Source organism: Actinospica sp., from assembly GCF_035552695.1.
Classification (GTDB): Bacteria; Actinomycetota; Actinomycetes; order Streptomycetales; family Catenulisporaceae; genus Actinospica.
The window spans coordinates 1-183,325 of sequence record NZ_DASZKT010000116.1 but is presented as its reverse complement, the minus strand read 5'-3'; the positions used below and the strand labels follow the sequence as shown (position 1 = coordinate 183,325).

At 70.0% G+C, this 183,325-nt stretch carries 166 protein-coding genes and 6 pseudogenes; 67 read left to right on the top strand and 105 right to left on the bottom strand.

The features are described from left to right. The 6 genes and pseudogenes from VG296_RS14910 to VG296_RS14885 form a co-directional block, all read right to left on the bottom strand. Positions 1–150 (bottom strand): annotated as a pseudogene (locus VG296_RS14910) (glutamine synthetase); the annotation flags it as partial. Between the two features lie 109 nt (positions 151–259). Beyond that, positions 260–1,003: a FadR/GntR family transcriptional regulator gene (locus VG296_RS14905; RefSeq protein WP_325566305.1), complete on the bottom strand. Its 744-nt coding sequence runs from the start codon at positions 1,001–1,003 to the stop codon at positions 260–262. 50 nt (positions 1,004–1,053) lie between these two features. Beyond that, on the bottom strand, positions 1,054–3,123 hold the full coding sequence (locus tag VG296_RS14900; protein ID WP_325566304.1) for a phosphocholine-specific phospholipase C: 2,070 nt from the start codon (positions 3,121–3,123) through the stop codon (positions 1,054–1,056). Between the two features lie 168 nt (positions 3,124–3,291). Then, entirely contained in the window at positions 3,292–3,810 is a 519-nt protein-coding gene (locus tag VG296_RS14895) for a hypothetical protein (RefSeq protein ID WP_325566303.1), read from the bottom strand. 75 nt (positions 3,811–3,885) lie between these two features. After that, positions 3,886–5,106: an acetate kinase gene (locus tag VG296_RS14890; protein WP_325566302.1), complete on the bottom strand. Its 1,221-nt coding sequence runs from the start codon at positions 5,104–5,106 to the stop codon at positions 3,886–3,888. A 40-nt stretch (positions 5,107–5,146) separates the two neighbouring features. Then, positions 5,147–5,989 (bottom strand): hypothetical protein, encoded by an 843-nt coding sequence (locus tag VG296_RS14885; protein ID WP_325566301.1) that lies wholly within the window; start codon positions 5,987–5,989, stop codon positions 5,147–5,149. A gap of 92 nt (positions 5,990–6,081) precedes the next feature. On the opposite strand from VG296_RS14885, the gene VG296_RS14880 reads away from it, so the two are divergent. Continuing rightward, the gene (locus VG296_RS14880; protein ID WP_325566300.1) at positions 6,082–7,425 is read left to right on the top strand and encodes an alpha/beta hydrolase-fold protein; all 1,344 of its coding nucleotides are present in this window, start codon (positions 6,082–6,084) and stop codon (positions 7,423–7,425) included. On the opposite strand, the gene VG296_RS14875 is transcribed toward VG296_RS14880, so the two are convergent. From VG296_RS14875 to VG296_RS14855, 5 genes are all read right to left on the bottom strand, one after another. Further along, positions 7,422–10,019 (bottom strand): rhomboid family intramembrane serine protease, encoded by a 2,598-nt coding sequence (locus VG296_RS14875; RefSeq protein ID WP_325566299.1) that lies wholly within the window; start codon positions 10,017–10,019, stop codon positions 7,422–7,424. The two genes, VG296_RS14880 and VG296_RS14875, sit on opposite strands and share 4 nt — an antisense overlap. Before the next feature lie 10 nt (positions 10,020–10,029). Further along, positions 10,030–10,674, bottom strand: a complete 645-nt coding sequence (locus tag VG296_RS14870; protein WP_325566298.1) for a class F sortase — start codon at positions 10,672–10,674, stop codon at positions 10,030–10,032. Positions 10,675–10,785: 111 nt separating this feature from the next. Then, the gene (locus tag VG296_RS14865) at positions 10,786–11,658 is read right to left on the bottom strand and encodes a trypsin-like serine peptidase (RefSeq protein WP_325566297.1); all 873 of its coding nucleotides are present in this window, start codon (positions 11,656–11,658) and stop codon (positions 10,786–10,788) included. A 10-nt stretch (positions 11,659–11,668) separates the two neighbouring features. Beyond that, positions 11,669–14,089, bottom strand: coding sequence for an HAD-IC family P-type ATPase (locus tag VG296_RS14860; RefSeq protein ID WP_414641095.1), 2,421 nt, complete (start codon positions 14,087–14,089; stop codon positions 11,669–11,671). After that, positions 14,047–15,501: an amino acid permease gene (locus VG296_RS14855; protein WP_325566295.1), complete on the bottom strand. Its 1,455-nt coding sequence runs from the start codon at positions 15,499–15,501 to the stop codon at positions 14,047–14,049. Before VG296_RS14855 ends, VG296_RS14860 begins: the two co-directional genes overlap by 43 nt. Before the next feature lie 285 nt (positions 15,502–15,786). Here VG296_RS14855 and VG296_RS14850 point away from each other — a divergent pair, with 285 nt between their 5' ends. From VG296_RS14850 to VG296_RS14840, 3 genes are all read left to right on the top strand, one after another. Beyond that, entirely contained in the window at positions 15,787–16,848 is a 1,062-nt protein-coding gene (locus VG296_RS14850; RefSeq protein WP_325566294.1) for a hypothetical protein, read from the top strand. A gap of 40 nt (positions 16,849–16,888) precedes the next feature. Beyond that, a complete protein-coding gene (locus VG296_RS14845) occupies positions 16,889–18,403 on the top strand; it encodes an amino acid permease (RefSeq protein ID WP_325566293.1) in 1,515 nt (504 codons plus the stop codon). Between the two features lie 80 nt (positions 18,404–18,483). Further along, a complete protein-coding gene (locus VG296_RS14840) occupies positions 18,484–19,329 on the top strand; it encodes a GNAT family N-acetyltransferase (RefSeq protein ID WP_325566292.1) in 846 nt (281 codons plus the stop codon). A gap of 9 nt (positions 19,330–19,338) precedes the next feature. On the opposite strand, the gene VG296_RS14835 is transcribed toward VG296_RS14840, so the two are convergent. The 3 genes from VG296_RS14835 to VG296_RS14825 form a co-directional block, all read right to left on the bottom strand. After that, entirely contained in the window at positions 19,339–20,016 is a 678-nt protein-coding gene (locus tag VG296_RS14835; protein WP_325566291.1) for a hypothetical protein, read from the bottom strand. A gap of 46 nt (positions 20,017–20,062) precedes the next feature. Then, complete coding sequence (locus VG296_RS14830) at positions 20,063–21,847, bottom strand: FAD-dependent oxidoreductase (protein WP_325566290.1); 1,785 nt, start codon at positions 21,845–21,847, stop codon at positions 20,063–20,065. A gap of 112 nt (positions 21,848–21,959) precedes the next feature. Further along, the gene (locus VG296_RS14825; RefSeq protein WP_325566289.1) at positions 21,960–23,192 is read right to left on the bottom strand and encodes a phosphodiester glycosidase family protein; all 1,233 of its coding nucleotides are present in this window, start codon (positions 23,190–23,192) and stop codon (positions 21,960–21,962) included. A gap of 229 nt (positions 23,193–23,421) precedes the next feature. Here VG296_RS14825 and VG296_RS14820 point away from each other — a divergent pair, with 229 nt between their 5' ends. Next, positions 23,422–24,132 (top strand): hypothetical protein, encoded by a 711-nt coding sequence (locus VG296_RS14820; protein ID WP_325566288.1) that lies wholly within the window; start codon positions 23,422–23,424, stop codon positions 24,130–24,132. On the opposite strand, the gene VG296_RS14815 is transcribed toward VG296_RS14820, so the two are convergent. Then, complete coding sequence (locus tag VG296_RS14815) at positions 24,114–24,833, bottom strand: TetR/AcrR family transcriptional regulator (protein WP_325566287.1); 720 nt, start codon at positions 24,831–24,833, stop codon at positions 24,114–24,116. The genes VG296_RS14820 and VG296_RS14815 overlap by 19 nt on opposite strands. An 80-nt stretch (positions 24,834–24,913) precedes the next feature. Between VG296_RS14815 and VG296_RS14810 the strand changes: the two genes are divergently transcribed. Next, complete coding sequence (locus VG296_RS14810) at positions 24,914–25,396, top strand: PaaI family thioesterase (RefSeq protein ID WP_325566286.1); 483 nt, start codon at positions 24,914–24,916, stop codon at positions 25,394–25,396. A 403-nt stretch (positions 25,397–25,799) separates the two neighbouring features. Here VG296_RS14810 and VG296_RS14805 read toward each other — a convergent pair whose 3' ends face one another. Continuing rightward, positions 25,800–26,369, bottom strand: coding sequence for a hypothetical protein (locus VG296_RS14805; RefSeq protein WP_325566285.1), 570 nt, complete (start codon positions 26,367–26,369; stop codon positions 25,800–25,802). A gap of 19 nt (positions 26,370–26,388) precedes the next feature. Then, complete coding sequence (locus tag VG296_RS14800; protein ID WP_325566284.1) at positions 26,389–27,039, bottom strand: Pr6Pr family membrane protein; 651 nt, start codon at positions 27,037–27,039, stop codon at positions 26,389–26,391. A 125-nt stretch (positions 27,040–27,164) separates the two neighbouring features. Here VG296_RS14800 and VG296_RS14795 point away from each other — a divergent pair, with 125 nt between their 5' ends. Beyond that, positions 27,165–27,908: an alpha/beta hydrolase gene (locus tag VG296_RS14795; RefSeq protein ID WP_325566283.1), complete on the top strand. Its 744-nt coding sequence runs from the start codon at positions 27,165–27,167 to the stop codon at positions 27,906–27,908. A 22-nt stretch (positions 27,909–27,930) separates the two neighbouring features. Here the strand turns inward: VG296_RS14795 and VG296_RS14790 are convergent, their stop codons facing one another. Next, positions 27,931–28,758, bottom strand: coding sequence for a putative protein N(5)-glutamine methyltransferase (locus VG296_RS14790; protein WP_325566282.1), 828 nt, complete (start codon positions 28,756–28,758; stop codon positions 27,931–27,933). A 24-nt stretch (positions 28,759–28,782) separates the two neighbouring features. Here VG296_RS14790 and VG296_RS14785 point away from each other — a divergent pair, with 24 nt between their 5' ends. Then, complete coding sequence (locus VG296_RS14785; RefSeq protein ID WP_325566281.1) at positions 28,783–29,496, top strand: lysoplasmalogenase; 714 nt, start codon at positions 28,783–28,785, stop codon at positions 29,494–29,496. Here VG296_RS14785 and VG296_RS14780 read toward each other — a convergent pair. Both VG296_RS14780 and VG296_RS14775 read right to left on the bottom strand, forming a co-directional pair. Next, complete coding sequence (locus VG296_RS14780) at positions 29,459–30,496, bottom strand: NAD-dependent epimerase/dehydratase family protein (RefSeq protein ID WP_325566280.1); 1,038 nt, start codon at positions 30,494–30,496, stop codon at positions 29,459–29,461. The genes VG296_RS14785 and VG296_RS14780 overlap by 38 nt on opposite strands. Positions 30,497–30,612: 116 nt before the next feature. Continuing rightward, the gene (locus tag VG296_RS14775) at positions 30,613–31,287 is read right to left on the bottom strand and encodes an O-methyltransferase (protein ID WP_325566279.1); all 675 of its coding nucleotides are present in this window, start codon (positions 31,285–31,287) and stop codon (positions 30,613–30,615) included. Positions 31,288–31,347: 60 nt separating this feature from the next. Between VG296_RS14775 and VG296_RS14770 the strand changes: the two genes are divergently transcribed. Continuing rightward, positions 31,348–31,968 (top strand): TetR/AcrR family transcriptional regulator, encoded by a 621-nt coding sequence (locus VG296_RS14770; protein ID WP_325566278.1) that lies wholly within the window; start codon positions 31,348–31,350, stop codon positions 31,966–31,968. Here the strand turns inward: VG296_RS14770 and VG296_RS14765 are convergent. Next, positions 31,953–32,375, bottom strand: coding sequence for a TIGR03668 family PPOX class F420-dependent oxidoreductase (locus tag VG296_RS14765; protein ID WP_325566277.1), 423 nt, complete (start codon positions 32,373–32,375; stop codon positions 31,953–31,955). The two genes, VG296_RS14770 and VG296_RS14765, sit on opposite strands and share 16 nt — an antisense overlap. 23 nt (positions 32,376–32,398) lie before the next feature. Between VG296_RS14765 and VG296_RS14760 the strand changes: the two genes are divergently transcribed. Together VG296_RS14760 and VG296_RS14755 are read left to right on the top strand one after the other, a co-directional pair. Next, positions 32,399–32,782: a DUF6083 domain-containing protein gene (locus VG296_RS14760; protein ID WP_325566276.1), complete on the top strand. Its 384-nt coding sequence runs from the start codon at positions 32,399–32,401 to the stop codon at positions 32,780–32,782. A 135-nt stretch (positions 32,783–32,917) separates the two neighbouring features. Further along, positions 32,918–34,186, top strand: coding sequence for an MFS transporter (locus VG296_RS14755; RefSeq protein ID WP_325566275.1), 1,269 nt, complete (start codon positions 32,918–32,920; stop codon positions 34,184–34,186). Here VG296_RS14755 and VG296_RS14750 read toward each other — a convergent pair. Beyond that, positions 34,170–34,670 carry a hypothetical protein gene (locus VG296_RS14750; protein ID WP_325566274.1) on the bottom strand — a complete coding sequence of 167 codons (501 nt, stop codon included), beginning with the start codon at positions 34,668–34,670 and terminating at the stop codon, positions 34,170–34,172. The genes VG296_RS14755 and VG296_RS14750 overlap by 17 nt on opposite strands. Positions 34,671–34,835: 165 nt before the next feature. Further along, entirely contained in the window at positions 34,836–35,756 is a 921-nt protein-coding gene (locus VG296_RS14745; RefSeq protein ID WP_325566273.1) for an LLM class F420-dependent oxidoreductase, read from the bottom strand. 104 nt (positions 35,757–35,860) lie between these two features. Here VG296_RS14745 and VG296_RS14740 point away from each other — a divergent pair, with 104 nt between their 5' ends. Both VG296_RS14740 and VG296_RS14735 read left to right on the top strand, forming a co-directional pair. Next, positions 35,861–37,207 (top strand): GH1 family beta-glucosidase, encoded by a 1,347-nt coding sequence (locus VG296_RS14740; protein WP_325566272.1) that lies wholly within the window; start codon positions 35,861–35,863, stop codon positions 37,205–37,207. A gap of 4 nt (positions 37,208–37,211) precedes the next feature. Continuing rightward, positions 37,212–38,453 carry an MFS transporter gene (locus VG296_RS14735; RefSeq protein WP_325566271.1) on the top strand — a complete coding sequence of 414 codons (1,242 nt, stop codon included), beginning with the start codon at positions 37,212–37,214 and terminating at the stop codon, positions 38,451–38,453. Here the strand turns inward: VG296_RS14735 and VG296_RS14730 are convergent, their stop codons facing one another. Together VG296_RS14730 and aroQ are read right to left on the bottom strand one after the other, a co-directional pair. After that, the gene (locus VG296_RS14730) at positions 38,454–39,413 is read right to left on the bottom strand and encodes an ATP-binding protein (RefSeq protein ID WP_325566270.1); all 960 of its coding nucleotides are present in this window, start codon (positions 39,411–39,413) and stop codon (positions 38,454–38,456) included. It abuts the gene before it with no gap. A 96-nt stretch (positions 39,414–39,509) separates the two neighbouring features. Further along, positions 39,510–39,968, bottom strand: a complete 459-nt coding sequence (gene aroQ, locus VG296_RS14725; protein WP_325566269.1) for a type II 3-dehydroquinate dehydratase — start codon at positions 39,966–39,968, stop codon at positions 39,510–39,512. Positions 39,969–40,083: 115 nt separating this feature from the next. Between aroQ and VG296_RS14720 the strand changes: the two genes are divergently transcribed. Both VG296_RS14720 and VG296_RS14715 read left to right on the top strand, forming a co-directional pair. After that, positions 40,084–40,599, top strand: a complete 516-nt coding sequence (locus VG296_RS14720) for a hypothetical protein (protein ID WP_325566268.1) — start codon at positions 40,084–40,086, stop codon at positions 40,597–40,599. 49 nt (positions 40,600–40,648) lie between these two features. Beyond that, on the top strand, positions 40,649–42,307 hold the full coding sequence (locus tag VG296_RS14715; protein WP_325566267.1) for a DUF885 domain-containing protein: 1,659 nt from the start codon (positions 40,649–40,651) through the stop codon (positions 42,305–42,307). Between the two features lie 17 nt (positions 42,308–42,324). Here the strand turns inward: VG296_RS14715 and VG296_RS14710 are convergent, their stop codons facing one another. The 7 genes and pseudogenes from VG296_RS14710 to VG296_RS14685 all read right to left on the bottom strand — a co-directional run bounded on the left by VG296_RS14710 (position 42,325) and on the right by VG296_RS14685 (position 49,309). Then, on the bottom strand, positions 42,325–42,867 hold the full coding sequence (locus VG296_RS14710) for a 2'-5' RNA ligase family protein (protein ID WP_325566266.1): 543 nt from the start codon (positions 42,865–42,867) through the stop codon (positions 42,325–42,327). Between the two features lie 27 nt (positions 42,868–42,894). Continuing rightward, positions 42,895–44,091 (bottom strand): metallophosphoesterase, encoded by a 1,197-nt coding sequence (locus VG296_RS14705; protein ID WP_325566265.1) that lies wholly within the window; start codon positions 44,089–44,091, stop codon positions 42,895–42,897. A 151-nt stretch (positions 44,092–44,242) separates the two neighbouring features. Beyond that, positions 44,243–44,305 (bottom strand): annotated as a pseudogene (locus tag VG296_RS32850) (hypothetical protein); the annotation flags it as partial. A gap of 299 nt (positions 44,306–44,604) precedes the next feature. Continuing rightward, on the bottom strand, positions 44,605–45,276 hold the full coding sequence (locus VG296_RS14700) for a FadR/GntR family transcriptional regulator (protein WP_325566264.1): 672 nt from the start codon (positions 45,274–45,276) through the stop codon (positions 44,605–44,607). Between the two features lie 84 nt (positions 45,277–45,360). After that, positions 45,361–46,698: a Clp protease N-terminal domain-containing protein gene (locus VG296_RS14695; protein ID WP_325566263.1), complete on the bottom strand. Its 1,338-nt coding sequence runs from the start codon at positions 46,696–46,698 to the stop codon at positions 45,361–45,363. A 557-nt stretch (positions 46,699–47,255) separates the two neighbouring features. Further along, positions 47,256–47,993 (bottom strand): hypothetical protein, encoded by a 738-nt coding sequence (locus VG296_RS14690; RefSeq protein ID WP_325566262.1) that lies wholly within the window; start codon positions 47,991–47,993, stop codon positions 47,256–47,258. A 158-nt stretch (positions 47,994–48,151) separates the two neighbouring features. Continuing rightward, the gene (locus VG296_RS14685; RefSeq protein ID WP_325566261.1) at positions 48,152–49,309 is read right to left on the bottom strand and encodes an acyl-CoA dehydrogenase family protein; all 1,158 of its coding nucleotides are present in this window, start codon (positions 49,307–49,309) and stop codon (positions 48,152–48,154) included. A 93-nt stretch (positions 49,310–49,402) separates the two neighbouring features. Between VG296_RS14685 and VG296_RS14680 the strand changes: the two genes are divergently transcribed. Beyond that, a complete protein-coding gene (locus VG296_RS14680; RefSeq protein WP_325566260.1) occupies positions 49,403–50,041 on the top strand; it encodes a TetR/AcrR family transcriptional regulator in 639 nt (212 codons plus the stop codon). Here VG296_RS14680 and VG296_RS14675 read toward each other — a convergent pair. The 3 genes from VG296_RS14675 to VG296_RS14665 all read right to left on the bottom strand — a co-directional run bounded on the left by VG296_RS14675 (position 50,013) and on the right by VG296_RS14665 (position 53,271). Then, positions 50,013–50,906, bottom strand: a complete 894-nt coding sequence (locus VG296_RS14675; RefSeq protein WP_325566308.1) for an aminoglycoside phosphotransferase family protein — start codon at positions 50,904–50,906, stop codon at positions 50,013–50,015. The two genes, VG296_RS14680 and VG296_RS14675, sit on opposite strands and share 29 nt — an antisense overlap. A 21-nt stretch (positions 50,907–50,927) precedes the next feature. Continuing rightward, positions 50,928–51,650 (bottom strand): hypothetical protein, encoded by a 723-nt coding sequence (locus tag VG296_RS14670; protein ID WP_325566259.1) that lies wholly within the window; start codon positions 51,648–51,650, stop codon positions 50,928–50,930. 85 nt (positions 51,651–51,735) lie between these two features. Beyond that, complete coding sequence (locus VG296_RS14665) at positions 51,736–53,271, bottom strand: glycosyl hydrolase family 18 protein (protein ID WP_325566258.1); 1,536 nt, start codon at positions 53,269–53,271, stop codon at positions 51,736–51,738. Between the two features lie 178 nt (positions 53,272–53,449). On the opposite strand from VG296_RS14665, the gene VG296_RS14660 reads away from it, so the two are divergent. Continuing rightward, on the top strand, positions 53,450–54,538 hold the full coding sequence (locus tag VG296_RS14660; protein WP_325566257.1) for an LOG family protein: 1,089 nt from the start codon (positions 53,450–53,452) through the stop codon (positions 54,536–54,538). 44 nt (positions 54,539–54,582) lie between these two features. On the opposite strand, the gene VG296_RS14655 is transcribed toward VG296_RS14660, so the two are convergent. After that, positions 54,583–55,299, bottom strand: a complete 717-nt coding sequence (locus VG296_RS14655) for a gamma-glutamyl-gamma-aminobutyrate hydrolase family protein (protein ID WP_325566256.1) — start codon at positions 55,297–55,299, stop codon at positions 54,583–54,585. Positions 55,300–55,370: 71 nt separating this feature from the next. Then, entirely contained in the window at positions 55,371–55,757 is a 387-nt protein-coding gene (locus tag VG296_RS14650) for a DUF4190 domain-containing protein (protein WP_325566255.1), read from the bottom strand. A gap of 92 nt (positions 55,758–55,849) precedes the next feature. Between VG296_RS14650 and VG296_RS14645 the strand changes: the two genes are divergently transcribed. Beyond that, entirely contained in the window at positions 55,850–56,149 is a 300-nt protein-coding gene (locus tag VG296_RS14645) for a hypothetical protein (protein ID WP_325566254.1), read from the top strand. A gap of 76 nt (positions 56,150–56,225) precedes the next feature. Here the strand turns inward: VG296_RS14645 and VG296_RS14640 are convergent, their stop codons facing one another. The 5 genes from VG296_RS14640 to VG296_RS14620 all read right to left on the bottom strand — a co-directional run bounded on the left by VG296_RS14640 (position 56,226) and on the right by VG296_RS14620 (position 60,292). Further along, positions 56,226–57,062 carry a hypothetical protein gene (locus VG296_RS14640; RefSeq protein ID WP_325566253.1) on the bottom strand — a complete coding sequence of 279 codons (837 nt, stop codon included), beginning with the start codon at positions 57,060–57,062 and terminating at the stop codon, positions 56,226–56,228. Continuing rightward, on the bottom strand, positions 57,052–57,906 hold the full coding sequence (locus VG296_RS14635; protein ID WP_325566252.1) for a transglycosylase SLT domain-containing protein: 855 nt from the start codon (positions 57,904–57,906) through the stop codon (positions 57,052–57,054). Before VG296_RS14635 ends, VG296_RS14640 begins: the two co-directional genes overlap by 11 nt. A gap of 20 nt (positions 57,907–57,926) precedes the next feature. Next, positions 57,927–58,283, bottom strand: a complete 357-nt coding sequence (locus VG296_RS14630) for a hypothetical protein (protein WP_325566251.1) — start codon at positions 58,281–58,283, stop codon at positions 57,927–57,929. Between the two features lie 162 nt (positions 58,284–58,445). Next, on the bottom strand, positions 58,446–59,537 hold the full coding sequence (locus VG296_RS14625) for an S-adenosylmethionine:tRNA ribosyltransferase-isomerase (RefSeq protein ID WP_325566250.1): 1,092 nt from the start codon (positions 59,535–59,537) through the stop codon (positions 58,446–58,448). Further along, the gene (locus VG296_RS14620; protein WP_325566249.1) at positions 59,534–60,292 is read right to left on the bottom strand and encodes an SDR family oxidoreductase; all 759 of its coding nucleotides are present in this window, start codon (positions 60,290–60,292) and stop codon (positions 59,534–59,536) included. The genes VG296_RS14625 and VG296_RS14620 overlap by 4 nt, the downstream gene beginning before the upstream one ends. Before the next feature lie 134 nt (positions 60,293–60,426). On the opposite strand from VG296_RS14620, the gene VG296_RS14615 reads away from it, so the two are divergent. Together VG296_RS14615 and VG296_RS14610 are read left to right on the top strand one after the other, a co-directional pair. Beyond that, positions 60,427–61,623, top strand: coding sequence for a GAF domain-containing sensor histidine kinase (locus VG296_RS14615; protein WP_325566248.1), 1,197 nt, complete (start codon positions 60,427–60,429; stop codon positions 61,621–61,623). Positions 61,624–61,666: 43 nt separating this feature from the next. Further along, positions 61,667–62,269 (top strand): response regulator transcription factor, encoded by a 603-nt coding sequence (locus VG296_RS14610; RefSeq protein WP_349259563.1) that lies wholly within the window; start codon positions 61,667–61,669, stop codon positions 62,267–62,269. On the opposite strand, the gene VG296_RS14605 is transcribed toward VG296_RS14610, so the two are convergent. Genes VG296_RS14605 through VG296_RS14590 form a run of 4 tightly spaced genes read right to left on the bottom strand, consistent with a single transcriptional unit; the run spans position 62,253 to position 66,026 of the window. Further along, complete coding sequence (locus tag VG296_RS14605; protein WP_325566246.1) at positions 62,253–63,395, bottom strand: phosphotransferase enzyme family protein; 1,143 nt, start codon at positions 63,393–63,395, stop codon at positions 62,253–62,255. The two genes, VG296_RS14610 and VG296_RS14605, sit on opposite strands and share 17 nt — an antisense overlap. Continuing rightward, positions 63,395–64,150 carry an ABC transporter ATP-binding protein gene (locus VG296_RS14600; RefSeq protein WP_325566245.1) on the bottom strand — a complete coding sequence of 252 codons (756 nt, stop codon included), beginning with the start codon at positions 64,148–64,150 and terminating at the stop codon, positions 63,395–63,397. Before VG296_RS14600 ends, VG296_RS14605 begins: the two co-directional genes overlap by 1 nt. After that, positions 64,147–64,908, bottom strand: a complete 762-nt coding sequence (locus tag VG296_RS14595) for an ABC transporter permease (protein WP_325566244.1) — start codon at positions 64,906–64,908, stop codon at positions 64,147–64,149. The genes VG296_RS14600 and VG296_RS14595 overlap by 4 nt, the downstream gene beginning before the upstream one ends. Before the next feature lie 20 nt (positions 64,909–64,928). Further along, the gene (locus tag VG296_RS14590) at positions 64,929–66,026 is read right to left on the bottom strand and encodes an ABC transporter substrate-binding protein (RefSeq protein WP_325566243.1); all 1,098 of its coding nucleotides are present in this window, start codon (positions 66,024–66,026) and stop codon (positions 64,929–64,931) included. 47 nt (positions 66,027–66,073) lie between these two features. Between VG296_RS14590 and VG296_RS14585 the strand changes: the two genes are divergently transcribed. From VG296_RS14585 to VG296_RS14575, 3 genes are all read left to right on the top strand, one after another. Beyond that, positions 66,074–68,980 (top strand): FAD-binding and (Fe-S)-binding domain-containing protein, encoded by a 2,907-nt coding sequence (locus VG296_RS14585; RefSeq protein ID WP_325566242.1) that lies wholly within the window; start codon positions 66,074–66,076, stop codon positions 68,978–68,980. Further along, a complete protein-coding gene (locus VG296_RS14580) occupies positions 68,980–69,738 on the top strand; it encodes an LLM class F420-dependent oxidoreductase (RefSeq protein ID WP_325566241.1) in 759 nt (252 codons plus the stop codon). Before VG296_RS14585 ends, VG296_RS14580 begins: the two co-directional genes overlap by 1 nt. 142 nt (positions 69,739–69,880) lie before the next feature. Next, the gene (locus VG296_RS14575) at positions 69,881–70,174 is read left to right on the top strand and encodes an antibiotic biosynthesis monooxygenase family protein (protein ID WP_325566240.1); all 294 of its coding nucleotides are present in this window, start codon (positions 69,881–69,883) and stop codon (positions 70,172–70,174) included. A 22-nt stretch (positions 70,175–70,196) separates the two neighbouring features. Here the strand turns inward: VG296_RS14575 and VG296_RS14570 are convergent, their stop codons facing one another. Then, a complete protein-coding gene (locus VG296_RS14570) occupies positions 70,197–71,186 on the bottom strand; it encodes a LysR family transcriptional regulator (RefSeq protein WP_325566239.1) in 990 nt (329 codons plus the stop codon). Positions 71,187–71,369: 183 nt separating this feature from the next. Further along, the gene (locus VG296_RS14565) at positions 71,370–72,029 is read right to left on the bottom strand and encodes an FMN-dependent NADH-azoreductase (RefSeq protein ID WP_325566238.1); all 660 of its coding nucleotides are present in this window, start codon (positions 72,027–72,029) and stop codon (positions 71,370–71,372) included. A gap of 99 nt (positions 72,030–72,128) precedes the next feature. Between VG296_RS14565 and VG296_RS14560 the strand changes: the two genes are divergently transcribed. The 3 genes from VG296_RS14560 to VG296_RS14550 all read left to right on the top strand — a co-directional run bounded on the left by VG296_RS14560 (position 72,129) and on the right by VG296_RS14550 (position 74,227). Next, a complete protein-coding gene (locus tag VG296_RS14560) occupies positions 72,129–72,623 on the top strand; it encodes a MarR family winged helix-turn-helix transcriptional regulator (protein WP_325566237.1) in 495 nt (164 codons plus the stop codon). Beyond that, positions 72,592–73,392 (top strand): GNAT family N-acetyltransferase, encoded by an 801-nt coding sequence (locus VG296_RS14555; RefSeq protein WP_325566236.1) that lies wholly within the window; start codon positions 72,592–72,594, stop codon positions 73,390–73,392. The genes VG296_RS14560 and VG296_RS14555 overlap by 32 nt, the downstream gene beginning before the upstream one ends. Positions 73,393–73,453: 61 nt before the next feature. Continuing rightward, positions 73,454–74,227 (top strand): class I SAM-dependent methyltransferase, encoded by a 774-nt coding sequence (locus tag VG296_RS14550; protein WP_325566235.1) that lies wholly within the window; start codon positions 73,454–73,456, stop codon positions 74,225–74,227. Positions 74,228–74,237: 10 nt separating this feature from the next. Here the strand turns inward: VG296_RS14550 and VG296_RS14545 are convergent, their stop codons facing one another. Then, entirely contained in the window at positions 74,238–74,558 is a 321-nt protein-coding gene (locus VG296_RS14545; RefSeq protein ID WP_349259562.1) for an L-rhamnose mutarotase, read from the bottom strand. A 312-nt stretch (positions 74,559–74,870) separates the two neighbouring features. Here VG296_RS14545 and VG296_RS14540 point away from each other — a divergent pair, with 312 nt between their 5' ends. Beyond that, entirely contained in the window at positions 74,871–76,067 is a 1,197-nt protein-coding gene (locus VG296_RS14540) for an RtcB family protein (protein ID WP_325566233.1), read from the top strand. A gap of 183 nt (positions 76,068–76,250) precedes the next feature. Here VG296_RS14540 and VG296_RS14535 read toward each other — a convergent pair whose 3' ends face one another. Then, on the bottom strand, positions 76,251–76,862 hold the full coding sequence (locus VG296_RS14535) for a DNA-3-methyladenine glycosylase (RefSeq protein ID WP_325566232.1): 612 nt from the start codon (positions 76,860–76,862) through the stop codon (positions 76,251–76,253). Between the two features lie 73 nt (positions 76,863–76,935). Here VG296_RS14535 and VG296_RS14530 point away from each other — a divergent pair, with 73 nt between their 5' ends. The 3 genes from VG296_RS14530 (at position 76,936) to mmuM (ending at position 79,650) form a co-directional block, all read left to right on the top strand. After that, positions 76,936–77,640, top strand: coding sequence for a Clp protease N-terminal domain-containing protein (locus VG296_RS14530; RefSeq protein WP_325566231.1), 705 nt, complete (start codon positions 76,936–76,938; stop codon positions 77,638–77,640). 95 nt (positions 77,641–77,735) lie between these two features. Beyond that, positions 77,736–78,551, top strand: coding sequence for a class I SAM-dependent methyltransferase (locus VG296_RS14525; protein ID WP_325566230.1), 816 nt, complete (start codon positions 77,736–77,738; stop codon positions 78,549–78,551). A gap of 85 nt (positions 78,552–78,636) precedes the next feature. Continuing rightward, positions 78,637–79,650 (top strand): homocysteine S-methyltransferase, encoded by a 1,014-nt coding sequence (gene mmuM / locus VG296_RS14520; RefSeq protein WP_325566229.1) that lies wholly within the window; start codon positions 78,637–78,639, stop codon positions 79,648–79,650. Between the two features lie 43 nt (positions 79,651–79,693). On the opposite strand, the gene VG296_RS14515 is transcribed toward mmuM, so the two are convergent. Then, entirely contained in the window at positions 79,694–80,413 is a 720-nt protein-coding gene (locus VG296_RS14515) for a hypothetical protein (protein ID WP_325566228.1), read from the bottom strand. 4 nt (positions 80,414–80,417) lie between these two features. Continuing rightward, positions 80,418–81,044: a helix-turn-helix domain-containing protein gene (locus tag VG296_RS14510; protein ID WP_325566227.1), complete on the bottom strand. Its 627-nt coding sequence runs from the start codon at positions 81,042–81,044 to the stop codon at positions 80,418–80,420. 211 nt (positions 81,045–81,255) lie between these two features. Here VG296_RS14510 and VG296_RS14505 point away from each other — a divergent pair, with 211 nt between their 5' ends. Both VG296_RS14505 and VG296_RS14500 read left to right on the top strand, forming a co-directional pair. Next, positions 81,256–81,846: a sigma-70 family RNA polymerase sigma factor gene (locus VG296_RS14505; protein ID WP_325566226.1), complete on the top strand. Its 591-nt coding sequence runs from the start codon at positions 81,256–81,258 to the stop codon at positions 81,844–81,846. Continuing rightward, positions 81,843–82,661, top strand: a complete 819-nt coding sequence (locus VG296_RS14500) for an anti-sigma factor family protein (protein ID WP_325566225.1) — start codon at positions 81,843–81,845, stop codon at positions 82,659–82,661. The genes VG296_RS14505 and VG296_RS14500 overlap by 4 nt, the downstream gene beginning before the upstream one ends. Positions 82,662–82,663: 2 nt before the next feature. On the opposite strand, the gene VG296_RS14495 is transcribed toward VG296_RS14500, so the two are convergent. The 5 genes from VG296_RS14495 to VG296_RS14475 form a co-directional block, all read right to left on the bottom strand. Further along, positions 82,664–83,062: a VOC family protein gene (locus VG296_RS14495; protein ID WP_325566224.1), complete on the bottom strand. Its 399-nt coding sequence runs from the start codon at positions 83,060–83,062 to the stop codon at positions 82,664–82,666. Positions 83,063–83,100: 38 nt separating this feature from the next. Then, the gene (locus VG296_RS14490) at positions 83,101–84,384 is read right to left on the bottom strand and encodes a hypothetical protein (RefSeq protein ID WP_325566223.1); all 1,284 of its coding nucleotides are present in this window, start codon (positions 84,382–84,384) and stop codon (positions 83,101–83,103) included. A gap of 128 nt (positions 84,385–84,512) precedes the next feature. Continuing rightward, positions 84,513–85,268 carry an MBL fold metallo-hydrolase gene (locus VG296_RS14485; RefSeq protein WP_325566222.1) on the bottom strand — a complete coding sequence of 252 codons (756 nt, stop codon included), beginning with the start codon at positions 85,266–85,268 and terminating at the stop codon, positions 84,513–84,515. Between the two features lie 233 nt (positions 85,269–85,501). Next, entirely contained in the window at positions 85,502–87,088 is a 1,587-nt protein-coding gene (locus VG296_RS14480; RefSeq protein WP_325566221.1) for a hypothetical protein, read from the bottom strand. Continuing rightward, on the bottom strand, positions 87,064–87,831 hold the full coding sequence (locus VG296_RS14475) for an ABC transporter ATP-binding protein (protein WP_325566220.1): 768 nt from the start codon (positions 87,829–87,831) through the stop codon (positions 87,064–87,066). The genes VG296_RS14480 and VG296_RS14475 overlap by 25 nt, the downstream gene beginning before the upstream one ends. 242 nt (positions 87,832–88,073) lie before the next feature. Here VG296_RS14475 and VG296_RS14470 point away from each other — a divergent pair, with 242 nt between their 5' ends. Together VG296_RS14470 and VG296_RS14465 are read left to right on the top strand one after the other, a co-directional pair. After that, positions 88,074–89,546 carry an APC family permease gene (locus VG296_RS14470; protein ID WP_325566219.1) on the top strand — a complete coding sequence of 491 codons (1,473 nt, stop codon included), beginning with the start codon at positions 88,074–88,076 and terminating at the stop codon, positions 89,544–89,546. A gap of 41 nt (positions 89,547–89,587) precedes the next feature. After that, positions 89,588–89,995 (top strand): DUF3151 domain-containing protein, encoded by a 408-nt coding sequence (locus VG296_RS14465; protein WP_325566218.1) that lies wholly within the window; start codon positions 89,588–89,590, stop codon positions 89,993–89,995. Positions 89,996–90,488: 493 nt separating this feature from the next. Here VG296_RS14465 and VG296_RS14460 read toward each other — a convergent pair whose 3' ends face one another. From VG296_RS14460 to VG296_RS14425, 8 genes are all read right to left on the bottom strand, one after another. After that, the gene (locus tag VG296_RS14460) at positions 90,489–92,312 is read right to left on the bottom strand and encodes a S9 family peptidase (protein WP_325566217.1); all 1,824 of its coding nucleotides are present in this window, start codon (positions 92,310–92,312) and stop codon (positions 90,489–90,491) included. A 112-nt stretch (positions 92,313–92,424) separates the two neighbouring features. Continuing rightward, positions 92,425–92,853, bottom strand: a complete 429-nt coding sequence (locus VG296_RS14455) for a type II toxin-antitoxin system Rv0910 family toxin (RefSeq protein ID WP_325566216.1) — start codon at positions 92,851–92,853, stop codon at positions 92,425–92,427. A 2-nt stretch (positions 92,854–92,855) separates the two neighbouring features. Beyond that, a complete protein-coding gene (locus VG296_RS14450; RefSeq protein WP_325566215.1) occupies positions 92,856–94,451 on the bottom strand; it encodes a bifunctional 3-(3-hydroxy-phenyl)propionate/3-hydroxycinnamic acid hydroxylase in 1,596 nt (531 codons plus the stop codon). A gap of 3 nt (positions 94,452–94,454) precedes the next feature. Continuing rightward, positions 94,455–95,705, bottom strand: coding sequence for a VOC family protein (locus VG296_RS14445; RefSeq protein ID WP_325566214.1), 1,251 nt, complete (start codon positions 95,703–95,705; stop codon positions 94,455–94,457). Between the two features lie 23 nt (positions 95,706–95,728). Further along, positions 95,729–96,649 (bottom strand): fumarylacetoacetate hydrolase family protein, encoded by a 921-nt coding sequence (locus tag VG296_RS14440; RefSeq protein WP_325566213.1) that lies wholly within the window; start codon positions 96,647–96,649, stop codon positions 95,729–95,731. Between the two features lie 27 nt (positions 96,650–96,676). After that, a complete protein-coding gene (locus tag VG296_RS14435; RefSeq protein ID WP_325566212.1) occupies positions 96,677–97,237 on the bottom strand; it encodes a carboxymuconolactone decarboxylase family protein in 561 nt (186 codons plus the stop codon). 14 nt (positions 97,238–97,251) lie between these two features. Then, positions 97,252–98,751, bottom strand: coding sequence for an MFS transporter (locus VG296_RS14430; RefSeq protein WP_325566211.1), 1,500 nt, complete (start codon positions 98,749–98,751; stop codon positions 97,252–97,254). Positions 98,752–98,789: 38 nt separating this feature from the next. After that, positions 98,790–99,404 carry a TetR/AcrR family transcriptional regulator gene (locus VG296_RS14425; RefSeq protein WP_325566210.1) on the bottom strand — a complete coding sequence of 205 codons (615 nt, stop codon included), beginning with the start codon at positions 99,402–99,404 and terminating at the stop codon, positions 98,790–98,792. Between the two features lie 220 nt (positions 99,405–99,624). Between VG296_RS14425 and VG296_RS14420 the strand changes: the two genes are divergently transcribed. The 3 genes from VG296_RS14420 (at position 99,625) to VG296_RS14410 (ending at position 103,546) form a co-directional block, all read left to right on the top strand. Continuing rightward, on the top strand, positions 99,625–101,298 hold the full coding sequence (locus VG296_RS14420) for an NAD-dependent malic enzyme (protein WP_325566209.1): 1,674 nt from the start codon (positions 99,625–99,627) through the stop codon (positions 101,296–101,298). A 65-nt stretch (positions 101,299–101,363) separates the two neighbouring features. Further along, a complete protein-coding gene (gene fumC / locus VG296_RS14415; RefSeq protein ID WP_325566208.1) occupies positions 101,364–102,788 on the top strand; it encodes a class II fumarate hydratase in 1,425 nt (474 codons plus the stop codon). Between the two features lie 581 nt (positions 102,789–103,369). After that, positions 103,370–103,546 (top strand): hypothetical protein, encoded by a 177-nt coding sequence (locus VG296_RS14410; RefSeq protein ID WP_325566207.1) that lies wholly within the window; start codon positions 103,370–103,372, stop codon positions 103,544–103,546. Between the two features lie 315 nt (positions 103,547–103,861). Here VG296_RS14410 and VG296_RS14405 read toward each other — a convergent pair whose 3' ends face one another. From VG296_RS14405 to VG296_RS14395, 3 genes are all read right to left on the bottom strand, one after another. Continuing rightward, positions 103,862–104,584 carry a response regulator transcription factor gene (locus VG296_RS14405; protein WP_325566206.1) on the bottom strand — a complete coding sequence of 241 codons (723 nt, stop codon included), beginning with the start codon at positions 104,582–104,584 and terminating at the stop codon, positions 103,862–103,864. Beyond that, complete coding sequence (locus tag VG296_RS14400) at positions 104,581–105,819, bottom strand: sensor histidine kinase (protein WP_349259556.1); 1,239 nt, start codon at positions 105,817–105,819, stop codon at positions 104,581–104,583. Before VG296_RS14400 ends, VG296_RS14405 begins: the two co-directional genes overlap by 4 nt. A 129-nt stretch (positions 105,820–105,948) precedes the next feature. Next, entirely contained in the window at positions 105,949–106,569 is a 621-nt protein-coding gene (locus VG296_RS14395) for a LysE/ArgO family amino acid transporter (RefSeq protein WP_325566204.1), read from the bottom strand. A 66-nt stretch (positions 106,570–106,635) separates the two neighbouring features. Here VG296_RS14395 and VG296_RS14390 point away from each other — a divergent pair, with 66 nt between their 5' ends. Both VG296_RS14390 and VG296_RS14385 read left to right on the top strand, forming a co-directional pair. Next, positions 106,636–107,547: a LysR family transcriptional regulator ArgP gene (locus VG296_RS14390; protein WP_325566203.1), complete on the top strand. Its 912-nt coding sequence runs from the start codon at positions 106,636–106,638 to the stop codon at positions 107,545–107,547. Continuing rightward, positions 107,544–108,008, top strand: coding sequence for a nucleoside deaminase (locus tag VG296_RS14385; protein ID WP_325566202.1), 465 nt, complete (start codon positions 107,544–107,546; stop codon positions 108,006–108,008). The genes VG296_RS14390 and VG296_RS14385 overlap by 4 nt, the downstream gene beginning before the upstream one ends. A 175-nt stretch (positions 108,009–108,183) precedes the next feature. Here the strand turns inward: VG296_RS14385 and VG296_RS14380 are convergent. Further along, positions 108,184–108,711: pseudogene (locus VG296_RS14380) on the bottom strand (amino acid permease); the annotation flags it as partial. 133 nt (positions 108,712–108,844) lie between these two features. After that, on the bottom strand, positions 108,845–109,564 hold the full coding sequence (locus VG296_RS14375) for a helix-turn-helix domain-containing protein (RefSeq protein WP_325566200.1): 720 nt from the start codon (positions 109,562–109,564) through the stop codon (positions 108,845–108,847). A gap of 115 nt (positions 109,565–109,679) precedes the next feature. Here VG296_RS14375 and VG296_RS14370 point away from each other — a divergent pair, with 115 nt between their 5' ends. Continuing rightward, positions 109,680–110,978, top strand: coding sequence for an MFS transporter (locus VG296_RS14370; protein WP_325566199.1), 1,299 nt, complete (start codon positions 109,680–109,682; stop codon positions 110,976–110,978). Here the strand turns inward: VG296_RS14370 and lnt are convergent. From lnt to VG296_RS14355, 3 genes are all read right to left on the bottom strand, one after another. Beyond that, complete coding sequence (gene lnt, locus VG296_RS14365) at positions 110,957–112,552, bottom strand: apolipoprotein N-acyltransferase (protein WP_325566198.1); 1,596 nt, start codon at positions 112,550–112,552, stop codon at positions 110,957–110,959. The two genes, VG296_RS14370 and lnt, sit on opposite strands and share 22 nt — an antisense overlap. Positions 112,553–113,155: 603 nt before the next feature. Then, on the bottom strand, positions 113,156–113,989 hold the full coding sequence (locus VG296_RS14360; protein WP_325566197.1) for an LLM class flavin-dependent oxidoreductase: 834 nt from the start codon (positions 113,987–113,989) through the stop codon (positions 113,156–113,158). 238 nt (positions 113,990–114,227) lie between these two features. Beyond that, positions 114,228–115,706: an RNB domain-containing ribonuclease gene (locus VG296_RS14355; RefSeq protein ID WP_325566196.1), complete on the bottom strand. Its 1,479-nt coding sequence runs from the start codon at positions 115,704–115,706 to the stop codon at positions 114,228–114,230. A 203-nt stretch (positions 115,707–115,909) separates the two neighbouring features. Here VG296_RS14355 and VG296_RS14350 point away from each other — a divergent pair, with 203 nt between their 5' ends. The 3 genes from VG296_RS14350 to VG296_RS14340 all read left to right on the top strand — a co-directional run bounded on the left by VG296_RS14350 (position 115,910) and on the right by VG296_RS14340 (position 120,132). Then, positions 115,910–116,464: a DUF402 domain-containing protein gene (locus VG296_RS14350; protein WP_325566195.1), complete on the top strand. Its 555-nt coding sequence runs from the start codon at positions 115,910–115,912 to the stop codon at positions 116,462–116,464. A gap of 200 nt (positions 116,465–116,664) precedes the next feature. Further along, positions 116,665–119,529, top strand: a complete 2,865-nt coding sequence (locus VG296_RS14345; RefSeq protein WP_325566194.1) for an RICIN domain-containing protein — start codon at positions 116,665–116,667, stop codon at positions 119,527–119,529. Between the two features lie 174 nt (positions 119,530–119,703). After that, positions 119,704–120,132: a GNAT family N-acetyltransferase gene (locus VG296_RS14340; RefSeq protein ID WP_349259560.1), complete on the top strand. Its 429-nt coding sequence runs from the start codon at positions 119,704–119,706 to the stop codon at positions 120,130–120,132. Positions 120,133–120,144: 12 nt separating this feature from the next. On the opposite strand, the gene VG296_RS14335 is transcribed toward VG296_RS14340, so the two are convergent. Together VG296_RS14335 and VG296_RS14330 are read right to left on the bottom strand one after the other, a co-directional pair. Further along, positions 120,145–120,483, bottom strand: coding sequence for a metalloregulator ArsR/SmtB family transcription factor (locus VG296_RS14335; RefSeq protein ID WP_325566192.1), 339 nt, complete (start codon positions 120,481–120,483; stop codon positions 120,145–120,147). 138 nt (positions 120,484–120,621) lie between these two features. Next, entirely contained in the window at positions 120,622–121,137 is a 516-nt protein-coding gene (locus VG296_RS14330) for an SRPBCC family protein (RefSeq protein ID WP_325566191.1), read from the bottom strand. A gap of 119 nt (positions 121,138–121,256) precedes the next feature. Here VG296_RS14330 and VG296_RS14325 point away from each other — a divergent pair, with 119 nt between their 5' ends. Both VG296_RS14325 and VG296_RS14320 read left to right on the top strand, forming a co-directional pair. After that, positions 121,257–122,717: an FAD-dependent monooxygenase gene (locus tag VG296_RS14325; RefSeq protein ID WP_325566190.1), complete on the top strand. Its 1,461-nt coding sequence runs from the start codon at positions 121,257–121,259 to the stop codon at positions 122,715–122,717. Between the two features lie 825 nt (positions 122,718–123,542). Continuing rightward, on the top strand, positions 123,543–123,962 hold the full coding sequence (locus tag VG296_RS14320) for a PPOX class F420-dependent oxidoreductase (RefSeq protein ID WP_325566189.1): 420 nt from the start codon (positions 123,543–123,545) through the stop codon (positions 123,960–123,962). A 92-nt stretch (positions 123,963–124,054) separates the two neighbouring features. Here VG296_RS14320 and VG296_RS14315 read toward each other — a convergent pair whose 3' ends face one another. Then, on the bottom strand, positions 124,055–125,521 hold the full coding sequence (locus VG296_RS14315) for an MFS transporter (RefSeq protein WP_325566188.1): 1,467 nt from the start codon (positions 125,519–125,521) through the stop codon (positions 124,055–124,057). An 83-nt stretch (positions 125,522–125,604) separates the two neighbouring features. Between VG296_RS14315 and VG296_RS14310 the strand changes: the two genes are divergently transcribed. From VG296_RS14310 to VG296_RS14300, 3 genes are all read left to right on the top strand, one after another. Continuing rightward, on the top strand, positions 125,605–126,600 hold the full coding sequence (locus VG296_RS14310) for an Lrp/AsnC family transcriptional regulator (RefSeq protein WP_325566187.1): 996 nt from the start codon (positions 125,605–125,607) through the stop codon (positions 126,598–126,600). Between the two features lie 107 nt (positions 126,601–126,707). After that, a complete protein-coding gene (locus VG296_RS14305; RefSeq protein WP_325566186.1) occupies positions 126,708–127,361 on the top strand; it encodes a GNAT family protein in 654 nt (217 codons plus the stop codon). Between the two features lie 689 nt (positions 127,362–128,050). Further along, a complete protein-coding gene (locus VG296_RS14300; RefSeq protein ID WP_325566185.1) occupies positions 128,051–128,878 on the top strand; it encodes a G1 family glutamic endopeptidase in 828 nt (275 codons plus the stop codon). A gap of 165 nt (positions 128,879–129,043) precedes the next feature. Here VG296_RS14300 and VG296_RS14295 read toward each other — a convergent pair whose 3' ends face one another. Then, positions 129,044–130,102: a glycoside hydrolase family 6 protein gene (locus VG296_RS14295; RefSeq protein WP_325566184.1), complete on the bottom strand. Its 1,059-nt coding sequence runs from the start codon at positions 130,100–130,102 to the stop codon at positions 129,044–129,046. 129 nt (positions 130,103–130,231) lie between these two features. On the opposite strand from VG296_RS14295, the gene VG296_RS14290 reads away from it, so the two are divergent. Next, complete coding sequence (locus VG296_RS14290; protein ID WP_325566183.1) at positions 130,232–130,639, top strand: DUF3224 domain-containing protein; 408 nt, start codon at positions 130,232–130,234, stop codon at positions 130,637–130,639. Positions 130,640–130,706: 67 nt separating this feature from the next. On the opposite strand, the gene VG296_RS14285 is transcribed toward VG296_RS14290, so the two are convergent. Further along, complete coding sequence (locus VG296_RS14285; protein WP_325566182.1) at positions 130,707–131,288, bottom strand: YbhB/YbcL family Raf kinase inhibitor-like protein; 582 nt, start codon at positions 131,286–131,288, stop codon at positions 130,707–130,709. 66 nt (positions 131,289–131,354) lie between these two features. On the opposite strand from VG296_RS14285, the gene VG296_RS14280 reads away from it, so the two are divergent. Together VG296_RS14280 and VG296_RS14275 are read left to right on the top strand one after the other, a co-directional pair. Further along, positions 131,355–132,278 carry an NAD-dependent epimerase/dehydratase family protein gene (locus VG296_RS14280; RefSeq protein WP_325566181.1) on the top strand — a complete coding sequence of 308 codons (924 nt, stop codon included), beginning with the start codon at positions 131,355–131,357 and terminating at the stop codon, positions 132,276–132,278. Between the two features lie 185 nt (positions 132,279–132,463). Next, positions 132,464–135,784: an error-prone DNA polymerase gene (locus VG296_RS14275; protein ID WP_349259559.1), complete on the top strand. Its 3,321-nt coding sequence runs from the start codon at positions 132,464–132,466 to the stop codon at positions 135,782–135,784. A 21-nt stretch (positions 135,785–135,805) separates the two neighbouring features. Here the strand turns inward: VG296_RS14275 and VG296_RS14270 are convergent, their stop codons facing one another. Beyond that, complete coding sequence (locus tag VG296_RS14270; protein WP_325566179.1) at positions 135,806–137,914, bottom strand: DNA polymerase Y family protein; 2,109 nt, start codon at positions 137,912–137,914, stop codon at positions 135,806–135,808. Between the two features lie 56 nt (positions 137,915–137,970). Here VG296_RS14270 and VG296_RS14265 point away from each other — a divergent pair, with 56 nt between their 5' ends. Next, a complete protein-coding gene (locus VG296_RS14265; protein ID WP_325566178.1) occupies positions 137,971–138,828 on the top strand; it encodes a hypothetical protein in 858 nt (285 codons plus the stop codon). A gap of 145 nt (positions 138,829–138,973) precedes the next feature. On the opposite strand, the gene VG296_RS14260 is transcribed toward VG296_RS14265, so the two are convergent. Next, a complete protein-coding gene (locus VG296_RS14260; protein WP_325566177.1) occupies positions 138,974–140,050 on the bottom strand; it encodes a hypothetical protein in 1,077 nt (358 codons plus the stop codon). A 252-nt stretch (positions 140,051–140,302) separates the two neighbouring features. On the opposite strand from VG296_RS14260, the gene VG296_RS14255 reads away from it, so the two are divergent. Continuing rightward, a complete protein-coding gene (locus VG296_RS14255; RefSeq protein ID WP_325566307.1) occupies positions 140,303–141,490 on the top strand; it encodes an AAA family ATPase in 1,188 nt (395 codons plus the stop codon). A 247-nt stretch (positions 141,491–141,737) separates the two neighbouring features. Here VG296_RS14255 and VG296_RS14250 read toward each other — a convergent pair whose 3' ends face one another. After that, positions 141,738–142,013: a hypothetical protein gene (locus VG296_RS14250; RefSeq protein ID WP_325566176.1), complete on the bottom strand. Its 276-nt coding sequence runs from the start codon at positions 142,011–142,013 to the stop codon at positions 141,738–141,740. A gap of 273 nt (positions 142,014–142,286) precedes the next feature. After that, positions 142,287–142,931 (bottom strand): dihydrofolate reductase family protein, encoded by a 645-nt coding sequence (locus VG296_RS14245; protein ID WP_349259554.1) that lies wholly within the window; start codon positions 142,929–142,931, stop codon positions 142,287–142,289. A 260-nt stretch (positions 142,932–143,191) separates the two neighbouring features. On the opposite strand from VG296_RS14245, the gene VG296_RS14240 reads away from it, so the two are divergent. Beyond that, positions 143,192–144,115 carry a phosphotransferase gene (locus tag VG296_RS14240; RefSeq protein ID WP_325566174.1) on the top strand — a complete coding sequence of 308 codons (924 nt, stop codon included), beginning with the start codon at positions 143,192–143,194 and terminating at the stop codon, positions 144,113–144,115. A gap of 6 nt (positions 144,116–144,121) precedes the next feature. Continuing rightward, positions 144,122–144,274 (top strand): annotated as a pseudogene (locus tag VG296_RS14235) (PadR family transcriptional regulator); the annotation flags it as partial. Positions 144,275–144,747: 473 nt separating this feature from the next. Here the strand turns inward: VG296_RS14235 and treZ are convergent. From treZ to VG296_RS14215, 4 genes are all read right to left on the bottom strand, one after another. Further along, positions 144,748–146,499 (bottom strand): malto-oligosyltrehalose trehalohydrolase, encoded by a 1,752-nt coding sequence (gene treZ / locus VG296_RS14230; protein WP_325566173.1) that lies wholly within the window; start codon positions 146,497–146,499, stop codon positions 144,748–144,750. Further along, complete coding sequence (gene treY, locus VG296_RS14225) at positions 146,496–149,024, bottom strand: malto-oligosyltrehalose synthase (RefSeq protein ID WP_325566172.1); 2,529 nt, start codon at positions 149,022–149,024, stop codon at positions 146,496–146,498. Before treY ends, treZ begins: the two co-directional genes overlap by 4 nt. 80 nt (positions 149,025–149,104) lie before the next feature. Continuing rightward, a complete protein-coding gene (locus VG296_RS14220; protein WP_325566171.1) occupies positions 149,105–149,734 on the bottom strand; it encodes a LysE family transporter in 630 nt (209 codons plus the stop codon). 138 nt (positions 149,735–149,872) lie between these two features. Next, positions 149,873–150,262, bottom strand: coding sequence for an Lrp/AsnC family transcriptional regulator (locus VG296_RS14215; protein ID WP_349259558.1), 390 nt, complete (start codon positions 150,260–150,262; stop codon positions 149,873–149,875). A gap of 17 nt (positions 150,263–150,279) precedes the next feature. On the opposite strand from VG296_RS14215, the pseudogene VG296_RS14205 reads away from it, so the two are divergent. After that, positions 150,280–150,561 (top strand): annotated as a pseudogene (locus VG296_RS14205) (branched-chain amino acid transporter permease); the annotation flags it as partial. Between the two features lie 25 nt (positions 150,562–150,586). Then, positions 150,587–151,792, top strand: a complete 1,206-nt coding sequence (locus tag VG296_RS14200; RefSeq protein ID WP_325566169.1) for a cysteine desulfurase-like protein — start codon at positions 150,587–150,589, stop codon at positions 151,790–151,792. 2 nt (positions 151,793–151,794) lie between these two features. On the opposite strand, the gene VG296_RS14195 is transcribed toward VG296_RS14200, so the two are convergent. Together VG296_RS14195 and VG296_RS14190 are read right to left on the bottom strand one after the other, a co-directional pair. Next, entirely contained in the window at positions 151,795–152,595 is an 801-nt protein-coding gene (locus tag VG296_RS14195; protein WP_325566168.1) for a nitrilase-related carbon-nitrogen hydrolase, read from the bottom strand. Positions 152,596–152,640: 45 nt separating this feature from the next. Continuing rightward, a complete protein-coding gene (locus VG296_RS14190) occupies positions 152,641–153,042 on the bottom strand; it encodes an SsgA family sporulation/cell division regulator (protein ID WP_325566167.1) in 402 nt (133 codons plus the stop codon). A gap of 206 nt (positions 153,043–153,248) precedes the next feature. Between VG296_RS14190 and VG296_RS14185 the strand changes: the two genes are divergently transcribed. Both VG296_RS14185 and VG296_RS14180 read left to right on the top strand, forming a co-directional pair. Further along, complete coding sequence (locus tag VG296_RS14185; protein WP_325566166.1) at positions 153,249–154,793, top strand: sigma-70 family RNA polymerase sigma factor; 1,545 nt, start codon at positions 153,249–153,251, stop codon at positions 154,791–154,793. A 313-nt stretch (positions 154,794–155,106) separates the two neighbouring features. Next, positions 155,107–156,180: a terpene synthase family protein gene (locus VG296_RS14180; protein ID WP_325566165.1), complete on the top strand. Its 1,074-nt coding sequence runs from the start codon at positions 155,107–155,109 to the stop codon at positions 156,178–156,180. Positions 156,181–156,213: 33 nt separating this feature from the next. Here the strand turns inward: VG296_RS14180 and VG296_RS14175 are convergent, their stop codons facing one another. Both VG296_RS14175 and VG296_RS14170 read right to left on the bottom strand, forming a co-directional pair. Continuing rightward, on the bottom strand, positions 156,214–156,909 hold the full coding sequence (locus VG296_RS14175) for a hypothetical protein (RefSeq protein ID WP_325566164.1): 696 nt from the start codon (positions 156,907–156,909) through the stop codon (positions 156,214–156,216). Further along, complete coding sequence (locus tag VG296_RS14170; protein ID WP_325566163.1) at positions 156,906–157,064, bottom strand: hypothetical protein; 159 nt, start codon at positions 157,062–157,064, stop codon at positions 156,906–156,908. The genes VG296_RS14175 and VG296_RS14170 overlap by 4 nt, the downstream gene beginning before the upstream one ends. 99 nt (positions 157,065–157,163) lie before the next feature. On the opposite strand from VG296_RS14170, the gene VG296_RS14165 reads away from it, so the two are divergent. Continuing rightward, positions 157,164–157,805, top strand: coding sequence for an MFS transporter (locus tag VG296_RS14165; protein WP_325566162.1), 642 nt, complete (start codon positions 157,164–157,166; stop codon positions 157,803–157,805). A gap of 116 nt (positions 157,806–157,921) precedes the next feature. On the opposite strand, the pseudogene VG296_RS14160 reads toward VG296_RS14165, so the two are convergent. From VG296_RS14160 to VG296_RS14135, 6 genes and pseudogenes are all read right to left on the bottom strand, one after another. Next, positions 157,922–159,037, bottom strand: a pseudogene (locus VG296_RS14160) (MFS transporter); the annotation flags it as partial. A 98-nt stretch (positions 159,038–159,135) separates the two neighbouring features. Next, a complete protein-coding gene (locus VG296_RS14155) occupies positions 159,136–160,656 on the bottom strand; it encodes a cytochrome P450 (protein ID WP_325566161.1) in 1,521 nt (506 codons plus the stop codon). A 2-nt stretch (positions 160,657–160,658) separates the two neighbouring features. Continuing rightward, positions 160,659–161,306 (bottom strand): GTP-binding protein, encoded by a 648-nt coding sequence (locus VG296_RS14150; RefSeq protein WP_325566160.1) that lies wholly within the window; start codon positions 161,304–161,306, stop codon positions 160,659–160,661. Next, the gene (locus tag VG296_RS14145; protein ID WP_325566159.1) at positions 161,287–161,661 is read right to left on the bottom strand and encodes a DUF742 domain-containing protein; all 375 of its coding nucleotides are present in this window, start codon (positions 161,659–161,661) and stop codon (positions 161,287–161,289) included. Before VG296_RS14145 ends, VG296_RS14150 begins: the two co-directional genes overlap by 20 nt. Beyond that, positions 161,658–162,068: a roadblock/LC7 domain-containing protein gene (locus tag VG296_RS14140; protein ID WP_325566158.1), complete on the bottom strand. Its 411-nt coding sequence runs from the start codon at positions 162,066–162,068 to the stop codon at positions 161,658–161,660. The genes VG296_RS14145 and VG296_RS14140 overlap by 4 nt, the downstream gene beginning before the upstream one ends. A gap of 3 nt (positions 162,069–162,071) precedes the next feature. Beyond that, positions 162,072–163,586, bottom strand: a complete 1,515-nt coding sequence (locus VG296_RS14135) for a sensor histidine kinase (protein ID WP_325566157.1) — start codon at positions 163,584–163,586, stop codon at positions 162,072–162,074. A 606-nt stretch (positions 163,587–164,192) separates the two neighbouring features. Between VG296_RS14135 and VG296_RS14130 the strand changes: the two genes are divergently transcribed. Beyond that, positions 164,193–165,533 (top strand): cytochrome P450, encoded by a 1,341-nt coding sequence (locus tag VG296_RS14130; RefSeq protein WP_325566156.1) that lies wholly within the window; start codon positions 164,193–164,195, stop codon positions 165,531–165,533. A 96-nt stretch (positions 165,534–165,629) separates the two neighbouring features. Here the strand turns inward: VG296_RS14130 and VG296_RS14125 are convergent, their stop codons facing one another. After that, on the bottom strand, positions 165,630–168,026 hold the full coding sequence (locus tag VG296_RS14125) for a phosphoketolase family protein (protein ID WP_325566155.1): 2,397 nt from the start codon (positions 168,024–168,026) through the stop codon (positions 165,630–165,632). Positions 168,027–168,146: 120 nt separating this feature from the next. Between VG296_RS14125 and VG296_RS14120 the strand changes: the two genes are divergently transcribed. Further along, a complete protein-coding gene (locus VG296_RS14120) occupies positions 168,147–169,295 on the top strand; it encodes a cation:proton antiporter (RefSeq protein WP_325566154.1) in 1,149 nt (382 codons plus the stop codon). Beyond that, positions 169,292–170,458 (top strand): chromate efflux transporter, encoded by a 1,167-nt coding sequence (chrA, locus tag VG296_RS14115; protein WP_325566153.1) that lies wholly within the window; start codon positions 169,292–169,294, stop codon positions 170,456–170,458. The genes VG296_RS14120 and chrA overlap by 4 nt, the downstream gene beginning before the upstream one ends. A 12-nt stretch (positions 170,459–170,470) precedes the next feature. Here chrA and VG296_RS14110 read toward each other — a convergent pair whose 3' ends face one another. After that, positions 170,471–171,178 carry a response regulator transcription factor gene (locus VG296_RS14110; protein WP_325566152.1) on the bottom strand — a complete coding sequence of 236 codons (708 nt, stop codon included), beginning with the start codon at positions 171,176–171,178 and terminating at the stop codon, positions 170,471–170,473. A gap of 153 nt (positions 171,179–171,331) precedes the next feature. Between VG296_RS14110 and VG296_RS14105 the strand changes: the two genes are divergently transcribed. Beyond that, the gene (locus tag VG296_RS14105) at positions 171,332–172,141 is read left to right on the top strand and encodes an SGNH/GDSL hydrolase family protein (RefSeq protein ID WP_414641094.1); all 810 of its coding nucleotides are present in this window, start codon (positions 171,332–171,334) and stop codon (positions 172,139–172,141) included. A gap of 281 nt (positions 172,142–172,422) precedes the next feature. Here the strand turns inward: VG296_RS14105 and VG296_RS14100 are convergent, their stop codons facing one another. After that, a complete protein-coding gene (locus VG296_RS14100) occupies positions 172,423–175,188 on the bottom strand; it encodes an AfsR/SARP family transcriptional regulator (protein WP_325566150.1) in 2,766 nt (921 codons plus the stop codon). 214 nt (positions 175,189–175,402) lie between these two features. Between VG296_RS14100 and VG296_RS14095 the strand changes: the two genes are divergently transcribed. Then, a complete protein-coding gene (locus VG296_RS14095) occupies positions 175,403–176,701 on the top strand; it encodes an aldehyde dehydrogenase family protein (RefSeq protein WP_325566149.1) in 1,299 nt (432 codons plus the stop codon). On the opposite strand, the gene VG296_RS14090 is transcribed toward VG296_RS14095, so the two are convergent. Together VG296_RS14090 and VG296_RS14085 are read right to left on the bottom strand one after the other, a co-directional pair. Beyond that, complete coding sequence (locus VG296_RS14090) at positions 176,685–177,185, bottom strand: SET domain-containing protein (protein WP_325566148.1); 501 nt, start codon at positions 177,183–177,185, stop codon at positions 176,685–176,687. The genes VG296_RS14095 and VG296_RS14090 overlap by 17 nt on opposite strands. Positions 177,186–177,230: 45 nt before the next feature. Beyond that, positions 177,231–178,184, bottom strand: a complete 954-nt coding sequence (locus VG296_RS14085; RefSeq protein WP_325566147.1) for a GlxA family transcriptional regulator — start codon at positions 178,182–178,184, stop codon at positions 177,231–177,233. Between the two features lie 86 nt (positions 178,185–178,270). Here VG296_RS14085 and VG296_RS14080 point away from each other — a divergent pair, with 86 nt between their 5' ends. Continuing rightward, on the top strand, positions 178,271–178,822 hold the full coding sequence (locus VG296_RS14080) for a universal stress protein (RefSeq protein WP_325566146.1): 552 nt from the start codon (positions 178,271–178,273) through the stop codon (positions 178,820–178,822). Here the strand turns inward: VG296_RS14080 and VG296_RS14075 are convergent. Then, the gene (locus VG296_RS14075; protein ID WP_325566145.1) at positions 178,810–179,691 is read right to left on the bottom strand and encodes an EamA family transporter; all 882 of its coding nucleotides are present in this window, start codon (positions 179,689–179,691) and stop codon (positions 178,810–178,812) included. The genes VG296_RS14080 and VG296_RS14075 overlap by 13 nt on opposite strands. A gap of 93 nt (positions 179,692–179,784) precedes the next feature. Between VG296_RS14075 and VG296_RS14070 the strand changes: the two genes are divergently transcribed. Further along, the gene (locus VG296_RS14070) at positions 179,785–180,762 is read left to right on the top strand and encodes a LysR family transcriptional regulator (RefSeq protein WP_325566144.1); all 978 of its coding nucleotides are present in this window, start codon (positions 179,785–179,787) and stop codon (positions 180,760–180,762) included. A 58-nt stretch (positions 180,763–180,820) separates the two neighbouring features. Here VG296_RS14070 and VG296_RS14065 read toward each other — a convergent pair whose 3' ends face one another. The 3 genes from VG296_RS14065 to VG296_RS14055 form a co-directional block, all read right to left on the bottom strand. Next, positions 180,821–182,020 carry a S53 family peptidase gene (locus VG296_RS14065; protein WP_325566143.1) on the bottom strand — a complete coding sequence of 400 codons (1,200 nt, stop codon included), beginning with the start codon at positions 182,018–182,020 and terminating at the stop codon, positions 180,821–180,823. Positions 182,021–182,169: 149 nt separating this feature from the next. Further along, positions 182,170–182,790 carry an FMN reductase gene (locus VG296_RS14060; protein WP_325566142.1) on the bottom strand — a complete coding sequence of 207 codons (621 nt, stop codon included), beginning with the start codon at positions 182,788–182,790 and terminating at the stop codon, positions 182,170–182,172. A 51-nt stretch (positions 182,791–182,841) separates the two neighbouring features. Further along, positions 182,842–183,325, bottom strand: a 484-nt coding sequence (locus VG296_RS14055) for an LLM class flavin-dependent oxidoreductase (RefSeq protein ID WP_325566141.1), incomplete at its 5' end; no start/stop codon positions are given.

Below are 183,325 nucleotides of genomic sequence, written 5' to 3'. Positions count from 1 at the left end.
CTCCGTCTCATCCGGCACCACCACGTCCAGGAAGTACTCGGCCGACAACCGCTTACCCTGCAACCGACCCTGCATATCGGTCAACGAAACCTCAACCGTATCCACCACACCCTCGACAACCAGCGCACGCAGTTGATCGAGCGTGAGCATTCCCGGTCGCCGGGTTTGACTGCTGTCACTGTTCATGCACGCGCCTCCGGGGCAGCAGAAGCTTTTGGACGGAGAGTCGTCCATTGCGGAGTGAAAGTCAAGAGGTGTCTCAGGAGGCCAGGAAACCGCGGAGCAGGACCGCGGTTCCTTCGAGATGCTCGGCCATGGCGCGGCGTGCGGTTTCGGTGTCTCCGTTGAGCACGGAGGCGCTGATGAGCCGGTGTTGTTCGGCCGAGTGCCGGAGGTTGGCCTCCAGCATGGGGATCGCGTCCAGCAGGTCGTTGACACGCAGCCGGGCCTCGCCGACGGCCGCGGCGAGTTGCGTGGAGCCGGACAGCTCAGCCAGGGCCAGGTGGTAGCGCGTGTCGGCGATGCGGTAGTCGGCGGCGTCGGCGTGCTCGGCCGCGTCCATGCGCTGAGTCAGGAGTCTGCGTTCGGCGGTGCCGAGCCGTCGTCGGGCCGCGGCCTCGGCGGCTCCGGTCTCGACGACGTGCCGGAAGGTGAGCGCGTCCTCGAGGCCGCCGGGCAGGTCGCCCAGCAGCTCGGGCAGCCGCTCGGGCGGCGGCGGTGCCGGACGTCGCAGCACCCTGGTGCCGCCGGAACGGCCGCGGGTGCTGGCCACGATGCCCTCCGCGGCGAGCGCGTGGATCGCCTCGCGCAGCGTGTCCCGGCTGATGCCCAGCTGGGCGGCGAGCTCGCGTTCCGGCGGCAGCCGCTCCCCCGGCCGGATCGCGCCCAGCTTCACTGAGCGCAGGATCCGCTCGACGGTCTCCTCGAAGGCGTTACCGGTGCGTACCGCCTGGAACACGGGGAAACCGCCGTTCGGTCCTGCGCTCGTCGTCACCTCGTCCACGGTGAGTATCGTGCGCGCCGCGAAGGCGGCGCGTCTAGAGGTGAATTCGCTCAGCCGGTGATGCTGGCCGCGCCGATCTCGATGTGTCCGGTGAAGCGCCGGGACCAGGACGAGTCGCCGCTGACCGTGATCGTGAAGTCGTACCAGCCGTTGCCGTACGCGACCTGGTTCCAGTAGTCGGACACGCTCTCGCCCGCCGCCACGGTGTACGTCCACGGGCCGTCGACGCGGTAGTGGTCGGCGGTGACGGTGAAGGTGACCGTGGAGGTGCCCGAGTTGGCCATCGTCAGCCAGAGCGACTGCTTGTTCAGGTTCGGCGAGGGCGCGTAGTGGCTGGTGACCTCGGCGGATTTGCCGGACGTCGTCGCGTTGCCCTGGAAGCGGCGCAGGAAGCGGTTCGGCCCGGTCATCGTCAGGTCGTAGGCGCCGTTGCCGTAGCCGGACCCGACGTTGAAGTAGTCGGTCACGACGCCGTCGCCCGAGGACGCCGAGTACGCCGGGACCGTGTACTGCCACGGACCGCCGCTGCGGTATTCGTCGGCGTACACGGCGAAGGTGGCCGCGCCGGTGGCGAGGCTGCCCTCGTTGGCCATCTTCAGCCAGAGCAGGATCTGGCCGTTCGAGCCGTACTGGATCGAGGAGACGTAGCCGTCCGGCTGGTACGGCAGGGCGCGCGCGGCGCGGGTACCGGACTCCTGCGACGGCAGAGCGTTCGTGTCGGGAGAGGGGTTGAGTTCGATGTTGCACAGCGACTGGCTGATCGTCGACGTGGTCGCCGGCAGCGAGGCCGGAAGGCCGTAGACCGGGTTCGCGAAGTCGAAGGCGCCGGTCAGGTCTCCGCAGATCTCGCGCCGCCAGGCGGAGACGTTCGGGCTGCTCGCGGGCGTGCCGAGCGCGGCCGTCCAGGTCTCCATGAAGCGGATCACCGAGGTGTGGTCGTAGGTCTGCGAGTCGACCCAGCCGCCGCGGGTCCACGGCGAGGCGATGATCATCGGCACGCGGTAGCCGAGGCCGATCGGCGTGCCGTTCTGGATGAACTCGTCGGCCGTGCCGGCCGGCGGGACGGGCGGCGGCACGTGGTCGAAGAAGCCGTCGTTCTCGTCGTAGTTCACGAACAACACGGTCGAGTCGAAGACGTCAGCGTCGGCGGCGAGCGCCTGGAGCACCTCATTCACGAACTGCGCGCCGTCCTCCGGCGGAGCGTCCGGGTGCTCGGAGCACTGCTGGTTGGCGACGATCCAGGACACCTGCGGCAGCGTGCCGTTGACCACGTCGTTCTTGATGGCGGCGGCGATGTCGGTGGGAGTGGACCCGGTGGTGGACGGGACCGAGGACATGCCGTTCTGGTAGAGCGGGGAGCTGGTGGCGGCGTTCGCGAACTGCTTGAAGTAAGCAAGGCCGTTGTCGCCGAAGTTGTCGCTGGCGACCTGGTACAGCTTCCAGGACACGCCGGCGTCCTGCAGCGCCTCGGCGTAGGTCTGCCAGCTCAGGCCCGACTCGGAGCCGCCGTCGTACGCCGGGCCGCCCGCGGTCCCGTTCGGGTCGATCATGCCGGACCACAGGTACGTGCGGTTCGGGCCGGTCGCACTGAGGATCGAGCAGTGGTAGGCGTCGCAGATCGTGTACGCGTCGGCGAGCGCGTAGTGGAAGGGGATGTCCGAGCGGGTCAGATAGCCCATCGTGCGGTTCGAGCCCTTGGCGGAGATCCAGTCGTCCATCTTGCCGCCGTCCCAGGCCTCGTGCTGCGTCGACCAGCCGTGGTCGAGCGAGCCGTCGCACTGGGCGAGGGTCTCGGCGCTGGCGGCGATGTCGCCCGAGCCGTTGCTGAGGTTCCACGGGTACTGCCGCGAGGACCCGTTGGGCTGGTTGAACACGCTGTAGCCGCCGGGCAGTTGGATCGTGGCGCGGTCGCCGAAGCCGCGCACGCCCCGCAGGGTGCCGAAGTAGTGGTCGAAGCTGCGGTTCTCCTGCATCAGGATGACCACGTGCTGCACGTCCGTGATGGTGCCGGTCGAAGCGGCCTGCGCGCGGGCGGCGCGCAGCGGCACGACGCCTAGCGCCGCGCCGGTGCCGACTGCCGCGGCAGTGCCGATGAGGGTACGACGGGATATCGGAGACATGCTGAGCAAATTGCCGCTGACGCGAGAACTTGTCCAGACAAGACTCGTGTCATGGCGGTGAAACGCCAGTGAACAGTGCGAAGGACTCCGTGATCGACTCGGCCGATTGGAGCGCTCCCGATCGGCTTGACCTGGGGTGTCAGCACCCCACGTCGATCGGCTGGAGCATCAGTTCCCGGATTCGGTGGGCGGCGGCGAGACGCGGCGGGTCGGAGCGTGCGCGCCGCGCGAGGGAGGCGCGGCGGGCGATGCCGGCTTGGGCTGCTTCTGGCCGACCGCCTGCGGCGGCTTGGGCTGCTTCGGATTGGGATTGGCGGTCGCCTGTTGCGGCGGTGCCTGCTTCGGACGCTCCGGCCGCTCCGGACGCACGGCGCGATCGGTGGCCGCGCCGCGCGTCGGCTGCGGCTGCTGCTGGGGCTGCGGCTGTTGCGGAGGCGGAGGCTGGAGGGTGAGCGCCGGCATCACCGTGGTCTCCTCGGCGTCCGGCGCCTGCGGAGCGGCCGAGGCCTTCGGCCCTGCCCCGACCGTCGAGGCTTTCGAGACATCCTTCGCGTTCTTCGCGTTGGCCGGCCCGATGCGTTCGAGGACGGCGTAGAGCAGCTCGACCGGCACCCGCGGATTCAGGGCACGCTCGAGGAGCTCGTCGAGTTCTGCGGGGTTGAGAGCGTCGAGGTTGTCCACGTCCATGCCCGGCCCAACGGGGTCCGGTGGGCCTGGGTTACCCGTATTCACCCGAGCGGAGCGGCTAATAAGAAGACACGACTAGCCCACTACCGCGAGGGTCTGCCGGGCGATTTCGAGTTCTTCGTCCGTGGGCACGACGAGAACGGCGACTTCGGCGCCGTCCGGCGAGATGAAGCGCTCGTCGCGATCGCCGGACTCGTTGCGCTCGCGGTCGACCGCGATACCGAGGCGTTCGAGGCCGGCGAGGCTCCGCTCGCGGGTAAGCGGGTCGTTCTCGCCGACGCCCGCGGTGAAGACGACCGCGTCGACCCGGCCGAGCACCGCGTAGTACGCGCCGACGTACTTGCGGATGCGGTGGCAGTACACATCGATGGCCAGCCGCGCCGCCGGATCGCCGCCGTCCGCCTGCTTCTTCACGTCGCGCAGGTCGTTGCTGCCCGCGAGACCGAGCAGACCGCTCTCCCGGTTCAACGCCTCGTCCACAGCCGCGGCGTCGAGCCGTGCGACCCGCTCCAGATACGCGGGGATCGCCGGGTCGATGTCGCCGCTGCGCGTGCCCATGACGAGGCCCTCCAGCGGCGTGAGACCCATCGAGGTCTCCACGCTGCGACCGCCCTCGATCGCGCTGACGCTCGCGCCGTTGCCCAAGTGCAGCACGATGACGTTCGTCTCCGCGGCCGACCGACCGAGCACCGCGGCGGCGCGGCGTGAGACGTACTCGTGCGACGTGCCGTGGAACCCGTACCGGCGCACGGCGTACCGCTCACGCCACTGCTCCGGCACCGCGTAGGTGTGCGCGGCGGCCGGTAGCGTCTGGTGGAAGGCGGTGTCGAACACTGCGACCTGGGGCACGCCGGGGAACGCGCGCCCGGCACCCTCGATACCGGTGATGTTCGCCGGATTGTGCAGCGGCGCCAGCGGGATCAGATCCCTGATCTTGCCGAGCACCGCCTCGTCGAGCACGGTGGCCTGAGTGAACTCGGTGCCTCCGTGCACGACGCGATGTCCGACCGCCGTCAGCCGAATCGTGTCGAGAGCGGGTCCCGCGTCGCGGAAGGCGGCGAGCACTGCGGCGAGAGCATGCTCGTGGTCGGCGAAGGTGTCCGTGATCTCGTACGGGTCCGTGCCCGGCCGCTTATGCGTCAGCGTCCCCGTTCCCCCGCCGCCGATGCGGTCGACGAGTCCGGTCGCGAGGCGGGTGCCCGAGTCCCGGCTCTCCGCGGCGCTCGGATCGAGTTCGAGAAGCTGGTACTTGATCGACGAGGAACCGACGTTCAGGACGAGCACGACCTGCTTCATGCAGCCATTCTGCTGCACGGCCCGGCCGCGGGCGGCAAGGCTACTTGTCTGACTTATAGCGCTCGGGCAGATGCCAGTTCCTCGGCGGATGCGGCATGCCGCTCACGAGCTTCTTGATCCGGTCCTCGAGATTGATGCGCGAGGCTCGACGCACGGACTTCGCGTACTTCTTCGACCCCTCCGAATAGAAGCGGTTGGACCACGGCGAGCCGGGCCTGGCCAGCCGCAGCGCGGCGAAGATGCCGAGCGGCAGCAGCAACACGCCCGCCGGGCCGAGGAACAGCCGACCCTTGAACAGCGCGATGACCACGAAGCCGAGGGTCAGGAACAGGTACGCGAAGTAGAACCACAGGCTTTCGCCCTCCGTCCGTGCGATCGGATTCGACACGACCATGCCGAGCGTGCCGAGCCCGGACACCAGCACCACGGCGTCGACCGACTTGCGCCCCTGCTCCTCCCAGTAGACGTCCGTGAGGTGCAGCCAGAGCGCGAACTCGTCCAGCGTCAGCGCGGCTCCCGCGGCGAAGATGCACGCCAGCACCGTGCGTGCCACGCCGTGCGGTGCGACGACGAACTGCACCGGGCCGGTGACCAGCATGAGCACGATGCCGGGCACGAGGTGGTGCACATGAACCGAGCCCACCTTGACGTTCCCGAACGGCCCGACGCCGGATCGGATCATCCGCACGACCAGCCGGGTCAGCGCGAAGGCGCCCACGAAGCTGCACAGCATCGCGAACTGCACGGTTCGGCTGGCGCTGTTCTCGGCGTGCACCGTCACGTCGACCGAGGTCGAAGCCACGCCGGCCACCACGTCGTGCAGTGAGTGATGGCCCGGAATCCCGGCCTGGACCGACCCGAAGACGATCTCGTGTGGTGTCACCCCCCTAGTTTGCCTCTCATACCCGCCCAGACCGTCCCGGAACGGCCGTGTCGAGGTGCGCGCACGTCCTCCGCGAAACTAAGGTGCTGATCATGCGTCACCAGTTCCCGCTCGGGCGTGCCGTCCTGGCGTCCGGGCCGCTCGACTGGTCGATCGTCTCCGGGCTCACTCCTCTCCTGCTGACGCTGCTGGGGCTGGCCGCGCTGCTCGCCCTGGTCTACGGGCGCGAACCGCGCTGGTGGCAGCGGTGGGTCCCGGCGATCATCCTCGCCACCATCCTCCTCTCGGTCGGCATCGCCCTGTTCGTCGACCGCGTCTGGCAGCCGTTCCCGGACACCCTGCCCACGGAAGTGGTCGTCTGGATCGGCGTCATCCTCGGCGCGGTCGCCCTCGGCCTCGTGCGACTGTTCCGGCGCGGGGGCTGGCGGCCCAAGCTGCTCGCCGGGGTCGCGTTGCTCGTCGCGTTGATCTTCGGGCTCAACCAGATCAACCGTGTCTACGACCAGTTCCCGACCCTGCGCGACGCGCTGCGGTCCCTGACGACGCAGGCGACACCGCTGAAGGACGTGACGGGTATCAAGCCGCTCGTCGTCGCACCGGCGGGCACCTATCTCTCCGAGGCCTGGCACGCTCCGGCCGACATGCCGTCAGGCGGCACGCTCACCTCCGCCTCGATCCCGGCCACCCGCTCGGGCTTCCACGCGCGCGACGCGTGGATCTACCTGCCGCCCGCCTACCAGGCGACGCCGCGTCCGCGGCTGCCCGTCCTGGTGCTGCTCGCCGGGCAGCCGGGCTCGCCGAGCGACTGGGTGGACGGCGGCGACATCGTGAGCATGATGAACACCTTCGCCGCCCGACATCACGGGCTCGCTCCGGTGGTGGTCATGGCGGACGCCACCGGCTCCGAGTTCGGCAATCCGATGTGCATGGACTCGCGGCTCGGCAAGGCGCAGACCTACCTCAGCGTCGATGTGCCGACCTGGGTCAAGGCCACCTTCCAAGTGGACGCCGCCGCCTCGCAGTGGGCGGTCGCCGGCCTCTCCTACGGCGGAACCTGCGCGCTGCAATTGGCGGTCAACGCGCCGAGTGTCTTCCATGAATTCATCTCCATCTCCGGTCAGGACCAGCCGACGCTCGGCACCGTTCAGGAGAGCGTCGACAAGGCTTTCGGCGGCAGTAAGGCCGCTTTTCTCGCCGTTGACCCTCTTACGATCATGAAGACGAAGAAGTTCCCGGAATCGCACGGTCTGGTCGTCGCGGGCTCGGATGACGGCACATATCGCCCACAGCAGCGGAAGGTCTACGCTGCCTGTAAGGCCGCGGACATGCACGTCGCGTACGAGGAACTGCCCGGCGGCCACGGCTGGCAGGTGTGGCGGCCCGGACTGGAACGCAACCTCGACTGGCTCGCGCAGCAGATGATGCTCGCGCCCTAACCCATCAGCTTTCGACTCAACCGGACCATCTGCGCGGCGTTCGTATGCGGCAGGTACGCGCGGCCGATCGCGTTCCCGATCGCGGGCAACGCGGCCGGATCCGGATAGCACATGTACAACGGGAAATACTGCGGCTGGAATTTGGACTTGAACGCCAGTAGCGATCGGAAGCCGTAGACCGGCTCCAGCGCCTTGCCGGCCACGTCGAGGACACGTTGCAGCGGCACGGGCTGCGCGCCACGGTCTATGCGGGCCAGCGGCGCCCCTGACAGGCTGAGGAAGCGCGCTCCCTCCTCCTGGAAGCCGAGAGCCGCGGACGCGATCAGGAACTCCATCACGCCGCGGAAGCCGTCTCCTGACCGGCGCATGAAGTCGAGCGTCCATCCGACCGGCTCGCCGTCCTGATACACGGGAAGCCAACTGGTCACGCCGTGCAGCCGCTCCTCCTCGTCGAGCGCCAGAAGGCAGCGCACGCGCGGATCCCGCAGTTCATTGAGTCCGCCGAGTGTGAAGCCCATCTCCGGCAGGCCCTTGTCCGCGACCCATTCTTCAGACAATTCCCTGATGTGCTGCTGCACGCTCAGCGGCGCGGTCGGGTACGTGAACCACTGCGCGGTGATTCCGACCTTGCCCGCCTTGTTCAGGGCCGTGCGCACGTCCTGCCACTTCTTGCCGCTGAACTTCAGTTCGGGCAGGTCGAGAACGGTGTCCTCGGCGACCTGAACCGCGCTCCAGCCGAGCTTGTCGGTGGCCGTGCGCGTCTCATCCGTGACGCTGTAGAAGCACGGGTTCCAGCCCTGGCTGTCGCAGTACCGCGTGAACTGCTCGACGGCCGCCGCGCGCGACTCGGCCTTACCGTAGGGATCGCCGGTGGTCAGCGCGATCCCGCCGATCACGCGATAGGCGACGGCGGCCGTCCCGTCCGGGCTGATCCAGTACTCGTTCCCGGGCCAGGTGGTCATATAAGACAGCGGCGATCCGCCGAAGCTCGTCAGCAGCCGGTCGGCCTTGTCCTTCTCGCCGGCGCCGCGGATCGCCGTGCGGCGGAACGTCAGCAGCAGGCCGCCGAGCGCGATCACCCAGAACACCGGGCCGACGGCGATGTACAGCGCCTTGGCCATACCGCCCTCGGGGATCAGCGCGGCGGTGTTCTCGTTGACCAGGGTCAGCCACGTCGGCGAGAAAAGTCGTTTCGGATAGTCCGCGAGCAGTGCGCTGACGGTCGCGTCCGGGTCCCACTGGACGCGGACCTGATAGGCGAAGTTCACGTAGAGCGCGCCGACGGCAATGAACGCGAGGACGAGCGTGCCGAGCAGCTTGAGGCCGGTCCAGCGCGGTGCGCGGATGGCGAAGTGGCGGCGCGTGAGCAGCAGGACGATGACCACACCGACCGGAATGCACATGATCAGACCGGTGTAGATCATGATCGCGGTCGGCACGCCCGCCTGGTCCGGCTGGCCCTCGGTCATGTCGACGAGCATCTGCGCGTACCGCACGGTCACCGTGCCGAGCACGATCTCGCAGGCGATCGCGGCCCACCAGGCCATCCGTCGCCCGCGCCAGAGGCCGTAGGCGATGACGCCGAGCAGCAGGACGGGCACGAACAGCACGAGGATCGCGGGGGTTCCGGCCAGGACGTGTTCGGCTTCACTGGCCCGGCAGGCGACGGGATCGTAGTAGGCCGAGGTCTTGGTGCAGTAGTCGTGGATGTCGTCCTGGGTCGGCGCCTCGTCGATGAACAGGTTGACGAGAATCGCCATTGGCCCGTACGGGTTATTCGTGATCCACGCGATGAGCGGACCGAGCGCCGAGGTGAGCGCGAAGACCGCGACGAGCACGCGCGTCTCCGCGTGCGAGCTGGCCAGCCGAAGCCGGCGCGAGCCGCGCTGCAGCAGCGCGAGCCCGATTCCGAGACCGATGAGCGCGGCGAACGTGCGGGAGATGTCGATCACGCCGCCGTCATAGAACAGGAACAGCAGCGTACTGATGATCAGCAGCAGCCGGGTTCGGCGGCGCCAAAGTGTCGTCATCCGCGCGCTGACCGCCAGGCCGAGGCCGACGACGCCGACGGAGGCGCCGACCGTCGTGTTGTAGTCCGCGCCGACCGTGCTCTGCAGCCAGAGGTCTCCGGCAGTGGACCCCGCCTCGATCGCACCCAGTCCGAGCGCCGCGCCGCCGATCTGACACAACGCCAGCAATCCGACCGTGCGCCACGTGCCGAGCCGCCGCTCCGCCGGTACGACGAATACGAGGATCAGCAATGTATTCGCTAGATAGGCCCAAACGTTCTGACACCAGAAGGAGTACGTGACGAGCGTCCACACGCGACCTGACGTGAACGCGGTGGTATCAAGGCCGACGTGGCTCAGCAGTTGATCGCTCGGGCCGTAGGCGACGCTGTGGGTCGCGAGCGCGATGATCCAGAGTGCGGCGACGAGTACGAGCGTGAACGGCGCCTCGCGGACGACCTTGGCGAGCGCGACGCCGGTGCGGACCCAGCGGCGCGTCAGCCCCTCGGGGACGTAGCGCTTGGGCCAGGCGGCCTTGTCCGCTATGTCGCCGGATCTCTCGCCGTCGGTCTCCGCAGTCGTCATACAGCGGACCTCAGTTCGCGCTCGTCTCACTCAAATGGGCATACACGATCGTATTGTCCTTGTAGCTTGCTTTGGCGTAGTCGAAGTCCCCACCGCAGGTGATCAGGCGAAGCGCGGCGTACGGCACGCTGCCGTACACGCGACTGGTGGGGAACTCGTTCTTCGGCGCCTGCTGCACGGAATCGACCGTGAAAGTCACCACGATGTGGTCCGAACGGGTGATCTCGATGTGCTCGCCCGGCTGAATCCTGCCGAGGTTGTAGAACGCGCCGCGAAAGCCGCGCGTCTCCCGCGAGTCCACGTGCGCGTCGATGATCGACGGCCCCGCCTCACCCGGCGCCGGGCTCCGGTCGTACCACGCGGCCCGCTGCGCCTGGTCCAGCGGCGGCACCCCCACGCTGCCGTCCGCCTGCAGCCCGATCTTCATGAGGTCCGCGTGGATGTCCACGTCCGGAATGTCGATGCGCAGCGGCGGCGACGCCCCGAGCGGCGCCGCGAACACCGACCCCGCCGCCGGCACCGGCGGCAGATACGCGGCAGCCGCAGGGCTCGGCGGCCCCTCAGGCGCCTGCTGCGAATGCACGATCTTCAGCGCCCCGACCCCCACCACCCCGAGCGCAACCCACCCGAGCATCCTGCTGACCGCGGATCTCACAGCACCGCCCTACCCGCGTGGCAGTATGACTATATAAAGCTGCCGGTCATCCGGGTGAACGGTGAACGCGCCGGAACCCGCCGAGGCCCCGAACGGCCCAAGTGGGACGCACTAGAGCAGGCCGTTGAACATCAGCGGCGGAGCGGCCGGGGTGGTCGCCCGCTGATAGAGGGCGAGCAGCGGAGGGCGCAGGGCGGCGGCGTAGGAGATGTCGTCGCGGTAGCCGCCGAGCTCGTAGCCGCCGATGACGCCGGCCAGCGTGCCGATGCCGGTGCGCGGATCCACGGCAGTGAGCAGCGGGCCGCCGCTGGTGCCGGTGGGGAAGTTGCCGCAGTCGAAGCGCAGCTGGGTCGCCGACTGACGACCGATCGCGGCGCGGCAACCGACCGGTCGGTCGGCGTTATAAGGGTAGCCGAGCAGCACGCCGAGGGTGCCGATCGAGACCGGGCCGCCGAGGTGCTCGGCGCCGGTGACCTGCTCCAGCGGCACGGCGGACTGCGGGCGGGTGACGTTCAGGAAGGCCAGGTCGTAGTCCGGGTCGTGGTTGGCGACCCACTGCGGCGCCACGGTGATCCGCGTCGGGTACCAGGCTCCGTACGGCGCGCGACCCGACCGGTATCCGGGCACGTAGGCGACCGAGAGCGGCCCTCCGATGCCGAGCGCGACACCGGCCACGCAATGCGCGGCGGTCGCGATCAGATCGCCGGCGGGCGAGTCGACGGCGACGGCGGAGCACAGCTGCACTCCCGGTGTGCCGTCAGCGTTCTGCCAGACCAGTGCTCCGACCTGCGGCGCGCCGGGGAATTCGCGTCCGGTCGCGGGTTGGGTCGGGTCGTGGCCGGTGAGCACGGAGGGCGGCGACGGAGCCGCCGCGCGCTGCTGCTCGTCCGGGCCCACGGGAAGGCCGGCGATGGTGGCGAGCGCGGTACTCAGGGCCGTGATCGGGGCGAAGAGCTTGGCACACAGCAGCGGCAGCAAGTTCACGCCGAACTGACTACCCGTCACCCTCATCCGTAGGCTCCGCCGTGCGTGTGGTCTCCACGTCCCGCGCGCGGGCCCAGCGCCAGAGGATCTCCAGCACGACCGCCGCCACGGCCGCGACCGCGAAGGAGAGCACCGTCTGCTGCCACGCGCCGAATTGGAGCTGGAAGATCCGGCGGCCGACGGGCAGCACGGTGACCAGCACGAACAGTCCGGCCATCGTGCCGACCAGCGCCGCCTTCCACCACACCAGCGGACGCGCGATCAGCAGCAGCACCGCGAGGCTCGCCGTGAACAGCGTGATCATCGCCGAGGTCTGTTCCGTGGGCAGCGTCGCTCCGGGTGCCAGCCGCGCGAGGTAGTAGGACACGAACGAGGCCGCGCCGTTGATCAATCCGGCCGGAACCGCGAAGGTGAGCACGCGCCTGACGAAGCCGGGGCGGGCTCGCGCGAGGTTCGGAGCGAGGGCGAGGAAGAAGGACGGGGCGCCGATCGTGAGCGTGCCGACGAGCGTGGAGTGGCGCGGCAGGAACGGATAGGGCAGCCGGCCGATCCCGGTCAGCACGACGAGCAGGAACGATTCGAAGGACTTCACCAGGAACAGGTTCGAGACGCGTTCGATGTTCCCGACGACCCGCCTGCCCTCCGCGACGACGGAGGGCAGCGTGGCGAAGCGCTCGTCGAGCAGCACGATCTGCGCGACGGCGCGGGCCGCGCCGGAGCCGGAGCCCATCGCGATGCCGATGTCCGCGTTCTTCAGCGCCAGCACGTCGTTCACGCCGTCGCCGGTCATCGCGACGGTGTGCCCACGGCTCTGCAGGGCGACGACCATCTGCTGCTTCTGACGCGGCGTCACCCGCCCGAACACCGAGTTGGACTCGAGCTGATCCTCGAAATCGTCGGGCAGGTCGCGTGCGTCGACCGGGTGTTCGGCGCCGGCGAGCCCGAGCGTCTGGGCCACGGCGCCGACCGAGACCGCGTTGTCGCCGGAGATCACCTTGAGGTTCACGCTCTGCCGTTCGAAGTACGCGAGCGTCGGCGCGGCGTCATCGCGGATGCGCTGCTCCAGGATGACGAGGGCGAACGGTCGCGGATCCATCTCCGCGGTCGCGTTCGCGGCAGTGCTCTCCGCCGAAAGCTCCTTGGGAGAGTTCGCCAGGAGCAGCACGCGCAGGCCGCCGGCCCCGACCTGCTCGGCGCGGTCCGCCGCGGGGGTATCCGCGCCGAGGATGTCCGGCGCACCGATCAGCCACGTGCCACGCTCGTCCGCGAACGTCGCGCCGCTCCACTTCCGCGCCGAGGAGAAGGCCGCGACGGTCTGCGCGGTCCAGCCCGGCTCGGGCGCGGGACAGGCCTCGATGATCGCCGCCATCGTCGCGTTCGGCCGCTCCTCCAACGCGCCGAGCGCCCCGAGGACCTCGCGTACCCGAGCCTGCGTCGCCTCCGGGTCGAGCGTCTCGATTCCGGCGAGCCGCATTCCGCCCTCGGTCAGCGTGCCGGTCTTGTCGAGGCAGACCGTGTCCACGCGGGCCAGGCCTTCGATCGCGGGTAGCTCCTGCACGAGGCAGTTGCGACGCCCGAGCCGCACGACTCCGACCGCGAAGGCCACCGACGTGAGCAGCACGAGTCCCTCGGGCACCATCGGCACGATTCCGGCGACCGTGCGGCTGATCCCGTTCCGGATGCCGCCCGCGATGGACGTCTGCACGATGATCTGCAGAATCCCCGCGGGCACGAGCAGATAGGTCAGAAACTTGATGATCTGGGCGACGCCGTCGCGCAGCTCGGAGCGCACGAGCGTGAATTCCTGCGCCTCGGCGGCGAGCTTCGCGGCGTGCGACGCGGCGCCGACCCGTTCCGCTCGCATCAGGCCCTGCCCGGCCACGACGAAGGAGCCGGACAGCACCTCGTGGCCCGCGTCCTTGCGCACGGGATCGGCCTCGCCGGTGAGCAGCGACTCGTCCACCTCGAGCACCGTGGACTCGAGGACGGTGCCGTCGACGGGGATCTTCTCGCCGGGGGCCAGCAGGATGACGTCGTCCACGACGAGACCACTCGAAGGGACCTGTTCCTCCGCGCCGTCGCGGCGGACCCGGGGCCGGGCCTCGCCGACGATGGCGAGCGAGTCGAGCGTGCGCTTGGCCCGCCACTCCTGCACGATGCCGATCAGGGCGTTGAAGATGATCACGAAGCCGAACAGCGCGTCCTGGATCGGCCCGACGATCAGCATGATCACGAAGAGCGAGCCGATCAGCCCGTTGAACCAGGTGAAGACGTTCGCCCGGACGATGGCGCCGAGCGAGCGGCTGGAGCGCGCCGGAAGGTGGTTCGTCCGCCCGGACGCGACGCGTTCGGCGACCTGAGCCCGGGTCAGGCCCGCCTCGAGGACCGTCACCGCGCACCGTCCGAAGCCCGGCGGCGGGAGAGCACCCAGCCGAGGCCCAGGACGGCCGCGATCACCGGGATCGCTCCCACGGTCCACGCGCCGATGGTGCCGCCGTCCACGCCCATGTCCGCGACGACGGCGACCAGGAACGCGATCGTCAGCAGGTTGACCCACGGCCAGCCCTTGAGCCGGAAACCCGGCCTGACCAGCCGCTCGGCACCCTCGGCCACGCGGGTGCGGCGGACGAACAGCAGATGGCAGAGCATGATCATGATCCAGGTGGTGACCACGCCGAGCGCGGCGAAGTTGACCACGATGTCGAAGGCCTGGCCCGGCAGCCAGGCGTTGAGCCCGACGCCGAGCGTGGCGAAGGCGCAGGTGAAAAGGATACCGCCGTACGGAACGTGGCGCGCGTTCATCAGGCCGGTGAAGCGCGGCGCGGATCCGGTCGCGGCCATCGAGCGCAGCACCCGGCCCGTGCTGTAGAAGCCCGAGTTGAGGCTGGACATCGCGGCGGTGAGCACGACGAGGTTCATGACTCCGCCGACGCCGGGCACGCCGATCTTCGACAGGACCGTGACGAACGGGCTCTGCGAGGACGAGTACTTGTTCCAGGGCAGCAGCAGCGCCAACAGCAGCACGCTGCACACGTAGAACAGGCCGATCCGCCAGGTGACGGAGCGTACGGCGCGCGGGACGATCTTGGCCGGCTCCTTCGTCTCGCCCGCGGTGATGCCGACCATCTCGACTCCCGCGTACGCGAAGACGACGCTCTGCAGCACGGAGAAGACCGGGAGCACGCCGAGCGCGAAGAAGCCGCCGTTGCTGCGGATCAGGCCGAAGCCGGGCCGGGTGCCGTCGACTTGATGCCCCGTGCCGAGTAACCAGATGCCGATAAACAGGAAAGACATGATTGCCGCGACCTTGATGAGTGCGAACCAGAACTCGATTTCGCCGAACAGCCGCACTGATACAAGGTTGATCGCCAGCACCACGACCAGCGCGCACAGCGCCAGCAGCCATTGCGGTACGGAGTGGAACGCGCCCCAGTAGTGCATGTAGAGCGCGACGGCCGTACTGTCCGCCATCCCGGTCGTGGACCAGTTGAGCACGTACATCCAGCCTGCGATATAAGCACCAGGCTCTCCCATGAACTCGCGCGCGTAGCTGACGAAGGACCCCGAGGACGGCCGGTGCAGCGTCAGTTCGCCGAGCGCGCGCACGACCAAATACGCGAAGACGCCCGCGATCGCGTACGACAACGCCAGCGCGGGCCCGGCGACCAGCAGTTTCCCGCCCGCGCCGAGCAGCAGTCCGGTGCCGATGGCCCCGCCGATCGCGATCATGCCGACGTGCCGCGGTGCCAGGCTCTTGGCATAGCCCTCGTCCCCGGCGTCGACGACGACCTGCGGTTTCCGGGTCAGGGTCGGGGTGGAGAACTCCGGATGATCATCGGCCATGGTTCCCGAGCCTAGGCGGCACGGCGGCCGCGGGCGAGGCGCCATGCCGGGGATGCCTCCGAACGGGATTGCATCCGCAATGTGCATACTCACGTGCATGGTTCAATTGCACGGATTGCCCGGCTACCGCTCCGATACTGCCGGTAAGTACGAGCTCTTGTATCTTTCTCCGCGTCTCCGGTACGGTACTGCCCGTTATCAGTGACCGGGTGGCTACAGCCGGAAACCATCCTCGCGCCCACCCACCAACCGCGCGAGGGGCCGCTGACACAGTTCGGAGCAGAAGTGAGCTCGTCGCCGACGTTCGACTGGGACCCCGCGGGCCCCGACAGGGTGCTCGCCGTGGCCCGCGGGGACGTCGCGGCGCTGCGCGTCGGCGCCGCCCGCGAGGCGCTGGCCGGCACCCGGACGCAGCCGAACTTCGACGCCCGCGCCTTCCGCTCCCTGGTGCTCGCCGCGGCCGCCGCGTCCAGCAACGTCGTGGAGACCTGGGCGAAGGAGGAGCCGGAGAACCCGGACGCCCTCCTGCTCTACGCGCGCGTCGCGGCGCACCGGGCGCTGACGGCGCGCCGCGACGGGGACCGCGGAACCCTCGAGGCGATCGCCACGAAGGCCTGCGCGGCCGCGCACCGGGCGTGGCCGGCGGACCCGACCCCGTTCGTCGTCGAGCTGACGCTGCTTCGGCTGCGCCTGGTGCGCGGCGGCGCCCCCGCGCGTCCGCCGGGCGCGGCCGAGGACCCGGCATGGGCACTGTGGCGGGAGGCCGAGGCGCGTCACGCGGGCAACCGCGAGGCGGGCCAGCGGCTGCTGGCGCTGTGCTATCCACGGCACGGCGGTACCGGCGAACTGGCGTCCGACACGGCCGCCTACCTCGCCTCCGTCGGCCCTCCGTACGGCGTCAACCAACTCCTGCCGCTCGTCGCGGACCTGGAGCAGGAACACGGTTCAGGACCCGTCGAACCGGATCCGCAACGCGTCGCGAAGATCCACCAACTGCTCGGCCACCTCACCGCGCAGGGCCCGGTCGAACCGCAGGCCGAGCAGCGACGGCGCACGCTGTTGGAGATGCTCGACCTCGAGCTGCGCGGCGAGCAGGCCATCGACCCGGTGGCCGAGGAGCTGAGCCGGGTCTGGTTCGACTCGGGCACGTACGACGGGCCGCCGGCCTCGGCGACCGTCTCCGACTTCAGCGTGCTGGCCGAGGCGCTGCACCGGGGCGGGCGCTTCGGCCCCGCCTGGCGGGTGCTCCAGCACATCCAGCCCTACGCGAGCCCCTTCCCGTGGTCCAGGCACGGACCGCCGGAGAAGGCGCTCAAGCGCGTCTACCGAGACTGCCGACGCGGCTGAGCCCCCGCGCCGTACCCACCTCTCCCGAAGGACTTCCCCGATGACCACCACCGACGTCGCAGCGCAGGTCGCTGCGGACGAGCTGACCCTCAACGAACTCGGATACCAGCGGGAACTGGCCCGCGGCTTCAAAACCTTCGACAACTTCGCGATCTCGGCCACGATCATCAACGTGCTCGCCGGCGTGTTCTCCGCGTTCGGCTTCGGCATGCTGGCCGGCGGACCGCGCGTGCTGATATTCGGCTGGATCGCCGTCTCCGTGCTCGTGCTCGCGGTCGGCGCGGCGATGGCCGAGATCGCCTCCGCGTACCCCACCTCCGGCGCGCTGTACTACGCCTCGGCGCGGCTGGCGAAGCGGAACAAGGCCGCGTGGTCCTGGTACACCGGCTGGCTCAACTTCGCCGGGCAGATCGGCGGCACCGCGGCCACCGACTTCGCCGCCGCGACCTTCCTGCAGGCCTGGATCAGCATGCAGTGGCCGAGCTACACGGCGACGCTGCACAAGACGGTCCTGATCGCCGCGGGCCTGCTCGTACTGCACGGGCTGCTCAACACCTTCGCCGTGCGGACGGTCGGCACGATCAACCGGATCTCGGTGTGGTGGCTGCTCGGCGGCGTCATGATCATCGCCGCGACGCTCGCCTTCGCGCCCTCGCACCACCAGCCGCTCAACTACGCCGGAGCCTTCGTCAACAACACCGGCTTCCGCAACGGCCTGTACGGCGGACTGCTCGGCCTACTCGTGACCTCGTGGACGTACACCGGTTTTGACGGCTCCTTCCACATGAGCGAGGAGACCCAGGGTGCCGCGACGAGCGCGCCGAAGGGGATCACGCAGTCCATCCGCTTCTCTGCCATATTCGGCCTCGTACTCGTGCTGGCGCTCGTCTACGCGAGCCAGAACTGGAAGACCGAGTCCTCGGCGAGCGTGCCCCCGGCCCAGATCCTGGTGGACGCGGTCGGCCTGACCGGCGCTAAGCTGCTGCTGCTGTTCCCGGTGGTCGCGCTGCTGTTCTGCGGCCTGGCGAACATGACCTCGAACTCGCGGCAGATCTGGGCGTTCAGCCGGGACGGCGCGATCCCCGGCAGCGGCCTGTGGCACCGGCTGTCCCCGCGCACCCGCACCCCCGTCGCCGCGGTGTGGCTGGCCGCGGGCTGCGCGGTGGTGCTGACGATCCCCGGCTGGTGGAACAACACCGCGTTCACCGCGATCGTCTCGGTGAACGTCGTCGGCCTGTTCACCGCGTACGGCATCCCGATCCTGCTCCGGCTGCGGCTCGGCGACGAGTTCCAGGCCGGGCCGTGGAACCTCGGAGCCAAGGGCCGGCCGATCGCGCTGCTCGCGGTGGTCTGGATCCTGCTCAGCAACATCCTGTTCATGCTGCCGCAGTCCAGCCCGATCACCGCGCACGACTTCAACTACGCGCCGATCGCGCTCGCCGTCGTGCTCGCCATCGCCACGGTGTGGTGGTTCGTCAGCGCGCGGCGGACCTTCCACGGCCCGCGCAGCACGATCACCCCCGAGCAAGCCGTCATCGACCCCGATCTGATGTGATGTCCGTGAGCGAGCTTGCGAGCGAAACCATGGGACGCAGTGGCATGGCATTGACCCGGCGAAATAGAGAACGACTGAACATGGGCTTCGAAATCGGTCCGGCGCGTCCGGGCGAGTGGGATCAGATCGTGCTGTGGGCGGCGAAGGAGGGTTGGAACCCCGGCCGTTACGACGCCGAGCACTTCCTGATGCAGGACCCGAAGGGCTTCCTGCTCGGCCGGATCGACGGCAAGGTCGTCTCCGCGATCAGCGTGGTCGACTACTCCCCCGACTACGCGTTCCTCGGCTTCTACCTCGTCCGCCCGGATCGGCGCGGGCAGGGCCTCGGCATCGCGACCTGGAAGGCGGGCATGGCGCACGCCGGCTCGCGCACCGTCGGCCTCGACGGCGTGCCCGACCAGCAGGACAACTACCGCACCCAGGGCTTCCAGTCTGCCCATACGACGATCAGGTACCGCGGGAAGCCGAACCTGGAATACAAGGGCGTGGACACCGACGGCGTGGTTCCGATCGAGCCGAAGCACGTCGACCTGCTCGCCGCACTCGACGCGGCCGGCCACCCGGCCGACCGCCACTCCTTCGCCGCGCGCTGGGCCGCGGACCCGCGCCACATCACCCGCGCCCGCTTCCAGGACGGCGAGCTGACCGGCTACGGCGTCCTGCGCCCCGCGAACGAGGGCTGGCGCATCGGCCCCCTGCTCGCCCTCACCCCGAGCGACGCCGCCGCGGTCCTCGCCGCGCTGCTGCGCGAGGCGGGCGACACGACGGTCTCGATCGACATCCCCGAGCCGCACCACGTGGCCCGCACCCTCGCCGACCTGCATGGCCTGGCCCCCGCCTCCCGCACGGCCCGCATGTACACCGGCCCGATCAGGTCCCTGCAACAGTCGCTGGTGTACGGGGTGATGTCGCTGGAACTGGGGTAGCCGCGAAGCTCAGGCGGAACGAGTCCAAGCGCCGTTGAGAGCCCGGATCTCAACGGCGCTGCTCTCCCTGGCGATGAACGGGATCTCCAACGCGTAGCGCATCCGCTCGCGCGGAATCCGGCGGTGGACCTCACACACATCCGCAAGGATCGCGCCATATAGCGAGGCCCCGTCCATGCAGAAGATGTCGATCAGCACAAGACGTCCGTCAGCGGCCCGGCGAATGTGGGACGCGTTGAAGTCGAACCCGTCCCACCAGGGTGTGGTCTCGCGGTGCTCCGCATCGATCTTCCCGGCCGCCCGACGCACGTCTTCGAACTCCGCATCACCCACGCCACCCTCAGCGCCGCGCCACTGCTCCGCGATCTGCTCGGCGAGAGCCCGCTCCACCGGCGCGACGTACTCGAGGAAGGCCACCGACCCACCGCCTTCGAGATCGGCGGCCTTCACGACCTTCGGCAGCCATGGATTGCCGGCGCACTCGCGACACAGTTCCACGAACGCCGCGTACGCGGGATCGAACGGGCAGACCCTCGCGACGAGCGATCCGTCCGGCGACCGCAGGCCGATCGCCCAATCCCCTGCCCCGGACACCAACCACCCGGCGCCGATCAACTCGGCCAGGACCTGTCGATGCGACAGCGTCTCCCAGGGTAAGCCGGGAGCGCGCGTTTCCACTTCAGACACTGCCGCACCATACCGGCACTTCGCGGACCAGAACCCGAGGCGGGTCCTAGTCCGGCTGGATGTCGCCGTCGCCGCCGGCGGCCTCGAGCATGTGGTCCTCGTCGGTGCCGCTTTCCAGGGCACGGATTCCCGCGACCTTCGCGGCCTCGGTGAGGCCGTGCAGGTACTGGGCGACGGCGGCGACGGCGACGGCGCCTTGGCCTACTGCCGAGCCGATGCGCTTGACGGATCCGGCGCGGACGTCGCCGGCGGCGAAGATGCCGGGGATGGAGGTCTCGGCGAGGTAGGGCGAGCGCGATGCCTGCCACGGCTCGGGAAGCAGTTCGGGGCGGCGGCTGACCTCGTTGTCGGTGAGGATGAAGCCGAGTTCGTCCACGGCGACGACGCCCTGGACCCACTCGGAGGACGGGACCGAGCCGAACATGATGTACAGGCCGGTCGCGGGGATGACCTCGGTCTCGCCGGTCGCGCTCTCCAGCAGGACGACCTTCTCGAGCCGGCCGTAGCCGCGGACCTCGCCGATCTCCGTGTCCACGCGGACCCTGATGTTCTCGCGCTGCATGACCTGGTCGGCCAGCGTCTCCGACATGCCGCCCGCGCCCATCTCGTCCTCGCGGACGACGAGGATGACGGAGCGGGCGTGCTCGGCGAACAGGAGCGCCGCGTGGCCGGCGGGGTTGCCGGAGCCGACGATGACGACGTCCTCGCCCGCGGCCTGCCGGGCCTCGGTCTCGGAACTGCCGTAGTAGACCCCCGCGTTGTGCAGTTCCTCGACGCCGGGCGCGTCCAGCCGGCGCCAGGTCATGCCGGTCGCGATCAGCACGCTGCGACCGGCGACGGAGTTGCCGTTGTCGAGCGTGACCAGGTGCGAGCCGTCGCCGGGGACGAGGCCGGTGGCCACCTTCGCGGAGCACCACTCGACGCCGAGCCGCCGCGCCTGGGCGAGCGCCCGGTGCGCGAAGTCGGCGCCGCTCAGGCCCGCGGGGAAGCCGAGGTGGTTCTCCACCTTCGTGCTCACGCTCGCCTGGCCGCCGGGGCAGTCGTCCTCGATCACCACGACGCTGAGGCCTTCGCAGGCCCCGTATACGGCCGCCGCCAGGCCCGCGGGTCCGCCGCCGACGACGATCAGGTCGTAGGACTGGCGGGTCGCCTCCTGGGTCAGGCCCAGCGCGCCGGCGAGTTCGGCGATGGACGGGTCGTACAGGGTCCGGCCGTCCTCGAGCAGCACCACCGTCGGCGCCGGGTTCGGCAGGTTGAGGTCGCGGGCCAGTGCCTGCGCCTCGGGATCCTCGCCCAGGTCCATCCAGGTGAACGGGACGAGGCTGCGGGTCAGATAGTCCTTGACGGTGTAGCTGGCCGCGGCGAAGCGGTGGCCGAGCACGGTCACGCCCATCTCGGCGGCCGAGTGCTCGCCGAACCACTCGCCGAGCAGGTCGTCCACGATCGGCAGGATGCGCACCTCGATCGGGTGCGCGGGAAGCACCGCGTAGCGGTCGGTCTGGGCGAGGCTGATCGCCTGCAGCGCGGCGTCGGCCTGGTCCATCGTGGTCAGCAGCAGCCGCTTGGTCGCCGGGGACGAGCGGCGGATGTGCCGGAACAGCTCCACGCCGGTGCCGTCCGCGAGCCGGTGCGCGCACACCGCGAGGGCCACCGCGCGGCCCTCGATGTGCAGGTGGGCGAGCACCTCGGAGGCCTCGCGCAGCCCGCCCGCGCCGTACACGCGGCAGGCCTGGCCGAGGTGGCGGCGCAGGCCCTCCACCGTCTCGTCCCGCTCGATCGGGTCGGAGTCGACCACCAGAATGGAGGACTGGGGACCGGTGCCTGCCGTCATCGCACTGCCTCTCTCTTCGCGGGTCCGGACAGTTCCAATCTAAGGAAAGGTACGGATATCCGCGCGGTGATCGGTCCGTCCGGGGACGGCGTGTCCCCGGACGGCTGGTCCGTCAGCGCGCGTGCACGCTGACGAAGTCCCGGTCGGAGGGCGAGAAGTAGCGGTCGCCGGGCTGCGCGAAGTCCCACATCTTCGAGGCCGTCGGGTTCTTCGGGCTCTGCAGGCCGTTGTACGTCATGAACGACGTCCAACTCGGATTGATGTCGAGCTCCATGCCGTAGACCGCGCCGGCCGCCTTGAGCAGCTTCGCCAGCGTGTACACGGACAACTCGGTGCCGCCGACGTACACGATGTCGCCCTTGGCGGTCATCCCCACGCCCGAACGGGCGATGTAGTACCAGCCGTTGATCGTGTACCCCCAATCGGCCCCGGAACCGTCGTACTGGCCGACCATGACGTTGCCGTTGTCCACCAGCATGTTGAGGTTCTCGCGCACGGCGGCCACGTCCGGGGTCATCGACAGGTCGCGGCCCCACTCGCCGATCTTGATCGAGCCGTCCTTGTAGAAGACCTCGGCGGCCTTGCCGTCCGTGAGCGGGACGGCGGTGCGTCCGTCCTCGTAGAAGCCGCCCATCGCGTCGTCCGGGTTCACCTTGAAGCCGCCGTTCCAGGTGGCGACGAGGCGGGCGCGGGCGTCCGGGGTGATCGAGTCGGGCTCCTCCCAGCTGCCGCCGGGCTGGTCGTAGCCGGGGTTCAGGGTGAAGGACAGGGCGTGCTGGTTGAGCCAGGCGACGTACGCCAGATTGGAGGTGTGGTCGGCGTCCGGACGCAGCGCCGCGGTCTCGATCACCGGGTTGCCGAGCGGGCCGAGGACGGCCGGGGAGAACACGCCCTCGCCGGGGATGCTCCCGGCTGCGAGCGGGGCGATGTTCTGCGGCGCGTCGGCGGGCGCGAGCTTGAGGTTCTCCCGTACGCCGTCCGTGGTCTGCTGCTTCTTGGACTTGAGCTGCGCGAGCTGACCGGAGTTCAGTTTTCCGCCGGTCGGCGGCGCGGTGTACGTCTCGTTCTCCAGCCAGGTCACGATCATGCTCATGTGATGATCACGCGCCCATTCGGCCACCCGGGCGTTGAGCGGGTCGGTTCCCGGCGCCGTCAGATACGGCGTAAGAGTGACGCCGACGTAGCCGACGATCAGCACGAAGACGGCGAGCACGCTCCGGAACACGTATTTGCGCCGCCGTCTGCGCCGGGCCTTCTTCGGATTCTGCGGAGCGGCGGCCTCGGGCCCGCCTTCGGTGAGTTCGGGTTCGGCGACGGACGCTTCGGGTTCAGGTACCGGGTTCATCAGTTCAGATCCTCGCGCGGGGGTGCGGGGCGCGACCGGCGCCCCCTGGGCCATCCTAACGGGAATGACCGGAAATTAAGCGCTATATGCATATGAATAGCTACTCAATGGACAACTTGCGCCGAACCGGTGAGGTTCGCGGGGCTGACGGAGCGTCAGACGTCCTCCGAGCGGACGTACGCGCAGAGTGCTGAAGAGCCCCGCCGCGGACGTACGGAGGATGATGCGAATGCCCCGGAAGACCCACGTGTACCTCGCCGCGGCGGTCACGGCGGCCGCGCTGCTGGCAGCCGGCTGCGGCGGCGGGGCGCCGAGCGGCGCCGCGGGGAACGCGCCGGCCGGCAATGCGCAGGTCAAGGTCGCGCCGGAGCAGGCTGACCCGACCGTGCCGCGGAGCCCGAAGCCCTCCCCCACCGCCAGCCCCGGTGCCGGCGCCACGATCGACCCGGGCACGCTCCCGCAGACGCACGACCTGCCCACCGGCCAGGACGCGCGGTTCCAGGCCGGCGCCCAGGCGCTCTGGCAGGCGATCGTGCAGGACAAACCCGAGCTCGCGCAGTCGTTCTTCTTCCCGCTCTCCGCCTACCGGCAGGTCAAGGCGATCTGGGACCCGGACGCGGACTATCAGAGCCGGTTGATCGCCTGGTACGACCTCGACATCCGTGCCGCGCACGATCACCTCGGCGGCACGTCCGACGCCCGCTTAGTCGGCATGGACGTGCCCGAGTCGAACGCCGAGTGGATCGAGCCGGGCGTCGAGTACAACAAGGATTCGTACTACCGCGTGTACGGGACGCGGCTGAACTACGAGGTCAACGGGCACACCGCGTCGATCGGCGTCTTCTCGCTGATCTCCTGGCGCGGCGAGTGGTACGTCGTGCACCTCGGCCCGAGCACCCGCGCGGCGATGGAGGGCATCGTCTACGACCCCTGGAACTGAGCGGCCCAGTCGCGGAAGGACGCGGCGTAGTCCTCGGCGCTCGGCACGCTCCGGCGCGGCTCGCTCATCAGCCAGCCGAGCGCGGCGGAGCCGAGGCCCGACATCCGGGAGACCTCGTCCAGGAACTCGTCGAGATCCTCCGGCCACGGGAAATAAGGGTGCGCGATCACCAGCGAGATGCAGCCGTGCGCCGCGGTGATCGCGCGCAGTGCGATGTGCTGCGGGTCGCCGCGCAGCACGCCCGCCTCCACGCATGGTCGGACCGCCTCGGCCATGTAGTCCAGGCACGCCGTCGCGGCCCGCTGCTCCGGCCGCCGCTCGCCCTGCCGCGGCGGGCCCATCATCAGCAGCCGGTAATGCACCGGATGGTCGATGCCGAACCGCATGAACGCGACGGCGCCGTGCCGCAGCCCCTGCAGGGGATCGTCCGCGGCCTCGATCGCGTCGCGCACGACGGTTCCGAGCGACTCCCACACCCGCATGCAGACGGCTGCGATCAGCGCGCTCTTGTCGGCGAAGTGCCGGTAGACGGCCGGGGTGCTGACGCCGGTGCGCGCGGCCACGGCCCGCAGCGTCAGCGCCGACTCGTCGCCCGCCTCGGCGAGCAGCTCCTCGGCGGCGCGCAGGATCTCAGCGTGCAGCAACGGACCCTCGCCCGGCCGCGCGCGGGGCCGCGCCCGCACAATCTGCTCAGCGCTCATGGCGCAATGTTGACACGCGTGAGATTGACGTTGTCAACTTAACGTCGTCAACCTCGCTCGGCCGCATTCGGAGGACCGCCGTGACCACCCAGCCCGAATCCGCGCAGTCGGCGACGCTCGACGGCCTGCGTCTGTTCGAGCTCTACCGCGACGGCAAGCTCGAGCCGACGGGCATCGCGGGGCTGCTGGACATCCGCTGCCCCGAGGTCGAGGACGGCCGGATCGTGTTCACCTGCGAGACCCGGCCCGACTTCGCCAACCCGCTCGGCCTGCTGCACGGCGGGATCGCGGCCACGCTGCTCGACTCGGCCATGGCCTGCGCCGTGCACACGACGCTGCCCGCCAGCCAGATCTACACCTCGCTGGACATCTCAGTGCGCTACATCAGGCCGGGTTCGATCGACGGCGGCGAGCTGCGCGCCGAGGGCCGCGTCGTGCACCGCGGCCGGAAGGTCCGCACCGCTGAGGCGACGCTGACCGACGGGGCGGGCCGGCTGATCGCGACCGCGACCTCCTCGCTCATCGTGCTGCCGGCGGGCCAGCCCGCGCAGCCGCAGACCTGACCCACCCGGCCTGACCCATCCGCGATCCGTCAGTTCACGGCCTGTCAGCGGACGGTCCGTGAACTCCCGGTCCGTCAGCCCACGATCGGTCAGTCCCCGAGTCGCCAATCCTCGATCGGTCAGCCCGCGAGTCCTCAGCCACGGTCCGTCAGCCGACGATCCGTACATCCGCGACTCGCCAATCCCCGACCAGTCAGCCCGCCAGTCCTCAGCCTACGGCCCGTCAGCCCACGATCCGTGACTCCCCGACCAGTCAGCCCGCTCGCATTCAGCCCTCAGTGCGACAGCCCGCGATTCGTGAGTCCGCTACTCGCCAATCCTCGATCGGTCAGCCCGCCAGTCCTCAGCGCACAGCCCGTCAGCCCGCGAGACCTCAGCCCTCGGTGCGTCAGCCCTCGGTTCGTCAGTCCAGGTCCGGTCCCTGGCTCCTGAGGTCCTCGACGCGCGTCATCGCCTCGCGCAGTTCGCCGAGCCAGCCGTCGGCGTGCTCGCCGACCAGTCGCACCGCCCAGGCCAGCGCCTCCGAGCGGGACCGCGCGACGCCCGCGGCGACGAGCGTGTCCAGCACGATCCGCTCGGGCTGCCGCAGCCGGGTCATCACCGGCACCGAGAGGACGGTGAACAATTCGGTCGTCTCACCGAGCCGTGCGCCCCAGGCGACCTTCCGCTCGAAGCGGTGCTCGGCCTGCCGGGCGATCTCGATCCGCTCCTCCCGCGTCTGCTCGCGGAAGCGGCTGATCCGGCCCGCGTGCGCGGCGGCCAGCGCGGCGGCGTCGGCGAATTCCTCCTCCAGGCCCGGCAGGGTGCCGAGCACGAGGATCTCCTCGCGGTCCACGGTCACCGCGGGTGCCGCGGTGAACCAGTCGTCGGGCAGCCGCCCGGCGAACCAGGCCTTGGCCTCCTCGGCGGACAACGGCTCGGGATTCTGCTGCGCCGTACCCCAGCGCCCGCGACCGCCCATTCCCTTGATCATCTTCCCGCTCCCCACTCGATTACATGATTACATCGCTACTCATCTTACGTCGTAATAGCCGTCCGAGCCAGACCACGAGCAGGCAGACCGCGACGATCGCGAGCGCGATGAAGCAACACTCGACGGCCACGTGCGCGTAGCCGCGGCCGCGCGGATCGAGGAACGGATACGGGTACCAGTTCACGAAGTGCCCGCGGACCAGCGAATACGTGACGTACGCGACAGGGAACAGCAGCCAGTACCGCAAGATCGAATAACGCTGTCGCTCGCGCGGCGGCACGGCGAGCCAGTCGACGAACACGGCGATCGGCATGACCAGGTGCACGACGTCGTCGATCCACTGCGCGAGTTGTCCGGCCGCCTCCTGGTCCGGCCGCAGCACGACCGCGTAGATGATGCCGGTGACGGTCATGTAGCAGGTCACCGCGCCGCGCACGCCGTCCGGCATGCCGCGCCGGCCGAGCAGCAGCGCGATCCCGCCGACGGCGAACGTCACCGTCGCCGAGATGTTGCTCAGGATCGTGAAGTAGCTGAAGAAGTTGATCGTGCCGACGCCGTCCGGTGGGGTCGAGGCCCGGTTGCAGGCGAAGCCGAGCGTGTACCCGGCGAGCGCGGCGAAGCCGAGTCTGAGCACTGCGACGGCCAAGGACCGGATGCGTGAAGGCAACATGGCCCGATCATTCCGCCATTGGGCTGATCCGCCGCGCTTGACGGGCCGCGACTCACTCGTTCGGCCTCCGGCGATCGGGACGTGTAGCTTCGGCTTGTCGATGATCGAGGGAAGGGGGACTCACGATGAAGCTGAACACTCGGGAGTGGGGCTCGGGCGGACGGATCGCGCTGCTCGCGCACGGCATCATGTCCGACTCGCGCACGTGGCGCCGCGTCGGACCGGCACTGGCCGAGCGCGGCTGTCGCGTGGTGGGCGTGGACCTGCGCGGACACGGTGCATCGGGTCGGGGGGACGAGTACTCGAACGAGGCGTACGGGGCGGACATCGTGGAGACGCTCGAAGGCCTCGGCGGCGTCGATGTCGCGATCGGCCACTCGCTCGGCGCTCGCGCCGTGCTGTTCGCGGTCGAGGCCGGTTGGCGGCCGTCCAAGGCCGTGTACGTGGACCCGGCCTGGCGGATCGCACGCCCCGGGGCGGGCTCCAGCCCGAAAGACCCGTTCGTCGAGTTCGCCGATCACGCGACGCGGGAGCAGATCGCCGAGCTGTGTCCGCGCTGGGAGCCGGAGGACGTCGAGATCGAACTCGCGACCCTCGCTCTCTGGGACAGGCAAACCGCCCTGCAACTGCCGAAGCACAATGCGGCGGCGCTCGAGTCAGGCCGGGCCGGAGACGGGACGGGACTGCCGGTGGACGCGAAGGTGCCGTCCCTCATCATGCTCGCCGACAACAGTCAGATGCTAAGCGCGCAGGATGCTGAGACGCTGCGCGGACGCGGTTTCGAACTGCGTACCGTGCCGGGCGCCGGGCACAGCGTGCACCGCGACGACTTCGAGGGCTTCATGGCAGCCCTGGACGGGTGGATCTAAAGGCTGGAACCAACGGCCGGATCTAGCCGCAGGACCTGGGCTGGCGTCCGATCAGGACGGTCGTCTCGAAGTCGTCTGATTCACGCACGTCCGGTTCCAGGCCCACGGCCTGGAACGCGGCGACGGCGGCATCCTTCTGGCGGTCGCTGATCTCGATCAGCAGTCGGCCGTCGGGGCGGAGCCAGTGTGGCGCGGCGTGCGCGACGCGGCGGAGCAAGTCGAGGCCGTCCGGGCCGCCGTCCAGCGCGGCCAAGGGCTCGTACTCGCGGGCTTCGGACGGTAGCAGCGGAATCTCCGAGCTCGGCACGTACGGGACGTTCGCCGTCAGAATGCTGACCTGCCCGGCCAGCTTCGACGGCAGCGGCGCGTCGAGATCGCCCCGGTAGACGAACGCGTTGCCCGCCTCGATGGCCGTCGCAAGGTTCTTCCGCGCACACCGGACGGCCACCTCGTCCACGTCCACGGCATGAAGTTCGATATCGCCGTCTCCACGTCGACGCATCTCGTCGAGCAGCGCGGCGCCGATCGGTCCCGCGCCACAGCACAGGTCCACGACGACCTCGCCCGCCGCGAGGAATCCCGACGCGAGGTGCGCCAGAAATCCCGTCCGCCACCTGGGCACGAAGACCCCCGGCTCGACGACCAGGCGCAACCGGCTGAATTCCGCCCAGCCGACGACAAGCTCCAGCGGCTCGCCCGCGACCCGACTGGCAACCATCGAGTCGAGCGCGGCACGCTCCCCCGCCGCCTCGCACAGCAGCTTGGCCTCGTCCTCCGCGAACACACATCCGGCCGCCCGCAGCGTGCCGACGACGCCCTCCCACTCAGCGTCGTCCAGTTCAAGTGGCATGGGCATACGGTACCTTCAGCGTTCATGAGTCCCGACGCCGCGGCCCAGCGGCCGCAGCCGCCTATACCCCCGGCTCCGATACCCGTCTGGCCGCGCTACGCGCTACCGACGTTCGCGGGGGTCGCCGCGCTGAACCTCGTGTTCGAGGCGGCCGGACCGCGGCTCTGCTTCGACCTGACGAAGCCGCTGCTGATGCCGCTGCTCGCGATGGCGCTCCTAGCGAAGGCTCGCGCCGTGCCGCCCCTGCTGCTGGTGGCGCTGCTCGGTTCGACGCTCGGCGACACGATGCTGCTCTTCAACGGCACATGGTTCCTCGTCGGCATGGCGGGCTTCGCCGCGACGCACGTCTGCTACATCACCCTCTTCCGACGCGGCGGAGCGCAACGCAACCACCGGCGGTTCATGCTGGCCGCCCTGTTCTACGGAACGCTCTGGACAGTCCTGATCAACAACCTCTGGTCCGGCCTCGCCTCCAACATGCGCATACCGGTCGCCGGCTACAGCCTCCTCCTGGTGTTCATGGCGATACACGCCTTCGCGGCCGGGCGACGCACCGGCCAAGGCGGTGCGCTGTTCCTGCTCTCCGACACGATGATCGCGGGCGGCCTCGCGCACTGGCATATGCCGCGCGGCACGGGATTCGCCATCATGGCGACCTACCTCCTCGGCCAGTACCTCCTCGCGACCGGCCTGATGGACTTCAGCGCACGGCGTCACCTCCTCCGATCAGCTCCTTGAGCACCGCCGCCTCGACTTCCGCGGCGATGCCGTGCCCGTCGATCCGGCCCTGCTCGTCCTCCAAACCGTCGACATCGCGCAGCCAGGCCCACGTGTCGCGCACGGTCTCGGCGATCGGGCGGCAACTCTGGCCCGCCTCCGCGGCCCGCTCCGAGTGCACATCCCAGACGGCCGCGGCCTCGCGGTTCACGGCAGCCCAGGCGGGAAGGCCGCTCCACTCGGGGATCTTGTGGGTCTGCAGGATCTCGTCCTCGGCCCAGACCAGGCGGGCGCCGGAGCCCGTCTCGCGGACGCAGGCCTCGAGCATGTCGGACATGGTCTCCGTGCCCGGACCGACCGTCGGGAACGCGCCGTAGTGGCCGTACTCGATGCAGTGCAGGCCGAACAGCGCGATGTCGCGCGCGTCGATCGGGCCGATGCGGCGGTTCGGGTCGCCGGGGGCGAGCACCTCGCCGCCGCGGGCGATCCGCTTGAGCCACCAGGTCAGCCGGCCCGAGGTCTCGTGCGGGCCGAGGATGAGGCCCGCGTCGATGCAGATCGTGCGGTCGGGGAAGTACTCGAGGACCGCGCGCTCGCAGCCCGCCTTGAGCGGACCGTATTCGCCCTCTGTCTCCTCCGGCCCGCACTCCTGCTTCGGCGACCCGTCGCGCACCGGCCGCTCGCCCCAGTCGGCGTACGCGTTGAGGCTCGAGATGAACAGGTAGGCCCGCGCCCTGTCCCGAAGCGCCCGCGCGGACGCGCCGACCACCTTCGGTTTGAAGCCGCAGGTATCCACGACCGCGTCCCACACCGGGCCGCCGTCCGCCGGCGCGGGCGCGCTCGCGATGAGCCGCTCGATATCCTCGGGCTTCTCGCGATCACCGCGCACGACCTGGACGCCATTCAGGTCGACGCTCTGCCTGCCGCGGTTGAACACGGTCACCTGATGGCCCGCGGCCAGGGCCTCGGCGGCGAACGCCCGCCCGAGGAACCTGCCGCCGCCGATGATGAGAATTCGCATATGCCGATCCTGCGCCGACGCCTTCTACCGGGCAAGCGCATCCACCGGTATTCGCCGAGAGCAGAGAGACATATGACTATGTGATTGAACTCGGGGTGGTTGAACCCGGGCGGAACCTAGACGCGGCAACTGATTTCCATGCCGTCCTCTACCGGAAACAGGACGCTCTGATACCCGTTCGCCGGTTCGCGCACGTACTCCAGATACGGCCGCACGCTCTCGAACCCGGCGTCGTCGGCCATGACGAGCGAGCCTGGCGCGAGGTGCGGTTCGAGCAGCCGGAGAACCGGCAGATACAGGTCTTTCCAGCCGTCGAGGAGTACGAATTCCACGCCGCCTGCCACGTGCGCGGGCAGCGTTTCCAGCGCGTCGCCTTCGAGCACTGTGACGACGTCGTCGAGGCCTGTCTCGACGAACGTCCGGCGCGCCGCGGCGGCCTTGCTCGCGGACAGCTCCGTGGTCACGACGCGGCCGACGCCGTTGTCGCGCACGGCCGCGGCCAGATGCAGTGTGGAGATGCCGAAGGACATGCCGAATTCGACCACTGTCTTGGGCCGCACGGCCCGGATCAGCGAATAGAGCAGCCTGCCGCCGTCGACCGAGACCGGCATGTAGATCTCCGCGGCGGCGTCGGCGCGCTGCTGCGCGGTCCCCGACGCGAAGTCCACCGCCGGCCGACCGGCGAAGGCTCGACGCCAGGTCTCGTCGTCCTGAGCGGCCTCGGCGAACATGCGCTCGAGGGCCGCGGAGACCCGCGGATCATGCAGAGTACTGGTTTGAATTGACGCCATGGCGCTAGATTAGACGCACCGTCTCGTCTTGTCTAGGGAAATGAAAGTAGAGTACGCCGCGTGGAGCAGTCACAGGAGACGCCGCGCGGCCGCCAGCACCACGGCAACCGGCACGGACGCAGCGAAGACGCGCGGCAGGCGGTGCTGCAGGCGGCCGACGACCTGCTCGTCGCGAAGGGATTCGCGGGCGTCACGATCGAGGGCATCGCGGCGGCGGCCGGCGTGGCCAAGCAGACCGTCTACCGCTGGTGGAGCTCGAAGACGGACGTGCTGCTCGACGCCTTCCTCGAGGACGCCGCCGAGGAACTGACGCCTGTCGACACCGGCGACCTGGAACGCGATCTGCGCGCCCACCTGCGTCACCTGGCGCGCTTCCTCACCAAGGCCGACGCGGGTGCGGTCTTCAAGGCCTTGATCGGCCATGCGCAGCACGACCCGACGTTCGCCGCCACCCTGCGCGCGCATTACCTCGACGAGCAGCGCCGCCGCGACCGGCTTCCCCTCGAACGGGCCGTCGAGCGCGGCGAACTACCCGCGGGATTCGACACGGCCGCCGCCGTGGACCAGCTCGTCGGGCCGATCTACCACCGCGTTCTGGTCACCGGCGACTCGGTGAACAATGCGTTCGTGGACGGCATCGTCGAAGCCTTCGTGCGCCGGTACCGTCAGGACCCTGCGTAACGCCAGCCGCTCCACCGGCCGACCGCGATCTCCACGACCGGACCGTCCATGGCGACGTCCGCATATTGCGGGTAGCGGGCTCGGAGCAGGTCACGCGGCGCCGCGACGTCGCCCGCGAGGACCCGCGCGCGACCGTCGGCGCGCACCCACCACAGCCGCTCCCAGTCCTCGTCGTACTCGTCGACCAGCAGGCTGACCTGCGGGTTCTCCTCGATATTGCGCAGTCTCCTGAGACGCGCGGAGGTCTTCGGCTTGGCATCTACGGCGAAGTAGACGCGATCGTCCGCGACGGCGAACGTGACGGGCACCAGATGCGGCGCGCGGTCGGCGCCGGCCGTGGCCAGCCGCGCGACCCGCGCGCCCCCGAACGCGGCCCGGCACTCGTCCTCGGTAAGCGCATGGTCCATGGAGCTCAGACTAGGGTGGGAGCGTGCAGGATGCGCTGTGGGACTCCGAGCCGGAGGGCGGCGGCCCGACCGCGCCGCAGCGCCCGCCGGCCCGCGAGCCGCACCGTTACCGGCGCCGCGGCCTGGACCGTTGCCCGAAGTGCGATCAGCCGGTCGAGGTCTTCCCGATCGCCCTGGCCGAGGGGTACGACGCGGTGGTGCCGGGCGAGTATCCGAGCGCGCGGGTTCCGGAGGACGCGGCCAGGCACCTCGTGCGCGGGCAGCTCTGGGCCGGCCGGGACTCGGGCGGCTGGAGCCGGATCCACCACCGCGCGGTCTGCCCGGACGAGGCGATGCCGGAGGATCCGGAACTGCTGCGGATGTGGCGCATGCTGCGGGTTCGAAAGCGGGCCCGCTCGGAGGGATGACCGAAGGACCACGCGGCGGCCGTCGGGGTCATCGTCCGACGGCCGCCGCGTGGCGACTCACGCGCTCGCACGAACCGTATCCAGCCCGTTCCTCCTTCCGCCGCCCCGGTCCTCAAGAAGCTCTCGGAGACAGTGATGCGCCGTTTCGGGCCAACTGATTCGCAGGACAGCCGAATCTCACCGATACGAGCGAGTGGTCGGCTGACCGACTCTCCGGAACCCGCGCGCGGCACGCTCTCCAACGCGACCGTGTGGCTGCTCGCGATCGCCATCGGGTCCACCGCCGCGAACCTCTACTACGCGCAGCCGCTGCTCGCGTACATCCGAGACGACCTGCGCCTGAGCTCGGCCGGCGCGGGCCTGACCGTGACCGTCACGCAGTTCGGGTACGCCCTCGGCCTCATCCTCGCCGTGCCGCTCGGCGACTTGTTCGAACGCCGCCGCCTGGTGACGATCATGTGCTGCCTGGAGGCGGCCACGCTCGCGTTCTGCGCCACGTCCACGGCCGGCACGGAGTTCTACGTCGCGAGCGCGCTGATGGGCGTGTTCGCGGCCACGGCGCAGATCCTGGTCGCGTTCTCGGCCCACCTCGCGGCGCCCGAGCAGCGCGGCCGGGTCGTCGGCACGGTGATGAGCGGGCTGCTGCTCGGCATCCTCGCCGCCCGGACCGTCGCCGGATACCTGGCGCAGCTCGGCGGCTGGCGCTCGGTCTACTGGTTCGCGGCGGGGCTGATGCTGCTGCTCGCGCTCACGCTGCGGTTCCGGCTGCCGCAGGGACCGCCGGTCACGGACCTTCGTTACAGTGCCCTGCTTCGCTCGGTGTTCTCGCTGATGCGCGAGGAGCCGATGCTGCGGATCCGCTCGCTCTACGGCGCGCTCGCGTTCGCCGGGTTCAGCGCGCTGTGGGCGCCGCTCGGGCTGATGCTCGCCGGGCCGCCGCACCACCTGTCCACCGGCCTGATCGGCCTGTTCGGCCTCGTGGGCATGGCCGGCGCGCTCGCCGCACCGATCGCCGGACGCAGCGCCGACCGTGGCGGCTCCGGTCGCACGACGATCCTCGCCGCGGTGCTGCTCACGCTGTCCTGGCTGCCGACGGCCTTCGGCCACACGTCGATTCCGCTGCTGGTGCCGGGTATCGTCGTGTTCGACCTCGCCTGCCAGTCGATGCACATCACCAACCAGTCCGAGATCTACCGGCTACGCCCGGACGCTCGCAGTAGGCTGACATCCGCCTACATGACCTGCTACTTCACCGGCGGCGTGATCGGCTCGGCACTCGCCAGCGTGCTCTACGCGGCGGACGGCTGGACCGGCGTGTGCGTGCTGGGAGCCGCGTTAGGCGCGTGCACCGTCCTGCTCTGGCTCTGGCAGACGTTGCGGGCGGGGCCTAGATCGGCTTCGTGAAGCCGCAGGCGTACCACAGCCTCCTGCGATACTCGGCGGCGGTCATCGCCTTGCCGACGGGTATCCCGGCCGGGAGCTTGCGGCTGTTGAAGTACACGCAGTCGCAGATGCGGCAGTAGAGCGCGCGGGCGTGCGTCTTGTGCACGAGGGGCTCGGCGCCGCGCATCCGGTTGCGGTTGAGCCGCGTCTGCCAGACACCCAGTATCGCGAAGGTGACCGCGAAGACGACGAAGAGCGCGGCGGCCTGGTACCAGCCGGTCGAGGGGGCGAGCAGCCAGGCGACGACACCGAGGGCGGCGCAGCCGGCGGCGCACAGCCAGAGCCCGGACCAGGCGGCGCGGCCGGGCAGCCGGATGTCGAGCCGTCGGGCCCCGATCGACAGCGCAGTGTCACCGGCCAGTGACACTACGCTTACGACCCCGTTCGCGCACGCGCAACTCGGGCAGTGCTGCGGCGTCGTGGCCTCCGGGGCCGACTGATCCATGGCGTCCGTTATAGCAAGATTCACCCCGCGCCGGTATGACAATCGTCCAAAAGTCGCCTAAAGAAATGCAGAGAATGCGGTTCAGCGCGGCTGTGAACGGCGCTCCGACCCGGCAGCACCCCGGGTCGGAGCGTGCGGCGCGCGGCCGGACGCCGTCGGATCCGGTCAGACCCGGGACAGGATCTCGGCCGCGGTCAGCTCGAGGTGTTCGAGGTCTGACAGGTCGAGCACCTGGAGGTAGGCGCGCTCGGTGCCGATCGCGGCGAAGCGCTCGAGCTTCGCCACGACCTCGGCCGGGGTGCCCGCGAGGCCGTTGGCGCGCAGCTCGTCGACCTCGCGGCCGATCGCGGCGGCGCGCTTGGCGAGCTCCGCCTCGTCCCGGCCGACGCAGAGCACCTGCGCGATCGAGTGGGTCAGCGTCTTCGGGTCGCGGTCGATCTTCCGGCAGGCCTCGTCGACGCCGTCGAAGCGCGCGCGGGTCTCGTCCACGTTGATGAACCCGGCGTTGAAGTCCGACGCGTAGCGCGCGGCCAGCCGCGGGGTGCGCTTGAGGCCGCCGCCGCCGATGATCACCGGGATCTGCGGCTGAGCGGGCTTCGGCAGCGCGGGGCTGTCGGCAAGCCGGTACTGCTCGCCGGTGAAGCTGAACGTCTCGCCCACCGGCGTGCCCCACAGGCCGGTGACGATCGCCAGCTGCTCCTCGAGCAGCGCGTGCTTGTTCTCCGGGAACGGGATGCCGTACGCGGTGTGCTCCTCGTCGAACCAGCCGGCGCCGAGGCCCAGCTCCACGCGGCCGCCGGACATGGCGTCGACCTGCGCGACGGAGATCGCGAGCGGCCCGGGCAGCCGGAAGGTCACCGGGGACACGAGCGTGCCGAGCCGGAGCCTCGTGGTCTCCCTGGCGAGGCCGGCCAGGGTGATCCACGCGTCGGTCGGCCCGGGCATACCGTCGACCGAGCCCATCTTCAGATAGTGGTCCGAGCGGAAGAAGCCGTCGAAGCCGAGTCGCTCCGCGGCCTTCGCCACCGTCAGCTGCGTTTCGTAGCTCGCGCCCTGCTGGGGTTCGGTGAAGATTCTCAGTTCCATGGCCACCATCCTTTCATCGCCCGAGTCTTGCGCGAGGGCAGGCGGTGCCCGACACTCTTCTGAACGCGAGTTCATATTCGTCTTCGCCGAGGAGAGCACAACCCATGGTGCTTCCCCAGTTCCCCGCCGGCTTCCGCTGGGGCGTTTCCACCGCCGCGTACCAGATCGAGGGCGCGGTGCACGAGGACGGGCGGGGGCCGTCGATCTGGGACACCTTCGCGCACACCGAGGGCCGCGTCAAGAACGGCGACACCGGCGACGTGGCCTGCGACCACTACCATCGCTGGCCCGAGGACGTCGCGCTCATGGCGGAGCTCGGCATCGACACGTACCGCTTCTCGATCGCCTGGCCGCGCATCCGGCCGACCGGTTCGGGTCCGGCGAACGTCGCTGGGCTCGACTTCTACGACCGCCTCGTCGACGGGCTCCTGGAACGCGGCATCAGGCCTCTGCCGACCCTCTTCCACTGGGATCTGCCGCAGGCCCTGCAGGACCTCGGCGGCTGGATGAACCGGGAGACCGCGTTCCGCTTCGCCGACTACGCGGCCGTCACCGCGGCCCGGCTCGGCGACCGCGTCAAGAGCTGGATAACGCTCAACGAACCGATCGTGCACCTGAGCTACGGCTACGCGTTCGGGATGCACGCGCCGGGCGAGGCGCTGATGTTCGACGCGCTGCCCGCCGCGCACCATCAGCTGCTGGCGCACGGTCTGACCGTGCCGGTTCTGCGCGCGTACGGCGCCGAGGAGATCCTGATCTCCAACAACTGCACGCCGGTGCGGGCCGCTTCGGAAAGCGCGGAAGACGTTGCCGCGGCCGAGATCTACGACGCCTTCCACAACCGCCTGTTCAACGACCCGATCCTGCTGGGTACGTACCCTGATCTGAGCGCGGTCGGCCTGCCGAACAACCCCGTCCACGTCAAGCCCGGCGATCTCGACATCATCAGCACTCGAATCGACGGCCTCGGCGTCAACTACTACAACCCGACGCTGATCGCGGCCGCGGATGCCGCCGCGACCGGCCTTCCCTTCGACTTCCGCGAGATCGAGGGCGTGGTGACGACCGCGTTCGGCTGGCCGGTGGTTCCCGAGGGCCTGACCGAGCTGCTCGTCGGCCTCAAGGCGCGATACGGCGACGCGTTGCCGCCGATCACGATCACCGAGAACGGCTGCTCGACGGCGGACGAGCCCGGCGTGGACGGCGCGATCCACGACGTGGCCCGCATCGACTATCTCTATGCGCACATCAGTGCCCTGCACGAAGCGATGGCCGCCGGTGTGGACGTGCGCGGCTACCTGACCTGGTCGCTGCTGGACAACTTCGAGTGGGCCGAGGGCTACGACCAGCGCTTCGGCCTGGTACGCACCGACTTCGAAACCCTCAAGCGGACACCCAAGGACTCTTATCACTGGTTCCAGTCGGCCCTCATCGCGCAGAACAAGGACTGAGCCGTTGACCATCGTCGAGCCCGCGCTCGGCGCACCGGGCGTCCGCGTGCGGCGGGGCTGGATCAGCCTCCTGTCGATCGCGAACCTAGGCCTCTACATCGGCTATTTCGGACCGCTGCAGGAACTCCTGCCGAACCAGGTCCAGGACATCGACCCCGCGCACAAGACGACCGCGCTCGGCATCGTCACGGCGGTCGGCGCGCTCGTCGCCGTGCTGGTCGGGCCGTTGGCCGGGGCCGCGTCCGACGCCACGTCCTCCCGCTTCGGCCGACGCAGGCCGTGGATCGCCGGCGGCGCGCTGCTCGGCTGCGCGGGCCTGGCGCTGCTCAGCGGACAGCACGGGCTCGTCGGCGTCACCCTCGGCTGGTGCGTCGCGCAGGCCGGGCTCAACGCGATGCAGGCCGGGCTGAGCGCCGCCGTCCCCGACCAGGTGCCGGTGGGCCAGCGCGGGCTGGTCTCCGGCTGGGTCGGACTCACCCAGTCCCTCGGCGTCGTCGTCGGCGTCGCGCTGGTCGCGGAGATCATCACCGGCCAGGTCTCCGGCTACCTGGCGGTCGGCGTCCTCGTGCTCCTCACCGCGATTCCGATGACGCTGCGGCACTCGGATCCGCGCATCCCCAAGGACCGGCTGCCCAGGTTCGACGCAAGCTCGGCCTTCGCCGTCTTCCGCTTCCCGTTCCGGCAGTACCCCGATTTCGCCTGGGCGTGGGGCACGCGCTTCCTGGTACAGCTCGGCAACGCGCTCGGCACGCTCTACCTGCTCTACTTCCTGCGCGACAAGATCAAGTATTCGGATCCTAATAACGGACTACTGATACTGGTTCTCGCCTACACCGCCACGACGCTGCTCACGGTCGTCGTCGGCGGCGTGCTCTCGGACCGCTCCGGCCGACGCAAGCCCGCGGTCATCTTCTCGGGCTACGCGATGGCCGCCTCGGCCTTGCTGCTGGCGGTATGGGAGACGTGGACCGGCGCGATCGTGTGCGCGGCGCTGCTCGGCCTCGGCTACGGCGTGTACCTCGCCGTGGACCAGGCGCTGATCACCCAGGTGCTGCCGAGGGCCGAGGACCGGGCGAGGGACCTCGGCATCATCAACATCGCCAGCTCCGCGCCGCAAGTGCTCGGTCCCGCGCTCGCCGCGCCGATCGTCACCTATCTCGGAGGATATCCGAGCCTTTACGTGTCGGTCGCGGTGGTCACGATCCTGGGGTCCGTCTTCGTCACGCGGATCCGCGGCGTCGAGTGACTAGACCAGCGGGCTGACGTACTCCGGGTCGATCTGCAGCGCCACGTCCGTCCCCGCGGCACGGTTCGCCCAGGCCAGCGCGTTCTTGGTGTGGAACAGGTGGGCGAGCGAGGTCATCCGGTCGTTGTCGCGCACGGCCCCGTCCACCTCGGCCAGCATCCGGGTGAGCAGCTCGAATCCGCCCGGCTCGAAGGTCGAGAACTCCGGCCGCTGCCCGCGATCCAGGGCCCTGATGTACCGCGAGTCGCCCATCCAGCCGACCAGCGCGTCGCCGATCTCCGCGCGCAGGAAGGCCACGTCCTCGTCGTCCACGACCTTGTTCCCGACGACGCGCACCGAGATCCCGTACTCCGCCGCGTAATCCGTGTACTGCCGGTAGACCGACACGCTCTTGCGCGTCGGCTCGACCACCAGGAACGTGACGTCGAACCGGGTGAACAGCCCCGAAGCGAACGCGTCCGCGCCCGCCGTCATGTCGAGCACGCAGTACTGGCCTGGTCCGTCGACGAGGTGGTTGAGATAGAGCTCCGCGGCGCCGACCTTCGAGTGGTAGCAGGCCACGCCGAGGTCCTGCTCCGCGAACGCCCCGGTCACCATGAGCCGCGCGCCCGCCAGCTCTCCCGCCAGCCGCAGCGTGCACCACTCGTCCAGCGGAGAGTCCTCGGCGAAGCGGACCAGTCGCGAGCCGGATCCGGGCGGCGTCGTCTTCACCATCTCGTCCGCGGAGGCGATCCGCGGGTTCGAGCCGCGCAGGAACTCCTTGATCTCCGGCAGCACCGCACTCATCGGCGTCAGCGCGTCGACCTGCTCCGGGTCCAGGCCCAACGCCGCCCCGAGGTGCTGGTTGATGTCCGCGTCGATGGCCACGACCGGTCGTCCCAGGCGGGCCAGCTCCCGAATCAGCAGCGCGGACAGAGTCGTCTTGCCGCTGCCGCCCTTGCCCACGAACGCGATGCGCACGATGCCGCCCTCAGCTCCCAGACTTTGAAAGTCGTTTTCAATAAGATGGGAGACAGTGTGCCAGACCAACCTGAGGGTCCGTCAAATCCGTGTCGCTCAGCCGGGTGACCCGAGCAGGTGGCACACCCGCGCGATGGCCAACGCGTACCCCTGCACGCCGCACCCGGCGATCACGCCGTCGGCCACGGACGAGACGTATGAGTGGTGGCGGAACGGCTCGCGCTTGTGGATGTTGGAGATGTGCACCTCGACGATCGGCTTGCCGTCGAGGGCGGCCAGCGCATCGTGCAGGGCGACCGAGGTGTGCGAGTAGCCGGCCGGATTGATGATCACACCATCGTGCTTGGTGCGCGCCTCCTGGATCCAGTCGATGAGCACGCCCTCGTGGTTGCTCTGCCGGAAGACCGCGGTGCGGCCGTACTCGGCGGCGGTCTTCACGCACAGGGCCTCGACGTCGGCGAGCGTGTCACGGCCGTAGATCTCCGGCTCGCGGGTGCCGAGCAGGTTGAGGTTGGGGCCGTTGAGGATGAGCAGCGGAAGCTTCGATGCGGTCACAATCATCCATCTTGCCGCACAGCGGAGTCGGCCACCGTGCGCTCGGGGATAGACTCGCGCGCCAACGACGGCCGCCGGCGTACGGCGGCCCCGAGCGGAGGGACCCGATAAACCCATGACCAGCCTCTACGAGCACATTCCACACCCACACGTGCACGCACGCACGGCGGCCGGCCCGGTCAAGGTGGCCGACCAGCACGACACCGGGACCGCGGCGGCCCGCGTCAACACCTGGCTGGCCATCTGGATCACCAAGATCGTCGGCTCGATGTGGTGCGCCTACGCCTTCGGCATCATGGACCTGTTCAGCCTGCCGGCCGCCATCCGCGGCGGCACGGGCACACTGATCGCCTGGATCGCGCAGACCTTCCTGCAACTGGTCCTGCTGTCGATCATCATGGTCGGCCAGAACGTGCAGGCGGGCGCGGCGGACAAGCGCGCCGAGGCCACCTACCACGACGTCAGCGTGCTGCTGCACGAGAACGCCCAACTGCAGGCGCACCTCATCGCCCAGGACCGGCTGCTGACGATGATGGCGCAGAAGCTGGGCCTCGAGCCGGTGCCGGTCATCGACCTGCCGGAGGGGATCGACGCCCGCACCGACGAAGAGTGCGACGAGCCCGAAAACTAAGTGAAAACGGCGCGCCGCGGGGCCGGACGACGGGTTAGGGTCTCACACCATGAGCACCCTCAACCAGATCGCCGAGGACTACGTCGAGCGGGCGGCGGCCCTCAACTCGATCCTCGCCACCTACGCGGGAATCGCCGGGCATGACGACGAACTGCCCGACCTGACCACGGACGGCTTCGACCAGCGCTCCGAACTCGACCGCGCGACCCTCGCCGCCGTCGACGCCCTGACCCCGCAGACCGACGCCGAGCGCGTCGCCCGGCTGGCCATGGTCGAGCGCCTCGGCCTGGCCGTGGAGACGCACGAAGCGGGGGACGACACGTCCGCGCTCAACGTGATCGCCAGCGGATTCCACGAAGTGCGCGGGTCCTTCGACCTGATGGCCACCGAGGGCGAGGAGGCGCAGCGCAACATCGCCCGCCGGATGGCCGCGGTGCCGCGCGCGTACCGGGAGCTCGGGCAGACGCTGCTGGACTCGGCGCGGGCCGGTCGGCGCCCGGCGCGACGGCAGGTCGTCGAAGTGGCCAAGCAGTTCGCGAGCTGGACGAAGCCCGGCGCGGGCGTCTACGCGGGCCTCGTGAGCACCCTCGACGCCTCGGGTGCGCTCAAGGACGAGCTCGACGGGGCCGCGCGGGCCGCCGAGCAGGCCACCGCCGAGGCTGCCGGGTTCCTCACCCGCGAACTGCTCCCGCTGGCCGTGGCCGAGGACGCGGTGGGCCGTGAGCGCTACGCGCGGGCCTCCCGGGATTTCCTGGGCGCCGCGCTGGACCTGGACGAGGCGTACGCCTACGGATGGTCCGAAGTGCACCGGCTCGCCGCCGAGCAGAGGCGCGTGGCCGGGCTCATCAAGCCGGGCGCGTCCGCCGACGAGGCGATGGAGCTGCTCGACAACGACCCGAAGCGGCGCATCGCCGGCCGGGAGAACTTCCGGGAGTGGATGCAGGATCTCGCGGACCGGACCATCGCGGAGATGCACGGCGTGCACTTCGACATCCCCGAGCCCGCCCGGCGCATCGAGGCCCGCCTCGCCCCGACCGGCGACGGCGGCGTGTACTACTCCGGCCCGAGCGAGGACTGGTCGCGCCCCGGCCGGATGTGGTGGTCGGTTCCGGAGGGCATCGACGAGTTCTCCACCTGGCAGGAGGTCACCACCGTCTACCACGAGGGCGTCCCCGGCCACCACCTGCAGATCTCCGCGGCCGTCGCGAATCAGGACTCGCTCAACCGCTGGCAGCGCCTGCTGTGCTGGGTCTCCGGCCACGGCGAGGGCTGGGCGCTCTACTCCGAGCGGCTGATGGAAGAACTCGGATACCTCGAGGACCCGGGCGCACACATGGGCATGCTGGACGGGCAGATGCTGCGCGCGGCCCGCGTGGTCGTCGACCTCGGCGTGCACCTGCGACTGGAGGTGCCGCGCGGCGCGGGCTGGCGCGAAGGCGAGACGTGGAACTCCGAGCTGGCCTGGGAGTTCCTGCGCGCGCACTCCCGCATGGAGGACGCGAACCTGCGCTTCGAGCTCAACCGCTACCTCGGCTGGCCCGGCCAGGCGCCGTCCTACAAGCTCGGCGAGAAGATCTGGCTGGAGGCCCGCGCCGAAGCCAAGGCGCGCAAGGGCGACGCGTTCAGCCTGAAGGAGTTCCACAGCCGGGCGCTCGCGCTCGGCTCGCTCGGGCTCGACCCGCTGCAGGAAGTCCTCAAGACCCTCTGAGTCCAAGACCCTCCGAGTCAGAGTTCGGAGAGCGGGAAGCTCTCCCGCACGTTCCAGCGGCTGCCGTCGTAGATCAGCAGGTCGACGGCAGCCGCCCGCGTACGCAGCGGGAGCCGGGTCCCGAGTTCCCGCGCCACGTCCTCGTACTCGGCTTCGGTCCGGTCGTACACGACGCTCGCATGCGGCGTCGCGTCCGGATACTTGCCCGCGTACGGCGGGCACTGCGGCCAGCGCTCGTACACCGCGGCGGTCATGTCCCGGAACGGCTGCTCCGGCTCCGGCGCCAGGTAGAGCACCGTGGGGAAGCGCGCGGCCTTCGCGAAGGTGACGTCGAAGGCCGCGAAGCCGGCGAACAGCGTCCGCAGTTCGCCGAGAACGCCCTCGTCGATCTCGGAGTCCGGCAAGAACGGCACGAGGATGGTGACGTGAGTCGTGAACCCGTCGTGCGGCCACCAGTCGATCCACGGCTTCAGGTGCGGAGCCACGTCCGGCAGCTGAAGCAGTAGAGCGCTGGTGCCGACGGCCGGCTCGTGGGCTTCGTTGCTCTCCTCGTTCGCCATGTGCGCATTCTTCCCCACGGACGCCGCCTAGTGCGCGACAGCCACCTTCTTCGACGCGTCGCTCAGCCAGCCGTCGCGGCGCGGGCGGACGGCCTTGAAGCTGTCGTAGGCGATCGGCGCCGGGTACGGGTTCGCCGAGGTCGCCGCCGGGGTGTGGTAATAGGTCATGGTGATCGAGGTCTGATCCCCCGGGTGCGCGCCGGGGTCGACGTCGAATACCGCGATGCCCCACGGGAACGTGGTGTTCGGGTCGCGGACCGCGGACCAAGTGGCGTCCTCGGTCTCGTTCGCGGCCACCTTGTAGGCCTCGTACTCGGTGTAGATCTGCGCGATCGGCACGCCGCCCGCGTTCGGGTCCGGGGCGCCGTACACGTCGTCGTGCGACGAGGTGCCGCCACCGCCGAGGACGAGTTGCACGAGGCCCTTCGAGGTGTCCACGACGTTCGTGTCGGTCGAGACGACGGCCGGGCGCAGGTACGTGCCCGAGTCGGTGCCGCGCACGGCGTACGTGCGCTCATAGTCGTGGTCGTGTCCGGCCAGCACCAGGTCCACGCCGTACTGGTAGAACAGGTCCATGAACTGCTGACGAATGCCCAGGTCCCCGCCGGAACCGCCGGCGGACGAGGACATCGCCGGCTGGTGCATGTACGCGATGATCCAGTCGACCGAGTCGTCGCAGCGCGCGCCGGCCAGGGTGCGCTCCAGCCACGCCGTCTGCGCGCCGTTGCTGTAGCCGCGGTTGTAGATGACCTGGCCGGTCGTGGCGTCGTAAGCGCCCGAGTTCTGGTAGACGACCTCGTTGTTGTCCAGCGAGACGAACAGCACTGAGCCGACCTGGAACTTGTACCAGTTGTTCGGGTACTTGGTCTCATTGTCCGGCAGCGTGTACCGGGTCAGGTAGGAGCTGTAGCCGAGGTCGCCGTTGCCGATCTCGATCTCGTGGTTGCCGAGCGCGGGCATCCACGGCCGGCTCGCGGAGGAGACCTGCGTGTTGTTCATGAAGTCGGCCCAGCAGCCGGGCTGGTTCGCCTGGTTGACGTTCGCGTACGACAGGTCGCCGTTCATCAGGTGCACGACGGGCTCGAACTGCTCGACCTGATGCACGGCGGTGACGCCGTTGACTGAGGACTTCGACCAGACCGGGTTGCCGGACCCGAGGTCGCCGAAGCTGGTGAAGCGGAAGGCCCGTCGGCCGACCGGCGCGGTGCGGAACGTGCCCTGCACCGGGGTCGCGCCGTCGTGTGTGACCTCGTAGACGTAGTGGGTGTCCGGACGCAGGCCGCTGATCCGGGCGTGGTGCGTGATCGTCTCGGCGGTTCAGGCCGTCGGTGTACGTGCGGGTCTCGGCCCCGATCGTGCGCCCGAAGCCGCCGGACGGGGTGCCGAGGCGCAGTCGCGGACGGCTGACCGAACCCGCGGTGGCCCAGGAGGCGGTCATCTCGGTGGCGGCGTCCTGCCCGAACTGGAGGTGCAGCTGCTCCGGATTCACGGTGCCGGCGACGGCCGGCTGCAGCCAGATGGTCGGTCCGGCTGCGAGGATGAGTCCGCTGGCCGTGGCCCCGCGCAGCAGCGAACGACGGGATATCGCTTCCACTCGTACGTCTCCTTCGACTGTCCGTCGGCGGGTCCGGCGAACAACCGATGCTTACATTCGCGCACTACCTCGGTGGAACACGGAGGTGGACGGCGGGAGACCGGGAGACGGCTTGCAGAAGTCTGAGATGGAACCGACAGTTTTCAGAGCACGGACGCCAGCCAGCGCTCCACGTTGGCGATGTGCACGGTGGACCACGCGCGGGCCGCCTCGGCGTCGCCGGCCTCGAGCGCCTCGAGGATCGCGGCGTGCTCGGCGAGGGTGCGCTCGAGCGCGGCGGGCTCGGTCAGGCCGCGCCACACGCGGGCGCGCATCGTCGGCGTGGACAGGCCCTCCAGCAGGGAGCACAGGATCCGGTTGCCGGTGGCGAAGGTGATTCGGCGGTGGAACTCCACGTCCGCCGCGATGAGCTTGTCGATGCCGTCCGCGGGCTTGGCCGAGTCCAGCACGACGCGCAGTTCGGCCAGCTGCTCGGGCGTGGCGGTGCGCGCGGCCAGCGCGGCGGCCGCGGGCTCCAGGATCCGGCGCACGGCGAGGAACTCCAGCACCTGGTCGTCGCGGTGGAAGTCCACGATGAAGCTCAGCGCCTCGAGCAGCAGCGGGGATTCGAGACTGGTCACGTACGTCCCGTCGCCCTGCCGCACGTCCAGGATGTTCATCAGCGACAGCGCCTTGACCGCCTCGCGCAGCGAGTTGCGGGACAGGCCGAGGTCCGTGGCGAGATCGGCTTCCTTGGGGAGGCGCTGGCCGGGCTGCAGAGCCCCGGACACGATCATGCCCTTGATCTTCTCGATGGCCTCGTCGGTGACCGCCAAGGTGCCGTGCCTCCTTTGGGACGGAGCGGGGTGCGGCGGCCACAGTATGTCCAAGCGTGGCGGGGTGTCCACTCCGTGAAATCGTCAGGCGGCGCCGCGCAGTTGTCCCTCGCCCAACACGGGGGTGTCGCCGCCCGGCTCCTCGCGCACCACGAGTCGTGCGGCGGCCGTGTCGATCAGATCCACCGCGCCGCCGGGCAGCGCCCGTCCGCCGAGCACATGCGGCGCGAGTTCGATCGCCGCGCCCAGCGCCGAGTCGTCGATCGTGATCCCGTGGAATTCCTGCAATCCCGGGCGCAGCAGTTCGAGCACGTCGAGGGTGTGCGCGGCGCTCGCCTCGCCGACTTCGACGGCGTCGAAGCGCCCGGCCAGCGTCGGGAAGCCCTGCTCGAACCGGTCCCTGCCCTCGGCCGAGGCCGTGACGACGAGCGGCGATTCCGACTCGGCGAGGCTGGCGAGCGCCATGACGATGCGTCCGCCGGACAGGTCGTCCGCGCGCAGCAGCATGTCCAGGTCCTCGACGAGCACGACCGGCGAGGCGCCGCGTCGCACGATGCGGTCGACGCCGGTGCGCAGGGCCGCGAGATCCAGCTCGACGACCTGCGCGCTGCCCAGCGAGGCCGGGCCGCGATTGGCCGTGAGAGTCTGCGTCAGGCCGCGTACGAGTGCTGATTTGCCGCAGCCGCTCGGGCCGACGAGCAGCGCGTTGTTGCGCTCGCGCCGGGCCAGCACCGCGAGCAGCTGTCGCGTCTCGGCGGCCCGCTCCGCCACCGGATCCGTCGAGCGCACCGGCGGACGCGGGGCCGCGATCGGCGAGTACTCGGCGAACTCCCGCGGCCGGGTGCCCGGTCCCCTGGCGAAGCCGCGGCGCTGCAGGAATCCGGGCATCGGGAATCTGGGCTCGAATCCCGTCGGCTCCTCGCGCTCGCGCGCCCGCTCGGCGGAGGCGGAAGCCTGAGCCTGCAGCGGTTCGCGCTCTTCCGGCGGCTGCTGCTCGTACAGCGTGATGACGGTCTGCCGCACCTCGTCGAGGGACTTGCCGAGCTTCGCCAGCACCTGAGCGGCGACGCCCTGGCCCTCGCGGATCAGGCCGAGCAGCAGATGCTCCGTGCCGATGTAGTCCGTGCCGAGTTGCAGCGCCTCGCGCAGCGCGAGTTCGAGCACCTTCTTGGCGCGCGGGGTGAACGGGATGTGCCCGGACGGCGCCCGTTCGCCGGGGCCGATGATCATCATGATCTGCTCGCGCACGGCTTCCAGCGACACGTCGAGCTCCGTCAGCGCCTGCCGCGCCAGTCCCCGGTCCTCGTGCAGCAGGCCGAGCAGCAGGTGCTCGGTCCCGATGTAGTTGTGATTCAGCAGCCGCGCTTCCTCCTGGGCCAGCACGACGACCCGGCGCGCCAAGTCGGTGAACCGCTCGAACATCCGCTTCCGCCCCGTCCTCTCCGCCCTTACCTTCGCGAGGAATCGCACGGTACTGGCAATTCTCACAGTACCTCGCAAATGCGGAAAAGGGGCGGGTCCCGGCGGAATGTCCATCCGCCGGGACCCTGATCCCTTGCCGGGCGCCGCGTGGATCATGTGCGGCCGCTCCCGGTCCCTGGGTCCGTCGAATTGCACACCCCGACACTTTTAAGAACGCGGATCATTCTGATCAGACGTGCGGCCCTTCCATTGGGCCTACCGCGCCGTGAAGAGGCGCGGGCCGGAGTCGAACCGGCAACTCACGTGCTCGTCCGCGTCCGTTCGATTCGGGGATCGACGGCGATGACCGAGTCTCGAGCGAGAGTCTGAGTTTGCGGGGCGACGCCGCCTCTGCCTTGGGCTACCCCGGCAGGTGTGCCGGGGGCAGGACTCGAACCTGCACCGTTACGCCGCTTCGTCAGTCTGATCACTGAGTTTCAGTCTGCGCGCGGTGTGCGCGCCGCCCTCCCGGGGCTCAACCGGGAAGGAGTCTGCGTGGTGGGAATCGTGCTGGTGCGTCAGCCGAAGAGGTAGCCGAACACGGCCTCGCCGACGCGCTGGTCGGCGATCTCGGTGCCGTTGGCCTCCTCACGGGCGAACTTCACGGCCTGCTGCAGCTTCTCCACCCGGTCAAGCAGCTCGTTGACCCGCCGGGCGGGCAGCGCGCCGGAGAACTTCACGGTGGTCCAGTAGCCGATGGTCATGTCCTCGTAGTAGACCTCGACCTGCGCCGGGTGCTTCTCCGTCGCCTCGGCCTTCACGTGGTTACGCGGCACGCGCTTGGTGCGGTAGGTCTGCACCGGCTCGGTCTTCCAGCTGTCCGTGGACAGGTCCTGCACCCAGGACTCGCCGGCATCGAGCACCGGCAGCTTCTTGATGAAGGTGTGCAGGTCGGTCAGCTGCTTCTCCAGGAAGAGCAGGTAGGTCACCGGCACGTCCTTGAGCAGTACGGTGCCGTCGACCGTGATGTCGGCCTTGGCCACGCAGTTGGCCCAGTCCTTCGTCGCCGTGACGTCGAACAGCCGGGTCAGCGTCGCGGAGGTCTTGCGCAGCACCTCCTCGGCTTTCACCTGCACCTTGGTCGACTCCGGCGGCAGCTGCTCGCCCTCGTCGTCCTTCGGCTGGTAGCTGCGCGAGATGCCGGACAGCAGCGCGGGCTTGAGCAGCAGGTGGTGCGCCTCGGTCAGCTCCGAGAAGGACTTGCCCTTGACGCCCTTCTCCACCGCGATGATCTGGTTCAGCTTGGCCGTGGCCATGCCCGCCCCCTCCGCCGCACAGCCTCGTGCCGCGCTTCGTATTCGTTCCCTGTCCCCTTGACGAGCGCCAACGGTATGGTACGGCCGCGGCCGCCGTCAAAGTCTTTCCGCCGCCTTATCAGGGCTCGATGCCTCAGCGCGGCGGTTTCACCCAGCGCCTACAGCCCGAGCGACTTCGCGACGATCGTGCGCATGATCTCCGAGGTGCCGCCGTACAGCCGGGACACGCGCGTGTCGGCGTACAGGCGGGCGATCGGGTACTCGTTGATGTAGCCGTAGCCGCCGTGCAGCTGCAGGCACTTGTCGATGATCCGCCCGGCCGCCTCGGTGGTGAAGATCTTCGCGGCGGCCGCGTCGGCCGGGGTGAGCTTGCCCTGGTCGAACAGTTCGATCGCGCGGTCGGTCAGCGCCTGCGCGGCCTGGTAGTCGGACTCGCAGTCGGCGAGCACGAACTTCGTGTTCTGGAACGAGGCGATCGGCTGGCCGAAGGCCTTGCGCTCCTTGACGTAGTCCACGGCGAAGCGGATCGCCGCACCGGCCTGCGCGGTCGAGCCGACCAAGATGGCCAGCCGCTCCTCGACCAGGTTGTGCGTCAGGTACTTGAAGGCCTGGCCCTCCTCGCCGAGCAGGTCCTCGACCGGCACCTTGACGTCCTGGAAGGCCAGCTCGGCGGTGTCCGAGGTCTTCAGGCCGATCTTGTCCAGCTTCTTGCCGACGCTGTAGCCCGGGGACTTGGTGTCCACGAACAGGATCGTCAGGCCGCCGCGGCGGTTCTCCGGCGTGGCCGGGGAGGTGCGGGCGACGACGAGCACCCGGTCGGCCAGCACGCCGCCGGAGATGAAGGTCTTGGCCCCGTTGAGCACGTAGTGCGTGCCGTCCGCGGAGAGCTTGGCGGTGGTCGCGATGCCGGCCAGGTCGGAGCCGGTGCCCGGCTCGGTCATGGCGAGCGCGCCCATCATCTCGCCGCTGATGAACCCGGGCATCCAGCGCCGCTTCTGCTCCTCGCTCGCGAAGGCCAGCAGGTAGGGGCGCACCAGGTTGACGTGGATGCCCGCGGCGCCGAAGGTCACGCCCGCGCGGGCGGTCTCCTCCATCAGGATGGACTCGAACTTGTACGAGGTCTCCCCCGCGCCGCCGTACTCCTCCGGCACGTTGATGCCGAACACGCCGAGCTCGCCGAGCTTGTTGTAGAAGTCGCGCGGCGGGTGGCCGTCCTTCTCCCACTCGCTGTACTCCGGCGCCACCTCGGACTCGATGAAGTCCCGGATCATGGCGCGGAACGCCTCGTGGTCCTCGTTGTAAATGCTCCGGAGCACCGCCGAACCCCTATCCTGTCTCTCGCCAACTCAACGAACGCTCGTTAAGCTACTCGCCAGTAGTACTGCTTGTCCATCCCCGGAGGAGTCCCCGTGACGGTTCGCCCCGCAGGCCACCAGGCCCTGCTCGCCGCCGCCTCGACGCAGTTCGCCGACCGGGGATTCCACGCGGTCTCCATCCGGGAGATCGCCGCGGCGGCAGGGGTGAGCCTGTCCGCCTTGTACCACTATTACCCGAGCAAGCAGGCGCTGCTCGCGGCCCTGCTGCACGAGGGCATGGACGACTACCAGGCGCGCTGCGCGGAGGCCCTGGCCGAGGCCGGGCACGATCCGGCGCGCCGGCTCGCCGCGGTGGTCGGCGCGACGGTGCGCTACCGGGCCGAGCGCTCGGAGGCGAGCCTGCTGCTGATGAACGAGGCGCGCGCGCTGGAACCCGAGGAGCGGGAACGGTATCGGGCCAGGCAGCGCGAGGCGAGCGCCAGGTTCCGCGGGCCGATCGACGCGGGCGTCGCGGCGGGGATCTTCACCACTCCGTACCCGGACGACGTGCGCCGTTCGATCATCGCGTCCTGCAACGCCGTGGCCCAGTGGTATCGCCCGGACGGCCCAGACTCGTTGGACGATCTGGTGGAGCACAACATCTATTTGGCGTACACCCTTCTGGGCTACGAGCGCCGTACGCCGTCCTCCAGGACCAGGCCGCTCAGCAGTCGTCTTCGAGCAGACGGCTGAGCGTCACCACACCCATCCGGTGCATCGCCGCGTTGGTCTCGCGGTAGTACCAGGCCGCGCCCATCGCCTGCTGGAATGCCCACGCCCGGCCGCGCCGCCATTCGAGCTCGCCGCAGCCGAGCTCCGCGCGCAGCCGCCGCCGGGGGCCGGCGGCCAGCAGATGCCAGGCGCACACCAGATCCAGCGCCGGATCCGCGGGCCCGAAGCCGCCCACGTCCAGCACGCCCGCGAGCCGATCGCCCGCGACGAGCACGTTGCCGGGGATCAGGTCGCCGTGCGTCATCGCGTCAGCGGACTCGCGCGGCAGTTCCCGCAGTTCGGACCACATCCGGCGGAGCCGCGGTACATCCAAGAGGTCCTCGCTCCTCGCGAAGCAGGTCTCCATCCACGCGTCGTGCGGCTTCAGATCCCCGCCGCGGCCGCCGCCGCCGCCGAACGTGCGGCCTCGTGTCTCGACGGCGCGCACGTCGCGGATGAGCTCGGCGAGGTCGCTCGCGAACGCCACCGAGTCGGCCGGGTCGTCCGGAGTCGCGACGCCACCCGGAATCCAGGTCTGCACCGACCACGGGAGCGCATAGTCGCGGCCGGGCTCGCCGACGGCGACCGGCTCGGGCGTGCGGAACCGCGTACGCCCGGCCAGCTCGCGCGCAGCTTCCGCCTCGCGTAGCAAGCTGCGTCGCGTCTCGTCGATGCCGGCGGACTGGAGCGGGAACCGGGCCGCGAGGCCGTCGCCGATCCGGAAGATCGCATTGACAGTGCCCTGCGACGCCACGGCGCGGACGGGAAGTCCGCGCCACTGCGGGAACTGCTCGTCGACCAGCCCGCGCACCGTCTCGGTGGAAACCGTCAGCTGATCGTCATGCATTCGCACGGCACGAGCGTAGCGTCAGACCCGGAAGAACTCGCTGGTGCCGGCGTCCTTGAGGCGGCCGTCGTCGCGGCGGGCGTGCCGCAGCTCCTCGAGGTTCTCCAGGCTGAGCGTGCCGGTCTCCTCGACGAGGGTCTTCTCCTCACCGCTCATCGTCTCGGGCTCGGGCTGCGGGACGACGCGGTTGACCGAGTACGCCAGGGCCGCCGCGACGCCGGGCAGCCAGCCGACCAGCGCGCCGACCAGCGCGATCGTCGCCGCCTGGAGGGCCAGCACGTCGCCGGTCGTGGTGTGCGCGGACACGGCGGCGAACGCGACGCGGGATCCCGCGCCGTGGTCCACGAGGCCCGCGGCGAGCCCGGCGAACGCGCCGGTGAGCGTGGTCACGCTCCACACCCCGACGATCAGCGAGGAATTGGCCCGGCGCAGGGCGAGGCCGCCCGCGAGCGCCCGGGTGCCGATCAGGATCAGCAGCGGCCAGACGAGGTCGAGTACGAATGCCGCGATCCACGGATGCGTGCCGCCGAGCTGCGCGCTGCCCGTGGTCCAGTGGAAGACCTGGAGGGTGCTCGCGAGCAGCGGAGCCGAACTGAATCCGGAGTCCTTCGGCAGAGCACTGATGGTGTGATAGCCCCAGGGCTCGCCGAGGCCCGCCGTGGCGGCGAGCGCGACTCCGGCCGCCGCGAAGGCGATGCCCCAGCGGCGGCGCGGGGAGAGCGTCGACAGGTAGGTGCGTGCCATGGCGGCGAGCCTGACACGCACCCCCTGCCGCTACAAGGTCTGGGCCGCAGCCTTTACCAAAGTATTGAGTAACAGGGCGGTCACGTTAGGGGAGCGACTTCAGGTACGGGCCGACGGTGTTCGCGAAGGCGTAACCGCTGGACGCGTCCCAGTTGATCGACCAGTCCATCGCGCCGCCGATACCTGGCCAGGCGCTCGGCGGCACGAAGCTGCCGCAGTTCGCCTTGGCGGCCAGGCAGTCGAGCTCCGCGTTGACCGTCGAGGGCGAGACGTAGCCGCCGTCGGGACCCGCCGCGCTGGTGGCGGGCAGGCCGATGCCGACCTGGCTCTGGCTCAGGCCGCCCTCGAACTGGGTGCAGGCGAGCGCGGTGACGAAGTTCTCCGTGGCCTCGGCGTAGACGTTGCCGTCGCAGCCGTTCATCGTGCCGCTGTTGTAGTACTGGGTGAAGGAGATCGTCAGGATGCTCTTGATGTCCAGAGCGAGCGCGAAGTAGTCCGAACCGGTGGACTGCATGTCGATCGTCTGCGGCGCGAGCGTGATGATCAGCGAGGAGCCCGCGAGGTTGTGCAGGTCCTGAAGCGCCTGCGCCATGTACGTGGGGGTCACGCCGTTCTCGAGGTCGATGTCCACGCCGTCGAAGCCGTACTGCTTCATCAGGCTGTAGGCGCTGTTCGCGAAGTTCGTCGCGGCGCTCGACGAGGCGACGGAGATCGTGCCGTTCTGACCGCCGATCGAGAGCAGCACCTTCTGGCCGCGCGAGTGCAGCGTGGCCACGTCCGCGGTGAACTGGGCGTCCGTGTATCCGCCGAGCGCCGAGGACAGGCCCGAGTCGACGGAGTAGGTCACGCCGCCGTCGTTCGCGGAGTCCGTCGAGGCGAAGGCGACGTCGACGAGGTTGTAGCCGGTCGGCACCGAGGCGAGACTCAGCGCCGGGGCGGTGTTGGTGAAGTCCTGCCAGTAGCCGGCGAGCACGTGCGCGGGCAGGCCGCTGTTGCCGCCGGTGCCGCCGGTGGAGGTCGGCGTGGGCGAGGCGGTGGTCGTGGTCGGCGAGGGGGACGGGCTGGCCGTCGTCGGGGTGGGCGACGGGCTCGTGCTGGTCGATCCGGAGCCGGCCGCACCGGTCAGCGTGAGGTTGTCGGCGTAGTACGTGCCCTGGGCGTACCAGCCGTGCGTGTAAATGGTGACAGAGGTCTGCGACGCGCTGGTGGTGAAACTCATGGAAAGCTGCTGCCACGAGGTGGCCGAGGGAGTCCAGGTGTCCGAGCCGCCGGTCACGCCGAGGTACACGTACGCGCCCTCGAACTCGCCGGACAGCGAGTAGCTGCTGTTCGGCTGGACCGAGACGGTCTGCGTGCACTGCGCGTCGTCGGAGGAGGTGGCCGCTCCGGCGAGCGCGTACGTGTCGCCGGAGTAGACCGGAGAGGTCACGACGGAGCCGGTCCCCGAGTCGCAGGTCCAGCCGTTCAAATTGCCGCTGCTGAAACTTCCGTTCGTCAGCAGGTTGCTGGACGCGGCCTGCGCCTGGGTGGCGAAGACCGCCCCGACGACCGCGACCGAGGCCGCCGCGGCCACGGCCAGCGCGGCCCGGACACGCTTGTCCGTATGTTGATTTCGAGCCATGGGTGTGGGAGGTCCCTTCACGCGGACGGCCTCGGCGCCACACTGCGCCGCAGTGCCGTACAGCGAAGATTGGACTAGACCATTGGACACGTCAAGCCCCTTGGCCCTAAGAAAAGGTCAATCCAGGCTTGTGCAAACGCCGAGTCGGATCACCGCTCTGGCGATAGACTCGGGCCTCGTGGTGGAGATCGAGTCGCTCGCGCAGTTCGACAGTTACGTCTCGCGGCATCCGGGCAGCCTGGCGGGCTGCCGGATTCAGGCGGTCGATCTCCGAGAACGAGGATGGGAACTGAGAACCTCGGACATCGAGGACAGCGCGTTCCTCGGCTGCGAACTGAGCGAGACCGTGGCCGCCGACCTGCGCCAACGCGGCGCGCTGGTCTTCCCGCCGACGCCGCGGCTGCCCTTCGACCCGTACCGCGTCGGCCTCTACTCGCCCGAGGAATTGTACGAGGGCGTAGATACGAAGCCGTATGAACAGACCCCTGACGCGCTCGCCTACCGCTGGGACCAGGAGCCGCGCGGACGGGAGGACGTGCTCGCCCTGGCCCTGCGCGGCCTGCACGACGACTCGATCGAGGACGCGCTCGACGAGTGGGCCGCGGGCCGCCGCGTCATCGGCGTCATGGGCGGCCACGCCCTCGAGCGCGGCACCGACGGCTACACCCAGGCCGCGCTGCTCGGCCGGAGCGTCGCGCGGGCGGGATTCACGGTGGCCACCGGCGGCGGCCCCGGCGCCATGGAGGCCGCGAACCTCGGCGCCTACCTCGCCCCGTACCCCGACGAGGCACTGACTCAGTCCCTTGCGATGCTCGCCGGAGTCCCCTCGTTCCGCCCGGAGGTCACGCCCTGGGCCCGCACCGCGTTCGCCGTGCGCACGGTCTACCCCCGCGACCGCGCCGGCGAGTCCCTGTCGGTACCGACGTGGTTCTACGGCCACGAGCCGCCGAACCCCTTCGCCACCACCATCGCCAAGTTCTTCTCCAACGCCCTGCGCGAGGACGTTCTGCTGGCCAGGGCCAACTCCGCCGTCGTCATCCTCCCCGGCGCCGCCGGCACCGTGCAGGAGATCTTCCAGGCCGCGACCCCCGCCTACTACGGCACCGCCAACGCCCGCCGGATGATCCTCGTCGGCGTGTCCTACTGGACCCGCACCCTCCCCGCCTGGCCGCTGCTCCGCAACCTCGCCGAGGGCAAGCCCATGGCCAAGACCCTCCACCTCGTCGACACCGTCGCCGAGGCGAGCATCCTGCTCTCCCGTCCGTAGCCCGGCCGGTGGTTGCAGATCGCCGGCCGGCTCGCGGCCCTGAATCAACCCGCTGACGCGGCGCGGACGAGGGCTGCGAAGAGGGCGGGGTCGTCGCGGGCCTCGGGGTGCCATTGGACGCCGAGCAGGAAGCGGCGGTCGGGGTTCCAGACCGCCTCGACGGTCTCGTCGAGGGCCCAGGCGGTGGCCTTGAGGCCGTCGCCGAGCAGGTCGATGGCCTGGTGGTGGTAGCAGGGCACGTCGACGGTGGGGCCGAGCAGGGAGCCGGGCATGGCGGCGGTGTCCAGGCGGACGCGGACGGTGCCGAACACGCCGGGGGCGGGGCGGTGCCGCTGGCCGCCGGCGAGCTCGGGCAGGTGCTGCACCAGCGTTCCGCCGCAGTGGACGTTGATCAGCTGCATGCCCCGGCAGATGCCGAAGACCGGGAGGTCCACCCGCAGCGCCTCGGCGAGCAGCGCGAACTCCCAGGTGTCCCGGTCGGACTGGAAGCGCTCGGCGTACGGATCGGGAGCGGCGCCGTAGCGCACCGGCTCGATGTCCGGGCCGCCGGTGAGCACCAGGCCGTCCAGCGCGGCGACGATGCTGGCCGCCGCGTCGTCCTCGCTGAGCGGCAGCAGCACCGGGACGCCGCCCGCCTGGGTGAGTAAGTCCACGTAATTGTGCGGCAGCAGCGCCGCCTGCGTGTGCCACACGCCCCAGGAGGCGTGCTCGCGATAGGCGGTCAGGCCTATCAGGGGGCGCCGCGCCGGGGGCGAATGCATGTTCACATTAGTGGGTGTTTCCCACCTCGGGCCGGTTTAGGCCCGTGGCGCGGGCGGGTCCGCGCCGATCCTCAGTTCGAGGTCGCGAGGATCAGCACGATCAGGGCGAGCAGCGCGAGCCAGAGCGTGCCGGTGACGATGCCGGCGATCGCCATGCCCCGCCCGTCCGTGCCGTCCCGCTTCGTCTGCCGCACCGCGATGATGCCGAAGACGATGCCGAGGATCGCCGGGATGAAGTACAGGAACCCGCAGATCCCGCAGACCAGCGCGGCGATGGCCAGGCCGTTGGTGCGCTTGGCCGGGTAGCCGGGGTAGTAGTACGGCGCCATGCCGGGCGGCGGGTAGCCGTACCCGGTGTAGCCGGGCGTGCCCGGCGCGGGCTGCGGTGGCTGGACGCCGCTGGGCACGGACTGCCATGGGTCCGCGGGTCCGGGTCTGGGCTGGTCCGACTCGGTCAAGATAGTCCCCCTCGATGCAAACGGCAGCAGTCCTGCACAGCGCGGACGCCAAGCGTACGATACTGCCCACCCGAACGAGAGAGCGATATTGCATGGAAGCTCAGGTGGAGAGCCGGCGCTCGGTGAGCTGGGCCGCGATACTGCTGCCGCTGCTCGCGGTGGCGGGCGCGGTGGGCTGTTTCGCGGCCGGGCTGCAGGCGAACGGGACCGGCCACGAGCCGATGCTCAGCTACGTGCTGCCGCTGGTGATCTCGCCGGTGGTCGCGGCCCTGATCGCGATCGCGGCCTCGGTGGTGCGCCGCGGCACGCTGTACATGCTCGGCTGCGGTTACGCGGTGGTCGCGGTCAGCCTGGTGCTCGGGCTCATCGAGGCGCGCTCCGGCGGGAACTGACGAGGCGGCCGCGCGGTCCTGGTGGAAACGCGCGGCCGAGGATCGAGCGGCCGAGGATTAACTCGTGTGGGTGAACTCAGCAGAGCCTCGTGACGGAGCAGGGCCCTGATTGGAGCGCGCCCAGCACGGTGCTCGCCGAGGAACCGTCCCACGCGGCGCCGGGCTGGTCGCCCGAGTACGGCGCGACGTAGACGGCGAGCTCGATCAGGTACCCGTAGGGCGCGGCGAGGTACTCGTGCCAGGTCAGGGTCGAGCCGGTGGAGGTCGGGACGGTGATCGTCGCGGCGTATTCAGGGCCCTGGTTCACCGCGACCGATACCTTCGCGCCGGACGCCGTGCTCGCGCACTTGCCGAGGTCGGCGACGAGGTCCGTGTAGAGGTTGTAGATCCCCTGGATGTCGCCGGAACTGGTGTCGTTGGTGGCCAGGACCGTTTCCTCCGCGGCCCAGTCGTCCCGTCCCCCGCTGCCGCCGCTGGTCGGCGAGAGTTCGGCCTGCGCGGCGGGGAACGCGCCGAGTTCGGCCTGGTCCGCGCTGCTCAGCGTCGACTGGCAGTCCTGGACGGCGCTCAGTGCCGGAGCCTTCGCCGACTTGGCCACGCTCGCGGGCGAGGGCCAGCGGTACTTCGCGTAGAGCGGGATCGCGGAGGGTCGGATCCACGACGCGGCCGGGATCGACGTGGCCGCGGAACCAGACGCAATCGACCCGGAGCCCGCGGATGATCTGGAACTCGCGCTCGCCGAGGAGGACGCGGCCGCGCTGGTGGACGCGCTCGTCGAGCCCGCCGAGCCGGTGGCCGACGCACTGCCGGAGCCGGCCGGCGTGCTCGGGTTGCCGGAGCATCCGGCGAGGGCGGCGGTCGCGAGCAGCGTCGCGCCGACCAGCACCCCCGCACGAAGCGGCTCAGTAACCAACGTAGTTTCCTCCATTGTCTACGCTTCTGACGCCGGGAACGTTCTGGATCGATCCGTAGCGCGAGATCGCGTACCGGACCCCCGCGACGATGTTGTCGACCGGGTTGTAGATGTCGTCGTGTCCGGACAGCTTGTACTCGCTGAACGTGGTCCCGATCACCTGCATCAGGCCGCGCGACGGGTCGCCCGCCTTGGCGTTGCTGTCCCAGTTGTTGATGGCGTTCGGGTTGCCGCTGGATTCGTGCTCGATGATCAGCAGCACCCCGGCCTTGTCCAGTTCGCTCGCGGGCACGCCGCTGGCCTCGAGCGCCTGGAACGCTTGGTCGATCCAGGCCTCCACCTGCGCCTGGTTGGCGTATTGCGCGGGGCCGGGCGGCTGCGTGCTTCCGCCGGAGCTCGAGCCGCCGCCGGACGACGAGCCGTGGTGCGCAGAACCGTGGTGCGCCGAGCCACCGCCGCCGCCGCTGCCCGAGGTGTGTGTCGCATGCGGCGGCGTCACACTGCCCTGGTGCTTCTTGACGGCCTTGAGCCTGGCCTCGACCGTCGCCTCGGTCTCGACGTATGCCGCGAGGTTGCTGTCGAGCGACGCCGTGTCCTGCGTGAGCCCCTGAGCGACCTGCTGCGCGACGGAGGCCGCCGCGCCGACCTTCGCGAAGCTCTCGGCCAGCGGCACCTCGCCGAACAAGCCCTCGAACAAGGTGCTCGGAACGCAGCCCATCAGCTGCTGATGGATATTCGAAAGCTGCTTCGAGATGGCGTTGAGCTCGTCGGAGCCCTTCTGCCAGGCCTGAATCAGGCCTTTCACCGATGCGATGTCTACCTGATACTGATCGCTCGCGGCCATGTCCTCCCCCAAATCCCCGTTTAGAAAATGCCTGCGATGGCGTACGCGGCGGCCACGGCGGAGTGCGCCGAATCGAGCGCACCCACCAATTGCGTGACCTCGGCCTCCCGCTGCCGCGCGCGGGCCCGGAATCCGTCCGCGGCCGCGCCCGTCCAATGCGCCGAGGAGGCAGCGGCGGCCAACTGCTGCTTGAGCTGATTGGCCTGGTTGGCAAGCTGCTCAAGCTCCTGCACGACGTTGCCGAGCCCCGCGTCGGTCAGGAAGCCGTGCAGCGAACTCAGCATCCCCTCGACGGAGCCCACTCCCGCCTGGATGACGTCCTCGCCCGCGTGCACGATATCGCCCGCGGCGCCTTCGATATCTCCCAAAATCCCCATGTGCGAACCCCCGGTTCCCGTGGTGCGGCAAGCCCCCGTACTGACAGGGAGAATAATCCACTGCCGTGGTCACGGCCACTCTGAGAGCGCAAAAACGCGGTGGTGCACAGGGCGTGCCGCGCAAAATGCCGCACAGGGACTACACAAACGGTTCAACGACGGTTACGGCAGCAGCAGATTCACATCGCCGAACTCGTGCCACAGGTAGCCCCCTGCGATCGCCTCGGCGTAGCAGAGGTCGAGCAGGGGTCGTCCGGCGACGGCCTGCAGCATGAGAAGGTGCGATGCGCGCGGCTCGTGCCAGCCGGTGAGCAGCCCGTCGACCGCGTAGACGCCGCGCTCCGGTGTGATGATGAGGTCGGTCCATCCGTCGGCGGCGTGCACGTGGCCGTCGGCGTCGACGGCGGATTCGAGGGCGCGCACGACCGTGGTGCCGATGGCGACGACCCGTCCGCCATCCCGCCGCGTGCGCTCGACCAGCTCCGCCGTCGCCGCGGGCACCTTGAACCGTTCGGCGTAAGGAGCCTCATGCGCTTCCGGGGACGCGACGCCCGTGTGTAGCGTGATCGGCGCAATCTTCGTACCGCGCCGCTCGAGTTCCTTCACCAGTTCGGCGGTGAACGGCCGCGCCGCGCTGGGCATCTCGCTGCTGCCCGGCTCGGTCGCGAACACGGTCTGATAGGCCTCGATCGGCCACTCGCGGTCCACGTAGCCATATCGGATCGCCTTGCCGTACCAGGCGAGGTACGCCACGAGCGACATCCCGCGCGGCAACCGGATTTCCGCGAACCAGAGCCGGTTCGTGAAGCGCTCCGTCAGCTGCGCGTGGGCTCGGCCGGGCAGCGTGATCACGAGGCCGACCCGGGCGGGCGACTCCCCGGGCTGGTAGTACCGGGACGGGCCCGCAGCCCGCGCCGCGCCCCCGTCCGGCGCGGGCCTGCGCAGCTCGACCAGGTACGCGCCGCGCTCGTTCGGCTCGGCCGACGAGACGTGCACGGCGACGGGGCGCCCGTCGACCAGCCTTCCGGTGAGCGCCGCCGGGAGCGTGCCCGAGTTGTTGACCACCAGCAGGTCCTGCGCGGTCAGCACGTCCGGCAGGTTCGTGAACTGATGGTGCTCGGCCATCAGCGACCTTCGGTATCCGACGACCATCCGCACCCCGTCCCTGGCCAGGCCGCGGGCCTCGGCGGGCTCGTGCGCGGTCAGCTCGTCGGGGACGTCGAAGTCGAATCCGGTCTCCAGGGTGATCGTCATGCGTTCGCCTCCACACTCAGCAGGTCGGCGGCGCGGTAGCGTCCCGAAGCGGGGTTCTCGTCGAGCAGCCTGCGGAAGGCGGGCACGACGCTGACGGGCAGCGGCCGGTCGGAGATGTCCTCGCCGGGGAAGGCCTCGGCGTGCATCCTGGTGCGCATGTCGCCGGGATCGACGGACCATACGGTCACGTCCTGCTCCTCCTGCGCGAGGATCGCCGAGGCGTGGTCCAGCGCCGCCTTGCTCGCGCCGTAGCCGCCCCAGCCCGCGTACGCCTCGACGGCCGCGTCCGAGGAGATGTTGATGATCCGGCCGTGCTTGAGCCGCAGCTGCGGGAGCAGCAGTTGGGTGAGCGCGAGCGGGCCGAGGACGTTGACCTCGAAGGTCTCCAGCAGCCCGACCAGCGGGAACTGCGCGAGCGTCGGCATCGGCGCGCCGTCGAGGTCGAAGCCGGCGAGCGTGGAGGCGTTGTTGATCAGCAGGTCGGCGCCGCCGAGTTCGGCCGCGGCGTGTGCCAGCTCGGCCCGGTGGTCGTCGTCGACGACGCTCCCCGCCAGCGCCGTCACGGCGGTGCAGCCGGTGACTTCGGCGGCCGCCCTGTCCAGCTCCTCGGCGCCGCGCGCGGTCAGCACCAGCCGCCAGCCCGCCTCCGCGAGATCGCGTGCGAGTTCGAGGCCGAGACCGCGGGACGCGCCGGTGATCACGGCGACGGGCCGGGTATCGCGGAAGGTCTTCGCGCTTGCGTTCGTGTTCGTCATGCCTTGACCGTCTCGCCGCGGGGTGCGAGTCGTGATCGGGCCGCAGCCCGGTACGTCGCAGGACTTTGGTCCTAGGACCAACGCCCGTACACGGACTGATCCGCTTCGGCGGAGGTCGGCGGTACGGTGAGTGCATGTCCGAGAGCGGCGCCGGTGCGAGCGCGAGGGCGGCCGCGCTGGCCGCGATGAGTGAGCTGAGCGAGGCCGTGCTCGCGGTGACCGAGCATCTGGACACCTCGACGGTGCTGCGCACGATCCTGCGGACGGCGCGCGATCTGGTCGGCGCGGAGTACGCGGCGCTCGGGGTGCCGGACGGAGCGGGGTCCTTCGCGCGGTTCCTGGTCGAAGGCGTCACGGACGAGCAGTGGAAGGCGATCGGGCCGCTGCCCCGGCAGCACGGCATGCTCGGCGTGATGATGCAGGACCCGCATCCGCAGCGGCTGTCGGACATCATGGCGGATCCGCGTTTCAGCTGGTGGCCGGGGGCGCATCCACGGCTGCGCGGCTTTCTGGGCGTGCCCATCCGGGACGGGGACGTGATCCTCGGCGCATTGTTCATGGGCAACACCGAGCCGGTCGGCGATGGCGGGGATTTCACTGAGGACGACGAGGCGGTACTGAAGATCCTCGCGGCGCACGCGGCGATCGCGTTGACGCACGCCCGTCTCTACGAGCGTGAGCGCGAACTGGCGATCACTACGGAGCGGGCGCGGCTGGCGCGTGAGCTGCACGACGCGGTGGCGCAGAAGCTGTTCGCGCTGCGGTTGACGGCGCAGGCCGCGAGCAGCCTGGTGGCGTCGGATCCGGAGCGGGCGCGCGAGCAGTTGGCGCAGGTCGGCGCGCTGGCGACGGAGGCCGCCGAGGAGTTGTCGACGGCGGTCGGCGAGCTGCGCACCCCGGATCTCGCGGGCGACGGGTTGGCCGAGGCGCTGCGCAAGCAGGTCGCGGTGATCGACCGCGCCCGCAGTGCGCACGGCGGCCCGCGCGTGCGCTTCACCTGCCACCAGACGCAGCCGCTGCCGCCGACGCACGATCAGGTCGTGCTGCGGGTCGCGCAGGAGGCGTTGCACAACGCGCTGAAGCATGCGGGGGCGAGTCGGATCGACGTGTCCCTGCAGCCGATCTGCACGGGCCCTGACCGGCTGGTCGGCGGCGTACGCCTGGTGGTGCGCGATGACGGGAAGGGCTTCGATCCGCAGGCGGCGGGCCGCGGCCTCGGGCTGGTCTCGATGCGCGAGCGGGCCGATTCGGTCGGCGGCAGGCTGGCCGTGCAGACGCAGGAGGGCGCGGGCACGTTGATCGAACTGGAGGTGCCCGGTGGCCGGTCGTAGCGGGGGCGGCAAGGTGAGAGTGCTGATCGCCGACGATCATCCGATGGTCCGTCAGGGGCTCCGCGTGTTCCTCGAACTGGAACCGGACCTCGAGGTGGTCGGCGAGGCGTCCGACGGTGCCGAGGCCGCCGCGTTGACCGCCGAACTGCTGCCGGACGTCGTGCTGCTCGATCTGGTCATGCCGGGCGTGGACGGCCTGTCCGCCCTGGAAACGCTTGCCGAGCAGGGCTTGGCGGACCGCGTGCTCGTGGTGACGAGCTTCGGCGAGTATCGCAGCGCGCTGCCCGCGCTTCGGGCGGGAGCGCGCGGCTATATCTCCAAGGACGTCGATCCGGCGGCGTTGGCGACGGCCGTGCGCGCGGTCGCGGCGGGTCACGTGCTGCTGGGCCCGCAGGTCTCAGAGGCGCTCGTCGCGCAGGCCGGATCCGCCGCCGCCGTGCCGAGCGAGACGCAGGGCCCGCAGTTGACGGCGCGTGAGCGCGAGGTGCTGCAGCAGATCGCCGCCGGCAGGTCGAACCGCGAGATCGCCAGGACTCTCCTGCTCGCGGAGAAGACCGTCAAGACGCATGTCTCGAACATTCTGATGAAACTAGGAGTCTCGGACCGAACCCAGGCGGCACTCTGGGCGGTCAGGCACGAGGACTGACGATCTCGCGCAGGAACGCGGATCCGCCCTCGCTCGCGAACCAGAACGTGTGGTCGATCAGGTAGCGGTAGGCGAGTTCCGCGTTGGCCTCGTTCTTCGTCACTCCGGCGAAGTAGTCGAGTTCGCTGAGCGCGAAGTCCACGTGGCAGAGCGGGAGCAGTTCGGGGAGCGCCGCCCGCTCCGCGTCAGTGAGGCGGCGGACCTCTTCGTAGCCTGCGATCAGCGCACGCGCGGCATCCGCGTGGACGGCGCGCTCGCCCTTCCCCGCGAGTTCGACCCATTCGATCGCGTTGCGCTCGATCGCCAGCGCGAGATCGTGCACTGCGTACGCGCGGTCGGCGAGGTTGAAGTCGATGACGCTCGCCGCCTCGTCGCCGTGCCAGAGCAGATTCGAGGCGTGCAGGTCGTTGTGCGTCCACAGCGGCGGTAGCGCTCGAAGCTGCGGCTGAAGACGCTCGTAGAACGGCAGGTGCCAGCGCTCCAGCGCGCCGCGCCAATCGGCCTTCCGCTCCAGGTAGACCGCCAGCGCCGGCCGCGCGGCGGCGAACTTCTCGGCAGCGGACAGCGGATCCGTCTGATCGCCGAAGATGGTGAAGCCACCGGTCAGCGGCACGACGGAGCGATTCGGCGCGTCGTAGCCCCTCGCGCAGTCATGCAGCTTCGCCAAGATCCGGCCAGCGGAGTGCGCGTGCTGCAGGCTGTGGAACGGTGACCAGGAGATCGCGTCGCGGTACACGTCTTCGCCCTCGCCGACGCTGTGCACCTCGTACGTCCACGCGCCGTCGTCGCTGACGCCGACGGACTCGCCGCCGGCCTCCGTCAGCACTCGTACTACCGGAGCGTGGTTCGCCGCGAGGTGTCGCAGGAAGCCGTGCTCCTCGGCCAGGCTTTCGCGCGTACGCACGCTGATGTGGTGCCGCTTGACGAACACGTCCGCGCCCCGTGCCGCGCGGACGAGCGCGGCGGCCGAGAGCGGTCGCGGGGAACGCCACCGGACCTCGCGTGCGCCGCCCGCCTCGGGAAACGCGGCGAGCAACGCGTCGAGTTCGGGCAGGGTGAGCGGCGGCCAGTCGGGGTCGGCCGGTTCGGTGCCCATCCCGTGCACGAGGTGCGGCGAAGCGGACATTAGGAGCTCGATCCGAGCAGCGTGTCGAGCAGTTGCCGTTCGAGCCCGGCGAACTCGGGCAGGGCGAAGGTGCCGGCGCCGCGCGGCCTCGGCAGGTCGATCTCGAAGCGGCGGGTGACGCGCGCGGGCCTGGGGCTCAGGACGTGCACGGAGTCGGAGAGGAACACCGCCTCCCGGATATCGTGCGTGACCAGCACGATCGTCCAACCGTGCCGCTGCCAGGTCTCGGCCAGCCACAGCTGCATCTGCGTGCGGGTGAGCGAGTCGAGGGCGCCGAACGGCTCGTCGAGCAGCAGCACCGGCCGGTTCATCGCGACGGTCCGCAGCAGGGCCGCGCGCTGCCGCATGCCTCCCGAGAGCTGCGCCGGGTACACGTACTCGAACCCGTCCAGCCCGAACTCCGCGAACAGCGGCGCCACCTGCTCGCGCGCGGCCTTCTTCTTCACCCCGGCGACCTCGAGGCCGAGGATCGCGTTGTCCTCGATCGTGCGCCACGGGAAGAGCAGATCCTTCTGCGGCATGTACGCCACCCCGCGCTCACCGGCGACCCGAACCTCGCCGCCGCTCGGCTTGTCGAGATCGGCCAGGATGTTCAGCAGCGTGGACTTCCCGCTGCCGCTCGGACCGATGACGGCCGCGATCTCGCCTTCGCGTACCTGCAGGTCGAGACCGGCGAGCACAGGCAGCGGCGACCGGCCCGGACGCGCGTACTCGTGCGTCAGGCCCTTCGTCTCGAGTACATAGTCAGTGGTCATCTCGCCGCCTCCCGACCGGTCCGCTCATGCCTGCGCCACGGCGTGAGCCAACGCTCCAGCAGGTACGTCAGCGCGAACAGCACGATGCTGCCGATCGCGATCACCGCGACCGTCGCGAACACGAGGTCGGTGCGGAAGACCTGCTGCATCTGCTGCAGATAGATGCCGAGCCCGCTCTCCGCCCCCGCGTACTCGGCGAAGATCGCACCGCCGATCGCGTACGTGATGGCGACGCGCAGGCCGGTGAAGAAGAACGGCAGCGCCCCGGGCACCCGCATCGTCCAGAAGATCCGCCAACGGCTCGCGCCCATCGAACGCATCAGCCGGTCGGCGTCCTCGTCGGCGTTCGCGAAACCGGCGGCCAGCGAGGCGGCCAGCGGGAAGAACGTGGCCAGCGCGACGAGCAGGATCTTCGGCCCGATCCCGAAGCCGAACATCACCACGAACAGCGGGGCGATCGCGATGATCGGAACGGTCTGCGAGGCGACCAGCAGCGGGTAGACCGCGCGGCGGGCGGCCGGGGAGAAGTCCATGGCCGTAGCGAGGATCCAGGAGACCGCGAAAGAGAACGCGAAGCCGAGCTCCGTCTCGCGCAGCGTCGGCCACGCATTGTGCGCGATCGCGCGGCGCTGCCCCCAGCCGGCCGAGACGACCTGGCTCGGCGAGGGCAGCACCTGCGGGTTCTTGACCCCGTACTCGGCGGCCAGCTGCCAGCCGACGATCAGCACGGCGGCCAGCAGCACCGGCGGCCAAAGCATACGAATGAGCCGATTGGGCGTCATGCGGTCACGCTCGCCGGAAGGTAGTCGTTGGTGAACAGCGTCGACTCCTTGGGTGCGGCCTTGATGGGCTTGCCCGAGGCGTCGGTGAGGATGCCGTTCTTGAACATGAAGTCGGTCAGCGCCTGCCAGCGCGCCGCGCTCTGGTAGCCGATTTGCCCATTGGAGTCTTTGTAGTACTGGCTGGCCTCGAGTTGCGCGCTCTGCATGACGAGCTGGACCTGCGTGCCGAGCACCGCCTGGTTCGCCTGGATGAGCAGGTTCGCCGCCTCCGTCGGGTGCGCGGCGGCGTAGGCGTAGCCTTCCTCGATCGCGGCGAGGAAGCGCTTGGCGACGTCCGCGTTGTGCTGAAGGTAGTGGCTCGACGAGGCGATGATCGCCGAGTAGATCGCCGGGAAGCCGTACTCGGTGACGTCGAAGGTGCGCAGCGGCTTGCCGACGAGCGCGGCCTGCAGCACCTCCCACGTCGGCTCGGGCATCGCGAAGTCGGCCTGGCCCGCGTAGAGCGCCTGGTAGGCGTCCGTGTTGAGGGTCACGTCCTTGAACTGGCCGGTGCCGCCCGCCGCGCGGATCACGTACTGCAGCATGGGGACCTCCATCGGCCCGCCGTAGCCCGCGTAGACCTTCCCGTCCAGCTGCGCCGGATTCTTGATCGCGGAATCCGCGCGCACACCGATACACACGTCCGTCTTCTGGGTGATCGCGAACACCGAGACGATGTCGCCGCCGGCGACCGCGGCCTCCGTCAGCCCGTCCTGGTAGGAGATGCCGAAGTCCGCCTTGTGCGTGGAGATCAGCGTCTCGGGCGCGGTCGAGCCGTACGGCACGATCTGCAGGTTGATGCCGCGCTGGGCGAAGTAGCCGAGCTGCTGCGCGACGAAGACGCCGGTGTGGTTGGTGTTCGGCGTCCAGTCGAGCGCCAGCGAGACGTCCGCCAGTTGAACGCCGTCGTTCGCCGCCTGGGTGTTCGACGCGCCCGAGCCGCGGCCGCCGCCCCAGGCGGCGAGCACGGTCACCCCCGCGCCGAGGCCGAGGGCCACCAGCGAGCGGCGGGTGAGGTTGGGCGGGCGGCTGCCCGAATCCGGCGGTGAGTTCACAGGGTGTGATCATACCCGCAGGTGCGGAAGGCTCTAAGATCGCCGATATGTCCCTGGAGAAGGCACTGCGGGCGGCGCTCGGACCCGATCTTGTGGAATTCGACCCGGGGACGCGCGCGATCTACGCGACCGACTCGTCGAATTACCGGCAGGTCCCGATCGGCGTGATCTTCCCGCGCTCCGCGCATGACGTGATCGCGGCCCTCACGGTGTGCGCGGAGCACGACGTGCCGGTGCTCGGCCGCGGCGCCGGGACCTCGCTCGCCGGGCAGGCGTGCAACACGGCGGTGGTCTTCGACTTCAGCCGTCACATGAATCGCATCCTGGAGATCGACCCGGAGGCGCGCACGGCGCGGATCCAGCCCGGAGTCGTGCTCGACGATCTGCGCCACGCCGCGGCTGCCCACGGCCTGACGTTCGGCCCCGACCCGGCGACGCACGCCTGGTGCACGCTCGGCGGGATGATCGGCAACAACTCCTGCGGCACGCACGCGCTCTACGCGGGCAAGACCGTCGACAACGTTCTGCGACTGCGCGTGGCCTGCTACGACGGCGTCGAATACGAGTTCGGTGAGTACGACGAGGCGGCGTACGCGGCGCTGGTGCGCTCCGGCGCTCCCGAGGCCGGGATCCTGGGCTCGCTGCGGGAGATCGGCCGTCGACACGCCGACCTGGTACGCGAGCGCTTCCCGGACATCCCGCGTCGCGTGTCCGGCTACAACCTGGATCAGTTGCTCCCCGACCGGCCGCTCAACGTCGCGCGGCTGCTGGTCGGGACGGAGTCGACGTGCGCGCTGGTGACGGAGGCCGTGGTCAGCCTGTCGCCGAGCCCCGGCCATCGTCGCCTGCTGATTCTCGGCTACTCGAGCATCTACGACGCCGCCGACGCCGTGCCGTCACTGCTACCGCACCCGCTGCTCGGCCTGGAGGGCTTCGACGTCACCCTCCTCCGCCAAATGCGCTCCCGCGGCCTGAATGCGGAACACCTCCCGCTGCTGCCTCAGCTCGACGACGCGCTCGCCGCGCAGTCCGGCGGCTGGCTTCTCGCCGAGGTCGGCGGCGCCACCTCAACCGAAGCCGACGAGGCAGCCGGCGCCCTGATCGCGTCGCTGCCCGCCGATGTCGCCCACCGGCTGCTCGTCTCCCCCGTCGAACAGCGCGGCGCGTGGGCGATCCGCGAATCAGGGCTCGGGGCCACGGCGCTGCGTGACGACGGCGGCCACAACGCCGAAGGCTGGGAGGACGGCGCGGTCCCCCCGGAACGCCTCGGCGAGTACCTGCGCGGCATCTCAGCCCTTTGGGACGAGTACGGGTATTCCGGCGCGTGGTACGGCCACTTCGGCCAGGGCTGTGTGCACACGCGCAACGACTTCGACCTGCACACCGCCGCCGGGCTGCGGAAGTACCGCGCGTACGTGGAGCGCGCGGCCGACCTCGTCGTGTCGCTCGGCGGCTCGCTCTCCGGCGAACACGGCGACGGCCAGGCGCGCGGCGAACTGCTGGAGCGCATGTACGGACCCGAACTCGTGGATGCGTTCCGGCAGGTGAAGGCGGTCTTCGATCCGCGCGGCCGGATGAACCCCGGCAAGGTCGTCGACCCGTACCCGCTGGACACGAACCTGCGCTACGGCCCCACCTACACTCCCGCGACGCCTGCCGCGGGCTCGTTCTTCGCCTTGGCCCACGACGCCGGCTCGCTCCAACACGCCGCCGAACGGTGCGTCGGCGTGGGCCGCTGCCGCCGGGACGACGCCGGGGTGATGTGCCCGTCGTACCGTGTGACCAGGGACGAGAAGCACTCGACGCGTGGCCGGGCGAAGCTGCTCGTCGAGATGTTCCAAGGCGAGGCGACCCGGCACACGTGGCGCAACAAGGAAGTGCTCGACGCCCTCGATCTGTGCCTTTCGTGCAAAGGCTGCGCGGTCGACTGCCCCACCCACGTCGACATGGCGACGTACAAAGCCGAGTTCCTCGCCCACCATTACCGGCGACGGCTGCGCCCGCGAGCGATGTACGCGCTCGCGCTCACGCCGTGGATGGCCCGGATCGCCGCCCGAATGCCGACCCTCACGAACAGGGCTCTCAACGGAGGTGCCCCGGCCTCGCTCCTCAAACGCCTCGCCGGAATCACCCGCGATCGCCGCGCCCCTTCCGTCGCCGGCAGCACCCTGCGACGCATCCATCGCGAAACAGCACTGCCCGATCTCCCGACCGTCGTTCTGTGGCCCGACACGTTCACCGACGCCTACCGTCCCGAGGTCGCGGAGGAGTGGCTGCGGATCTTCGAATCAGTGGGCGAACGCGTGGCCGTGCCGACCGACTGGGCGTGCTGCGGGAGGCCGCTGTACGACGCCGGAATGCTCAAACTGGCCGAGCGAACCCTCCGCGGCCTTCTCGACACGCTCGATCGCTACATCGCCGACGACGTCCCGATCGTCGTCCCGGAGCCGAGCTGCCTGGCCGCCTTCCGCGACGAACTGCCCGGCCTGCTGCCCGGGGATCCGCGCGCCGCCAAGCTCGCCTCGCTCGCCCGCTCCCCCGCCGAGCACCTGCTCAGCCTCGACCCCGGGGAGCTCGGCCCGCTCGCTCCCGAGGAGCCCACGGCCCGCGTGCTCGTCCACCCGCACTGCCACGCCCGGGCGGCGCACGCCGCCGACGCCGATCGGCTGCTGCTCACCCGGCTCGGCTATTCGGTGGACGTGCTCGACGCCGGCTGTTGCGGGCTGGCCGGGTCCTTCGGCTTCCGCGCCGAGCACGAGCCGCTCTCCCGGCGGATCGGCGAGGAACAGTGGCTGCCGAAGATCGACGCGGCGCTCTGGTCGGGCGAGGACGAGAGTAAGGTGGAATTGTTGATCGATGGATTTTCCTGCGCGACGCAATACGCACATCTCGCGCACCCCTCGTCGCCTCGGCCGTCCACTCTGGCCGAGCTCATTGGGAGGACCTGCCACTGATGGCCCGTTTCAAGGTTGGCGTCCAGCTGCGCCCGCAGCACTGCACGATGGACCAGCTGCGCGAGGCGTGGATCGCCGCCGACGCGCTCGAAGTCGACACGATCTGGACCTGGGACCACTTCTATCCGCTGTTCGGCGAACCCGACGGCCCGCACTACGAGTGCTGGTCGATCCTCGCCGCGATCGCCGCGACCACCAAGCACGCCCAGTTCGGCGCGCTGGTCACCTGCAACTCGTACCGCAACCCCGAACTGCTCGCCGACATGGCCCGCACCACGAACGAGATCAGCGGCGGCCGCGCGATCCTCGGCATCGGCTCCGGCTGGTTCGAGCGCGACTACCTCGAGTACGGCTACGAGTTCGGCGACGCGCCCGGCCGTCTCAGGGCCCTGGGGGAGGCGCTGCCCCGGATCAAGTCTCGCCTGGCCAAGCTCAACCCCGCGGCCCCCGACCTGCCGATCATGATCGGCGGCAGCGGCCCGAAGGTCACCCTGCGGCTGACCGCCGAGTACGCCCAGCTGTGGAACAGCATGGGCGACCCGGAGACCTACGGCCAGAAGGTCGCCATCCTCAACGACTGGTGCGCCAAGATCGGCCGCGACCCGAACGAGATCGACCGCACCGTCATGATCGGCAACGACGGGCTCGACAAGGTGGACGAGTACCTCGAGGCCGGGGCCACGCACATCATCCTCGGCTGCGACGCCCCCTTCGACCTCGAGCCGCTCGGCCGCCTGCTCAAGCTCGCCCGCGGCTGACCCGCCCGGCGCGTCGGCCCACTCCGCGGCCGACGCGCAACCGGCGTCTGTCGGTGGCCTCCCGTAGTGTCGTGACCGGGCCGGGCGGTACCGAATCCGCCGCACCGCATGAGGCTGGGAGGCCACCGTGATCGGGCGATTGATGAAAGCGACCGCGCAGCCGGGCCGCGGAGCCGACCTGGCCGACCTGCTTCTGCGCGTCGCCGAGGGCCTGCGCGGCTTCCCCGGCTGCGAGGTCTACGCCATCGCGCACGACGCCGACGACCCCGACTCGATCCGCGTCATCGAGGTCTGGCAGAGCGAGGAGGCCGCCCAGTCCGCCCTCGCCGCCACTCCCGCCGAGGGCAGCCCCAAGCCATCCGAGGTGATGGCCCTGCTGGCTTCGCCACTCGAGCGCATCGACCTCGCCCTCCTCGGCGGCGTCGGCCTGCCCTAAGCCCCGCTGCGCGCGAGGTGAGTCAGTCGTCGGCCTTCTTCGCCTCGTCCTGCTCGGCCTCGGCGGCGCGGCTGACGGCGGCGGCGAGGGTCATCGGTTCGGCGAGGTGGGCGACGGTTTCCTTGAGCAGGGAACGGAACTGGGCCAGCGGGGAGCCGGGCTGGGCGGAGCCGCTGCGGACCGCGACCGCGATGTGCCGCGTCGGCGGGTCGGTGTTGATCGGCAGGATCTTCACCGAGTCGGGGACGATGCGGGGCAGGCCGAGGCGCGGGATCACGGACACGCCGAGGCCGTGGCCGACCATGGCGACCGAGGCGGCGAAGTCGGTCGTGTTGTGGGCGGCCCTGGGCTGGAAACCGGCCACGGCGCAGGCGGCCATGACGATCTCGTGCGTGGAGGTCCAGTGCCGGCTCAGCACCCAGGGCTCGTAGGCGAGCCTGCTCAGCCGGTCAAGCTCGTCGAGTGCGCCGAGCGGGTGGACCGCCGGGACGACGGCCCGGTAGGTGTCGGTGAGCAGGGGTTCGAGGCTGATCCTGCGGTCGGCGAGCAGCGGGCGGTTGGGGGCGATCATCACCACGGACAGATCGAGCTCGCGGTCGAGGAGCATCGCCATCGACTCCTCCGACTCGACCTCGTCGATCTGGATGCTCCAGCCGGAATTGCGGTGCAGCGCCGTGGAGACCGCGTCGGCGACGAAGCACTGCAGCGCGCTGGAGAAGCCGCCGACGCGCAGCACGGCGGTGTCGCCCTGCTGGTAGCTGCGCATATCGCTCTCGGCCTGCTCGAAGCGCTCGAGGATCGCGTCGGCGTGTTCGAGCAGGATCTTCGCGGGCTGAGTCAGCACCACCCCGCGGCCCCGCTTCTCCAGCAGCGTGCAGCCGGTGATCCGCGCCAGCGAGTTGAGCTGCTGGGAGACGGCGGACGGACTCAGATGCAGCGTCTCCGCGGCGGCGACGACGGTGCCGTGGTCGGCGAGGGCTCGAAGCGTCCGCAGGTGGTTCGGATCTATCATGCAGACCACCTTGATGATTCCATGCAGAACTATTCGATGGACGTGCAGATTACCGGACCGGCGGACAACGGTCCATGCCCGGGAGCGCGGCGCGGCCGGCGCTCCGCACGTGTCATCGAGTTCGTATGCTGCGACCGCCGAGGCCCTCGCCGACCACTGATACCGCTCGCGCGGGGCTGACCCTCAGACTCCGGCGGTCTCGAAGCGGGTGGCCAGCGCCTTGGCGTGTGCGGCGGCGTCCGCGTGGCCCTTGGCGCGCAGCTCCTTGGCCTGCGGAACCAGGTCGGCCATCGCCGGGACGCGCTCGGCGCCGGTGAGCTGGACCGTGATGAAGCGGACGTCGAGGCCGAGCGCCTTGCCCAGCACCGTCTCCAGGTACGGCTGCACATGGTCCCAGCCGTCGCGCGGGGTGCCGGGGAAGTAGCCGCCGCCGTAGCTCGCCACGACGGTCGCGGGACGACCGGCGAGCGGCAGCGGCTCGAGGCCGAAGACCTTGCCGTTCACCAGGATCTGGTCGAGCCAGTCCTTGAAGGTGCCGGGGACGGCCCAGTTGTACATCGGCACGCCGAACAGGTACGCGTCCGCCTCCAGCACCTCGTTCACCAACTGCTCGCGCTGGGCGAACGCGGCCTGCTGCTCCGGTGTGCGGCGCTCCGCGGGGGTGTATCCGGCGCCGGCCGTGAGCTCGTCCAGCGGCGGGATCGGCCGGGCGCCGAGGTCGCGGTAGGTGACCGTGCCGCCCGGGTGCTCGGCCGCCCAGGTCTCGCGGAAGGTCCTGGCGACGTCCTTCGACACCGAGGTCTGCGAGAACAGGGACGAATCAATATGCAGAAGACGGGCCATGAGTTGCTCCTTGGATCATCTGGTCGACATTTCGTCTTGAGCAAAGAATGTCTGTGCGGCAGATTATTTGTCAAGCGGGCGGTACGGTACGCTGGTGACATGGCCGAAGACACCGCCGCGCCCGTCCGGACAGGTCCCCCGCAGGACCTGTCCTGGCTGCTGGCCACCGCCTTCCGGGCGCATCTGAGCGCGCTGCGCGGGGCGGTCGGCGACCTGCCGCACGGGGCCCGCGGCTACGGCGCGCTGCGCGAGGCGGCCGAGCCGACCCCGCGCAACCAGGCCGAACTGGCCAAGCTCCTCGGCCTGGACCGGACCGTGATGGTCTACCTGGTCGACGACCTGGAGGCGGCCGGTCTCGTGGAGCGGGTGCCGGACCCCAACGACCGTCGCAGCAAGCTGATCCGGGCGACCCCGGCGGGCCTTGCCCGGATGTGCGAACTGCGCCAGGCCACCGCGGCGGCGGAGGCCGAGCTGCTCGCCGACCTCTCCCCCGCCGAAACGGAACTGCTGCACACGCTGCTGCGGCGGATCGCTGCCCGCGGTGCCCGGTACGATCAAGCGCATGAGTGCCAGGTCGACGAGAATCAGTGCTGAGGAGCTCGGCACCCGCGAACTGCTCGCCGTCGCAGCCGACTTCTGGGGCTACCTCGAGTCAGCGTCCTTGGACGGCTGGGAGCTGCGGGCGGGGGCCGGATTCACCAACCGCGCCAACTCCGTCTGGCCGATCGGCCCGCTGCGCCGTCCGCTGACGCAGGCCCTCGACGAGGTGCGCGCCTGGTACGCGGAGCGCGGCCTGTCGCCGCAGGTGCTCACGGAGATCGGCAGCGAGTTCGACCGCGCGCTCACCGAGCACGGCTGCGGCGCCGGCCACGACGACGCGTACCGGCAGACGGCCCCGCTCGCGCCCGCCCTCGAGGCGCTGGTGCAGCGTCAGCACCCGAATGTGCCCGTCTCCACCGCCGACCGAGCGCAGGACCGCTGGCTGCGGCTCTACCGCGCGGGCGCGGTCCCGCCGCAGGCCAAGGAGATCCTCGGCTCCGGCGAGCGGTACCGGTACGCCACGATCTACGACGAGATCTCCGGCGAGCCGCTGGCCATCGGCCGCGCGGCGCTGGCCGGCGGGTCACGGTCCTGGGTGGGCCTGGCCGGGATCGAGACCGCTCCGAACGCCAGGCGGCGCGGCCTGGCCAGGCTGATACTCAGCACCCTGCTGAGGTGGGCGGCGGAGCAGGGCGCCGAGCGCGTGATGCTCGAGGTGCGGCGGGAGAACGAGGCGGCGATCACGCTCTACCGGCAGCTCGGTTTCGCCACCGCGCACGAGTACCACTACCGGATGGTGACCGAGGCCGTGCCCGAGACCTGATCCGCTGCCAGCATGTTGCTGTCAATGCAAGGCTGTCAATGTCATCGAGTACGCTGGCCCCATGGCGGAGAAGTCCGAGTTCGACACTGAGACCACGGCCCGGCACTACGCGGCGGCCCGGCCCACCTACCCCTCCGAGCTTTTCGACGCCCTCGACGAGCTGCTCGCGCACGAACTCGCCGGCGCCGTCGTCGTGGACGTGGCCGCCGGCACGGGAATCGCCTCGCGCCAGCTCGCCGAGCGCGGCGCGCAGGTGACCGCGGTCGAGCTGTCCGCCGCGATGCTCTCCGAGCTGGCTGCGGCCTCCCCCGGGGTGCACGCAGTCCAGGGCAGCGGGCACGCCCTGCCGCTGGCCGACGACTGCGCCGACCTGATCACGTACGCCCAGGCCTGGCATTGGATGGACCCGGAGCCGGCGCTCGCCGAGGCCCGCCGCGTGCTGCGTCCGCACGGTGTGCTCGCGCTGTGGTGGAACCAGACGGACCGCTCAACGGGCTGGGAGCGCAAGCAGGCGGAACGGATCACGGCGGCGGTCGGTTCCGACTGGAACAGGTACTCGGCGACCGAGATCGCCGCGCACGTCACGCTGCCGGAGGATCTGACGCGGCACGCGTTCACCTTCGACTGGGACCGCGTCGTCACCCTGGACACGCACCTGTCGAATCTGGCCTCGAAGTCGTACATCGCCGGCCTCGGGGCGCAGACCGAACCGTTCCTCGCGAACGAGCGTGCGCTGCTGCTGGAACTCTTCCCCGATCAGCAGCTCACCGAGAAGTTCACCACGCTGCTGATCGCCGCGCTGATCGGTGAGAATCTGACGATCGCAGCGCGCTGACCGCCTCGGTTCAGCCCTCCGGCAGCCGCCAGACCTCGGGCAGGCCGGCTGCCGCGCCGTCCGACGAGTAGTCGTGCGCGACGTCGAGCAGCTCGTCCATGCGGGCCTGCCACGCGACGTTCACCGGCAGCGCCTCCAGCTCCGCGAGCAACCGGGCGTAGTCCTCGCACTCGATCAGGTGGAACAGCTCGGTTCCGCTGCGCCAGATCGACCAGCGCTTCGCCCCCGCGGCCCGGATCGCCGCCGTCAGTTCCGCCGGCACCTCGCGGTGCGCGGCCTCGTACTCGGCGATCCGGTCGGCCCGCACCCGGGTGTGCAACGCGATACGCATCATGGCTGCGTTTGTATCACAGAGATCCGAGGTCTCGGCAGCGCTCCGTGGGTCCAAAATCCCATTGCTCCGCGCACCGCCGTATGGGTCAATGGAGACCGGCGCGGCTGAGCGTCCGTGTGGTGCGGACCGGCCCGATCGACTCCGAGGACAGGAGGACTCCAGTGATGCTGCCGCGTTCATCCGCGCGCCGCTGTCGCAGGCCCCTGACCCGGCCGGGCGTGTAGTTCCCGCACGGACCTCGCCGCGCCAGTCTCTTCGCGGGCCGTCAGCAGTACCCTCATTCACTCAGCATCTTGATAAGGATTCAGCATGCCCATGCACGAGCTGCCCGGTGGCGGCACGGTGCCCATCCGGCTGTGGGCCGACCCGGCTTCGATCGAGGAGCAGGCCCTCCGGCAGCTGCACAACGTGAGCACGATTCCGCAGGTAGCGGGCGTCGCCGTGATGCCGGACGTGCACACCGGGATCGGCGCGACGGTCGGCAGCGTCATCGCGATGCGCGGCGCCGTGTGCCCGGCCGCGGTCGGCGTGGACATCGGCTGCGGGATGACCGCGGTACGCACCTCGCTCACGGCCGACGGCCTGCCCGACGACCTCGGCGCCCTGCGCGACCGGATCGAGCGGGCGATCCCGGTCGGCCGTGCCGGCCACGGCACTCCGGTCGACCCGGCGAAGCTCGGCGGCCTCGACACGCTGCGCTGGACGGAGTTCTGGCGCGAGTTCGACGCGCTGGCCCCGGCCGTGCACGCGCGACGTGACCGGGCGCTGAGCCAGATGGGATCGCTCGGTTCCGGCAACCACTTCATCGAACTCTGTCTCGACACCGAGGACCGGGTGTGGTTGATGCTGCACTCCGGCTCGCGGAACGTCGGCAAGGAGCTCGCCGACCATCACATCGGGATCGCGCGCGGCCTGGAGCACAACCAGGGCCTCGTCGACCGGGATCTCGCCGTGTTCCTGGAGAAGACCCCTGAGATGTCGGCTTACCGGGCCGACCTGTTCTGGGCGCAGGAGTACGCGCGGTACAACCGGGTGGTGATGATGGCGCTGTTCCGGCACGTCGTCGCGCGCGCCTTCAAGTCCGCCGCGCCGAGCTTCGGCCAGACCATCTCCTGCCACCACAACTACGTCGCCGAGGAGACGTACGACGGCGAGAAGCTGCTGGTGACGCGGAAGGGGGCGATCCGGGCGGGGGCCGGCGAGTACGGGATCATCCCGGGCTCGATGGGGACCCGGTCGTACATCGTCAAGGGCCTGGGCAACCGGGCCGCGTTCAACTCGGCCTCGCACGGCGCGGGCCGGCTGATGAGCCGGTCCAAGGCGCGCAAGTCCTTCACCACGAAGGATCTGGAGCGGCAGACCGCGGGCGTGGAGTGCCGGAAGGACCTGGGCGTGATCGACGAGATTCCGGGCGCGTACAAGCCGATCGAGCAGGTGATGGCCGCGCAGACCGACCTCGTCGAGATCGCGGCCGAACTGCGCCAGCTCATCTGCGTCAAGGGCTGAGCGCCCGAAACAGTTCGACCGGCGACCGGGCACAGCGTGGGGGTGCCCGGTCGTCGGCCGCCTGGTATCTGGATCGCGCGAACTGTCAGCTCCCCTGTTAGCCGACAGGCCTTGCGCCGCCTGACACGGGACAGCTTGCCAACCCCGCCTCACATCCGACTAACGTGCCAGTATCCCCGCAGGTCAGCTGGCTGTTTTGGCGGGTTTCGCGCGGCGATACGGGCTGACGGTGGGGTCACCGTGCACATGGAAGCGCCACGGGACGTCGGCGGCCCGGCTGACCCCGACTCGCGGACCCGAGCGGATCAGGGCGCCGTCCACGGGCTTGCCGAGCTCGAGCGTCAGCGGACCCCGCGGCGCGCACAGGTCGGAGCCGTCGAGTTCGCGGGTGAGCCCGAGGGCCGTCGCGAGTCGACCGGGACCGCGCGCGAGGTCGGCGTCGACCCGGGAAGCGACGCGCCGAGCGCGGGCGAGCACCAGGCCGTCCACGACCTCACCCGCGCGGATCAGCACTCCTTCGCCGGTTCCCTCCGGCATGCAGACGGTGTTGACCGCGTAGTGCATGCCGTAGATGAAGTACACATACGCGTGGCCGGGAGGGCCGAACATCACCGCGTTGCGCGCCGTGCGTCCCCGGTACGCGTGCGAGGCCGGGTCGCGTGCCCCCGCGTACGCCTCGACCTCGGTGATCCGGATCGTGACGGAACCCTCCCGCGACCGCGCGGTCAGCAGGCAGCCGAGGAGTTCCGGCGCCACCTCGGGCGCGGTCCTGGCGAAGAAGTCGCGAGGCGGCACGGGGCCACTGTACCCGCCGGATGATCGTCAACCTAGGGTTGACGAATGGGCATCGTCAACCTACGGTTGACTCATGACTTCCACACCGAACCTGCAGGACCTCGTGAAGTCCGTCCGCGAGCAGGTGCCCGACAACGACCCGCTCGGCCAGCTGACGAAGGCCGCCGAATACTCCACCGATCTGAACGCCCTCGGCGACCGGCTGCTCGACCACTTCGTATTCCAGTGCCGCCAGGCCGGGATGTCCTGGACCGAGCTCAGCGGTGCCCTCGGGGTGAGCAAGCAGGCCGCGCACAAGCGGTTCAACACGGCCCCGAACTTCCAGCGCCTGACCGTCAAGGCCCAGGCCGTCATGCAGGGCTCGACCAGCGAGGCTCGCGCGCTCGGACACGCCACGTCCGGCACAGAGCACCTCCTGCTGGCCCTGTTCGAACCCTCCGACAGCGTTGCCGCCGTCACGCTCGCGAATCTCGGGGTGAGCCGCGAGGCCGTGCGCGAGCAGATCCTCGCGCGCGATCCCGGCCAACCGGAGGGGCCCACCGCCGCGATCCAGGCCTCCCCGCACGCCAAGACCGCGCTTCGCGGCTCGCTCGACGAGGCGCTGGCCCTCGGCCACAACTACATCGGCACCGAACACATGCTGCTCAGCCTGTACAACGACCCCGAGTACACGTCGGCGAAGATCCTCACGGAGCTCGGCCAGAACCCGACCGCTCTGCATGGCGCGCTGCTGGAGGAGCTGGACCGGGTCATGCGGGAGAAGGCGAGCCCGCAGTAGCCCGGTTTTTCAATATATGAGACAAGATTGACCGGAGTGTGGACGACCTTGCTAGGGTCGCAGTACCGCGATATCCGACGAAGGAGTCCGCATCCGTGTCTGAGACGGCCACCTACACCCATGGCCACCACGCCTCCGTGCTGAGCTCGCACACCTGGCGTACGGCCGAGAATTCCGCCGCCTACCTGTTGGGCGAACTGCGTCCGGGCATGAAGCTGCTGGACGTCGGCTGCGGCCCGGGCACGATCACCGCGGACCTGGCCGCGCTGGTCGCGCCCGGGCAGGTCGTCGGGCTGGAGCACGCGCCGGGCATTCTGGAGCAGGCCAGGTCCACCGCCGCCGAGAAGGGCGTGGCCGAGCACGTCGAGTTCGTGGTCGGCGACGTGCACTCGCTCGACTTCCCGGACGACACCTTCGATGTCGTACACGCCCACCAGGTGCTGCAGCACGTCGGCGATCCGGTCCGGGCGCTGAGCGAGATGCGCCGGGTGTGCAAGCCGGGCGGCCATGTGGCCGCCAGGGACGGCGACTACAGCGCCTTCTTCTGGTTCCCCGAGAACAAGCGTCTCGAGGACTGGAACCGCTTCTACTGCCAGGTCGCCCGGGCCAACGGCGGCGAGCCGGACGCCGGCCGGCACCTGAAGCACTGGGCGGCGAAGGCCGGATTCGCCCGCGAGGACATCCGCGCCACCACCTCGACGTGGTGCTTCAGCACGGATGCCGAGCGCGCGTGGTGGGGTGCCTCGTGGGCGGACCGCGCGGTCAAGTCCGACTTCGCGAAGGTCGCGGTCGAGGGCGGGTTCGCCACGCCCGAGGATCTGCGGCGGCTGGCCCAGGGCTGGCGGGACTGGGCCGACGACGAGGACGGCTGGCTGTGCATCCCGCACGGGGAGATCCTCTGCAGGGTCTGACATACACGCGCTGCCCTCCTGCCCGGGATCAAGATCGCCCGGCGTTACCATCGAGTGATCGGATTTCCGACAGGAGGGCACGGCGATGTCGACCCAGCACGCAGTCTCGGCGAGCACGTCGTTGGCGCACGCCTTGGCCGCGGGCCCGATCGTGCTCGACGGCGGGCTGTCGAACCAGCTCGAGACGCAGGGCGCGGACCTGCGCGACGACCTGTGGTCGGCGCGGCTGTTGGCCGACGACCCCGCCGAGATCACGGCGGCGCACGCCGCGTACTACGCGGCGGGCGCGCGGGTCGTGATCACGTCCAGCTACCAGGCGAGCTTCCAGGGCTTCGCGACCCGCGGCATCGACCACGCGCAGGCCGCGCAACTGCTGCGCCGCAGCGTGGAACTGGCGCGCGAGGCCGAGACGGACGCCGCCGAACGCGACGGCGGCCGCCCCCGAGAGCGTTGGGTCGCCGCGTCGGTCGGCCCCTACGGCGCGGTCCTCGCCGACGGCTCGGAGTACCGCGGCAGGTACGGACTGAGCGTCTCCGACCTCGAAGCCTTCCACGCGGCACGGCTGGAGACCCTCGCGAGCGCCCAGCCGGACGTGCTCGCGCTGGAGACCATCCCGGACGCCGACGAAGCCAGGGCCCTGATGAACCTGGTGCGCGGCTCGGGCGTGCCGTGCTGGCTGTCCTTCAGCGCCTCCGGCCGCAAGACCCGCGCGGGCCAGCCCCTCGGCGAGGCCTTCGAGTTGGCCGCCGACGTGGCCGAGGTCATCGCGGTCGGCGTGAACTGCTGCGCCCCGCAGGACGTGCTCGGCGCGGTCGAGATCGCGAGCTCGGTGACCGGAAAGCCGGTCGTCGTCTACCCGAACAGCGGCGAGTCCTGGGACGCGACGGCCCGGACGTGGCGCGAGGATCCGAGCTTCGACCCGGGCCTGGTGCACTCCTGGATCGAGGCGGGCGCGCGGCTGATCGGCGGCTGCTGCCGGGTCGGTCCGGACGCGATCCGGCAGGTGGCCGAGGCGGTACGCGAGGCGCCGCAGCCCGCGCGGCCCGTCCAGCCCGGGCAGCCCATCCAGTCCGGGCAGCCCGGCGCCGCCGAGCGGTAGGCCGGGCCATCAGGATTCGGGCCGTCAGGATCACGGTCACGGCCTACGCGAAGACTCCGTTCAGCCAGGCCTGCCAGGCGGCAGTCGCCTCCGGCAGCGGGGCCTTGGGCTCGAACAGGTGGTGCGCCGCGTCCACGGTGCCGCCGAACGCGTCGCGTCCGTAGAAGCGGTAGAGCGCGCCGGCGCAGCGCAGCCCGACGAAGTGCTCCGTAAGGTAGTCGATCTCCGACTCGATCCAGCCGAAGTTGGGCACCTCCAGCGAGAGCGGGTCGCCGACCTTGCTCTCCGGTCCGATGCCGAGCGCCGCCTTGAGCACGTCGATCGACCCGGCACCGGCCGAGGACGCGGGCCCGGCGACCGCGAGGAACTCCACCGGCCGACCGGCGAAGTAGTGCACGTACTCGCCGAGGCTGTGCAGGTAGAAGTCCGTGTGCGCGCCGATGCCGTCGTACTGGTCCTCCCAGTCGTCCGACGTGAGCACGCCGCTGTGCACGTAGCGCAGGTACGCCGTGCCGCCGTCGCGCGCCTCGATGATGTAGTCGAGGGCGTTGAAGTAGCCGTCCGGTCCGTCGACGCGGATCTGCACGTGCTCCGGCGGCTGCCAGACCTTGACGTTCGGATCGTCCGGCCCGAGGCCGCCGACCCCGGAGTCCACTTCGATCGGGAACATCCAGGCGGCGGTCTCCCGGGTGATGGCCGCGAAGATCTGCTCGGGCGTGCCGGGGATCACGACCTCGCGGCGGACTTCGAACTGCTTGGACATGGGCTCACTGCTCCTCAGGGTCGGCCGCGGACTCGGCCGCGAGTTCTTCGGCTGTCTTCAGGCTCGGGTGCAGGGCGATGACGATCCGGTGCTTGCGGCCGCCCGGCGCCTTCTCATCGTGGTACTTGGCTACCAGATCCCGCACGGCGAGACTCAGCTCCTCGGCGAAAAGCGCCCGTTCGGCGGCCGAGGCGAAGCGCACCTCGCCGTCGATGGCGAAGGTGGCCAGCGGTTTTCCGGCCTCCCGGGCGCCGCGGACGAGTTCACCCACCTCGCGCAGCAGCCGCGCGGCGAGGGCGAGCAGCCAGCGGGCCGAGAGATGGTCCGGACTGCGGCCAGGGTCCGGCGAGAGCTCGGCGAGCGTGGCCGGGGAGATGACGAACGCGGCGGCGCTGGCCTGCAGCACCCGCTCGAGCATGTTGCCGCGGCGGCGCTCCTCGACCAGCTCCACCAGCCCGTGCTGCTCGAGCTCGTGCAGATGGTAGTTGGCCTTCTGCCTGCTCAGGCCCACTTTCTTGGCGGCGGTGCTGGCCGAGGCCGGTTCGGCGAGGGCGGCCAGCAGCCGCGCCCGCACCGGGTCGAGCGCGCTGCGCGCGGCCTCCGGCTCGTTGATGACGGCGATCTCCTGCATGGAAACAGATCCTTTCCGCTTGACGTCGATTCTCCGACCGACAAGTTTTCCTGTCAAGGAGGCGGATCTTTTCTGCGGGTGCTTGAACCGAAAGCGCACGTGCATCGTGCACCCGGGTGTGAGCACACAAGCGAGCGCGGGAGTCCTGTTCGCGCCCGCGTCCACGGGTAGTATGGCCGAGCCCAGACATCCCCGGACCGGAGCGGAGCCGGTGAAACGCTCTTTCGGCCGAGCGGCCCGCACGTCCGTCGACGGCGCGGTCCAGGCCGCCGCGCGCGCCGACGAGGAACGCCTGCGCGCCCTCTACGAGCAGTACTCCGGACCGCTGTTCGGCTATGTGCTGCGGCAGATGCACGGGGATCGGCAGGCCGCGGAGGACATCGTCCAGGAGACCCTGCTGCGGGCCTGGACGCATCCGGAGGCGCTCGAGCCGGAGCGCGGTTCGGTGCGCGCCTGGCTGTTCGCCGTCGCCCGCAACCTGGTGATCGACGCGGTGCGGGCCCGGCAGGCGCGGCCGCGCGAGGTGGGCGAGGAGCGGCTCGGCGAGGACTGGGCCGGTTCGGTGCCCGACCCGGCCGACGACCCGTTCGACCAGACCCTCGACGCGCTCCAACTCGCCGAGGCGCTCGACGCGCTCAGCGATGAGCACCGCGCGGTGATCGTCGAGACCTACTATCGGGGCGCGTCGGTGGCCGAGGCCGCCAAGGCGCTCGGTGTGCCACCGGGAACGGTGAAATCCCGCACGTACTACGCGTTGCGTGCACTGCGGTCGGCCTTTGCGGAAAGGGGGCTGACGCGATGACAGAGGAAACGCATCAGTGGCGCGAGGAGCTCGGCGCCTACCTGATGGGCGCGCTCGATCCCGACGAGGCCGAGCGCATGCGCCTGCACCTGGAAGAGTGCGCGGCGTGCCGTGCCGAGTACGCGGAACTGGCGCCGGTCGCGGGGCTGCTGGCGAAGGTTCCGGCGGAGGCGTTCATCGCGAGCGCCGATCCCGCGCCCGACGCGACGCCGGATCCGGCGATGTGGGAGCGGCTGCGCTCGCGCGCCGGACTGCCCGGCGCCGCCGAGTCGCCGTCAGCGCCGTCAGAAGCGCGGCTGCGCGCCAACCCGACCCTGCCGAGCGGCCAGCGGCCCGGCGGCCCGGTCCGTCCGCCGCAGCCGAACCCCTCGACGCGGCCGTCGCCGCGACCGGTCCGCCGCTCGCTGCGCCCGTCGACCGCCGCGCTGCTCTCCGGCGTGCTGGTGGCCGCCGCCGCGTTCGGGATCTACGCGGGCACCCGGCCCTCGTCGAGCACACCGGAGAGCGTCGGAGCCGAAACGATAAGCGCCTCGAACGCCGCAGACGGCGTATCCGGGACCGTCCAGTACCGCCCGACCGACTGGGGCAGCTGGGTGCAGATCACGCTGAAGGGCGTCAAGCCCGGGGACGACTGCGTGCTGTACGCGACCGACCGCCGCGGCAACAAGGCGGTCGCCAGCACCTGGTGGGCGCCCTCGCTGATCAGCGAGAGCGCCACCATCCCGGGCGGCGTGTCGATGAACGCCACGGACATCCAGAACTTCCAGGTCACGACGCGGGACGGCGAGGTGCTGCTGACCGTGCCGACCACCTGAGGTCAGTCCCCGTCCTGCTCGGGCTCGCCGGTCGCGATCCACAGGCAGAACGGGTGCCCGTCCGGGTCGAAGTGGACGATGACGTCGTCCTGCGGCTGGAAGTGGGCGACGAGGGCGCCGAGCGAGACCGCGTGCTTGCTCGCGACTTCCAGGTCCTCGACCTGGAAGTCGAGGTGCATCATCATCTGCTGGTCGCTCTGGTTGCCCGGCCACACCGGCCGCCGGTGGTGCTCCTCGATCTGGAAGGAGAGCCCCGCCCCGGCCTCCGGGCGCACCGTCGCCCACTCCTGCTCGTCGGCGCCGATCGTCCAACCGAGCAGCTCGGCGTAGAAGCGGGCCAGCTTGCGCGGCGCCGGGGTGCCTATCACGGTGGCGGTGAGGTTTATCGACGGGCGGGACATGAGGCCTCCAGCGGCTCGAGTCGGGTACTCGGTTCGTCTCAGGGCGCGAAGGTCACCGCCGCGACGGCGCCCGCGTCGTCGACCGATTCGGAGGATACCGGGTCGGTCAGTCCGAAGCGTGCGCAGCCGAGATTCTGGAAGGACGCGCTGAGCCGGCCGCCGAGGAAGGTGAGCAGGTTGGTCGCGGCGGCCGGATCCGGGCTCGCGGCGTTCGAGAATCGGTTCAGATCCAGCTGAAGCCGCGCCGCCTGGATCTTGTCCATGTCCTGGCAGTAGAGCTTGCGGCTCTGCCCCGCGGGCAGCGGCGCCTGGTCCACGCCGACGCGGTAGAGGTTGGTCTTGGTGACGCTGGACGCTCCACCGACCATCGTCATCGGGTCGTTGAGCGGCACGAGCGCGACCGGCGCGGCCTGGTCGGCGTTGGCCTGGATCTCGTCCAGCGCGAGGGACGTCGCGGTGCCTCCGCCGTCGAGATTGCGCGCGGTCCACGGCGTGCAGCCGAGAGCGGGGTCGACGAACGCGTCCACCAGTGCGTTGTCGCTGGGGTTGGAGAGCACTCTCGCGCCGGGCAGTCGGGCGGCGTCGGCCCGGGTGTTCTGAGCCGTGCCGCCGGAGCCGGTGACCAGGTATCGGGTGGTGACGTTGTCGCTCTGGTCCTGGTCGACGATCGAGAAATCGCGCGTGCTCGGGCACGGCTCGCCGTCGTCGGCGGTGCCGAGGGCGGGCACGGTCAGCTTGTGCGCCGCGATCCCGGCCTTCACCGCGCCGTAGAACGCGGCTCCGTTGCAGTACGCGAACTGCCCGAAGACGGAGTTGCCGAGCCCGTTGACGCAGTGATCGACCGCGAGCCCTTTGCCCGCGGACCGGAGGGTGAGGTTGTTTCCGTTGTAGCCGAACCAGATCCCGACCACGGCGTCGGCCGGGAGCACGGGCACGATCGGGGCGACGGCCGCGCGGCGGCCCGCGTCGACGACGAGCGGATCGTAGACGGACAGCGCGCCGGTGGCCGGATCGTAGACGGTGGCCTGCACGAACGCGCTCTGCGCGGGATTCCCCTCGTGGCACGGCCCGTTCGCGGCGTTCGTGGCGGACAGCTGGTAGGCGCTCGCCAAACCGCGGGCGGTCAGCGGGGCGGCCGGGACGGCGAGGGCGCAGTCGGGGTTCGTCGCGGGAATCGGGTGGACGGGGCCGGGCGCCGGCGGCGCCGCGATAGCCGCCGTGACCACTCCTCCGATCAGGAACGGAAGCGCGGCGACGATCAGCAGGTACATGCGTCGGCGCCAGCGGCTGCGGTCGGTCCGGGTACGGAAGTGAATCGACATGGCGAGCTCCTCGGGTGGGTCGCGGGCTGAAGCTGCCCGCCCATGCTGACCCGACCCGGGGAACCGAGGTGACCCGTTCGAGCGAATCGCCAGTGGCGCGCCACCGGGCCGTGTCAGATCACTGCTGGTCAGATCTCATGCGTCTCGTTGTCCCGCGCCGAGATCGTGGGCCCGCCGTATGCCGCGGCGGCGCGCGCGGTGGCGGCCTCGATGCCCAGGCTGTACGCGACGTGCGTCACCATCAGTCTCTTGACTCCGGCGGCGGTGGCCATCTGCGCGGCCTCCTCAGGGGTCGAATGCAGGATGTACTCGGTACGCTGCTCCGGCGAGTCGAAATCGGCCTCGCACACGAACAGATCAGCGCCCGCCGCGAGCTCGACCAGGCTCTCACACGGCGCCGTGTCGCCGGAGTAGACCAGCACCCGGCCCTCGTACTCGGCGCGCAGTCCGTACGCCGGCTGCGAGTGGCGGACCCGGCACACCGAAAGCCGCAGGTCGCCGACCCGGCCGTACCAGTCCTCGGCGATCTCGTGCATCTCGAAGACCTCGGTGACGTCGGTGAAGTGCCCCGCGTGCTCGCCGAAGTACTTCGCGACCCAGCCGGGCGGGCCGTAGACCGGGATCGGCGCCTTCAGACCCATACCGCCGTAGGCCAGACCGTAGAACGCGGTCTGCAGATCGTGGCTGTGGTCCAGGTGCAGGTGCGAGATCCAGATCGCGTCGAGATCGGCCGGATCCACGTGCCGCTGCAGATTCGCGAACGTGCCGAACCCGGCGTCCACCCACACCTTCGCCGCGCCCGCGCGCAGCAGGTAGCCGGAACAGGCGGCGTCCGGAGCGGGGTACGGAGTGGCGGCGCCGAGCACGGTGAGCGTGAAGGTCATGCCGTGATGCTACAAGCGGAGCCAGCACTCGAATAGGGATCATGCGGGTGGGTACGGGTCTTAGATCAGCTCATTCGACGGAGAGGCGGCTGACATGTCCAAGAAGACCAACAAGCGCAAGGCCCGCCGGCACCGCAAGTCGAACCACGGCCGTCGGCCCGCGTAGTTCTGCATATCGATCGCGCGCTGATCCCGCTCGCCGGGCCCGCTCGCGAGACTCACCACGGCCTCCGCTATAGCTTGCTGCGCAGCGCGATCTCGGTGAGTTCGGGGATCCGGTCCTCCGCGAGGCGCGCTGCGAGCCGTACGCCGATCGTGGCGAGCACGAGCCCGTACGCGGCCCCCGCGATCAGCAGCGCGGGCATGCGGACGACCGCCGACACGTGCCCGGTGAGCACGACGGCGACGATGACCGGCGCCGCCAGGATCGCAGTGCCGATGAGGCTGCCGAACGTCGCCCCGAGCACCTGCAGCCGGTATCCCTCGACGGCCTTCGGCGTAGGGCTGCCCGGCCGCTTTTCCACCGGATACGGCAGGATGACGCTGAAGATGTCGCCGAGCGCCATCCCCGCGCCTATACCGGCCAGGTTCACGGCGAGCGCGAGGAATCCCGCGGACGGATGCTTCGCGACGGCCGCCATGACGAACAGCAGGACCGCGAACAGCGGCACGGCGATCAGTGCCATGGCGACGTTCATCCCGGCGAAGTACGCGCGCAGTGGCTTGCGCCCGTGCAGTGCGACCGCGTCGAAGCCGAAGGCGGGCCCGGCCTGGCCGATCGCGTCGCCGTTGAAAATCCCGATGAACGCGGCCGCGAATCCCGCGGCGCCGATCAGGCCACCCATGTACGCAGGCGTACGCAGCGTGCTCGCCGACGACGCCACGACGATGATGACGATCAGGCCCCAGAAGATCTTCGCGCCCGGCTCACGGCGCTGATACACCCAACTGCGTGCCGCGATCGTGCCGACGAGCCCGCGATTCGCGAACGGCAGCGCGGTGCTGTTCACGGACGCCGCCTGGGTGGTCGTGTCCACGGTGACTAGCGCGTGCGCCAGTTCTCTGATCCACAGCGCGCCGAGCAGGACGATGATCGCGGCGAGCAGCAGCAGGCGCAGCAGACCGGTGAGCGGATGCCCGGTGGACGCGTCGTGGATCGCGTGCGCGGCCAGACCCGGCGGCGTCCAGCGCATCCACGCGTCGATCCCGCCGAAACTCTTCGCCGTGAGCTTCCCCTCGGCCGTCATCCGAGGTACGACCTGCACGAACGCCTCGTAGAGCGCGAAGATCGGCAGGATCAGCAGTGCGGCGAGATCCTTACCTCGGCGCGAGCGCAGCAACCCGGCCAGACTCGTGGTCACGAATCGGGCGAGCACGATGCAGAACAGCACCTGCAGGACGACCGCGACCACCGCGAACAGCAGCCCGAGACCGCCACGGGCGAGGCCGATCAGCACGCCGAGCAGGCCGAGAACGTTCGCGAGGGGCCACGCCCCGGACGCCGAGGCGGCGATCAGGCCGATCGCGAGCGGCCGGGTGCGCAGCGGATAGAGCGCGAGCGTGCTCGGATCGAGCGTGCCGTCGAGCCCGAAGACGAGCAGCGGCAGGATCAGCCAGCCGAACGCGAACGTCGTGAACGTGACCGTCGTCAGCTCGACCGCGGCGTCCTGATCGCGCAGCGCGGCCAGGCTCGCGAACACGCCGATCGCGACGATGCCGGCGACGACCGTGCTGAGGATGAACGAAACGCGCGCCTGCCTCGAGGACTTGAGCGCGTTGCGCAGCAGCCGCAGCTTCAGTCGGACGAGGAGCCCAACCACGACAGTCCCTCCCCGTCGTTCGCCCGCGAGCCGACGAGGTCGATGAACGCCTGATGCAGGCTCCTGCCGCCGCGCACCTCGTCGATCGTGCCCCCGGCCACGATCCGGCCCTTGTCGATGATGGACACGTGGTCGCAGACCTGCTCGACCAGCTCCATGACATGGCTGGAGAACAGCACCGTCGAGCCGCTGCCGACGAAGCGGGTCAGCAGCCTGCGGATGACGTCGGCCGACACCGGGTCCACACCCTCCAGCGGCTCGTCGAGGAAGAGCACCGACGGGTTGTGGATCAGGGCACTGCCGAGCGCGACCTTCTTGCGCATGCCGGTCGAGTAGTCCGCGACCAGACGCTTGGCGTCCGGCACCAGGTCGAGCACGTCCAGCAACTGCGCAGCACGCTGACGTGCCTCGGCGGCCGGAATCCCGCGCAGCCGGCCCGCGTACTCCAGCAGCTCCTCGCCGCTGAGCCGCTCGAACAGCCGCGCCTCGGCCGGCACCACCCCGATCAGCGCCTTCGCCGCGGCCGGATCGGCCCACACGTCCACCCCGTTGATCCGGATCCGCCCCAGGTCAGGGCGCAGCAAACCGGTCATCATGGACAGCGACGTGGTCTTGCCCGCACCGTTCGGCCCCACCAGGCCCGCGAAGGAGCCCGCGGCGATCGCCAGATCGATCCCGGCCACCGCCTCCTTCTCCCCGAAGCTCTTGCGCAGGCCCTCCACGGAGATGGCCACCCCACCCATGTCTCCCCACCCTTCTTGACAGGTAGGCACAGCCTAGGGGAACTCCGAGACACTCAGTCGCCTAAAGAACTGCTGAATCCTCTTGTTGCGCTGCTGACAGGAGTGTTGTACTCGCCCGACGAACCCGCGCGCGGCGGGTGCTTCAGCGATGTCGGTGGAGATCACATGAGCGAGCTTGCGAGTAAACCAATGAACACAGAGCGTGCGCGAATCCGCCGACCCGGGGCCGTCGAGGTGGGCTTGTGAGCGACGCGGTTCAGGACCGGGCGGCGACGCCCCCCGTCTCAGGCTCGGGCCAGTTGGCGCACGGCGCGCTCAAGGGCGTGGACTCGATCGTAATGGCCGTCGCGGGCACCGCCCCCGGCTACTCGATCTCGGCGAGCACGGCGGTCCTGGTGGGCGCCGCCGCCCTGGCCGGACCCGCGGCCCTGCTGTGGTGCGGCATCCCGATGCTCGGCATCGCCTTCGCGTTCTCCCACCTCGGCCGCGGCGACGTGAACGCGGGCGCGGCGTACTCCTGGGTGCGCAAGGCGCTGCACCCGCTGCTCGGCTTCATCTCCGGCTGGGCCGTGGTCGTCTCCGCCACGATCTTCATGGTCGCCGCAGCCGTGCCCGCCGGCCAGGCCACGCTCTCGCTGTTCAACGAGAACAGGTCGTGGTCCACCGGCGCGATCACCGCCGTCGGCGCGGTCTGGTTCCTGATCATGGCCGCGATCGTGGCGGCCGGGGTGACGATCACCACCAAGGCCCAGTGGATCATGTCCTGTATCGAGGTGGCCGTGCTGATCGTGGTCGGCATAGCCGCGCTGTTCCACGAGTCCGGCCGGCACGGAGCGGCGTTCTCCTGGAACTGGTTCTCCCCGACCCACTTCGGCGGCGTGTCCGGCTTCGCGGCGGCGGCGCTGATCGCGGCCTTCTACTACTGGGGCTGGGACGTCACCGCGAACCTGAACGAGGAGTCCAAGCAGTCCAAGCTCGCCAACCTCGGCGGCATCATCGGCGTGGTGATCGTCTGGGCGCTGTTCGAGCTGTACACCGTCGACATCAACCTGTTCTTCTCCGGCAACGACATCCAGACCCAGGGCACGGCGATCTCCACGGCGCTGGCCACGGCCGTCGGCGGCTCCCTGATGGGCAAGCTGATGATCATCGCGGTGATGCTCTCCACGATCGCGACGCTCGAGACGACGCTCATCCAGGTCTCCCGCTCGCTGTTCGCGATGGGCCGCGACAACACGCTGCCCAAGGCCTTCGGCAAGATCGACCCGAAGCGCCGCACCCCCGTCGTGGCGACCGCCGTGGTCACGGTCGTCAGCCTCGGCCTGTTCATCGCCTCCGGCTTCATCGGCTCGGTCAGCACGATCATGACCGACGCCATCAACGCCATCGGCCTGCAGATCGCGGTCTACTACAGCCTCGCCGCCTTCGCCGTGACCGTCGCGTACCGCAAGCAGATCTTCACCTCACTGTCGAACGCCCTGTTCATCGGCTTCCTGCCGCTGCTCGGCGCCGGGTTCATGGCGTTCACGCTGATCGAGAACCTCAGCGGCAGCGGCTTGACGGCCGAGGCGAAGTGGATCGGCGTCGGCGCCCTGGCGCTCGGCCTGATCCCGATGGTCTGGTACGTCGTCAAGAAGGTGCCGTACTACGAGCGCCGGGCGCGCCTCGCCTCGGAGGACGAACTCGACGGCCAACTCGCCGAGGCGCTCGTCTAGCCTGGGCTGGTGCTCCAAGGCCGGCGGCCTAGACTTCTCACATGCCTGAGAACTTGATCGCCGGCCCGCCGCCCACCTTCCTGCCCACCGACCCGAAGGCGCGGGGTCTGCTGGACGCGGGGACGCCGCTGAAGGAGGTCGCGGCGGCCTGCCCGACGTCCTCGCTGGCCTGGGCGCTGCTCGCCGAGCAGGCCCTGGACGCGGGCGAGACCGTCACGGCGTACGCCTACGCCCGCACCGGCTACCACCGCGGACTTGACGCGCTGCGCCGCAACGGCTGGAAGGGCCACGGCCCGATCCCCTGGTCCCACGCACCGAACCAGGGCTTCCTGCGCGCCCTGCGCGCCCTGTCCGAGGCTGCCGGCGAGATCGGCGAACTCGAGGAGGCCGAACGCTGCGCCGCCTTCCTCACCGACAGCGACCCGACGGCGCCCCTCAAGCGCAGCTGACACGAAGCGATCGCCGCAGCGACGTGGCCCCGGCCGAACTTGCTTCCGGCCGGGGCCACCCGCGCTCTGACCGCGCCTGACACGACGCGGCCGCCACTGCGAAGTGGCCCCGGCCGAGCGTGCTTCCGGCCGGGGCGACCCGCGCTCTGATCGCGCCTGACACGATGCGGCCGCCGCTGCGAAGTAGCCCCGGCCGAAGCTTCCGGCCGGGGCGACCCGCGCTCCGATCAAGCGCCCCCGTCGAGCGCAACCAGCTCAGCCCGCCCGTCGCCGAGTTTCAGTCTCCGGCCATTTTTCCGACCAGGGCCACGCGCAGCCCGACCGCCCGCAGTCCGACCGTCCCACGGCCCGACCATCGCCGAACTTCCGACCAGGGCCGGGCGCAGTCGGACCATCCCGCAGCCCGACCGTCGTCGAGTTTCCGGCTTGGGCCACGCGCAGCCCGACCGTCCCGCAATCGACTATCCCGCAGCCCGACCATCCTTCCGTCTGATCATCTGCTCCGCAGCTGCTTGGCCAGGAACTCCAGCGCCTTCGGGTACGCGTCGAGCTTGTTCACGCGGCGCGCGAGGCCGTGCCCTTCATCCGCGTAGACCAGCAGTTCGCAGTCGACATCGTTCGCCCTCAGCGCCGCGACGAGCTGCTCTGCCTCGGACAGCGGCACGCGCGGGTCGTTCGCTCCATGGATGACGAACAGCGGCGCCCGAATGTCGTCGATCCGGCTGAGCGGCGACGCCTGCTCCAGGAAGTCGCGGTCCCGCTCTAACGAGCCGTACTCGCGCTCACGCACCGCACGGCGGTACAGCGACGTGTTCTCCAGGAACGTCACCAACGAGGACATCCCGACGATATCGACGCCCGCCGCCCACAACTCGGGCTGGAACGCCACCCCGGCGAGCACCATGTATCCGCCGTATGAACCCCCGTACAACGCGGCTCGGTCCTGATCAAGACCGAGCTTCGGCAGATACACGTGCAGCGCGGCGAGGTCGGCAACCGAATCAAGGCGCAGTCGGACGTCGTCGAGCGAGATCCAGCGCTTGCCGTAACCGTCCGAGCCACGCACATTCGGCACCAGCACGGTGTGCCCGGCCAAGGCCAGCGCCTGCACGAGCGGATTGAACGAGCGCACCGACTGGCCCTCCGGACCGCCGTGGATCCACAGCACCGCCGATCCGACCAGGTCCGGGTCCTGCGGCTGCGTGCTCTGATACACGAAGCACGGGATCAGCTCGCCGTCCGGCGTCGGGACCAGGTGCGAAACCGGCCGGACCAGCGACTCTTCGTCGAGCGGCCCGGTGGACGAGGCGACCGTGGTGGTCTCGCCGCTCGCCACGTCCAGCCGCAGCACGTCACCGGGGACGAGCGGGCCGCTGAACGACAACACGACCTGACTCGAGTCCGGCGACCACACCGGCGCGTTGAACGGGCGCAGCCCGGCCCACCCGTCGTCCGGCAGCACGACTCCGCGCAGCAACTCGCCGGTGAACGCGTCATGCAGGCTCAGCCGGGCGCCGCCATCCACGTTCGCCGCGACGAGCAGCGTGCGGCCGTCCGGCGACAGCGTGCCGCGCACATCGTGCTCGGCATCGGCGACCAACTCGCTCCACTCCCCCGCCACCGGGTCGAGCTGAAGCACGGCGACGAACTCACGGTCCCGGTTGGTGTTGACGATCAGGGCGCTGCCGTCCGGCCGCCACTGCGGGTCGGAATGCTGCGCGTGCTCATCCGCGCCGGTCAGCTCACGCGCCTCGCCGCCAGCCCCGCTGAATCCGATCAGCTGCTCGGACGCGGGCTGCATGCTGCCGACCGACAGCACTCCGTCGGTCCGCCCCGGCGCCACGGCCGCAGCGTCGACGTACCCGCCCCCGTCGTACGCGACCGACTCGGTGCCATCCGCGGTCGAGCGCACCACGACGTCGAAGTCCACGTTGTTGCGCCGGTTGGTCAGAAAGACGATCCGCTCCGCCTCGACCTCGACCAGCCGGTGGATATACCGCGCGTCCCGCACCAGCGGCTCGAGCCCGTCAAGCCCGACCGGCTCCCCGGGCAGCGGATCCAGCCGCAGCACGGACAGTTGCGCCCGCTCGTTGCCCCCGTCGTCGTGCTGCACGATCATCGCACGCTCTCCCCGCAGGTAGCGCCCCGCGCACGGTCCGGGCAGCGCGGTCAACGCCGTCACGCTCCCGTCCGGAGCAAGCTCCACCAGCTGCAACGTGCCGGACCCGTCGTACCCCGCCAGGATCCGCCCCGCATCATCGATGTCGAACGCCCGCCAGACCGGCAGATTCAGAAGTTCGCCAATCCCCATTGCCATGACCCGATCTTAGGCCGCGGACCGAGCCCCGATCCGCTCACGCGTCGCGCGCGAATGGCCGTGTGGTCCTTGCAGACGGCGTCGCCTGCAAGGACCACGTCCGGCTTCGACGCTAGGCCACCAGGGCGGCGAGCTTGCGCAGCGATTCGGTGAGCGCGGTGGTGGTGGCGTCCTTGATCTTGCCTGCCATCATGGTCACGGCCGTGCCCTTGAACTCAATTCCCACCGTGACCAGGGAGCCTTCGTTCCCGTCGTCGACCGAATACTGCTGGCGTACGGAGATGCCCATGGGGCCGTTGCCCTGCAGCAGGTAGGAGCGTCCGGGCTCGAGCTCGGTGACGGTCCAGGACACCTCGGCGGGCATGCCCATCAGGGCCATCTTCTCGCTGTACTTGTTGCCGACGGCCAGCGCGGCCGGGACGCCGTGCGGGAAGTCGGTGTGGATGTCGTTCCATTCGCTGAACCGGCCGAAGTCGGTGATGAGGGCCCACACCTTGTCGGCGGGGGCTGCGACAGGTGCGCTGACGGAAACCTCGGGCATGATTACTCCTTCTCTGATGAGGCCTGCCGACCCAGCACACGCTGGATCAGGTCATTGACCAGGTCGTCCGTGTCCTGCGGGGTGTGAGCCCCGCCGAACACCTGGAAGTCGGGGCGGACGAGCACGACCGCGGCGTCCAGCCGGTCGAACCACGCCGCGTACTTGCCCTCGGTATCGGTCAAACCGCCGGGCCCGAAGTGGACGCTGCGGCCCTGGAGTCGCGACCAGGCGGCGCGCTGGTCCGGGGAGAGCAGTTCGGCCGGGTCGCGGTCTCGGCCGAGCAGGAGGAAGCCGGGCGGCGGAATCGCCTCGTCGAGCAGCACCGCGCGTGCCCCTACGCGGGCCTGGACGCTCAGCGTGCCGCTGACGTCGTCCTCTCGCAGCGTCCCGCCCTGCAAGCGCCAGTTCTTGGACGCGTCCTGGATGTCCAGGGTGCCCATGGCCTTGATCATGGCGTCGCGCTCGGCGCATTCCTTCGGATCGGTGGCGCAGAACATCCGGCCGATGAAGACGGTCTGCTCGATGATCTGCGCGACGTGCGCGGAGCGTTCCGTGGCGTAGTCGTCGAGCAGCGAGTCCCTGCCCTGGCCCCTGACCAGCAGGGCCAGGCGCCAGGCGAGCCCGGCCGCGTCGCGGATGCCGGAGTTGATGCCCTGCCCCATGAACGGCGGCATCTGATGCGCGGCGTCACCTGCCAGCAGCACGCGGCCCCGGCGCCACTCGTTGGCCCAGCGTCCCCGGAAGGTGTAGCGCGCGTGCCGGACCAGGTCGGCGTTGCCGGGGTGGATGCCCCAGGCCTTCAGCAGCCGCCAGGAGTTCTCGTCGGTGTCGACGTTGTTCTGGTCGTCGTCCGGCATGACCATGAACTCCCAGCGCCGCCGACCCGGGCCGGACGGCACGAGGGTGGTCGACCGGGCGGGATCTAGGTGCTGGCACGCGTACGGCAGCCAGTCCGGCGGCGTGTGCGGGAGGACGTCGACCACCAGCCAGTCATGGCTGAAGTCGAGGTCTGTCATCTCCGTCCCGAGCAGGGAGCGGACGGTGCTGTTCGCCCCGTCGCAGCCGACGACGTACGCCGCGCGTATGTGTTCCGGTTCGCCAGGGATCGGGGCGAGGCCGCTGTGCGGACGTATCGTGCCGGTGACTCCGCGGGGTTCGTCGTCGGACAGCGCCTCGAGCGAGAAGCCGCGGCGCTGCTCAATCAGCGGATTGACCTGCACGCGCTGTTCGAGCAGCCGCTCGAGATCGGGCTGCGAGAAGCCCGACATGTTGGCGAATCCGGACTCGGATTCCATGGTGATCTGCGACTCCGCGAGCGTCTGCCCCGAGGCGTCCGTGACCTTGAAGACGTGCCCTTCCTGACCCCAGGGCTCCAGCAGCGGGTCCAGTTCCTCGCGCAGTCCGAGCTGGTAGAGAACCCGCAGATTGTCGTGGCTCAGGGCCACCGCGCGCGGCAGCGGATACGGCTGCGCCCAACGCTCGACCACCGTCACCCGCAGTCCCTGCTGGGCGAGCAGCAGGGCCAGAATCTGCCCGATGGGTCCGGCTCCGGCGATCAGTACGTCGCAGTCGTTTGGTTCGTTCTCGTTTTCGGTCACGGCTCAGCCCAGCGGTCCCAGGTAGGCGGTGCCCCCGTAGGTGTCGGAGAGGGCTTCGAGCGTCTCGGGCCACGGGAGGGTCATCGCGCGGCGCTCGCTCTGCGGCCTGGGCTTGCCGTCCCAGCCGATCTGCTCCATGTAGTAGTAGAGGCAGATCAGGTGGCCGTCCGGGTCCTTGAGGTGCACCGCGTAGTCGATGCCGACGTAGATCTCCTGCGGGAGTCCGTGCACGAGCTCGTAGCCGTGGTCCATCAAGTACTTGGCCGCGTCCCGCAGCTGGGTGAAGCCGCCGACCTGAAGACCGATGCTCAGGCACGAGGTGTGCTCGCTCAGCTCGAGGATGCTTCGCAGGGCCTTGTCAGCCAGCGCGAAGGTGTGATGCTCGGTGCCGGTGCGGAAGTACACGATCCGCCTGCCGTGCAGCTCGACCTCCTCGATGACCTCGAAGCCGAGCATGCCGGTGTAGAACGCGATCATCTCGTCCATGCGCTCGGTGAACAGCGAGACCGGACCGATCCCGGTGACCTTGAAGGGCCGCGGGAGCAGCACGCCGCCGACGACGTGAGTCTCCTCCAGGAGCTTCTCCGACGGGTGGTAGCCGGCGTCGGTGTCGATGCCCTTCGCCTGCGCCTCGCGAACCTCGGCGGCCTCCGACATCTGCGGCAGGCTCGGCATCTCGTCGTTGAACCCGCGGTAGTGCATGCCGTACGGCTTGGACTTGCGCTGCCAGCCGATCTGCTCGATGCCGTAGTACAACTCGATCATGTTGTCGTCCGGGTCGTAGGCGTAGATCTCCCAGTTGCTGCCCGGCATGTCCCGGCCGTAGTGGCCGATCTCCACGCCGCGCTCCCTCAGGTAGGCCTCGGCGTCGATGACCTCCTGCAGGCTGCCGACCTGGAACGTGAGCTGGCTGAAGGTGATGTCCTGCACCTTGCGGTCGTTGCCCCACAGGGTGCCGAAGGTCTTGTGCGCGAGCACCAGCGCGTGGTGGTCGCTGCCGTGGGTGGTGAATATCAGGCGCGGATCGGTCAGGATCTGCTGCACGATCTCCCGCGCGTCGTCGGGCACCTTCTCCAGCACGTTGAGCTCGTCCGTGACGCGGAAGCCGAGCACGTCGGTATAGAAGGTGAGCGCCTCGTCCAGCCGCTCCAGGTTCAGCCCGAGGTGTCCGAGCCTCCGGATCTTGAACGGCCGCGGAAGGAGCACTCCGCCGACGTCGTACGTCTTCGTGTCCTGCTGCTGATCGGTGGTCATCATTGCCCTCCTGTCTCGTTGTCCTAGCTGTTCTGGTTGTTCTGGTTGTTCTGGCTGTCGTCGTCGGCTCGGTAACCGTGGCCCGCGGCCACCGGGTTGCGCAGTTCTCCGATGCCCTTGACCCAGGTGACGAGCGTGTCGCCGGGCTTGAGGTAGACCGGAGGCGTGCGGAACAGGCCGACTCCGCTCGGCGTGCCGGTGAAGATCAGGTCGCCGGGCAGCAGCGGGCAGATGCCGGAGATGTGCGCGATCAGTTCGGCGACCGGGAAGATCATCCCGGCGGTGCGGCCCTTCTGCACGGTCTGGCCGTTGAGGGTGCAGCCGAGTTCCAGATCGTCGGGGTTCTCCAGGGCGTCGGGGGTGACCAGCACCGGCCCCACCGGGCCGAACCCGGGGAAGGACTTGCCCATGGACAGCTGCGGGGAGTGCCCGGCCATCTGGACGACCCGTTCGGAGATGTCCTGGCCCACCGTGAGGCCGGCGACGTAGCTCCACGCGTCGTGCGCGGCCACCCGCTCGGCGCGCCGGCCCATCACGACGACGAGCTCGACCTCCCAGTCGACGTTCCGGCTCGGCAGCGGGATCGCGTCGTACGGCCCGGACAGGCTGCTCCGGAACTTCGTGAAGATCATCGGGTTCTTGGGCAGCATGGCCTTGACGTCCCCGGTGAAGCCCTGGGCCCTGGCCGCCTCCTCCGCGTGGTCGAGGTAGTTGGCGCCGATGCCGAAGACCTGCCGCGGTGCGGGGACCGGGTTCTGCAGCCGGTCCAGCGGCAGCCGCTCACCCTCGAGTTCGGCCGTGGCGGCCCACTCGACCAGGGCCTCCCACCTGTCGAAGATCCCTGCCGGGTCGGCCGGGAAGCGGCCGCCGCTGGCCCGCTCGATGTCGATGGCCGACTCGCCGTCGACGAGCACGGGCCTGTTGTCGATGACTCCAAAACGCATGTTCGCGTCCTCCTTCGGATGGATCGGTTACTTGACGGCGTCCGGGTACCGGACGGCGCTCGGCTCTGCCTGCTCGCTGTCCAGCGGCACGCCGAGCGACCTGAGAACCCCGGCGAGCAGGACGTAGTGCCCCGCCAACATGGGCAGTTCGATGAGCTGTTCCGTGGTCAACTGCTCGCTGAGCCCGTGCCACGTCGCATCGCTGATCACGTGGTCCGCGTGCAGTTCGTCGACCGCGGCCACCAGCAGTCGATCCCGCGGCGCCCAGGACTGGTTGGCGTGGCCGGTGAGTGCGGCGAGTTCGTAATCGGTCAGCCCCACGTCGGCGCCGAGCGCGAGATGGTGTTCGAGCTCGTACGCGCTGCCGCACAGCGAGGCGGTCCTGATGATCAGCAGCTCCCGCTCCCGGGCGGGGAACGCCGAGCTCATCAGCAAGTGCAGGCAGAAGGGCAGCCAGGCGCGGAAAAGCGCGGGGTGCTGGACCACGGTGCTGAAGAGGTTGGGCGCCTCATCCCCCAGCACTACCTCAAGCAACTGACGCTGCTCCTCCGTGCGCTGCGACGGTTCGGCCGGCTGAATTCTGGACATGTCTCAGCTCCTGCTCAGATGACGGGTGTGGTGTCGGCGTCCTGGGTGACCACGCCGCGCCGGTAGAGCAGGCCGCTGATGACCATGCCCGCGGCGAAGAAGCCCGCCGCCCACCAGAAGGCGGTGTGATAGCTCTGCATGGCGGCCTGGGCGAGGACAGCGGGGTTTCTCGGGTCCTTGCCGACGAGGTAGTGAGTGGCGGCGCTGGCGGAGAGCGTGGTCAGCAGCGCTGTGCTGATGGAGCCACCGACCTGCTGCATGGTGTTGACGCCCGCTGAGGCGACACCGGCGTCCTCGGCAGCCACACCGGAGGTGGCGACGCTCATGGCCGGTGCCATGACCAGGCCGAGGCCGAGGCCCGTGACGACTAGCGGTGGTAGCACGTGTGCGGTGTAGCTGCTGGTGAGGTTGAGGGTGGTCATCCAGGCCAGGCCGGCGGCGGATACGCCCATGCCTACCGGCACGCTGGATTTCGGGCCCAGGCGGGGAAGCAGGAGGTTGTTGGCGAGGATGGTGGTGGCCATCAGTGCGGCGACCATGGGCATGAACGCCAGGCCGGTCTTGACCGGGGAGTAGCCCAGGCTTTCCTGGAGGTAGTAGGTCAGGAACAGGAACACCCCGAACATGCCTGCGCCGCTGATCAGGATGGCGATGAAGGATGCGCCGCGGTTGCGGTCCAGCAGGACGCGTAGCGGTAGTAGTGGCTGGGTGGCCTTGGTTTGCCAGCCGGTGAACGCGGCGATCAGCACACAGCCGGCGATTAGCAGGCCCCATGCGGACGGGGAGTGCCAGCCGTGTGTCTCGGCGTTGGAGAACCCGTACACCACGCAGAACAGCCCGGCTGATACCAGGACGGTGCCGGGGACGTCGAGGGTGGCGGTCTTGTCGCGGGTACTGCGGGTCAGTAGCAGGGCCCCGCCGGCGAAGGCGATGGCGGCGAAGATCAGGTTGACGTACAGCGTCCAGCGCCAGTCGAGGTACTCGGTCAGCAGACCGCCGAGCAGCAGGCCGATGGCGGCACCGGCGCCCGCGACCGCGCCATACGCGGTGAACGCCTTCGCACGCTCCTTGGTGTCGGTGAACGTCGTGGTCAGCAAGGAAAGCGCCGCGGGAGCCAGAAGGGCGCCGAACAGGCCTTGCGCTGCACGGGCACCGACCAGTTGGACGAAGTGGTCGGCCGATCCGCCGACGGCAGACGCACCCGCGAAGCCGACCAGGCCCACCAGGAAGGTGGCCTTGCGGCCGAACAGGTCGGCGATGCGGCCGCCGAGGAGCAGAAGACTGCCGAACGCCAGCGCGTAGGCGGTGATCACCCACTGCCGGTCGGCGTTGGAGAACGCCAGGGCCTTCTGGGCGGAGGGCAGTGCGATGTTCACGATCGTCGCGTCCAGGGTCACCATCAACTGGGCGATACAGATGACGGCGAGGATCAACCATCGGTGGCGGGACGTCGGATTCGGGGTAGGCGGTGCCGTACCGCCGACCTTGACCGTGTCGGCAGATGTTCGAGGCATGATGTGATCTCCAGTTAGGGGCGCCCTGGCCGGGCGAATCAGGGGTTTGGTGTCTCCGGCAAGACCGCTGGCAGGAGCACCAGGTCGAGGCACCGGGTGAGGTATTCGAGGTCGGCGAGGCCACCGCCGAACAGCGGGCGCATGAAGGCCGCGCCGAGCAGTAGTTCCGGAAGCAATCCCGCCGCCGGCGGCCGAGTCGGGAGTTCGCCGCGTTCCACGGCGCGGTCGATGAACCCGTCCAGTTCGACGAACCAGGGCTTCACCACCGTCGCCTGCACCGCCTCGTGCAGATCCGCATCGGTGAGCATGGCGTGTCCCAGCCCGGCGAACAGCGCCGTGTGCTCGTCCGCGTTGGCACCCAACACCGTGACCAACGTCAGCAGATCACCGCGGAGCGAGCCGGTGTCGATCTCCTGGGGCCTGACCGGCCGCGTGGCGTAGAGCGCGGCGGCGACAAGGTCCGGCTTGGTCGGCCATAGCCGGTAGAGCGTCGCCTTGCTGCAGCGCCCCCGAGCCGCGACCAGGTCCATCGACAGTTCCTCGTAGCCGACCTCGCGCAACACGTCCATGGCCGCATTGAGCAGCTCTATCTCCCGCTCCGGGGTCATCCGGGGGCGGCGGATGATCGGCGTTTCGGCTGCCTCGTCGGCCATCGGGAACCTCCATAAAGTACAGAACAGTTTCGTACCATTAGAGTAGCCCGAGGTCGGGAGAAACGCAACCGTACTATCCCGTTGCCGCAATCGGTCGGCGGGCATAGCCTGAATTTCGTACACGAGGCCCGGAATGCGCCGCGGATCGCGTTGAGTACGTGGACGATCCGCGACTGCCGCCTCGGGCCTCCTGGTTCTTGCACCAGGTGAGGAGAACGGCATGACTACCACGGATGCGGTCCGGACGCCGACGACACCCGGCGTGCTGCAGGACCCGATGACCAACCACGGGGTCGCGTTCAGCGCCTCCGAGCGGAACGCGTACGGGCTGACCGGCCGGCTGCCCTCGACCGTGCTGACGCTGGACCAGCAGGCGCAGCGCGCGTACCGGCAGTTGCTGCGCCAGCCCGATGACCTGGCCAAGTACGTGTACCTCGAGCAACTGCACGACCGCAACGAGGTCCTGTACTACCGCGTGCTCGCGGACCATCTCGCCGAACTGCTGCCGGTCGTCTACGACCCGACCGTCGGCGACGCGATCGAGCAGTACTCCGAGGAGTACCGCCGGCCTCGGGGGATCTTCCTCTCGATCGACGCGCCCGACGACATGGAGACCGCCTTCCGCACGCTCGGACTCGGCGCGGACGACGTCGAACTGCTGGTGTGTACGGACGCTGAGGAGATCCTGGGCATCGGCGACTGGGGTGTGGGCGGGATCGAGATCGCGATCGGAAAGCTCGCCATCTACACCGCTGCCGCCGGTATCGACCCGCGCCGGGTGATCCCGGTATCGCTGGACGTCGGCACCGACAACGAGGCCCTGCTCAACGACCCGCTGTATCTGGGCAACCGGCACGCGCGGGTGCGCGGCGCCGCGTACGACGCGTTCGTCAAGAAGTACCTGGAGACCGCGTCCAGGATGTTCCCGAACGCGCTGCTGCACTTCGAGGACTTCGGCCCGGACAACGCCCGACGGATCCTGGAGACCTACGGCCACCAGTACCGCATCTTCAACGACGACATGCAGGGCACCGGGGCGATCACGCTGGCCGCCGTGCTCTCCGCGGTGAAGGTGACCGGCGTGCCGATGCGCGAGCAGAAGCTCGTGGTGTTCGGGGCCGGAACCGCCGGTGTGGGGATCGCGGACCAGATCCACGATGCGATGATGCGCGACGGCGCCAGGGCGGAGCAGGCCACCTCGCAGATCTGGCTGGTGGACAAGCAGGGGTTGTTGACCAGCGACATGACGAACCTTCGCGACTTCCAGAAGCCGTATGCCCGCAAGCCTGAGGAGGTTTCCGGCTGGAGCGGCGGCGGGACGATCTCGCTGCTGGAGACCGTCCGCAACGCGGCTCCGACAGTCCTGCTCGGCACCTCGACCGCGCACGGCGCGTTCACCGAGGCCGTCGTCAAGGCCATGGCGCAGGGGGTCGAGCGGCCGATCATCCTGCCGATCTCCAACCCCACCTCGCAGATCGAGGCCGAGCCGCAGGACCTGATCGCCTGGACGAACGGCAAGGCGCTGGTCGCGACCGGGCTTCCGTTCGGACCGATGCAGTACGACGGCGTTACCTACAACTTCGGCCAGGCCAACAACGCACTGGTCTACCCCGGGCTGGGACTCGGCACGATCGTCTCCGGCGCCGGCACGGTGACCCCGGCCATGCTGATCGCGGCAGCCGAGGCGGTCGCCGGTCAGGTCGACGTCGGCGCCCCCGGCGCTTCGCTGCTGCCGGCGGTCGAGAACCTGCGGGCTTCGACCGCGACCACCGCGGTCGCCGTGGTGCGGGCCGCCCAGGCAGACGGCGTCGCCACCGCGAAGATCGACAACGTGGTGCAGGCGGTCCAGGACGCCATGTGGCAGCCGACGTACACCGACGGCGGCGCGTCGTGACCGGAGCGTCCGGACAACCCGGCGCAGCAAGGCAACAGGGCGCGCCGCGACAGCAGGGGCCGAAGATGCTGGACGTGCCGATCGGCCTGTCAGCAACCGGAACCCGGCGCGAGACCGACTCCATGGGCGCCATCGACGTGCCCGCCGACCGGTACTGGGGCGCGCAGACCCAGCGTTCGCTGATCCATTTCTCGATCGGCGACGACCGCATGCCCAAGGCCGTCTACCACGCCTACGGTCACGTCAAGAAGGCCGCCGCGATCGTCAACGGACGCGCCGGCCGGCTGCCGGGCTGGATGGCAGAGCTGATCGAACGCGTCGGCGGCGAGGTGATCGCCGGAAAGCTCGACGAGAACTTCCCGCTCTACGTCTGGCAGACCGGCTCGGGCACGCAGTCCAACATGAACACCAACGAGGTGATCAGCAACCGCGCCATCCAACTGGCCGGCGGCGAGCTGGGGAGTAAGACCCCTGTGCATCCCAACGATCACGTGAACCTGGGACAATCCTCGAACGACACCTTCCCCACCGCCATGCACATCGCCGCCGTCAAGGAGGTCCACGAGCACCTGCTGCCGGCCGTGCAGGGGCTGCAGCGCTCGATCGAGGCCAAGGCCGAACGATGGCGCGACGTGGTCAAGATCGGCCGCACGCATCTGGAGGACGCGGTCCCGCTGACCGTCGGGCAGGAATGGTCCGGCTACGCCCACCAGCTCAAGCAGGCCATGTCCGCCGTCACCACGTCCGCCCAGGGCCTGTTCGAACTCGCCGCCGGCGGCACGGCGGTCGGCACCGGCCTGAACGCGCCGGAGGGCTTCGCCGAGGAGATCGCCCACGAGATCGCGCAGGCGACCGGATATCCGTTCGTCACCGCCGCGAACAAGTTCGCCGCGCAAGGCGGCCTGGATGCCATGGTCAACGCCTCGGCGGGTCTGCGGGCGCTGGCAGTGCCGCTGATGAAGATCGCCAACGACATCCGGTGGCTGGCCTCCGGACCGCGCTGCGGACTCGGCGAGCTGATCCTGCCGGCCAACGAGCCCGGGAGCTCGATCATGCCCGGCAAGGTCAACCCGACCCAGTGCGAGGCCATGGTGATGGTCTGCATCCAGGTCCTGTCGGAGGACTCCGCGATCGCGTTCGCCGGCTCGCAGGGCAACTTCGAACTCAACGCGATGCGCCCGGTCATCATCAACAACTTCCTGCACTCGGCCACGATCCTGGCCGACGCCTGCCAGAAGCTGCGCGAGTACTGCGTCGACGGCGCCGAGCTGAACAGTGAGCAGGTCGAGCGCTACGTCGACCGCTCGCTGATGCTCGTGACCGCGCTCTCCCCGGAGATCGGCTACGACAAGGCCTCCGCGATAGCCCACAAGGCCAACGACGAAGGCACCACGCTGCGCGAAGCCGCCCTGGCCACCGGATACGTCACCGCCGCCGAATTCGACCGCATCGTGAATCCAGCGGAGATGGTGCGGCCGAACGGCTCATGATCAACGGGTTGTAGATCTTTCACGTCCGCGGCGACATCCGTGGTGACTCCCTGTGTCGTCAACGAGGTGCCTGGCTTCAGTCCTCAGATCGCGCACGCGATCTTGGCCAACTCGAAGGCCGCCGAACTGCTCGACACCCCAGCAGGCAAGGCCGTCGCCGCCAGCGGCGGAGTCGCGGCACTGCACTCGCAGGCATGCTCGACGAGACCGAGACGACTGCCAAGACGGTTGAGTCCTCGATTGAAGGAATCCTGAATCAGATAACTACAGAGGGTGGCGAGTTACGCGGCTATCCTGGTCGGACTCTAAGACGCGGAAGGCCGGGCTGCATTCATGTCCCACCTGATCGACAACGCGGGCGCGGTTGTCTGCCTGATCGGTGGACTCGGGCTTCTCGGTGTCTCCGTCCACGACCTCAGACTCCTGCGGCTCGCCCTCTGGGGCGAGAAGACCAAGGGATACGTCGAAAACGCCCGATCATCAGACGGGACCCCTACGGCGACCCGACACAATGGTCAGCCACGACGGTCTTCCATATCCATGAGGCGGGCAAGCGCACGACCATCAGGTGCACCGACATCATGTACATCGCGTACACCAAGGGCCAACAAGTAACAGTCCACTACCGGCGCAAGCGTCCGGATCGATGGGCCACGATCCGTGATCCGAAGTCCGCCCTGGGACGCGCAACCGGATTCGGGGCCTTCGCCCTGTTCCTAATCGCGCTCTCCGGCTGGTTGCTCCTGCCGAATTTCTGACCTCGGCGCTGCGAGGCAACTCCGGCAGCATGCCTCAGACGTGGCACCGGGTCTTGGGCCTCCGCCCACGCGAGAGCCTTCGTATCAACGCCCGTAGTCTCAGTTTCAGTCCCAGTTCGCTCAGATACCTCGGTGTCCGCCGACGTACGTTGATACGGCTGACCTGCACGAGCGGGCAACCACGTACGTCGGCGGACACCGGGTGATCGAGCTTAAATCTCCCGGGATGCAGCCCGATCTTCTTCGGTGCAACCCGGCGCTGACTGATCTCGCCCGGCACACTTCGATCCTCTCCGATCGGGCCTGTTATTTTGGTCAGGCCTCTGCGGCCCCCGGTGTCACCAGGCCGGTCTCGTATGCCGCGACGACCGCCTGCGCCCGGTCCCGCAGCTGGAGTTTCGCCAGGATGCGGGCGACGTGCGTCTTGACGGTCGCCTCGCTCAACTGCAATTCCGCAGCCAGTTCGGCGTTGCTTAGCCCGCGGGCGAGCAGTCGAAAGACCTCGAGCTCGCGCGCCGTGAGCGCCGCCAACTCGGCGTGCCCCGTGCGGACCCGCGGGCCGGCCGGCTCCGGAGGCGGCGCGGCGAACTTCTCTACCAGCCGCCGCGTGATCACCGGCGCGAGCAGCGCGTCCCCGGAACGCACCAGCCGCACCGCGTTGACCAGATGCTCCGGCGTCACGTCCTTGAGTAGAAAGCCGCTCGCCCCGGCGGCCAAAGCGTCGTAGACGTACTGGTCGAGGTCGAAGGTTGTCAGGATGATGACACGCGGCGCCGCGTCCCCCGGCTCGTCGAGGATGCGACGCGTCGCCTCGAGCCCGTCGAGCACCGGCATGCGGATGTCCATCAGCACGACGTCTGGCTGCGTTCGCCGCACGGCTTCGACCGCCTCGATGCCGTCCCCCGCCTCGGCCACCACGTCGATCCCGTCGGCCGCGAGGATCATCCGGAATCCGGTACGTACGAGTTGTTGGTCGTCCGCCACCACCACGCGCAGGCCCTCGCCCGTGGGCCCTGCGTCTTCCGCCACGTCAGTCACACCGCGTCCTCGACCGGAAGGGGTATCTCCACCCGCACACGATATCCGCCCTGCGCCCGCGGCCCCGCCCGCACGATGCCGCCGTGCACCGCGACGCGCTCGCGCAGACCTATCAGACCTCTGCCATTCCCGCTCGCAGCGCTCTGCCCCGGCGCACCGCCGGAGTCGGCGATGTCCAGGCCCAGCCGAGTCGGCTTGTAGTCCACGAGGATGTCCACGCTGGCGCCGGATGCGTGCTTCACCGTGTTGGTCAGGGCCTCCTGAACCACGCGGTACGCGGTGAGATCCAGCCCGGGTGGGAGCGATCGGGGCTCGCCGAGCACACGGTAGGCGATCGGCACGCCGGTCGCGCGTATTCGGGAGACCAACGGCTCCAACTGGTCCAGGCCCGGCTGCGGCGCGAGTTGATGCTGTGCCCGCGCCGATTCCGTCAGCAGGCCCATCACCTGACGAAGCTCGGTCATGGCCGCGCGCCCGGCGGATTCCACCTCCAGCAGGGCCTGCGTCGCTTGCTCGGGATCACGTTGCAGTGTCTTGCGCGCCGCGCCGGCCATCACCACCATGACGCTCACGTTGTGCGTCACGATGTCGTGCAGGTCGCGTGCGATGCGGGATCGCTCGGCTTCGACGGCGAGGCGGATCGCCTCCTGGTGCTTCTCCTCCCGTGTTCTCTGCCGTGTGGCCACGTCCGTCGCGGCCTGTTTTCGGATCTCGGATCCGTAGAGTGCGACGCCGATCAACAGCGGCACGGCGATCGGAAGCGTAAGCAGTTTTCGGTCCGGCAGGAGCAGGAAGTAGCCGTACTTCCAGAGCTCGACGCAACTGATCGGCAAGGCCGCGAGCGAGAGCCGCCGATACGGGCTGTACGTGGCCGCCGAGTACGACGCGATCAGCACCGCCACCCCGACCATGATGAACGGCACCCGGAAGAAGTTCAGTTCCAGCAGCAGCAGAGCGAGCCCGACGAGCGGGAGACGCCGACGGATGGACAACGACACGAAGACCCCGAGCGCGGCCGCGATCATCATGCTCTTCGGCGCGAGGATGTTCGCGTATCCGGGGATATGGAACGTGTACGCGCGCTCCGGCTTCATGGGTACCGCGACGCAGAAGGCGAGGATGAAGTCGAAAAGCCGCTCGCGCCGGCTCGGCCGGGGCGCGGGCCCGGTCGGCCTTATCCAGCGCGCCCTGCCTTCCGGGCCGCCGCCCTCTTCGTCACGTGTCAACCATTTCACGTCTCCATTCTGAAGAGCCCGGTCACTTCTGCGCATCGGTCGAGCGGGCCATCTTTTCGCGCGAGATCGAACTACATCGATCGGATGATGCCCAATGGCATTCAGCGAAACGGAGTAATGGCAGGGCGGTCAGCGGAGCGTGGCGATGCGGATTCCCAGCACGATCATCGTGACGGCGATCGCGCTGTCCAGCACCCGCCAGGCGAGCGGCCGGGCGAACAACGGCCTGGCGAATCGCGCGCCGAATCCGAGGCCGCAGAACCAGAGAACACTGGCCGTGCACGCACCGACAGCGAACATCCAGCGATGCGTGCCGTATCCGGCGGCCACCGAACCGAGCAACAGCACCGTGTCCAGGTAGACGTGCGGGTTGAGCCAGGTCAGGCCGACGCACGTGAGAACACTGCCGCGCATCGAGGGGCGCGCCGACGCCTCCCCGTCATCCGCCCGCAACGCCCCTGGCCGCAGCGCCCGCCGCGCCGCCAGCACTCCGTACGTCACGAGGAACGCCGCACCCGCCCACGCGATCACCGTCAACACGCCGGGCCTCAACTCCACGAGCGCGCCGAGCCCGGCAACGCCTGCCGTGATGAGCAATAGGTCGGAGACCGCACACACGGTCACGATCGCGGGGACGTGCTCGCGGCGCAGCCCCTGCCGCAACACGAAGGCGTTCTGCGCACCGATGGCGACGATCAGGGACAGTCCGGTGCCGAGCCCGGCGACCAGGGCGAGGAGGTCTTGAGTCATATCCGGACCGTAACCGGGCCACCTTTCGACAATCCAGCTAATGTTTCTTGGATACCATTAGAGATCATGATGCAAGAGCTTCCGCTGGACCAGGTCCGCACACTGCTCGCAGCCGTCGACGAGGGCACGTTCGACGCCGCCGCTGCCGCGCTGCATATCACGCCCTCCGCCGTCAGCCAGCGTGTGAAGGCGCTGGAACAGCGGATCGGCCGCGTGCTGCTCACCCGGACGAAGCCGATCGCGCTCACAGACTCGGGCGAGGTGCTGGTGCGCTACGCGCGCCAATTCGTCCGTCTCGAGGCGGACGCGGCAGCGGAGCTCGGCCTCGACTCGGAGCATCAGGCCCCGACGACGATCGCGGTCGCCGTCAACGCCGACTCGCTCTCCACCTGGTTCCTCGATGCGCTCGCCCAGATCCCCGACTCGCTGCGCGTCGGCTTCGAACTGCTCCGCGAGGACGAGGCGTACACGGCGGCGCTACTCCGGCGCGGACGCGTCGCCGCCGCCCTGACCAGGGACGCAACCCCCGTGACCGGCTGCCGGGTCACAAAGCTGGGCGTCATGCGCTACCGCGCCTCGGCCAGTCCCGCCTACGTCGAACGTTGGCTCGCCTCGGGCCCGATCGAGCAGACGCTGCCCGCCGCGCCGATGCTCGTCTTCGACCGGTACGACGAACTGCAGGACGACTTCCTCAGCGCCCTGACGGGGCGCCCGGAAAACCGCGCACAGACCCGCCACCTGATCCCGACGTCGGAGGCCTTCCTCAGCGCCGTCGCCCGAGGGATCGGCTGGGGCATGATCCCCGACGAGCAGGCCGCCCTCCTGCCCGAGGATGCGCTCGTCGAGGTGGCGCCGGGCCGGGTCGTCGACGTGCCGCTCTACTGGCAGCAGTGGAAGCTCGACTCGCCCGCCCTCAAGGCCCTGTCCGACGCGGTGATCTCGGCGGCGCAGGTGATCGGCCGTAAGCTTGCGCAATGACAGAACCGCACGCCGCGTCCTCCCCCATCGCCTCCATGCTCGACGTCGCGCGCGAGCAGGCCCGCCTGGGATTGGCCGAAGGCGGCATCCCGATCGGCGCCGCTCTGTTCCACAAGGACGGCTCGCTGCTCGGCGTCGGCCACAACCGCCGGGTCCAGGACGGCGACCCGTCCATGCACGCGGAGACCGCGGCGTTCCGGGCCGCGGGCCGGCTGCGCGGCTATCAGGACACGATCATGGTGACCACGCTCTCGCCCTGCTGGTACTGCTCCGGCCTGGTGCGCCAGTTCGGCATCGGCCAGGTCGTGATCGGCGAGGCGACGACGTTCCACGGCGGGCACGACTGGCTGGCCGAACACGGCGTCGGCATCACCCTGCTCGACGACGCCGCATGCATCGGCCTGATGCGCGACTTCATCGCCGCCCGCCCCGAACTCTGGTACGAGGACATCGGCGAGTAGCCGAGGACCAGCTCAGCCGGCGTTCACCCGGAACCGCAGCCGGCAGATGACGGCGTCCGTGTGCCGTCGGACCGCCCGGTCGAGCACCGCGCCGCGCCGCGCTGGTTCTGCAGCAGCCGCAGCCAGGGCCACGTGAGCTGCATCTCCGGGATCAGCACAATGAGACGGTCGTGGTCGTGCGCAGCGCGCCGAAGCCGTTGAGCAGCGCACGCCCCTGCCAGCCCGCGCCGCGCTCTTCCCACCAGTGCCGCACCATTCCGACCTGGGAGATCGTGAATCCGATGAACACTCCGATGGCGAAGACCGGGACGAGGGCCTGGGTGTTGCCGTTCGAGACGACCAGCAGCACGAGCGCGGCGCCCGCGAGCACGCTGACGCCGTGCCGGTAGACCTGGCGGTCGGCGCGCAGGGCGAAGATATGCGGCAGATGGTTGTCCCTGGCCAGCAGCGACGCGAGCACCGGCAGGCCGCCCAACGACGTGTTCGCGGCGAGGGCGAGCAGCAGCATCGTGGAGAACTGGACGACGAAGAACCCGATGTTGTGGCCGAGCGCGGCGCCGGTGAGCTGCGCGAGGACGGTCTTCGTGCTGTTCGGCGCGACGTGGAACTTGCCGATGAGCACGGACAGCCCGATCAGCATCAAACCGAGCAGCGCGCCGAGCGCGACCTCGGTGCGCTGGGCGCGCTTCACTCGCGGCCTGCGGGGGGTGTGCGCTGACTCCACGTCATCCCCTTCACCCAGGCACCCAGTCCGCTTCAGGATCAGTGATCACGGTGGCCGCCGCCGCCGCTTGGGCGTTAGAGATCCGTTTGGGTTTGGGGGCTGACGGGAGGCGTCAATCGTCTGACGCGTCGTCCGGTTCCGTCGCGTAGAAGAAGGTCAGCAGGTTGACCTGCACACTGTCCGCGCCGCGCGCGTGCACCTCACTGTTGAACTCCTCGACCAACCCGTGGAAGCGCTCGGCGAACTCCGCCGCCCGCTCGCGCGGCATCCGGAAGTCGCAGATCGCACCGACGGAGCGGATATACGGCGGGTGCTCGAGGTTGTCCTGCGGGTGCGCGTACGTGCGGCCGGAGTGCAGTGCAGCCTCGTAGCGGGTGAAGTAATCCTCGACACCCGCGCCTACCAGGCCGAGGAGTTCCTCGGACAGCGGCGACTCGCGGTCCGTGGCCGGCCGCTCCGGGTGCACGCCCCAGCCCTTCTGGGCGACGCGGTAGTGCTGCTCCACGATGCCACCTACAAGGCGCAGCTCCGCGACCTGGATCAGGTTCACCGCCAACAGTTGCTTCATGTGCCGGTATAGCTTGGTCGTAGGCTCGCCGAGTTCCTCAGCGAGCTGCTTCACGGTCATGATGCGCGCCTTCTCGTGCACGTTCCTGCCGAGCGCGCGCATGATCTTCTGCCGCAGCGGATCGGCAAGGGCCTTCATCGTCGCGGCGTCGTCGATGTCGCGGAACTCGATCAGCTCGGGTAGCGGCTGTGGACCGAGCGGGAGCGTCGCCTCAAGCTCGACCTCGACCGCCGACTCCGTCGATTTCGCATCGTTTCTCGCCATGACGGCAATGGTACACGACTTTGCGACCATTTCCCTTGACAGCATCATTCACGTATGCGTGAATGATGCTCGAGGCGCGAACCGTGGGGCGCCGATCCTTGAGGGGTAGGGACAGATGAGCACCATGACCGAACCGGTGGCCGTGCGGACAGCGAGCAACGACACATCGGAGGCGGACGGAGACGCGCCACGGATACGCGCCGACCACGCACTGCGCACGATCTACGTCGGAAGCTTCACCGCGTTCATCGGCATCACGATGTCCGAGGTCGTCTTTCCACTGTTGGTGCTCGGCTTCACCGGAAAGCCGCTGCTCGCAGGCCTGTTCGGGACGATCCAGTTCACCGCGCTCGTGCTCGCCTCGGTGCCGGCCGGGAACTTCGTGGACCGGCACGATCGTCGGCTCGTGCTGATCGTGAGCGAGACCATCCGCGCCGCACTCGCCACGGTGCTCGCGGTGACGCTCGCCGCCGGGCACGTCTGGCTCGTCGAGATCTACCTCATCGCGTTCGTCCTCGGCGTCTGCGAGCCGCTGAGCAGCGTCAGAACGCTGGCGCTGCGATCGATCGCGCCTGACTCGCAACTGACGCGAGCGCTTTCGATCCAGCAGGTCGTGAGCAGCGTCGCGCAACTGGTGGGTCCGGCCGTCGGAACCGTGCTCTACTCGGTCAACCGCTCGCTGCCGTTCGTCGCCGTCGCCGTCGGCATGGGCGTTTCAGCGCTCTGTGCCGCCCTCGCGCGCTTCGACGGCAAGCCGAAGCCCGCTGCCGAGACCGGTCCCGTCGCGTCCGGGGCCAAGAGCGAGCCCGAGAGCGCCTTCGCCGGCCTGCGCATCATCTGGAGCAACCCCGTGATGCGCGGAACGATGCTCTTCATCATGCTGATCAATCTGATCGGCGTGCCGCTCGACCTCGTGCTGATCCTGCAGGCGAAGCACGAGGGCGTACCCACACACTTCGTCGGTCTGGTGCTCGCCGCCTTGGCGGCGGGTGGCGTCATCGGCGCTCCCTGCATACCCAAGCTGTACAAGCTCTTCCGGCCGGGCCAACTCCTGGTCGTCTTCGGCGCCCTTATCTCCATCTCCTGCCTGATGACAGGGCTCTTTCAGCTCGGCGGCTTCTGGATGGCCGGATGGCTGGCCGCGATCGGCTTCGCCGTCCCGGCCGCGCAGGTGCTGGTCGATGTGCTCATACTCCAGCAGGTCCCCGACCACCAGCGCGGCCGCGTGCTGACCGCGGTGATGACGTTTATGGGCTTGGGCATGCCGATCGGTGCGGCCTTCGGCGGCAGCGTGCTGCAGATCGCCTCCCCGTCGACGGCCTTGTACGGCGCGGCGGTCGCGATGGCCGGAGTCGCGGCGTTCGCGGCCTCGCAGCGGAACCTGCGCGCGGCTCAGTGGCCGTCAGCGAGCTGAGTCGGATCGTGAATTTCGACCGGATTCATCAGCAGACGCAGGCGGAGCATCGCCAGCAGGGCGAGCGCGACGAGACCCGCGCAGACAATCGGAACGAAGTTGCCGTACCGGTCGTACGGCGTATCGGCTGCCTGGAGGGGGACGTGCGCGACGATCGAGCCGACGTACTCCTTCGGCAGCCACGCCAGCTCACGGCCCTGCGCATCGAAGGCCGCCGAGACGCCGGCGAGCGAGGCCTGAACAGCCGGGCGCCCGGTCTCCGCGGATCGCACTGCCGCGAGACTCGCGTGCTGCGCAGGCTCCCAACTGCCCTGGAATGTCGTATCCTCCGACTGGTAGACCAGCAGTTGCGCGCCGAGATTCGCCTCGTTGCGGGCCATGTCGGGGAACGCCGACTCGAAGCAGATCAGCGGGCCGAGATTCATGCCACCGGCCCGGAACATCGTCAAATCGTCGCCGGCCACAAGATTCGTTCCCGCGGCCTTCGTCATGCGGGTCAGCCAGCTGAGCTGGCCGCGGAACGGGATGTACTCGCCGAACATGACCAGTCGTGTCTTCGCGTACTGGCCCTGCTCGCCGGCGGCGGAGTAGAGGTAGCTGACCTTCTGTGTATCGCCGTCAGGGACCGTGGCGTTGGCATTCACCACGATCGGCGCATGCAGGCTGGTCGCGAGCTGCGTGAGCTGTTGCTGGTCGTTGCCGTCATCGATCAGACCGTCGTCCCCACTGCTCTCGCCCCACACGACGAGGCCGACCTGCCTGCTCTGCAAGGCCCGCGTGATCGCAATGCCTTCCTGATCACGAGCCTGCGGATCGTGAACGACGCCCGGCTGCACGAGCGCCACGTTCACGTCGCGGGTGGCCGCGGGCATCGGATGCGTGGCGAACCAGACGGGACCGGCGACGATGGCGAGCGCGCCGAGCACGGCTGCACCGACTCGGACCGGTACACGAGCCGTGATGATCAGCACAATGCACGTGTTCACCAGCATGATGGCGAACGAGAGCAGCCAGGCTCCTCCAACCGATGCGAGCCCGAGCTCGGCCGGGTGATTCCACTGGCTCGCGCCCAGGAGCGACCACGGACCGCCGAACGGCTTCCAGGAGCGAACGGTCTCGATCAGCACCCAACCGGCCGGCACCGCGGCCAGCGCGAGCAGCCCACGCCCCCACCCGAACGGCCCCGGAGCCTGAGACGACGCGACGGGCTCCCCCTCTCCCCGCCCCACCGCAGTCCGCACGACCGGCGGCGAATCGGGCCTCAAGACCGCCCAGACGAGCAGTCCCCAAGGCAGCCAGAGCACCGCGACCAGTGCCGCGGCCAGCGGAAAGAAGTAGATCAGGTTCGGCAGCAGCCAGTAGAGCGTCGCGCAGACGAAGCCGAACCCACCCAACCAGCCACGCAGCATCGCCTCCCGACGGCTGTCCGCCGCACGCAACAGCAGGAGGAGCGGTACGAAGGCGACCCAGGCGAGCACCCCGAGGTTCGGTGCCGGAAACAGCAGGAACCCGACCGCCCCGGCAAGCACCGTCCCCAGCCTCGGCGCCCACCAGCCCGTACGGGAGATCTTCACAGCTTGACTCATACCCGCCCACCAGACCCCCTTACCGCAGTCCACCCCGAACGGCGGCCTCACCTGCGTGCTGATCGCCCCACCACCGCAGCCCGCTCCCACCCCGCGGGCCTCGCCCACACCTCCGCTACCGCTGCCAAACCTGGTGTTGGCGGCTCCCCCACTACGCTCGCACCCAGCCCGCGAGCCTCACCCATGCCACCCCAGTGCCGCCGCAAGACTACGCACCGATGGCCCCACCACCGACGCCCCCATCCGGCCCGCGAACGTCATCCACACCACACCACCCGAGTGCCGCTGTACCGCTGCCGGACTCGTGTATCGGTGGACCCACCGCTGCCGCTCGTATCCGACTCGCGAACGTCTACCGCACCACCTCAGTACCACTACAAGGCCTTTATGCCGACGGATCACCGCCGTCGCTCAATCCGGCCCGCGAACCTCAGCCACACCACCCTGATACCGCTGCCAGTCGCGCGCGGCGAGTGGGCGTCCACCCACACGGACCAGCCTGCCTACTAGTGGGTTCCACAGGCTCAGCGGCGCGCGGCGTCCCCACCGAATCCGGGCCGCGAACCGGCAGGCTCCCATCCCCTATCTGCCTCAGGGGCGCGGCGGTCCTGCGAGGATGCGCTCGCGAACCTCGTCGAGCCGCACAGACTCGTCTGCCGACCGCTGCCAACGCGTCTCGAGCCACCACGTGCAGCCGGCCTCCGCGCGTGCCGCCACCTGCGACTTCGCCACCACAAGGTCGTCCGCCGGGGTCTCGCCATCCGCGATGACGTCAATGTCCGGCTTTGCTCCGTGCCCGATCAGCCACGCCTTCAGTTCGCGGACGTCCTCGAGCGTCGGCTCGCGGCCGTCGAGGTAGTACTCGGGCACGACCCCGTCGCACCGCGCCGCGCGGCGCATCGATCGCGGTTTCAGCCACGCGCCGACGACCCAGATCGGCACGGGCCGCTGTACCGGACCGCCGATATCGATGAACTCGCTGCCGCCGTCCGCAGCGAGCACGTAGTACTGGCCGCGGTATGTCCGGCCACCCGCCCAAAGAGTGCGCATCAGGTCAATGCCCTCGTCCAGCCGTTCAGCCCGCTCCCGCCGATCCGTAACCTCGGTCGTGCCGAGCAGCACCTCCGGCGCGCCGAGCCCCACGGTGACGATCGCCCGCCCTCCCGAGAGCTGGTCCACCGTCGCGATCTGGCTGGCCAGCTTCCACGGCCGACGCCAGGGCAGCGGCGAAAGCAACGTACCGAGCTTGACCCACGTCGTACGAACCGCCATCGCGGCGAGCAGCGACCACGCGTCGACTCCGTACGTCACCTCAGGGAGGAACACGCCGTCCCAGCCGTGCTCCTCCGCGATCAGCGCGAGTTCGAGTTGTTGCGGTGCCGCGCCGCCCGGAAGGATGACGCCGTATCGCATCGGTTCGGTCATACGACTGACGCTAGCTAGAAGGTCCGACAGAGCAAGAGTCCGGCACAGCCAGCGGGTCCGGCAGAGCTAAATGAATCCGACACGCCTAGTGGTTCCGAGAGCCTCGCGCACTCCCTTGAGCGGCGATCGCCCCCATGGACTGCGCAGCTCCGTCGGAAGCCGTAGCCCCCTTCGACTGCCGCCAGCTTCCTTCGGACCGCCGTCAGCTCACCCTTCAATCAGCTGCGGGCCTGTTATCTTACTCCGCGTCGATCCAGTCGAAATAGACCTTGCGCTCCACCGCGTCCACCTTGGTCAGCCGGACGCGCACCTCGGTTCCCTGCGGCAGGTCATGGCCGTCGAGGCGGGCTATCACCGCCGGGTCTCGCAGCATCACGGTGCCGGCGTCGGGCTTGCCGTTCTGGTCCCAGTCGATCCGATCGTTCAGATCCAGCACGACGCCGGTGAAGTCCTCGCCGATCCGGTCCGCGAGCAGCACGGCCTCAGCCAGGTCGATACACGCACGGTCCACCGTTCGGCTCAGCCGCTCGCCGCGCTCCATGTCGGCGGGCAGTTCGGGCAACGTCTCACGCACCCAGTCGGGCACGTCCCGTCCGGCCGTGAGCGCGAGGCAGCATTCTGACGTGTAACGGTCGACGAGGCGACGCAGCGGAGCTGTCGCGTGCGCGTAAGCGATGCCGAGAGCGGAATGCTTCGGCTTGGCCGGGCAGGTTCCGTCGAACGGCGTGTACGCGGCACCGCGCAGCAGTGCCATCGCCTCCCACAGGAGCGCAGCCTGATGCGGGTCATCCGGCGTCAGACTGCTGACGAGCCGTTGGTAGCTGCGCCGGTCCGGCCAGACCACACCCAGGCCCTTGGCGGCCTTACGCAAGCGGCGGACCGTGATCGGTGAAGGCTCGGGCAGAGTACGTACGATGCCGACGCCGCCGCGCAGCATGATCCTTGCCGCGGCCGCGCCGATCAGCAGCGAGATCTGCGCGTTCCACCGCTCGATCGGCCGCTCCACCGCGTACTCGAGCCGCCAGCCGTCCGGGGTCGAGCTGATCTGCTGCGTCGGCACGTTGAGGATCATGCCGCCGCGCGAGGTCTGCCGCGCCTCGAGTAGACCGCCGAGCTCACACAGCAGGCCGATGACCGCCGGCGCACGACTCTCGGCCAAGGCCAGCTCCATCGCCGGATAGTCCAACTGCGCGCGCGAGCGAACGAGCGCCCGCCGCACGTCAACCGCGGTGGGAGCACCATGCGCGTCTACATCCACGCACCACAGCACGGCCGGACGATCCTGTCCCGGCAGAAGCGACGCCGCGTCTTCGGACAGTTCAGCAGGATGCAGTGGCACCCGGACGTCCGGCAGGTAGCACGTCAGCACCCGCCGACGCGCCTCCCGATCCAGCTCACCACCGGGACGCACGAACGCGGCCACGTCCGCGATCGCGTACCAGACCCGGAACCCGCCGCCGGACCGCCGCTCGATCCCCATCGCCTGATCCAGATCTCGCGAACCCGGCGGGTCCAGAGTCACCAGTGGCAGGTCGGTGCGGTCGAGCTCCGGCCGCCCCAGGTCACGGACGGCCACACCGGCCTCGCCGAGGACGGCCTGCGGGAACGCGGCAGGCAGCTCGTGCTCGACGCGGATGGCCGCGAAGCCCTCGGCCAATGCCGCACGCCCGGCGGGCAACGGTGCGGGGCCGGAGAGGCTGAGCGCGGTACGAGGCACGGTGCGCAGCGTACGCGAGCGCACGTCCCGATGCACGCAAGACACGGACGGCGCATCACCCGGAATTCACGCCCCGGACGTCGGACATCGACCCTTGCGTCAGCCTTCGTCCACGGTGAACGCGGCGCGCACACCGCTCTGTGAGAGCATCATCGGGTCCGAATTCGGTGATCCCGGCGCGGCGCCCGATTACGCTCGGGCGCATGAGTGAACTGATCCGTTTGACGTACCGGAAATACGACCGTTCCCTGCACTGGCACGGCACGATGCGCCGCCTCGGCGAGGACGAGCACGGCCTCTGGCTCGGCTGGGGCAGGAACATGCGGATGGCCCGCGGCTCGGAGCCGGAGGTGACCTTCGATCAGGCACACGTCCAGCTGATCCGCCGCGCCGACTGGTGGTGCGGCGCCTTCCACGCCGCGCCCCGGCCGACCGCGATCTACTGCGACATCACGACCGTCGCCGAATGGACCGCGCCCGACGAGATCACGATGGTCGATCTCGACCTGGATGTGCTGCGCTTCCGGGACGGACGCGCACCCGCGATCGTGGACGAGGACGAGTTCCTGGAGCACCAGGCGCGCTACGGCTATCCGGCCGAGGTGATCGCGAACGCACGGGCCACGGCGGACGCACTTCTGGTCGCCATCCAGCAGCGTGAGGAGCCGTTCAACTCCGCGTATCAGACCTGGTTGGCGCTGGTCGAGGACGTGGACGGGGACCCGATCTCAGTGCTTTCCGACGTGAACGGGCACTGAACCGGAGGTCACAGGGGCGGGGCGCGCGGGATCGCGCACAGGGTTGGCCACGGACGGCGACGGCGGCTTGACAGAACACGGATACCGATGTCCACTGACGGTGGATATTGTCGTAATACCCCGTAAATCTGTGTTCGATCTTGTCTGTTTCCGCTGACTACCCTCGGCGGTCGGCCATACCCACACAAGGACCACAGCCCATGCGAATACGACTCTCGCGCCTCCGCGCGGCCGCACTCGGCCTGGCCGCCGCCGCCCTCGCGGCGGCCCAGCTCTCCGTTCCCGCCCCGGCCCACGCCGCGACGACCACCACGGTCGCGGTCAACGGCGCCTCGGCCGGACGCACGTTCGACGGCATCGGCGCGATCAGCGGCGGGGGCGGCAACTCCCGCCTGCTGATCGACTATCCGCCGGCCGAACGCACCGCGATCCTGGACTACCTGTTCAAGCCCGGATACGGCGCCGACCTGCAGATCCTCAAGGTCGAGATCGGCGGCGACGCGAACTCGACGGACGGCTCGGAGTCCAGCATCGAGCACACCAAGGGCTCCGTCGACTGCGGCACCGGCTACGAATGGTGGCTGATGGAGCAGGCGAAGGCCCTCGACCCGAGCATCAAGCTCTACGGCCTGGCCTGGGGAGCGCCGGGCTGGATCGGCGGTGGCAATTTCTGGTCCACCGACATGATCAACTATCTCGTCGCCTGGCTCGGCTGCGCGAAATCGCACGGCCTGACCGTCAACTACCTCGGCGGCTGGAACGAACGCGGCTACAACATCGCCTGGTACGAGCAGCTTCGCAGCACTCTGGATGCCGACGGGTACTCCGCGGTGACGATCGTGGGCGCGGACTCGGACTGGTCGATCGCCGGAGACATCGACAGCAACTCGACGTTCGCCGCGTCCGTCGGCATCATCGGCGAGCACTATCCGTGCGGGGGCGACGGCGGGAGCGCGGACACGTGTTCCACCACCAGCGCGGCACTTTCCTCCGGAAAGCAACTGTGGGCCAGCGAGAACGGTTCGCAGGACACCGATTCGGGGGCGCCCGCGCTGATCCGCTCGATCACCCGCGGCTATACGGACGCCGATCTGACGGCTTACATCAACTGGCCGCTCGTCGCCGCGATCTATCCCAACCTGGGCTATGACACGACCGGCCTCATGGTCGCGAACTCGCCCTGGTCCGGGGCGTACGAGGTCGGTGCAGAGACCTGGGCGACCGCGCAGGTCACCCAGTTCACCTCGCCCGGCTGGCAGTTCCTGAACGACGGCAGCGGCTATCTCGGCGGCGCCGAGTCGAACGGCTCTTACGTCACTCTGAAGTCCCCGGACGGTACGAACTACTCGACGATCCTGGAGACGACCACCGCGACGACCGCGCAGACCGCGACATTCACTGTCTCCGGAGGCTTGTCCGCCGGCACCGTGCACGTGTGGTCCACGGATCTGAACTCGCAGAACCCTGCGGACTATCTCGTGCACAGCCAGGACATCACGCCGTCGAACGGGACGTACTCGCTGACGCTCCAGCCCGGTTATATCTACACCGTCACTACGACGACCGGTCAGGGTAAGGGCACCGCGCAGCCACCGGCCAAGGCCTCCCTCCCGCTGCCGTACGCGGACTCCTTCAGCGAGTACAGCACCGGAAGCGAGGCGAAGTACCTGTCCGACCAGAACGGATCGTTCGAGATCCAGCCCTGCACCGGCGGCCGGACCGGTGAGTGCGTCGAGCAGATGGCCGCGCAGGAGCCGATCAACTGGGACAACGCCTCGAACCCGTACACCACGATCGGCGATCTCAGCTGGACGAACTACACGGTTTCGGCGGATGCGCTGATGAACCAGTCGGGCGCGGTGCAACTGCTCGGCAGGGTCGAAACACAGCATCCGTTCTCGGTCGCCGGGATCGACGAGTACTACCTCCAACTGTCGAACACCGGCGCTTGGGCGATTGTGAAGAACGACTACAACGGAGAGCTCACGACCCTCGCTTCCGGCACCGTCACCGCTCCGGGCACCGGCACGTGGTCGCACCTTGCGCTGACGTTCAACGGCTCGACGATCTCCGCAGCGATCAATGGCACGACCGTCGGTACCGTCACCGACAGTTCGTACGGCCAGGGCCAGGTCGGCTTGGGCGTGGACGGCTGGCAGACCGATGAATTCTCGGACCTGTCGGTCACCCCGGTCGGCTCCAGCACAGCGGCCGCGACCTATCAGATCCTCAACGAGAACAGCAGCCTGGCACTCGCCACATCCGGGGCCTCGACGGCACAGGGCGCGGGAATCGTGCAGAGCACGCCATCCTCCTCGGCGGACCAGCAGTGGCAACTGCTCAGCGAGGGCACTGGCTACGACGAGTTGATGAACGTCGCGAGCGGCCTCGTTCTGGACGTGCCTGGAAGTTCGACCACGGACGGTACGCAACTCGACCAATGGGCCACGAACGACGGCTCGAACCAGCAGTGGCAGGTCACGAACAACGGAGACGGCACCTACACACTGACGAGCAAGAGCAGCGGCCAGGCCATCGATGTGGCGGGCGGTTCGACCGCGAACGGAGCGGTCGTGGATCAGTGGCCGTCGAACGGTGGAACGAACCAGAAATGGAAGCTGGTGTCGGTCGCGGAACCGAACGCGACGTACAACCTGGTGAATCACAATAGCAACCTCCTCGCGGATATCTCGGGTGCCTCGACGTCGAACGGCGGCGGGCTGATTCAGTGGGTCCCGAACGGCGGAACCAACCAGCAGTGGCGCTTCACCCCGTTGGGCAGCGGCTACTACACGGTGACGAACGTCAACAGTGGCCTCGTGCTCGATGTGCCGAACGTTTCGGACACCGCGGGCGTGCAGCTGGACCAATGGGCGGCGAACGGAGGCACGAACCAGCAGTGGCTCCTGACGGCGCTGAGCAGCGGCTACTACACGCTCACAGCCAAGAACAGCGGCCTGCTCGCGGACGTCAGCGGCGCGTCCTTGAACGAGAACGCCGGAGTCGTCCAGTCGCCCTCTAGCGGCGGTCTCGACCAGCAGTGGGAGCTTGATCTCGACTACTGATCAACTGCCGACCACCGCTAAGCGCTGCCGGACTCGACTTCGCGCAAGACCCGACGGAGTCCGGCAGCGCTCGCGTTTCCTTCAGTTCGAATCGGATGTGAAGATCTGTTCGTGACCGACTCCTTCAATGCCTCTCCCCCGACCGGCGACGCCGGCGAGATCGTGCCCGTGACGATGGAGCAGTTCCAGCTGGTGCTCGACGACCATGGGCGCTACTGGGGCGATCGTGACCTGAGGGCGCTCCATCTCCATGCGCTTGTCCAGGAGTTCCCGCTGACGTCGCTTGTCGCCGTTGCCGAGGACGGCATCCGTGGCTATGTCTTCGGCTTCGTCACGCCGGATCGCCTGGCCTACGTGCACCTGATCGCGACCCGCGACGACGCTCGGGGTACCGGAGTCGGCCGCCGCCTCTACGGCGCCTTCGTCGAGGCGGCCCGCAACCAGGATGCCGTGCGCCTCAAGGCGATCACTTCTGTCGGCAACGCGGGCTCGATCGCCTTCCACCGCGCCCTCGGCTTCGACGCGCGCGTGGTCGAGGACTACAACGGTCCGGGCCGGACGCGGGTCGTCTTCACCAGAGACATGCCATCAGCCTCCAAATGAATCCCGGCCGGGTTACTCGCCCGATTCCGCGAGACGCTTGACGTTCTGCAGCGGTCGGCCCCATTCCGAGGCGAGATCGGTCATCCAGCGGGCCGTGGTAGCGAGCGGCGCCGGAGCGACGCTGTAGCGCACCTCGCGCCCGATCTTTCGCGCAACGACGAGCCCCGCCTGATGCAGGACCGCGAGGTGCTTGACCACGGCCTGACGGGTGACCGGCAGGTCTTGGGCGAGCATCGTCGCGGTGCCGCCCCCGGCGGTGGACAGGCCGTCGAGGATGCGGCGCCGCGTCGGATCCGCCAACGCCGCAAGCACCACTTCGATGAGCGCTTCCTCCGCAGGGCTCTGCGTCATAGGACCGCCACGCCTCCTTCCATCCGCTCCCGGCCTTCACACCTGGGCCGTCTTCCACACGATCCAGGACGTCGATCGCCGCCTGCTCGCTCCTTAGAGATCCTCGCACGGAATTGAGACGCGCTCCGGGCCTTCAGCTCATCCGCCCCCTTCGTATTCCTCGTGCGCGGCGTATCTGGTCAGGCTGAGCAGCGCCCGCCGCCAGCCACCCTTGTTGGCCGTGTACCGGCGATCTATGGCTTCCGGATCCGCCTTCACCTCGGAGAATCCGCTCTCGACGACACGCAGCCTCGTGCCTTCGCCCTCCGGCTCCAGCGTGAACTCGACCAGCGTCGCGTTGCCCGCATCGGGCTCTCGGCCACCCGTATCGTCCGCGGCCCAACGGAACGAGAAGCAATCAGGCTCGTGAACCTTCTCGATCACAGCCGGAAGCTTGCCGTGCTCTCCGTGGTCGAACACGATCCGACCGCCCGGGCGCAGGTCGATCTCCGCCGGTTCGCCGACGCCGAACCACATGCCCACGTGCCTCGGCTCCGTCATGACCTCCCACACCCGCGCCACCGGCGCCGCGATGTAAACATCCTGCTCAATGCGATCGCTGACCATGGTCAATCCCTCCGCGTTCCTCGTTTTTCCGAAAACCTGCAACTTCATAGTTGCACAGGATAGCGACCATGTGCAACTATGACGTTGCACGAAGTTGAAGGCACACCGCGAGGGAGGTCATATACGCTTCTTGGCTCAGGTCGGGACAGACATCTATGCTCCCTGCCATGCCCGCTGACAACACTGAGCACTCGGACACCGGGGTCATCGTGGTTGGCGCCGGACCGACGGGACTACTGCTGGCCGGCGACCTGGCGGCCGCGGGCATCCCCGTCGCCCTGGTGGAACGACACGAGCATGGATCCGAGCTCACCCGCGCCTTCGTGGTGCACGCGCGGACGCTGGAGCTGTTCGACCAGCGCGGTATCGCCGAGACCTTGGTCTCCCGCGGCAGGCAGGTCACCGCGCTGCGGCTGTTCGACAAGGCGGTCGTGGACATGTCGCGGCTGCCCGGCAGATACCCGTACATGCTGGCCACGCCACAGTACGAGACGGAAGGCGTGCTGCTGCGCCGAGCGCGGGACGCCGGTGTGCAGTTCGTCCGTCCGGCCGAGTTGACCGGCCTCATGCAGGACACGCGGGGCGTGACCGCGACCCTGGCGGACGGTCGGACCATTCGCGCGTCGTACCTCGTGGGCACGGACGGCCATCGCAGTACCGTGCGTCAGCTCCTCGGCGAACCCTTCCCCGGGCGTAGTGTGGTGAAGTCCGTGATGCTGGCCGACGTGCTGCTCAAGGACGAGCCGCCGGGCGGAGCCGCCACGAACAGCATCGGCGACCGGTTCACCTTCATCGTGCCCTTCGGCGACGGCTACTACCGGGTCATCAGCTGGGACCGGTCGAAGCCCGCCGGCGAGCACGATCCGGTGGACATCGAGGAGCTCAAGGACATCGCGCGATCGGTACTGGGCACGGACTTCGGGATGTACGGTCCGCGCTGGAGTTCGCGGTTCCACAGCGACGAGCGGCAGGTGCGGCGCTACCGCGTCGGCCGGGTGTTCCTGGCGGGCGACGCGGCGCACGTGCACTCCCCCGCTGGCGGGCAGGGGATGAACACGGGTCTGCAGGACGCGGCGAACCTTTCCTGGAAGCTCGCCTCGGCGCTCACCGGTGGCCCCGACCTGCTGGACTCATACGAGGCGGAACGCCGTCCGGTGGGCGCGAAGGTGATCAAAGGCAGCGGGGCGCTGCTGCGTCTGGCGATGCTGCACTCGACCGCGGCTCGCACGGCGCGCAACGAGATCGTCTCGGCAGCGCTGCACGTGCCGCTGACTGCACGTCGCCTGCCGCTGGCCATATCAGGGCTCTGGGTAAAGTATCCGGCGCCCAAGGGCGCGCATCCACTGGTCGGCGCCCGTGCCCAGGACGCGCGGCTGCGCGGCGAGTCCGCCCGGCTGTTCGGGGCATTGCGCGCGGGACGATTCGTGCTGCTGGATGTCGGCGGCCTGCACGAGCGCGAGGCCGTCGACGTGGCGGCGACCGGGCGGCTGGACCTGGTGGTCGGCCTGGATCCGGACGCGCCGTCCATGCTGGTGCGCCCCGATGGCCACGTCGCGTGGGCGGCGGACCCGGAGTTCCCTGATCCGAAGGGGCTGCGGCGCGCCCTTCGGGAATGGGTGACCGGCTGACGGCGTACCGGCCCACGGACGCACCGCCACCGACAGACTTGGCGCGAGGCCGAACCCGCACGACGGAGCGAGACGCGAGCGGCCGGGCCTGCGCGGTCGCGGCAGTGCTTCGAGCACAGGCGCCGACGGCGACGGAACACAAGGCGCGTCGCGGAGCATACGCGGTACAGGGTGCCGGTCAGCGACGGAATGCAACGTACGTCGCGGAGCCCTCCGCGGTACTGAGCACCGGTCAGTGACGGGACGCAACGCGGGTGACGGTGCCCGCGCGATCGCGGTCCGTCGGCCACGACCGCCGGTCAGAGTCGAATCGCAACGTGCGTCGCGGCGCCTGCGCGGAGGGTCGGTCAGGGGCGCCGGTCGGTGAGGGGAGCACGATACGCGTGGCGGGCCTACGCGGTCGCCGCGCGTCGGTCGAGGATGCCCCGTAATTGCGTGGCAGGGCGTACGCGGACACGGTGCGTCGGCCACGGGCCGGTCGGTGACGGACACGCCTAGCGGGGTCTATGCGGTGGTGTGTCGGTCACGGCTCCGGTCAGAGTCAGAACGCGACACGTGTGGCGGGGCCAGCACAGGCGCGGCGCGTCGGTCACAGCGCTGGCCAGAGCCAGAACGCCACGTGTGGCGGGGACTACGCACTCGCCGGGCGTCGGCCACGAGCGCCGGTCAGAGTCAGAACACAACGCGTGTGGCGGGGCGAACACGGCGCGGTGCGTCAGTCAGGGGCGCCGGCCAGAGTCAGAACGCGACGCGTGTGGCGGGGACTACGCACTCGCCGGGCGTCGGTCAGGGGCGCTGGTCGGTGTGGGCTGATACGGTCGGGGCATGCCGAAGACTCCTGTGCCCGGGCCGATCGCCGAGTTCCTCAGCCGCCCGAATCCCGCCGTGTTCGCGTCGAACCGGTCCGACGGTCAGCCGGTGTCCGTCGCCACCTGGTACCTGTATGAAGACGGCAAGGTCCTGGTGAACCTGGCCGCGGTGCGTAAGCGGCTCGAGTATTTGGAGGCGGATCCGCGCGTCAGCCTGACTGTGCTCGACGGCGATTCGTGGTACTCGCACGTGAGCCTGCAGGGGCGAGTCGTGGCCACGGTGCAGGACCCGGACCTCTCGGTGATCGACCGGATCTCCCGGCACTACACCGGTTCCGACTACTCCGCACGGGATCAGCAGCGCGTGAGCTGCTGGATCGAGATCGATCGCTGGCACGCGTGGGGCAAGGCGGCGAAGTTGGCCGCCGAGTCGTAGAGTCACAGGCTCTGCGCGTTCGGGGCGGGTGGAATCTACTCTCCACCCGCCCCGCTGGCGTCACCGACGCCTTGCTTGCCAAGCCTCAGGACTTACCAGGACTTAGCTTCGGACCGGCGTACGAGGAGCAGTACGGCGATCGCCGCCGCCAAGGTCATTCCGCCCGCCAGGGCGAAGACGTGGTCGAGGCTCGTGGCCACGGCGTGACGCGCGCCTTCTGCACTGGTGCTGCTCGCCTGGTGCGCGAAGACGGTTCCGAGGACGGCGATGCCGAGGGCGTAGCCGAGTTGGCGGAACGTGTTGAGTGCACCGCCTGCCATGCCGGCACGCTGGTGCGGCACTGCGGACATGGCCGCTGATGCGAGGACCGGCGTGCTCATTCCCACGCCCGCTCCCGCGATCAGCAGGCCGGGGACGAGAGCGGGCCAGGACGAGTTTCCGTGAACGATCATCAGCAGCAGCGTGCCGCCGCCGATCAGCGCGAGGCCGAGGCCGATCGGCCATTGCGGCGCGAGCTTGCTGAGGTGCCTGCCGCCGAAGCCCGCCACGACAAACGCAGTAAGGGCCAGTGGAGACACCGCGAGGCCAGCCTTGATCGGGCTCATGCCGAGAATCGACTGCAGCCAGATCGACGTGTACGTCAGGTGCGCGAAGGCTCCGGCCGAGAGCAGCGCTCCGGCGATCATAAGGCCCGCGAAGGAGCGGTTGCGCAGCAGGGAAAGGTCCAGCACCGGGTCCTCGCTGCGGAGTTCGACGACGATGAAGGCGACGAGTGCCACTGCCGAGCCGGCGAAGAGGCCGAGGACGGTGGCACTGTTCCAGCCGTCGGTGTTGCTCTGGATCAGCGCGTACGTCACGGCTGCGGCGCTGGCGGTGAACGTCACCGCGCCGGGGATGTCGATGCGGCGCTGGCCACGGTGCGGTGAGGCGCCGAGGACGCGGAAGGACATGAACACCGCCACGGCGGCCACCGGCAGGTTCACCAGGAAGATCGAGCGCCAGCCGAACTGGTCGGTGAGCAGGCCGCCGAGGATCGGGCCGAGGGCCGCGGCCCCGCCGTTGACCGCGCCCCAGACGCCGAACGCGGTGCCCCGGTCGCGGCCCTGATATGTGGCACTCAGCAGCGCTGTGGTCGCGGTGAACATGCCCGCCGCGCCGACGCCCTGCACACCGCGCGAGGCGATGAGCACAGTCACGTTGGGGGCGAGGCCGCAGGCCAGCGACGCGAGGGCGAAGACGGTGAGGCCTCCTATATAGAGGCGTCGATGCCCGAAGCGGTCGCCGAGCGATCCCGCGACCATCAGCAGCGAGGCGAGCACGAGCGCGTACATGTCCACGACCCACTGCAGCGAGGTGAAGGACGAGTGCAACTCTTCGGTCATCTTCGGCAGCGCGACGTTCACGATGCTTACGTCGATCAGCAACATGAACGCGCCGAGACAGATCGTCACCAAGGGCGTCCACTTGTGAACTGTCGGCGGGGCCGCTTGGCCGGGCGTTCGGTCGGAAACTCCGGGCTGGGTGCCGGGGGGCTGCTCGTCGGCGATCCTCGAGGTCATGGCTCCAGGATCGGTGGTGACTGTTCATTTCTACAGCCAGATAGCGGAGTCCGGCGGAATCCGACACGAGCTACGCTGCTTTGGTGAAATCTTCCAGGTTCGATGCACTCGATCGGCGGATTCTGCAGGCTCTCCAGCTCGATGGACGGCTCCCGTTCAGCCGGATGGCCGAGGTGCTGGGCGTGTCCGACCAGACGATCGCGCGCCGCTACACCCGGCTGCGGACGGCGGGGCACTTGCGGGTACTCGCCTCGATCGACCCCTCGCTGATGGGCGAGGTGCTGTGGCTCGTGCGCGTGCAATGCCGGCCGGACGGCGCGGAGAAGCTGGGACGCACGCTCGCGATGCGCGACGACACGGCCTGGGTGAGCATGTCGTCCGGCGGCACCGAGATCAGCTGCTCGACGTGGGCTCCGGCCGGCTTCATGGAGGAGCCTTCGCTGCTGTTGGCGCGGCTGCCGAACACGCCGAGCGTGGTGAGCATGTCGGCGCACTGTGTCATGCACAGGTTCTTCGGCGGCTCACTCGGGCTGACGATGAAGTCCGGCGCGCTTTCGCCCGAAGAAGTCAGCACCCTGCAACCCGAGCCGGTTCAGGGGCACCGCAACGTCCCGGGCGAGCAGGAACCGATCTCCCTGGACGACGGGGATCGACGGATGCTCGCGGTGCTCGGTCGGGACGGGCGTGCCGACCTGGCCGAACTTGCGGCGGCGACCGGCTGGTCGCAGAGCACTGTCAGACGACGGCTGGCGCACCTGCGTGCAAGCGGCGCGGTCTTCCTGGATGTCGAGTACGACTACGGGATCTACGACCTCGCGACACGCGTGCTGCTCTGGGCATCCGTGCCGCCCGCCCAGCTCGAATCGGCTGGACTCGCGCTCGCCGACCATCCGGAGGTCGCATACGCGTGCGCGACCACCGGCGCGACGAACCTGCACGCCGTCCTGCTCTGTAAGGACCTTCATTCGCTGTACACGTATCTGACGACACGGGTGGCGGATCTGGGCGTACGGCAGGTGGAAACGTCACCGATCATGCGCACGCTCAAGGGGCCGGCCACCGTGCGCGCACCGCGCTGACACCGCTGACAGCTCTGACAACGAAGCGAGTTGCCCAGCGATCACAAGGGGGTTATCCTTGTATTACTTCAATCAGCGTGTTGTACTAATACATGGGAGGATTCAACATGGCCTCGCTCGCGCTCCTCTCGCCGCCGTTCGAGCGTCACCCGCTCGTCCCCGCGTCGCCGTGGCTTGAGGCGCCGACGCTTGAGGGGCGGCACGTCGTGCTCGAGGCGCTTGGCCCGGAGCACGCCGAAGGGCTCTTCCGCGCCCTCGACGACGAGGAGGTGTGGCGGCACCTCCCCGGCGCGCCACCGCGGAACGAGGACGAGATGGCCGCGCACGTGACGGGGATGCTGCGTGCGTGCGCGCTCGGGCAGCGGACGACGTGGGTGTACCGCGACCCGCGCACCGGCGCGTTGATCGGGATGTCGAGTTACGTCCCTCCGGAGGAGAAACTGCGCTCGGTGCACATCGGCGGCACGATGACGGCCCGGGCGTGCTGGCGCAGCGGCGTGAACACGGAGGCGAAGCTGCTGTTGATGGCACGTGCGTTCGAGACCTTGGGCGCGGCTCGCGTCGAGTGGCAGACGGACAATCTCAACCTGCGTTCACAGGCGGCGATCGAGCGGCTCGGGGCCACGCGGGAGGGCGTGCTGCGCAGCCACAAACCGCGGCTCGACGGGACACGACGGGACTCGGTGTTCTACGGGCTGCTCGCGGACGAGTGGCCGGCGGCGAAGCAGCGGCTCCTCGCCCGGCTCGCGGCTCACGACTGAGCCGGGAGGCAGAAGCGGGAACAGGTGGCCGGGCGCCGGTAGCCGGGAGCCGGGAGACAACGGCGGCGGCCCCACCGCGCATGCCTGCGCATGAGACCGCGCATGACTGCGCATGAGCGCGGTCAAGAAAGACGCCCGCGCGGTGCCGGACGTTGCCGGACGTGACGTCCGCGAGGCACCGCGGCGGGCTTATCAGGACTGGATATCTCCCCGCTAGATACTTCCCTGCCGCTTGCGGTTCTTGAGCAGGCGGATCAGGCGGCGGATCAGGAAGATCACGATCGGTTCCCCTCGTCTCTGGCAGGCTTCCCGGGCCGTTCCCGGGCCACCTCGGCGGCTTGACCACCGTTGACTTCAAGGTATGACGCGGCACGCGCGCGGTCCTCAGCCCTGGAGTTGATTCGCGGGTGGAGACGCGGCATGACCCGGGTCGGCGCGCAACTCGTTCATGAATCGCTAAGTCTTGTTAAGAACCTGCCAATGCCCCTGAACTTGACTCTGGCTTTACTTTGCGCGGTGCGTGATTTGCGAGGTGTGGACAACTGTTTTGCCTGGGGCTCGGATGACATTCAGGGTTCGCGGCCCTAGTTTCTCCATCATCAAACAAGGATCCCGGCAGACGCGCTAACACCCACGACGCGCCAGCTGCCGACTCCTGCCCACGGATCCCACCCATGAGGAGTTTTCCCATGCCCACGAGGAGATTGCTCGCCCCGGCTATCGGGCTGAGCGCCGTCGCGCTGGCCGTCGGCACCTCCACGGCCGCGTTCGCCGCGACCCCGGCGCACGCGGCTACCCACCACGTGCACGCCCGCGGCGACGTGATGCACCACTCGTCCGGCACCACCGCCTCGCACCTGACCCCGGTCTCGTCCGCGCACCACCACGGCAAGGTCATCCTGCACGCCACCAGCGACAACTGGGCCGGTTACGCCGCGACCGGCGGCAACTACACCAGCGTCTCGTCGAGCTGGGTGCAGCCCGCGGTCAACTGCGGCAGCGAGGACACGTACTCCAGCTTCTGGGTCGGTATCGACGGCGACGGGACCAGTTCCGTCGAGCAGACCGGCACCGAGGCCGACTGCTCCGGCGGCACGGCCTCGTACTCGTCCTGGTACGAGATGTACCCGGCGTACCCGGTGAACTACAGCGACGACGTCGAGCCCGGCGACTCGTTCACCGGCTCGGTCAGCACCGACGGCTCCGGCAACTTCACGCTGACGCTCACCGACAACACGCAGGGCTGGTCGGAGAAGACGAACCAGAGCTCCACCACCGCGCAGGACGGTTCGGCCGAGATCATCGCCGAGGCCCCGTACAGCAACGGCGTGCTGCCGCTGTCCAACTTCGGCACGGTGAACTTCACCGGCTCGACCGCGAACGGCAACCCGATCGGCAGCAGCAGCCCGAGCCAGATCAACCTGGTCTCGGACGGCGGCGTCACCGAGGCGACCACCTCGAGCCTGGACGGCAGCGGCGAGGACTTCTCGGTCACCTGGGAGAGCAGCGGCAGCTGACACGGATCAGTGAGCGGATGACCTGAGCCCATACCGTTACGACAGGCCCCGGCGTCCAAGGGCGGACGCCGGGGCTCCTTGCATGAAGAACCACGTGAGGAACCGCGTGAAGGACCGCGTGCGCGAAGAACCGGGTGCGGGAGGAACCACGCGCGCGAAGAACCGTCAGCGGCAGCCGGGGTACGTCTGCTGCGTGGCCGCTGGCTTGTTCGGCGCGGCGCCGGTTCCGACGCCCGCTCCGGTCGCGGCCGCCGTCCCGGCAGCGGAAGCGGCGGGGAGAGTCGGCGCGCCGCCGGGGCCGTTGGCGATCAGCGCGTACGCCAACTCGGGATCGAATGCTCCGGCCGAGGCCGCGCAGCCGTCAGCCTGGCCCGGATCCTTGACCCACAGGTAGGCGTCGACGAGCGGATCGCCGGTGTCGACCGTCGGAGTCTTGCCGAGGGCGCGGCCGGACGGGTCGCACCACGTGCTGCCCCCGCCGTTTCCGTTGCGGCTCGTGTCCACGACGATGTGCAGGCCGGACGGGTCGCCGAGGTCCGCGAGGATCTCCTCGTCGTAACTCACTTCGGCCGCCGTGGGCAGGAAGTTCGAGACGTTCGAGACGATGCCGTTCGCACTCGTCGCCACGTTCGCAGTAGCCAGTCGCTGTGCCTGGACCTGCGGCGGGTTCCAGGCCGAATTGCCCGCGTCGAAATAGACGCGCGCGTTCGGATCCGCCTTGTGCACGGCCGAACCGGCATATCCGATCGCGCCGTCGCGTGCCGCGGCCTGCTGCGCGTTCAGGCAGGTCTGCAGGGACAGTCCGTCCGGCTCGACGATGACGATCGCCGAGTGATCGCCGAGCCCTGATGCGAAGGCCGAGGCCCAGGACTCGTAGGCGGCGATGGACGGCGCGCCGCTGGGCGGGGTCGTGCTGCAGTTGATCTCGGGAATGTCGTAGAGGACGAGCACGGGCACGGTGCCCTCGGCCGCGGCCTGCGCGGTGATCTGCCGGACCTGCCCGGCGATCCGGTCCGGGTCGTACTGCGTGAACCAGATGGCTGACGGCACGTCGCCGATGCGGCTCGCTATCGCGGGCTCGAGCGGGTTCGCGGTGTTGTGCGTATCCCAGTACTCGACGGCGGAGTTCGGGAACAGATAGAAGCGCGTGCCGGCGGAGAACGCGCCGCCTGATTCCTGCGGTGGTCCGGCGGCGCACGCGCTGGTACGAGAGACGACGATCATCGCTCCGACCGTGACCCCCACGACCGCGAGCGCGGCGTAGCGGGCCCGGCGGCTGCGCAAAGGGCCTCGGGATCCGGCGCGGGGGCGTAGTGCGAACCGTCGCATGGCTGCATTCTCTATCATTTTCCTGTGAGAGCATCAGGCACTTTCAAGGTCGTCGCGTTCACGCCCACCGAACTGTCCCCCGACCCGGCGGTGGCGACGGGGCTGCCGGTGGGCGTCTCCACGATGGAGAAGCGCTACGAGGGCGCGGTCGAGGGCCGGTCGGCCACGCTGTTCACTGCGGCGTTCGACCAGTCCAGCGGGGTCGGGACGTACGTGGCCATGGAGTCCTTCGAGGGCACCGTGGACGGTCGGACCGGGGCGTTCAACTTCGCGCACTCGGCCACGACCGGCGGCGCGGACCGCGGCGAGGAGTTCTTCACGATCGTCCCGACCAGCGGGACCGGCGAACTCGCCGGGATCCGCGGCAGCGGCGGCATGGCGATCGACGCGGACGGCACGCACCGGATCTGGTTCGAGTACGAACTCGGCTGAGCGCCCGGCCGCGCCCGCACTGCGTTTGTGCTGCGTTTGCGCCGGCTTTGGTTGTATCAGTGTTATGTCAGCGCTCGTAGACGCCGGTCAGCCGGCCGCGGGCGAGCAGGCTTCCGCTCGCGACGAGGGGCGGGATCTTGCGCGGCGGGATCCGGGTGAGCGGCATGCCGTCCACGGTCCCGGGCAGCGGGGTGCCGAGCGCGAAGAGCTGGCAGACGTAGCGGTGCGGGCCGTGCCCCCTGATCGGTTCGGGGCCGCGGTAACCCGAGCCGAACTGCGCGCGCAGCAGGGTGACGCCGGGGCCGGGCGTGTCGCGAGAGAGCGCGCCGGCGGGCAGGCCGTCGGCCGCGCGGTCCGGCGAGATCAGGGCGACGCAGTGCACGAATGGCTTGGTTGTGGGGGCGTCCACGTCTTCGATGACCAGAAGCAGTTGCGCGGTGCCCGCGGGCAGTTCGCTCCAGGTCAGCGGCGGTGAGACGTTGGCGCCGCCGATCCGCCGCCCGGCGTGCTCGCTCGGGATCGGGCCGCCGTCCGCGAAGGCGGGGCTGGACAGGCGCAGGGTCTCCGGCCCGGTGAGCACGACCTCGTTCCAGACGAGATCCTTCTCCCCGGCGCGCCGGTTCATCAGCAGTTTGCCGATCAGGGCCACAGGGTGACTCTACCGCTCCGTCGGCGGAAATTGGCGCGGGATGGTTCCGGATGGTTTGCTGACGGCGTGCGGGTACTGGTCACGGGCGCGTTCGGTTTCGTCGGTACGGCACTGGTCGAGCGGCTGACGGCGGCGGGACACGAGGTTCGAGCATTGACGAGCCGTGTGGGGATCGCTTCAACCGGCCGGGAGATCGTCCACGGTGACGTGCGTGACGCGACGGCCATGCGGCATGCGGTGCGAGATGTGGACGGCGTGTGCCACCTCGCGGCGCTGGCCCGGGTGCGCGAGGCACGTGAGCGTGCGCAGGAGTACTGGGCGGTCAACCACGGCGGGGCGGCAACGGTGGCGAAGGCCGCGGCCGAGGAGGCGGCACGTGCCGGGCGGCCGGTGCGTTTCGTGCTCGCCTCGACCGGCGCGGTGTACGGCCGGCCCGCGCTCCAGCCGATTCCCGAGGATCTGCCGCTGCAGGATACGAACGACTACGGCGAGACGAAGCGCGCGGCGGAGCTGGATGTGCTGGGGGCGGCGGCAGCTGACGCGGCGTTCGGTGCCGTCGCGCTACGGCTGTTCAACGTGGCCGGGGCGGTCGGCGGGCGGACCGGCGACCCGGACACGATCATCCCGAAGACCCTGGCCGTGGCGCGCGGCGACCTGCCGGCCCTGCGGATCAACGGCGACGGTGCGGCGGTCCGCGACTTCGTGCACGTGCGCGACGTGGCCCGGGCCTTCGAACTCGCCCTCGAGCACGCCGTGCCCGGTCGACAGGCCGTGTTCAACGTCGGTGCGACTGGGGCGCGGGTGCTCGACGTCGTGCGGACGGTGCGGGACGTGACCGGGCGCGAGGTCCCGGTCGAGCACCACCCGTCGCGCGGCGAGGCCCCCATGCTGCTCGCCGACACCCGCCGCATCCGCGCCGAGCTCGGCTGGCAGCCGCGGCACTCCGATCTGCGCACGATCGTCGCGGACGCCTGGGCGGCTACGGCTTAGGGCCGGATTAGGCCTACTTAGGTCAATTTTTGGGCGATTTGGCCCGCCGGTGGGCTCAATCTTCCCAGACGACCAATCCGTGCTTGACATGCTCGCAGCCCCCGTCCGAAACTCGAAGAACCTTTGGTTCAAATGTTCGAACGAGATGCCGTCTGTGCTCGGCGCAGGGAAGGGAGGTGCGCTCCGTGGGTTTCAACAACCCGGTCATGGCGTGGCGGGAGCTGGACAAGATCCTCTCCTGGACCCGGCACGGCGAGCTGACCGCGAAGGCCGCCGGGCAGCCGCCGCCGGTCCGCCGGGCCGATTCCCCGGTGCCCTATGCGGAGCTGCACGTCCACTCGGGCTTCTCCTTCCTGGACGGCGCGTCCGAGCCGGAGGCGCTGGTGGCCGAGGCGGCGCGGCTCGGCCTCGAGACGCTGGCGATCACGGACCACGACGGCCTGTACGGCGCGGTGCGGCTGGCCCAGGCGGCGAAGGACAGCGGGGTGCGCACGGTGTTCGGCGCGGAGCTCTCCCTCGCGGCGGACCGGTCCGAGCGGACCGGAGTGCCGGACCCGCCGGGGGCGCATCTGCTGCTGCTGGCCCGGGGGCCGGAGGGGTACCGCTCGCTGTCCCGGGCGATCGGCCGGGCCCGGATGGCGGGCTCGGGCAAGGGGCGGGCCGTCTACGCGCTCGAGGAGCTCGCGGCGCACGCGGCGGGCGGGTGGACGGTGCTCTCCGGCTGCCGCAAGGGTCTGATTCCCGCCGCGCTGGACTCCGGCGGTACGGAGGCGGCGGCGCGGGAGCTGGACCGGCTGCGCGGCCTGTTCGGGCGGGAGAACGTGGTGATCGAACTGGTCGACCACGACATGCCCGGCGATGACGAGCGCAACGACGCGCTGGCCGAGTTCGCCGCCCGGTACGGCGCCAGGACCATCGCCACGAACCAGGTGCACTACGCCACCCCCTCGGACTTCCCGACGGCCAGCGCGCTGGCCGCGCTGCGCGCCCGGCGCAGCCTTGAGGAGATCGACGGCTGGCTGCCGGCCGGGGCCACTTCTCACCTGCGTTCCGGGCAGGAGATGGCCGAGCGCTTCGCCCGCTTCCCCGGCATCCTGCGACGCACCGTGGAACTGGCCGGGGAGTGCGCGTTCGACTTCGCCGCCGTGGCCCCGGGGCTGCCGAACCGGAATGTTCCCGAGAAGCACAGCGAATCCACGTGGCTGCACGAGTTGGTGATGGAGGGGGCGGCGAAGCGCTACGGGCCGCCCGGCAAGGTCAACCAGCGCGCGTATCAACAGCTTTTCAAGGAGCTCGGGACCATCGCGGACCTGGATCTCGCGGGCTATTTCCTGATCGTGTACGAGATCGCGAAGTTCTGCCGGGAGAAGAACATCCTCGCGCAGGGCCGCGGCTCGGCGGCGAACTCGGCGGTCTGCTACGCCCTGTACATCACCAACGTGGACGCGGTGAAGTACAACCTGGTCTTCGAGCGCTTCCTGTCCCCGGAGCGGGACGGCTATCCGGACATCGACCTGGACATCGAGTCCTCCCGCCGCGAGGAGGTGATCCAGCACGTCTACGACGTGTACGGCCGGGAGCGCGCCGCGATGGTCGCCAACGTGATCACCTACCGGGCCAAGATGGCGATCCACGACGCGGCGCGAGCCCTCGGCTACTCCCCCGGCGCGCAGCAGGCCTGGAGCGAACGGCTCGGCCCCTACCCGGCAGCGTCGGAGGTAGAGGTCTCCGACATTCCCGCCGACGTGCTGGAGTTGGCGACCCGGATGCACGGCCTGCCGCGGCACCTGGGCATCCACTCCGGCGGCATGGTGCTGTGCGACCGTCCCATCGCGGAGGTCGTGCCGACCGAGTGGGCGCGGATGGCGGACCGCTCGGTGGTGCAGTGGGACAAGGACGACTGCGCCGATGCCGGCCTGGTGAAGTTCGACCTGCTGGGCCTGGGCATGCTCGGCGCCCTGCACGACTGCTTCGACCTGGTCCGCGAGCACCACGGCCGGCGGTTGGGCCTCGGCGAGATCCCCGAGGACGATCTCGAGGTGTACGAGATGCTGTGCGACGCCGATTCGGTGGGCGTCTTCCAGGTCGAGTCGCGGGCGCAGATGGCGACCCTGCCGCGGCTGAAGCCGAGGGAGTTCTACGACCTGGTCGTCGAGGTCGCGCTGATCCGCCCGGGGCCGATCCAGGGCGGCGCCGTGCACCCCTATCTGCGCCGCCGCAACCGGGTCGAGAGCGCGGAGCCGCCGCACGAACTGCTCAGGGAGGCGCTCGCCCGCACCCTCGGCGTGCCGCTGTTCCAGGAGCAGGTGATGCAGATGGCCATCGCCGCGGCGGATTTCTCCGCCGTCGAGGCCGACCGGCTGCGGCGGGCGATGGGCGCGAAGCGCTCCACCGAGAAGATGCTCGCGCTCAGGCAGCGGCTGATGGCCGGGATGGCCGCCAACAAGATCGGGCCGGAACTGGCCGAGGACATCTACCGCAAGCTCGAGGCCTTCAGCTCCTACGGCTTCCCGGAGAGCCACTCCATCTCGTTCGCCTACCTCGTATATGCGAGTTCTTATCTGAAGCGCTACTATCCGGCCGCGTTCGCCGCGGCGCTGCTCAACAACCAGCCGATGGGCTTCTACAGTCCGGCCTCGCTGATCAGCGATGCCCGGCGGCACGACGTGACCGTGCGCGGCGTGGACGTCAACGTCTCCAAGGACAAGGCCACTCTCGAGCCTCCGCCGCACGACTACGTGCCCAGACACCGGCACGCCTCACGCCACCCGCAGCCCGTCATCCGGCTGGGGCTCGCCTCGGTGCGGGCCCTCGGGGACAGCGCCGCCGAGCGGGTGGCCGAGGAGCGCGAGAAGAACGGTCCCTATGAGGGGCTGGAGGACTTCGTCCGGCGGACCGGGCTGTCGCTCGCGGCGCTGGAGGCGCTGGCCACGGCGGGGGCGTTCGGCTGTTTCGGGCTGGCCCGCCGTGAGGCGCTGTGGCAGGTCGGCGCCCTGGCCGGGACCACCGAGGCCCACATTCCCGGGACCGCGGGCGTCGACGGCGTTCCGGAACTGCCCGCGATGACCCTCGTCGAGCAGACCTTCGCCGACCTGTGGGCCACCGGCACCAGTCCCGACTCCCATCCCATCGCGCACACCCGCGAACTGCTGGACGCCGCGGGGTACCTGCGTATCGCGGACCTGGAACACCTGCCGGACCGGCACCCGGTGCACGTCGCCGGGATCGTGACGCACCGCCAGCGCCCGCCGACCGCGGGCGGGGTGTGCTTCCTGTCCCTGGAGGACGAGACCGGGCTGGTCAACGTCGTCTGCTCGCCGGGCATCTGGCAGCGGTACCAGCGCGTGTGCCTGTCGCACGGGGCGCTGCGCATCACCGGGCACCTGGAGCGCGCCGAGAGGGACGGCGACAAGGAGAGCAAGGCCATCAACCTCGTCGCCGGGCGGCTCGCCCCGCTGCGGGTCGACGCTCAGCCCGACCGGCTGAAGGGACGGAACTTCCGATGATCCGGCGACCCGGCTCGCGACTCAGCGGTAGACCCCCTCCACCCGCCAGGCGCCGTGTTCGAGGGCGAGCAGGAAGGCGCGACCGTCCGCGGTGGACAACTGGAGCCTGGCGCGGCGGCGGGATGCGGCCGGTCGCCACGGGTGCTCGTGATACGGCCAGGGTCCGGCCCAGGTGGTGACCGGAAGCGGGCGGCCGCCGAGGACGAGGACGGCGGGCCGGTCGCTGAGGCGGACGCGGCCGGACACCTCGATGTGGGCGCCGTCCGAGCCGAGGAGCAGGACAGGGGGCTGATCCTCCGGGAGCAGCGAGGGTGCGGGTGCCGGCACGGCGCCGGGCCAGGGGGCGTCAGGGTCCGCGGCGGAACCCTTGGGCGGCTTCTCACCCCAGAGCGTCCGGGCGATCCGGGCGGCGGGGTCGCGTCCGCCGGTCAGGTGCAGCAGGGTGACGCCGTCGTGGCCGAGCATCGCCTGCACCCGCTCCGCCGCGCGGTCCACCCGATCCGGCACGGTCTCGCGCCCCCACAACGCCTGCTGGCTGCCGGTATCCACGACGAGCGGACCGGGGACGAGGCGCAGCGAGACGAGCGGGTCGGCGGCGACCTCCGCGACCGAGGAGAACCGATCCGCCTCACGCGCGCGGTCCGCGAAGGACCCCCCGGAGGACTCGCGCACCCCACCTCCGAACACGTCCACGGCGGAGAAGGCTCCATACGATCCCCGCACTCTGACTCCGGACACATCCGCAGCCGAGGAACCCCCGCGCGCCCTCCGGGCTCCAGCTCCCGACACTTCCGAAACGTCTGCGGCGGCGGGGACCTCGTACGATCCCCGCGCACCGGCTCCCGACACGTCCGACACGTCCACGGCAGAGGAGACTCCGCGCGGACCCCGGGCTCCAGCTCCCGATACTTCCGAAACGTCCGCGGCGGCGGGGACTTCGTACGATCCCCGCGCACCGGCTCCCGACACTCCCGAAACGTCCGCGACAGAGGAGGTCTTGTACGAGCCTCGGGTTGCTCCGGCCCCCGACACTCCCGACACTCCGGGCACGTCCACGGCGATGGAGGCTTCGCGGGGGCTGTGGGCTCCGGCTCGGGATACTCGGGTCCGCCAGCCGTCGAGCTGCCAGCGGACGCGCTGGGCCAGGGCCTGTGCGGACAGGGCGGAGCCCAGTGCGTCGCCGTTGCGCCAGGTCCGCGCGTACTGGGCGCCGCTCTCGGTGGCCAGCTCGATCCGCACGGAGGCGCAGGTCACGCCCGCGGCGGCGAGGTCGGCGCGCCAGCGGTCGGCGAGCGCCTTGGCGGCGAAGAGCACCTGCTCGTCGCGCTCGGCGGGCGGGTCGAACAGATGCAGGGCGCTGAGATCCTCGCCCGGGCGGCGGGCCGCGGGCGGGCGCGGGTCGAGTCCTCTGGCCAGCCGGTGCGCCTGGACGCCGACGGGGCCGAAGCGGTTGGCCACGTCCGCCACCGGCAGCGCGGCGAGGTCGCCGAGAGTGCGGATGCCGAGGCGTTCGAGGATCCCGCTCAGCTCCGGGCGGTCGAACACCCGCAGCGGATAGGGCGCGAGGAACGCGGCGCTGCCGCCGGGCGGGACGATCAGCGGTTCATCGACGGGCAGCCGGGCGGCCAGGCTCGCGGCGAAGGTCCCGTCCGCGATGCCGACGCCGCAGCCGAGCGGGTCGCCGGGCGGCGCGGCGGCGTCCGTCTCCGCGGCGGGCTCGGTAATGCCGACGTCGGCGACGGCCTCGCGGACCAGCAACGCCAGCCGGGCCTCGCCGCCGTGGTAGCGGGCCGGTCCCGGCGCGGCGAGGGCGATCAGGCCGGGGCGGACGACCTCCACCCCGGCCGCCACGTCCTCCACCGCCTGCACGACCGGTTCGAAGACGCGCTCCTCGGCCGGCTCGTCGCGCGGGTACGCGCGCAGTTCCGGGCACAGCCGCTGGGCGTCGCGCACCCGCTGGCCGCGGCGTACCCCGGCCGCCCGCGCCGCCGCCGAACAGGCCAGCACCGTGGCTCGCGCGCCCTCCCCGACCAGCACCGCGGCGGGCACGTCGGGCCCGGCGCCGACCGCGTGCACCGGCCAGTCCGGGCACCAGACGACCAGGACCCGGGTGATCTGTTCGTCGTTCATGGGAGGCGACACCTCGCGACTGCCCGCGCGGCCTTCTCGAAAGCTAGGCTGCGCAGATGATCTCCGAAGCAGGCGCGCAGGACCGCTGGACCGAGGATCCTTCCGAGCCGGAGATCCCCTTGCTCGGCGGGGATGTCACCGAAGGCGTTGTCCGGGTGGGGACGACCGTGCGACGGCCGATGGGACGAAACGCGGCTTTCATCCATGCTCTGCTGCGGCACCTCGAAGCAGTCGGCTTCGAGGGCGCTCCGCGATACCTGGGCGTGGACTCCGCCGGGCGCGAGGTCCTCACGTTCGTCGAAGGCGAGGTGGCCGGGCGTCCGCACCCGGCGTGGATCGCCGACGAGGCCAGGCTCGCCTCGATCGGCAGGCTGCTGCGCGGCTATGACGACGCCGCGGCGACCTTCGTCGCCCCCGAAGGCATCGAACTGGAACTGCCTGCCGACCCGCCGGGACTGCCCCCGGCCCCTACGTACGCGGACGAGGTGATCGGGCATCTGGATGTCACTCCGGAGAACGTCGTCTTCCGAGACGCGACCGCTTACGCCCTGATCGACTTCGATCTCGTGCGACCCGCGACCAGGGTCGACGAGCTGTACAACGCCATGCTCTGGTGGGCGCCGCTCAACGAGCCGCGGGACGTCGGCCCCGGACTGCGTGGGCTCGACGCGCCGAAGCGGTGCCGCATCCTGGCCGACGCCTACGGCATGTCGGACCGGGACCGAGGCAGGCTCGTGGAAGTCGCGGTACTGCGCACTCGCCGCTCGTGGCACCTGATGAAGTACCGCGCCGAAACGGACGGCGGCGGTTGGCGGCGCATGTGGGACGAGGGAGTCGGCGAGATCATCAAACGGCGCGAGGCGTGGCTCGAACGCAACGGCGCTGAGATCGAAGCCGCGTTGAAGGCACCCTGAACCCGTAGCCGAGCATCGGCCCGCACCCGGCTCACCGGGCATGGATCCCACTTCGAATATGCCAACTGCGCCAGTGGGGGTGTCGGCGGTCTGGGACATGATGAGCTGCCTGGGATGACGGGTCGGGCGGAAGTGCCGGGGCGGATCAGGCCACTGCGGTGAGTCGCGGCGCGGTGCCCTCCTTCCGGTCCGTGCGGTCCCGGTCTGGCCGGGCGAGAGTGGAGGCGGACAGGGGTGTCTCGGCGCCCAGGTCTTCGGGCAGCAGAACCTGGACGCTGCGCCGCCGCCGGGTCCGGTCCTCGGCGTCGATCCGGGCCTGGCCGGCGACGAGGTGCCCGGTGCCCGCGTCGAAGCCGGTCCAGCCGAGCCGCCGCACCCGCAGCGTCGTCCGGGCGCCGGGCCACGCGCCGAGCACGAGCAGGGCCGCGCGGTGCCGGGACTCGTCGCCCGCGCCCTGCCGCAGCCGGGCATCCACCCGGCGGGCCACCTGCGCGGGGACCGCGTCGGGCGGGGAGAGCAGCACCAGGTCGACGCCGTCCGCCAGCACCGTCGCGATCTCGGCCCAGCGCTCCCCCGGCCTGGCGACGACGAGCAGCCGCTGCAACGCGCCCTCCCGCAGCGCCTCGGCCCCGAGCAGTTCCGCCAACGCCGCCCCGCCGAGCCCGCGCACCCCGACCGCCGCGCACCACAGCCCCTGCCGCAGCGCCCCGGCCAGCAGCGCGAGGGTGAGATAGTCCACCGCCGCGACGCCGAAGGGCGCGGAGGTGGGAGTGAGCGCGGCTGTTCGGAACGGGACCGGATCGGGGGCGGAGGAGGCGGCGGCGTCACCGGGAATGGGAACGGGAACGCGAGCGGCTGCGGACGGGCGGACGGCGCGGGTGGGAGCGGGAGGTACGGAGGCGGGCACAGGCGCAGCGGTGCGGGTGGGGATGGAATCGCGGGCGGGCGCAGCAGTGCGGGTGGGGATGGAATCGGGGGCGCGGGCGGGCGCGGCGGGGCGGGGCGGGGTGGGATCGGGGGCGGGGGCGTCGCCGGGGAGGGCTAGGGTCTCGCCGCGGCGGATTCCCTCGGGGAGCAGCGGGGTCAGCGGCTCGGGGACGGCGATCGGCTCGAAGCTTCGCGGTGACGCATCGCCCAAGGTCAGGGCCCCGACAGCAGCCAGGGCCGCGCGTCGCTCAACCACGTCCGCCGAAGCTTTTTCGAACACTTGAGCGACTGCCATGGCGCCAGTATCACCCCGGCGCTCGGGGTATGTCAAAACATAGAGATAGCTGACGCAGGGTCAGATGGAACGGATGGCTGATCTGAGTGCCGCCTTCTGGCCGCAGCGATTTCGAGTCCCGGCGATTTCGAGTCCCGGCGGCGTCGAGTGCCAGAGCGGTCGAGTGCCAGAGCGTAGGGATACCTCGCGGTCCAGGCGACCACTTCCCGGCCCGATTGGGGCGTCACGCATGGTGATAGCGTCAACTTCGTGATGCGGGTACTCGCGGTGGAGAACTACCGGTCGCTGCGCCACCTCGTGGTCCCGCTCGGGCCGCTGAACATCGTCACCGGATCGAACGGCAGCGGGAAGTCGAGCCTGTATCGCGCGCTACGGCTGCTGGCCGACGCCTCGCGCAACGGCACCGTGGCGGCACTCGCCCGGGAGGGCGGGCTCGACTCGACGTTGTGGGCCGGCGCGGACAAGCTCGAGCGCAGCAGCGAGGTCCACTCGCTGCACAGCGCCGTACGTACCGGGTCGGGCCTGCGCCTCGGCTTCGCAGGCGGGACCAGTGATTTCGGGTACGCGATCGACCTGGACCGGCCGCCGCCGGACGGCACCGCCACCCTGTTCCGCAGCGACCCGGACATCAAGCGCGAAGCGGTGTGGAGCGGGCCGGTGCTGCGCCCGGCCGCGCTGCTCGCGGACCGGCACAACAGCGTCGCGCGGATCCGGGAGGGCCGCGGCGGGTGGGCCGAGCTCTACGACTCGATCCGTCCCTACGAGAGCATGCTGAGCGAACTGGCCGACCCGCAGCGCGCGCCCGAGGTGCTGCGGCTGCGCGAGCAGATCCGCTCCTGGCGCTTCTACGACCACCTGCGCACCGACGCCGCCGCGCCCGCCCGCCACAGCCCGATCGGCACCAGGACCACCGTGCTCGGCCACGACGGCGCCGACCTCGCGGCAGCGCTCCAGACGATCCGTGAGATCGGCGACAGCCCGGCGCTGGACGCAGCCGTCGACCTGGCCTTCCCCGGAAGCCGGCTGCGCGTGACGCGCGATGAATCAGGGCGCTTCAACCTGCGGCTCTCCCAGCCCGGACTGTCGCGCCCGCTGAGCGTCGCCGAACTGTCCGACGGCACCGTGCGCTACCTGCTATGGGTCGCTGCGCTGCTCACCCCGCGTCCGCCGGAACTGCTGGTGCTCAACGAGCCCGAGACGAGCCTGCACCCGGACCTGCTCGTACCGCTGGCCCAGCTGATCGTCACCGCGGCCGCCAAGTCCCAGCTCATCGTCGTCTCCCACTCGCAACCGCTGATCGACGCGGTGAGCCGGCTCCTCGAGGAGTCCGGAGCCGATCACCCGGTGAACACCATCGAGCTCACCAAGGTCTCCGGACAGACCCTGATCGCCGGACTCCACCCCCTCGACGAACCCCCGTGGCACTGGCCGAAACGATAGCCTCGCCGCTGGCGACCTGCGGCGGGACGCGGAGGCACGAAGATCCCGGCATGAAATTCGCAGAACGAGCCTGCATCACTCATCCCCCCCGACCTGCCGCTGAGCCTATGACGCCATTTTGAAGCGGACGACGATCCCACGAGGAGCAAGGGCACTACTTCAGCATCGTGCTGCTGGCCCTGCCGGGCTACTACGACACCCCCGCCCAAGCCGACGAGCGTGCCCGCCACCGCGCCGGTTCCAACCGTCATGCTTCGGCACAGTCCCGTGATGAAGTCGGCCTGGGGCGCGGTTTCGGCTTTTCGACCGGCCCGTTTCCCCAGGCCGCTTCCCGAACCCGCCGGGTGCCTTTGTACTTCGAGAACGGCGCGCCCGCCGGCCGCACTCCGTGGGCATCCAACCACGCGAACATCTCAGGGTGCAGCTGCGGAAGGACCGTGCCGATCGTCTCCATGGTGACGCTCGCCTTGATGGCCACATACGGTTGCTCGGCGCGCTGCACGATCTCCGGGTCAGTCTGCATACCTCCCTCCGCTTGCCGATGGCCTGGACAATACGGCGACGATACCGCCACGCTCCGAGAGATGCGCCCGTGGCCACGGGACTTGATCTCTGTTCAGCGGGCAACCGCCATCGACCGCACTGACTCCGTACCCTGACATGCAACTGCCCACAGCTACGCCTGCCACACCGGCAGGCCAACCCATCGGCGCGTCAACCCGAACCTCGGCATCGCTCCGCCCGCCGCTCGCCGGGCGCAAGCGTTCCTCGTCCAATCCCCGAGTGGGTCCTCACGTCACCTTCGCCAGAACAGGTGGTGCGTCACGCCGCTCGGGCTGGGCACGACCTCAAGATGGAACCGGTCGAGCAGTTCGTCGGGGGACTCCCAGAGTCGTAGTCCGGGCCCGAGCTTCACCGGCGAAACCGCCACATGCATGGTGTCGACGAGGTCAGCGTCAAGGAACTGCCGGATGGTGGTAATCCCGCCGCCGAGTCGGACGTCCTTGCCGTCCGCCGCGTCCCGCGCCCGTTCGAGGACCGTGGCCGGGTCGCCGTCGACGAAGTGGAACGTGGTGTCGGAGAGCGTGAACGACGGACGCGTGTGGTGCGTCATGATTAACACCGGGGTGCGGAACGGGGGCTCGTCACCCCACCAGCCGCGCCAGTCATGGTCCTGCCAGGGCCCGCGCTGGGGCCCGAACTTGTTGCGGCCCATGATCTCGGCGCCGATGTTGCGTGCGAAGTCTCGCGTGAAGTAGTCGTCGAGGCCCCGGCTCCCCCCGGGATCCGTGCGCATGGGCCAGCTCGCTGTGGCTCCGGCCCAGGCGAACAGCCTCTCGGGATGGTCGTAGCCGAACGGTCTCCCCAGACTCTGGTGCTCACCGGCACCGATTCCGTCACTCGAGACATTGAAGTTCATGACTTTCAGCAGTTGATCCATGTGCTTCCTCGTCAGGTCGGGTCGCGTCATCGTGTGGCGAGGCGCCGCACATCATGACGTCGAACAGGACGTGGCCGGATCGACAGCGGCCCGTAACTTTTTTCCAAGGCGCGTCGGGACGCAGTTAGACACGCCTCGGCCGCGGCGGCCGCAGGGGCGGCAGCGATGGTGTGATGCTCTGCTCTGGAGCTTGCGCATCGATCGCACGTCGGAACGGTCGGACGGCGTTGTCGTGGTCGAACCCAATATGGTTGCTCCGCATGACCGAGATCGAGACCGAGATCACCGCGGGTCTCATCCGCGAGCTGCTGCGGGACCAGCATCCGGACCTGGCCGAGCTGCCCCTGCGCGAGGTGGAGGGCGGCTGGGGCAACCAGATGTGGCGCCTCGGAGACGAGTTGGCCGTGCGGATCCAGCGCATGGACACCGACCCCGATCACCAGCTCAAGGAGCGCCGGTGGCTGCCGCTGCTCGCCCCACGCCTACCGCTGCCGATCCCCGTCCCGGTGCGCAGTGGTGCGCCCTGCGAGCGTTTCCCCAAGCTTTGGACTGTCATGACGTGGGTGCCGGGCCTGCCGCTGGACCACGGGTCGATCACCCGCGGCGAGCACGCGGCCGACACCCTGGCGGCGTTCCTGCGGGCGCTGCACGTGGCAGCGCCCGCCGACGCACCGGTCGGTAAGGGCTTCGGCGCGCACCCCAGGGACTGCACGGACGGCTTCTATCAGTTCTTCGACTCCGTCGACGCCGACGCGATCGGCTCCGACGCCGCCGAGGTCCGGGCCGTGTGGGACGACGCCGCCGCGGCCCCCGGATGGGAGGGGCCGCCGGTGTGGGTGCACGGCGACCTGCATCCCGCGAACGTCGTCGTCGCGGACGGGACGCTGGCGGGCGTCGTCGACTTCGGCGCCCTGTGCGCCGGCGACCCGGCGTGGGACCTGGCGGCCGCCTGGGTACTGCTGCCGGCGGGAGCGGCCGCACGCTTCTTCGCCGCGTACGCGAAGGCTGACGAGCCGACGGTCCGGCGCGCCCGCGGGCTGGCCGCGCTCAAGAGCCTCTTCCTGATGCTGATGGGCCAGAACGGGGACCGCGGCATGCCCGGCGGCAAGCCGGCGTGGGGACCGGCGGGACGGGCGGCACTCGACCGGGTCCTGAGCGAGCGTCTGACCCGATTCCACGATTGAGTCGGGACCGGAGATGTCTGGCCGCTGAACGTCGGCCAGGTCTACACGACGGTGCAGCGTCTGGAGCGCGACGGGCTCGTCGCGTCCGGCGACGGTGACGAAGCCGGGCCGCGGAAGTGCTTCCGGATCACCGACGAGGGCAGCGAAGAGCTCGCAAGCGCGGTGCCGCCGCGATCCTGGTGACGCATGACCCGCAACCGGCTTCCTGGGCCGATGATCATGTGGCGTTCCTGCGGGACGGCGCGATCACCGACCAGACCGCGGCGCCTGGGCATGACGGTCGGCACCATCCGGCGAGTCCGCCGGAGAACTACGGACCCTGACAGCCACGGGAGCCTCCCGCGCGGTGCGCCGAAAGCTGACTGCGGCGACATCGGGCGCCCGGGCCGGCGCAGGCGTCGTCCTGGGAGCCTCGGCCACCGCCCTGGGCCCTGATCGGCATCTAACACCGCGATATCGACGCCCTGAGCCACACCCCGTCCCTACCCTGGCCGCCGCCTTCGTCCTGGGTGTCCCGGTGCTGGCCACCCTCGCCGCCGGCTGGCTCCTGGCCGGCCGCGAACCCGGCACCATCGCCCGGCAGTTGGCGGAGTGAGCCTCAGGTCACCTGCCCCGGTTAGGCCAGCGGCCAGCTAACGGGGCTCGGCGCAGCGGATCACGGCGGCGGATTCGGGAGGGAGGGTGAGGGCGGTGCCGTCGAGGCGTACGCCGGGGGCGGAGGCGAGCAGGATCGTGGTGGGGGGCTCGGCCGAAGGTACGGGGACGGTGCGCGGGGCGGGCGAGAGGTTGGCGGCGATGTGCAGGGGGCCGCGGCGGACGACGATCCAGCGGTCGGCCTCGTCGAAGTGGACCTCCACGTGGGCGAAGGTCGGGTCGGTGAGGGCGGGTTCCGCTTTGCGGAGGGCGATGAGGGATCGGTACCAGGAGAGCAGGGCCGCGTGCGGCCCGCGGGTCCGTTCGGGCCAATGCAGCTTGCTGCGCGCGAAGGTCGCCGGGTCCTGGGGGTCCGGGACCTCGTCGGGGGACCAGCCGTAGGCGGCGAACTCGGCGCGGCGGCCTTTGCGGACGGCGTCGGCGAGTTCGGGCTCGGGGTGGGAGGTGAAGTATTGCCACGGGGTGCTCGCGGCCCATTCCTCGCCCATGAACAGTTGGGGCGTGAACGGGGAGGTGAGGAGCAGGGCGGCGGCTACCTTCCGCAGTCCTTCGGGGAGGGAGGCGCCGATGCGGTCTCCCTGGGCGCGGTTGCCGACTTGGTCGTGGGTTTGCAGGGAGACGATGAAGTGGGTGGTGTCGAGGGTGTCGGTGTCTACCGGGCGGCCGTGGTGGCGGGCGCGGAAGGTGGAGTAGGTGCCGTTGTGGAAGAAGGCTGAGGTCAGCACTTTTCCGAAGGCTGCGAGGTCGCCGAAGTCGCAGTAGTAGCCCTGGCGTTCGCCGGTGAGGGCGCTGTGCAGGGCGTGGTGGAAGTCGTCGCTCCACTGGGCGTGGATGCCGAGGCCGCCGTCGCCGCGCGGGGTTATGGTCCGGGGGTCGTTGCGGTCGGTTTCGGCGATGAGATGGAGGTGGCGGCCGGTGTGCGTCGCGAGATCGTCCACGGCCGCCGAGAGTTCTTCGAGCAGGTGGACGGCGCGGGTGTCGATGAGGGCGTGGACGGCGTCCAGGCGCAGGCCGTCGATGTGGTTGTCGCGGAGCCAGAACAGGGCGTTGTCGATGATGAACGCGCGGACCTCGTCGGAGCCCGCGTCGTCCAGGTTCACGGCGGCGCCCCAGGGGGTGCCGTGCGCGTCGGTGAAGTACGGGCCGAAGTCGGCGAGGTAGTTGCCGCTCGGGCCGAGGTGGTTGTAGACGACGTCGAGGAGCACGCCGAGGCCGCGGGCGTGGCAGGCATCGACGAAACGTCGCAGCGCCTCCGGGCCGCCGTACGGCTCGTGCACGGCCCACAGTGCCACGCCGTCGTAGCCCCAGCCGTGGTCGCCGTTGAAGGCCGCGACCGGCATGACCTCGACGAAGTCGATGCCGAGGGCGACGAGGTGATCGAGCTTCGCCATCGCCGCGTCGAAGGTACCCTCGGGGGTGAACGTGCCGATGTGGAGTTCGTAGATCACCGCACCGGGGAGGGGGCGACCGCGCCATGCCGAGTCGGTCCAGCGGAATGCCGCGGGGTCGTCGGGGGCGCTCGGGGAATGCACGCCGCGGGGCTGGCGGCGGGAGCGCGGGTCGGGGCGTGGGGGGCCCCCGTCGAGGCGGAAGGCGTAGCAGGCCGCCCCACTCGGGAGGGTGGTGTGGAACCAGCCGGGGCGGTCTCCGCGATTCATCGGGATCACGGCGTCACCGGTGTCCAGATCGACCCGTCGGGCGCGCGGGGCCCAGACTTCTATCGAGGTCACGAGGCATCCTCGCGGACGAGTAGCGCGACCGGAAGTTCCTCCGTCAACGCGCCGAGCGGCACCCCGATCCCGGCCTGGCCGTCGACGTGGTATTCGCGGCCGCTCAGCCGGCAGCGCCAATGGCCGGGCGGCAGGGAGAGCGTCGTGTCGCGCCAGCCGCCCGCGCGTTCGAGGCCCACGGACAGCCGCGTGCCGATGACGGCGACGTGCTCGCCGCGCAGGAACGCGAGCGCGTGGTCCGCCGCCGGGCCGATCGGGAACAGCGGGGTCTGCGGCGCTTCGGGGGCGAACCACTCGGGGCGCTCGCGGCGAAGGCGCAGGGCGCGGGAGGTGATGAGGATCTTGGCGGTGGGGGCGGGGAGGTAGCCCGGAGAGGAGTACGCGTCCGCCTCGTCGAGCAGGGCGCGCAGGGCGGGGAAGTCCACGGGGCGGCGGTTGTCCGGGTCGGTGAGCGCCCAGAACTCTGATTCGGTGCCCTGGTAGACGTCGGGAATCCCGGCCATCGTCAGCTGGACCAGCTTCTGAGTCAGGATATTGCTGCGGACGTAGGGGGCGAGGTGGTCGGTGAAGGTGCCCAGTTCGGCGCGGACCTTCGGGCTCTCCAGCGCGGCCTCGGCGAAGCCCAGCACCCTGTCCTCGTACGCCTCGTTGGGCGCGCTCCACGAGGTGCGGCCCTTCGCCTCCCGCAGGGCTTTGCGAAGGTATGTCAGCAGCCGGTCGGCGTCGATCGGCCAGGCGCCGAACAGCGTCTGCCAGAGCAGGTACTCGTCCGCCGGGTCGGGGGCGTCCGGGGGCGTGGTCGTGGCGCGCACGGCGACCTGGAATCCGGCCAGCGCGGCGGCCCATTCGTCGGGGAGTTCGGTGAGCAGGGCCAGGCGGGCGCGCACGTCCTCGGAGCGCTTGGAGTCGTGCGTGCTCAGCGCCGTCATCGCGGCGGGCCACTCGGACTGCCGCAGCGCGCAGAAGCCGTGGAACCTGGCGGACGACATCGCCGGCTCGGTCGGTTCGCCGCCCACGTCGGAGGCGCTGGGCAACGCCGTCCACCGGTAGAACGCCGTGTCCTCGACGCCCTTCGCCATCACCGCGGCGCAGGTCTGCTGGAAGCGCACCTGGAACTCGTCGCGCGGCTCGTCGCGCGGGCCGACGCGGCCGAGCGCGAGGTCGCGGACCAGGTTCAGCGTCTCGTGGCGCTCGGCCGGGAGGGTCGTGGCCGCCGCCTTCGCCGCCGCCTCGACCCGCATCACCGATTCGGCGGGAGCGGACTCGCCGGGGACCGTGTACGCGCGGTAGACCCGCAGGTTCGCGATCAGGGCGCTGACGGTCTCGCGCAGTCCGGCCTGGGTGTGGTCGCGCAGCTCCAGCTCGGTGTGGCAGATCGCGACGAGCACCTCGACGAGCCGGTCCACCTCGGCGCGCAGCACGGTGTCGAGCACGCCGAGCCGCGCCTGCCTGGCCACCGGCCCGAACTCCTGGGCCGAGCCGGTCAGGCCCGAGTAGAGCGCGACGACGCGTTCGGCGCCGATGGGGTCGGTGAGCACCGCGGCGATCGCCCGCTGCGCGTCGTAGCCCGTGGTCCCGGCGCACTCCCAGTCGGCGGGCAGCTGCTCGTCGGCCCCGAGGATCTTCTCCACGACGGTCCACGCGCCGCCCGTGGCGCCGTGCAGGAAGCTCAGGTAGCCCCGCGGGTCGGCGAGGCCGTCCGGGTGATCGATGCGCAGCCCGTCGAGCGTGCCGTCGTCCACCAGCTCGAGCAGCAGCCGGTGGGTGGCGTGCAGCACGCCGGGGTCCTCGACCCGGATCGCGATCAGGCTGCTGATGTCGAAGAAGCGGCGGTAGCCGGGCTCCTCGGCCGCGACCCGCCAGTACGCCGGCCGGTAGAACTGGGCGCGCAGCAGCTCGGGCGGCTCCAGCTCCTCGGTGCCGGGACGCAGCGGGAAGACGTGCCCGAAGTAGCGCAGCACCGGGCCGCCGAACTCGGCGACGGCCGCGTCGGAGCGGTCCGCGTGCAGCTCACCGGTGCGCAGGCACTCGCCGATCCGGCGGCCGAGCACGGGCAGCAGCAGCGCGCCGTCCTGCGCGGACCAGTCCACGTCGAACCAGGCGGCGAAAGGCGACTCCGGGCCCTCACGCAGCACCGACCACAGCGCGCGGTTGCCCTTCTCCGGCACCGGCACGGCCATGTGGTTGGGCACGACGTCGGCGATCGCGCCGAGCCCGCGCTCGTGCAGGGCCGCGGCGAGCCGGTGCAGCGCGACCTCGCCGCCGAGGCCGTCGGCGATCCGGTCGTGGTCGATCACGTCGTAGCCGTGGGTGGACCCGGCGGTGGCCTGCAGGATCGGCGATAGGTACACATGAGTGACGCCGAGCCGGTCGAGGTAATCCACTTGGGCTAACAGGTCGTCGAAAGTCATGCCCTCGGACAGCTGTACGCGGTACGTGGACCCGGGTACCCGGTGTCGCCGCCGTTCCTCGGGCTTCGCGGTATCCAGCTCGCTCTCCCTGCTCTCCGCGTGCCGCGCCGGCACCGTGTCGCATCCAGTCTTTACCCGGTCCGGGCGGACCTGCACGCCGAAAGGGCCGGACTGTGCGCATCCGGCGCCCGAGGCTAGCCCGACGACAGCAGCAGCCGCAGGGCGAGGAACGCGATCAGGGCGCTCGATCCCAGGGCGGAGACGAGTCGGCCCCGACTGCCGGTGAGGACGCGGCCGAGCAGCGCGCCGCTGAGCGCGAGGAGCAGTTGCCAGCTCGCTGACGCGATGAACGCGGCGGCGACGAACGCGGCCTGCTCGAGATGGCCCGGCGCCGACCTGCTCTGCATACCGATGACGAGCGCCGCGAAGTAGATCACGGTGAGCGGGTTCATCATCGTGACCGCCCAGAGGCCGAGGTACGCACGGACGGGGCTCAGCGGTGCGATCTCGTTCGCGGGGCCCGATGCGCGTCGATGTTGCGCGAACGCTGAGATGACACCGCGCGCCGCCAGCGCGACGAGTACCGCGGCCGACGCCCAGCGCAGTGGGACTAGGACCGGCTGAAGAGTATGCGCGAGGGCTGATCCGCCGAGCTGGGCGATCAGGGCGTAGATACCGTCGGCCGTCGCGACGCCGAGTGCGGCGCACGCTCCGATCCGCAGCGAGGTCCGCGCGGTGAGGGCGACCAGATACGTCCCGACGGCTCCGACCGGTACGGCGATGCCGTAGCCGGCCAGCAGCCCCGCGAGCAGGGCGGCGGTCACGACGGCGTCGGGATCGAACCTTCGACTATGGCCGACTGCTGCTGGCCGCGCGGCATGCGGGCGGCGGCGTCCAGCGGCAGGAGGGCGGTGATCGAGGTCATGGGCAGATCCTGACGGCGCCGATACCGCCCGGGCAACTCAATATTCCGATTTGATCTTCTTCATGCTCAGGTGCGAGGTGATCCGCACGACCCCGGGCAGCGGCGCAGGCCTGCCGGTCAGGAACACCTCGTACGCCTCGTGGTTCGCGACGGCGACGCGCAGGTAGTAGTCCGGGCGGCCGAACAGCCGGTGCAGCTCGACGACCTCGTCGAACGCGGCGAGGCTCTCCTCGAAGTCCGCGAAGCTCCTCAGGTCGTTCGCCGCGATCTCCACGTCGACCAGAACCTCGAGCCCGCGGCCGGACGCCTCGGGGTCGATCACGGCGCGGTAGCCGCGGATGACGCCGAGGTCCTCGAGCCGCTTGACCCGGCGAAGGCACGGCGGCGGGGTGAGGCCGACGCGCTTGGCCAGTTCGACGTTCGTCAGCCGGCCGTCCCGGCGCGACGTGGGGACCTCGAGCCCTGCCGTTCGCGGCGCTCGCTCCGCTGCGGGCGAGCCGGACGGTCAGCTATCTCAGCACCCGTATGCCAGCGGGCGTGATGGTGATCCTGCTCGTGTACTGCCTGCGCGGCACGCCGTTGAACCACCCCGCGCAGGCCCTGGCGCCGATCCGCGCCCTCGCCGTGACGATCACGCTGCACCTGTGGCGTCGGAACGCGCTGTTCAGCATCATCGGCGGCACGCTGGTGAGCGTGGTCCTGGCGACCGCCCTCCCGTTCCACTGATCATCGATCCGGGTAGGACTCCCCCATGACCTACGACGTCGCCGCCATCCGTGCCCGGTTCCCCGCGCTGGCCTCCGGCATCGCCCACTTCGACGGGCCGGGCGGAACACAGACACCACGGCCGGTGATCGACGCGATCGCGGCCGCGCTCTCCGCTCCGCTGTCCAATCGCGGTGACGGAACGCCCGGCGAGCGCAACGCGGAGACGATCGTCACGGAGAGCCGTCGCGCGCTGGCCGATCTGCTGGGCGCCGATCCGGCCGGGATCGTCTTCGGGCGCAGCGCCACGCAACTGACGTACGACTTCTCCCGGGCGCTCGCGAAAAGCTGGGCGCCGGGTGACGAGGTGGTTGTCACCCGTCTGGACCACGACTCGAACGTGCGCCCGTGGATCCAGGCGGCCGAGAGCGTGGGCGCGGTCGTGCGGTGGGTCGATTTCGATCCCGCGACCGGTGAGCTGACGGTGGATCACGTGCGTGCCGCGCTGTCCGAGCGCACGCGATTGGTCGCGGTGACCGCGGCGTCCAACCTGATCGGCACGCGGCCCGACCTGCCCGCGATCGCGCGGCTGGCCCACGAGGTCGGCGCGCTGCTCTACGTGGACGGCGTGCACCACGCCGCACACGCGAGTGTCGATCTCGCGACGCTCGGTACCGATTTCTACGTATGTTCGTCGTACAAGTTCCTCGGTCCGCACCTGGGGGTGCTGGCCGCCGCGCCCGCGCTGCTGGAGACCGTGTGGCCGGACAAACTGTTGCCCTCGACGAACGTCGTCCCCGAACGCTTCGAGTTCGGCACGCTGCCGTACGAGCTGCTGGCCGGCGCCCGCGCGGCCGTCGACTTCCTCGCCGATCTGAGCCCGGAGAGCGTGGGCACGCGCCGGGACCGGCTCGTCGCGACGTACTCGGCCCTCGGAGAACGTGAGGACGTGTTGCGGACGCGGATCGAGCAGGGCTTGGCAGAGCTCGATGCCGTGACCGTCTACTCGCGTGCAGCCCGCCGTACCCCGACGCTGCTGCTCACGATCGCCGACCGCAGCACTGTTGACGCCTACCGATTCCTCGCCGAGAACAAGGTGCACGCGCCGTCAGGGGCCTTCTACGCCATCGAGGCCTCACGCCACCTCGGCCTCGGCGACACCGGCGGGATGCGCATCGGCCTGGCGCCGTACAACGACGCCGCGGACGTCGAGCGGCTCCTCAGCGCGCTGACGAAGTTCGTCTACAGGTAGAACTACAGATAGAGCTCGGGGCGGCGGTCGCCGAACAGGTCGTTGTTCGGGTTGAAGCTCTTGTCACGGGTGGCGGTGAGGTCGACCTCGTACGCGGCCCGGTGTCCGTCGCCCGCGGCCGACGCCGGCCAGCCGAACTGGTCGAAGATCGCGGTGCCCTCTGTCCACTCCTGGCCGCGCTCGGTCCCGGTCCTGTCGCAGCACGCGATGACGACGCGGTTCACCCGGGCCGCGGCCTGCGCGAGGTGCCACTCCGGGGGCCGTTCGCCGTCCGGGCGGTAGACCAGCGGCCAGTTCGTCGGCACGGCGATCAGGTCGGCGCCTTCCAGCGCGACGCGGCGCGGGAACTCGGGGAACTCGAAGTCGTAGCAGACCATCACGGCGATCCAGCCGAAGCGGGTCGCGACGACCGGCGGCGGCTCGGAGCCGGCGGTGAAGAACAGCTTCTCCTCGTCCCACAGATGCGCCTTGCGGTACGTGGCCAGCACGCCGTTCGCGTTGAGCAGCATGGCGCCGTTGTAGAACCGGCCGTCGTCACCGCGCTCCGCGTAGCCGAGCACGACGATCGACTCGCCCTCGATCGCCGCCGCCCACTCGGCCGCCAGCGGGTCCGCGGGCGTGATCGCGCAGGCGTCCACCTCGTCCGCGGACTTGAAGACGTATCCGCTGGTGATCAGCTCGGGCAGGATCAGGATGTCGGCGCCCGAGGACGTCTCCTCGGCGATCACGCGCAGGATCTGCCGATGGTTTCCCGGAAGATCCGCGAGCGTCGGGGCGAGTTGGCGGCAGACGATGCGGGTCACCCTGGGCCTCCTGAGTCCGGCGATGGCCCCTCACTCTAGTGCCGCTCACGCCATCAGATCGTGCAGCAACCGGTCCATCTCGACGTAGCCGCTCTCGTAGCCGGGAGGCACCTCGGCATAGCTGAGGAACAGGAACGCGCGCAGCTGCCGGGCGGGCAGCGCGATCAGCGCCGAGCCGGCCTCCGCGCACAGCTCCAGCATCACCAGGTCCGGGCCGCAGGGCCAGACGTGCACATCACCCTCCCCGGCGGGGCCGGACAGCCCCTCGTCCAGCAGCGCACGGCCGAAGACCCAGCTGAGCAGGTGCCCGTCCGGACCGAGCACCGGGAAGTCCAGCCGGACCGCGTACGGATCTTGCACGTCGTAGCCGGCGGTGATGGTGAAGTCCAGTCCGGTCTCCTGTCCGATGATCAGGTACGCGGTGAGCCTTTCCGTGATGGTCGACATCGTCGTTCCTCTCCCCAAGCCTCGCGGCGGGCGGCCGCACAGTCCTCGCGGTGCCGGTCGGCACCGCCATGGACTCGACCCCGCCGAGAGTCGCCGCATTACATCAGTTTCCCCCGCTTTTATGTGATGTAGCTCATATGCGGGTGGTTAATTTGTCCGCTTAAGGTGGACCGGTACTCAGGAGATCACTGTCGAGGGGGTTGGCCATGCCGGGGACGCGCGCCGAGGAGGAGTACGCGGCTCGGTACGCGGCTCTCTACAGGGAGCACAACGCGCAGCTCATCGCGTATGCGCGCTCGCTCACCGGCAGCGCGACGATGGCCGAGGACCTCGCCGCGGAGGCGCACTTCCGGGTCTGGCGGCGCATCCAGGCGGGCCATGAGATCGACAACGTCGCCGCCTATCTGACCACGACCGTCCGCAACCTGGCCGCCGGGCTCGGCCGGGCGCGGCGGGAGATCGCCGGGGACGTCGCGGAACTTCCGGAGGATCCGGCGCGCGCGAGCGTGCACGCCGCGGCGATCGAGGATCCGGAGCGGCGCGCCTCGCAGGTGGACCTGATCTCCCGGCTGCTCAAGGAACTCCCGGACCGCTGGGCGAAGGCGCTGTGGTACGCCGAGGTCGAGGACCTGCCGATGGAGGCGGTCGGCGAGCGGATCGGCGCCAGCGCGGGCACGGCGGCCGTGCTGCTGACCCGGGCGCGCGAGCGGCTGCGGCAGGCGTTCCTGCAGTCGCAGTCCGGTGCGCCGCTGAGCGAGGACTGCGAGCCGTACTGGAAGCAGATGGCCACGATCGTGCGCGGCACGGCGTCGGCCCGGCGCACGAAGAGCGTGACAGAGCATTGTGACGAGTGCGCGGACTGCCGGGCCCGGATGCTCGCGCTGACCGAGGCGAACACCCGGCTCCCGGCGCTGCTCGGTCCGGCGATCCTGGCCGGTGTGCTCGGCGGCGGGGCGTGGTTCGTGCCCGCCCTCGGGACCGCGGGTACTGGCCCGGCGGCGGGTACGGCCGTGCGCGCGGGACGGGCAGGGAGCCGTATTGGCCGGCATGCCCGAATCAGTGCCCGGGCACGTGTTCTCAAGCACGGTCTGACGCCGACGAAGAGCATGGTCATCGGCTCCGTCGCGGCGGTGGGCATCGCGGCCACGGTGGCGACGCTCGCCCTCGGCTCGACGGACAAGCCGCACACCACGCCGCATGCGGCGGCGCTGCAGACGTCTCCCGCGGCCATCCAGCCGACGGCCACTTCCGGCGGCGGCAACGTCTCGGCCTCCGCCGTCGCCGCCGCGACGCAGGCCCCGGCCGCGACTCAGACCGCTGCCGCGCAGGCGACATCGGCCGCCACGACCGGCGCGGCCGCAGCCTCGTCCGCACCGACTCGGGCCTCGTCGAACGCGGTGACTCAGGCTTCGCAGACGCAGGCCGCGGCAGCCGCGACGGATCCGACCACTGCGACCACTCCCCCGGCGACTGCGCCGGCCTCGCCGACGTCGCCGATCCTGCCGACTTCGGCGGCCGCGACACCGAGCGCATCGGCCTCGACCGCCGGCGGGCCGGTCGTCGTGGACTCACCGACGCCCTCGCCGTCTCAGTCCTCGACTCCGGTCCTGACGCCGAGCCCGACCGTGACTCCGACACCGACCGTGACACCGACAATTACTGTGACACCGACCGTGACGCCGACCAGTAGCCCCACCTGCTATTGGGACATCTTCGGCATCTGTATCGTTGAGATCACGGGCGGCAACTGAGAACTGTGATCACTCCGCTACTCAGAACATTCATTCAGTAGCGTTGCGTAGTGTCAAGACCCGTACACACGAAATCTTCACACCCAACGCTCCCATGCGCCCCGGAGCAGGGGCTTTTCTCGCGTCACAAACTCAGTAATCTGACCATTGATCATCAGCGGTCGCGTTCCGACGACGCAGTGCGGCCGTACACCCACAGATGACCCCTGCCCACACCTTTGTACGAACACCGGGAGCGTACGCCCCCGGACTGAACGACTCAACCGGAAGGGGCCAAATGGACATCCCGGATCAAGTCGTGCTGTGGTGCCCGATGACGCCTGCGATTCACCCCGCGTGGCGCAACTGGGAGCGCGGTACCGTCGACTGGATGGAACGCTTCGGGCTCGACGGAGAGCAACGCGAAGCCGGCAGACTTTACAGCATCACCGCGGGCGAACTGGCCGCCCGCACCCTGCCCGACTGCTCCTACGAGGCCGGAGCGTTGTTCTCGGCGTTCAGCCTGATCTGGCTGTTCGCCTTCGACGACGCGTACTGCGACGAGGGACGGTACAGCCACGACCCGGGCGAGATGGCGCTGCTCGTGCACGAGATGCACCGGATCGTGGAGACCGGGTACACGACCTCGAACAGCCCCTGCGCCCGCGGCCTGGCCGATCTGAGACAGCGGCTCGACGGCATGAAGGTGGACCCGGCGGGCATCGCGCGCTGGGTGCACTCGATGAAGGCATATCTCGGCTACCAGGTGTGGGAGGCCTCGCACCGGCGCCGGAGAAGCGTGCCGAGCATCGACGAGTACGCGGTCGCCCGGATCCGCAACGGCAGCATGGAGGTCTGCGCGATGACGCTGCCGATCGCGGAGGGCTTCGACGTGCCGACGCACGAGATCGAGAGCCCTGACATCCGGGCCCTGACCGAGATGACCTGCTGCCTGGTCGGCCTGGACAACGACATCGCGTCGTACTACAAGGAGCACTCGCGCAGCGACGACAAGATCAACCTGGTCGATGTGATCGCGCACGAGCGCGCCCGTCCCCCGCGTGAGGCGGTGCCCGAGGCGCTCGACTTCCGCGACGCCGTCCTCGCGCTCTACCTCGAGCTCTCCGAGCAGGTACGGCCCACCGTCAGCCAGGCCACCCAGCAGTACATCGGCGGCCTGTCCGCGTGGATCCGCGGCAACCTCGACTGGAGCATGCACACCGGTCGATACCGCCGCAACGACAAGTCCACGATCACGGTCAGCGAGACGGCGCGGCGCGAGCTGCCCACCGGCTTCGTCCCGCCCGCGGGCATCTCGTGGTGGTGGTCGCGTGTCGCCCGGACGACGCCCGTCACCGCGCCGCCCTACACCGCCCAGCAGGTCGCGAGCAGCGTGACCGCCGCGTGAGTTCCGCGGGTCTCGTTCGCCGTCGGGTCCGGGTCACGACCCGACGGCGAGTTCGACGAGGTGCCGCGCCGTGCCCGCGGGATCAACGATCTGATGCAGATGCTCGCCGGGTAGGTGCGCCACGTACCAGCCGCGATCGTGCGCCTCGGCGGCGAGCTCGCCGTACGCCGCGCTGAACAGCAGATACGAGCAGCGGTGGTCGTCCCAGCCGTCGGGCGCCGGGACGTCCTGCTCGTAGTACGCGAGCGGCAGATACGGCTGCTCGATTATGACGGTCTGCCTGGTTGCCGCGTCCGGGAACAGCGGGGCGACGTCCGCCTCGTCCCACCAGTCGGTCCAGCGCGGCAGCACGCCGTTGACGGCCAGCGGATGCAGGAAATCGAGCATTTCGGGTGACGCGGCCGGGGTCGGCCCGCTGCGCGCCGGCAAGGCCGCGTCCACGAAGATCGAGCCGATCACGCGGTGAGTCAGCCCCCAGCGAACCGCCGGGAGGAACAGCCCCGCGTTGCTGTGCCCGACCAGGACGAGCGGCACGTCGCCCGGCAGCCGGCCGAGGTCGTCGCGGACGGCGTCCACGACGCGCGGCCAGTACGGCGGCTCGCCCTCACCCACCCGGAGCAGGGAAGGCACGCGCGCCTGATATCCCGCCGACGCCAGCCGGTCGGCCACCGGACGCCACGTCGACGGCCCCACCGACGGGCTGTGCACCAGGACGAAGACCGGCTTCATGCCTTCATCATGGCACTGCGCGCGGCCGGAGCCGGCAGCGTGCGGTCGGTGCGCCAGATCAGGCCGATCGTGCGATGGGCGGAGTCGGCGGTGATGCGGATGCCGATGGTGCCGGACTGCCCGGCGAAGGGCTCGGGCAAATCCCGCATCGGCATCGCATCATCATACGAGACGCGCATGATATTCGGCTTTTTCAGGCATTAGACGTACGAGGCGCGGCGGGTCTCGCCGCCCTGTGCGCCCTCGCTGTCAGGGTGCTGCTGCCGGCCTCGCAGCGCTTCGACCCGGCCCCGCCCGCGGCGCGCGCCCCGCTGCGCGCCACCGCCCGCGCGCTGTCCGACCCGGCGCTCATCGCCCTCTACGTGATCGGCGGCTGCTCATCCGGAGCGCTCATGGCCGTGTTCAACACCCTCGGCTTCCGTCTCGCCGATGCCCCGTTCCACCTCGCTCTGGCCTCGGCCAGCCTGGTGTTCCTGGTCTACCCGGTCGGCACGCTCAGTTCGACCGTGTTCGGGCGGCTGACCGACCGCTTCGGCCGACGCACCGTCATGCCGCTCGGCTGCGTGCTCGCGGTCGGCGGCGCGCTGCTCACCCTCCCCGCCACGCTCCCCACGGTCATTCTCGGCCTGGCGCTGCTGGTGGGCGGGTTCTCCGCCGTGCACGGCGTGGCCAGCGGCTGGGTCCCGGCACGCGCGTTCGCGGGCGGTGCCAGCACCGCCCAAGCCGCCTCGCTGTACCTGTTCACCTACTATCTGGGTTCGTCCGTCTTCGGCAGCCTGGCCGGCCGGGTGTGGTCCGACGCCGCGTGGCCGGGCGTCGTCGGCCTCGCCGCGATCCTGCTCTGCGTCGCGTGCACGCCGGCGCTCAGGCTGCGCAGGACCCCGGCGTTGTCATAGCGGCCGGAAGGCAGGTCCCGCTCGCCGACGAAGGCGCGGCCGAGGAGCGGCGTTCCGGAGACCGCCAGGATGGAGAGTACGACCCACAGGCCGTCGCGGGGGCCGAGCCACGTGCCCAGCGCGCCTCCGGCGAGCGCGCCGAAGGGGCTGGTGCCCATGGTCACGAGCCGCATGGTGGCGGTGACCCGGCCGAGCATGCCCGGCGGGCAGTAGGACTGACGGAAGGTGGCCATGACGATGTTGCTCATGGTCACCCCGGTCGCGGCGATCAGGATCCCGGCGATGTAGAACACGAGCCGGGGTCCCAGGCCGGCCAACGGGATCAGCAGCGCGAACGGCAGTGCGCCGACCGTGGCGAGCAGCAGGCTTCGGGCGCTGCCGATCTTGCTGATGATCGGGCGGGCCACGAATGCGGCGAGCAGGCCGCCGAGTCCGGGGAGGGCGGTGAGCAAGCCGGTCGGGCCAGCGGTCAGTCCGACGACGCGTACCAGGAAGACGACAATGAGCGCGGCGAGGGCGTCGAGCGCGAAGTTGGCCAGGCCTCCGACGAGAGCCAGCGGCCGCAGATAGGGGTCGCGGAACACCAGCGTCATGCCCTCGGCCATGTCGCGGCGCAGCGTCGAGACGCGGCGAGGGGCGGCCGGGCGTGGTTCCGGAGCCTTGATCGCGAGCAGGCAGGCCGCGGACACCAGAAAGCTGGCCGCGTTGAACACCAGCGCGGCGGTCGCGCCGATGATCTGCGCCGCCACGCCGGACAGTCCCCGGCCGCCGAGCGCGGCCGCCGAGGTGCCGGCCTGCAACTTGGCGTTGCCCTCGGCAAGTTCGCTCCCTGCGATCAGCGACGGCAGGTTGACCTGATACGCGGTGCCGAACACGACCGCGGCCGCGCCCGCCAGCAGTTGAACGGCGAGCAACTGCCCGATCGTGAGCGCGCCGAGCGCGTAGGCGACGGGCACGCTCGCGTACAGCGCGGCGGAGACGGCGTCGCAGACGATCATCACCGGGCGGGGTGGCAGCCGGTCCACCCATGCCCCGGCCGGCAGCCCGATGAGCAGCCACGGCAGATACCCCGCCGCGGCCAGCGCGCCCACCTCGAACGTGGTGGCGTGCAAGAACAGCACGGCCAGCAGCGGCACCCCGATCAGCGCCATGGCGCTGCCGAGCTGGTTGACCGTCTCCCCGATCCAGAACAGGCGGAAATCGCGCTGCCGCAACAACCCGCCGATCACCATGCTGCCGAAACTACCCGGGGCCCCGGGCTCGAATGCGGCATTCTGCTGACGGCAGAAGGGCCCGGGACGGCGTCCCGGGCCCTGCCTAGGTCATCGTTCTACCGGCGACGGCGGAAGATGCCGGCGAGCGAGGACCAGAAGCCGCGGCGGTCGCGGTCCTCGGCGTCCGCCGCGGCGTCGGCCTGGGCGATGGCCGCCAGGGCGTCGGCGGCGGCGCTCAGCGGCGGGGCGGAGGCGGTCGCGGCACTGCCCGCGGCCGTGCCCGGCGAGCCGCCGGCCGGGGTCGAGACAGGCTGCTGCGACACCGTGCGCGGGGCGGGGACGGCGGCGGCCTGCTCGGGCTCGGAGCGGCGCTGCGGGGCGAACTGCACGGGCAGCACGTCGAGGTGGCGGGACCAGGTGCCCGAGGACCAGCTCAGCTGCTCCTCTGGCACCGCGAGCTGCAGGTCGGGCAGCCGGGAGAGCAGCACGTCCACGCCGGTGTCCGTGATGGCGCGGCCGATGTCCTGGCCGGGGCACTCGTGCGGACCGCGGCTGAACGCGAGGTGCGAGCGGTTGCCGTGCATCGGGGCGTCGAGGTCGGGGCGGATCTCCGGGTCCATGTTCCCCGCGGCGAAGCCGAGCACCAGGAGGTCGCCCTCCTTGATCTCCTGGCCGCCGAACTGCATGTCGTGCGTGGCGAAGCGCGCCGGGCACACCATCAGCGGCGGCTCGTCCCACAGCATCTGCTCGACGGCGTCCGGCAGCGTCATCAGGCCGCCGGTGAGCGAGGCGCGGAACCGCGGGTCGGTCAGGATCATGCGGAGGGTGCTCGAGATGAGGCTGGTCGTCGTCTCGTTGCCCGCGACCAGGATCATCCGCAGGTGGTTGAGCACCTCGTCGTCGCTCAGGCCGGACTCGTGCTGCACCATCCAGGTCGCCAGGTCGTGGGCCGGGACCTTGCGGCGCTCCTCGGTGAGGGTGCGCAGCGTGCCGATGATGTAGTTGTTGTACTCGACCGCCTTCTCGCCGCCCTTGACGATGCCGACGCTCGCCTCGAGCAGCTTCGGGCCCTGATCCTCGGTGAGGCCGATCAGGCGGGCGAAGACCAGCATCGGGAGGTGATCGGCGAACTCTTCCACGAGGTCCGCCCTGCCGGACTCGATGAAGGCGTCGATCAGCTGGTTCGCGTACCGCTGCACGTGCCGGCGGATGCCGTGGCGGTCGAACCTGGCCAGGCAGTCGTTCACCGCGGAGCGCAGCCGCTGGTGCTCCTCGCCGTCCACCGACATCACGTCGGGGCGCCAGCCGAGGATCGGGATCAGCGGGGAGTCGTCGCCGATCTGCTTCTCCTCCCAGCCGCGCCACGTGCGCGAGTCGCGGGTGAACTTGGTGGCGCTGCGCGCGGCCTCGGTGTTCTCCCGGTAGCCGAGCACCAGCCAGGCGGGGACGCCGCCCTCGAGCTGCACCGGGGCGACGGTGCCGTGCTCGGCGCGCAGCTTCTCGTACAAGCCGTGCGGGTCGCTCTGCGCCTGCGGGCCGTAGAGGGCAGTCAGACCGGCGCCGCCCGCGTGCGCCGGGCAGCCCGGCGGCGGAACGGCGGCGCCTGATTCGGCGGCTGATTCTGGGATGATTGACACGGTCACTCCGTGGCGGCTGAGGCGGCCACCGGTGCGGCCGCGGATTGGGTGGACAGCGTGTACAGGTAGCGCATCAGGGCCAGCAGCGTGTCACGGCTCGAACCCCGGCTGCGCGCGTCGCAGGCGACGATCGGCACGCTGGCCGGCAGGTCCAGCGCGGTGCGCACCTCGTCCAGCGGGTGCGTCGGGGCGTCCGGGAAGACGTTGACGGCGACGATGAACGGCACGCCGCCGTCCTCGAGCCGTCCGATGACGTCGAAGCTGGACTCGAGCCGCCGCGTGTCGACCAGCACGACCGCGCCGAGGGCGCCCTCGAACAGGCCGGTCCACAGGAACCAGAAGCGCTGCTGCCCGGGCGTTCCGAACAGGTAGAGCACCAGCTCCTCGTTGATGCTGATCCGGCCGAAGTCCATCGCCACGGTGGTCGCGCTCTTCTGCTCGACCCCGCGCACGTCGTCGACGCCGACGCTGACCTCGGTCATCGTCTCCTCGGTCGTCAGCGGTCTGATCTCGCTGACGGAGCCGACCAGGGTCGTCTTGCCGACGCCGAACCCGCCCACCACGACGATCTTGACCGCGGTGGCGGCCGAAGCGGGCAGCGCGTCCTCACGCGCCGGCCCGACGGCCAGCTCAGAGCTTCTGGAGTCCATACATCACCGCCTTGAGCAGTTCGGGATCGGGAATCCCGGCCGTGCGCACCGCGGCGCGCACCTCCACGGAGGATTCCGCGAGCAGGTCGGAGACCAGGATGGCGACCACGCTGAACGGCAGCTTGAGGTACGCCGAGATCTCCGCCATGGACAGGGGGTAGTGGCACATGCGCAGGATGGAGGCATGCTCCGGCTGCATCTCCGGACGGGCCGCGGCCCGCGCCACGACCAGCGTGACCAGGTCGAGGTCGGCGCGGCGGCCCGCGGCGCCACGGCCTCCGGTGATGACGTACAGGCGCTCTGGCCCGCCCTGCTCCCAGGAGGAGGACGCGTCGTTGATCGGGGACGGGGTCACCCGGCCGTCCTCTCCTCCATCCGCGGCGGGCTGGTGAGATGCTCGCCGATGCGCGCTACCAGGTTGCGCATCTGCTGCCCCATCAGTCCCGCGTCCACCCCCTCGTCGGCCAGCACCGCGAGATACGCCCGCGCGCCGGCCGCCATGAGGTAGAAGAATCCCCCGCCGACCTCGATCACCACGAGCCGCATCTGCTTGTCCCCCTGCGGGAACTCGGCGGCGACGGCGGCGGACAGACTCTGCAGTCCGGCGCACGCGGCCGCCAGGCGGTCGGCGGTGTCCACATCCGTGTTGTATTGGGCCATGCGCAGGCCGTCCGATGTCAGGACGACGACATGCCGGGTACCCGGCACGCTCTCCGCCAGGTCCTTGAGCATCCAGTCCATACTGGGCTGCAGGTGGTCCATCGACTACTCGCCTTCCTTGCTCGACGGATCGTCACTGAGGGCTTGCTGGGCGCCGTCGGCGGTCCCGTCGCCGGAGACCGCGTTCTGGAACGCGGCGAGCCACAGGCCCGGGGGCGGAGAGGGCGGCGCGGCGGGCGCGGTGCCGTTCAGCGGTGCGGTCGTCGAGGGGGCGGCGGCGGGCTGCTGCGGCGCGGTCAGGCTCGGGTTGGCCCGGCTCCCGCCGACCGGGGCGGTCGAACCGCGCCGGCGCTGCGGCAGGCCTTGGTCGTTGATCTCGATATTCCGCGGCTCCTGAGGTTGCAGGGCGAGGGCGGGCACGGGCTTGTGCGGGTTCGCGGTGATCGCGGCGCCGGGGGTGGCGGCGGACAGCGGCACCACGGTGGCCAGGTCGCGCGGGACGATCAGCACGGCGCGCACGCCGCCGTACGCCGAGGGGCGCAGCGAGACCTGGAAGCGGTGGGTCTGCGCGAGCCGGCCGACCACGGACAGGCCGAGGCGCGGGTTCTCGCCGAGGTCGGCGAGGTCCAGGCCGGAGCCGACCTGGGTCAGCACCCGCTCGGCGCGCACCCTGGCCTCCTCGCCGAGGCCGACGCCGCCGTCCTCGATCTCGACGGCGATCCCGGACTGCACCTCGACCGCGGTCATGTGCACGCGGGTCTGCGGCGGCGAGTAGCGGGTGGCGTTGTCCAGCAACTCGGCGAGCGCGTGGATGAGCGGTTCGACGGTCGGTCCGGAGATGGCGACCTCGACCACCGAGTGCAGTTCGACGCGCTGGTAGTCGGAGATCCGGGACATCGCGCCGCGCAGCACGTTGAACAGCGGCACCGGCTGCTGCCACTGCCGTCCGGGGCGGGATCCGCCGAGCACCGCGAGGGAGTCGGCAAGCCGGCCGATCAGCGCGGTGCCGTGGTCGACGCGGAGCAGGTCGTCGAACACGTCGGGGCTGCCGCCGTGCCGCTCCTCCATCTCGCGCAGGTCCTGGAACTGCTGGTGCACGATGGCCTGCACGCGGCGGGCGACGTTGACGAACGCGCGCTGGGCGGAGTCGCGCAGGTCTTCTTCGGCCTTCACGGCGTCGAGGACGGAGCGGACGACGTCCTCGTGCGCCTTGACGAAGGCCGCGCCGAGGGCGGGCGACTGGCCCGCGCCGGAGAGCGCCTCCTCGACCGAGTCGCCGCGGTGCAGCCGGCCGATCGCGTAGGGCAGCACCTCGACGGCGAGCCGGCTGGTCTCGGCCTCCTGCAGCTCCAGCCGGCGCACGAGCTCCTGCTCGGTGGAGGCCTGGCGGCGGCGCAGCTGCGCGATCGCGTGGCCGCGGCGGCCGATCTCCGCGCAGGCCAGGCCCACCGCGATCACGGCGACCAGGCCGCAGACGGCGACCGCGCGGCGGGCGTGCGGGGTGACGACGAGGATCGCGCCGACCGTGCAGAGCGCGGTCAGGCACGCGGGTATAAGGGCACTGTAGATGACGGCGGAGCCGCCTTGCGAGCCACGAGGTGACGGTCGCTTGCGTATCATTCGCAGAACCTTGGTCTGAGTCGTGGGCGTGTGTCGGTGACCGACGGGGGGACGGGGAGAAGAGTCACGGGCGCGGCCCGCGGAGAGCGTCTGAACTTGGTGCGCCGAACATGGCGGGCCCGGCCGCCGCGCGGGGCGGCGGGGGCGAGGCGGCCGGGGACCCTCGATCACCGTACGAGGCGTTCGCGGCCTCATCGGGGATGATCTGGACGGGCACTCGGTCACCTTGCTCAGTGTTCGGATACGGCGGGTCTGGTCTCTCCGGACAGGTCTGACGTTATATCAGACCCCAGTAGGCACGGAAAAGCGTCCGCGCCCCGGATGCGCCGGGGCGCACGCCGACGAAACCCGCCGTGGACCGGCCCGTCCAGGATGCGTCGCGAGTTGCCGCCCTCGGGGAGTTTTTACACAAGTTATACATGCGGGTGAAGCGTTTCAGCGGCGCACGGGGGGCGCCGTTCGAGCGCCCCCGGCGGCGCCCCCCGAGCTGCCGTGATACCTGTGTGATCGCTGCGAGTACGAGTTCGTGCTCGGGGTATACGCACTGTGATGATGGTTCTCGTCGCGGATGCGTACGAACTTTGATTAATGATGGAAAGGGCTGACATGTCCGAGACCGCCACCATACCCCTGGCTCCGGGGGCCGTGCCGCTGCTTGGCCACCTGCCGCGGCTCGCCCGCGATCCGCTGACTTATCTCGACACGCTCTCCGCATACGGCGGCCTGCTCACCCTGAAGCTGGGCGGGAAGAAGATGGTCGTGGTCTGCGATCCGATGCTGACCCACCAGGTGCTGGTCGCCGACGACGTCTACGACAAGGGCGGCCCCTTCTTCGAGGCCGCCGAGAAGCTGATGCCGACGGCGATGGGCTTCGCCCCGCACCGCAAGCACCGCCGGCTCAGGAAGCTGATGCAGCCCTCGTTCACCAGGGGCCGGCTCTCCGGCTACGGCGAGATCATGACCGACGAGATCACCGGCGCCATGGCCAAGTGGCGGGACGGCCAGGAGCTCGACGTGGTCCCGGAGCTGATGGCCGTCACCGGCCGGGTGCTGACGGCCACGATCTTCTCCAGCTCGGTCTCCGAGGAGACGCTGCGCGAGATCATGGCCGACTCGCTCGAGCTCACCCGCGGCCTGCTGGTCGACACGGCCCTGCCCGCGCCGTTCGGCTGGCTGACGCCGGGCTACGGCCGTTACCGCAAGGCCGTCGCCCGGCTGCGCGAGACCACGCAGCGGCTGATCACCGAGCGCAAGGCCGAGGGGAACGCGCTGGAGCACGGCGACCTGCTGTCCGCGCTGCTCGCCGGGGACAGCGAGGACGGCGACGCCTTCTCCGACTCAGAGCTCGTCGATCAGCTCTCGTTCATGCTGGTCGCGGGCACGGAGACCACGGCGCAGACGGTGTCCTGGGTGCTGTACGAGCTGAGCAGGCGTCCCGAGGTCCAGGCGCAGCTCCAGCGGGAGGTGGACGAGGTGCTCGGCGGGCGCCCGGCCACCTACGACGACGTGCCGCAGCTCGCGGTGGCCAACCGCCTGCTGTCCGAGGTGCTGCGCCTCTACAGCCCCTCGTGGCTGTTCACCCGGGTGACGACCGCGGACACCGAACTCGGCGGGCACAAGATCCCGGCCGGGACGGACGTGCTCTACAGCCCCTACATCATCAACCGCGAGCCGAAGGCGCACGAGCAGGCGCGCAGCTTCGATCCGGACCGCTGGCAGCCGGAGCGGGCCGAGTGCATGCACAAGGAGGGCTACATCCCGTTCGGGACCGGGGCCCGCAAGTGCATCGGCGACCAGTTCTCGCTGGTCGAGTCCGCGCTGATCCTCGCGACGATCGCCGCGAAGTGGAACCTCGAGCCGGTCCCCGGCAACCAGCTCCGCACCAGCCGCAAGATCGTGAACACGCCGGCCGGGCTCAAGCTCCGCGTCGCGGCCCGAGCGCGCTGACAGCGGCCGGCAGCCGATAGCAGCTCCGATGGAAAGAGTCCTGCGACGCTCCGCGCGGAGCGTCGCAGGACTCTCATCTTCGCGGATCTTCGCGGGTCAGCCCAGCGGCCAGACCCAGTCCTTGATCTCCGGTGCGTCGTCGCCGTGCTCGCGGGTGTGGGCGCGGGCGGCCAGCCGGGCGTCGGTCATCTGCTGCCTCAGGTGCGCGCCGCGCTCGTGCAGCTCGGGCACGCGGTCGATGGCGTCGATGACGAGGTGGAAGCGGTCGAGGTCGTTCATCATGACCATGTCGAAGGGCGTGGTCGTGGTGCCCTCCTCCTTGTAGCCGCGCACGTGGAGGTTGTCGTGGTTGTTGCGGCGGTAGGTGAGCCGGTGGATGAGCCACGGGTAGCCGTGGTACGCGAAGATGACCGGCTTGTCCGAGGTGAACAAGGCATCGAATTCGTGGTCGCTCAACCCGTGCGGGTGCTCGGTGTCGGGCTGCAGCCGCATCAGGTCGACGACGTTGACCACGCGGATCTTCAGTTCGGGGAAGTGCTGCCGCAGGATCGCGGTCGCGGCCAGGGTCTCGAGGGTGGGGACGTCGCCCGCGCAGACCATGACCAGGTCGGGTTCGGCGCCGTCGTCGGACGAGGCCCAGTCCCAGATGCCGATGCCGCGGGTGCAGTGCGCGACGGCCTCGTCCATGGGCAGCCAGGTGAGGGCGGGCTGCTTGCCGGCGACGATGACGTTCACGTAGTGCTTGCTGCGCAGGCAGTGGTCCGCGACGGAGAGCAGGGTGTTGGCGTCCGGCGGAAGGTAGACGCGGATCACGTCGGCCTTCTTGTTCACGACGTGGTCGATGAAGCCGGGGTCCTGGTGCGAGAAGCCGTTGTGGTCCTGCCGCCAGACGTGCGAGGTGAGCAGGTAGTTGAGCGAGGCGATCGGGCGCCGCCAGGGGATCCGCTTCGTCGTCCGCAGCCACTTGGCGTGCTGGTTGAACATCGAGTCGACGATGTGGATGAACGCCTCGTAGCAGGAGAAGAAGCCGTGCCTGCCGGTGAGCAGATAGCCCTCCAGCCAGCCCTGGCAGGTGTGCTCGGAGAGGATCTCCATCACCCGGCCGTCGGGGGCGAGGGCGGCGTCGTCGTCGGGCTCCGCCTCGGCGAGCCAGGTGCGGCCGGTGACCTCGAGCACCGCGCCCAGCCGGTTGGACGCGGTCTCGTCCGGGCCGACGATGCGGAAGTTCCGGTGCTCCTCGTTGGCCGCCATCACGTCGCGCAGGAAGCCGCCGAGTACGCGCGTGGCCTCGGCGGTGACGACGCCATGCTCCTTGGTGTCCACGGCGTAGTCCCGGAAGTCCGGCATCTCCAGGTCGCGCAGCAGCAGGCCGCCGTTCGCGTGCGGGTTGGCGCCCATCCGCCGCTCGCCCCGCGGCGCCAGTTCGGCGAGTTCCTGGACGAGCGCGCCGTGCTCGTCGAACAACTCGTTCGGCCGATACGAGGCGAGCCACTGCTCCAACTGGGCGAGGTGCGCGGGGTTCTCGTGCAACTCGGACAGCGGCACCTGGTGCGAGCGCCAGTTGCCCTCGGTGCGCTTGCCGTCGACCTCCTTCGGGCCGGTCCAGCCCTTCGGCGAGCGGAAGACGATCATCGGCCAGCGCGGCCGGTCGACCACGTCCGGGTTCTCCCTGGCCACCCGCTGGATCGCCGCGATGTCCTGGAAGGCGTCCTCGAAGGCCGCGGCCATCGCCTGGTGCGCGGCGTCGTGGTCCTCGGGGTCGTGGACCTCGACCGTGATCGGCCGGTACCCGTATCCGATCAGCAGGTCGTCGAGCTCCTCGCGCGGGATCCGGGCGAGCACCGTCGGGTTCGCGATCTTGAAGCCGTTCAGCTGCAGGATCGGCAGCACCGCGCCGTCGCTCGCCGGGTCCAGGAACTTGTTGGAGTGCCAGGACGCCGCCAGCGGGCCGGTTTCGGCCTCGCCGTCGCCGATCACGCAGGCGACCACGAGGTCCGGGTTGTCGAAGGCGGCGCCGTGCGCGTGCGAGAGGGCGTAGCCGAGCTCGCCGCCCTCGTGGATCGAGCCGGGCGTCTCGGGGGCGACGTGGCTGGGGATGCCGCCGGGGAAGGAGAATTGGCGGAAGAGCTTGCGCAGCCCCGCCTCGTCGCGGCCGATGCCGGGGTAGAACTCGCTGTAGCTGCCCTCGAGGTAGGTGTTGGCGACGAGGGCCGGGCCGCCGTGACCGGGGCCGGCGATGTACACGGCGTTCAGGTCGCGGGCCTTGATCTGCCGGTTGAGGTGGGCGTAGATCAGGTTCAGGCCCGGGGTGGTGCCCCAGTGTCCGAGCAGCCGCGGCTTGATGTGCCCGGCCCGCAGCGGCTCGCGCAGCAGCGGGTTGTCCAGCAGGTAGATCTGGCCGACGGACAGGTAGTTGGCCGCGCGCCAGTACGCCTCGATGAGATCCAGTTCACCGCGGTCGAGCGGAATCGGATGAGTCGTCGTCTGGGTCATGAGGCTATCCTGCGGCGAGAGGCCGGGGCGCGGCAGTGACCGCGGAGCCAATCCTGCGCGGACAATCGGCCTTTCGGGTGTTCGCCGGGCAACACGCGCCCCCTCCATAGAATCAAGGCCATGAGCTTCGGAACACTCGCCGTCATCGTGCTGGTCGGGCTGCTGGGTCCGCTGCTGGCGCTGCCGCCGGCCTGGCGGGTGCCGGTGGTCGTCGGCGAGCTCGCGGCGGGAGTGCTGCTCGGGCCGACGCTGGCCGGATTCCTGCACCCGGGTGACCCGACGTTCTCGTTCCTGGCGGACATCGGCTTCGCGCTGGTGATGTTCGTGGCGGGCTCGCACGTGCCGATCCGCGATCCCCGGCTGGTCCAGGGGCTGCGCAAGGGCGCGGCCCGGGCGATCGCGATCGGCGCGCTGGCCGTGCTGCCGGCGTTCGGGCTCGCCAGGCTGTTCCACACCGGCCACACCGCGATGTACGCCGTGCTGATCGCCTCCTCGTCCGCCGCGCTGGTCCTGCCGATGGTCGACTCCCTCGGGCTGACCGGCCCGGCGCTGCTCGAACTGCTGCCGCAGGTCGCGATCGCGGACACGCTGTGCATCGTGGCCGTCCCGCTGGCCGTCGATCCCGCGCACGCGGGCCGGGCCGCGCTCGGCGCGCTCGCGGTGATCGGCTGTGCCGGGGTGCTCTTCGTGCTGCTGCGGAAGATCGAGAGCTCGGGGCTGCAGCACCGCGTGCACCGGATCTCGGAGCAGCGGAAGTTCGCGCTCGAGCTGCGCTTCAGCCTCGCCGCGCTGTTCGGGCTCGCGGCCCTGGCCGTGGCGACGCACGTCTCGATCATGCTCGCGGGGTTCTCGATCGGTCTCGCGGTCGCGGGGATCGGCGAGCCGCGTCGGCTGACGCGGCAGCTGTTCGCCGTGACCGACGGGTTCTTCAGTCCCCTGTTCTTCGTCTGGCTCGGCGCGGAGCTGAATCTGCGCCAGCTCGGCCATCGTCCTGGATTCATCGTGCTCGGCGTCCTGCTCGGCCTGTCCGCCGCCGTCGTGCACGCGCTGATGTGGGTCAGCGGCCAGCCGATCTCGCTCGGCGTGCTCGCCGCGAGCCAGCTCGGCGTCCCGGTGGCCGCGGCGACGCTGGGCACACAGGTGCACGTCCTGCAGTCCGGGGAGGCCGCCGCGCTCATGCTCGGCGCACTCGTTACGATCGGTGCGGCGGCGCTCGTCGGGCGCACGGCGGCACACGCGGCTGAACCTGAATCGAGTGCGACGAGTTGACGAGCGCGACGGAGACCGGGCCGGTCCCGCTGGGTACGATCGCCCGCGAGTGGACTCGCATGGGCCTGATCGGCTTCGGCGGCCCGCCGACGCATATCTCGCTGCTGCGCAAGCTGTGCGTCCAGCAGCGGGGCTGGATCGCGGCGGACGAGTTCGAGGACGCGATCGCCGCGTGCAACCTGCTGCCGGGACCGGCCTCGACCCAGCTGGCGATCTGGTGCGGACGGCGGCTGCGCGGCCCGGCCGGGGCGTTGATCGCAGGGGTCTGCTTCATCTGGCCCGGGCTGGTGATGATCCTGGCGCTGAGCACCCTCTTCCTGGCCGCGCACCCGCCGGTCGTCGTGCTCGGTCTGGCGGCCGGAGCCGGCGCCGCGGTTCCGGCCGTCGCCGTGCACGCCGCGTGGGGGTTGGCACCGTCGAGCTGGAAGCGGATCCAGGGCGGCACGGCGCCGCGGACGGGCCGTGCGCGTTGGATCGGTTACGCCGTCGCCGGTGGGGCCGCGGCGGCGCTCATCGGGCCGTTCCTCGTGCTCGTGCTGGTCGCGTGCGGTGCCCTCGAGGTCGTGGTCAGGTCGCGTCCCGCCTCGTTGGCGGCCGTCGTTCCGCTGGCGCTGTCCACGACCGCCGCGGGAGGTCTCGGCGCGCTCGCCTGGGAGGCGTTCAAGGTCGGTGCGCTGTCGTACGGCGGCGGATTCGTCATCATCCCGCTGATGCAGCACGACGCCGTGCAGACGTATCACTGGATGACGAACGCGCGCTTCCTCGACGCCGTCGCACTCGGCCAGATCACGCCGGGACCGGTCGTGCTGACGGTCGGCGTGATCGGCTACGCCGCGGCGGGTTACGGCGGCGCGCTGCTTGCGGTGCTCGTCGCGTTCACGCCGTCATTCCTGTTCATCCTGATCGGCGCCCGATACTTCGCGACGCTGCGCGCGAACGAGCGGGTCCAGGCATTCCTGACCGGCGCCGGGCCCGCCGTCATCGGGGCCATCGCGGGCTCGGCGATCCCGCTGGCCCTCGCGCTCGGGCACGGCTGGCAGTACGCGTTGCTGGCCGGCGCCGCGCTGTGGCTGTTCCTCGTGCGGCGCGGGGTGGTCTCCGCGCTCCTGCTGTCCGCGGGAATCGGGGCCGTGTGCGCCCTCGCCGGATTGACCGTCAGCTGACGGGTCGGACGGTCAGCCCGCGGTCCCGGCCTCGACCGCCGCGGCGGGGACGAGGCGGAACCCGTGGCCGTACAGGGTCTCTATCAGGCCGTCGATCGCGAGCTTCCGGCGCAGTGCGGCGATGTGCACGTCGAGCACGCGGGTCGGGCCGTACCAGTTCTCGTCCCAAACGCGGGTGATCAGCGTGTGCCGGGAGACCGCCCGGCCCGGTTCGGCGATCAGGCATTCGAGGATGTCGAACTCCTTCGGCGTGAGCGCGATTTCGCTGCCCCGCACCCAGGCCTGACGAGCGCGCGGGTCGACGGACAGCACGCCGATCAGATGGCCCGGCACGGACGGTCGCACGCGCCGAAGGACGGCGCGGATCCTGGCCTGCAACTCCTCCAGGCCGAAGGGCTTGACGAGGTAGTCGTCAGCGCCGTCGTCCAGCGCGACGACCCGGTCGACCTCCCCGTCCCGCGCGGTGACCACGATGACGGCGGCGTCGGAGTGCTCGCGCAGTCGGCGGCACACCTCGAGCCCGTCCATGTCCGGCAGCCCGAGGTCGAGCAGCACGACGTCCGCGGGGGCCGCCTTGAGCGCCGCGGCGCCGGTCGCGACCGTCTCCACCTGGTATCCGGACTTGGTCAGGCCGCGTCGCAGCGGCCACGCGATCCCCTCGTCGTCCTCCACCACGAGTACGCGCACGGGCGGCTGACCGGGAGCGGGGAACGGCGTCATCGATCAACCGTATCCCACCTGGTCCGGCCGACCGCGAACCCGGCTTTCGCTGTGCGTTCCAGCAAAAGTTGAGCATTGTACTTGTGGTGGGACAGAACCCTGGTTACTAGTGAGTAAGAAGTACCCACCAGGGAGGAACCCACCATGACCCCCATGTTCGTCCGGCGCAGCCTCGGCATCGCCGCCACCGTCGGGACCGCCGCCGCGATCGCGCTCGGCACTGGAGGGGCTGCCCACGCCTCCAGCGCCGACTACGTCGCGCTCGGCGACTCGTACTCGTCCGGCGTCGGTGCCGGCAGCTACACCAGCGCCAGCGGCAGCTGCGACATCAGCACCAACGCCTACCCGTATCTCTGGGACGGCGCCAACTCGCCGAGCTCGTTCACCGACGACTCCTGCTCCGGCGCCACCACCTCGACCGTCGAGTCCAGCCAGCTGTCCGGCCTGAACTCGTCCACCACGCTGGTGTCGATCACCGTCGGCGGCAACGATGTCGGTTTCAGCAGTGTCATGGAGACCTGCATCCTCGACGGCACCAGCTCCTGCGAGTCGGCCGTGTCCACCGCCGAGACCGAGGCGCAGAACGACCTGCCCGCCAAGCTCGACACGCTCTTCGGCGACATCCAGTCCGACGCCCCGAACGCGCACGTCGTGGTCATGGGCTACCCCGAGTTCTACGACCTGAACGAGTCCAGCGGCTGCGTGGGCCTGAGCACGGACAGCCGGTCCGCGATCGACGGCGGCGCCGACACCTTGGACGGCGTGATCTCGACGGAGGCCGCGAAGTACAGCGGCTTCAGCTACGTCGACGTCCGTCCGTACTTCTCCGGCCACGAGATCTGCGACAGCAGCTCGTGGCTGCACTCGTTCAACATCCTCGACACGACCGAGTCCTACCACCCGACCGCGAGCGGCCAGTCCGGCGCGTACTACCCGGCGTTCGAGGCGGGCGTGGCCGAGTAATTCCGGACCACGAATAAGGCTGCACTGTAGGGCCCCCGGAGCGGCGGGGCGGTCGCTTCGAGGGCCCGGCCCTTTCGTCGTGAGCGAGTTGTGAGGCGGCTGTGAGAGGGCCCTGCTGTACTTGATTCCACCAGCCCGGAAGCATCACGGGAGGGAACGGGATCCGCGGGGACCGGGGACACGGGAGCCGCGGACCACGGGGGAAACGGGGGAAGGATCCCGGCGGGGCACGTGCGGCACGGGGGCCACACGTGCCCTGGCGGGACACCCGCCGGGATCAGTCAGCCGTCGAGTTCGGCGATGCGTCGCTGGATTTCGGCCGCGCGCGGCAGCCCGACATCCCGGTAGATCTCATAGGCCTGTTTCAGGTGGTCGCGGGCACCGGCGCGGTCGCCGAGCGCGGACAGCGAGTTCGCCGCGTGTGTGAGGGCGTTGGCCTCCATCGCGCGGTATCCCTGCTCGTGGTTGAGTTCGACGGACAGGTTGAAGAACGCGAGGGCCTGATCGTGGTTGCCGAGCCCGGCGTGCGCACAGCCGAGCTGCGTCAACGCCTGGGTGAGGCCGCGTTTGTGCCCGGTCCGCTCGATCATCTCGCGGCCGCGGGTCAGCGACTCGAGCCCTTCACCGAATCGGCCCAGCTTGACCAGCTGGCTGCCGATGTTGACCCGCATCGCGCTCTCGTCGACCTCGTCGCCCACCTCGATGTAGATATCAAGCGCCTGAGTGTAGTGGCCGAGGGCGACGTCGTGATCGCCGGTCTCGGTCGCGATCACGCCGAGGCCGGAGTAGGACGCGGCGATCGAACGCGGGTTGCCCAGTTCTCGGGCGATCGCCAGCGTCGCCTGGGCATGTTCGATCGACTGGTCATAGAGGCGCAGGTCAAGGTAGATGTCGCTCAGTTCGTGGCGCATGAAGCCCTCGCCCCAGAGCGAGCCGGACCGGCGGGCGGCCTCGAGGCCGACGAGATGCGTGGCGATGAAGTCGTCGTACAGCGCACGATGGTCGAGGAAGTCCCACATCGACCACGCCAGCTTCCAGGCGTGGCCGTCGAGCCCCAGCGCGTACGCACGCTCCACGCAGGCGACGAGCGACGGATATACGAGCTCGAACCACGCGTACGCCGCCTTCGAGTCCGCGAAGTCCAGCGGCGGTTTCGCGCTCGTCGGCAGTTCGAGCCGCTCGACGGCGATACCCGGGTAGACGCCCCTCATCGCGTTCACGGCGCTGAGCAGATACCAGTCCAGCAGATCGCGCACGCAACCCGCGGTCTCGACCGACTCCTCGGCGGCGAGTTCGGCGGCGTACGCGCGCGGGATGTCGTGCAGGCGGTAGCGGCCCGGCCCGGCGATCTCGACCAGGTGCGTGCCGATGAGGCGGTCGAGCACGTTCTCGGCGCGCACCCGCGACACGCCGAACAGCGCCGACGCGGCGGGCAGCGAGACCTCCGGGCCGGGCTGCGCGCCGAGCAGCCGGAACGCGCGCGCGGCCTCCGGATCCAGCGCGCGGTACGACCAGGACAGCACCGTGCGCATGTCGGCGAGGTCGTCGTCGCCGGAGGAGAGCGCGTCGAGCCGTTCGTTCGCGTCGGCGAGTACCGCGACGGTCTCGCGCAGCGAGCCGCCGGCCCTCGCCATCCGCTCCGCGACGATGCGGATCGCCAGCGGCAGTCCGGCGCACAGCTCGACCAGCCGCCACACCTCGTCCTCGGCGAAGCGGCCGGCCGGCCCCCGGGTCGCCTCGGCGAGCAGTTCACGCGCCTCCGCGGCGCCGATCCGGTCGAGGGTCACCCGGTACGCGCCGTCGCGCGCGGCCAGACCGCGCAACTGGCCTCGGCTCGTGACGACGACGAGGCTGCCGGCGCCGGGCAGCAGCGGGCGCACCTGCTCGCCGTCCCGGGCGTTGTCCAGCACAATCAGCATGCTGCGTCGGGCGAGCGCGTCCCGGAAGCGGGCCGCCCGGTCCTCGAGATCGGCGGGCAGCTCCTCGGCGGCGATTCCGAGCGCCCGCAACAGCGATTCGAGCGCGCGGGCCGGGACCAGCGGCGTGCCCGGACCGTATCCGCGCAGGTTCACGTAGAGCTGCCCGTCCGGGTAACGCTCGGCGAGCCGGCCGGACCACTCCAGCGCGAGCGCGGTCTTGCCGATGCCGCCGGGCCCGACGAGTGCGACGAGGCGTGGCCCGGAACCGGTCGGCTCCCTCGCGAGCCAGGCGTCGAGGTCGGCCAGCTCGCGGTGCCGGCCGTAGAGCCGCGGAGGGGCGGCGGGCAGCTGCCTGGGAGGCTCCTTGGCCGGGATCCGCGCCGGGGCCGCCGGGACCGGCAACTCACCTCGCAGAACCTTGAGATAGAGCTGCTGGATCGCCGCGCCGGGATCGATGCCGAGATCCTCGCCGAGCGCCGAGCGCAGCCGTTCGTACTCGGCCAGCGCGTCGGCCTGCCTGCCGTGCCGATGGCAGGTGCGCATCAGCAGCCCGACCAGCCGCTCGTCGAAGGGATGCGCGCGGACCAGCTCGGTCAGCTCGGTGATCGTGCCGGTGTCGGTCCGGTCCGCCTCGAGCGCGAGCTCGACGCGGCGCGCCTGGACATCGAGGCGGCGTTCCCGGAGCCAGCGCTCCGATTCGGTGCGCAGCGGATCCGGTACGCCGCCGAGCAGCGGCTCGCGCCAGAGCCCGAGCGCGGTTTCCAGCCTGCCGAGCGCGTCCTCGCCGGAGCCGCCCGCCGCCTCGTCGACCAAGGCGTCGAAGCGGAGCAGGTCGATGTTCTCCGTGTCGGCGCGCAGCCGGTATCCGTCGATGACGGTCTCGATCGAGGTCGGGCCGAGCAACTGGCGCAGCCTGGCGACGGCGTTGTGCACGCCCGCGCGGGGATTCGCGGGCGGGTCGTCCTCGCCCCAGACGGCCGCCGCGATCGCGTCCGTGCTGACGACGCGGTTGGCCGCGAGCGCCAGGGTGACCAGTACGGTGAGGGTCTGCCCGCGCGGCACCGGCAGTGCCGCGCCGTTCCGGGAGATCCCGACCGGCCCGAGCAGCCGCAGCGTCACGCCGTCCACTGGACTCCCCCTCCCGTACGGTAGATCAGCCTACCCACGACGGGCCGCCCGGGCGAGTAAGCCGTCGATGTCGACGCCAACGCCGATGCCGATGCCGACGTGGCCGGTCTCGCCACGCGACCATGATCACGCTCCTCGACCCGGCCGGCGTACGCTGAACCGACTAGGCCGATCAGCGCCGCGACAGAAGTCGCAACCTTGGAAAGGTCCTGACGTGACCACCGGAACCGACCACTCCGCGTCCGCCGCGCCGAACGCCGTGCACGCCACGGTCCGCGCCTGTGCCGAGCGCGCCGCGCGGGGCGCCGCGTCCCTGGTGAACGCGTCGGAGTCGGCGATCGACGCCGCGTTGCGCGCGATGGCCCGGCGGGTGCGATCGGCGGCACCTGCGTTGATCGCGGCGAACGAGGCCGACCTCGCCGCCGCCCGGGCGGGCGGCATGTCCGAGGCGCTCCAGGACCGGCTGCGGCTGACCGCCGCGCGACTGGACGCGATGGCCGAGCAGCTCGCCGCGTTGGCCGACGTGCCGGACGAACCGCGGGACAAGATCATCGAGCGGCGGCCGGACGGGCTGACACTGCTGGAGCGCCGTCGGCCGGTCGGCGTGATCGGCGCGAACTTCGAGGCGCGGCCGAACGTGACCGTGGACATCGCCTCGCAGCTGCTCAAGTCGCGCAACGGCGGCGTACTGCGCACCGGTTCCGCCGCGCTGCGCTCCAGCCAGGCGCTGATGGACGAGGTCGTGGCCCCCGCGCTCGCCGACGCGGGCCTGGACCCGGACGCGATCCAGCTCATCCCGGTCGAGGACCGTTCGGCGGCGTACGCGCTGGTCGCCGTGCCCGACCTCGTCCCCCTGGTCATTCTGCGCGGCAGCGGCGAGAGCACCCGGGACCTGGCCCGCGAGGCGGCGCGGCACGGCGTGCGCACGCTGGCCCACGCGGACGGCGGCGGCGTGCTGTACGTCGCGCCGGGTGCCGGTCCAGAGCTCGCGCAGCGGATGGTCGAGGAGAGCCTGGACCGCCTCGGCGTCTGCAACCGTCTCAATCTTCTGCTTCTCGATCGCTCGCTGCACGACGAACTGCTGCCCGGGATTCTGGATGTGCTCAAGCGCCTCGGCATCGCCGCCTCGCTGCCCCCGCACGACCACCCGCGCGGCTTCGAGTGGGCCCTCGACCCGGACCGCGCCGCCACCGTGACCATCGACACCGTCGACGGCCCGGCCGAGGCCGCCCGCATCGCGAACGAGGAGACCTCCGGCCTCGCCGCCGCCGTCGCGACCGAGGACGCCGCCGCCGCGCGCGACTTCCTGGACGCCTACGGCGGCTCCGGCGGCTTCTGGAACTGCCCGACCCGCCTGCTCGACGGCTTCAAGCTGCTCCGCCTCCCCGAGACCGGCATCAACATCGACCGCGTCCCCGGCCCCCGCGGCCCGGTCACCTTCCGCGACCTCGCGCTGCGCCAGTACCTGACCGTCCCCACGGCCTCGGTCTCAGACCTCAGCGACGCCGTCTGATCAGGTCGAGCAGTCCGGGCGTCCAGTGATCGCCGTATCGCTCCCGGAGCTCGGCTCGTCGCCAATCGAGGCCGGTGACCTCACCTCGGCAGAGCTCTGATCCGCAGGCGCAGTCCATACGGAAATCGGCGATTCCGGTGGACGTCGCATAGTCGTTCGTCAGCTCCTCCCCCACCGCGATGGCGCGGCGCGCCGCCTGCGTGTACGCGTCGATCCACCACACGTTCGGATCGCAACTGTGGTTGCCGTAACCGTTGGGGCGGCGCGGCGGAAGGATCAGGTGAACGTCGTCGGCGACGGTGATCGTGTCAATGTACGGATGATCAGGATCACCTGCGGCGGCGGCGAAGACGGCGGCGAGCTCGGCGCCGGAGACCAGCCTTCCGCCGACTCGGGAGACGACGGTTCCGGCTGCGATAGGCGCCACCGCGAACAGACCCCTGCCTTGGATCGGCGAGGTGCGGACTTCGATGTGAGGGTGCAACCAGCAGTCGGCATCGGGCGCGGTTACCAAGTGGCGGCTTTCATTTCATTGCGCGCAGCTGAAGGACCTGCGGTAGTCGGCCGGGGTGACGCCGACGGCGCGGTGGAAGTGGTGGCGCAGGAGGGCGCCGGAGCCTAGGCCGCAGGCGTTGGCGATCTCCTCCACGGCGAGGGAGGTCTCCTCGAGGAGGCGGCGGGCGTGCAGTACGCGCTGGAGGGTGATCCAGCGCAGCGGGGTGGTGCCGGTCTCGGCGACGAAGCGGCGGGCGAAGGTGCGTTCGGACATGCGGGCGCGGCGGGCGAGTCGGGCGGTGCTGAAGTCGGCGGTGAGGTTGTCGAGCATCCAGTCGAGGACCGGCTGCAAACTGTCGCACTCGGTCTCGGGGACCGGGAGGTCGATGAACTGGCGCTGGCCGCCGTCGCGCTGTGGCGGGACGATCATGCGGCGGGCGATCGCGTTGGCGACGGCGGACCCGAGTTCGCGGCGGACGAGGTGCAGGCAGGCGTCGATGCCGGCGGCGGTGCCCGCGCTGGTGATCACGCTGCCCTCGTCGACGAACAGGACGTCGGGATCGACCTTCGTGTCCGGGTACCGCTCGGCGAACTCCTCGGCGTGCTTCCAGTGCAGCGTGCAGCGCAGGCCGTCGAGGATACCGGCCTCCGCCAACAGGAACGCGCCGGAGCAGACCGTGAGCAAAGTCGTTCCGCGCGCGGCGGCCGCCCGCACCACCTCGATGATCGCGGGCGGGTAGTCGACCGACGGGCCGGCGACGGCGGGCACGAGGATGAGGTCCGCGTCCTCGACGGCATCGAAGCCGTACGTCGGCACGATCTGGAAGCCGGTCGATGTCAGAGGTCTGCCGGGGTGCTCGCCGCAGACCCGGAAGTCGAAGGCCGGCACGCCGTCCTCGGTCCGGTCGACGCCGAAAACCTCGCACACCACACCGAGTTCGAAGGCGGCGGTGCCGTCCATCACCAGTGCAGCGACGGTCTTCAACATGCCCTCACGCTACCTGGCAGGATTTTGTGGCACAAGGGCAATGGCGCCACTTCCCGTGGACGCTTCCGGCTCGAATACTGGGAGACATGAACACGACGGAACTATTCCCCGAGGTCAGGACCGCTCGCGTAGTGGTCGGAGTGACAGGCTCGGCCAGCAGCGGCGCCGCGCTGCGCCGGGCCGTTTACGAGGCGCGGCGCGCCGGCACCGAACTCGTCGTAGTGCTCGCCTGGGAGCCGCCGGGCGGTGAGGCCGTGTACCGCAGGGCGCCCGAGCCCTCGCTGCTTCGGCTTTGGAACCGGCAGGCCCGCGAGCGCCTGGACGCGGCCGTCGCCGAAGCGCTCGGCGAGCTCCCCGTGGATCTGCACGTTGAGACGCTCGTGGTACGCGCGCCCGCGGCGGAGACGTTGAACGCGCTGGCCGACCGTTCGAGCGACCTGCTGGTTCTCGGTGCCGGTCCGCGTCGTTCGATCGCGGGCTACCTGCGCGGCAAGGTGCGCCGAAGGGTCGTCAGCACCGCCAAGGCGCCGGTACTGCTCGTCGCGCCGCTCTCCGCGCCGCGCGCGGTGCGCCGCGAGTTGCGCCGCATCACGCCGGAGGACTTCCTGCGCCAGACCGACGCGGGTCAAGGCCGCTGATCCGCGGTCAGCGTCGATCCGACGCTCGCTGATACCACCGCGACGATCGCGGCGAGTGCGAGCAGGCCGACGCGTTGCCCGAGGACGAGCCAGCCCGCGAACGTGGCCACGGCCGGCTCAAGACTCAGCAGGATCCCGAACGCACGACGCGGAATCCGGCGCATGGCCGCGAATTCCAGCGAGTAGGGCACGATCGAGGCCATCAGCGCGGTGCCGATGGCGACGAGCATCAACCCTGGCCGATCGGCGACGTGCTCAGCGCCGCGCACCCCGCCGGGAGTGAGCATGAGTGCTGCGATGGTCATCGCGACCGCGAGCGCGCCACGGCCTGGCACCTCCGCACTGGCACGCGCTCCAGCCAGGATGTACAGCGCCCAGAACACGGCGGCGATGAGGACGAACACGACCCCTGCGATATCGAGTGAGCCTCCTGATCCGCCCTCTCCGGTCCATCCGAGCGCGACCACGCCGACCAGCGCCAGCAGCACCCAACCGAGGTCGCGGACGCGTCGGGACAGCACCGCGGCGAGCGTGAGCGGGCCGAGGAACTCGATGGTCACGGCGATTCCCAGCGGGATCCGCGCGATCGCCGCATAGAAGAACCCGTTCATACCCGCGAGGCTGAAGCCGAACAGGATCACGGCGCGCCACTGAGCTCGTGTCCAGGTCCGTATACCCGGCCGGGTGGCCACGAGCAGCACGCCCGCCGCCAGCCCGAGCCGCAGCAGCGTGGCCCCAGACGCGCCGGTGGCCGGGAACAGGCGCGTGGCCAGTGCGGCGCCGATCTGCAGCGAGGTGCAGGAGCCGAGCACCATCAGCGTGGCCGGGCCGACGACGGAGGACGGCCTGGTCGAGGTCGGTGAGCGCATGGCTCCAGGCTCCGGCAGCACAACTGATTCGTCTAGCGATACTTTCCGAGCGATACTGGTGAGGAAAACTGATGAGTCAGGAAAGGGGCCGAGATGCTGGACGTGCACCGCCTCCGGCTGCTGCGCGAGTTGGACCGCCGCGGCACTCTCAAGGCCGTCGCCGAGGCCCTGTCCTACAGCCCGTCCGCGATCTCGCAGCAGCTCAGCCAGCTCGAGGCCGAGACCGGGGTGACGCTGCTCGAACCGGCCGGACGCGGCGTGCGGCTGACCGCGCAGGCGCGGATCCTCGTCGCGCACACCGAGGTCATCCTGGAACGGCTCGAACTCGCCGAAGCCGACCTGCGCGCCTCGTTGACGGAGGTGGGCGGCACCTTGCGCGTGGCCTCGTTCCAATCCGTCCTCCTGGCGCTCGTCCCGCCCGCGCTCACGCTGCTCGCGGAACAGCACCCGGGCCTGCGCGTCGAGATCACGCACGAAGAGGCGGGCCCAGCCTTCGCGGGACTGCTCGCGCACGAATTCGACGTCGTACTCGGCGAGGAGTACCCGGGACTGCCGCAACCGCCGGTCGAGGGCGTCCACACGCAACTGCTCGCACTCGACGAACTGCTGCTCGCGGTGCCGACGCACGGTCCGCACGCCCGGGGCGGCGGTGCCAAGGGTGACAACGGCAGCGGCAACGGCGACGGCGACGGCAGCGCCGGAGACTGCGGCGAGGATCAGGCGCCGGTCCGGCTGGCCGAACTCGCCGACGTGCCCTGGGCGCTCGACCCGCCCGACATTCCCGTCGGCCAGTGGGCGCGGACCCTCTGCCGGGGCGCCGGATTCGAACCGGACATCCGCTTCGCGAGCCCCGACCTGCTGCTGCAGATCCACCTCGTGGAGACCGGCCACGCGGTCGCGCTGCTGCCCGGCCTGCTCCTCGACACCGACCGCGGCCACGACATGCGCGTCTCCAGGCTCCCCGGCCGCCCGCACCGCAGGCTGATCACCGGCGTACGCGCGGGCGCGGCCCGGCATCCCGCCGTCCGCGCCTTCCGCAGTGCCCTGAAGCAGGGGCTGAAAATGCCGTAGGCCGGTCGGGTGGGTAGACCGACCGGACTACGAGCACTCCCCACAAATGTGGCTTTACTTAGAAGGCTGCGACCCCGTCCGGGGTGCCGTAGCCCGTCGGGCCGTCCCAGCCGGCGCGCGCAGTGCACAGCTGGCTCGGCGAGCAACTGCCGTCGCTGCCCGAGGTCACGTCGAACAGCGAGGTGTGGTTCGTGTAGGCGAGCGAGGCGTTGTCCACCGACGAGGTGTTGCCCGCCAGCGCGTAGACGCTCGCGATCAGCGGGGACGCGACGCTCGTGCCGCCGTAGACCTGCCAGCCGGAGAAGCCCTGGTAGGGGGTCGTGTCGTACACGGCGACGCCGGTGTTCGGGTCGGCGACCGCGGACACGTCCGCCACGGCGCGCTTGGCGCAACCGGTGCTCGCACTCCCCTGGAAGCTGGGCTTCGCCTCGTACGCCGAGCAGCCCGCGCCGGCGCCGGACCACGCGGTCTCGGTCCAGCCGCGGGTGTTCGAGGCCTTGCTCAGCGAGGTGCCGCCGACCGCGGTGACGTACGGGCTGGCGGCCGGGTATTCGACGCCGTAGCCGCTGTCACCCGAGGAGGCGGTGATCGCGATTCCCGGGTGGTCGTAGTACGTCGTGTCGTAGGTCGGGTCCGAGGAGGACTCGCTGCCGCCGTAGCTGTTGGAGATCGCGTCGGCACCGAGCTTGGCCGCCTCGTTGACCGCCTTGCCCAGGTTCGCGTTGGAGGCGCTGGTGGCCTCGACCAGGATGATGTGGCAGTTCGGGCAGGTCGCACTGACCATGTCGAGGTCGAGCGATTCCTCGGTGGCCCAGCCGGCGTTGGTCTTCGGCAGGCTCGTCGTGGAACCGGTCTGGCTGACGATCTTCAGACAGCCGGTGGCCTTCGTGCACGCCGACAGACCGTACGTGCTGCGATATACGGCGAGGTCCTTGCCAGCGGTCGGGTCGTTGAAGGCGTCGACGATGGCGACGGTCCGGCCACTGCCGGCCGTGCTGGACGGCAGCTTGTAGGCCGACTGGATGCTGGACGGACCGAAGCCGGACGGGGCGGCGTTGGCGGTGGCGCCGATCCTGTGGGACTTCGAGTCGTTGCGAATGGCGTTGCCGTGCGCCCAGTTCGCGGCGGAAGCGGCGACGTGGGTGGAGGAGGACGCCGTCGGGGTGACGGCGCCGGCCACGGAGGTGAGCGCGGGGATCGCGCCCAGACCCGCAGCGGCGGTAACCGCGAGAGCGAGCGTGGGTATGAAGCGTGGCATGAAACGAAGAATGGCGAATGTCCAGCCAAGCCCGAGTAAAGCAGAGGCAACGGCTCAGCCATGCACATTCAGCGTTGAGGGTATTCGCTACGCGACGGTAAGATCACGCAGGCGAACCGAGGGCGTCCCCGACCTGGTCACCGCGCCGTTCAGCCCGCGAGGAGCCGCTCGAAGGGGATGACATCGTCGTCATCCTCGACCTCGACATCAGTGTCCTGCCACTTCGATTCCCGATTTGCGAGCAAAGCGGAAAGCTCCCCCGCGGCGCGATCGATGCGGCCGACGAATTCCGCGGCCTCGCCGCCCCAGTCCTCGGTCGCGGCGTACACGGCGGTCGGCACGACGGTGGCGTGCAGGTAGGAGAACAGCGGCCGCAGCGCGTGCTCCAGTGCCAGCGAGTGGCGGGCGCTGCCTCCGGTCGCCGCGATCACCACCGGGGTTCCGGTCAGCGCCCGTGGGTCGATCAGGTCGAAGAACGACTTGAACAGGCCGCTGTAGGACGCCGAGAAGATCGGGGACACGACGATCAGTCCGTCCGCCGACTCGACCGCCTTCAGGGCGTCGCCGAGGGCTGGGTTCGGAAAACCGGTGACCAGGTTGTTGGCGATGTCCACGGCGTAGTCACGCAGCTCCAGCACGCGTACGTGCACGTCACGGCCCTGCTGCCGCAGCTCGCGCTCCGCCGCGGCGGCAAGCCGGTCGGCCAGCAGCCGCGTACTCGAAGGCTGACGCAGGCCCGCCGAAACGACGACCAGCCGAACCGCATCCATCCTCGTACACCCTTTCCTTGATCTCTTACGTATTATTCTTACTTCTATCTCTTACTTCTGCGCGGCCGCGAGCAGCGAGGCGTGCGTCGGGGCGTCCGGCACGTTCGCCGGACGGTTCTTGGCGAACTCCTCGCGCAGCACCGGCACGACCTTCTCGCCCAGCAGGTCGATCTGCTCCAGCGCCGTCTTCAGCGGCAGGCCCGCGTGGTCCACCAGGAACAACTGGCGCTGGTAGTCGCCGAAGTAACCGCGGAATTTCAGCGTCTTCTCGATCACCTGATCCGGCGAGCCGACCGTCAGCGGCGTGTCCCGGGTGAACTCCTCCAGCGAGGGCCCGTGTCCGTAGACCGGCGCGTTGTCGAAGTACGGCCGGAACTCGCGTACGGCATCCTGCGAGTTCTCGCGCATGAACACCTGCCCGCCGAGCCCGACGATCGCCTGCTCCTCGGTACCGTGACCGTAGTGCGCGTACCGCCGCCGGTAGAGCCCGATCAACTTCTGGAAATGCTCCTTCGGCCAGAAGATGTTGTTCGCG

What these genes read in the sequence shown, in the direction of transcription:
- VG296_RS14755 (WP_325566275.1), top strand. Translation starts at nt 32,918, where the DNA reads ATGCGCCGTTTCGGGCCAACTGATTCGCAGGACAGCCGAATCTCACCG.
- VG296_RS14670 (WP_325566259.1), bottom strand. Translation starts at nt 51,650, where the DNA reads ATGGCACGCACCTACCTGTCGACGCTCTCCCCGCGCCGCCGCTGGGGC.
- VG296_RS14775 (WP_325566279.1), bottom strand. Translation starts at nt 31,287, where the DNA reads ATGGCGTCAATTCAAACCAGTACTCTGCATGATCCGCGGGTCTCCGCG.
- VG296_RS14625 (WP_325566250.1), bottom strand. Translation starts at nt 59,537, where the DNA reads ATGACGATCACCCTGGAGACCGGATTCGACTTCGACGTCCCCGACGAG.
- VG296_RS14555 (WP_325566236.1), top strand. Translation starts at nt 72,592, where the DNA reads ATGAGTGCCAGGTCGACGAGAATCAGTGCTGAGGAGCTCGGCACCCGC.
- VG296_RS14605 (WP_325566246.1), bottom strand. Translation starts at nt 63,395, where the DNA reads ATGTCCGCTTCGCCGCACCTCGTGCACGGGATGGGCACCGAACCGGCC.
- VG296_RS14260 (WP_325566177.1), bottom strand. Translation starts at nt 140,050, where the DNA reads ATGGCAGTCGCTCAAGTGTTCGAAAAAGCTTCGGCGGACGTGGTTGAG.
- VG296_RS14180 (WP_325566165.1), top strand. Translation starts at nt 155,107, where the DNA reads ATGACGCCTGCGATTCACCCCGCGTGGCGCAACTGGGAGCGCGGTACC.
- VG296_RS14715 (WP_325566267.1), top strand. Translation starts at nt 40,649, where the DNA reads ATGAGCACCCTCAACCAGATCGCCGAGGACTACGTCGAGCGGGCGGCG.
- VG296_RS14255 (WP_325566307.1), top strand. Translation starts at nt 140,303, where the DNA reads ATGCGGGTACTCGCGGTGGAGAACTACCGGTCGCTGCGCCACCTCGTG.
- VG296_RS14550 (WP_325566235.1), top strand. Translation starts at nt 73,454, where the DNA reads ATGGCGGAGAAGTCCGAGTTCGACACTGAGACCACGGCCCGGCACTAC.
- VG296_RS14495 (WP_325566224.1), bottom strand. Translation starts at nt 83,062, where the DNA reads ATGTCCCGCCCGTCGATAAACCTCACCGCCACCGTGATAGGCACCCCG.
- VG296_RS14880 (WP_325566300.1), top strand. Translation starts at nt 6,082, where the DNA reads ATGCGTCACCAGTTCCCGCTCGGGCGTGCCGTCCTGGCGTCCGGGCCG.
- VG296_RS14615 (WP_325566248.1), top strand. Translation starts at nt 60,427, where the DNA reads ATGTCCGAGAGCGGCGCCGGTGCGAGCGCGAGGGCGGCCGCGCTGGCC.
- VG296_RS14245 (WP_349259554.1), bottom strand. Translation starts at nt 142,931, where the DNA reads ATGGATCAACTGCTGAAAGTCATGAACTTCAATGTCTCGAGTGACGGA.
- VG296_RS14185 (WP_325566166.1), top strand. Translation starts at nt 153,249, where the DNA reads ATGCCGGGGACGCGCGCCGAGGAGGAGTACGCGGCTCGGTACGCGGCT.
- VG296_RS14845 (WP_325566293.1), top strand. Translation starts at nt 16,889, where the DNA reads ATGACCACCACCGACGTCGCAGCGCAGGTCGCTGCGGACGAGCTGACC.
- VG296_RS14790 (WP_325566282.1), bottom strand. Translation starts at nt 28,758, where the DNA reads ATGCCACTTGAACTGGACGACGCTGAGTGGGAGGGCGTCGTCGGCACG.
- VG296_RS14690 (WP_325566262.1), bottom strand. Translation starts at nt 47,993, where the DNA reads ATGGCCACGGCCAAGCTGAACCAGATCATCGCGGTGGAGAAGGGCGTC.
- VG296_RS14475 (WP_325566220.1), bottom strand. Translation starts at nt 87,831, where the DNA reads ATGGGTGGGGTGGCCATCTCCGTGGAGGGCCTGCGCAAGAGCTTCGGG.
- VG296_RS14490 (WP_325566223.1), bottom strand. Translation starts at nt 84,384, where the DNA reads ATGTCGATTCACTTCCGTACCCGGACCGACCGCAGCCGCTGGCGCCGA.
- VG296_RS14890 (WP_325566302.1), bottom strand. Translation starts at nt 5,106, where the DNA reads ATGAAGCAGGTCGTGCTCGTCCTGAACGTCGGTTCCTCGTCGATCAAG.
- VG296_RS14895 (WP_325566303.1), bottom strand. Translation starts at nt 3,810, where the DNA reads ATGGACGTGGACAACCTCGACGCTCTCAACCCCGCAGAACTCGACGAG.
- VG296_RS14830 (WP_325566290.1), bottom strand. Translation starts at nt 21,847, where the DNA reads ATGACGGCAGGCACCGGTCCCCAGTCCTCCATTCTGGTGGTCGACTCC.
- VG296_RS14250 (WP_325566176.1), bottom strand. Translation starts at nt 142,013, where the DNA reads ATGCAGACTGACCCGGAGATCGTGCAGCGCGCCGAGCAACCGTATGTG.
- VG296_RS14580 (WP_325566241.1), top strand. Translation starts at nt 68,980, where the DNA reads ATGGCCCGTTTCAAGGTTGGCGTCCAGCTGCGCCCGCAGCACTGCACG.
- VG296_RS14765 (WP_325566277.1), bottom strand. Translation starts at nt 32,375, where the DNA reads ATGGACCATGCGCTTACCGAGGACGAGTGCCGGGCCGCGTTCGGGGGC.
- VG296_RS14060 (WP_325566142.1), bottom strand. Translation starts at nt 182,790, where the DNA reads ATGGATGCGGTTCGGCTGGTCGTCGTTTCGGCGGGCCTGCGTCAGCCT.
- VG296_RS14085 (WP_325566147.1), bottom strand. Translation starts at nt 178,184, where the DNA reads ATGTTGAAGACCGTCGCTGCACTGGTGATGGACGGCACCGCCGCCTTC.
- VG296_RS14425 (WP_325566210.1), bottom strand. Translation starts at nt 99,404, where the DNA reads ATGGCCGACGAGGCAGCCGAAACGCCGATCATCCGCCGCCCCCGGATG.
- VG296_RS14515 (WP_325566228.1), bottom strand. Translation starts at nt 80,413, where the DNA reads ATGTCCAAGCAGTTCGAAGTCCGCCGCGAGGTCGTGATCCCCGGCACG.
- VG296_RS14575 (WP_325566240.1), top strand. Translation starts at nt 69,881, where the DNA reads ATGAAAGCGACCGCGCAGCCGGGCCGCGGAGCCGACCTGGCCGACCTG.
- VG296_RS14565 (WP_325566238.1), bottom strand. Translation starts at nt 72,029, where the DNA reads ATGGCCCGTCTTCTGCATATTGATTCGTCCCTGTTCTCGCAGACCTCG.
- VG296_RS14840 (WP_325566292.1), top strand. Translation starts at nt 18,484, where the DNA reads ATGGGCTTCGAAATCGGTCCGGCGCGTCCGGGCGAGTGGGATCAGATC.
- VG296_RS14200 (WP_325566169.1), top strand. Translation starts at nt 150,587, where the DNA reads ATGACCTACGACGTCGCCGCCATCCGTGCCCGGTTCCCCGCGCTGGCC.
- VG296_RS14135 (WP_325566157.1), bottom strand. Translation starts at nt 163,586, where the DNA reads ATGATACGCAAGCGACCGTCACCTCGTGGCTCGCAAGGCGGCTCCGCC.
- VG296_RS14265 (WP_325566178.1), top strand. Translation starts at nt 137,971, where the DNA reads ATGATCTCCGAAGCAGGCGCGCAGGACCGCTGGACCGAGGATCCTTCC.
- VG296_RS14110 (WP_325566152.1), bottom strand. Translation starts at nt 171,178, where the DNA reads ATGACGCCGTTCCCCGCTCCCGGTCAGCCGCCCGTGCGCGTACTCGTG.
- VG296_RS14175 (WP_325566164.1), bottom strand. Translation starts at nt 156,909, where the DNA reads ATGAAGCCGGTCTTCGTCCTGGTGCACAGCCCGTCGGTGGGGCCGTCG.
- VG296_RS14740 (WP_325566272.1), top strand. Translation starts at nt 35,861, where the DNA reads ATGGTGCTTCCCCAGTTCCCCGCCGGCTTCCGCTGGGGCGTTTCCACC.
- VG296_RS14125 (WP_325566155.1), bottom strand. Translation starts at nt 168,026, where the DNA reads ATGACCCAGACGACGACTCATCCGATTCCGCTCGACCGCGGTGAACTG.
- mmuM (WP_325566229.1), top strand. Translation starts at nt 78,637, where the DNA reads ATGTCGACCCAGCACGCAGTCTCGGCGAGCACGTCGTTGGCGCACGCC.
- VG296_RS14445 (WP_325566214.1), bottom strand. Translation starts at nt 95,705, where the DNA reads ATGACCACCGATCAGCAGCAGGACACGAAGACGTACGACGTCGGCGGA.
- VG296_RS14335 (WP_325566192.1), bottom strand. Translation starts at nt 120,483, where the DNA reads ATGACGCAGAGCCCTGCGGAGGAAGCGCTCATCGAAGTGGTGCTTGCG.
- VG296_RS14815 (WP_325566287.1), bottom strand. Translation starts at nt 24,833, where the DNA reads ATGAGCGCTGAGCAGATTGTGCGGGCGCGGCCCCGCGCGCGGCCGGGC.
- VG296_RS14150 (WP_325566160.1), bottom strand. Translation starts at nt 161,306, where the DNA reads ATGGACTCCAGAAGCTCTGAGCTGGCCGTCGGGCCGGCGCGTGAGGAC.
- VG296_RS14610 (WP_349259563.1), top strand. Translation starts at nt 61,667, where the DNA reads ATGGTCCGTCAGGGGCTCCGCGTGTTCCTCGAACTGGAACCGGACCTC.
- VG296_RS14130 (WP_325566156.1), top strand. Translation starts at nt 164,193, where the DNA reads ATGTCCGAGACCGCCACCATACCCCTGGCTCCGGGGGCCGTGCCGCTG.
- VG296_RS14500 (WP_325566225.1), top strand. Translation starts at nt 81,843, where the DNA reads ATGACAGAGGAAACGCATCAGTGGCGCGAGGAGCTCGGCGCCTACCTG.
- VG296_RS14600 (WP_325566245.1), bottom strand. Translation starts at nt 64,150, where the DNA reads ATGACCACTGACTATGTACTCGAGACGAAGGGCCTGACGCACGAGTAC.
- VG296_RS14570 (WP_325566239.1), bottom strand. Translation starts at nt 71,186, where the DNA reads ATGATAGATCCGAACCACCTGCGGACGCTTCGAGCCCTCGCCGACCAC.
- VG296_RS14170 (WP_325566163.1), bottom strand. Translation starts at nt 157,064, where the DNA reads ATGCCGATGCGGGATTTGCCCGAGCCCTTCGCCGGGCAGTCCGGCACC.
- VG296_RS14385 (WP_325566202.1), top strand. Translation starts at nt 107,544, where the DNA reads ATGACAGAACCGCACGCCGCGTCCTCCCCCATCGCCTCCATGCTCGAC.
- VG296_RS14795 (WP_325566283.1), top strand. Translation starts at nt 27,165, where the DNA reads ATGAAGCTGAACACTCGGGAGTGGGGCTCGGGCGGACGGATCGCGCTG.
- VG296_RS14665 (WP_325566258.1), bottom strand. Translation starts at nt 53,271, where the DNA reads ATGGCTCGAAATCAACATACGGACAAGCGTGTCCGGGCCGCGCTGGCC.
- VG296_RS14315 (WP_325566188.1), bottom strand. Translation starts at nt 125,521, where the DNA reads ATGACCTCGAGGATCGCCGACGAGCAGCCCCCCGGCACCCAGCCCGGA.
- VG296_RS14545 (WP_349259562.1), bottom strand. Translation starts at nt 74,558, where the DNA reads ATGCGTATCGCGTTGCACACCCGGGTGCGGGCCGACCGGATCGCCGAG.
- VG296_RS14800 (WP_325566284.1), bottom strand. Translation starts at nt 27,039, where the DNA reads ATGTTGCCTTCACGCATCCGGTCCTTGGCCGTCGCAGTGCTCAGACTC.
- VG296_RS14440 (WP_325566213.1), bottom strand. Translation starts at nt 96,649, where the DNA reads ATGCGTTTTGGAGTCATCGACAACAGGCCCGTGCTCGTCGACGGCGAG.
- VG296_RS14530 (WP_325566231.1), top strand. Translation starts at nt 76,936, where the DNA reads ATGACTTCCACACCGAACCTGCAGGACCTCGTGAAGTCCGTCCGCGAG.
- VG296_RS14190 (WP_325566167.1), bottom strand. Translation starts at nt 153,042, where the DNA reads ATGTCGACCATCACGGAAAGGCTCACCGCGTACCTGATCATCGGACAG.
- VG296_RS14635 (WP_325566252.1), bottom strand. Translation starts at nt 57,906, where the DNA reads ATGGCCGCGAGCGATCAGTATCAGGTAGACATCGCATCGGTGAAAGGC.
- VG296_RS14785 (WP_325566281.1), top strand. Translation starts at nt 28,783, where the DNA reads ATGAGTCCCGACGCCGCGGCCCAGCGGCCGCAGCCGCCTATACCCCCG.
- VG296_RS14390 (WP_325566203.1), top strand. Translation starts at nt 106,636, where the DNA reads ATGATGCAAGAGCTTCCGCTGGACCAGGTCCGCACACTGCTCGCAGCC.
- VG296_RS14460 (WP_325566217.1), bottom strand. Translation starts at nt 92,312, where the DNA reads ATGGCAATGGGGATTGGCGAACTTCTGAATCTGCCGGTCTGGCGGGCG.
- VG296_RS14485 (WP_325566222.1), bottom strand. Translation starts at nt 85,268, where the DNA reads ATGACCTTCACGCTCACCGTGCTCGGCGCCGCCACTCCGTACCCCGCT.
- VG296_RS14410 (WP_325566207.1), top strand. Translation starts at nt 103,370, where the DNA reads ATGTACATCGCGTACACCAAGGGCCAACAAGTAACAGTCCACTACCGG.
- VG296_RS14120 (WP_325566154.1), top strand. Translation starts at nt 168,147, where the DNA reads ATGAGCTTCGGAACACTCGCCGTCATCGTGCTGGTCGGGCTGCTGGGT.
- VG296_RS14710 (WP_325566266.1), bottom strand. Translation starts at nt 42,867, where the DNA reads ATGGCGAACGAGGAGAGCAACGAAGCCCACGAGCCGGCCGTCGGCACC.
- VG296_RS14465 (WP_325566218.1), top strand. Translation starts at nt 89,588, where the DNA reads ATGCCTGAGAACTTGATCGCCGGCCCGCCGCCCACCTTCCTGCCCACC.
- VG296_RS14435 (WP_325566212.1), bottom strand. Translation starts at nt 97,237, where the DNA reads ATGTCCAGAATTCAGCCGGCCGAACCGTCGCAGCGCACGGAGGAGCAG.
- VG296_RS14675 (WP_325566308.1), bottom strand. Translation starts at nt 50,906, where the DNA reads ATGCATGACGATCAGCTGACGGTTTCCACCGAGACGGTGCGCGGGCTG.
- VG296_RS14560 (WP_325566237.1), top strand. Translation starts at nt 72,129, where the DNA reads ATGGCCGAAGACACCGCCGCGCCCGTCCGGACAGGTCCCCCGCAGGAC.
- VG296_RS14350 (WP_325566195.1), top strand. Translation starts at nt 115,910, where the DNA reads ATGAGTGAACTGATCCGTTTGACGTACCGGAAATACGACCGTTCCCTG.
- VG296_RS14540 (WP_325566233.1), top strand. Translation starts at nt 74,871, where the DNA reads ATGCCCATGCACGAGCTGCCCGGTGGCGGCACGGTGCCCATCCGGCTG.
- VG296_RS14345 (WP_325566194.1), top strand. Translation starts at nt 116,665, where the DNA reads ATGCGAATACGACTCTCGCGCCTCCGCGCGGCCGCACTCGGCCTGGCC.
- VG296_RS14105 (WP_414641094.1), top strand. Translation starts at nt 171,332, where the DNA reads ATGTTCGTCCGGCGCAGCCTCGGCATCGCCGCCACCGTCGGGACCGCC.
- VG296_RS14720 (WP_325566268.1), top strand. Translation starts at nt 40,084, where the DNA reads ATGACCAGCCTCTACGAGCACATTCCACACCCACACGTGCACGCACGC.
- VG296_RS14320 (WP_325566189.1), top strand. Translation starts at nt 123,543, where the DNA reads ATGCCGAAGACTCCTGTGCCCGGGCCGATCGCCGAGTTCCTCAGCCGC.
- VG296_RS14330 (WP_325566191.1), bottom strand. Translation starts at nt 121,137, where the DNA reads ATGAAGTTGCAGGTTTTCGGAAAAACGAGGAACGCGGAGGGATTGACC.
- VG296_RS14430 (WP_325566211.1), bottom strand. Translation starts at nt 98,751, where the DNA reads ATGCCTCGAACATCTGCCGACACGGTCAAGGTCGGCGGTACGGCACCG.
- VG296_RS14360 (WP_325566197.1), bottom strand. Translation starts at nt 113,989, where the DNA reads ATGACCGAACCGATGCGATACGGCGTCATCCTTCCGGGCGGCGCGGCA.
- VG296_RS14620 (WP_325566249.1), bottom strand. Translation starts at nt 60,292, where the DNA reads ATGACGAACACGAACGCAAGCGCGAAGACCTTCCGCGATACCCGGCCC.
- VG296_RS14080 (WP_325566146.1), top strand. Translation starts at nt 178,271, where the DNA reads ATGAACACGACGGAACTATTCCCCGAGGTCAGGACCGCTCGCGTAGTG.
- VG296_RS14900 (WP_325566304.1), bottom strand. Translation starts at nt 3,123, where the DNA reads ATGTCTCCGATATCCCGTCGTACCCTCATCGGCACTGCCGCGGCAGTC.
- VG296_RS14745 (WP_325566273.1), bottom strand. Translation starts at nt 35,756, where the DNA reads ATGGAACTGAGAATCTTCACCGAACCCCAGCAGGGCGCGAGCTACGAA.
- VG296_RS14805 (WP_325566285.1), bottom strand. Translation starts at nt 26,369, where the DNA reads ATGATCAAGGGAATGGGCGGTCGCGGGCGCTGGGGTACGGCGCAGCAG.
- VG296_RS14240 (WP_325566174.1), top strand. Translation starts at nt 143,192, where the DNA reads ATGACCGAGATCGAGACCGAGATCACCGCGGGTCTCATCCGCGAGCTG.
- VG296_RS14695 (WP_325566263.1), bottom strand. Translation starts at nt 46,698, where the DNA reads ATGTTCGAGCGGTTCACCGACTTGGCGCGCCGGGTCGTCGTGCTGGCC.
- VG296_RS14820 (WP_325566288.1), top strand. Translation starts at nt 23,422, where the DNA reads ATGCCCCGGAAGACCCACGTGTACCTCGCCGCGGCGGTCACGGCGGCC.
- VG296_RS14780 (WP_325566280.1), bottom strand. Translation starts at nt 30,496, where the DNA reads ATGCGAATTCTCATCATCGGCGGCGGCAGGTTCCTCGGGCGGGCGTTC.
- VG296_RS14875 (WP_325566299.1), bottom strand. Translation starts at nt 10,019, where the DNA reads ATGACGACTGCGGAGACCGACGGCGAGAGATCCGGCGACATAGCGGAC.
- VG296_RS14370 (WP_325566199.1), top strand. Translation starts at nt 109,680, where the DNA reads ATGAGCACCATGACCGAACCGGTGGCCGTGCGGACAGCGAGCAACGAC.
- fumC (WP_325566208.1), top strand. Translation starts at nt 101,364, where the DNA reads ATGCTGGACGTGCCGATCGGCCTGTCAGCAACCGGAACCCGGCGCGAG.
- VG296_RS14270 (WP_325566179.1), bottom strand. Translation starts at nt 137,914, where the DNA reads ATGAACGACGAACAGATCACCCGGGTCCTGGTCGTCTGGTGCCCGGAC.
- VG296_RS14510 (WP_325566227.1), bottom strand. Translation starts at nt 81,044, where the DNA reads ATGCAGGAGATCGCCGTCATCAACGAGCCGGAGGCCGCGCGCAGCGCG.
- VG296_RS14375 (WP_325566200.1), bottom strand. Translation starts at nt 109,564, where the DNA reads ATGGCGAGAAACGATGCGAAATCGACGGAGTCGGCGGTCGAGGTCGAG.
- VG296_RS14075 (WP_325566145.1), bottom strand. Translation starts at nt 179,691, where the DNA reads ATGCGCTCACCGACCTCGACCAGGCCGTCCTCCGTCGTCGGCCCGGCC.
- VG296_RS14645 (WP_325566254.1), top strand. Translation starts at nt 55,850, where the DNA reads ATGGAAGCTCAGGTGGAGAGCCGGCGCTCGGTGAGCTGGGCCGCGATA.
- VG296_RS14065 (WP_325566143.1), bottom strand. Translation starts at nt 182,020, where the DNA reads ATGCCACGCTTCATACCCACGCTCGCTCTCGCGGTTACCGCCGCTGCG.
- VG296_RS14855 (WP_325566295.1), bottom strand. Translation starts at nt 15,501, where the DNA reads ATGGCCGATGATCATCCGGAGTTCTCCACCCCGACCCTGACCCGGAAA.
- VG296_RS14070 (WP_325566144.1), top strand. Translation starts at nt 179,785, where the DNA reads ATGCTGGACGTGCACCGCCTCCGGCTGCTGCGCGAGTTGGACCGCCGC.
- VG296_RS14825 (WP_325566289.1), bottom strand. Translation starts at nt 23,192, where the DNA reads ATGAACCCGGTACCTGAACCCGAAGCGTCCGTCGCCGAACCCGAACTC.
- VG296_RS14595 (WP_325566244.1), bottom strand. Translation starts at nt 64,908, where the DNA reads ATGCTTTGGCCGCCGGTGCTGCTGGCCGCCGTGCTGATCGTCGGCTGG.
- VG296_RS14395 (WP_325566204.1), bottom strand. Translation starts at nt 106,569, where the DNA reads ATGACTCAAGACCTCCTCGCCCTGGTCGCCGGGCTCGGCACCGGACTG.
- VG296_RS14340 (WP_349259560.1), top strand. Translation starts at nt 119,704, where the DNA reads ATGGAGCAGTTCCAGCTGGTGCTCGACGACCATGGGCGCTACTGGGGC.
- VG296_RS14420 (WP_325566209.1), top strand. Translation starts at nt 99,625, where the DNA reads ATGACTACCACGGATGCGGTCCGGACGCCGACGACACCCGGCGTGCTG.
- VG296_RS14325 (WP_325566190.1), top strand. Translation starts at nt 121,257, where the DNA reads ATGCCCGCTGACAACACTGAGCACTCGGACACCGGGGTCATCGTGGTT.
- VG296_RS14655 (WP_325566256.1), bottom strand. Translation starts at nt 55,299, where the DNA reads ATGCATTCGCCCCCGGCGCGGCGCCCCCTGATAGGCCTGACCGCCTAT.
- VG296_RS14585 (WP_325566242.1), top strand. Translation starts at nt 66,074, where the DNA reads ATGTCCCTGGAGAAGGCACTGCGGGCGGCGCTCGGACCCGATCTTGTG.
- VG296_RS14140 (WP_325566158.1), bottom strand. Translation starts at nt 162,068, where the DNA reads ATGGACCACCTGCAGCCCAGTATGGACTGGATGCTCAAGGACCTGGCG.
- VG296_RS14305 (WP_325566186.1), top strand. Translation starts at nt 126,708, where the DNA reads ATGGCCTCGCTCGCGCTCCTCTCGCCGCCGTTCGAGCGTCACCCGCTC.
- VG296_RS14630 (WP_325566251.1), bottom strand. Translation starts at nt 58,283, where the DNA reads ATGGGGATTTTGGGAGATATCGAAGGCGCCGCGGGCGATATCGTGCAC.
- VG296_RS14455 (WP_325566216.1), bottom strand. Translation starts at nt 92,853, where the DNA reads ATGCCCGAGGTTTCCGTCAGCGCACCTGTCGCAGCCCCCGCCGACAAG.
- VG296_RS14750 (WP_325566274.1), bottom strand. Translation starts at nt 34,670, where the DNA reads ATGGATCAGTCGGCCCCGGAGGCCACGACGCCGCAGCACTGCCCGAGT.
- VG296_RS14295 (WP_325566184.1), bottom strand. Translation starts at nt 130,102, where the DNA reads ATGATCGTCGTCTCTCGTACCAGCGCGTGCGCCGCCGGACCACCGCAG.
- VG296_RS14300 (WP_325566185.1), top strand. Translation starts at nt 128,051, where the DNA reads ATGCCCACGAGGAGATTGCTCGCCCCGGCTATCGGGCTGAGCGCCGTC.